The sequence below is a fragment of the Bacteroides difficilis genome, from assembly GCF_048319815.1.
In the GTDB taxonomy this organism is placed as follows: Bacteria; Bacteroidota; Bacteroidia; order Bacteroidales; family Bacteroidaceae; genus Bacteroides; species Bacteroides zhangwenhongii.
In genome coordinates this window covers 346030-576715 of sequence record NZ_CP182814.1, presented here as the reverse complement: position 1 = coordinate 576715, position 230686 = coordinate 346030, and the positions used below count along the sequence as shown (strand labels likewise).

The 230686-nt window shown below is 42.0% G+C and carries 152 protein-coding genes, 3 tRNA genes and 1 pseudogene (2 of these 156 running past the window's edge); 101 read left to right on the top strand and 55 right to left on the bottom strand.

Annotation, left to right across the window (positions count from 1 at the left end):
• The 3 genes in view from ACNOGP_RS02195 to ACNOGP_RS02185 are tightly spaced (at most 38 nt apart) and all read left to right on the top strand, a layout consistent with a single transcriptional unit that may run on beyond the window.
• Positions 1–619: the 3' portion of an amidohydrolase family protein gene (locus ACNOGP_RS02195; protein WP_418213974.1), read on the top strand. Its footprint begins 305 nt before the window's first position; the window shows 619 of its 924 coding nt (coding positions 306–924); its start codon lies off the left edge, out of view; it ends in the stop codon at positions 617–619.
• Positions 620–657: 38 nt separating this feature from the next.
• A complete protein-coding gene (gene fucP, locus ACNOGP_RS02190) occupies positions 658–1926 on the top strand; it encodes an L-fucose:H+ symporter permease (protein ID WP_186966452.1) in 1269 nt (422 codons plus the stop codon).
• 26 nt (positions 1927–1952) lie between these two features.
• Positions 1953–2969: a zinc-binding alcohol dehydrogenase family protein gene (locus ACNOGP_RS02185; RefSeq protein WP_148364039.1), complete on the top strand. Its 1017-nt coding sequence runs from the start codon at positions 1953–1955 to the stop codon at positions 2967–2969.
• 108 nt (positions 2970–3077) lie between these two features.
• Here the strand turns inward: ACNOGP_RS02185 and ACNOGP_RS02180 are convergent, their stop codons facing one another.
• From ACNOGP_RS02180 to ACNOGP_RS02170, 3 genes are all read right to left on the bottom strand, one after another.
• Positions 3078–4283, bottom strand: coding sequence for an ATP-binding protein (locus tag ACNOGP_RS02180; protein ID WP_272721393.1), 1206 nt, complete (start codon positions 4281–4283; stop codon positions 3078–3080).
• Positions 4284–4511: 228 nt separating this feature from the next.
• Positions 4512–6443, bottom strand: a complete 1932-nt coding sequence (locus tag ACNOGP_RS02175; RefSeq protein WP_418213973.1) for a sialate O-acetylesterase — start codon at positions 6441–6443, stop codon at positions 4512–4514.
• Positions 6444–6445: 2 nt separating this feature from the next.
• Positions 6446–6910 (bottom strand): family 49 glycosyl hydrolase, encoded by a 465-nt coding sequence (locus ACNOGP_RS02170; protein WP_186966455.1) that lies wholly within the window; start codon positions 6908–6910, stop codon positions 6446–6448.
• A gap of 268 nt (positions 6911–7178) precedes the next feature.
• On the opposite strand from ACNOGP_RS02170, the gene ACNOGP_RS02165 reads away from it, so the two are divergent.
• The 7 genes from ACNOGP_RS02165 to ACNOGP_RS02135 all read left to right on the top strand — a co-directional run bounded on the left by ACNOGP_RS02165 (position 7179) and on the right by ACNOGP_RS02135 (position 22102).
• Positions 7179–8873, top strand: coding sequence for a glycoside hydrolase family 43 protein (locus ACNOGP_RS02165; protein WP_418213972.1), 1695 nt, complete (start codon positions 7179–7181; stop codon positions 8871–8873).
• 86 nt (positions 8874–8959) lie between these two features.
• Positions 8960–12940: a two-component regulator propeller domain-containing protein gene (locus ACNOGP_RS02160; RefSeq protein WP_418213971.1), complete on the top strand. Its 3981-nt coding sequence runs from the start codon at positions 8960–8962 to the stop codon at positions 12938–12940.
• A 195-nt stretch (positions 12941–13135) separates the two neighbouring features.
• Positions 13136–16420, top strand: coding sequence for a SusC/RagA family TonB-linked outer membrane protein (locus ACNOGP_RS02155; protein ID WP_418213970.1), 3285 nt, complete (start codon positions 13136–13138; stop codon positions 16418–16420).
• Between the two features lie 13 nt (positions 16421–16433).
• Entirely contained in the window at positions 16434–18284 is a 1851-nt protein-coding gene (locus ACNOGP_RS02150; protein ID WP_186966459.1) for a RagB/SusD family nutrient uptake outer membrane protein, read from the top strand.
• 12 nt (positions 18285–18296) lie between these two features.
• Positions 18297–19658: a glycan-binding surface protein gene (locus ACNOGP_RS02145; protein WP_186966460.1), complete on the top strand. Its 1362-nt coding sequence runs from the start codon at positions 18297–18299 to the stop codon at positions 19656–19658.
• 25 nt (positions 19659–19683) lie between these two features.
• Positions 19684–21663, top strand: coding sequence for a glycan-binding surface protein (locus tag ACNOGP_RS02140; RefSeq protein ID WP_418213969.1), 1980 nt, complete (start codon positions 19684–19686; stop codon positions 21661–21663).
• 19 nt (positions 21664–21682) lie between these two features.
• Positions 21683–22102: a hypothetical protein gene (locus tag ACNOGP_RS02135; RefSeq protein ID WP_272721400.1), complete on the top strand. Its 420-nt coding sequence runs from the start codon at positions 21683–21685 to the stop codon at positions 22100–22102.
• 353 nt (positions 22103–22455) lie between these two features.
• On the opposite strand, the gene ACNOGP_RS02130 is transcribed toward ACNOGP_RS02135, so the two are convergent.
• Entirely contained in the window at positions 22456–24924 is a 2469-nt protein-coding gene (locus ACNOGP_RS02130; protein ID WP_186966463.1) for a glycosyl hydrolase 115 family protein, read from the bottom strand.
• A 296-nt stretch (positions 24925–25220) separates the two neighbouring features.
• Here ACNOGP_RS02130 and ACNOGP_RS02125 point away from each other — a divergent pair, with 296 nt between their 5' ends.
• Together ACNOGP_RS02125 and ACNOGP_RS02120 are read left to right on the top strand one after the other, a co-directional pair.
• Positions 25221–28022, top strand: coding sequence for a glycoside hydrolase family 98 domain-containing protein (locus ACNOGP_RS02125; RefSeq protein ID WP_418213968.1), 2802 nt, complete (start codon positions 25221–25223; stop codon positions 28020–28022).
• A 15-nt stretch (positions 28023–28037) separates the two neighbouring features.
• Positions 28038–31007: a glycosyl hydrolase 115 family protein gene (locus tag ACNOGP_RS02120; protein ID WP_418213967.1), complete on the top strand. Its 2970-nt coding sequence runs from the start codon at positions 28038–28040 to the stop codon at positions 31005–31007.
• A gap of 95 nt (positions 31008–31102) precedes the next feature.
• Here ACNOGP_RS02120 and ACNOGP_RS02115 read toward each other — a convergent pair whose 3' ends face one another.
• The 3 genes from ACNOGP_RS02115 to ACNOGP_RS02105 all read right to left on the bottom strand — a co-directional run bounded on the left by ACNOGP_RS02115 (position 31103) and on the right by ACNOGP_RS02105 (position 37204).
• Positions 31103–33469 (bottom strand): beta-L-arabinofuranosidase domain-containing protein, encoded by a 2367-nt coding sequence (locus tag ACNOGP_RS02115; RefSeq protein WP_418213966.1) that lies wholly within the window; start codon positions 33467–33469, stop codon positions 31103–31105.
• A gap of 63 nt (positions 33470–33532) precedes the next feature.
• Positions 33533–36112: a glycosyl hydrolase 115 family protein gene (locus ACNOGP_RS02110; protein WP_418213965.1), complete on the bottom strand. Its 2580-nt coding sequence runs from the start codon at positions 36110–36112 to the stop codon at positions 33533–33535.
• A gap of 198 nt (positions 36113–36310) precedes the next feature.
• Entirely contained in the window at positions 36311–37204 is an 894-nt protein-coding gene (locus ACNOGP_RS02105; RefSeq protein ID WP_418213964.1) for a hypothetical protein, read from the bottom strand.
• 232 nt (positions 37205–37436) lie between these two features.
• Between ACNOGP_RS02105 and ACNOGP_RS02100 the strand changes: the two genes are divergently transcribed.
• The 3 genes from ACNOGP_RS02100 to phnW are packed head-to-tail and all read left to right on the top strand — an operon-like array spanning position 37437 to position 40775.
• Complete coding sequence (locus ACNOGP_RS02100) at positions 37437–38804, top strand: DUF5690 family protein (protein WP_418213963.1); 1368 nt, start codon at positions 37437–37439, stop codon at positions 38802–38804.
• Positions 38805–38848: 44 nt separating this feature from the next.
• A complete protein-coding gene (gene phnX, locus ACNOGP_RS02095) occupies positions 38849–39640 on the top strand; it encodes a phosphonoacetaldehyde hydrolase (RefSeq protein WP_029425915.1) in 792 nt (263 codons plus the stop codon).
• A gap of 52 nt (positions 39641–39692) precedes the next feature.
• The gene (gene phnW / locus ACNOGP_RS02090; RefSeq protein WP_418213962.1) at positions 39693–40775 is read left to right on the top strand and encodes a 2-aminoethylphosphonate--pyruvate transaminase; all 1083 of its coding nucleotides are present in this window, start codon (positions 39693–39695) and stop codon (positions 40773–40775) included.
• A gap of 1 nt (position 40776) precedes the next feature.
• Here phnW and ACNOGP_RS02085 read toward each other — a convergent pair whose 3' ends face one another.
• The 6 genes from ACNOGP_RS02085 to ACNOGP_RS02060 all read right to left on the bottom strand — a co-directional run bounded on the left by ACNOGP_RS02085 (position 40777) and on the right by ACNOGP_RS02060 (position 49277).
• Entirely contained in the window at positions 40777–41628 is an 852-nt protein-coding gene (locus ACNOGP_RS02085) for an ATPase (RefSeq protein WP_418213961.1), read from the bottom strand.
• A 39-nt stretch (positions 41629–41667) separates the two neighbouring features.
• Positions 41668–42960, bottom strand: coding sequence for an MFS transporter (locus ACNOGP_RS02080; RefSeq protein ID WP_418213960.1), 1293 nt, complete (start codon positions 42958–42960; stop codon positions 41668–41670).
• 15 nt (positions 42961–42975) lie between these two features.
• Positions 42976–44307, bottom strand: coding sequence for a SpoIID/LytB domain-containing protein (locus ACNOGP_RS02075; RefSeq protein ID WP_418213959.1), 1332 nt, complete (start codon positions 44305–44307; stop codon positions 42976–42978).
• A gap of 15 nt (positions 44308–44322) precedes the next feature.
• Complete coding sequence (locus ACNOGP_RS02070; RefSeq protein ID WP_418213958.1) at positions 44323–46767, bottom strand: DUF4922 domain-containing protein; 2445 nt, start codon at positions 46765–46767, stop codon at positions 44323–44325.
• Positions 46768–46839: 72 nt separating this feature from the next.
• Positions 46840–48105 carry a lamin tail domain-containing protein gene (locus ACNOGP_RS02065; protein WP_418213957.1) on the bottom strand — a complete coding sequence of 422 codons (1266 nt, stop codon included), beginning with the start codon at positions 48103–48105 and terminating at the stop codon, positions 46840–46842.
• Between the two features lie 164 nt (positions 48106–48269).
• Positions 48270–49277 (bottom strand): aspartate-semialdehyde dehydrogenase, encoded by a 1008-nt coding sequence (locus ACNOGP_RS02060; RefSeq protein WP_186966476.1) that lies wholly within the window; start codon positions 49275–49277, stop codon positions 48270–48272.
• Positions 49278–49477: 200 nt separating this feature from the next.
• Between ACNOGP_RS02060 and ACNOGP_RS02055 the strand changes: the two genes are divergently transcribed.
• The 3 genes from ACNOGP_RS02055 to ACNOGP_RS02045 are packed head-to-tail and all read left to right on the top strand — an operon-like array spanning position 49478 to position 52994.
• Complete coding sequence (locus ACNOGP_RS02055; RefSeq protein ID WP_418213956.1) at positions 49478–51613, top strand: cation:proton antiporter; 2136 nt, start codon at positions 49478–49480, stop codon at positions 51611–51613.
• The gene (locus tag ACNOGP_RS02050) at positions 51595–52329 is read left to right on the top strand and encodes a tRNA threonylcarbamoyladenosine dehydratase (RefSeq protein ID WP_287668141.1); all 735 of its coding nucleotides are present in this window, start codon (positions 51595–51597) and stop codon (positions 52327–52329) included. The genes ACNOGP_RS02055 and ACNOGP_RS02050 overlap by 19 nt, the downstream gene beginning before the upstream one ends.
• An 8-nt stretch (positions 52330–52337) precedes the next feature.
• Positions 52338–52994 carry an ABC transporter ATP-binding protein gene (locus ACNOGP_RS02045; RefSeq protein WP_418213955.1) on the top strand — a complete coding sequence of 219 codons (657 nt, stop codon included), beginning with the start codon at positions 52338–52340 and terminating at the stop codon, positions 52992–52994.
• Positions 52995–53177: 183 nt separating this feature from the next.
• Here the strand turns inward: ACNOGP_RS02045 and ACNOGP_RS02040 are convergent, their stop codons facing one another.
• Entirely contained in the window at positions 53178–54092 is a 915-nt protein-coding gene (locus tag ACNOGP_RS02040; RefSeq protein ID WP_418213954.1) for a ComEA family DNA-binding protein, read from the bottom strand.
• Positions 54092–55462 (bottom strand): sodium-dependent transporter, encoded by a 1371-nt coding sequence (locus ACNOGP_RS02035; RefSeq protein WP_418213953.1) that lies wholly within the window; start codon positions 55460–55462, stop codon positions 54092–54094. The genes ACNOGP_RS02040 and ACNOGP_RS02035 overlap by 1 nt, the downstream gene beginning before the upstream one ends.
• A 103-nt stretch (positions 55463–55565) precedes the next feature.
• On the opposite strand from ACNOGP_RS02035, the gene ACNOGP_RS02030 reads away from it, so the two are divergent.
• Complete coding sequence (locus ACNOGP_RS02030) at positions 55566–55958, top strand: VanZ family protein (protein ID WP_195533444.1); 393 nt, start codon at positions 55566–55568, stop codon at positions 55956–55958.
• A gap of 6 nt (positions 55959–55964) precedes the next feature.
• On the opposite strand, the gene ACNOGP_RS02025 is transcribed toward ACNOGP_RS02030, so the two are convergent.
• Positions 55965–57263: a UDP-N-acetylmuramoyl-tripeptide--D-alanyl-D-alanine ligase gene (locus ACNOGP_RS02025; RefSeq protein ID WP_272721415.1), complete on the bottom strand. Its 1299-nt coding sequence runs from the start codon at positions 57261–57263 to the stop codon at positions 55965–55967.
• A gap of 92 nt (positions 57264–57355) precedes the next feature.
• Here ACNOGP_RS02025 and folP point away from each other — a divergent pair, with 92 nt between their 5' ends.
• The 11 genes from folP to ACNOGP_RS01970 all read left to right on the top strand — a co-directional run bounded on the left by folP (position 57356) and on the right by ACNOGP_RS01970 (position 73465).
• A complete protein-coding gene (gene folP / locus ACNOGP_RS02020) occupies positions 57356–58219 on the top strand; it encodes a dihydropteroate synthase (protein ID WP_143867487.1) in 864 nt (287 codons plus the stop codon).
• Positions 58209–58973 (top strand): diadenylate cyclase CdaA, encoded by a 765-nt coding sequence (gene cdaA, locus ACNOGP_RS02015; protein ID WP_007755507.1) that lies wholly within the window; start codon positions 58209–58211, stop codon positions 58971–58973. Before folP ends, cdaA begins: the two co-directional genes overlap by 11 nt.
• A 139-nt stretch (positions 58974–59112) precedes the next feature.
• On the top strand, positions 59113–60444 hold the full coding sequence (locus ACNOGP_RS02010) for an ATP-binding protein (RefSeq protein ID WP_418213952.1): 1332 nt from the start codon (positions 59113–59115) through the stop codon (positions 60442–60444).
• A 161-nt stretch (positions 60445–60605) separates the two neighbouring features.
• The gene (locus ACNOGP_RS02005) at positions 60606–62945 is read left to right on the top strand and encodes a beta-galactosidase (protein WP_418213951.1); all 2340 of its coding nucleotides are present in this window, start codon (positions 60606–60608) and stop codon (positions 62943–62945) included.
• Between the two features lie 10 nt (positions 62946–62955).
• Complete coding sequence (locus ACNOGP_RS02000; RefSeq protein ID WP_186966486.1) at positions 62956–63927, top strand: glycoside hydrolase family 43 protein; 972 nt, start codon at positions 62956–62958, stop codon at positions 63925–63927.
• 39 nt (positions 63928–63966) lie between these two features.
• Entirely contained in the window at positions 63967–66426 is a 2460-nt protein-coding gene (locus tag ACNOGP_RS01995) for an alpha-L-arabinofuranosidase C-terminal domain-containing protein (RefSeq protein ID WP_418213950.1), read from the top strand.
• Positions 66427–66468: 42 nt separating this feature from the next.
• The gene (locus ACNOGP_RS01990) at positions 66469–68415 is read left to right on the top strand and encodes a glycoside hydrolase family 97 protein (RefSeq protein ID WP_418213949.1); all 1947 of its coding nucleotides are present in this window, start codon (positions 66469–66471) and stop codon (positions 68413–68415) included.
• 296 nt (positions 68416–68711) lie between these two features.
• Positions 68712–69968, top strand: a complete 1257-nt coding sequence (locus ACNOGP_RS01985; RefSeq protein WP_418213948.1) for a DUF2264 domain-containing protein — start codon at positions 68712–68714, stop codon at positions 69966–69968.
• 28 nt (positions 69969–69996) lie between these two features.
• The gene (locus ACNOGP_RS01980; RefSeq protein ID WP_418213947.1) at positions 69997–71022 is read left to right on the top strand and encodes a glycoside hydrolase family 43 protein; all 1026 of its coding nucleotides are present in this window, start codon (positions 69997–69999) and stop codon (positions 71020–71022) included.
• A 9-nt stretch (positions 71023–71031) separates the two neighbouring features.
• A complete protein-coding gene (locus tag ACNOGP_RS01975) occupies positions 71032–72327 on the top strand; it encodes a BNR repeat-containing protein (protein WP_418213946.1) in 1296 nt (431 codons plus the stop codon).
• A 4-nt stretch (positions 72328–72331) separates the two neighbouring features.
• Entirely contained in the window at positions 72332–73465 is a 1134-nt protein-coding gene (locus ACNOGP_RS01970) for a glycoside hydrolase family 88 protein (protein ID WP_052587983.1), read from the top strand.
• Position 73466: 1 nt separating this feature from the next.
• Here ACNOGP_RS01970 and ACNOGP_RS01965 read toward each other — a convergent pair whose 3' ends face one another.
• From ACNOGP_RS01965 to ACNOGP_RS01950, 4 genes are read right to left on the bottom strand one after another with little or no spacing between them, the layout of a single operon-like run.
• A complete protein-coding gene (locus ACNOGP_RS01965; protein WP_418213945.1) occupies positions 73467–74489 on the bottom strand; it encodes a GNAT family N-acetyltransferase in 1023 nt (340 codons plus the stop codon).
• A 12-nt stretch (positions 74490–74501) separates the two neighbouring features.
• On the bottom strand, positions 74502–75419 hold the full coding sequence (locus ACNOGP_RS01960) for a DUF2156 domain-containing protein (RefSeq protein WP_143867514.1): 918 nt from the start codon (positions 75417–75419) through the stop codon (positions 74502–74504).
• 56 nt (positions 75420–75475) lie between these two features.
• Positions 75476–76171 (bottom strand): LrgB family protein, encoded by a 696-nt coding sequence (locus ACNOGP_RS01955; protein ID WP_007763832.1) that lies wholly within the window; start codon positions 76169–76171, stop codon positions 75476–75478.
• Positions 76168–76524 carry a CidA/LrgA family protein gene (locus ACNOGP_RS01950; protein WP_007763834.1) on the bottom strand — a complete coding sequence of 119 codons (357 nt, stop codon included), beginning with the start codon at positions 76522–76524 and terminating at the stop codon, positions 76168–76170. Before ACNOGP_RS01950 ends, ACNOGP_RS01955 begins: the two co-directional genes overlap by 4 nt.
• Before the next feature lie 197 nt (positions 76525–76721).
• Between ACNOGP_RS01950 and pta the strand changes: the two genes are divergently transcribed.
• The 3 genes from pta to ACNOGP_RS01935 all read left to right on the top strand — a co-directional run bounded on the left by pta (position 76722) and on the right by ACNOGP_RS01935 (position 80084).
• Positions 76722–77741 carry a phosphate acetyltransferase gene (gene pta, locus ACNOGP_RS01945; protein ID WP_007763837.1) on the top strand — a complete coding sequence of 340 codons (1020 nt, stop codon included), beginning with the start codon at positions 76722–76724 and terminating at the stop codon, positions 77739–77741.
• Positions 77742–77767: 26 nt separating this feature from the next.
• Positions 77768–78967: an acetate kinase gene (locus tag ACNOGP_RS01940; RefSeq protein WP_007755020.1), complete on the top strand. Its 1200-nt coding sequence runs from the start codon at positions 77768–77770 to the stop codon at positions 78965–78967.
• Positions 78968–79094: 127 nt separating this feature from the next.
• Positions 79095–80084: a glycosyltransferase gene (locus tag ACNOGP_RS01935; protein WP_418213944.1), complete on the top strand. Its 990-nt coding sequence runs from the start codon at positions 79095–79097 to the stop codon at positions 80082–80084.
• Positions 80085–80276: 192 nt separating this feature from the next.
• Here the strand turns inward: ACNOGP_RS01935 and ACNOGP_RS01930 are convergent, their stop codons facing one another.
• On the bottom strand, positions 80277–82292 hold the full coding sequence (locus tag ACNOGP_RS01930) for a family 20 glycosylhydrolase (protein WP_418213943.1): 2016 nt from the start codon (positions 82290–82292) through the stop codon (positions 80277–80279).
• Positions 82293–82433: 141 nt separating this feature from the next.
• Between ACNOGP_RS01930 and radC the strand changes: the two genes are divergently transcribed.
• Entirely contained in the window at positions 82434–83129 is a 696-nt protein-coding gene (gene radC, locus ACNOGP_RS01925) for a RadC family protein (RefSeq protein WP_195533211.1), read from the top strand.
• A gap of 30 nt (positions 83130–83159) precedes the next feature.
• On the opposite strand, the pseudogene ACNOGP_RS01920 reads toward radC, so the two are convergent.
• A pseudogene (locus ACNOGP_RS01920) lies at positions 83160–87086 on the bottom strand (ATP-binding protein).
• Positions 87087–87410: 324 nt separating this feature from the next.
• On the opposite strand from ACNOGP_RS01920, the gene ACNOGP_RS01915 reads away from it, so the two are divergent.
• The 8 genes from ACNOGP_RS01915 (at position 87411) to ACNOGP_RS01880 (ending at position 102708) form a co-directional block, all read left to right on the top strand.
• Positions 87411–90737 (top strand): SusC/RagA family TonB-linked outer membrane protein, encoded by a 3327-nt coding sequence (locus tag ACNOGP_RS01915; protein ID WP_418213942.1) that lies wholly within the window; start codon positions 87411–87413, stop codon positions 90735–90737.
• 13 nt (positions 90738–90750) lie between these two features.
• Complete coding sequence (locus ACNOGP_RS01910; RefSeq protein ID WP_418213941.1) at positions 90751–92547, top strand: RagB/SusD family nutrient uptake outer membrane protein; 1797 nt, start codon at positions 90751–90753, stop codon at positions 92545–92547.
• A 31-nt stretch (positions 92548–92578) separates the two neighbouring features.
• Complete coding sequence (locus ACNOGP_RS01905; RefSeq protein ID WP_418213940.1) at positions 92579–94528, top strand: DUF5006 domain-containing protein; 1950 nt, start codon at positions 92579–92581, stop codon at positions 94526–94528.
• Positions 94529–94574: 46 nt separating this feature from the next.
• Complete coding sequence (locus ACNOGP_RS01900) at positions 94575–96722, top strand: GLUG motif-containing protein (RefSeq protein ID WP_418213939.1); 2148 nt, start codon at positions 94575–94577, stop codon at positions 96720–96722.
• A gap of 21 nt (positions 96723–96743) precedes the next feature.
• The gene (locus ACNOGP_RS01895; RefSeq protein ID WP_418213938.1) at positions 96744–98810 is read left to right on the top strand and encodes a hypothetical protein; all 2067 of its coding nucleotides are present in this window, start codon (positions 96744–96746) and stop codon (positions 98808–98810) included.
• A gap of 81 nt (positions 98811–98891) precedes the next feature.
• Entirely contained in the window at positions 98892–101537 is a 2646-nt protein-coding gene (locus ACNOGP_RS01890; RefSeq protein WP_418213937.1) for a glycoside hydrolase family 2 TIM barrel-domain containing protein, read from the top strand.
• Positions 101538–101635: 98 nt separating this feature from the next.
• Entirely contained in the window at positions 101636–101947 is a 312-nt protein-coding gene (locus tag ACNOGP_RS01885; RefSeq protein ID WP_195533202.1) for a metal-sulfur cluster assembly factor, read from the top strand.
• Positions 101944–102708 (top strand): UDP-2,3-diacylglucosamine diphosphatase, encoded by a 765-nt coding sequence (locus ACNOGP_RS01880; RefSeq protein ID WP_029425914.1) that lies wholly within the window; start codon positions 101944–101946, stop codon positions 102706–102708. Before ACNOGP_RS01885 ends, ACNOGP_RS01880 begins: the two co-directional genes overlap by 4 nt.
• 135 nt (positions 102709–102843) lie before the next feature.
• Here ACNOGP_RS01880 and ACNOGP_RS01875 read toward each other — a convergent pair whose 3' ends face one another.
• From ACNOGP_RS01875 to ACNOGP_RS01855, 5 genes are all read right to left on the bottom strand, one after another.
• Complete coding sequence (locus tag ACNOGP_RS01875; RefSeq protein WP_418213936.1) at positions 102844–105273, bottom strand: alpha-amylase family glycosyl hydrolase; 2430 nt, start codon at positions 105271–105273, stop codon at positions 102844–102846.
• 26 nt (positions 105274–105299) lie between these two features.
• Positions 105300–107156: a SusE domain-containing protein gene (locus ACNOGP_RS01870; RefSeq protein ID WP_418213935.1), complete on the bottom strand. Its 1857-nt coding sequence runs from the start codon at positions 107154–107156 to the stop codon at positions 105300–105302.
• A 19-nt stretch (positions 107157–107175) separates the two neighbouring features.
• Entirely contained in the window at positions 107176–108819 is a 1644-nt protein-coding gene (locus ACNOGP_RS01865) for a RagB/SusD family nutrient uptake outer membrane protein (protein ID WP_055279545.1), read from the bottom strand.
• 12 nt (positions 108820–108831) lie between these two features.
• A complete protein-coding gene (locus ACNOGP_RS01860; protein ID WP_418213934.1) occupies positions 108832–111906 on the bottom strand; it encodes a SusC/RagA family TonB-linked outer membrane protein in 3075 nt (1024 codons plus the stop codon).
• 86 nt (positions 111907–111992) lie between these two features.
• The gene (locus ACNOGP_RS01855; protein ID WP_272721428.1) at positions 111993–114170 is read right to left on the bottom strand and encodes a glycoside hydrolase family 97 protein; all 2178 of its coding nucleotides are present in this window, start codon (positions 114168–114170) and stop codon (positions 111993–111995) included.
• 264 nt (positions 114171–114434) lie between these two features.
• Here ACNOGP_RS01855 and ACNOGP_RS01850 point away from each other — a divergent pair, with 264 nt between their 5' ends.
• Both ACNOGP_RS01850 and ACNOGP_RS01845 read left to right on the top strand, forming a co-directional pair.
• Positions 114435–116030: a DUF6377 domain-containing protein gene (locus ACNOGP_RS01850; protein ID WP_186966512.1), complete on the top strand. Its 1596-nt coding sequence runs from the start codon at positions 114435–114437 to the stop codon at positions 116028–116030.
• Between the two features lie 87 nt (positions 116031–116117).
• Positions 116118–117518, top strand: coding sequence for an alkaline phosphatase (locus tag ACNOGP_RS01845; RefSeq protein ID WP_143869003.1), 1401 nt, complete (start codon positions 116118–116120; stop codon positions 117516–117518).
• A gap of 84 nt (positions 117519–117602) precedes the next feature.
• Here the strand turns inward: ACNOGP_RS01845 and efp are convergent, their stop codons facing one another.
• Positions 117603–118169 (bottom strand): elongation factor P, encoded by a 567-nt coding sequence (gene efp, locus ACNOGP_RS01840; RefSeq protein ID WP_007763862.1) that lies wholly within the window; start codon positions 118167–118169, stop codon positions 117603–117605.
• Between the two features lie 191 nt (positions 118170–118360).
• On the opposite strand from efp, the gene rpmH reads away from it, so the two are divergent.
• From rpmH to ACNOGP_RS01805, 7 genes are all read left to right on the top strand, one after another.
• Positions 118361–118522 carry a 50S ribosomal protein L34 gene (rpmH, locus tag ACNOGP_RS01835; RefSeq protein WP_005678985.1) on the top strand — a complete coding sequence of 54 codons (162 nt, stop codon included), beginning with the start codon at positions 118361–118363 and terminating at the stop codon, positions 118520–118522.
• Positions 118523–118664: 142 nt separating this feature from the next.
• Positions 118665–119312 carry a PASTA domain-containing protein gene (locus tag ACNOGP_RS01830; RefSeq protein ID WP_186966514.1) on the top strand — a complete coding sequence of 216 codons (648 nt, stop codon included), beginning with the start codon at positions 118665–118667 and terminating at the stop codon, positions 119310–119312.
• Positions 119313–119337: 25 nt separating this feature from the next.
• On the top strand, positions 119338–120411 hold the full coding sequence (locus ACNOGP_RS01825) for an RluA family pseudouridine synthase (protein WP_007754990.1): 1074 nt from the start codon (positions 119338–119340) through the stop codon (positions 120409–120411).
• Positions 120408–121382 carry a D-alanine--D-alanine ligase gene (locus tag ACNOGP_RS01820; RefSeq protein WP_007763867.1) on the top strand — a complete coding sequence of 325 codons (975 nt, stop codon included), beginning with the start codon at positions 120408–120410 and terminating at the stop codon, positions 121380–121382. The genes ACNOGP_RS01825 and ACNOGP_RS01820 overlap by 4 nt, the downstream gene beginning before the upstream one ends.
• A gap of 7 nt (positions 121383–121389) precedes the next feature.
• Entirely contained in the window at positions 121390–122538 is a 1149-nt protein-coding gene (locus tag ACNOGP_RS01815) for an acyltransferase (protein WP_143868996.1), read from the top strand.
• Positions 122535–123218: a NigD-like protein gene (locus tag ACNOGP_RS01810; RefSeq protein ID WP_418213933.1), complete on the top strand. Its 684-nt coding sequence runs from the start codon at positions 122535–122537 to the stop codon at positions 123216–123218. Before ACNOGP_RS01815 ends, ACNOGP_RS01810 begins: the two co-directional genes overlap by 4 nt.
• 11 nt (positions 123219–123229) lie before the next feature.
• A complete protein-coding gene (locus tag ACNOGP_RS01805; protein WP_418213932.1) occupies positions 123230–123622 on the top strand; it encodes a rhodanese-like domain-containing protein in 393 nt (130 codons plus the stop codon).
• 185 nt (positions 123623–123807) lie between these two features.
• On the opposite strand, the gene ACNOGP_RS01800 is transcribed toward ACNOGP_RS01805, so the two are convergent.
• The 3 genes from ACNOGP_RS01800 to proB form a co-directional block, all read right to left on the bottom strand.
• Positions 123808–124764 (bottom strand): acetylornithine carbamoyltransferase, encoded by a 957-nt coding sequence (locus tag ACNOGP_RS01800; protein WP_195533190.1) that lies wholly within the window; start codon positions 124762–124764, stop codon positions 123808–123810.
• A 33-nt stretch (positions 124765–124797) separates the two neighbouring features.
• Entirely contained in the window at positions 124798–126054 is a 1257-nt protein-coding gene (locus ACNOGP_RS01795; protein WP_418213931.1) for a glutamate-5-semialdehyde dehydrogenase, read from the bottom strand.
• Positions 126055–126236: 182 nt separating this feature from the next.
• Positions 126237–127319 (bottom strand): glutamate 5-kinase, encoded by a 1083-nt coding sequence (gene proB / locus ACNOGP_RS01790; RefSeq protein WP_007763888.1) that lies wholly within the window; start codon positions 127317–127319, stop codon positions 126237–126239.
• A gap of 105 nt (positions 127320–127424) precedes the next feature.
• On the opposite strand from proB, the gene ACNOGP_RS01785 reads away from it, so the two are divergent.
• Positions 127425–128576, top strand: coding sequence for a pyridoxal phosphate-dependent aminotransferase (locus tag ACNOGP_RS01785; RefSeq protein WP_418213930.1), 1152 nt, complete (start codon positions 127425–127427; stop codon positions 128574–128576).
• On the opposite strand, the gene ACNOGP_RS01780 is transcribed toward ACNOGP_RS01785, so the two are convergent.
• From ACNOGP_RS01780 to ribD, 8 genes are all read right to left on the bottom strand, one after another.
• Positions 128545–128778 (bottom strand): DUF2007-related protein, encoded by a 234-nt coding sequence (locus ACNOGP_RS01780; protein WP_007754954.1) that lies wholly within the window; start codon positions 128776–128778, stop codon positions 128545–128547. The two genes, ACNOGP_RS01785 and ACNOGP_RS01780, sit on opposite strands and share 32 nt — an antisense overlap.
• A 75-nt stretch (positions 128779–128853) precedes the next feature.
• Entirely contained in the window at positions 128854–129696 is an 843-nt protein-coding gene (gene murI / locus ACNOGP_RS01775) for a glutamate racemase (protein ID WP_418213929.1), read from the bottom strand.
• Between the two features lie 110 nt (positions 129697–129806).
• Positions 129807–130322, bottom strand: coding sequence for an OmpH family outer membrane protein (locus ACNOGP_RS01770; protein WP_007754950.1), 516 nt, complete (start codon positions 130320–130322; stop codon positions 129807–129809).
• Positions 130323–130378: 56 nt separating this feature from the next.
• Positions 130379–130894, bottom strand: a complete 516-nt coding sequence (locus ACNOGP_RS01765) for an OmpH family outer membrane protein (protein ID WP_186966521.1) — start codon at positions 130892–130894, stop codon at positions 130379–130381.
• Between the two features lie 23 nt (positions 130895–130917).
• On the bottom strand, positions 130918–133572 hold the full coding sequence (locus ACNOGP_RS01760; RefSeq protein WP_186966522.1) for a BamA/OMP85 family outer membrane protein: 2655 nt from the start codon (positions 133570–133572) through the stop codon (positions 130918–130920).
• A gap of 30 nt (positions 133573–133602) precedes the next feature.
• Positions 133603–134337, bottom strand: a complete 735-nt coding sequence (locus ACNOGP_RS01755; protein WP_195477072.1) for an isoprenyl transferase — start codon at positions 134335–134337, stop codon at positions 133603–133605.
• 26 nt (positions 134338–134363) lie between these two features.
• Positions 134364–135845, bottom strand: a complete 1482-nt coding sequence (locus ACNOGP_RS01750; protein ID WP_418213928.1) for a DUF6242 domain-containing protein — start codon at positions 135843–135845, stop codon at positions 134364–134366.
• 142 nt (positions 135846–135987) lie between these two features.
• A complete protein-coding gene (gene ribD, locus ACNOGP_RS01745) occupies positions 135988–137025 on the bottom strand; it encodes a bifunctional diaminohydroxyphosphoribosylaminopyrimidine deaminase/5-amino-6-(5-phosphoribosylamino)uracil reductase RibD (RefSeq protein ID WP_418213927.1) in 1038 nt (345 codons plus the stop codon).
• Between the two features lie 54 nt (positions 137026–137079).
• Between ribD and prmC the strand changes: the two genes are divergently transcribed.
• From prmC to ACNOGP_RS01640, 21 genes are all read left to right on the top strand, one after another.
• Complete coding sequence (prmC, locus tag ACNOGP_RS01740; RefSeq protein ID WP_195477068.1) at positions 137080–137916, top strand: peptide chain release factor N(5)-glutamine methyltransferase; 837 nt, start codon at positions 137080–137082, stop codon at positions 137914–137916.
• Positions 137913–138395 (top strand): regulatory protein RecX, encoded by a 483-nt coding sequence (locus ACNOGP_RS01735; RefSeq protein WP_186966526.1) that lies wholly within the window; start codon positions 137913–137915, stop codon positions 138393–138395. Before prmC ends, ACNOGP_RS01735 begins: the two co-directional genes overlap by 4 nt.
• A gap of 78 nt (positions 138396–138473) precedes the next feature.
• On the top strand, positions 138474–139112 hold the full coding sequence (gene pyrE, locus ACNOGP_RS01730) for an orotate phosphoribosyltransferase (RefSeq protein WP_007754934.1): 639 nt from the start codon (positions 138474–138476) through the stop codon (positions 139110–139112).
• 93 nt (positions 139113–139205) lie between these two features.
• Positions 139206–139616 carry an SRPBCC family protein gene (locus ACNOGP_RS01725; protein ID WP_186925809.1) on the top strand — a complete coding sequence of 137 codons (411 nt, stop codon included), beginning with the start codon at positions 139206–139208 and terminating at the stop codon, positions 139614–139616.
• A 17-nt stretch (positions 139617–139633) separates the two neighbouring features.
• Positions 139634–140974 carry an argininosuccinate lyase gene (gene argH, locus ACNOGP_RS01720; protein WP_143868969.1) on the top strand — a complete coding sequence of 447 codons (1341 nt, stop codon included), beginning with the start codon at positions 139634–139636 and terminating at the stop codon, positions 140972–140974.
• Positions 140975–141068: 94 nt separating this feature from the next.
• Positions 141069–141141 (top strand) — tRNA-Gly (locus ACNOGP_RS01715).
• A 15-nt stretch (positions 141142–141156) separates the two neighbouring features.
• Positions 141157–141241 (top strand) — tRNA-Leu (locus ACNOGP_RS01710).
• A 121-nt stretch (positions 141242–141362) separates the two neighbouring features.
• Positions 141363–141917 carry an RNA polymerase sigma-70 factor gene (locus ACNOGP_RS01705; RefSeq protein WP_195533180.1) on the top strand — a complete coding sequence of 185 codons (555 nt, stop codon included), beginning with the start codon at positions 141363–141365 and terminating at the stop codon, positions 141915–141917.
• A gap of 56 nt (positions 141918–141973) precedes the next feature.
• Positions 141974–142960, top strand: coding sequence for a FecR family protein (locus ACNOGP_RS01700; RefSeq protein ID WP_195533179.1), 987 nt, complete (start codon positions 141974–141976; stop codon positions 142958–142960).
• A gap of 161 nt (positions 142961–143121) precedes the next feature.
• A complete protein-coding gene (locus ACNOGP_RS01695; RefSeq protein WP_418213926.1) occupies positions 143122–146445 on the top strand; it encodes a TonB-dependent receptor in 3324 nt (1107 codons plus the stop codon).
• 15 nt (positions 146446–146460) lie between these two features.
• Positions 146461–148101, top strand: a complete 1641-nt coding sequence (locus ACNOGP_RS01690) for a SusD/RagB family nutrient-binding outer membrane lipoprotein (protein ID WP_418213925.1) — start codon at positions 146461–146463, stop codon at positions 148099–148101.
• Between the two features lie 36 nt (positions 148102–148137).
• Complete coding sequence (locus ACNOGP_RS01685) at positions 148138–149271, top strand: glycoside hydrolase family 18 (protein WP_418213924.1); 1134 nt, start codon at positions 148138–148140, stop codon at positions 149269–149271.
• A gap of 29 nt (positions 149272–149300) precedes the next feature.
• Complete coding sequence (locus tag ACNOGP_RS01680) at positions 149301–150437, top strand: DUF1735 and LamG domain-containing protein (protein WP_418214723.1); 1137 nt, start codon at positions 149301–149303, stop codon at positions 150435–150437.
• A 259-nt stretch (positions 150438–150696) separates the two neighbouring features.
• Complete coding sequence (locus ACNOGP_RS01675) at positions 150697–151239, top strand: RNA polymerase sigma-70 factor (RefSeq protein ID WP_008997914.1); 543 nt, start codon at positions 150697–150699, stop codon at positions 151237–151239.
• A 149-nt stretch (positions 151240–151388) separates the two neighbouring features.
• On the top strand, positions 151389–152360 hold the full coding sequence (locus tag ACNOGP_RS01670) for a FecR family protein (protein WP_143868959.1): 972 nt from the start codon (positions 151389–151391) through the stop codon (positions 152358–152360).
• 184 nt (positions 152361–152544) lie between these two features.
• Positions 152545–155907: a SusC/RagA family TonB-linked outer membrane protein gene (locus ACNOGP_RS01665; protein ID WP_418213923.1), complete on the top strand. Its 3363-nt coding sequence runs from the start codon at positions 152545–152547 to the stop codon at positions 155905–155907.
• Between the two features lie 12 nt (positions 155908–155919).
• Positions 155920–157536, top strand: a complete 1617-nt coding sequence (locus ACNOGP_RS01660) for a SusD/RagB family nutrient-binding outer membrane lipoprotein (protein WP_418213922.1) — start codon at positions 155920–155922, stop codon at positions 157534–157536.
• A 33-nt stretch (positions 157537–157569) separates the two neighbouring features.
• Positions 157570–158586 carry a glycoside hydrolase family 18 gene (locus ACNOGP_RS01655; RefSeq protein ID WP_418213921.1) on the top strand — a complete coding sequence of 339 codons (1017 nt, stop codon included), beginning with the start codon at positions 157570–157572 and terminating at the stop codon, positions 158584–158586.
• A 26-nt stretch (positions 158587–158612) separates the two neighbouring features.
• Positions 158613–159590, top strand: coding sequence for a BT_3987 domain-containing protein (locus ACNOGP_RS01650; protein ID WP_418213920.1), 978 nt, complete (start codon positions 158613–158615; stop codon positions 159588–159590).
• Positions 159591–159603: 13 nt separating this feature from the next.
• Positions 159604–160812 (top strand): DUF1735 and LamG domain-containing protein, encoded by a 1209-nt coding sequence (locus ACNOGP_RS01645; protein ID WP_418213919.1) that lies wholly within the window; start codon positions 159604–159606, stop codon positions 160810–160812.
• 95 nt (positions 160813–160907) lie between these two features.
• On the top strand, positions 160908–163253 hold the full coding sequence (locus ACNOGP_RS01640; protein WP_418213918.1) for a glycoside hydrolase family 3 N-terminal domain-containing protein: 2346 nt from the start codon (positions 160908–160910) through the stop codon (positions 163251–163253).
• A 196-nt stretch (positions 163254–163449) separates the two neighbouring features.
• On the opposite strand, the gene ACNOGP_RS01635 is transcribed toward ACNOGP_RS01640, so the two are convergent.
• From ACNOGP_RS01635 to ACNOGP_RS01595, 9 genes are all read right to left on the bottom strand, one after another.
• Entirely contained in the window at positions 163450–165531 is a 2082-nt protein-coding gene (locus tag ACNOGP_RS01635; protein WP_418213917.1) for a BT4734/BF3469 family protein, read from the bottom strand.
• Positions 165532–166268: 737 nt separating this feature from the next.
• Positions 166269–167924: an AMP-binding protein gene (locus tag ACNOGP_RS01630; protein ID WP_007763940.1), complete on the bottom strand. Its 1656-nt coding sequence runs from the start codon at positions 167922–167924 to the stop codon at positions 166269–166271.
• Positions 167925–167931: 7 nt separating this feature from the next.
• The gene (locus tag ACNOGP_RS01625; RefSeq protein WP_007763942.1) at positions 167932–168486 is read right to left on the bottom strand and encodes a helix-turn-helix domain-containing protein; all 555 of its coding nucleotides are present in this window, start codon (positions 168484–168486) and stop codon (positions 167932–167934) included.
• Positions 168487–168533: 47 nt separating this feature from the next.
• Complete coding sequence (gene proC, locus ACNOGP_RS01620; protein ID WP_007754833.1) at positions 168534–169307, bottom strand: pyrroline-5-carboxylate reductase; 774 nt, start codon at positions 169305–169307, stop codon at positions 168534–168536.
• A 139-nt stretch (positions 169308–169446) separates the two neighbouring features.
• On the bottom strand, positions 169447–170568 hold the full coding sequence (locus ACNOGP_RS01615) for an aspartate aminotransferase family protein (RefSeq protein ID WP_186966541.1): 1122 nt from the start codon (positions 170566–170568) through the stop codon (positions 169447–169449).
• A gap of 13 nt (positions 170569–170581) precedes the next feature.
• Positions 170582–171550 carry an N-acetyl-gamma-glutamyl-phosphate reductase gene (argC, locus tag ACNOGP_RS01610; protein WP_143867659.1) on the bottom strand — a complete coding sequence of 323 codons (969 nt, stop codon included), beginning with the start codon at positions 171548–171550 and terminating at the stop codon, positions 170582–170584.
• Positions 171547–172755 carry an argininosuccinate synthase gene (locus ACNOGP_RS01605; RefSeq protein ID WP_007754828.1) on the bottom strand — a complete coding sequence of 403 codons (1209 nt, stop codon included), beginning with the start codon at positions 172753–172755 and terminating at the stop codon, positions 171547–171549. The genes argC and ACNOGP_RS01605 overlap by 4 nt, the downstream gene beginning before the upstream one ends.
• 12 nt (positions 172756–172767) lie before the next feature.
• Positions 172768–173346, bottom strand: coding sequence for a GNAT family N-acetyltransferase (locus ACNOGP_RS01600; protein ID WP_007754823.1), 579 nt, complete (start codon positions 173344–173346; stop codon positions 172768–172770).
• A gap of 26 nt (positions 173347–173372) precedes the next feature.
• The gene (locus ACNOGP_RS01595) at positions 173373–173846 is read right to left on the bottom strand and encodes an arginine repressor (protein WP_007763950.1); all 474 of its coding nucleotides are present in this window, start codon (positions 173844–173846) and stop codon (positions 173373–173375) included.
• Positions 173847–174082: 236 nt separating this feature from the next.
• Here ACNOGP_RS01595 and rhaB point away from each other — a divergent pair, with 236 nt between their 5' ends.
• From rhaB to ACNOGP_RS01505, 18 genes are all read left to right on the top strand, one after another.
• Entirely contained in the window at positions 174083–175540 is a 1458-nt protein-coding gene (gene rhaB / locus ACNOGP_RS01590) for a rhamnulokinase (RefSeq protein WP_418213916.1), read from the top strand.
• A gap of 45 nt (positions 175541–175585) precedes the next feature.
• Entirely contained in the window at positions 175586–176842 is a 1257-nt protein-coding gene (locus tag ACNOGP_RS01585; RefSeq protein ID WP_007754804.1) for an L-rhamnose isomerase, read from the top strand.
• A gap of 3 nt (positions 176843–176845) precedes the next feature.
• On the top strand, positions 176846–177865 hold the full coding sequence (rhaT, locus tag ACNOGP_RS01580) for an L-rhamnose/proton symporter RhaT (protein ID WP_007754791.1): 1020 nt from the start codon (positions 176846–176848) through the stop codon (positions 177863–177865).
• Between the two features lie 92 nt (positions 177866–177957).
• Positions 177958–178767: a rhamnulose-1-phosphate aldolase gene (rhaD, locus tag ACNOGP_RS01575; protein WP_007754775.1), complete on the top strand. Its 810-nt coding sequence runs from the start codon at positions 177958–177960 to the stop codon at positions 178765–178767.
• A 19-nt stretch (positions 178768–178786) separates the two neighbouring features.
• The gene (gene fucO, locus ACNOGP_RS01570) at positions 178787–179941 is read left to right on the top strand and encodes a lactaldehyde reductase (protein WP_007763959.1); all 1155 of its coding nucleotides are present in this window, start codon (positions 178787–178789) and stop codon (positions 179939–179941) included.
• A gap of 17 nt (positions 179942–179958) precedes the next feature.
• On the top strand, positions 179959–180273 hold the full coding sequence (gene rhaM, locus ACNOGP_RS01565; protein ID WP_007754771.1) for an L-rhamnose mutarotase: 315 nt from the start codon (positions 179959–179961) through the stop codon (positions 180271–180273).
• Positions 180274–180371: 98 nt separating this feature from the next.
• Complete coding sequence (locus ACNOGP_RS01560) at positions 180372–181271, top strand: AraC family transcriptional regulator (RefSeq protein ID WP_029425908.1); 900 nt, start codon at positions 180372–180374, stop codon at positions 181269–181271.
• 70 nt (positions 181272–181341) lie between these two features.
• On the top strand, positions 181342–185367 hold the full coding sequence (locus ACNOGP_RS01555; protein WP_418213915.1) for a hybrid sensor histidine kinase/response regulator transcription factor: 4026 nt from the start codon (positions 181342–181344) through the stop codon (positions 185365–185367).
• A 206-nt stretch (positions 185368–185573) separates the two neighbouring features.
• Positions 185574–188711, top strand: a complete 3138-nt coding sequence (locus ACNOGP_RS01550; RefSeq protein ID WP_195533167.1) for a SusC/RagA family TonB-linked outer membrane protein — start codon at positions 185574–185576, stop codon at positions 188709–188711.
• Between the two features lie 13 nt (positions 188712–188724).
• Positions 188725–190194: a RagB/SusD family nutrient uptake outer membrane protein gene (locus ACNOGP_RS01545; protein ID WP_143867629.1), complete on the top strand. Its 1470-nt coding sequence runs from the start codon at positions 188725–188727 to the stop codon at positions 190192–190194.
• 13 nt (positions 190195–190207) lie between these two features.
• Entirely contained in the window at positions 190208–190819 is a 612-nt protein-coding gene (locus ACNOGP_RS01540) for a fasciclin domain-containing protein (RefSeq protein WP_143867627.1), read from the top strand.
• 28 nt (positions 190820–190847) lie between these two features.
• Positions 190848–192386, top strand: a complete 1539-nt coding sequence (locus tag ACNOGP_RS01535; protein ID WP_418213914.1) for a hypothetical protein — start codon at positions 190848–190850, stop codon at positions 192384–192386.
• 302 nt (positions 192387–192688) lie between these two features.
• Positions 192689–194233, top strand: a complete 1545-nt coding sequence (locus tag ACNOGP_RS01530; protein ID WP_418213913.1) for a hypothetical protein — start codon at positions 192689–192691, stop codon at positions 194231–194233.
• A gap of 61 nt (positions 194234–194294) precedes the next feature.
• Positions 194295–195305, top strand: coding sequence for a DUF6528 family protein (locus tag ACNOGP_RS01525; protein ID WP_272720214.1), 1011 nt, complete (start codon positions 194295–194297; stop codon positions 195303–195305).
• 63 nt (positions 195306–195368) lie between these two features.
• On the top strand, positions 195369–197165 hold the full coding sequence (locus ACNOGP_RS01520; RefSeq protein WP_418213912.1) for a glycoside hydrolase family 71/99-like protein: 1797 nt from the start codon (positions 195369–195371) through the stop codon (positions 197163–197165).
• 8 nt (positions 197166–197173) lie between these two features.
• Complete coding sequence (locus tag ACNOGP_RS01515) at positions 197174–199531, top strand: TIM-barrel domain-containing protein (protein WP_418213911.1); 2358 nt, start codon at positions 197174–197176, stop codon at positions 199529–199531.
• 17 nt (positions 199532–199548) lie between these two features.
• Positions 199549–202224, top strand: a complete 2676-nt coding sequence (locus ACNOGP_RS01510) for a glycoside hydrolase family 2 TIM barrel-domain containing protein (RefSeq protein ID WP_418213910.1) — start codon at positions 199549–199551, stop codon at positions 202222–202224.
• Positions 202225–202241: 17 nt separating this feature from the next.
• On the top strand, positions 202242–203033 hold the full coding sequence (locus ACNOGP_RS01505) for a sialate O-acetylesterase (RefSeq protein WP_418213909.1): 792 nt from the start codon (positions 202242–202244) through the stop codon (positions 203031–203033).
• A gap of 289 nt (positions 203034–203322) precedes the next feature.
• Here ACNOGP_RS01505 and ACNOGP_RS01500 read toward each other — a convergent pair.
• Positions 203323–203395 (bottom strand) — tRNA-Met (locus tag ACNOGP_RS01500).
• Between the two features lie 236 nt (positions 203396–203631).
• Between ACNOGP_RS01500 and ACNOGP_RS01495 the strand changes: the two genes are divergently transcribed.
• From ACNOGP_RS01495 to ACNOGP_RS01480, 4 genes are all read left to right on the top strand, one after another.
• Entirely contained in the window at positions 203632–204222 is a 591-nt protein-coding gene (locus ACNOGP_RS01495; RefSeq protein ID WP_007763961.1) for a TetR/AcrR family transcriptional regulator, read from the top strand.
• Between the two features lie 17 nt (positions 204223–204239).
• Complete coding sequence (fabG, locus tag ACNOGP_RS01490) at positions 204240–204986, top strand: 3-oxoacyl-[acyl-carrier-protein] reductase (RefSeq protein ID WP_007763962.1); 747 nt, start codon at positions 204240–204242, stop codon at positions 204984–204986.
• 9 nt (positions 204987–204995) lie between these two features.
• Positions 204996–205667, top strand: coding sequence for an RluA family pseudouridine synthase (locus ACNOGP_RS01485; protein WP_270539419.1), 672 nt, complete (start codon positions 204996–204998; stop codon positions 205665–205667).
• Positions 205668–205819: 152 nt separating this feature from the next.
• Complete coding sequence (locus ACNOGP_RS01480) at positions 205820–208090, top strand: GH92 family glycosyl hydrolase (protein WP_418213908.1); 2271 nt, start codon at positions 205820–205822, stop codon at positions 208088–208090.
• Between the two features lie 178 nt (positions 208091–208268).
• On the opposite strand, the gene ACNOGP_RS01475 is transcribed toward ACNOGP_RS01480, so the two are convergent.
• From ACNOGP_RS01475 to ACNOGP_RS01450, 6 genes are all read right to left on the bottom strand, one after another.
• The gene (locus tag ACNOGP_RS01475) at positions 208269–209237 is read right to left on the bottom strand and encodes a hypothetical protein (protein ID WP_418213907.1); all 969 of its coding nucleotides are present in this window, start codon (positions 209235–209237) and stop codon (positions 208269–208271) included.
• A 299-nt stretch (positions 209238–209536) separates the two neighbouring features.
• Positions 209537–210688: a glycoside hydrolase family 130 protein gene (locus ACNOGP_RS01470; protein WP_418213906.1), complete on the bottom strand. Its 1152-nt coding sequence runs from the start codon at positions 210686–210688 to the stop codon at positions 209537–209539.
• Positions 210689–211151: 463 nt separating this feature from the next.
• Entirely contained in the window at positions 211152–212597 is a 1446-nt protein-coding gene (locus ACNOGP_RS01465) for a glycoside hydrolase family 125 protein (RefSeq protein ID WP_418213905.1), read from the bottom strand.
• Between the two features lie 43 nt (positions 212598–212640).
• Positions 212641–213801, bottom strand: coding sequence for a glycoside hydrolase family 76 protein (locus tag ACNOGP_RS01460; RefSeq protein WP_418213904.1), 1161 nt, complete (start codon positions 213799–213801; stop codon positions 212641–212643).
• Between the two features lie 50 nt (positions 213802–213851).
• Positions 213852–214802 carry an endonuclease/exonuclease/phosphatase family protein gene (locus ACNOGP_RS01455; protein ID WP_418213903.1) on the bottom strand — a complete coding sequence of 317 codons (951 nt, stop codon included), beginning with the start codon at positions 214800–214802 and terminating at the stop codon, positions 213852–213854.
• Between the two features lie 50 nt (positions 214803–214852).
• A complete protein-coding gene (locus ACNOGP_RS01450; protein WP_418213902.1) occupies positions 214853–217135 on the bottom strand; it encodes a GH92 family glycosyl hydrolase in 2283 nt (760 codons plus the stop codon).
• 210 nt (positions 217136–217345) lie between these two features.
• Between ACNOGP_RS01450 and ACNOGP_RS01445 the strand changes: the two genes are divergently transcribed.
• The 6 genes from ACNOGP_RS01445 to ACNOGP_RS01420 all read left to right on the top strand — a co-directional run.
• A complete protein-coding gene (locus ACNOGP_RS01445; RefSeq protein WP_418213901.1) occupies positions 217346–221383 on the top strand; it encodes a response regulator in 4038 nt (1345 codons plus the stop codon).
• Positions 221384–221543: 160 nt separating this feature from the next.
• The gene (locus ACNOGP_RS01440; RefSeq protein WP_418213900.1) at positions 221544–223466 is read left to right on the top strand and encodes a LamG-like jellyroll fold domain-containing protein; all 1923 of its coding nucleotides are present in this window, start codon (positions 221544–221546) and stop codon (positions 223464–223466) included.
• Positions 223467–223483: 17 nt separating this feature from the next.
• A complete protein-coding gene (locus ACNOGP_RS01435; protein ID WP_418213899.1) occupies positions 223484–224731 on the top strand; it encodes a SusE domain-containing protein in 1248 nt (415 codons plus the stop codon).
• Positions 224732–224745: 14 nt separating this feature from the next.
• Positions 224746–226134 carry a glycoside hydrolase family 76 protein gene (locus ACNOGP_RS01430; RefSeq protein ID WP_418213898.1) on the top strand — a complete coding sequence of 463 codons (1389 nt, stop codon included), beginning with the start codon at positions 224746–224748 and terminating at the stop codon, positions 226132–226134.
• Positions 226135–226170: 36 nt separating this feature from the next.
• Positions 226171–229416, top strand: coding sequence for a SusC/RagA family TonB-linked outer membrane protein (locus ACNOGP_RS01425; protein ID WP_143867582.1), 3246 nt, complete (start codon positions 226171–226173; stop codon positions 229414–229416).
• Between the two features lie 13 nt (positions 229417–229429).
• Positions 229430–230686, top strand: the 5' portion of a protein-coding gene (locus tag ACNOGP_RS01420) for a RagB/SusD family nutrient uptake outer membrane protein (protein WP_143867580.1). The gene runs 672 nt beyond the window's last position; 1257 of the gene's 1929 nt are visible here — the first part of the coding sequence; the start codon lies at positions 229430–229432; its stop codon lies off the right edge, out of view.

Here is a 230686-nt window from a genome sequence, read left to right as displayed (position 1 = left end):
ATTTCGTAAACCGGGATTTCTAGAACAGGCAAAAGAACTGATCGCAAAAGGTTTTAAAGCCATCAAGATTCCTGCCCATCGTCTTTTGCTGAAAGAAGGAAGGGTGATGCTGAACAGCGAAGAGATGATGGAAATGTTCCATTATATGGAAGATAAGGGCATTCTGCTTTCTATTGATCTAGCCGACGGAGCCACACAGGTTCCTGAAATGGAAGAGATTATTCAGGAATGTCCGGATTTGCGGATAGCTATCGGACACTTCGGAATGGTGACTCGCCCCGACTGGAAAGAGCAAATCCGTCTGGCACGTCATTCCAATGTGATGATTGAATCCGGTGGAATCACTTGGCTTTTCAATGACGAATTCTATCCTTTTAAAGGAGCGATAAAAGCCATCCGTGAAGCGGCAGATCTGGTGGGAATGGAAAAACTGATGTGGGGCTCGGATTATCCGCGTACCATCACAGCGATCACCTACAAAATGTCTTATGATTTTGTGGTGAAGTCTTCCGAATTAACGGAAGAGGATAAAAGACTCTTTTTGGGAGAGAATGCCCGGAATTTCTATGGATTTACAGATCTTCCCGTGCTTCCTTACATCAAGAACATGTCCGAATGATTGAGAAAACAACCTTATCGTAAAACTATATTCATGCCATGAAAAAGAATACATATACAATACCTTTAGCTTTGGTTTTCTGCCTTTTCTTCTTGTGGGCGATAAGCAGTAATCTGCTTCCTACAATGATCCGGCAATTGATGAAGACCTGCGAGCTGAACACCTTTGAGGCTTCTTTTACAGAGACAGCCTATTGGCTTGCCTACTTCATTTTCCCTATTCCGATAGCTATGTTCATGAAACGATACAGCTATAAAGCAGGAATTATATTCGGACTTATCCTGGCCGCTATCGGGGGGCTGCTCTTTTTCCCTGCTGCCATACTGAAAGAATATTGGGCTTACCTTTGCATCTTTTTTATCATTGCCACCGGAATGTGCTTTCTGGAGACGGCTGCCAATCCGTATGTAACAGTGCTGGGTGCCTCTGAAACGGCTCCCCGCCGATTAAATCTGGCGCAGTCCTTCAACGGGCTCGGAGCTTTTATTGCCGCCATGTTCCTAAGCAAACTCATCCTTAGTGGGAATCATTACACACGGGAAACACTTCCTGTAGATTATCCGGGTGGTTGGCAAGCCTATATCCAACTGGAAACGGATGCCATGAAACTTCCTTATCTGATATTGGCGTTACTGCTCATTGCCATAGCCGTTGTATTTGTCTTTTCAAAGTTGCCGAAGATTGGAGATGAAACAGCTTCTTCAGATGCAGTGACGGCTGATGGCAAGAAAGAAAAACTGATAGACTTCGGAGTATTAAAACACTCGCATCTTCGTTGGGGAGTGATTGCGCAATTCTTCTATAATGGAGGGCAGACAGCCATCAACAGCCTTTTCCTGGTCTATTGCTGTACCTATGCGGGATTGCCGGAAGATACGGCTACCACTTTCTTCGGACTCTATATGTTGGCTTTTCTTTTGGGACGTTGGATTGGTACGGGCTTGATGGTGAAATTCCGTCCTCAAGATATGTTGTTGCTATATGCCCTGATGAATATCCTCCTGTGTGGAGTGGTGATGATATGGGGAGGAATGATCGGATTATATGCGATGCTGGCTATCTCGTTCTTTATGTCCATCATGTATCCTACTCAATTCTCATTGGCTTTAAAAGGACTTGGAAATCAGACGAAGAGCGGCTCGGCCTTTCTTGTAATGGCGATCGTTGGTAATGCCTGTCTCCCGCAGTTGACGGCTTATTTCATGCATATTAACGAGAACATCTATTATATCGCGTATGGCGTGCCGATGATTTGTTTTGTATTCTGTGCCTATTACGGATGGAAAGGTTATAAAGTAATCGATTAATAAATTTATTATCAAATACATATCAAATGAAAGCAGTTCAAATTATCAATCCCTCCGAAATGAAGGTGGTTGAACTGGAAAAACCGACCGTTGGAGCCGGTGAAGTATTAGTAAGAATCAAGTATGTTGGTTTTTGTGGTTCCGACTTGAACACATTCCTGGGCAAAAATCCGATGGTGAAATTACCTGTGATACCGGGACACGAAGTAGGAGCAGTCATTGAGGAAATCGGCCCGGATGTTCCGGCAGGTTTTGAGAAAGGCATGAATGTGACCTTGAATCCATATACCAACTGTGGAAAATGTGCTTCTTGTCGCAATGGTCGTGTTAATGCCTGCGAACATAATGAAACATTAGGTGTGCAACGCAATGGAGTGATGTGCGAATATGCTGTATTGCCCTGGACAAAGATTATTCCGGCTGGCAATATTTCTTCTCGTGACTGTGCTTTGATTGAACCGATGAGTGTAGGCTTTCATGCCGTATCTCGTGCACAGGTGATCGACAACGAGTTTGTGATGGTGATTGGTTGCGGTATGATTGGCATCGGTGCCATTGTACGTGCCGCTTTGAGAGGTGCAACAGTAATCGCTGTCGACTTGGATGATGAAAAGCTGGAACTGGCGAAAAAGGTAGGCGCCTCTTATGTGATTAACTCCAAGACAGAAAATGTACACGAACGGATGCAGGAGATCACAGAAGGACTGGGCGCTGATGTCGTGATTGAAGCTGTTGGCAGTCCGGTGACTTATGTAATGGCGGTGGATGAAGTCGGTTTCACAGGACGGGTGGTTTGTATCGGCTACGCTAAAAGTGAGGTTGCTTTCCAAACGAAACTCTTTGTTCAGAAAGAACTGGATATTCGTGGTTCTAGGAATGCCTTGCCGGCAGACTTCCGTGCAGTCATCAATTATATGAAAGAAGGAAATTGTCCGGTAGAAGAGTTGATATCGAAAGTAGCCAAACCTGAAGGAGCTTTAGAAGCTATGCAGGAATGGGCGGCTAATCCGGGGAAGGTATTCCGTATTCTAGTTGAGTTTTAAGTAGCTGCTTAGTCGGCTTTTATGATCAGGGTTGCACGGAACAGAGATTTTTATTTGATCCGTGCAATCTACATCTAAGAAGATGATCGATTGAGTTATTGCTGCAAGCTACTCCATTAAGAACTGGCGTATTGAACAGTGGCGTATCCCTTCATAGCTATTCCCGTTGAAGTTATCCTCTGTTATTACCATTTTAGGATAATTATCTTGTATTTTTAGTAGATTCCCGAATTCTCTTTCAGCAGTTTTTTCACTGTCTATTTTTAAGGCAACTTGTATGTAGAGTTTTTCTCCGTTTTTTTCTCCGATGAAATCAATTTCCTTATCTCCATAATAACCAACCTTTACTTCATATCCTCTATATAGAAGATGATTATAAACCAGGTTCTCTAATATTTTGGCTTTGTCTGTAATGCGGTATCCAATAACAATATTGCGGATTCCCATATTTTCGAAATAGTATTTCTCTCCTATTTCAAAGACACGTTTACCTATTAAATCATATCTTTCTACCCGGTGAATAAGAAAAGCGTTGCTTAGGTATTCTGTATAATTTTGAATTTGATTTACAGAAACCGTCGCATGTTGTGATTTTAAATAATCACTGATATTTTTAGCCGAGAACAGATTTCCTATGTTTTCGGATAAGAACTGGATTAACTTCTCTAAAAATAATGTGTTTCGTAGTTTATACCGACTGACTACATCACGAAAAACAATCGTAGAGTATACACTTTTCAGATATTCATTTACTGTCTCGTCTTCGAGAGGAAGGTTCAACAAGTAAGGAAGCCCACCATAACGACTATATAGTTCATAGCTTTTTTCATTGTCAGTCAATCCATGAAATTCGAGGAATTCCAAATAAGAGAGACTGTATATTTTGAATTCAATATATCTGCCGCTTAAATAAGTTGCAAGTTCTCCTGAAAGCATATTGGCATTACTACCGGTAATGTATATATCGTTATCTTCATTGAGGAGGAGAGAACGAATCACTTTCTCAAATCCCGGAATGTCCTGTATTTCGTCGATAAATATATAGTTCTTGTCTTTCTTATGACTTTGAGAAATGATGTAGGAATGTAAATCTTGGGCTGTTTGTAATGAACTGAATTCAAAGTCTTCCAGATTGATGTAAATGATATTGGCATTTGGCTCTTCACCTAAAATTTCTTCAATAAGTTGATAAAGGAGAAAGCTTTTGCCTACACGTCTCTGACCTGTCAGTACCTTAGCTACAGATTTCCGCATGAAAGGTTTTATCCGTTCGATGTAGCCTTTTCTTTTTTTGAGAATTCTAGGAAAGTCCATCTTATTATAGATTTTATTTGTATTTAAAACTTTTGCTAAGATAAGGAAAAATTTTAAGTATACTTCAAACTTTTATTGGAAATCGGGCAAGTTTTAAGTCTATTTTAGTTCTGTTGAAATGTAATATCAGGAAATCTTGTGATTGTAGGTATATTGGTAGAGTTTATCCGGCAGGGTCCTATTTTTAAAACATTTTAAATAGGATTCCCTGTTGTTCTTGTATCAGTTTCAGTTCTTGCTAATAGGAATTTGAAAACTGGAGGCTGGAAGCCCGTCTGTATTATATATGGAAGATGGCGGATTGTTTTCCCAAGCATAGCGAATGCTTGTCGGTTCTTCCTGCCCGTTCCACTTGACAATAATCTGATTACCTTCTGTATATGCTTCTACGAATTTATATTTTCCATCTTTGCCGGAGACAGCAATACCTTCCAATGCTTTCGCTTGCTTCAGCGAGCCTGTTCCTTTCGTGAAAGAGATGATAATCTGCCCGTTTCCTTTTAGTTCGGCTTTCTCTACCATAGGTCCTTCTGCCACTTGATCTGTTTTGTTGAAAGCTAATCTGTTCATTTGGAGGACACAGCGGTGCGCCAAGTCTTTCTTGTTGAGCGGATGAATATCGTTACTTTCTCCCAGATCGATAGCAGTAGCCAACCCTGTGTTTTTTAAGCGAAGAGTAACTCTGCGTTGTGCTTCACGTACTTGGGCTACACCGCTTTCCATAGGTTTGTTGCTTCTTTGCTGATAATTGGCCAGTTGCACTATAACAAATGGCAGTTTCTTATTTGCCCACTGTGTACGCCAGTCATTGATAAGGTTGACTAACATACTCTCGTATTGTTTACTTCCGTCCGGGCCGGTATCAGATTCTCCTTGGTACCAGATAATTCCCCGAATGCTATAATTGCGTAATGGATGTATCATGCTGTTATATAGTCCTGCCGGTTCGTTTTGGAAACTTCTGCTTGAGGGTGCTGAAGGCAGGATACAGCCGATCTTGTGTTTCCACAGAGAAGAGAGTGGAAAAGTCTTTCCCTCGATTTCTAGTTGATAAGGCTTACCTTTCACAAAGAATGGACTTCCCTTGCTGCTAAGCAGCCGGATAACGATTTCATTCTCTCCGGCACGAAGTGTTCCGGTCGGGACCTGATAAATGCGTGGCGGATACTGATAACCAGTCCTTCCTACACAAACTCCGTTTATATAGGTGGCATCTGCATCTTTTAGTGTTCCCACACGTAAAGTCGCCTTTTTTCCCGCCAACTCTGACGGAATATTGATACGCTGACGGAAGTAATGTACTCCGTTGACGGGTTTATCCCAGCTTCCTCCCCAGTTGGAGTTGAACACCTCTGTTTGTTCCCAATCGGAATCTTCGAAGTTATCTTGTGTCCATTTCCCCTTATACCCAAGATCTTTCTCCAGTTGTTGCCGGTTCCATTGATCAGCCAGCATTTTATCCGCCCTCTTTACCGAGTCCGGATAGTCGGGATTACTGTATAATCCTGATGCGAGTTTGGCTTGGAAGTTCTTATGCTTTTCCAAAGAATGACGGGTAGACCATGCCGCGATAGGGGTTCCTCCCCAACTGCTATTGATAATTCCGACCGCAACTCCTTTTTCTGTCTGCATCTCTTTAGCGAAAAAATAGCATAAGGCCGCAAAGTCCAACACGTTTTCTTGAGTACATATCTTCCAGACATTCTCGCTATTATCTTGCGGCTCTATGAAATTATAAGCATATTTGGTCTTGGTGTAACGGATAAGATTGTTTTCATAGGATAGTATTTCGTCCTTATATTTGTCCATTACCCGTTTTACGGTAAGTTCCATATTCGACTGTCCGCTACATAGATATACATCACCGATGTATACATCTTGCATCACTAGCTGGTTGACTTTCAATTCGTATGGTCCTCCGGCTTTATATTTGGGTAGTTTGATGGACCATTCTCCCGTTTGGGACGCTTGAGTTCTGTATTGCTTGCCGTCAATGGTAACGGTGACTGTTTCTTTAGGCTCTGCCCACCCCCATATTGGAATAGGAACTTCCCGTTGCAAAACCATCCGGTCGGAAAATATGCCGGGAAGTTTTACCTCAGCCCGGCATATTATTGCACATAATAATAAACTCTCTAGTATGAAAAATACTTTCTTCATTATTATTTCTTAGCTACTAGAACGATATTATTTATATCTACCTTTTTGTTTTTCCCCATTCCGATAGAAACTTTTGTAATAGTACTGGGATCTATACTGATAACACCTTGTTTTTCATCTTTAAAAGATTTGAATTCAATCTTCTTTTTCCCGGTTCTATAAAATCCCATGGAGGTTTTTACAGTTTCACCGTTTTTGGTATATTCTATTTTTAATGAGCATACGGCACCTGTGGCTTTTTCGTCTAACTTCTCGAAGTTAGCTGCTTCAAAGTTTATTCCGGTGTAATTGCTGTAATCCATCTTTGGGAATACCAAGTGACCAAAACCGGTACAGATTAGCGTTGAACCTTCGACTGTTAGTTTGTTGGCTTCGCATTCAAAAACTTCGATTGTCTTATTCTCTTGTGCGGTGGCATTAAAAACTCCGAGTAATGCAACAAATGCTGCGACTAAGTACTTTTTCATGATGGTAAATTTAATTGGTTATACGATGTTTTTATTTGATATGGGCAAATGTAGGAATTTTGATAGAATCATTACTTATTTGGATGTATCTAAAACTTTTAAATATGTAAGACCGATTGCTTTTGTGCGGATGAAACGATTTTAAAATAAAATGTAACGTCGGTTTACGCACTAAAATATGTATGAAACACTTGGGCAAGTGATTGTCTGTATTGGCTTGTATCTTTGGAAAATCATTCAGAATATTAATCTTTAAAAATAAAATACCATGAAAGTCTTTCGAAAAGTGCTGTTTACATTAGCGTTGGCAGGCAATATAACAATACTATCATCACAGAATGTAGCTGTGTTCGATGAATTCCTGTATAAATCTGAGAGTCAGATGAAAGCTAGTGAAAATCAATATTTGAATCCTATCCTTCCCGGTTGTTACCCGGATCCTAGTATTTGCCGGGTGGGCAAAGATTATTATTTGGTTAATTCTAGTTTCAGTTATTATCCGGGAGTACCTATTTGGCATAGTACGGATCTGATTCACTGGACTCAATTAGGTCATGTGCTCAACAGACCTTCACAATTGTTGACAAAGAACAGTAAGATGTCTTGGGGAGTGTATGCTCCTGATATAAAGTATAATCCTCATAATAAGACATTTTATATGATAACTACGGGTACTGGGTATGGTAATACTACTTATGTAAAGACAGATGACCCGAAGAAATGTAATTGGAGTGATCCGATAGTACTTCCTTCTGTGAAAGGCATTGATCCGAGTTTTTTCTTTGATGAAGACGGGAAGGCATATATCTTAAACAATGAGCCTCCAGCGTATGAACCGCTGTATGATGGACATCGTGCAATATGGATCCGTGAGTTTGACTGGAAGAACGACCGGGTTGTCGGAGAACCGAAAGTTGTGATTGACGGTGGCTTGGATATCACAAAGAAACCTTCTTGGATTGAAGGTCCTCATTTGTATAAAATAAAAGGGAAATATTATCTGATGGCTGCGGAAGGAGGTACAGGTCCCAATCATCGGGAGGTCATTTTAACCTCTGATTCTCCGATGGGGCCTTTTATTCCTTGTGCTATTAACCCCATTTTGACTCAAATGGGGCTTCCGTCCGATAGAAAAGAACCGATTACTTGTGCGGGGCACGCTGATCTGGTTGAAACAGAAAATGGGGAATGGTTTGCTGTGTTTCTAGCAGTCCGTCCTTATCGTAACGGACATGAAAATACGGGGCGTGAAACATTCTTATTACCGGTAAAATGGAATGATGAGCAGCCGATAATTCTGGATAAAGGAAAGGTTGTACCCTATGTTGTGGATATGACTCCCGGAATGAAGAATCTGTCGGAGAATAATAAAATACAGGGGTATGATCCTTATGCACCTGCTCTACTATGGACCTCGAAAGGGCTCTCAAAAGAGGCTACTTTTATTCGAACGCCTAAAGAGGAATTCTTTCAAATAAGGAAAGATGGCAAATTAGCATTGAAGCCACGAGAAATACGTATTGAGCAATTTGGTAATCCTTCTTTTATTGGTCGTCGGGTGAATAGCAAGAGATTTAAGGCACAGACGGCTTTAACTTATATTCCTGAGGGAAAACTGGATTTTGCCGGAATAGTTTGTTTTCAAAATGACTATTGTTATGTGCAATTTGGGAAAACAGTTGATAAACAAGGAAAAGTTATTCTTTCCCTAAAATCGTATAGTAGCCGCAGCAAAAAAGAATTGAAAGATGAATATGAATACTTTTTATCAGATAAAGAGAAAAAACAAAAGGTCTATTTGAAGGTAGAGGCTTTGACACCGGAGGAATATACTTTCAGTTATGCATTCGGCAGGTCAAAATCTTGGACTGTGTTGGGAAAAGTAAAATCAAGTCTTTTAAGTACGGCAACTGCCGGAGGGTTTACCGGGACCACAATAGGGGTATATGCAACAGGAGAATAACTTTGGATAATCTTAAAATAGAATGAATATGCTCTAACTTGCAAAAAAAATAGTTTATTTGCAGAATTAATGAAAAACAGATTGCTATGAAAAGACTACTATCATTGATGCTTATTTGTTTGGCTGGCTTTGCCCGACTAACAGCAGAGAATATATTGTTCTATGATTCCAAGCAATTGACGTGTGACCTTGTTACGTCTATTTGTCAGGATAAAGATGGTTTTATATGGATTGGTACTGACTATGGCTTGAATAAATTTAATGGAATACAATTCACCCATTATTATAATAGTCAGAGAGATAGTACTTCCTTGTTAGATAATTCGGTTAAGACATTGATGCTTGATAAGGAGGGCACTTTATGGGTTGGTAGTGTCAGTGGACTGCAATATTATGTGCCGGAAGAAAACAACTTCCGGCATATTACCTTTGATGAGAATATTCCGTTACATGTGAAGAAGATAACACAACTACGTTCCGGTGATATTTGGGTAGCCTCTTCAGGAAGAGGACTTTTTTGTATTCCCAAAAATACAAAAGTAGCGGTACGGATTACGGATGTGCCTGAGACTGCAGACTACTCTCATTATGGAGCTATTTACGAAGATAAAGAAGGGAATGTTTGGATTGGAGTGGATAATGTCGGATTATTGTGTTATGATCCAGCTACTCACCAAAGTAAAATGTATAAGAATGATGCTCTTAAAGGAGGTTCTATTATTTCTTGTATCACAGAGGATACCGATGGTAACCTGTTGATTGCTACTGCTATTTCGGTTTATTCTTACGATAGAGAACATGATAAATTTATTGAGTTTAAACATAATGAGAATTGGTTGCCTGCCCGTTCTGTGCTAACTTGTAAGGATGGGACAAGTTATGTGGCAACTTATGGCAAAGGGTTGAAAACTATTTCATCGGACTTGGCTGAGTTGTATTCAGAGCCGTTTTCACTTCCGTTTTTTGATTTGAATTATGCCAAGATTTCAACTGTTTATGAAGACCGTGATATGAATCTATGGCTGGGATGTTATCATAAAGGAGTAGTTATGATATCAAAAGAGCCGACTCCTTTTCATTTTTGGAATGTTCCGGAACGCGAATATCCGTCTGCAAGTGTTGTTACTACCATTGCTAAAGACAGAGATGGTAACATACTCGGAGGAGTAGAAAATGCAGGGATTTTTCAGATTAATTCAAAAGGTAATATTGTCGGGCATTTATTTGAGAAACGAACTTTCTCTTCAATGTATAAGGATGATAATGATAATTTATGGTTTGGAGGACGGTTCTGTGGCATCTTTATGGAGGAACCTAATGGGAAAGTGATCTCTTTATTTCCGGAAATAAAAAACAAGGATATTAAAGATATAATAGGGGATGATAGAGAAAACCTGTATTTTTCAGTTTATGGTAGTGGTTTTATGCAATATCATCTGCCTACGCGGACTGTGACTAACTATACAAGTTCATTGACGGAATTGAAAAACAATTGGATTAATTCATTCATTTATAGTTCGGAGGAGCTTCTGTGGATAGGTCATTGTTATGGAATAGATTGTTTCGATCCACGGATTAAAGGGTTCAAACATTTATCCGCAGAGTTCTGTGGCTTTATTACTTATTCATTGTTGGAAGATGTAAAGGGTAACATATGGGCGGGTACTAACAAAGGTCTTCTTTGTTATAATCCATCCCGGAAGATACTGAAACATTATGATATGGAGGACGGCCTTTCCAATAACTTTGTATATGGGGTAGCGGAGGATGAACATGGTAATATCTGGTGTAGTACTTTGAAGGGAATCAATCTGGTAAATGTAGATGAAAATAGAATTGTCTCTTACTATTCGGAGCGTGGACTTGTTGATAACGAATATATGCCGGGAGCCAGTTTTCAGTCTATGGATGGAATGATTTATTTAGGGGGTATCAAGGGGATAACTTATTTTCATCCGGACAGTATCGTGCAACAGCAAAAGCAACTCGAAGTCGTTCTTTCTAATCTCTATCTTGGTGGAAAGGCTGTGACTGTGGGGCAAAAATCGGGAAGTCGGCCCATTATTGAAACGGTTGCAACGCAGGCAAATGATATCCGTTTGGCTTATGAGGACAATACGTTTATGCTTGAATTTTCTACGTTCGATTATAAGAATGTGGATAATATTTTTTATGAATACCGTATTAGGGAATATGGAAAAGAATGGACCGCCACCCAATTGGGGGTTAATCAGATTACATACAATCATCTAAGTTCAGGTAACTATACACTTGAGGTACGTGCTTGTGAAAACGGGCAATATAGTCCGGTGAAAGTGTTTTATATCTCTATCGCAGCACCCTGGTGGCGTTCTTTGCCTGCCTATATCTGCTATGTTCTGTTGGTAGTGACTGCGTTGGGACAAATCTATTTGATGCTTAGGCGTCGCCATCAGAAAAATCTGAATGAAGAGAAAATAAAGTTGTTTATTAATTTGTCGCATGAAATACGTTCACCGATGACTTTGATTATTAGTCCGTTGGAGAGTCTGTTGAAACGTGATTATGATCCGGATACAATGAAACTGTTGCGTTTGATGCAGAAAAATGCCAATCGGATTGTCAATCTGATGAATCAGTTATTGGATATGCGTAAAATTGAAAAAGGGCAATTGCATATACATTGCAGGGAAACCGATATGGTAGGCTTTATTGAGGAACTGATTTCCTTGTTTGATTATCAGGCACAGAAAAGGAATATCAGATTGCTTTTCGAGCATGACCGGGAAATAATGCAAGCTTGGGTGGACCGTAACAATTTTGATAAAGTGCTAGTGAATCTCTTGTCAAACGCTTTTAAATATACACCGGATGGCGGTGAGATTAAGATATGCCTGCATGAAAAGGTTAATGAATATGCGACAGATACTTTGCGTCATTATCTGGAGATTGAAGTAGCAGATACTGGAACGGGTATTGATGCAAGCAAACTGGAAAAGATATTTGAGCGTTTTTATCAGGCTCCCAATAATTCAAACGGAAGTTTGGGATTTGGCATAGGATTAAATTTGTGTCGTATGATTGTCAAACTTCATCATGGCATTATTTATGCTTCTAACCGTAAAGACGGACAGGGAAGTAGTTTTGTCATTCACTTGCCGTTTGGAAAGGATCATCTGAAGAAAAATGAATTGGAAAATGAAGAGACTGTGCCTTCACGAATAGTTACACCTGCATTTACATTGCCAGCAGTGGAAGAAGAGGAAGCCGTTAAAGTGAAATATCATAAGACGAATAATAAGATCATTATTGTAGATGATGATGACGAGATCCGTAATTTTCTGGAGGCAGAGTTAGGACAACAATATAAGGTATTCGTATGTCGCAATGGGAAGGAGGGAATTCAAGCCATATTGAAGTATCAGCCTGATCTTGTCATTTCTGATGTGATTATGCCCGAAATGGATGGTATCTCCATGTTGAAAGCTCTTCGTGGGAATCCGAATGTCAGCCATATACCGGTAATCTTATTGACATCGAAGGCGGATTATAAAGACCGTATACAAGGATTAAGCAAGGGAGCTGATGTTTATTTGGCTAAGCCGTTTAATATAGAGGAGTTAAGGATTCACATTAAAAACCTGATTGATACCCGGCTGTTATTGAGAGGGAAATATTCGGGTGCACAGGACCAGGAAGGTAAAATTGAATTTACTGAAAATAAATCCGGTGATGAACGTTTGATGGAGCGTGTAATGAGTGTTGTGAATAAATATATGGCTGACCCGGAGTTTAATGTAGAAATGATGGCTAGAGAGGTGGGGCTCAGTCGGGTTCAGCTTCATCGTAAGTTGAAGGACATAACCGGTGTTCCGGCTTCGACTTTTATTCGTAATTTGCGTATGAAGAAGGCGGCTGCCTTGTTGCGGGAGCGTAAATTGAATATTGCAGAAGTTGCTGATGCGGTGGGATTTGATAATCAGGCGAATTTTTCAACTGTCTTTAAAAAACAATATGGAGTAACTCCCACAGAGTATATTGAATCCGCCCAAGATACTTCGTCTTTTGAAGGAAAGGAAACGAAATAACCTGCGGGGAATCATTTTTAAAAAGGATTGAAACATTCTAAAAAAACTATAGTACAAATAAAAAATCTCTTGTAACATAGTACAGAGTGTAATAGGGTGTAAGTTCATAATTTTGTATCGGTTGAAACTGTATAAGAATCAACCAATACAAAATTTGTTGGCTTATAGTTTATTATCAGTTTAAATATAATATGTATGAAGAACAATTATTTATTTAGATGTACAATGCTCGCAGGATTGCTTTCGGCCGGTGTCGTTTATGCAGTCACTCCTGCGTCTATTGCAGTTGGAGCTTCGTCATTCCCTATTGCACAGTCTGTGTCGGAAGAGAAGATTACGATTACCGGTACAGTTACAGATGAGAATGGAGAACCTTTGATTGGAGTTAGTATTCAAGTCAAAGGAACGAGTAAAGGGACTATTACCGATGTAAATGGTAAGTATACATTGAGTTTGTCTCCGGGAGCTACCATCTCATTTTCGTATGTCGGGATGAAACCGATGCAACGTAAAGTGACCAAAGGTGGTCAGTTGAATGTGTCGATGCAGAATGATGCGAAAATGTTGGATGAAGTTGTTGCAATTGGGTATGGAACGATGAAACGCGGGGACCTGACAGGATCTGTTGTTTCAGTGAACGCCAAAGCTATTGAGGAATCAATGGCTTCTACTATCGACCAGGCCTTACAAGGACGTGCTGCCGGTTTGCAAATGACACAAAACTCAGGTGTTCCCGGTGGTGGTACATCCATTCAGATTCGTGGCGTGAATTCTTTGAATAGTACCAACGAACCTATTTATGTGGTTGACGGTGTAATTATCTCCGGTGAGACAGGATCGAATACAAGTAATGCGATTGCAGGTATCAACCCGGCCGATATTGAGAGTATCGAGATTCTGAAAGATGCTTCTGCCACGGCTATTTATGGGGCTCAAGCGGCTAATGGAGTGATACTTATATCGATGAAGGCGGGTGTTAGCGGAAAGCCTAGAGTTAATTTTCAAGCTTCTGCCGGTGTGCAGGAATTGCCTAATAAAATTGATATGATGGATTTGAGAGGATATGCCCGTCATTATAACGAGTTATATGCTCTTTTAGATGCAAGCAAGGTAAAGGATGCTTTCAGTCATCCTGAAACTTTGGGAAGTGGAACCGACTGGCAAGATGAAATATTCCGTAAAGCGTTGCTGCAAAATTATAATATCTCAGTTCGCGGAGGTACTAAGACGGTGACTTATAACATCTCAGGTGGATATACCGGACAAGATGGTATTTGTATTGGTTCGGATTTTGAACGTTATACATTCCGTACGGCTACCGAAATACAGGCTACGTCAAAGGTACGTTTTGGTGGTACGGTGAATGTTTCTTATACCAAGCAAAGTACGGGGATGGCCAGCTGGTCTATTATTCCGAATGCACTTTATCAGGCACCGGATGTTCCGGTACGTGATAATGGAGGAAATTTTACAGGGCCTTCGGATAATGATCAGGAATTTCTAAGTAGTTATAGTAATCCGGTAGCGTTAGCGTCACTGACTCAGCGTAATAATGAGAAAGGTGGAGTACGGGCCAATTTATTTATGAAGATCAATCCTGTAAAATGGCTGACATACCGGACAGACTTTACAGCTGACGGTAGTTTGGATAATTATCAATACTTTCTGCCTCAATATGAACTAGGATGGTCTAAGAACCCTTATTCGACCAATGAACATTCCAAAAACTATGGTCTCTATTGGGGATGGAAAAATGTGTTGACAATGGATAAGACTTTTGCCAGAAAGCATAAGGTAAGTTGGATGTTGGGACATGAGATGACTTCGCGGAAGTCTGACTATCTGCAAGGTAAACGTACTCATGGAGATGCAGTACTGACAGACCTGGATGCAGGTGATGCTGTTTATGCTACAAATAGTGGAAGAGGAAGTAAAACGACTTACCTGTCATTCTTTAGCCGTTTATTTTATAGCTATAACAACCGCTATCAAATGACTGCTACTATACGGCGCGATGGAACTTCTAATTTTGCCAAAGGCAATCAATGGGGAACTTTTCCTTCAGTAGCTTTGGCATGGCGTGTTTCTGAAGAACGTTTTTGGCGTCCGTTGAAAGATGTTATCAATAACCTTAAGTTCAGGGTTAGTTACGGGGAAGTTGGCAACTCGAATGTCAGTTCGTTTGCTTACCAACGGATGGGGAATTTCGTTCAGTCTATCTGGGGGAATAGTATACAAACGGCTAATATAGCTAATCCGGATTTGACATGGGAAAGCACACGCTCATGGAATGCGGGACTTGATCTGAATCTCTTCAACAATCGTGTGGAATTTATCTTTGATGCTTATATAAAGAAAACCAAAGATTTGTTATTACAACAAGATTTTCCCGGTTACGTTGGAACCACTGGTACTGGTGCTGCCACTGCACAATGGGCCAATATAGGTTCTATGCAAAATAAGGGATTTGAATTTACGTTGAACACAGTCAATATTTCTAACCGTGATTTTCAATGGCGTACGAATGTGACATTCAGTTTGAATCGTAACAAAGTAGTGGCTATGAATACGGAAAACGCTTTTATTGATAAGACTTATCAGCAAAGTGGGGAGACAAATGTGGTCACTCGTACAGCAATAGGACATCCGGTAAGCCAGTTTTACGGCTATAAAGTGATAGGACGGATAAATACGGCTTCTGATTATCTGATAGATAACGGAGACGGAACCAGTACTGTGAAAATAGCGACTCCTGTATTGAGAACAGGCGATTGCGTTGTGAATGCCGGTACGGATAAAGGTAGCTTGGTAAAGCAAGTATATATTGGAGACTATATTTTTGAGGACGTAAACAATGACGGTATCATTGATGAGAAGGACCAGACCTTCTTGGGAAGTCCGTTACCAAAGTTTACTTATGGTATTAATAATACATTTAAGTATAAGAATTTCGATCTTTCCATCTTCTTGTATGGCTCGCAAGGGAATAAGGCAATGAACTATTTGTCTCGTCGTTTGAAGAATCCGAATTCAAGTGGTAATGTACACCAGGAAGTTAATAATTATGCTCGCTTGGGATATATTGACGGCAATTCTGCTAACAATAACGTTTGGAATATTTGTATTTTGCCGGGGGCAAATCCGAGCCAACCCCGTATGTCTGTAAATGACGCAAATGATAATGACCGTATCAGCAACCGTATAGTTGAAGACGCTTCTTTCTTGCGTATACAGAATATTGTTTTCGGTTATACATTGCCTAAAAGTTGGTTGCGTAAATTGAAAATAGAGAATGCACGTGTCTATGCAAATATTAAGAATGTGTATACATTTACCGGCTATAGTGGTTATGATCCAGAAATAGGCTCTACCCAAGCACAATATTCCTATTCCGGTCAGAGTATGCTGATGTACGGTGTAGATACGGGACGTTGTCCTTCTCCGAGAATTTACACGTTTGGTATAGACTTAACTTTCTAAATAGAATATTTCCATGAAAAAATATATATTATCAATAGTGTTGGGACTGACAACAGCAATGTTTACATCTTGCGATGATTTTTTGCAAGTCGATGCTTCCAATCAAAAAGAAACAGCTAAAGCATTCACAACTTACGATGAACTGCGTCAGGCAACAGCTTATCTCTATATGAGACCATGGTTTGGTTTTCACAGTACTTATTTATTCAGTTTTGGCGATGCCCGTGGAAATAATATCTATGGGGACAACAACAATGAACGGGGATATGCTCCTTTCTGTCTTTTTACGGATAAGCCGAATACTCCGGGATTGAGTAATGCGTGGAATTCGCTTTACACAGTTATTACTCAGGCGGATTATATTATCAATGACTATGCTCCGCAAGGACGTCAGCACTTTGATGAATCGCAGGCGAATATTTGTGAAGGAGAAGCCCGTTTTATGCGTGCGGCTGCTTATTATTACTTGGCCTCCTATTGGCATGATGTTCCTTTAATAGAAGATCCGGTAGCATATACTCAAACAGTCAATGTAGCTCCCACTCGTTTTGAGGACGTGATTCGGTATGGTATACGTGATTTGGTTTATGCGACGGAGTATTTACCGGTTTCGGATGTGGACGGACGAGTGACCAAATATTCTGCTGAAGGCCTTTTGGCACGCTATTATGTGACATTAGCTGCTTATGCACGTGGCGGACATTGTTCACAAACAACGATGGATTATTATGAAGCGAGTGATAATCTTGATTTGGCGGAGAAGCTCTACGATCTGGCGAAAGAAGCTGCCGGTAATGTAATCACCGGACAAAGCCGTTACGGACTGATGGAGGATTATGAGCAGATTTTCCGTGTTCAGAACAATAATTGTAAGGAGGTACTGTTCGCATTACAACCCTTGAAAGGTGTAGATGTCTATGGTATGGGAAATAGCAACGGACAGGGGCTCTGTTCTTATTCGGATTTACTTAATGGGTTCAGTGCGTATAATGCATCTTACATTTCTTATGATTGCTTGCGTATGATGATAAACTCCGGAGGACTTTCACGTCTGCGTGCCAATGTGCTTTATCCGGGACAAACATATAGCTATATTGGTACTCATACTGCGGAAGGAGCCTGGAGTGCAGGCTATAAGAGTGGGCAGAAGTTGAAAGGAATAGAAACCGGCAAGAAAACAGCATTTAAAAAACAGATAGTTGGTAGTCCGGAGGATACAAACAATATCGCTATTAACGGCAACTCCGGATTCAGTACCCCAATGTTGCGTATGGCGGAGGTTTACCTGCTCTATGTAGAAGCATGTATGGGAGTAAACGATGAACTGACAGATGAAGAGGCATTGTCATATTATGACGATGTGAAGCGCCGGGCTTATCGGCTGGAAATGGAGAATGATCCGGAATTTAAGATTAAGACTTACTATCTTACTCGCAATGACTTGATGAGAGAATATAGAATGGAACTTTTTATGGAAGGACTTTGGTGGCCAATTCTGGTCAGACGTTCATTCTATGATATGAATTGGGTGACTCAATTTATAAATAATGAATTATTTTATACCGTAACAAATGATGAGGGAGAAGAGGTACGTGGAGACGAGTGGGATAGCAATCGCTGGTATGCTTACTACTATGCATTGAACAAAACCACCCTTATTCCTGAGTTCAGTTCTGATAGTCCCCGTCAGTCCGATGGTTCTAAACTGGCAATCCGGGCTACTCATACTCCATTGGCGGAAGGTGACTACGTTCATTCGGATAAGTCGGATGATAATGTGTGGGCCTTCCCTTATCCGGAAGCAGAGAGTACGCGCGATCCGTTACTGAAAGCGGCGCCTATCATTTATGACTTTAATAAATAATTGAATACTGTTATGAAAAAGACAAATAATATACTTTGGAATTTCTTGTTGACCGGTATGCTGTTGTTCCCATTATTGGGAGTGTACTCATGTTCGGATGATGATGACGATGTAAGGATATATAGTGTATGGAGTAATATGTTAGGTGAAGAGGCGAAACAAATTACTTCTGTATACACAGGCAATTGGATTCGTTTGGATGGTTGCGGTTTTAGTGGGTTACGTGCCATTTACTGCAATGGAATGCGGGTTACCGAATACAATGCTACTTATATGGATGATGCACATTTGACATTTCGTGTCCCAAGCGGTGTTCCGATAGCGAATGAAGTGGAAGATGAATCCTTACGGAATACAATTAAAGTAATAACTTCACATGGAGAGGGAATTTATCGGAACTTTATCTTTAAGGATATCAATAAAATGCCGGGTATCACAGATGTCTCTTTTACTTTGCCTGAATCCGGTGATTTTATTACTATTATCGGTAAATATCTGAATGGTGCCACAGCCGTTTATTTTCCCGGAAATGATGGAAATGAAGTAGCTGTTCCTTTTATTGAAGGCGGTGAAGATATGACTGTGACTGAAGATGGCACGCGGATTCGTGTAAAAGTTCCTCAGGGAGTGGGCGAACGTAGTGGCTCTATTCGCGTTGAATTGGCAGATATGGGTGAAAACTATTATACCCCTAATTATATGTTCTATGATAAAGCCATGTTTGTGCATGATTATGATGGTACGACTGCTTTGGATTATGGGCTAAATGAGAGCTTGAACAGTCCGAAGAACTGTAAATATTATCCTATATCTTCAATCACTATACCCTCCTTACCCGAAGGAGCCAGAGATTATATCTTCTGTATGCCGGAAACCCCTGCTACACTCCCGATAGCAACAGGGAATGACGACACGTTCGGTTTCTTCCGTTTCAGTACGGGCAAGCAATTAGCTTATTTAGTCGAACATAGCAATGGGGAATTTGCGAGAGAAACCGATGCGCGTAAAGTTGCTCTGCAGGCTGATATTTATATAAATCAGCCTTGGAGTACCGGAGTGGTAGCTTGGCGCATGGACAAGGGTGGAAGTAAGGGGAATGGTGCGAGTGCATGGAATGTTGCTGCGTGGGCAAACAATAAACCGTACGATTTTGCCGGAGGTTGGAAAACGGTGACTTTCCCTATACATACTAAATATTCAATATTGGGCGAAGCCATTGATGCTTGGTCAGGAAGCAAGGTACATTCATTGTTCGCTTTTTTGAACTATAACATACTGAATGATGCCAATCTCACTAATATTAAGCAGGTTGATAACTTTCAGCTGTTTGTCACTAATCTGCGTTTAGTGCCTTATGAAACACCGGGAGAGTAATGTATAACTATAAAAAATGAAGGGTATGAAATCTTTAAGATATATACAATCTGTGATGTGCATTTTTACTATGGCCATCATGTTGACGGGAGTATTCTCGTGTAGTGATGATGAAAAAAATGTGGAAGAGATTCTTCCTCCTACCATAACGAAAGTATGTGTATGGAATGAGGAAAGTCAGGAGTGGACAATTCCAGAAGCGGGTCAAATGGTACGTATTGGTTCTCCTTTGCGTATTGAGGGAACCAATATGGATAAAACAATTGCTGTTTATATCAATGGCGGGCAGGTTGCTGGTTTTCAGGCGGGAGTGGATGCGATTGAACTCGTGATCCCGGAAATCCCCGTGGATGAAGGAGAGGTAAAGGAGGTCAATCTTAATTTGGTCAGAGTTGTAAATAAGGCTGGGGCTGCAATATGTACGGCAGAGGATTTCCAGTTTTTCGGAAAGTTGATTTCCGTTAGCGGACTGTCGCTGACAGAGAATGGAGGTAGGACATGGACTATGGTGGAAGAAGCACTGATTGGCAGCCGGATTCGGATTGAAGGTGATGGACTGAAGACCATAAAAGAATTGCAGATGAATGGTATGTACATAGATTTGGCAAAGGCTACCATTAATGACGATGCTTTGATTGTAGATATTCCGGAAGATATGCCTTTTGGAAAAGCTGTGAGTGATCCTGCCAGTCTAAATAAGTTAGTAATAACAACTGCTTATGACGGTCCGAAGACTTTTGATTGTGTGGTAGCGGGTAGACAAGCTGAAATTACTGAAATAACAGATGCCAATGGCAATAAGATTGAAGAGGCAGGACGAGGGACTGTGGTTAAAATTGTAGGAAAGTACTTTGCGACATTTCAGAAAATGAGTTTTAATGGACAGCAAATAGATATAGAGCCCGCTTCTGTAGAAAGTTCTTGCATTACATTTACAGTGCCCACAGATACAGAAGAATTTCAAGTAGGTGAAGGAACTCTGAAGATAGTGAATGCTTATGATGAAACCGGAATTAGCAAAACTTTCAAGTTTCTGGGATTTGTACCTAGTGTGACTGCTGTCTCTTACACAATGCCTAAACCGGGTAATGTAATTCGTTTGACGGGTGTGAATCTGCTTCAAGACGCTGAAGTGTTCTTCCCCGCACCTGATGGAGAAAAGAAAGGTGATGTTCAAAAGGCTGCAGGCGATGGAACTTCAATTGATGTACTTGTTCCGGAAGGAGTTGGTGATAAGGCGGGTTATCTGCGTATAGTAAGTGAGGGGAATGAAACGACTGTAAAAGGTATCGTAATGTTTTATAAGCAAGGGGTATTTTTGCGTGAATTTACGGATGATGAATTAAAATTAGGATCGGTTTCGGGAACCATGGCTGAGAATAAATCAGCATTATACAGTCCGACGTCTCGTCCGGATAACGATACACAGCCTGTAAATCCTGATTATTTTATATGTTTCAAGAATGCTTCTATTCCTGTGGATCTTGGTAAACACGGTGCATACTTAAGATTCTCTACAAAGGCGCAGGTTGAAAAAGTGTTGAAAAATAACGAGGCTCATGAAATAACAGCAAATACTTTGGTGAAAGATGTAGTAATGCAGGTAGATGTCTATATGCCTAACCCTTGGAATAGTGGAGTGTTATCTTGGAGAGTTAATAAGGATAGAAGTGTTAATGGTCCTACTGTGTTGAATATGGCACCTTGGAAAAAGGAAAAAGAGTTTGCTTTTGGGAAGGAATGGCATACTTTTACTTATAAATTCACAGATTTTGTATTGCCAGAGAGTGAGAAAGAAACCTTAACATTAGGTGTGTGGCTAAGCAAGTATGCTGCGAATTCTAGTGGCACAGCTTATACTTCCCTTTTTACTTTTGTTAATGGCAATTTAATGTATAAAGATAAAGAAGAACCGGATCCTCAATGGGATTGTGTACCTATCACAAACTTTGAAATGAACCTTGCCAATATGCGTTTGGTGCCGCTTTCATTAAATAACGAATAAATAATTTTAATAGATAACGATGAGAAAGATATTATTAGTTTTATGTTTATTTGCAGCGATAGCTGTGAGTGCAAAGGAGGAGCCAATTCAACTGTTTCCACGTACTTTTGGTTATTTCTCCAAAGGAGATAAGGAGACACGGACAATTACTTATGACCATGGTTATGGACAATATGGTTGGAAGAACCGTAAAGGTGTAGAACTGTCTGATTATAATTATATCATATTGGAAATAGAACCGACCGATTCACGTGTAGAAGTTCATGTTCTTTATGATGGAGATGATAAAGGTACTTGTGTAGGAAAGATTGAAGGAGGGAAAACAAAGGCTGTCTGCGAATTTGACGGTATGCGTAAAGTTGCTGCTATTTATATGGTGAAGTCAAAGCCGGGACTTGCTAAGATCGTTAGGTTTGTATTGATAGATCAGGTGGATTAATCAAATCATTAGGTAGTTAGTTTAGTAGTTAGAGAAAAGAGCCGTCACGATGTAATGTTGTGACGGCTCTTTTGAGTTTCTTATCTTGGTATATTCTTCTACTATTTAAGGGGGGCCTACGGAGATTAAAGCTTTTGGGTGCACAAATTTAGCATGGTTTAGGCAGTTGGGTAGTTGTCACGTTATAAGGGGACAATGGGCACTTTATAAAGAGACAAATGTCACCTTATAAAGTGATAAATATCATCTTATAAGGTGACTGACTATCTTTACAAGTATAAACTCTCTAAAGATACAAAAATAATCAGTGAAAAGCAATAGCTGGATAGGAAATCTCGCTTTTACAGCTAATGTTATTTACAGGTTTCCGGTGCACCTAAATAACTGGTTTTCAATCCTCCGGCATGAATCATGATTTTCTCAATGACAATGCCCGGATTCAATGGGCGAATGCGTAAAGTGTGTTTGCCCTTCTTATCCAATTGATGGATAGAACGTGATTCGATAATCGGGTTAGCTTGCCATTTGCCTAAACCGCCTTTATAATGACCGTTAAAGTTGATAATCTGTTCTTTTTCCCCATCAAAGCTGATGGCATAACTTAACCCCTTATTGTCATTGAAATTAAGTGTGGGTGCAAGTAGAAGTTCTACTCTCACTTTACCCGTCTTTTTCATCTCGATATCATATTCTAGATACATCTTCTCAGGCGTTTTAGTGACGGGAATAGTGGTCACTCCCGACAATGTTTTTCCAAAGTCAGGGATAATACTCCAAGACGTTTCTCCTTCAGCTATGGCACGTGTGAAATGTTCGGCTTCCATCGCTACATACCCGTCAATTTCTTGGAACGTATATGTTTTTTCTTTTTCCGGCACACGTATTACTTTAGGCATAATCTGTTTTTGAGGGTTGTTCCATGAAGTATATCCGATATGAATCTGATCCATCATGTGATTCCACTTTCCATTGGATATAACTTTGTTATAATAATGACTCAATAGGGAGTCGCGTAGATAACAAGACTCTACCTTATCTGCCCATTGATTTGCTTCCGGGTCTAGTTTGGCAGCCAATGCGTGATTCTTGGCCTGTGCATAATACATATTGTAGAGGTTGGAACAAGCTTGTACAGGATATGATATGATTTGGTCGTATGTATCTCTATATGTTGCCGGTAATAGGAAGCCGAGATTATGGGCATCCAATGCTAGGGCGTTGTATTCGTCTACAACCCGTTCCCATTCTCCGTAGTTAAAACTGTAAGTTTTGGCATTCAACGTTTCAGGGGTGACACGACGATTATATTTGGCATAAAGAGAAAGGATGCGGGCTGCTTCTTTGGCATATTGGCTTCCGAACAGTTGTGCGCAGAAATCTTCTGTATGCTGTTGCAGATTCTGCGCATTGAATTTTTCCGGATTCCATGCCATATCCAGGAAAAAGGTGATAGGGTACTCCATCGGTTTTAAATCTCCTACGTTGACAATCCAAAGTTTGCGTACACCATATTCGTAGGTGAGGTTCATCTGTTCCCATATACGTGGTATCGGGTTGATATTGATCCATTTAGAGTTGCGTGGAGCGCCTACATAGTCAAAATGATAATACATTCCGTAACCACCGGAACGGGGCTTCTCGTTCAAATTGGGAAGTTTTCTCACATTTCCCCAATTATCATCGCATAATAATAAGGTAATATCATCGGGAACACGCATTCCTTTATCATAATATTCTTGCACCTCTTTGTATAGTGCCCATACCTGTGGGGTCTCTTTGGCTTTTTTGCCTGTTACTTTCTCTATGATTTTTCGTTGGTCTTTTACTATATTTTCCAATAAACTGATATTGGCTCCTTCACTCATGGGCTCGTCTCCATCACCCCGCATACCGACAGTAATGACTGATTCCCAATTTTTGGCGCGCTCTATTCCGTACGTCCAGAAATCCCGTAAATTTTGTGCGTTATGGTTGTAATCCCATTCGCCTTTTCCACGTCTTTTCCAGTCTTGTTGTGCCAGAGCCATCGGTTCGTGGTGGGAAGTCCCCATTACGATTCCCATTGTGTTAGCCAATTGTCCGTTTTGAGGATCGTCATCGTAAAATGCACTTCCCCACATGGCAGGCCATACAAAGTTACCCTTCAAACGTAATACCAACTCGAAGACATGTTTATATACTTTGCTGTTGATTCCTCCGAATTTAGCCTTAGCCCAATTTCCGAATGACGGCCATTCGTCATTGATGAAGATTCCCCGATACTCAACTTTCGGTTCTCCGTCTGTGTATATTCCCGGTTTGATATATACATTCTCCTGTTGGATAACAGGTACATCTGCCCACCAATACCAGGGAGAGACCCCCATTTGCTTGGAAAGCTCGTAGATACCATATATCGTGCCTCGTTTATCGCTTCCGGCAATGACTAGGGCTTCGTCAACTCCATCAGCCGGCTTGGCAATAACTTGCAAGAGGAACTTTTCGTTTTTATTGATTAATTGCTCCTTATCTATTTTACCGGCAGCGATTAACTTTTGAATGATAGCTGAATGATAGTTGCCTATAATAACGCAACGCTTTGCAGGAATATTATTCAAGAGGGCAGGTTGGTTATTGCATACTTGTCGGATATCCTGTTGCAGATTGCTGATGGCCATTTTGACTCCTTCATCTTCTGCTGTATCCATTACGATGGAACAAGGAGCTCCTTTCGTGATCAGTGGAAAGTGATGTGGCTCCGGTGTGAATACGACAAATGTATCCGCTGCGAAACAGGTCAAACTAATTATTGACAGATACAAAGTTAAGAATACTTTTCTCATGGTTTAAAAATTAAAGAATGATTGGTTATTGATATTTTAGTATGCTGCAAAGATAATCAGTATTGGCGTAGTGTCGGTTTTTGTGTGTTTCATTAGTATTTGTTATTGATACAAGTCTTACTTTCTGATGGAACAGGTATATGAGTTTGGAGGATTTTGAGAAGGAAATGCTTTTGGTTATGTTTCAAAATCTTTTATTCTTGTATGCCACTCTTGCTTGCTAAGTAGTTAAAACTTATGTTTGTAGGACTGATTTATTGTATAATACCATCTTTGAATGGCTAAATTATTAACCTATGAAGTTTCTATTTTTGAAAAACAGACAGTTCCGTTTATTTATTCTATTGGAAGTATTGGGGAGTATTGTTCTCTTGGCTAGTTGTAAAGATGACGAACTGCCGCCTACAGAGACGGATTTTCATTATACTGAACAAATGTTGGACGAAATCAATGCAAATGCGAAGTCGTTGAAATTGATTGTAAATGCTTTGAAGCAAGGAATCTGTGTTAAATCGTATACCGCTTTGACCGATGGCACAGGATATGGATTGGAGTTTGCAGATGGCTCAACTACTAATATCCGGACTACATTGACAGCTTTGAATACGGAAAGTGATGAAATCGGATATATACCCCAAATAGGTACTGATGAATATGGAGGTATTTATTATTGGACCTTGGATGGGAAATGGTTGTCAGTGGGAGCTACTGATAAAAAGATTCCCGTGATAGATGGAGTGGGACGAACGCCTGTAGTCGGCATTACAGAGGATGGCTATTGGAAAGTCACCAGTGGAGGACTTACCCGTATCTTGCCGGAAAAGGTACAAGTATCAAAAGGCGAAAGTAATTTTAAACGTGTAGATGTGTCCGATCCGAAGTATATTGTATTTATATTTGCGGATGGAACACCAGAGATTACATTACCTGTAAATGCGGACGGTGGGGATGGACCCTCTCCGGTTACGGGAAGTATACGGCGGGTGATTTCTCCGGAACAACCGGCATGGCTGATTCATATAGATACATGGCTTACCCCTGATCCACAGAAGATAATAGATATGGTCCCTAAAGATATTCTTCCTTATGTAATATTCAATATCTCACTATCTGTCAGCCGTGATGGACAAGGGGTGTGGAATCAGGTGCAATATGGTTACGAGACGGCAAAATCGTGGTTAAGGACGTGTGCCGAAAACCGGGTGTGGGCAATGGTGCAACCTGCCAGTGGAGCATATTGTCATCTGCCGGATTTGTCGGATGATTCGGAGATAGAAAATAGTCCTTATAATGAGTTCTTTCGGGACTATCCTAATTTTCTCGGCTTTAATTATTGCGAGCAGTTTTGGGGATTTGGAGGTGCTGCTACTGTCAGCTATCCTCAACGTTTGGTGCATTGGACACACTTGATGAAATTATGCCGGAAATATGGAGGTTATCTCATGGTCAGTTTTTGTAATGCTTATTGGGGAGCTGCTTTGAATCCTATTGCAATGATGAAACGGGATGCAAACTTTGCCAATGCTTGCGGACAGCACCCGGAGAATTTTATCTTATGTGAGAAATATACTTCTAAGAACGGCTTTTTTGATACGGAGAGTGCCTGCCTCGGTGCTTATTTATCGGGATTCTCTGGACAGTATGGTATCCGTTTTGACCAATGTGGATGGAAGGAGGGACTGAATGGTGACCAGAATTTTCCGGTACCTGCAGGGGCTATACCTATAGTGGAACATGTAATGTTGACGGGACAAACAGTCATTGATGGTCCGGAACTTATTACCAAGCAATGTTATCGTGAAGTCTCCGCTACGAAGGCAGACGATGGATATACGACTAGAAGGTGGGAGTTCTTTTCACAGTTTGATAATATCAGTGTAGATATTTTCCGTAAGATATTGGATGGAACAATCCGTATTATGAGTCGGAAAGAGGTGATTGACCGTAGCAAAGTGATAATTATCCATGATGTCAATTCAGGTAATGATATAGATAAATACTGTACTCCGGAAACTTTGTATGAAGGACTTTATCGGATGGATGATGATGGAAATATCCGCTATAATGAGAATTTCTTTAAGAAGACAGGACGTTATCCGACTATTCCGGTTGCTTATCAGTTGAATGATGCAGAGGCGAATTCGTTTGTTTATAAAGTAAATAAATCGGAGTATACGGGCAGATGGAGTAATACGCAAGCGAAGATCAGGGAGTTTAATTCTTGGTTCCCACAAGAGTATACCGGTGAGCTATATGCCGGACGGAGTGAAAACGGATGGGTAATTTATAATCCCGGACAAAGATCGGAAGCTTCTATTCCTTTTAAATATAATACGTGCGAACGAATGGAGCTTAGCTACTCTAAATATTCGTTGGGAGTGATTCGTGAATATGCCGACAGGTTGACTTTTTATTTGACGAATTATGATAATGTGGATACTTCATTGAAGAAAGACGTTGTCAAGATTTATGGTAGCTCTTCGAAACCGGGTTATTCGTATACTGACAGGGCGAAACATACTGCTAGTAAAGTGACGGAAGACTGGTCCAATGGAGTTTTTACACTGACTGTGACACACAACGGGCCATTGGATATTACCATCAATTGTTCTGGAAATGCTACGGGGAGGGAGACTGTTTATAGAGCTGCGACTATAACAGTTCCGGAGTCGCCACAAATATATGAGGGGGAACTTCAGTATGAAGCAGAGCATTTCGATTATAAGAATATTGCCGGGATACATAAAAACGCTGTTACTGCGTCAATCAATAATTATACTGCTTTGGGCTACCTCGAATTTGGTACCAACTCTTCTGCAGCAGTCAGAGATAGAGTTCGTGTTTTGAGTGGAGGAATGTATTCACTTCGGATAAAGTACAGATCACCTGTTGCGACAGTGAACTCTATTGATTTGTATGTAAATGGGAGTAAAGTTGGGACGCCGGAGTTCGTTCAAACGGAAAACAGTGACGGTGCATGGAGGACAATTACTCAATCGGTAAACTTACGTGCAGGAGACAATAGTATTGAACTTCGTGCGAATGCCGGTACTCCGGGAGACTTTTATTTGGATCATATCATTATAAAGAAAATGTAATAATAAAAATGCGTAATGAGAAATAAACAAAAGTTTTTCGTATGCTTGATGGTAGCACTGTCGAGTATGTCAATAAAAGCCAATTCTATTGTTGATGGATTGGGGTTCGGTATGCCTTCGTATATCCAGCAGACAAGATCGGAAGGTTCTTTTAGAATAGCAGGCAATGGCACTGCCGCTAAGATATGTGTCGATCCCTCTGATTGGAAAGGTGTGGTACGGGCTGCCAATGATCTTGGCGATGATGTATGCAAAGTATCGGGACTATCTGCCAAAGTTATTTCAACAACATCTATTCTGTCTTCCTCTGTGATAGTGGGTACTATCGGTAAAAGTAAATTGATAGACCGATTGGTTTCTGAAAAGAAGATAGACGTTTCGGAGATACAGGGTAAATGGGAGTCCTTCCTGATACAAACAGTGGATGGGAATCTGGTGATTGCAGGGAGTGATAAACGGGGCACCATTTATGGAATTTATGATGTCTCTGAGAAAATAGGAGTATCTCCTTGGTATTGGTGGGCGGATGTTCCGGTAAAGAAGAGTGAGGCTATTTATGTTAAGTCGGGAAGATATATTCAACCATCTCCAAAGGTAAAATATCGGGGTATTTTTATCAATGATGAAGAACCGTCGTTCGGACAGTGGACTCGTGCTAAGTTTGGAGGATTCAATTCCAAAATGTACAGTCATATGTTTGAATTGCTATTACGTTTGAAAGCCAATTATCTATGGCCTGCCATGTGGAGCAGTGCTTTTAATGAGGATGATCCGATGAATCCGGTTGTGGCTGATGAATACGGTATTGTGATGGGCACATCACATCATGAACCTATGATGAGAGCGCACAAAGAGTATACTAGGAGGAGAAAGGAAGTAGGTCCGTGGGATTACATAGTAAATAGGGAAGGAGTAGACCGTTTTTTCCAAGAAGGTCTTGAGCGTAATAAGGCTTATGATAATCTGATAACTATCGGTATGCGTGGCGATGGTGATGTAGCCATGGGCAAAGGAAGTGATGAAGAGAATATGGCTACGTTGGATTCTGTCATAAAAGGTCAGCGTGAACTGATACATAAGGTTTATGGTAAAGATCCTGCAGAGGTTCCACAGACATGGGCGATTTTTACAGAGGTACAACGCTATTATGATAAGGGATTTACGGTACCGGATGATGTGCTTTTGATGTTTTGTGATAATAATTGGGGATATATTCGCCGTATCGGTCCCGCAAAAGAAAAGGAAAGGAAAGGTGGAATGGGCTTGTACTATCATATTGATATGAATGGCGGACCGTGGAATGACCGTTGGATTAATACTACAACAATTCCGAAGCTAAGAGAACAGTTTAATTTGGCTTATCAGACCGGAATTGATGATCTTTGGATTGTAAATGTAGGAGATCTTAAACCAAAAGAACTTCCCATTGATTTTATTATGCGTTACGCATGGAATCCGGATGCTATTCCGGCAAATAAGGTATGGGATTATATGGTGAATTGGGCAGCAGGTATATTTGGTGAGAGATATGCGGAAGAGATAGCTGATATAGTTTCTAAATATAGTAAGTATAACCTTTGGAGGAAACCGGAGGTGCAGGCAACGACCGTTTTTAGTGTAGTGAATCATCTTGAGGCGGATCGTGTTATCAGTCTTTGGCGTGATGTTGCGACGAAGGCTGAGGCTTTGCGAGACAAAATAGCTCCGGAAGCACAGGATGCTTACTATCAACTGGTCCTTTATCCGGCAAAGGCTTCGGCCGGAGTTGCCGAGATTTATTTGGCGGCGGCTAAAAATAATCTTTATGCGGAGCAGGGGCGTGTGAGCGCGAATGATTATGCCGGACGGGTGCGGGAGCTTTTTGAAATAGATAAGCAGTTGGGGGAATATTATAATACTTCTATGGCGAATGGGAAATGGAAAAATATGATGAAAGATGTACATTTGGGGTACGTGAAATGGAGTATGCCTAAAAAAGACTCTTTGCCAAATCTGAAAGAGGTAGTTCCGGAGGAATTTCCGAAGATGGGAGTGGCTGTGGAAGGCTGTATAAAGTCATGGCCCGGTTCTGATAATAAGGCAATTTTGCCGACATTTGATTGGCTGAGTAATCAAAGTTACTACATAGATGTGTTTAATCGTGGTAACGGCTCTTTCCGGTTCAAGGCTAGGGCAAATAAATCTTGGGTAAAACTGAGTCAAACAAAAGGAACGGTAGAAAAGGATGCTCGGATTCAGGTAAGTATTGATTGGGGAAAATTACCATTCGGTGAATCGGAAGCTATGATTGAAATCGTACAGAAACAAGTGACTGTTCCTGTTTATGTTCATGTCGTCAAGACTGAGCTTCCCAAAACTCAGGAACCTTATTGGGGGAATCTTGCAAATGCAGAATTCTCCATACCGGCAAATCAATATAACGCAAATATAGCGGGAAAGAATGCACGATGGATTGTTCTACCTGATTTGGGTAGAGATGAAGCCTGTATGGGGATTCAGCCGGTTACAGCACCGAGTGCCGAACCGCGGAATGCACCATGTCTGGAGTATAAAGTCTTTTTACCTAAAGTAGGAAAGACTACTGTTTGTTTAGGAATATTGCCTACTCAGGATGTGTATCCTCAACGGGGACTGCGCATTGCAATGGGACTCGATAACAACGAACCGCAAATCATTGATGCCCGTAAAGGATTTGTGGATACATTTAGTGAGTATAACTCTAAAAACCTGGCAAAGTCGAAGGTGCTGAAACCATTACCTTCTAGGAATAGAAGCATTAAATTGATAGCTACCGGACAATCACGCCGGAATGAAGTATTCGATAATTTACGTTGGCTTGATGTGGAGGTTGAAGTGCTAGAACCGGGAATGCATACTTTGAAGATATTCATGATTGATCCGGAGATTGTACTTGAAAAAATTGTTGTTAACCCGGATAATAAATATCCTAGCTATTTTGGTGCTCCTTCGGTACGTCACAATTGAAGGGAGTATAAATAAAATATATAGAGCGAGACTACTTTTATAGGCAGTCTCGCTCTATTAATATGTTAAGGTTTTAATGGCTTATTTGTGGTAGTCTATTTGAGTAAGCGTACTGCGGCAACTTTACCGGCTGTATTATTATTTTTACTTTGAAAAGTAACGGTGATGTATTGTTTGTTTTTCAACATTTCAGTAGGAATCGGATATTCTACGTTAACAAATGCATTTTTGTTCCATTTCTTAGCGATATTTTCTGTTACCAGTTTCTTTCCATCAATTAAAATGTCAAATGTCCGGTTCCCGGTTTCTCTTCCCCAATAACGTACCATCAGTGATAGTGCTTCATTTCCTGCTGTATGAAGCTTGTATTGGAAAAATCCGTTTTTAGCTTCTCTCCAGGCTTCTTTTTCCAGGTTTCCTGTACGTGATTTCTCATTTTTCATGAGATGATCTGCTTCCGGTTGTTGTTCGCCGGCTATGACGAAATCTATTGTCCTACGGTCAATTTGCAGTTTTTGCATCTCTTCTTCTTTTTTACTTGCTTGGTAGTACTCAAATTCTTTTTGAGACATAGACTGCCAGTAAATAACATATCGACTATCATGTATCCGGAAGAAAGGCTCAAATATCAAATCCTTGTATTTCTCTTGTTGTACAAGACCGGGAATGGTATAGCTTAACGGTTTGCCGGCTATCGGTTGCATATTATTCAATTTGTCTTGTATCTCATCTCTGTTGCCAATGATAAAAGGAGCTTCAAATGAGGGGACTAATGGACCGTAGGCAACATGTCCCATACGGCTGTCGTTAGCAATAAATCTTTTCATATTTCCCTTTTCGGTCTTAGCTCCTAATAATATCGGACCACGTAAGATGGATATATAATTAGGTACATTAGGCATTTCTTCGATAGAGACCTTCATGGGAGTATTGATATTGACAACATCTCCATTTTTCCATATTTTGTCTATTTTTATATATGACGATGGAGACGAGCCTATGGCATAGTTCTTACCATTATGCGTTACTTTCATATCAGATGACGACACCCAGCGTGGATGGCGTATCAATAGAGTGAATCTTGTAGGCTTTTTTACATTGATTGTTATTTGACTGTTTTCTTCATCAGGGAAGAGAGTCTTTTGTGTGAGGGTAACCTTTTTATCTTTCCAGTTTAATTTAGAGGCTATGAACAGGTTAATAAATAGAGAATCTGTAGTATGGCTATAGATGAATTCACCATATTTGCCATGATTTTCCATTCCTGTTCCGACACAACACCACATTGCAGAATTCGGAGCTGAATATACCCGATAATGGCAAGGCCGGGCAGGGGTAAAATACACGTATCCACCATGTTCAGGATGTTGTGATGACAGTATATGATTAAATACTGCTCTTTCGTAAAAGTCAGAGTAACTGGCTGAAGGATGCATTCTGAACAATCCTTCTGTTAGCTTTAGCATATTATATGTATTACAGGTTTCCGGACCTTCCCGTTCTTCTGCATAACTGATACAGTCATCTTTTTCAGGAAAGTGTTCGCGACGACTGTTACCCCCTAGCGATAAAGAGCGGTGATTTACGACTCTATTCCAGAAAAAGGTAGCAGCGGTGGTATAGGTTGTATCGTTCGTTAGTTCCGCAATACGTTGGTAACCGACAGCTTTAGGAACTTGAGTATTGGCATGTTTGTTATCTAAATTGTCTTTTCCGGCAGCCATACTGTTAAGTAGCCATTTGTGTGAAAAGCATTTGGCTGCCTTTAGATATTGAGCATTCTTCGTTATTTGGTATGCATCTGCATAGACTTCGGCCATCCCTCCAAATTCATTAGAGAGCATTTCTTCCATTTGCTTTTCGTTCAAGGGAGAAATGATGTCTATTCCCCAATCACATAACTTTAAAAACATATCTTTGGCCTCTTGGCTATTTCCATATAACCATGCATCTCTGAGCCCGGCAAAGGTTTTGTGCAAATTATACCAGGGAACCCATGATTTCCATACAATTTTAATATTTCCTTTTTTAACTTCTTCCCAAAGATGTTTACTGTCGGGGACACCACCTATGTATCCGTTGCCATTTGCCTTCTGACAGCGTTTAAGTTCTGAAAGCATATATTCCATCCTTTTTTTACAATCAGGATTTCCGGTGGCGGCATAATGGATGGCTAATGCACTCAAATAGTGGCCTCCTACGTGTCCACTCAACCTTACCCAATTAGGAAAAACTTCTCCTTTAGGAGTTAATCCTGCCTCTTTAAGGAAGGGGGCAAGTAGTCGATCCGTATCATACTTTAAAAGATTCTGTACATTCAAATTACAAGCATACTTGAAAGGTCCGTCAAGTAGTTCTACATCTTTCAAAGAAAATGTATTGGGATACAGCTTATCTTGAGCAGTGATGCGGGATAATATTACTACTAATAAAATAAGACTTAAAGTGATTTGTTTTTTCATGATATATTGATTTTATCCATAAATGGCGAAAATGAAAATGACCGGACTTATAACTAGTCAATTTTATAAAGGCTGAGTCATTCTTTTATTTGGGGATTCGTCCATAAACAAGTAGGATTTTTTATATCCTCCATAATCTATCACTATTTTTTCGAGGACAATGCCCGGATCCAAAGGACGGAATATCAGCGTCTGTAATCCGTCTGATGTGCGTGGTAACTCCAACTTGACTTTTTTCTCTACTATACGTCTGGCTACTGTAGGATAGAATACGCTATAAACATTTTTAGGGTCCTCATTCAAATTATGGTTGAAATTGACGGTTTCCGTTTTTCCTCCTTCAAATCCAATGTTATACTTATGCCCTTTGGAATCATGGAACGCAAGGGTTGATTTTACTACAATGTGTACATTGACAGTCTTAGTCTCCTTTGGTAACTTCATCTTATAAGAGATGGAAGCTCCATCGGTAGGTTGTGTGTATGGCATTAAGGCCATTCCACTAAGGGTTCTTCCTATATGTGGTATGACTATCCAGTGTGCATCGGCTGCATTCTGAATGCTGAAATAATGTTCGGCTTCCATAGCCACATAGCCGTTTTCTCCTGTAAATATATAACCTCCTGTCGCCTTCTCCGGCTGCTGGATACGGAATACCTCCGGCAATTTATCTGCAGGGAAGTTATCATTCCATGAAGTATATCCGATATGTTTTTGGATCATCATATTTTTCCATTTACCGCCGGACATCACATTGTTATAATCATTGCTCAATGCTTTGTCGCGTGCAAATGCTTTTTCAACTTTGTCTGCCCATTCATTAGCTTGCGGATTGTTTTCTTTGTAGAGTTTGTGGTTCATGGCTTGTGCGTAGTACATCTCATACAAATTGGCCATTGCTTGTACCGGGAAAAGAATCAATTGCTTGTAGGCATCTTTGTACTCCGGTTTGAGTGTGGTATATTGCCTTAATGCTTCCGCTTCAAGTTTCACAAACTCGTCCGATACTTGTTTCCATTCTCCTGTTTTCAGGTTATAGGTTTTACAGTCGAGCATTTCGGGAGTGACACGTCCTGCATATTTGCTGTATAGGTTCAAGATGTGCATTACTTCATCTGCTTGTTCCTTACCGAACTGTTGTGCACAGAATTGGCGTGGATGTTCCTGCAAATTATCAGCTGTATACTGTTTGGGATTCCATGCCATATCCAGGAAAAGGGTGATAGGATATTCCATTGGTTTCAGGTCGCCCACATTCAAAATCCAAAGTTTATCGACTCCATAGTCGTATGTCAGTTGCAGTTGTTCCCACATATTTTGAATCGGGGTAACATTGAGCCATTTTGAATTACGGGGAGCACCTACATAATCAACATGATAATACATACCCCAACCTCCCGGATGTTTCCGCTCTTCAGCGTTAGGAAGGCGGGTTACATTTCCCCAGTTGTCGTCGGTCAGCAACATGATAACATCATCCGGTGCACGAAGTCCCATATCATAGTAGCGTTGCACTTCTTTGTAGATAGCCCAGACTTGCGGGCGTTTTTCCGGAGCTTCTCCCGTTACTTCCTTGATAATCCGACGTTGGTTCTTGAAGATTTTCTCCAGCAAACGTATGTTGTCCTTGTCACGTGCCGCATATTCATGGTCTTTTCCTTCTTTACCTCCCATTGGCGCATCACCGTCCCCACGCATACCAATGGTGATAAGGTCTTCCGTATCGGCAGCTCTTTCAATTCCCTCGCGGAAAAACTGATCTATGGTCTTTTGGTTGGATGTATAGTCCCATACGCCATATTCCTTGCGTTTTCTTGCCCATTCCTGATGGTTACGTGCCATAGGCTCGTGATGGGAGGTTCCCATAATAATCCCCATTTCATTGGCGGTTTTGCTGTTTTCCGGATCGTCTGCATAAAAGCTCCAACTCCACATAGCAGGCCACATAAAATTACCGCGCAGGCGAAGGATCAGTTCGAACACACGTGCATAAAAACGGTGATCACCGTATTTTGTACCATACGTATGTTTTACCCAACTAGTCAGGCAAGGAGCTTCATCATTAAGGAAGATTCCTCTATATCTGACAGCGGGTTCGCCATCTGTATATATTCCGGGTTTTATATAGACATTTTTTTGTTTGGCAACAGGAACGTCCGCCCACCAATACCAGGGAGATACACCCATTTGTCGGGAGAGTTCGTATATTCCGTAAATTGTTCCCCGTTTGTCGCTACCTGCAATCACCAAAGCCTCATCAACTCCTTCGCAGGGATTAGTTATGATTTGTAGGAGGAACTTTTCCGTTTTTTCGTTCAGTTCATTCTTATTCAGCTTTTTAGATTTTATCAGTTGCTGGATGATAGGACTTTGGTATGTTCCTATCAAGACGCATTGTTTGTTATTTCCTTCTGTTAGGATTTCCGGTTTTGTTCCACATACATTGAATATATCTTGTTGCAGATTATCAATGGCGATTTTGACCCCTTTATCAATATTCGAATCACATTTTATAATACAAGGTTGTCCGTTTACTATCAGCGGAAAGTAATCTGCTAGAGGTGTGAAAGAGATGAATTGTTCTGCAGAGAACATCGAAAGGCTGACTATTGAAAGCCATAAGAGTAATAATACTTTTTTCATGGTATGCATCATATAAAACAGTTAATAATACTTTTGTTCTTTGTGGAGCAAAGATAGCGTATCTTATACTGTCTGATTATAAGATTTGTTTCTGTTCTATATCTATGTGTAACCGTTGTTTTTTTAATCTGTTTCAAATATTATTCTAATTGTTACATCATTCGTGCCCTTTGTTCTTACAACTGCTGATTACCAATGTTATAGCTTACTCAGTTCCAATATTTTCTTTTCCAATGTCAGGTCGTCGGTAGTCATTTGGGGAGTGGGGATGTTACACATACGTATAACGTCTCCTTCACGACAGGTATAGCTGTAATAGAGACGCTCGATTTCACTCAGCTCGTCGTAGGATTTTAGGTTCCCTTTTTGTTGAAGAAACTTGGAACGTTCGGCTCTGTCGGTCTGTTTAACCAATAATATACGGCGGGCGATAGGGTTGTAATTATAATCAAAGCATTGGTAAATGCCGCGTAGGAAAGGCGGACGGTCGAACATCGGCAGTTTGAGGCAAATATTGAACATGGAAAGTTGCGGGGCATGACTCTCATTGAAAACAAGATAGAGATGACTCATGCCATTCATCAGTCCGAATCCCCAATGAGTGGTGCCATGAGCATTCGTGTGTCCCACTTCGATGTAGTTGCCATTCTCGGCCGGAGCGATGAAGTAAGGCTCGATTTTCAGGTCATTGGTGTTGGAGGAGAGACTGTAGCTGGTATATATGCCACTGAAATTTGTGATATGATTCACACTTTGCCTGGCGTTGTGTGCCAGTTCGGAAAGAAAAGGATTCATACTGTCCGGCTTTTCTTTTACTACCACCTCCATAGCGAAGAGTGCCTGTTTCATTTGCGGAAGTAGTCCGAAGAGTTTCTTTTTCGAAAGATTATTGACCCACATTAAAGCGTTGTCCAATGCTTCGTTGTCATCCATCCCTTTTTCCACATTTTTGAAGTATGCCGGGAATACTGTGGAATACATGGCGGACAATACGCTCGGGGTGAGTTGTGCTTGTTCGGCCATTTCTTTCATCTTGATACCCTTTCCACGTAGGAAAGTAATGCGGTCGTAGATTTCTTTCAGCTCATTCATATTTTTTATTGAGGAGTTCATTAGCTTGTTACAAAAATAGCTTTCTCTCTTGAATTCAACTCTCTATACGCTGACTTTTATTGCAAAAAGGTTGTTTTGTAGCCTCTTTCCGGTGTGTTACATTACAATTACATGAATATTTCTGAATTATTTCGTACTTATTATTCCTGTTTTATTCATTTTTTACCTCGTTGGGTGGTTCTACTTTTGCGATGTCAAAACGAAGAAGAATATGAATTTATCACTGAATAAACTGATAGGACAAAGACCGGACATACAATACGGTAAAACGGAAAGACATACTCCTGACTGGCTTTTCATTCTCTGGATGGGTGGTACGGCACTATTGTCTTACTCGTTGGTTTACGCTTTACGTAAGCCCTTTACTGCTGCTGAGTTTGAAGGGTTGACGGTGGCTGGTATGGATTATAAGATTGTGGTGAGCATTATCCAGCTCATCGGTTATGTATGCGCCAAGTTGTTTGGCATTAAATATATTTCCGAATTGCAGCCGCAGAATCGGTTGAAGTTCATTATCGGATCTGCTGCCTTGTCCGAAGCCTCTCTGTTGGCGTTCGGCCTGTTACCATTGCCCTATAATATAGTGGCACTTTTCTTTAACGGGCTTTCTTTGGGTTGCATGTGGGGAGTGATATTCAGCTTTCTCGAAGGTCGTCGTACTACCGATATTCTGGCAAGTATTATGGGAGTGAGTATGGCACTGAGTTCGGGAGTGGCAAAGAGTCTCGGACTTTATGCGTTGAATCAACTCTATGTCAGTGAGTTTTGGATGCCTGCACTCGTAGGGGGATTGGCCTTTCCGTTGCTTTGCTTTATGGGATGGATGATGACCAAGTTTCCTCGTCCTACGGCGGCGGATATTGCAGCCCGTTCCGTTCGTGTCACTCTCAACGGACAGCAACGTTGGGCGCTCTTCAAACAATATATGCCCTTACTGCTTTTGCTTTTTGTCGCCAATCTTTTGCTTACTGTACAACGTGATATTAAAGAGGATTTTATTGTCTGCATCATTGATGTGGATACAATTTCTTCCTGGCTGTTTGCCCAACTTGATACCATCGCTACATTGGTATTATTGTCCACGTTTGCCGTACTCGCTTTCTCCGGAAATCATTTGAAAGTACTTTATACATTGTTGGGACTTTCTACCGCAAGTATGGGGGTATTGGCTCTGCTAGGTAGCGGAGAGGTACAGTTGTCTACTACTTTGTGGCTCTTTTTGCAGACGCTCTGTATAGACATTGCTTACCTCAGTTTCCAAACCATTTTCTTTGAAAGGTTCATTGCTTGTTTCAAAGTGAAGGGGAACGTGGGATTCTTCATTATCACTATAGATTTTGTCGGTTATGTGGGTACGTTAGCATTACTGCTGTTTAAGGAGTTGAAAGCCTCGCATATAGACTGGACGGTGTTCTATAATGAGATGAGTGTCTTTGTAGGCATAACCTGTTGCATCGCTTTTGCCGCTGCAGCCGTCTATGTGATGAAGGCTAAGAAAATCCCTGATACGGGTAGCGTAAGAAAGGTAAATGACATGAATAGTTACAACGAATTATTAACTTCAAATCCAACGATATGATTGACATCAATTACACTAGAATGAGTAATATCAATAACTGCAATATGAAAAAAATAGAATGCGTGATTATGGATTGGGCGGGTACTTCCGTCGATTATGGATGTTTTGCACCGGTAGCGGCTTTCGTGGATAGTTTCAAGCAGATGGGACTGACTGTTACGGCTGCCGAGACACGTGCCCACATGGGGTTGACTAAGATTGAAGAGATACGTGCTTTGTTTTCCATTGAACGGGTAGGAAAGGACTTTCGTGAGAAGTACGGACGTGACTATACCGAAGAGGATGTGCAGGAATGCTATAAACGTTTCCAAAAGGTATTGTTCGATACTTTGGAAGATTATACGGAGCCTATTCCCGGTGTGGTGGAGGTGATTGCCAAACTACGCGCTCAGGGAATCAAAATCGGTTCTACTACCGGATATACTCAAAAGATGATGGATGTGGTGATTCCTGCCGCAGAAAAGAAAGGTTACAGGATTGATAATTGTGTCACTTCGGACAATCTGCCCGGTGGTCGTCCGAAGCCTTATATGATTTATCGCAATATGTGTGATCTGGACGTTGCCTCCCGTTTCTCTGTGCTGAAATATGGTGATACGATTGCAGACATACGTGAAGGTGTGAATGCCGGTGTGTGGAGTGTAGGTGTAATAATGGGAAGTAACGAATTGGGACTGACTGAAGAAGAAACCCGCACTCTTCCGATGGGGGAACTGAAATGCCGCATGGCTAAGGTGCGGGACCGTATGTATGCCGCTGGTGCTGATTATGTGGTGGACACGATTGCCGAACTGCCGATGTTGATAGAGGATATCAATGAACGTATGGCATTATAAAAGAAAGAATAATAAAAATAACAAACCGATAAATTAATAAATCTAAGATAATATGAGACCTTATTTACTTTTGACTCCCGGTCCTCTTACTACAACCGACACTGTGAAACAAGCGATGATGAGCGACTGGTGTACTTGGGATGAAGATTACAATCTTGGTATTGTAGAAGTTATCCGTAAAGAATTGGTGGAGATTGCTACTAGCGCTCCTGACGAGTATACGGCTGTGTTGATGCAAGGTAGCGGAAGTTTTTGTGTGGAAGCCACACTTGGCTCTGTAGTTCGTCCTGAGGATAAACTGTTAGTAGCAGCCAATGGTGCTTACGGTAAGCGTATGGGCATTATTTCCGAATATTACCATATTGATTGTCACGTGATGAGGTTTGAAGAAATAGAACCGGTGAATGCCAATAAGATAGATACTTATTTGAATGAACATCCGGAGGTGACGCATGTGTCTGTAGTACATTGTGAGACTACGACCGGTGTGCTCAATCCTTTGGAGGAGATTGCCGCCGTGGTGAAGCGCCACGGTAAGATATTGATTGTGGACGCTATGAGTAGCTTTGGAGGAGTACCCATCGATATGGCAAAGTTAGGTATCGATTTCTTGATCAGTAGTGCCAACAAGTGTATTCAAGGTGTACCGGGATTTGGCTTTATCATTGCCCGTCGTTCTTTGATGGAGAAATGTAAAGGGATTGCCCGTTCTCTTTCGCTCGATCTTTATGAGCAATGGGAAACAATGGAGAAAGGACATGGAAAATGGCGTTTCACCTCGCCTACTCACGTGGTGCGTGCCTTCATGCAGGCTTTGACTGAATTGAAAGCCGAAGGTGGTGTAGAAGCTCGCTATGTCCGCTACTGTGAGAACCATCGCGTATTGGTGGAAGGTATGCGCGCTTTAGGCTATAAGACTCTGCTGCCCGATGAACAGCAGTCGCCTGTTATCACCTCTTTCTATTATCCTTCGGCTGACTTTAACTTTAAAGATTTCTATCTGAAACTGAAAGCTAAAGGGTTTGTCATCTATCCGGGAAAGATATCACAGGCAGATACTTTCCGTATCGGCAACATCGGTGACGTTCATCCGACTGACTTTATGAAGCTGATAGAAACGATCAAGGAAAGCTAACTTACGGCTGATGTAACGGATCGGAATGATATTGGATGAGTCCTTCCATCGGGCTTTGCAAAATCTTTCCGATTCTAATACCTGTCTCTTGTGCTGCCTCTTGAAGTATCTCTTTGTAACAATGAGCTACTGATCCTATGAAATGTGCCGGATACTGCGTGTAATCATATTGCATTACATTTCTTCGGAGAAAAGCAATGAAGCTGTCTAGCACTAATTGTCGTATTCCAGGTTCTTCCAGATGTTGTGCTATAAAAGGTGACAGGCTTGCCAGAAAACGATTCGGGAAGGGCTGACGGTAAACCCGGTCAATGATTTCGGGAACTGTCAGGTCGAATTGTTTTAGAAATGCTTCTTTGATGGCGGGAGAGAGTTGATTCTTCAAGATGTCACCGACTAGTAACTTGCCTAGAACAGCTCCGCTTCCTTCGTCACCCAGGATAAAGCCTAAAGGAGAAATGTGGTTGACAATTTCTTTACCGTCATAGAAACAGGAGTTGGAACCTGTTCCCAGTATACAGGTAATGCCTGCTTCACGACCGCATAGTCCACGAGCGGCAGCCAGCATATCCGAGTAGGCTTTGATATTTCCGACAACAGGTAAACTGTCGGCTATTGCCCGCCGGAGGGTGGGAGCTTTCTCGGGTGTACAGCCTGCACCGTAAAAGTAGACAGAGTCGATTGTTCCTTCCGGCAATTGCGGCAGGAGGGAATGTGTCAGTTCTTGCTGAATTTCTTCTTCTGATTGGAAGAAGGGATTGAGTCCTTTCGTTCCAATCCTTTTGATAGGTGTATTATCGAGGATGACACACCAGTCGGTCTTGGTAGAACCGCTGTCTGCGATAAGCATCATAGTTTACTGTATATTTTCAGTTTAATATCTTAAATATAATCACGTGAATTTATTGCTTTTTCCGAAAGAATCATCCAATCGGTTGCGAATCATTAATGAAGCAATAATACCGGGTATCGTACAAATACAAACCCAGATAAAGAAATTGGTGTATCCGAGATGTTCTTGTATCCACCCTGCCGGCATACCGGGAAGCATCATTCCAAGCGCCATAAATCCGGTTCCGATAGCATAATGAGCTGTCTTGTGCTCGCCTTCGGCAATATAAATCAGATAAAGCATATAGGCTGTGAAACCGAAACCATAACCCAGTTGTTCGATAGCTACGCAGGTGGAAATCAATATCGGGTTGTTAGGAGTGGCTGTAGCCATCCATACATATAATATGTCGGGAAGGTTGATGGCTAATGCCATAGGTAGTATCCATTTCTTGAATCCGTCACGTGAAACGAGAAAGCCGCTGATAATTCCACCAAGTAACAAGGCTATGACACCAATAGTTCCGTATATCATTCCAACTGTTGCTGTGGATAGTTCCAATCCGCCTTTATCGGCATGGTCGAGTAGGAAGGGGGAAGCAATCTTGGCTAGCTGCGATTCTCCCAATCGGTAGGTGAGTAGGAAAAAGAACATGAGACCCAAGTGTTTCTTTTTGAAGAAAGTGACAAAAGTCAGAAGAAAGTCTTCTAATAGTTTACCTACTGTGAGTCTGGGACATTTGATATCGGAATCGGGGCGGGGAAGGATAAAGCGGTGATATAAAGTAAGAGTTAGGAACAATCCCGCTAAGAAATAAAAAGTAATACTCCATGCCAGAGGTATATTGCCTTGAGAAGTCTCTAGCCATCCTGCCAGCATGACGAGAATGCCTTGCCCGAAAATATTGGCAAGTCGGTAAAAGGTATTTCGGATGCCTACGAAGAAAGATTGTTCCTTGTTGTTGAGGCCGAGCATATAAAAACCGTCTGCTGCGATGTCATGCGTAGCCGAACTGAATGCCAATAACCAAAAGAAAGCAAGGGTGAATTGTACGTAATGTGCCGTTGGGATAAAAAAGGCGATGCCTGCAAATCCGGCGGCGATGAACCCTTGCATGGCGATAATCCAGGAACGTTTCGTTTTTACCAGATCGACGAATGGACTCCATAACGGTTTGATAGTCCAGGGAAGATAAAGCCAGGAAGTGTATAAGGCTATTTCGGTATTGGATAATCCCAGGCGTTTGTACATGATGACGGCAATAGTCATTACCGCTACATAAGGCAATCCTTCTGCAAAATAGAGGGTTGGAATCCAACTCCAGGGATTTCTCTTTATAGTGGGTGTTGTCATGGCATTTGTTCGATTTTATTTATATTGTTTTTCAAGTGTACTACCGGGGTAATAGTGAGATAGTATTTCTTCATACTTATAACCTTGTTCTCCCATCACGGCGGCACCGATTTGGCAAAGTCCCACTCCGTGTCCCCAACCGGCTCCGGTGAGGATAAATCGGGAAGGAAGTTCATCTCCGTACTCCTTGTCTACTACAAAAGCGGAACTGTAAAGATGGGAAGTCGATAGAGTACGGCGTATCTCCAACTCTTTTCCAATGATGAGTGTCCGTAAGGTTCCTACAATCTTTAGCCGGACAAGACGTCCGGATGTTCCCCGTTCTACAGGAATTAAATCTATGATTTGTCCGAAATCAATCCCTGAACGTTGATGAATCAGTTCTGAAAGCTCCTGTTGCGAATAACTGACTTTCCAACGATAGAAGTCTGCTGTTTCCTGATCGTAGTTGTTTAATACTTGGCTTAGGATTTTCTTGTCCTGTGTATTACAGAAAGCAACAGGTGAGGTACGTATCCATTTATCAGCTTCCGCCTCTATGGTCAAATCGGGGAGTTGTTTTTCAGTCTTGCTATCCCGTTGTCTGATTAGATAAGGATGCTTTACGTTTTCCCAACAATTTTGGAACTCTTCAAAAGCTCCGCCACAACATTTAGAGAAACGGGTATCACAAATCGCTCCTTTATACATCAGTACTTCCCCCCGCGTGGCGGAAACTGCTTCGATAGCTTGTGGTGTTGAGGCTCGTGTAATTCCTTGATAACGCTGGCAATGATCGTCGGCACATACGTCGAAATTCTTATGTGCTTCATGGTCATACCATTTTATAAGTTGAGAGTTGAGAATGGAGAGTTGAGAGTGGGCTGCGCTGTCCGGCTGCAGAGTAACTCTCAACTCTCCATTCTCAACTCTCAACTTATTAACTAGCCAGCTTCGGGAGATGACGGCATGAGCCTTTAGTAGTTCCAAAGAAGCTGTTGCGCTCATTTCTGATGAAATGACACTGATGAGGTATTCCTCAATGGAAATCACATTGATAGCGGTTAGTTGTTCTCCTTCGACGATGATCTTTAATTCCCCTTTGAATTTCTGGACTTCTTTGCGTTCCCAATGGAAGTTGATTCCGATGGTCACATCTTTCAGTTCAAAGAAAGCAGGTGCATTTTGTGGAGGAATGAAGGATAATTCGTCGTACTCTTTTTCTTGCCACTGGATCTTTCCATTCTGATAAATAGCTTTCTGTGTTCCGGAGATTTCCGTCCCGACAGAAGAACTAAATTTTATCGGGAAAGAGAATTCAATCTCTTTCCCGGAAAGAATGCCGACAGTTATTAGAGGGACTTGCATGCTACTTTATTATTTCTACTTGAATAATAGATCGCGTAGAGTATTTAACTGTTGGGGAGATAAACTAATCTCCTTGTAAATCTTTTTAAGTTGTTGGGCGTTTAATTTATCCATGTCTTCTTCTCTGACAATCGGGAATATACCACCCATTTCTGCAACAGCCGGACTTATTAATAGCCCTTTTTCATTTGGGGTATAATAGCAATCGGGGCGATGTTTTGAGCGTAGGAAAATGAGGCAATTCCATACTTCTATTTCGTCATTTTCGAAATAGCTTATGTTATTGAGACCATACCAGGCTATCATGTTGATTAAAGGTTCTTTATCCGAATAAATGGCGGAAAGATTTTTGTAGATCTTTTCGAATTGTTGCATTAAGTCAACTTTCAGGCTTGATGTCATACCTATGCAAGTTGTGAATACATTGTCTACATAAATTGTTACGCCGTCTTCATTTTTTAATATACTCTCCAAGAAATTCATCTCAAAAGGGTTAGCCAGTTCTTCTTCTTTTCCTACTGCCTGGAAATGCATATGGTCAGGGGCGGAGGCACCGCACTCCGGTCCGTTATAGAGTATATAGAACTCGTCCAGGTTTTCAGCTAAGTGAAGCATATCTTCAAAACGTCCTTTCATACTTTGTGGAGTATGTTCCTTGTCGATGATGGTCAAGTGACGCTGAAAAATGGGGTAAGGATTGAGGCATACCTCATAATGTCCGAATGGTAGATATGTTTGCTCTGCAGGACGGTTTTTCCCGCATAAGAAACAAGGTCTTTCTTGGATAGAATTACTATCTGTTTTTGCCGTGGTCGAGAGGATGCGTTGAGGATTCGGGAAAATTCTAACTTCCATTTCTCTATCTTCTTTCTTCAGCGTCAATACTTTTTTCTTTTCCAGATTTTCTTCCAACGCTTCATAGTTCCTTTTCGCAAGTTCCCAGTTTTCTTTTTGGTTTTCTATCATTTCTTCTACAAGTTCCTGAAACTCTTGATCGATAGTATGCATCTGGATTCTGCTCTTAATTTCCCATGTGCGGATTCGGTCTTTGTAGAAGTTGTTCCGATTGACTTCTTCTGTGCTTAATGAGGCGTCGGAGTTACCTTCCCAACGGCGACAGAGGTATATTACATCATAGATACGTCCGATCTTATATTCCCGTGAGATTCGTAATCCTATGGCATAATCTTCTCCATAGCTGGTATTCGGCATTTTGATATCACGAAGAATAGGAGTGTAGAAAGCTCGTGGAGCACCCAAACCATTGATACGTAGAGCGTTGTTCTTTCCATTTTCCGGTGTCCACTCTTTGTGGTCAATAATACCGGGGGCTATCTCGTTTAGCTGGAAGTCGGTCATTAGATAAGTGCCTATTACCATTGCACAGCTTTCCTTATAAAAAGTATCTACGACTTTCTGTAAAGTGGATTCGTCTTTATATAAATCGTCACTGTCTAACTGTATGGCGAACTTCCCGCATTTTTCGTGGTGTACACCTTTGTTCCAACAACCTCCTATGCCTAAATCATTCTCTTGGGGGATGATATGGATCAATCTTTTATCGGTACTTAGTTCCTGAAGTATTTCCGTCGTTCCATCGGTGGAATGATTGTCGATAACAATAATGTTAAAAGGAAAAGTGGTCCGCTGGCTTAAAGCCGAGTTGACAGCATCACGGATGGTATGAGCACGATTGCGCACAGGGATGATGACAGATGCCTCGAATTCAAAGTTTTCGCTGTGAAGATTTACAGGACGTGAAGAAGTAGGCATGAAATAAGCATCAATACATTTCAGGTATTCGGTGCAGGCAGTTTCCATTTCCATTTGCACTTCCCGATTTTTGGGGTTTACATAGTCGAATTGTTTCTCTCCGCTTTTCCTTGTATCTGTTTCAATTTCGGTATATAGATATTCATTGATGTGCACAATTGAATATTTGTAAGAGATGTATAGACGCATAGCATATAGTCCTGCGTATTTGTACTCTTCATGCAAAACATCTGCTATTTTAGTGAAGGCGGAAGAACTAAATAGGAGTATGGAACCGAAATCGAAATCATCCCGGACACTTCCTAATTGGTAGTCGATGACAGGTGCTTGTTTAAGTTCTCCGTTAATCAGCTGATAGCGGTCGGCATAAACTATTCCATTCTCTTTATCGTTCTCCATGATTTGTACCATGCGTTCCAAGGCATACACTCCCAGTTTTAATGGAGTCTGTTTCAAGTAGAACAGCGTATATTCCGAATTGGCATTGGCTGCAATTGTTTTCATTGTGTCTGTGGAATAGAACCCTTTAACAGAGAGATATTCACACCCCGGAAGAGCTTTCTTACCGGGTTCCGAACCTAATAAATAGATCTTATTTACTAGCTCTGACGCTTGTAGTTCTTTCACTGTCTGCATGGTATCTTCCGGAGTGCCGAAAGGTATGAAGCAATTAATTTTCTTCTTCATTTTGATAATTGATATTAAACAACTGTTTATTTAGTCTACAAATGTAGGGATTTATCATACATATACATACTCTTACGAGTTTTTTATTCCAGGAGTTCCTCCCGTCGTGTTTTTAGAAGACTGCCAATTCTTGTTGAGTGAAGGCAGTTCCGGGGATTTCTTTTCGAGTGAAATGCCGATAGTTTTGGATTTGTCGGTATCGTGCATTCCGTCCCAGAAACGACAAGTGTCAAATGTATGTCCTTTCCCAGTTTTGGGGGTGCTGGACAGTGCGAGATAGCCTCCTTCATTATCAAGTGCCGGGAATTTGGATATTTCTATTAGGTTCTCTCTATCGACATTGTGTTTTTGAATAATCTTGCCGGGATATTTAGAAAAGCAAAGATATCCTTTGGATGCAATGATCAGGGGTTGGGAGGAAGATTCATTTTGTAACGTAGTGGTACTGTACACTTTGCCGTCTTCATGCATCTTATATAGAAAAAGCTGTGGCAACACAATAGTTTGTTCAGTCGGATTATAGAGCTCTATGTATTCGGCGCCGTCTGTGGCATTATCATACATTATCTCATTAAAGAGGAGCATACCTCTGACATCTTCCGGTAGTTCGGTAATATCCGGCTCTTCGGAATCCGGTTCGTCGGGAGTATTGTCGGGGGCGGTCGTTGTCTCTACACCGTTGGATAATCGTACATGATGGAATGTGAAGGCTTTACAGCGGGTTTTGGTGTAGACACAATAAATTCCCGAACAAACGGAACTCTGTATGCCGGTATCTTTCACTTGCTTTTCCAATGTATATCCGTCTTCGGATTCCAATCGTGTCCAAAAAGTCCAATACCCATTGTTATCGCATTCTACTTTTATGTATAATTGGGGGGAGTTATTACCCTTCATCACTTCCCGACCCGAAGCCAGCAGCTTGGGCTGGTCTCCATTCTGACGATAAAGTGTCACATTGTCTTTTGCTCCTCCTATTTGTATAAAATACCCGTTTAGACTACCGGAGAGAGTGTTGGAAGAAGAGGTCAGATAAAAACGTGCATAGTTATTGGCGGATGGGTTGAATGTAAGGTGAACTCCAAACTCCCAGCGGGTATTCTTTACTGACGTGGACGGTATGGTGACATAGGCTGTTCCACTATCTTCTGCCGGATCATTCAGATGGACTCCTTCTTTAGAATTGATAGTGAATTTATCTGTTTCTCCTTCCCAAGAAAGTCCAGAAGTAGCCGTATCTTCTCCTTCTGAATCTTCTTCATCATCGGCAGGAAGTGAACAATTATAGAATATGGAAATGAACAGACCTAGAAGTGTAAACACTTTGTAAATTCTCATACGGTTTAATTCTTAGATGATAATTAATGCTTGAACCGTATTTGTTTGTGTATAACGCAGAGGCAATTGCGGCTTAAATTCTATTTTGTGAATGCAAAGGTATATAAAAAGTCCGGTTTCAAGGGCGAAACCGGACTTTTCTTTCTTAAATCACCTTTTATGATTTAGACATTCTTTACTTTAATCAGATATTCTGCGATCTGCACTGCGTTCAGTGCTGCACCTTTCTTGATTTGGTCACCTACAATCCAGAAAGTCAATCCGTTTTCATTCGTCAGGTCTTTGCGGATGCGTCCCACATAAACCGGATCTTTCCCAGCTAGGAATAACGGCATCGGGTACTCTTTTTCCGCAGGATTATCCTGAAGCACCAGTCCGTCTCCCTTAGCAAATGCTTCGCGGGCTTCTTCGATAGAAATAGGGCGTTCGGTTTCTACCCAAATACTTTCAGAGTGAGCACGTAGTGCAGGAACACGTACGCAAGTCGCGCTGACTTTAATATCTGAATGCATGATTTTACGTGTTTCGTTATACATCTTCATCTCTTCTTTCGTATAACCGTTTTCTGTGAATACGTCAATCTGCGGTATGAGGTTGAAAGCCAATTGGTATGCAAACTTTTCTACTGTAACAGGTTCATTTGCCAATACTTGGCGATATTGCTCGTACAATTCGTCCATAGCGGCAGCACCGGCACCGCTGGCTGCCTGATAGGTAGATACGTGCACGGTTTTTATATGAGAAAGCTGTTCGATGGCTTTCAGTGCGACAACCATTTGGATTGTTGTACAGTTGGGGTTGGCAATGACACCGCGTGGACGCTCCAATGCGTCTTCGGCATTAACCTCAGGCACTACCAAAGGTACATCCGTATCCATACGGAAAGCGCTGGAGTTGTCGATCATCACAGCACCGTATTTAGTGATGGTCTTTTCGAACTCTTTGGATGTTCCTGCACCGGCAGAAGTGAAAGCAATGTCTACCCCTTTAAAGTCATCGTTGTGTTGTAAGAGTTTCACCTCGATCTGTTTACCGCGGAAAGTATAAGTTGTTCCGGCACTACGTTTAGAACCGAACAAAACTAACTCGTCCAACGGGAAGTTTCTCTCATCGAGCACGCGCAGGAATTCCTGTCCCACGGCTCCGCTTACGCCAACAATAGCTACTTTCATCTTTTTCTTTTGTTAAATGTGAATACTGTAATTTCCTTTCTATACTGTCTAATAGGAAAGATTAGACTGCAAAATTATAACAATTTGCCATATAAACCGCATTTTTGCCGAAAAAATATTATTTGAATCTATCTACTTATGAATTGGAGGTATGCGAACTTTTTTGTTCCTTTGTAGTTGAATTCCTAAAACCACAGTCTATGAACCTGTTTGATCTCAATTTAACGTTGCCAATTTCTGATCCGACTTGGGTGTTTTTTTTGGTGCTGATTATTATTCTTTTTGCTCCGATGATTCTCGGACGGCTTCATATACCTCATATTATAGGCATGATTCTGGCGGGGGTACTGATTGGAGAGCATGGCTTTCATGTGCTCGACCGTGATAGCAGTTTCGAACTGTTCGGTAAAGTCGGGCTTTATTATATCATGTTTCTCGCCGGTCTTGAGATGGATATGGAGGATTTTAAGAAGAACCGGACGAAAAGCTTTGTGTTTGGCTGGCTCACCTTTCTGATTCCTATGGGGTTGGGTATATGGAGCAGTATGAGTCTGTTGGGCTATGGTTTTCTCACTGCCGTACTGTTGGCAAGTATGTACGCTTCCCATACGTTGATCGCTTATCCTATTATCAGTCGTTACGGATTGTCACGTCTGCGCAGTGTCAATATAACTATTGGCGGTACTGCTGTTACCGTTACCCTTGCTTTGATTATTCTAGCTGTTGTAGGCGGAATGTTTAAGGGAACTGTGGATGGTTGGTTTTGGGCGTTCCTAGTTGCTAAAGTCGCTTTTCTCGGATTTTTGATTGTTTTCTTCTTCCCCCGTATCGGCCGCTGGTTCTTCCGAAAGTACGACGATAGCGTGATGCAGTTTGTGTTTGTGTTGGCAATGGTCTTTCTGGGTGGTGGATTAATGGAATTTGTCGGAATGGAGGGTATCTTGGGAGCCTTTCTTGCCGGATTGGTCTTAAATCGGCTGATTCCTCACGTTTCTCCGTTGATGAACCGCTTGGAGTTTGTCGGAAATGCGTTGTTTATACCTTATTTCCTGATTGGTGTCGGAATGATTATTGATGTAAGAAGTCTGTTCACCGGTGGGGAAGCATTGAAGGTGGCAATTGTAATGACAGTGGTAGCTACTTTCAGTAAGTGGCTGGCAGCATGGGCTACGCAGAAGATTTATCGGATGCAGCCGAATGAACGGAGTATGATATTCGGTCTGAGCAATGCACAGGCAGCAGCCACATTGGCAGCAGTATTGATCGGACACGAAATTATTATGGAGAATGGAGAACGTTTGCTGAATGATGATGTGCTGAACGGTACCGTAGTGATGATTCTCTTTACTTGTGTCATCAGTTCTTTGGTGACGGAGCGTTCTGCCCGCCGTTTTGCTTTAGACGAAAATGTGCAGTCGGAAAAAGAAGGGGTGAAAAATAATAATGAACAGATATTGATTCCGGTTGCCAACCCGGATACGATTGAAGACCTCATCAATCTGGCATTGGTCATAAAGGATGCCAAACAGAAAAATGGGTTGATAGCATTGAATGTAGTCAATGATAATAATAGCTCGGAAAAGAAAGAATTACAGGGAAAACGTAATCTGGAAAAAGCTGCGATGATTGCTGCGGCTGCCGACGTTCCTGTCACTATGGTCAGTCGTTATGATCTGAATATTGCTTCGGGAATTATCCATACGATAAAAGAGTATGAGGCTACGGATGTGGTGATCGGTTTGCACCGGAAAGCTAATATCGTGGATTCTTTTTTCGGGCATTTGGCGGAAAGTCTGCTGAAAGGTACGCACCGTGAGGTGATGATCGCAAAATTCCTGATGCCGGTGAATACCTTACGCCGGATTAATATTGCCGTTCCTCCAAAGGCGGAATATGAGACCGGTTTTGCAAAGTGGGTGGAGCATTTCTGCCGTATGGGAAGCATTCTAGGATGTCGTGTACATTTCTTCTCGAATGAACGGACATTGATGAGGCTTCAGCAACTTGTGAAAAAGAAATATGTAGGTACTCCGACCGAGTTTTCTACATTAGATGAGTGGGATGATCTTTTGCTATTAACGGGACAGGTTAACTATGACCATCTGTTGGTTGTTATTTCCGCCCGTCGGGGATCTATCTCTTATGATCCTTCTTTTGATCGTTTGCCGTCACAGTTGGGCAAATATTTTGCAAATAATAGTTTGATTATTTTATATCCCGACCAATTCGGTGAACCGCAAGAGATCGTGTCTTTCTCCGATCCTCGCGGGCATAATGAGTCTCAGCATTATGAGAAGGTCGGTAAATGGTTCTATAAATGGTTCAAGAAAAGCTGATGGAAAGAGACGACTGGCAACAAAGAACGGAACTTCTTTTGGGAGAAGAGAAGATGAATCGTATCCGGAACTCTCACGTATTGGTCGTGGGGCTGGGTGGAGTGGGAGCTTATGCGGCAGAAATGATTTGTCGTGCAGGAGTCGGACGAATGACGATTGTAGATGCCGATACGGTGCAGCCGACTAACCTGAACCGTCAGTTACCTGCATTGCATTCCACTTTGGGGATGTCGAAGGCGGAAGTGCTGGCTACCCGGTATAAAGATATAAACCCCGATATCGCCCTGACCGTTTTACCTGTTTATCTGAAAGATGAAAATATACCGGAGCTATTGGATGCCGGCAAATATGATTTCATAGTGGACGCTATCGATACCATCAGTCCGAAGTGTTTTTTGATTTATGAAGCGATGAAACGGCGGATCAGGATTGTTTCCAGTATGGGAGCAGGGGCAAAAAGTGACATTACGCAGGTACGGTTTGCCGATCTTTGGGATACTTATCATTGCGGATTGAGCAAAGCGGTGCGGAAACGGTTACAGAAAATGGGGATGAAACGTACACTCCCGGTTGTGTTCAGTACCGAACAGGCTGATGCAAAGGCGGTGTTGCTCACAGATGACGAACAGAACAAGAAATCGACTTGCGGAACGGTCAGTTATATGCCTGCTGTGTTTGGATGTTATCTGGCGGAATATGTCATTAAAAGATTATAAAAGCTATTATGATAAAATTAGAAGGAATAACGAAGAGCTTCGGTTCATTACAAGTACTGAAAGGCATTGATCTTGAAATCAATAAGGGTGAGGTTGTCAGTATTGTAGGTCCTAGTGGAGCGGGTAAGACAACGCTGCTGCAAATTATGGGTACTTTGGATGAACCGGATACCGGTCTGGTACAAATCGACGGAACTGTGGTCAGCCGGATGAAGGAGAAAGAGTTGTCTGCATTCCGTAACAAGAATATTGGTTTTGTCTTCCAGTTCCACCAACTTCTTCCGGAGTTTACGGCATTAGAGAATGTGATGATTCCTGCATTCATTGCAGGGGTATCCTCAAAGGAGGCAAACGATCGTGCCATGAAGATTTTAGATTTTATGGGGCTGGCAGACCGTGCCTCCCATAAACCGAATGAATTGTCGGGAGGAGAGAAACAACGGGTGGCTGTGGCGAGAGCCTTAATCAACGATCCTGCTGTAATTCTGGCGGACGAGCCTTCCGGAAGTCTGGATACTCAAAATAAAGAAGATTTACACCGTCTGTTCTTTGATTTGCGAGATCGGCTGGGTCAGACTTTCGTGATTGTTACCCATGATGAGGGACTTGCTAAAATCACTGACCGAACGGTTCACATGGTAGATGGTATGATTAAAAAAGATTAATAAAGGAACCTAACTTCTAAAAATGTATACCAAAAAGGTGGAGCCTTGCAAGGATTCTATCTTTTAGTTATATATTTATAGTCGCTTCTCTACAGAAGTCTGTGAAGATGATAGTAGAGTGTTTGTTTTGTTTGTGTGTGATGCATTCTTGTCTGGTGTGATAGGAATGCATCTTTCTTTTAATTAATCATAACAGATATAGGGCTCTATCCGTTCAAAGTCGGCAGAAGTGAATTCTTCATAGAGTGATAATTGTTTCAAACTCTTTAATCTTCCTTTCTTTTTCCGGTACTCTACAATCACTCTTGCTTGATAATAATTGATATACGGATGATGTATCATTCGTTCCACGCTTGCTTTGTTCAAATTGATACGGCGTATCTCATCGGGGGCGATTGAAAACCATGGACGAAGCTTTTCTACCTTTAGATGAATCTCTTGCAATTGTTCTATTCTATAAAAAGCTCCCAGCTTCTTACGATAATTTACAATCATCCGGGCGATACTACTCCCGATTCCCGGAATCTTTTTAAGTTCGGTTGTGTCTGCTTGGTTGAGGCTGATAACAGTACCGGGCTGATACTTGAATACCGTGTCTTTTCGTACGTTTTGTATGGTGAGCAGTCGTACTGTATCTTTGGAGCGGATCTTTTCTGCAATCCGGATGTAGGGAAGAAGAGTCTGATATTGTTCTTCCTTCAGCCCATATATTTTCCGGAAATCCTCCGGATGTCGGAATATCCCTTGTCTTCTTCGATAGTTCAGAATATTCTTTGCCATCCATGCCGGTAGACCGAGAGAGAGGAAAGTCATGGAATCAGCAGTGTTCGGATCGAATGCGAAAGGAGTGATTTCTTTCCTTACGGATAGTCGGGAAGTCGGATTCTTCGACTTTTTGTGAGACTCCACTTCTTCGAGAGAAGCGATGAACTCATTATATTCTTTCTGAAATTTCTCTTGTTTCAAGGTGTCTACCTCTTTCGGACGATTGAAAAGAGGGAAGAGGTTGGGGAGTAAGAGTACCCCTAAAATAAGAACGACAAGGACGATAATGCCTTGTCGTTCAGTTTTAGTGAAATAAAAAAAGTCTTTCCACATTATAGTTTGATGAATCCTAGCTCATTGATGAATATTAATGTAATAGCGATTGGTGCGATATATTTTAATATAAAGACAATCAGCCGATATACGGGAATTCTAAGTGTGCCGTTGTTGGTAATTTCCGACCATACCACTTTCTTGTCGAGATACCATCCGGTAAAGAGAGAAATGCACAGTCCGCCGAGGGGAAGCATGAGTTTGGCTGTGACAAAGTCGAATAGGTCGAACATCCCCAAGCCAAAAACAATGAATTCTTTTGTTACTCCCAATGATAATGAACAGAATATTCCGAAGAATATGCATCCGCCGGTCACAAGTTTTGCCGCTTTCCCACGGGAGAATTTGAATTCTTCATGCAGATAGGCTGTCACCACTTCGTGTAGGGAAATAGTGGAAGTCAACGCTGCCATTGCTAGCAATGCGTAGAACATTACAGAGAATATATATGCCAATATAGGTACCCCGCTAAATGCTTGTTGGAATACGTTCGGTAGCGTAATGAAAATAAGACTGGGACCGGATCCCGGTTGGATTCCGACGGAAAAGGCGGCCGGGAAAATGATAAATCCGGCTAGTATTGCCACGAAGGTATCGATAATACCCACGCTGAAAGCCGTTTTAGTCAGGTTTGTCTCTTTACTGAAGTAGGAAGCGTATGTACAAAGGCAACCCATTCCCAGACTAAGGGAAAAGAAGGCTTGTCCCATAGCACTCAGAAATACATTGCCGTCCACTTTGCTGAAGTCCGGTTTCAAAAGAAACTCGATACCGGCACCGGCGCCCGGCAGTGAAACAGAGCAGCCTACCAATATAAGAATAATGATGAAAAGTGTGGGCATCATTATCTTGGAAGACTTTTCAATCCCTTTTTCCACCCCTTTTACAATGATGAAATGGGTAATTAGCAAGAAGGAAACCAGCCAGACCACCGGTCGCCAGGGATTGCTGGAAAACTGTTGGAAAGAAGTGATGAACTCTTCGGGAGTTTTCCCCGCAAAACCATTTGAAGCAGCTTCAAATATATATTCAAGTGTCCATCCGGCTACTACCGAATAATAACTGAGGATCAGAAAACCTGCCAATACACCCATACGTCCTACCCAACGCCAATGTGTGCCGGGTGCTAATTTCTGATAAGCTCCTGCTGTGTTGGCTCTTGAACGACGGCCTATCAGGAATTCGGCAATCATAATGGGAAGCCCCAAAAGCAAGACACAGCCTAAGTAGATTAATATAAAGGCGGCTCCCCCATGATTTCCTGTCTCGTAAGGGAATCTCCATATATTCCCCAGCCCTACTGCCGAGCCTGCGGAGGCAAGTATAACGCCTAATTTACTACCGAAGTTCGCTCTATCATTTTTTGTCATAAATCTTGTTTTATCTTACAAATCGTTATAAAATACACGTATTAAAGTGCAAATATAGAAAATGATACTTATATTTGTGCTGAAACTGTAATTTTATTTAGATATGCTATCTTATATTAAGAAATATCCTATCTCGCTTTTTATTATCCTGACAGTGATTTACCTGTCATTCTTTAAACCACCTAAGACGGATTTGAATGAAATACCTAACTTGGACAAATTAGTGCATATTTGTATGTATTTCGGTATGTCGGGGATGTTATGGCTGGAGTTCTTGCGTGCACATCGCAGAGATAATACTCCGATGTGGCACGCATGGTTAGGTGCATTTCTCTGTCCCATCCTCTTTAGTGGCGCGGTGGAGCTGATGCAAGAATACTGTACCACTTATCGTGGAGGAGACTGGCTGGACTTTGCAGCCAACAGTACAGGGGCTATTCTGGCCAGCCTGGTAGCCTATTATGGGGTAAGGCCGAGAATGAAAAATAGGAAATGAAGAATCTTACAAATGTTCTACCGTTGAACTAAGTTTGATTCCGTTGGAACCTTTGATGAGAATCGTATAGCCTTTGGGCTTTTGGGTTTCCAGTTCCTTGATAACTTCCTGTACGTTTGCATAGGTCTTGAAGTTATGCTGTGTTGCTGCAAACTGTTCTCCAACAAGCCATACTTGCTCGAAGTTACTATCTTTAATGTAATCCACAATTTTCTGGTGTTCGATGTTGCTTTCGGCACCTAGTTCGCGCATATCTCCCAGTAGCAGCATTTTGTGGGGAACTGCCATATTGCGGAAGTTCTGCAGGGCAGCCATCATGCTAGTCGGATTGGCATTGTATGCATCGATAATCAACGTATTGTCTGTTGTCTGTTTGAGCTGCGAACGATTGTTTTGTGGAGTATATCCGGCTAGGGCCTCATCGATCTTTTGCGCTTCTACTCCGAAAAAATGTCCGATGGTTATGGCGGCTAAAGCATTGGGGAAATTATATTCTCCGATTAGCTGTGTCTGTATCCGGTGGATTTCGTTCCCGTTTTCCGCTTTCCATTCAAAAGTCAGATAAGGTGAATTATCGGTGATACGTCCATTGATATACAGGCCATCTTGGGTTCCGTAATAAATCCGGTCTAGCTCTTCGGACATATTCATCAGATAGGGATTATCGTGGTGGATGAAGATGGTAGAATTTTCTTTCTTGCGAAGGAAATCGTATAGCTCTCCTTTGGTTTTGATGACTCCTTCAAACGAGCCGAAGCCTTCCAGATGGGCTTTGCCCACATTCGTTATGATGCCGTAATCAGGTTCTGCTATTTCGCAGAGAAACTTGATTTCTCCCGGATGATTGGCTCCCATCTCAATCACAGCGAGGTCGTGCTCCGGTTTTAGACGGAGCAGAGTAGTCGGCACGCCGATATGATTGTTCAGATTTCCTAGCGTATAGAGTACGTTATGTGCCTGGCTAAGTACGGTAGATATCAATTCCTTTGTAGTCGTTTTTCCGTTTGTTCCGGTGATACCGATTACTTTGGTTCCGAGTTGGCGACGATGGTAGTTGGCAAGTTGTTGCATTGTTTGCAGGCAATTGTCCACGAGTATATAGCGTTGGTCGCCTTCTACGGCATATTCGCCTTCATCAATAATTGCATACGCGCATCCGGAGTCCAATGCAAACTTGGCAAATGCATTACCGTTGAACGACTCACCTTTCAAGGCGATAAACAAAGAACCGTCCGGGCAGTTCCGGCTATCAGTAGTTACTGATTGGCATTCCAGGAAAATCTGGTAAAGAGCAGAAAGTTTCATAACCTGATCTTTTATTTAAAAACGCTGCAAAGATAGGTTATTCTTTCGGATTATTTCTCTACATTTGCAACAATCTAAAAGGAATACGATCAATGATAAAGCCAATGTCTCCTATTTATATAAATGTAAAAGGGCGGTTGCTTGACCTCGCTACTCCGCAAGTAATGGGGATTCTGAATGTAACTCCCGATTCTTTTTATTCCGGTAGCCGGATGCAGACTGAAGAAGAAATAGCCGCCCGTGCCCGGCAGATTCTGGATGAGGGTGCTTCTATTATTGATATAGGCGCTTATTCTTCGCGTCCGAATGCCGAACATATCTCTGCCGAAGAAGAGATGCGCCGACTTCGTACCGGGTTGGAAATTCTGAACCGGAATCATCCGGAGGCTATCATTTCCGTAGATACATTTCGGGCGGAGGTGGCAGAACGCTGTGTGAAGGAATACGGAGTTGCTATTATCAATGATATAGCAGCCGGTGAGATGGATGACAGGATGTTTGCAACAGTAGCCGAATTGGGAGTACCTTATATTATGATGCATATGCAGGGAACTCCGCAAAGTATGCAGAAAGAACCTCATTATGAGAATCTGATAAAGGAAGTTTTCTTGTATTTTGCTCGTAAAGTGCAGCAACTTCGTGATTTGGGAGTGAAGGATATCATCCTCGATCCGGGATTCGGGTTCGGTAAGACACTGGAGCATAATTATGAACTGATGGCACATCTGGAGGAGTTCCACATCTTTGAACTTCCGGTTCTAGTGGGGGTTTCCCGCAAATCTATGATTTATAAATTGTTGGGAGGCACTCCGCAAGACTCATTGAACGGGACAACCATATTGGATACTGTGGCGTTAATGAAAGGAGCGCATATTTTGCGTGTACATGATGTGCGTGAAGCTGTGGAAACAGTTCGGATTGTTGAAAAAATAAAGAAGGAGAGCCATGTTTTTTGATATTGGAATAAAAGATTTTATAGATGTCCTGCTGGTCGCATTTCTGTTGTATTACACGTACAAACTGATGAAAGCTTCCGGTTCCATTAAGGTTTTTACCGGTATTCTTGTTTTTATCTTGATTTGGCTGGTGGTGACCCAGGTGTTGGAGATGAAACTGCTTGGCTCTATCTTTGACACGTTGATGAGTGTCGGTGTGATAGCTTTGATTGTTCTTTTTCAGGATGAGATACGTCGTTTCTTGTTGACTTTAGGCTCTCATCGCCATGTCAGTGCATTGTCACGGTTGTTTAACGGTTCGAAGAAGGAATCGTTGAAGCATGATGATATTATGCCTGTTGTAATGGCTTGTCTGAGTATGGGCAAACAAAAAGTCGGCGCATTGATTGTGATTGAGCATAATACTCCTTTAGATGAGATAGTCCGTACAGGGGAGGTGATTGATGCGGCAATCAACCAACGGCTGATTGAAAATATCTTCTTCAAGAATAGTCCCTTGCATGACGGGGCGATGGTTATCAGTAAAAAGCGTATTGAAGCGGCGGGATGTATTCTTCCGGTTTCCCATGATTTGAATATTCCGAAAGAGCTTGGTTTGCGTCACCGTGCGGCTATGGGAATCTCCCAGCAATCGGATGCCCATGCTATCATTGTTTCCGAAGAGACCGGAGCTATCTCCGTGGCTTATCGCGGACAGTTCTATCTTCGCTTGAATGCGGAGGAACTGGAAAGTCTGTTGACGAAAGAAAATTAGGGCTACAGATCAGTATTCTTCCGTTATGTGTTTTTAGGTCGTTGATTTTTGCTTTTATCCGAAGATAATCTTATATTTGCATTAATACGTGCGGAAAATGTGAAAAACTCCACATTTTCCGCACATAAAATGTGAAAACATGAAGATTCGTAGAGACATTATCGACCGACTGAGGCAATGGAAGAATAGTGAGAACCGTAAACCTATTCTTTTGAAAGGAGCTCGGCAAACCGGAAAGACTTGGATTATGCAAGAGTTCGGGAAGGAATGTTTTGAGTATGTAGCTGAGTTCAATTTCGATAAAGTGGAAGAACTGGCTAGTGTATTTGAAAAGACAAAAGATGTCAGTAGAATATTAAAGGAACTCACACTGTATACCGAAGCGCCTATCGAACCGGGAAAAACCTTACTGATATTTGATGAGATCCAGATGTGCGAGGGTGCGCTTAATAGTCTTAAGTATTTCTGTGAGGATGCCCCTCAATATCATATAATAGCAGCTGGATCTTTATTGGGAGTTGCTATTCGGCAGAAGAAAATGGCTGTCCCAGTCGGCAAAGTACAAATTCTGAGAATGTTTCCTATTACCTTTAAGGAATTTTTAGGAGCTTCGGACGAACGTATGTGTCAGTATATTGACGGGTTGGACTCTTTAGAGGCTTTGCCTGAGATAATTCTTAGTAGGTTAGAACTGGAATATAAGCGATATCTAATTTGTGGAGGAATGCCGGAAGCTGTTACTGCATTATTATCTAATAAAGGAATGCAGGCGGTGGAAGATACCCTGCAGAATATTTTAGATTTATATACTCTTGATTTTTCTAAATATGCTTCCCCTATTGATATTCCTCGTATAAATAGCTTGTGGAGTTCTTTGCCATCTCAATTGGCTAAGGAAAACCGGAAATTTTTATATCGTATCGTTCGAACTGGAGCCCGTGCCCGTGAATATGAAGATGCTTTGTTATGGCTGGAGGAAGCAGGGCTTATTTATCGTGTGTTCAATGTAGCCAAACCTGGACTTCCTTTAAGTGCTTATCAAGAGTTGTCTGTTTTTAAAGCCTATGCCTGCGATTGTGGGTTATTAAGACGTTTGGCTAAGTTGTCTCCTGAGGTTATTCTTTCGGGTAATTCCGGCTATACAGAGTTTAAAGGTGCTCTGACAGAGAATGCTATCTTGCAATCTTTAGTACCTCAGAGTGATGTGATGCCTTATTATTGGAGTTCGGAAAATCGGGCAGAAGTAGACTTTATATTGCAGTTTCCTACTTATGTCGTTCCTGTAGAAGTTAAATCAGATACGCGGATAAGTGGTAAAAGCCTTTCTGTATATGCTAATAAATTTGCTCCTTCATGCAGAATCCGCTTTTCTATGAATAATCTGAAAGAGAATGACGGGCTGCTGAGTTGTCCTGTTCCATTAGCCGATTGGATATATAAAATCGTCGGGTTAATGAAATTGGGTAAGTGAATTTGGTCTTTATAATGCAAGGATGGAAACAGGGCAGGAAACATCTGTTTTATGTGTTTTGCTTTATTTCCACCCCTTTTTGAATGATAATTATGCTTTTTCTTTTAGGTGAATCGCCTACCTTTGCCGTATACTATTAAAATTCTATTTTTGAATAAACCATGAAAAACAGATTAATTGCTTTACTGGTACTTTTTACAGTTACTTTTTTCGTTAGTAGTGCACAGGCACAAACCACTGCCCGTAAGTTTGAGGCAGGCAAGAACACTTTTCTGCTGGACGGAAAACCATTCGTAGTGAAGGCTGCCGAATTGCATTATACGCGTATCCCGCAAGCTTATTGGGAACACCGCATAGAGATGTGCAAAGCGTTGGGAATGAATACGATTTGTATTTATATTTTCTGGAATATCCATGAACAGGAAGAAGGTAAATTCGACTTTACCGGACAGAATGACATTGCTGCTTTCTGTCGTGCGGCACAGAAACATGGTATGTATGTCATTGTCCGTCCCGGCCCGTATGTCTGTGCGGAATGGGAGATGGGAGGACTTCCCTGGTGGTTGCTGAAGAAGAAGGATATAGCTTTGCGTACACTCGATCCTTATTATATGGAACGGGTCGGTATCTTTATGAAAGAAGTGGGCAAGCAACTGGCTCCGTTGCAGGTAAATAAAGGTGGAAATATCATAATGGTTCAGGTAGAGAATGAATACGGTTCTTATGGAATCAACAAACCATACGTATCTGCCGTCCGTGATTTAGTGCGTGAGTCTGGCTTTACCGATGTGCCTTTGTTTCAATGTGACTGGAGCAGTAACTTCACAAATAATGCACTCGACGATTTGATCTGGACTGTGAATTTCGGTACGGGAGCCAATATCGACCAGCAATTTAAGAAATTGAAAGAGCTTCGCCCCGAAACTCCGTTGATGTGTAGTGAATTCTGGAGCGGATGGTTCGACCATTGGGGACGGAAACATGAGACACGTCCTGCGAAAGATATGGTGCAGGGCATTAAGGATATGCTCGACCGGAACATCTCTTTCAGTCTGTATATGACTCACGGAGGAACGACATTCGGACATTGGGGAGGTGCGAATAACCCGGCTTATTCCGCCATGTGCAGCTCATACGATTATGATGCTCCTATCAGTGAGGCGGGATGGACTACCGAGAAGTATTTCTTGCTTCGTGATTTGTTGAAGAACTATCTTCCTGCAGGTGCTGCATTGCCGGAAGTTCCTGCCGCTCTGCCCGTAATAGAGATTCCTGAGTTCCATTTTACGAAAGTGGCTCCGCTCTTCTCTAATTTGCCGGAAGCGAAACATTCAACGGATATCCAGCCGATGGAACAGTTTAATCAGGGGTGGGGAACGATTCTGTATCGTACGACCTTGCCGGAGGCTGTTGCTGCCGGTACGGTCCTCAAGATTACAGAGGTACATGATTGGGCGCAGGTATATGCCGATGGCAAGCTGTTGGCGCGTCTGGATCGTCGTAAGGGAGAGTTCACAACGACGCTGCCTGTATTAAAGAAAGGTACGCAACTGGATATTCTCATAGAAGCGATGGGACGTGTCAACTTTGACAAATCCATTCACGACCGTAAAGGAATCACAGAAAAGGTGGAACTTATTTCAGGAAATCAGACAACGGAATTGAAAAACTGGACAGTGTATAACTTCCCGGTAAATTATTCCTTTATTAAAGATAAGAAATATAATGAAACCAAACAGTTGCCGACTATGCCAGCCTATTATAAAGGTACTTTTAAACTGGACAAAGTAGGAGATACTTTCCTGGATATGAGTACATGGGGTAAAGGTATGGTTTGGGTGAACGGTCATGTGATGGGACGTTTTTGGGAAATCGGTCCGCAACAAACACTCTTTATGCCGGGTTGCTGGCTGAAAAAAGGAGAAAATGAGATTCTCGTTCTTGATTTGAAAGGGCCTGCCAAAGCTTCTATCAAGGGTTTGAAGAAGCCAATTCTCGATGTGCTTCGTGAAAAAGCACCCGAAACACACCGCAAGGATGGCGAGAAGCTAAAACTTACAGGTGAGAAAGCAGTATACGAAGGAGCTTTCACTCCTGGTAACGGCTGGCAGGAAGTACGATTTGATACTCCGGTGAAAGGACGCTATTTCTGTCTGGAAGCACTTTCTCCGCAAGCGAATGATAATATCGCAGCGGTGGCGGAGTTTGATGTATTGGGAGCCGACGGTAAACCTGTGTCCCGCGAGCACTGGAAGATCCGTTATGCCGACAGTGAGGAAACACGTAGCGGTAACCGTACGGCTGACAAGATATTCGACCTGCAGGAGTCGACTTTCTGGATGACAGTAGACAATGTTGCCTATCCTCACCATTTAGTGATCGACTTGAGTAAAGTGGAAACGGTAACCGGTTTCCGCTATCTGCCCCGTGCCGAAAAGAATTATCCGGGTATGATTCGTGAATATCGTATATATGTAAGACCTGTGGATTTCAACTATTAGAGAATATCAAATGAATATGAAGAAATATATCACCCTCTTGGCACTCCTTTTCATAGGAGTGCTGACCGGCTACTGCCAGCAATCCGCTTATCTGTTTGTTTATTTTACAGGCAATCGCATGAGTGAAGAAGCCGTCCGGATGGCTGTCAGCCTTGACGGATACAATTATAAAGCCTTGAACGGGAATCAACCGGTACTTGATTCCCGTACGATTAGTTCAACAGGTGGAGTACGTGATCCTCACATCCTCCGTTCTGAAGATGGAAAGACTTTCTATATGGTCGTTACCGATATGGTATGTGGAAACGGATGGGATTCTAACCGCGCCATGGTGTTGTTGAAATCGAAGGACTTGGTTCACTGGACTTCTAATGTTGTAAACATTCAAAAGAAGTATCCCAATCAAGAAAATCTGAAACGGGTATGGGCACCGCAGACGGTTTATGATAAAGAAGCCGGGAAATATATGATATATTGGTCAATGAAACATGGCAACGGTGCGGATATCATTTATTATGCGTATGCCAACAAGGATTTTACGGATATAGAAGGTGAACCGAAACCTCTGTTTCTACCGGCAAACGGAAAGTCATGTATCGACGGGGATATTATTTATAAAAACGGACTTTACCATCTGTTCTATAAAACGGAAGGCAATGGAAATGGAATCAAAAAGGCGACCACTCCTTCTTTGACCTCCGGACAGTGGAAGGAATCGGATGATTATAAGCAACAGACCAAAGAAGCCGTAGAAGGTTCGGGCATTTTCCCTTTGATAGGGACGGACAAATATATCCTTATGTACGATGTATATATGAAAGGTAAATACCAGTTTACGGAAAGTACCGACCTCGAAAACTTTAAAGTAATAGACCATGCTGTGAGTATGGACTTTCATCCGCGTCACGGTACTGTGATACCCATTACCGGAAAAGAACTGAAACGCTTGTTCAAAGCGTATGGTAAGCCGGAAGGTCTTTAAGCTTCGGTAGGTTGATAATCTTAATGAAATGTATATACCATGAGAAAATTATTCCTGTTTTTAGCTGTTCTGTTTGTGACGTTTCAGCAAGTCACTTTGGCTGCAATCAGAGAAGTGGCGAGTACCCCCGATTCTGTTTATTTCTTTTCCTTTGCCACTTCCGGTGATGACGGACGTAGCGGACTACGTTTTGCGTGGAGTATGGATCAAGAGAATTGGTTTGAGGTCGGTCGTAATTACGGCTATCTCCGTTGTGATTATAGCCGTTGGGGATCGCAGAAGAAAATGCTTGACCCTTGTTTGAAACAATCGTCCGAAGGCGAATGGATTTGTACATGGAAACTGAATGACCGTGACGGATATGGACAAGCTACCTCTAAAGACTTGATTTACTGGACCAGCCAGAAATATCCCCGTACCACTCCGGATTTTGAAGGAATGAGAGTAAAAGCGGTGGTTGCGGGAGAAGAGCAGAAAGGAAGTATCAACCGGGTAGCTTGGGAATTGGTAGATGGACTGAGCAAGCACTATGACTGGAATCAATATCGGAATTCATTATATGGAGAACGTCCGGTGCAGGATGGTGAACGTTTTGCCGGCTTGAAACCCGTGCAGGCAACGGTCACTGTGCAACCGGAACGTGCAAAAGAGATCAGTGAACTATTGTTGGGGGCTTTCTTTGAGGATATTAATTATTCGGCAGATGGCGGTCTTTATGCGGAACTGATTCAGAATCGTGATTTTGAATATGATCCTTCAGACAGGGAAGGAGATAAGAACTGGAACAGTACTCACTCGTGGGCGCTGAAAGGAGAAAAAGCGGGCTTTACTATTGATACAGCAGATCCTATCCATCCCAATAATCCGCATTATGCTGTGTTGAATGTGGAGCAACCGGGTGCGGCTTTAGTCAATGCCGGATTTGACGGTATTGCGTTGAATATTGGTGAAAAGTATGATTTTTCCATGTTCGCCCGTGTGCCGCAAGGTAAATCCAATAAATTGAAGATTCGTTTGGTAGATGGAGAAGGGAAGGTATGTGGAGAAACTTCTCTGTCTGTGTCTTCCCGCCAATGGAAGACATATAAAGCGGTGATTACTGCAAAAGTGACTGCGGATACGCACCTTGAGATTATCCCTCAATCGGCAGGAGAACTGAATCTGGATATGGTTTCCCTGTTTCCACAAAATACCTTCAAAGGACGTAAGAACGGTCTCCGCAAGGATTTGGCTCAGACGATAGCGGATATTCATCCCCGTTTCATCCGTTTCCCGGGTGGTTGTGTGGCTCATGGCGATGGTTTGAAAAATATTTATCAGTGGAAAAATACGGTAGGTCCGTTGGAAGCAAGAAAGGCGCAACGTAACCTTTGGGGATATCACCAGAGTATGGGATTGGGATACTTTGAGTATTTCCAGTTCTGCGAAGATATTGGTGCGGAACCGCTTCCGGTATTGGCTGCCGGTGTCCCTTGCCAGAATTCTGCTTGTCACGGCAACTTGGGAGGAGGGCAGCAAGGCGGCATTCCGATGAGCGAAATGGGAGCTTACATTCAGGATATTCTTGATCTGATAGAATGGGCAAACGGTGATGCGAAGAAGACAAAGTGGGGAAAGGTGCGCGCTGAAGCAGGCCATCCGAAACCTTTCAATCTGAAATATATCGGCATCGGCAACGAGGACCTTATCACCGATATCTTCAAAGAACGCTTCACGATGATATTCAATGCCATCAAAGAAAAATATCCGGAAATGATAGTTGTAGGTACGGTAGGACCGTTCAATGAGGGTACGGATTATGTGGAAGGATGGAAGCTGGCGGACAAACTAGGTGTTCCGATGGTGGACGAACATTATTATCAGTCTCCGGGATGGTTCCTGCATAATCAGGACTTCTACGACAAGTATGACCGTAGCAAGAAAACAAAAGTATATCTCGGAGAATATGCCACTCACATACCGGGACGGAAAGCAAATATTGAAACAGCTTTGACGGAAGCTCTTTATCTGGCGTCTTTGGAACGGAATGGGGATGTAGTACACATGACTTCCTATGCCCCTCTTCTTGCCAAAGAAAGACATACCCAATGGAATCCGGATTTGATTTACTTCAATAATCGGGAAGTGAAGCCTACTACCGGTTATTATGTTCAGAAGCTTTACGGGCAGAATGCCGGAAACGAATATTTGCCGTCCAAAATTGTTTTAGACAATAAAGACGATAAGGTGAGGAAGCGTTTTGCTTCTTCCATTGTTCGTGATTCGGCAAGCGGGGATGTGATTGTGAAACTGGTGAATCTGCTTCCGGTGGAGGTAAATACAAATGTGGATCTCTCCGGAATCGGTGCGGTACAACCTTCTGCGAAGAGAACCGTATTGACCGGTAAGCCGACGGATACTCCGTTACCTGTTGAAGACAGAATACAAATTGCAGAGAAGTTTGATTGCAACCTGCCCGCCTATTCTTTTACGGTGATCCGGATACAGAAGGTGAATTAATGGAAAGTAAACTGACATATCCCTAATACCATAGTAATGATTATGAAGAAACTGATAGGAACAGTATTGGCAAGTTTCTGCCTGACTTCTCTGATGGCGCAAGATATAGTGATGGACGGACCGGACGGGAAATTACAATTAGCGGTATTTGCTTCTTCGGAGGCGAAGCCTGTTTATTCTATTGTTTATAATGGAAAGACAATGCTGGAGAAATCTCCTCTGGGAATGGCCACCAATATTGGTGACTTTACAAAGGGGATGAAACTGACAGGACATTCCGTCACTCCGATTGATACCGTTTATGGTCAGAACCGTATCAAGACATCACAAATACACTATCGGGCGAACGAGCTGATTTGTAATTTTGAGAATCCCAAAGGGCAGAAAATGAATGTAACCTTCCGTATTGGCAACAATGACGTAGCGTTTCGATATAGTTTGCCTCGCCAGAATGGAAAAGGAAGTGTGATGGTGACTGCTGAAGAAACCGGTTTCCGTTTTCCACAGCAGACTACTACCTTCTTATGTCCGCAAAGTGATGCCATGATAGGTTGGAAACGAACAAAACCCAGTTACGAGGAAGAATATAAAGCGGATGCGCCTATGAGTGAGCGTTCGCAATACGGGCATGGCTACACATTCCCTTGCCTGTTCCGTATCGGAACTGATGGTTGGGCATTAATCAGTGAGACGGGGGTAGACAGCCGTTATTGCGGTTCACATTTGAGTGACGTGACTGAAGGTAATTTATATACAATCGCTTTTCCGATGGCGGAAGAAAATAACGGTAACGGAACTTCTGCTCCGGCGTTTGCCCTTCCCGGTGCCACTCCTTGGCGTACCATAACTGTTGGCGAGACCTTGAAACCGATTGTGGAAACGACTGTCACTTGGGATGTGGTACATCCTCTTTATGAAACGAAGCATGATTATCGTTTCGGACGCGGCACATGGAGTTGGATTCTCTGGCAGGATGACAGTATCAACTACAACGATCAGGTCCGCTATATAGATTTTGCTTCCGCAATGGGTTATGAATATGTATTGATTGACAATTGGTGGGATACAAGAATCGGTCGTGACTGCATGAAATCTCTAGTGGAATATGCACGGAGCAAGGGAGTGGAACTCTTCTTGTGGTATAGCTCTTCCGGCTATTGGAATGATATTGAGCAGGGACCGGTGAATCACATGGACAATGCCATTATCCGCAAACGTGAAATGAAATGGTTGCAGAGTCTTGGAGTGAAAGGAATCAAAGTAGATTTCTTTGGTGGTGACAAACAAGAGACGATGCGTCTGTATGAAGATATCTTGAGTGATGCTGACGATCACGGTCTGATGGTAATCTTCCACGGCTGTACCATCCCTCGCGGATGGGAACGTATGTACCCCAACTATGTAGGCAGCGAGGCTGTGCTCGCATCCGAGAATATGGTTTTCAACCAGCACTTTTGTGATGAGGAAGCTTTCAATACTTGCCTGCATCCGTTTATCCGCAATACGGTAGGTTGCATGGAATTCGGCGGTTGTTTTCTGAACAAACGGCTGAACCGCAACAATGACGGAGGAACTATCCGCCGTACTACTGATATCTTTCAATTAGCCACTACCGTATTATTCCAGAATCCGGTACAGAATTTTGCGCTTGCTCCCAACAACCTGAAAGATGTTTCCCCTGTTTGTATGGACTATATGAAAACGGTTCCTACCACGTGGGATGAAACACGTTTCATTGACGGATATCCGGGAAAATATGTAGTCTTGGCACGTCGCCACGGTGACACTTGGTATCTGGCGGCTGTGAATGCCGGGAAAGAAATCGTAAAGTTGAAATTGGATTTAGAAATGTTTGCCGGAAAAACCGTTTCTCTGTATAAGGATGATAAAAAAGGAGAACCTCAACTTGTGACGTTGAAAGTAAAAGAAAGCGGAAAAGTGCAACTGGAAATCCTTCCACAGGGAGGTGTTGTATTGGTGAACAACTAAATAATATGTGTTTAAAATGTCTTTCATCTCCCTTTCATCGTCTCTAATCTCCATGTTTTATCAATACCTATGTTTATGTATGCCGATGTCTGTGCGAGGAAATCGTTTATCTTTGCCTTTTGGCAAAGACCCTCGCAAATTCTATAAGATAGGTGTTGACTTCTTTTCCGAGACACGTGGTATTAAGGAGTGGAAAAGAATAATGGTCTTTTTGTATCCCTTTTTGACGTAAAATTGAACTCTATTTATCTAAGTATGGAGTACCTTTGTAGACGAAAAAAAACTAAAATAATATCATGAATTTGAATAGACATTACTTACTACTGTTGTTGATAGCAATGTTATTGATCCCTGCACAGGATCTGTCTGCGAAAAAGAAAAAACAAGTAAAAGAACCGATTGACCGTGAACTATGGACACGGGTATTGTATCGTATGGCTGCCCCTGTACTTAGTAATATGAGTGAGGGAAAGCTACAACAGAATATGCTGGTAGAGTTAAGTCCGACATGGGATGGACGGAATAAGAAAGTCACTTATATGGAGTGCTTCGGGCGTTTAATGGCAGGATTGGCACCTTGGATTTCATTACCGGATGATGATACAGTGGAGGGAGCTCAGCGTAAACAGTTACGTGAATGGGCTTTAAAGAGTTATGCGCAGGCTGTTGATCCGGAAAGTCCCGATTATCTGTTGTGGAGAAAAGAAGGACAGACGTTGGTGGATGCGGCTTACATCGCAGAAAGTTTCATAAGAGGATATGATGCCTTGTGGACCCCTTTGGACAGTATCACAAAACAGCGCTATATTACTGAATTTACACAGCTTCGCCGAGTAGATCCTCCTTATACTAATTGGTTGCTTTTTTCTGCTACGGTAGAATCTTTCTTGCGTAAGGCTGGTGCGGCTAGTGATACTTATCGCATTGCTTCGGCCCTGCGTAAAGTGGAGGAATGGTATGTCGGTGATGGCTGGTATTCGGATGGTAAGGATTTTGCTTTCGACTATTACAATAGTTTTGTGCTCCATCCTATGTATATAGAACCGTTGGAGATTATGACAAATGCCGGCAAGAATAAAGTGTGGAATATGCCGGACTGTGATTATAAACGTGCAGTCAAACGAATGCAGCGTTTCGGAATTATTCTGGAACGGTTTGTTTCTCCGGAAGGGACTCTCCCTGTATTCGGTCGTTCTATCACTTATCGTACGGGAACTTTGCAACCGCTGGCGTTGCTGGCATGGAGAGAGTGGCTTCCTGAAGAATTATCGAACGGACAAGTACGTGCGGCTATGACGGCGGTTATTAAACGGATGTTCGGAGATGACCGTAACTTTAATGAAAAAGGATTCCTTACTTTAGGATTCAATGGTAAACAGCCGAATATATCAGATTGGTATACTAATAATGGCAGCTTATATATGGCGTCACTCGCTTTTCTTCCGTTGGGGCTTCCCGCCAGTCACCCGTTTTGGACATCACCTACTGAGGATTGGACAAGTAAGAAAGCTTGGGAAGGAAAAGACTTTCCGAAAGATCATGCCGTTCATTAAAAGAAATTAACCGATAATTATTTTGTATATGATTAGATTATTATTACTGATTGTAGTTGGTATAGGAGCTTTCCTTCCAATATCAATACAAGCTCAAAAGAATACGAGTTTTATCCCCGGAGAAGTTTGGAAAGATACGGACGGGAATCCGATCAATGCCCATGGTGGTGGACTTCTATATCATAACGGCACTTACTATTGGTATGGTGAATACAAGAAAGGGAAAACCATCTTGCCTGACTGGGCTACGTGGGAGTGTTATCGTACGGATGTGGTCGGAGTAGGTTGTTACTCTTCTAAAGACTTGCTGAATTGGAAATTTGAGGGTATTGTACTTCCGGCAGTTAAAGACGATCCGAATCATGACCTGCATCCCTCCAAAGTATTGGAACGTCCGAAAGTGGTTTATAATAAGAATACGGGCAAATTTGTAATGTGGGCCCATGTGGAAAGTGCTGATTACAGTAAGGCTTGTGCCGGAGTGGCAGTTTCCGATTCTCCTGTCGGTCCGTTCGTTTATCAGGGAAGTTTTCGTCCGAACAATGCGATGAGCCGCGATCAGACTGTTTTTGTGGATGATGATGGACGTGCTTATCAGTTTTATTCTTCAGAAAATAATGAAACGATGTATATCAGCCTTCTGACTGATGATTATCTGAAACCGAGCGGACGTTTTACACGCAATTTCGTAAAAGAATCGAGAGAGGCTCCGGCAGTATTTAAATATAATGGTAAATATTATATGTTAAGTTCCGGTTGTACTGGCTGGGATCCTAATATAGCCGAGATCGCAGTAGCCGATTCTATTATGGGAACATGGAAGACAATCGGAAACCCTTGTACGGGACCGGATGCAGATAAAACGTTTTATGCCCAGAGTACTTATGTCCAGCCCGTTGTCGGAAAGAAGGATGCATATATTGCCATGTTCGACCGTTGGAAGAAGAAGGATTTGGAAGATTCCCGTTATGTATGGCTGCCTGTGTTGGTAAAAGATGGGAAAATAACTATCCCTTGGCATGAAAAATGGAACCTTTCTATCTTTGACAAATAAAAAATAAATATGAAACGGATACTGCTACTACTTTGCGGAATAATGCTCGTTCCCGTTATTGCCTGTTCCCAGCATCTGGTTGAAGTGGGAAAGGGGTATAGCTGTACTTCGGTCAATACGACGGTCTTTCGGAATAATTCGCTGGTTACACACGGTGATGAACAATATATCAGTTATTACGATAACGATGGTTATCTGGTACTTGGAAAGCGGAAACTGGATTCGGAACAATGGACATTACATCGCACCCAATATCAGGGAAATGTGAAGGATGCTCATAATATAATTAGTATGATGATAGATGGAGAAGGATATATACACGTATCTTTTGACCATCATGGACATCCATTGAATTACTGCCGGAGCATTGCTCCCGGTTCTCTGGAACTGGGGGATAAAATGCCCATGACCGGAGTTGACGAAGGAAATGTCACCTATCCGGAGTTCTATCCTTTATCCGGGGGAGATTTATTGTTTGTTTACCGCTCTGGTTCTTCGGGTCGTGGAAATCTAGTAATGAACCGTTATTCGCTGAAAGAACACAAATGGACTCGTGTGCAGGATATACTGATCGACGGGGAAAATAAACGGAATGCCTATTGGCAGTTATATGTTGATGAGAAAGGGACGATTCATCTTTCATGGGTATGGCGCGAGACCTGGCATGTGGAAACAAACCATGATATTTGTTATGCCCGTTCTTTTGATAATGGGGTAACTTGGTATAAGACGAGTGGAGAACGATATGAACTCCCAATCAAATTATCCAATGCGGAGTATGCCTGTCGTTTACCTCAAAACTGTGAGTTGATAAATCAGACGAGTATGAGTGCCGATACGGGAGGAAATCCGTATATAGCTACTTATTGGCGGGAATCCGATAGTGATGTTCCTCAATACCGCATCGTCTGGAATGACGGAAAGGTGTGGCATCAACGGCAGATAACCGATCGCCGGACACCTTTTACCTTGAAAGGTGGAGGTACGAAAATGATCCCTATTGCCCGTCCGCGTATTGTGGTAGAGGGTGGAGAAGTCTTTTATATTTTCCGTGACGAAGAACGGGGAAGCCGTGTGTCGATGGCACATGCGACTGATGTGGGTACGAGTAAGTGGACGATAACGGATCTGACGGATTTTTCGGTGGATGCCTGGGAACCCTCTCATGATACGGAACTTTGGAAAAAGCAGCGGAAACTGCATCTCTTTGTACAACACACCCGTCAGGGAGACGGTGAACGCACAGCGGAAATTGAGCCTCAAATGATATATGTATTGGAAACGAATATGGATACAAATAAATAAAGATATGAAGAAACTATATGCAACTCTTTTTTCTGCACTCTTTCTAGGCGGTGCAATCTGTGCAAGTTGTACGGATAAGAAGGATGCTTCTGCTGAAGAAGTGATAAACACCATTCATAAAGTGAATAATTATTGGCAGACGAATCATCCGGAACACGGACGTTCTTTTTGGGATAATGCCGCCTATCACACCGGAAATATGGAAGCTTATTTTTTGACTAAGCAGCCGGAGTATTTGGAATATTCGAAAGCCTGGGCGGAACATAATGAATGGAAAGGGGCAAAATCAGATCATAAGGAAAACTGGAAGTACAGTTACGGTGAAAGTGATGATTATGTGCTTTTCGGTGACTATCAGATTTGTTTCCAGACGTATGCCGATCTCTATAATCTGGAACCGGATACACAGAAAATAGCCCGTGCCCGCGAAGTGATGGAATATCAGATGAGTACCCCCAATCATGATTATTGGTGGTGGGCAGATGGCTTATATATGGTCATGCCGGTCATGACAAAGATGTATAACATTACTAAGAATCCGCTCTATTTGGAGAAACTGCATGAATACCTCGCCTATGCTGATAGTATTATGTATGATGAAGAGGCCGGACTTTATTACCGGGATGGAAAATACGTGTATCCTAAACACAAGAGTGTGAACGGCAAAAAGGATTTCTGGGCACGTGGAGACGGCTGGGTATTGGCCGGATTGGCAAAAGTCTTGAAAGAACTTCCTGAAACAGATAAGTATCGTCCGGAATATATAGATCGTTTCCGTACCCTGGCTAAGTCGGTTGCTGCTTGTCAACAGCCGGAAGGTTACTGGACACGCAGTATGCTCGATCCGCTGCATGCACCGGGACCGGAAACCAGTGGAACGGCTTTCTTTACCTATGGTTTACAATGGGGAATTAATAACGGTTTTCTGGATGCTGCAGAATATCAGCCGGTGGTTGAAAAAGCATGGAAATATCTCTCAACAGTTGCTTTGCAGCCTGATGGCAAGATTGGTTATGTGCAACCGATTGGTGAGAAAGCGATACCCGGTCAGGTGGTAGACGCAAACTCAACTTCGAATTTTGGAGTAGGTGCGTTTCTATTGGCAGCCTGCGAACGGGTTCGTTATTTGAATAAATAATTTAATTCAGCATTAAGCTCATATATGGCTTTAACGGCTGAAATATTCTATTGGTTAATTCACTAATATTCATTTGTATATGTGCACCGGGCAGTCGCTCGGTGCTATACATACACTTTCCTTTGCGTAAGTAATAATAACCGTTATTTACGGGTAATTGTTTGTCCGATAATTCCAGCTGCATTTCATCTTCAGGAAAAGCTGCGGCATAGATTTGCAGCACTTCTTTGGCATTGATGATACGTGCCATGCCTAGCGGATGTTGAGGCTGTTTATCTTCAGGAGGCAGTAGTTGAACCATACGCTTGCATTCTGTATGTTGCTTGATAGCGTGCAGTAGACTATACTCTACATCTTTGTTCTCAGCCAAAAGTTCATTAATAATGATACTCTCCTCTCTTCTATAGATAAAGGCTATCCCTCTTATTTCATATTCCTGTCTGGCTAGAAAGAGCATTCCGTTGCTGACGGAGAGGTCTTCCATGATAACTTGAAAGTCTTCCGAAGTGTGTTGGATGCAACAAGAGCGTTCGGACAACTTCTTGTTTAAATAGGAATATACCTCATCTTGATATTCCACGATGATTTCAATGTTGATATCTTTAGAAGGAAAAGGAATAACCTCAGGTAAGGCTATTGTTTTCGTAGAGTATTTGAATACTGAAGCATATCCCATGTGGGCATAATAGTCGAACAACCAAGGCTCTGCCGGTATCAATGTGCTAAAGTGTACCTCATTGCGTAACATTCGTGCAAAAGACTGGGATAAAAGCTCGCGCATGACCCCTTTGCTTCGGAAATCAGGATGAGTACAAGCACCTGAAATATAAGAAGTTTGTACGGTCTTTCCACAGAAAGTCATCGGATAAGGAAGCATCTGAAGTGCCGAAACTACCTTGTCGCCATTTTGGATAACAGCATTTACCTCGTTCTTATAGCGGAGTCTGAAATACAGATCAATAAATTCTTCACTATCTTGAAAGCAGATTCTCCATAAAGCTTTTACTTGTTCTTTAACTGTCATGTTCGCCGAATATTACCATTTAACCATATCCATCGGATGACTCTTAAGACAAGCCATATACTTCTCCAAGATGGTGACCGGCTGATAAGATAATTTGGCTTTTCGTAAGCCTTCGATACCTAAATCCTCTTCCCGGTTGATATAAATATACTGTTCGGGGATTCGATTGGCAAATTCATAATTGATCATGGCGTATGCGCCATCAATGGTAGTGTCTGCTTTTTCCACGTGCACTCCGAAGGTTTCATGATTGATAGGCATACCGAAAGTAAATGCCACGATCTTGCCGTTCACGCGCAGGATACCTCCTGTCAAACCGAGTGCTTCGAAGTTGTGAAGAGCGTAAACCAATGCGCGGCGTTCATTGCCTGTCCCTTCCTGCTGGTCACAATTATTCACTTTACACCACTCAGCCTCCAAGTCCAAGCATTCCCGGATGCGGTCCGGAGTGATCGGAGCATATTCATAATCCGGATACGTGTTACGAAACCGGTTGATATGATTTCTCTTTGCCTGAAATTTCTTGCCTTTTAATGTAGACAGGTCACTCCGCAGATAAATATAATCCGCATAATCACGGTCTTCCGTAAATGTGAATTGTTCCGGGAGGATAGTCTCAAGCTCTGCACGCATATTGGCGCATACTCCCAGCATACAGAAGGGCTGGTTCTCCTTACCTGCATCCTCGATCAATTCTTTTAGAGCTGCTTTCAGGTCTCCTGTTCCTACCGGCATCATATACGCCAATTGTTCTCCGGCCCAGAATTTGAAAACTAAAAAGTTGTCGACTACTGCGAATTGAGTATTATATAAGAATCTCCAACTGCAAAGATTAGAGAACGACAAGTCGCAGTTACGTCGATTACTTTTCATTGTGAATGAGGTAATCGTGTCTTTGTCTGCTAATGTGATATCTTGAAATGGAATCATAAAGTTGCATTTTGCGTTTAACTCTTTATATAACGGATAATCAGGATATTTTGTTTTTATAAAATACCTAATAATCGAAGGATGGTAGGTGTTAATAATGCTGTGAATATACCATTCAGCGTCAGTCCCAGGCTGGCGTATGCTCCATATTTGCTGCTGATATCCATTGCAGTGGAGGTTCCGACGGCATGGGCGGCTGTTCCCATGGAGAGACCTTGTGCAATAGGGCTGCCTACATGCATGATTTTCATGGTCTTAAAGCCACAGATAGCTCCCAAGAGACCTACTGCCACTACAACTGCCGCCGTTAGTGACGGAATACCGCCGATGGCTTTGGTTACTTCCATCGCAATCGGAGTAGTAACCGATTTCGGAGCCAGTGACAGGATTACCTCTTGTGAGGCTCCCATAAATTTCGCAATCAGTACAACTGAAATAACTCCGACGATGCAGCCTGCCAGTTGAGACAGTAGAATAGGCAACAACTGCTTTTTTATCATTTCCAGTTGGAGATATAAAGGTACGCCTAAAGCCACAACGGCCGGGCGTAGCCAGAATTCGATCAGATGTCCTCCTTTATTGTATGTCTCATAAGAGATATTGGTCATTTTAAGGAAGATGATTAATAGTGCGATGGTCAGCAATATAGGATTTAATAATACCAGTCCTGTTTTCTTCTGAAGCAGTTTGGCAAAGAAGAAAATCCCGAAGGTAATGGCCAGCAGGAAGAAATTATTTTCTAAGAAGCTCATTTGGTCTTATGTGTTAAGTTGATTTTACGGACGATCTGATGAACCCATCCCGTTACGACAAGTACAAGTGCGGTACTGACAATGGTAGCTATCACAATCGGCCAGAATTCAGCAGCGATTACATCGAAGTACAACATGAGCGCCACACCGGGCGGAACGAAAAAGAATCCTAAGTTAGCAACCAGAAAGTCGGACAATCCCTGTACCCAGTGCAGTTTAATCCAACCTAATTTCAAAAAGAGGGTGAGTAGCAGCATTCCGATAATGCTGGAAGGAAGTTTGATTCCTGTAAAGTAAACGATTAGTTCACCCAAAGCCAAACAGCCAAATAAGATGGCACACTGACGTATCATATACTAATAACCTATTGATTTTGTTTGAAAACGCTGCAAAGGTATGAAAAATAGGAGTACAGTGTTAAATATTATAATATTTTAGATGTGGGGGAGAAAAATGGACTAAATTGTAATGTGGATATTACAAAATTGACTACTTTTGCACCGCAAATAACAAATTGTAAGCAGGTTTTATAATAATATTCAATATATCTATGCTCAATTTAATCAACCAAATCGTTGCGCGTGCAAAAGCAGACCGCCAACGTATTGTTCTTCCTGAAGGAACTGAAGAACGCACATTGAAAGCTGCCAATCAGATTTTGACAGACGAAGTTGCTGACCTTATTTTGCTGGGTAAACCGGCTGAAATCAATGAGCTTGCTGCAAAATGGGGCTTGGGAAATATCAGCAAGGCTACTATCATCGATCCTGAAACTTCTCCGAAACATGAAGAGTATGCACAGTTGCTGTGTGAGTTGCGCAAGAAGAAAGGGATGACTATCGAAGAGGCTCGTAATTTGACAAACGATCCTTTGTTCTATGGTTGTTTAATGATTAAGAGCGGTGATGCTGACGGTCAGTTGGCAGGTGCCCGCAACACTACCGGTAATGTATTGCGTCCTGCTTTGCAGATTATCAAGACTGCTCCGGGAATCACTTGTGTATCAGGCGCAATGTTGTTGCTGACACATGCTCCGGAATGCGGAAAGAACGGTATTTTGGTAATGGGTGACGTAGCGGTAACTCCGGTTCCGGATGCTAACCAGTTGGCTCAGATTGCTGTTTGTACAGCACAGACTGCTAAGGCTGTTGCCGGTATCGAAACTCCGAAAGTTGCTATGTTGAGCTTCTCTACCAAAGGATCTGCTAAACATGAGGTGGTGGACAAAGTGGTAGAGGCTACAAAGATTGCCAAAGAAATGGCTCCGACTCTCGACTTGGACGGAGAAATGCAAGCTGATGCAGCTCTTGTTCCTGAAGTAGGTGCAAGCAAAGCTCCGGGTTCACAAGTTGCCGGACAAGCAAATGTATTGGTTGTGCCGAGTCTGGAAGTTGGTAATATCTCCTACAAATTAGTTCAACGTCTGGGACACGCTGATGCAATCGGCCCGATTCTTCAAGGTATCGCCCGTCCGGTGAATGACTTGTCTCGCGGTTGTTCTATCGAAGATGTATATCGTATGATTGCTATTACAGCTAATCAGGCTATCGCAGCAAAAGCTAACCATTAATCACTAACCCGTTAAACACTGAATACATGAAGATTCTGGTATTGAACTGCGGAAGTTCATCTATTAAATATAAATTGTTCGACATGACCACTAAAGAGGTGATTGCTCAAGGTGGTATCGAGAAAATCGGTCTGAAAGGATCATTCCTTAAACTGACTCTGCCGAATGGAGAAAAGAAAATCCTGGAAAAGGATATTCCGGAACATACAGTAGGAGTAGAGTTTATTTTGAATACATTGATTAATCCTGAATATGGGGCAATCAAGTCTTTGGAAGAAATCAATGCGGTAGGTCATCGTATGGTGCACGGAGGCGAACGTTTCAGTGAGTCTGTATTGCTGAACAAAGAAGTATTGGAAGCTTTTACGGCTTGCAATGACTTGGCTCCGCTTCACAATCCTGCCAACTTGAAAGGTGTGAATGCCGTGTCCGCTATTCTTCCTGACATTCCTCAGGTAGGTGTATTTGATACAGCGTTCCATCAGACTATGCCTGACTATGCATATATGTATGCTATTCCTTATGAATTGTATGAAAAGTATGCAGTACGCCGTTATGGTTTCCACGGAACTTCCCACCGTTATGTTTCAAAGCGTGTATGCGAGTACTTGGGCATAACTCCGGAAGGAAAGAAGATCATTACTTGTCATATTGGTAATGGTGGTTCTATCGCTGCTATCAAGGATGGCAAGTGTATGGATACTACGATGGGTTTAACCCCGTTGGAAGGCTTGATGATGGGTACTCGTAGCGGTGATATCGATGCCGGTGCAGTAACTTTTATCATGGAAAAAGAGGGCTTGAATACAACCGGTGTTTCCAATTTGCTGAACAAAAAGAGCGGTGTACTGGGAGTTTCAGGTGTATCAAGCGATATGCGTGAATTGGATGCGGCTTGTAAAGCCGGCAATCCGAAAGCAATTCTTGCTGAAAAAATGTATTACTATCGTATTAAGAAATACATCGGTGCTTACGCTGCTGCATTGGGTGGTGTGGATATTGTATTGTTTACAGGTGGTGTCGGTGAGAACCAGTCACTGTGTCGCGAGGAAGTATGCAAGGGATTGGAATTTATGGGTATCGAGATCGATAAGTCTGTCAATGATAAGATTCATGGTGACGAAGCTGTAATCTCAACTCCTGCTTCTAAAGTGAAAGTTGTAGTAATTCCGACAGATGAAGAGTTATTGATCGCTTCTGATACAATGGATATCCTGAAGAAATAAGTTCATAAACTCCGGATATAGAAAAGGCGGCTCGGTGACGAAGCTGCCTTTTTTATTAGCTATCTTTCATGGTTCTCGTTTTTTTTACCTTACTTTGTATCTTGAAATAGAGCCATAACCGATTGATATGCGTTACTCCGTTATAATTCCCGTTTATAATCGTCCCGACGAGGTGGACGAACTGTTGAAGAGTCTGACTACCCAGCATTTCACAGATTTTGAAGTGATTGTGGTAGAAGACGGTTCATCTGTTCCCTGTAAAGAAATAGTAGACCGATATACGGATAAGTTGGATATAAAATATTTCTTTAAATCTAACTCCGGACCGGGGCAGAGCCGTAATTACGGGGCAGAACGTAGCGAAGGAGAATACCTTATTATATTGGATTCTGATGTCATCCTTCCCGAAGGCTACTTCGATGCGGTAGAGAAGGAGCTTGCCGTTTCTCCTGCCGACGCTTTTGGCGGCCCCGACCGTGCACACGATTCTTTCACTGATATTCAGAAGGCAATCAACTATTCCATGACCTCTTTCTTCACGACCGGAGGCATTCGTGGCGGAAAAAAGAAGATGGACAAATTCTATCCCCGTAGTTTTAATATGGGAGTTCGCCGGGCAGTGTACGAGGCTTTGGGAGGTTTTTCAAAGATGCGTTTCGGTGAGGATATTGATTTCAGTATCCGTATATTCAAAGGTGGTTACATCTGCCGTCTTTTTCCTGATGCCTGGGTATATCATAAACGTCGGACTGACTTGAAGAAATTCTTCAAGCAGGTGCATAACTCCGGTATTGCCCGTATTAATCTTTATAAGAAATATCCGGATTCTCTGAAACTGGTACATTTGCTTCCGGCGGTATTCACATTGGGAGTAGCACTTCTATTATTAGGAACCCCCTTCTGCCTCTTCAGTTTCATGCCGATCATTCTCTATGCATTGCTCGTATGCGTTGATTCTACTATTCAGAATAAAAGTCTGTCTATTGGCGTTTATTCCATTGCCGCTGCATTTATACAGCTTATAGGCTATGGTACAGGCTTTTGGCGCGCATGGTGGCAACGTTGTATCAGAGGGAAGGATGAGTTTGAGGCTTTCCAAAAGAATTTTTATAAGTAGTCCATTTTTTATTTGCCTATTACTATTCCTGTTTTTGTTTAAAAGGAATGTTGTCTGACACCCGGGTCTCAATACATCTGACACCCGGGTGTCATGCTACCCAACACCCGGGTGTCAGGTATGCCGAGACCCGGGTGTCAGACAACTCATTCTTGCATGGAAAAAAAGTAATGGATGCAATCGAAGGAATTTTTATCGGCTATATCTTTTTTCATTTAGTGGAGTGCAAATCACATTTCTTATTCGTCCCTTAAATCCCAGCAATTTGTCGCCTATCTGTTTCAATGGAAAGATAAGTGTTTCCTGATACCAAATGCTGTCTTTACGCTGGCTTTTTTGATTGTAAACTACACCGATTCGTCCTTCCAAACGTTCTTGTAGCTCTCCGTTTATGTAAAGTGAGGTCCCTTTGGCATCTCCCTCTACACGAACCTTTGTCCATTTTTCCACAGGCAAACGATAGGAATGGAAGATGAATTCATAACCGTCGCGCGAGAATGAGAATTTACCCGTATTTTGCCAGTTCGCGGTGAAAACAGAATGGGGACCTTTGAATAAGACCGCATCGATGTTGGGCTTTGGATCTGCGTAGATCTCAAATTCCACACTATATGGATAACCGATTTCGGGTATAGAGGTAAGAACCGAGTCGTTACCTTGCAGGATAATTTCCTGGCCGGAAAGTGTTAGGTCTTTTCTGCCATCTATGCTGGCCTGTAGATTTACGCCCGGTGCTTCCGGTGTTGTTCTGCACCATGTTTCGAAGGTTTCAAACGGTATGTTTCTTGTGTTTTCTCCTTTCCAAAGTTTCTCGCTCATAACCTGCATGGCAGGAAAGGTGCGTATATGTACATCCTGTTGACTGATTCCATTTCCGACACGGTCGTTCCATACGGCAAACATGGCTCCTGATAAATTAGCTGACTGTTCTATCATTTTTCCTTTTTGCATCATTCGTGGTGACCAATTCTCATATATCCATTGATGGTCTAGGAAATCATGGTAATAGTTTACGGCTGGCACGATATATAGAAAAGCATCACAAGTATTAATCACTTTGGCTCCTTTCCGTAGTGCGGTTTCTAAGTCTAGCCAGTTATAATTCCATGCATTGACTGTTTTTTCTTTCAGATTTACGGGCGTTTTTCCTTTCATCTGTTTCAAGCTTCCCCATAGTCGCGGATTTTTCCCATATTGGGTGATGTATTTCAGATAGTATTCTGTAAAATAGCGGAATTGTTCCGCTTCTTTGAGGTTGTACTCATCAGTGCCGATATGTACGTCCGGTCCGACAAATACCGGGTGATCTCCCGAGAGGTATTCATTGAATAAAGTATCAAGGAAATCATATACCTCTTTTTTATAGAGGTCGAGATGATCCATACCATATTCTTTTTTGTCGGCTGCCAGTATCGGATTGTAATGAGTGAAAGCGAGTGAGTGTGCCGGAACATCAATTTCTGGGATGATATTGATTCCATATTGTGCGGCCATTTGCTGGAAGTTGCGGAATTCTTCTTTGGTGTAGGAACCATCTTTGGATGTGAGTCCCGGAAAACGGTCGCTTTCCAATCTGAAGGCGGCGTATGTTTTGTTCCAGTCATTATCGAAAAACTCAACGAAACCATTATCATTCAGATGTATTTGCAGTTCATTCATTTTATAGAACGAGAGAATTTTTACGTAATCCTGCAAATAGTCCATTGTGAAAAATTTCCTGGCTACGTCAATCATCAGTCCGCGGTGAGCATACTGCGGATAATCCAATGCTTTTCCTTTCATGAGTCCGAGAGGCTGGTTATGGATCATTTGCAACAGCGTGCGAGTTCCCCAGAATGCTCCTTTTACGGTGGAGGCTTCGATGGTTACATGGTTGCGTATATCCAGTTCATAGCTTTCTTTTCCCAATGATGAAGGGGATTTTTTCAGAGACAGATAGATAGAATGATTTTTCGGTTTTCCGGAGGTTACCTGATAATTCCAGCCGAACATATCTTTTAAGTCTTTTGCCATTATTTCCGCAGTTTCTTTCAACAGGTTTTCTGCTCCCGAAGCAATTATAATCTTTCCAGTTTCCGGTAGCATCAGTTTGCCTTTTACTGCATCCCAATGTTGTAAGGAGGGAATTACTTGTGGGATATCTGCTTGCGCATACACTACCATTCCTAATGCTAAGAAGATGGATAATATGTTTATTCTCTTTTTCATATTTATTAGATGTTTATTAAATCTTGATAATGCAAAACTACGGTATTTGAAAATAGGGGAATTCTAAAAATAGACTTATAGCTTCCAAAATTTATTTTTTCAGTTATATAGAACTATCTTTGTGACCTAATTTGATTAATAATGAAAAGTAAACACAAACTATCCATCAACCAGTGGGCATTGGAAGACCGCCCACGGGAAAAAATGATGGAGAAGGGAGCAGCCGCATTGAGTGATGCCGAACTACTCGCTATACTGATCGGTTCTGGAAATACGGAAGAAAGTGCTGTTGAATTAATGAGACGCTTGCTCCTGTCTTGTGACAACAATCTGAATTCTTTAGCTAAATGGGAGGTCTGTGACTATTCCAGTTTCAAAGGGATGGGGCCGGCGAAGAGTATTACGGTGATGGCGGCCTTGGAATTGGGCAAACGAAGAAAGTTACAAGAAATTAAAGAGAGACTTCGAATTACTTGTTCGAAAGATATTTATGATGTTTTCCAACCGATAATGTGTGACTTGGAACAAGAAGAATTTTGGGTCCTTCTATTGAATCAGGCTACAAAACTAATTGATAAGATACGTATAAGTACTGGCGGTATAGATGGGACTTATACCGATGTACGCACCATTCTTCGGGAAGCATTGCTGCAAAGAGCTACCCAAATAGCGGTGGTCCATAATCATCCTTCAGGGAATATTCATCCCAGCCAACCGGACAGGACTTTGACGGAGCATATTCGTAAAGCAGCGGAAATCATGAATATTCGTCTGATAGATCACGTCATCGTTTGTGAAGACGGATTTTTCAGTTTTGCAGATGAGGCCTTGCTTTAATAATGCTATCTTATTTAAAGTAAAAATATCTTATTTGTTCTCATTCCTGCATTTATTTTTATACTGTGTGGGTGTCAAGCCTGTGTACTGTTTGAATGCAGTGCTGAAATAACGTAAAGTGGTGAAACCTATCTGGTCTGATATTTCAGTAAATGTCAGGTCGGTGGTTTTTATCAGAGTAATAGCTTGTTCCAACTTGAATTTATTGATATAGTCATTTGCCCCCATATCTGTGATAGCTTTTAACTTGTTATAAAGGGATGTCTTACTCATCCCGATTTCTCTGCAGATAAAAGGAATATCTAAAGAGGGATTGCTGATATTTTCGGAAATGAGTTTGTTAAACTTTAACAGGAATTTTTCATCTGCCTGGCTGAAAGTACTTTCCAATGGCTGTGGAAAGTTACCTATATGTTGATAGTGTTCTTTCGTTTGTTCCCGGTTATATAGCCGGTTCTGTATAATCTTGACAAGAGTGTCTATCTCAAAGGGTTTTCCCAAATAAGCGTCTGCTCCGATTTTATATCCATACAGCTGACTCTGTTCGTCATTGCGTGCTGTGAGCAGAATCACAGGAATGTGGCTGATGCTGATATTTTCTTTTATCGCTTTGCACAACTCGTATCCATTCATAATCGGCATCATGACATCGCTCACAATGATATCCGGCACTTGTTTTTGAACTATTTCAAGAGCTTCCCGACCATCATGCGCCATATAAGTCGCTTTAAACAAGGGTTTCAATTCTTTGGATAGAAAATCTGTCAGGTTATGATTGTCGTCTACCAATAATATGCTATAATTCTGTGTTGAGAAATCGACTGTCTCAGGAGCGTCAATCTCATGAACTGCTAATTCATTGATGTAAGGTTTCGGTTGGCAGATGACTTCACCCGGCTCTAAGTCTAAAGGCAGGTCGAAGAAGAAAGTGGCTCCTCCCGCTTCGTTGTTCATAGCCCCGATTTTACCTTTATGTAATTCTACCAGCATTTTGGCGTACGAAAGTCCGACTCCACTGCCGCCAATTTCCTGCTTGCCTTGATAAAAACGGACGAAGATTTTCTTCATATCTTCCTTTTGCATACCTTCTCCCTGATCCGAAACGGAAACACGGACGTATGAATCATTTTTATTGGTACGGATGGTGATAGTCGTATTTTTAGGACTGTGTTTCAGTGCGTTCGTCAATAAGTTTGTGACTACGATTGTACATATATCCTTATCAAATGCCATCTCCTTTATGTTGTCATCGAGCTGATAATCAATTTGCACATCCTGTGCTGTTCCTTCGTCCGTAAAGTCGGCTCCAACTTCCTTTATCCATGAATTGAGTGGATAAGCTTGGAGTTTTAACTTGGTTTCTCCGACTTCCATCTTGCGTACATCCAGCACCATATTGATAAGGTCTTTCATCCGTTGGGCCTGTTTATGTATATTCTTCAATGAGGGATAAATGGCATCGCTAGAAGGAAGTGTCTTTAATATGCGGCTTAACGGGGCATATATGAGCGTGAGCGGTGTTCGCAGTTCATGGCTGATGTTAATCAGAAAACGGACTTTCTCTTCATACACATTCTGTTCATGTTCTTTCATCATCCATTTCATCTTGTTTTCTTTGCGTCGGAGCAGAATGAAAACAATTTGTATTACAATGCCTATGCAAAAAATGATGCAGAGGGAGATAAACCACCAACTTCTGTACCAAGGTGGCAGTACATTTAATGTAAAAAGAAGCTGAGGAGTTGTTTCGTTTCCTTCCTGCGTGTTGCAACTGACCATGATGGGATAACTTCCCGGTGCGAGAGATGGGATGATTAGTTCCGGATTGTAGCTGTCTGCATCAAACTCTCCCATTTGAAAATGATACACTTTAAGGCGGAGAATGTCTGCGCCGTATGTCATTACCCGAATCTTGATATTTTTACTATTCCAAGGGATAGATATGGCATTGTCTTTTAACTGGTACATCCTGTTCTCTCCGTTCACTGTCAGTTCGGCAAGAAGTATGTCTGGAGAGTCGGCACTCTTTTCTATTTTAGTGTTTGCGTTGATGCATAATAAACCTTTTACTCCTCCCATATAAATGTTTCCTTTGGGCGACATTAGGCGGGGCTTGGCTAAATATTCGTTAGGAGATATTCCGTCCGCTTCACCGAATAGTATAAAACGTTTGTCATTGGTAAGCCAGACAAATAATTTTTGTTCTGCGCCTATCCAGACTTTTCCCTTGTTATCACAGAGAACAGTATTGGCTTCATTGAAAAGAGACGTGGAGATGGCGTTGAATTTCTGTGTGTTGGGATCGTATGTGTAAAGACCGTGGGTGCTCGCAATCCAGAAAGTACCTTTGTTATCCCGAGAGACGGCATTTAGATAAGTGTTATCAGGAGCGCTTGTCAGTATTTCCAGTGTATTTGTTTTCCGGTCCAATTTGTAGATGTTGTAAGGATCATTCAGATAGGTAACGGCGGAGTCGTGCGCAATGGAGGTTAACATACCCTTTATGGCTATTTCTTTTCTACATGGAATAGGTGATAGGTCATGGGAGAGAATATTGTAACGGTAGGGAGGAGAACTCAATATTAGTATTGAGTTTGGAGCGTCTTGATATAGGTTAATAGGTTACCCGCTATATCGTATGTGATTTTCTAGCGAGGGAGAAGTAACGGTGAAAGGGCGTTTTTTGCCAGAACGCTTATCGAATATAAAAAGACCTTTGGAGAAAACGGATATTAACAGTTCATTGGGGGAGTAATTGGTGATAGAGACTATTTTATCTCCCCAAGTATCCGGATAATGCACGAATGTTTCAGTGGAAGGGATAAACTTGTTGATACCTCCACCATCTGTGGCTATCCATAACTCTTCCGATGCTGCCTCCTGATATAGTTGCAATACGGTGCTTTGGCTCAATCCTTTATTGTGCCCCAGTACGACATTTGCGTACGTTCTCATAGATACTTCCCGAATATTGATGACTCCTTCCCGTTTGCTTCCTGCCCATACATTGTTTGCTGCATCTCCGTGTAGGCATAGAATCGTGTTTATAGGTAGTGAATGTGGGTCTCCGGAAATATGTTCCAGGACAGTAATGTCTCCATTTTCTGGATTGAGAATGTTGATACCTCCTCCGTCAGTTCCCATCCATATCTTTCCACTCAGTTCGATCATGCACAATATGATGTCACTGCTGAGTTGTGAGTTTTTAGTATTATACTCAGCTACCAGTCTCCCCTGTTTGGAGAAACACTTGATACCACTGTTGTAGGTGGATAACCATATCCTTTGTTGGGAATCGATTGTGATTCCTACATTATTATTTTTCAGTTTGGAAGGGAAAGGGGTCATTTCATAATTGTTGAGATCCATTTGTAGTATTCCCTGTTGCCAACTTAGACAAAGCACTACGTTCGGTTTCCATACCTTGATAGATCTTATCATAAACGGTTGGTCGGTTTTAAATTCTTTAATAAGGGAAAGGCTGTTTGTGGTATAAGAATATTTGTATATCTTATTAATGGCTCCGAATAGAAGTCCGTCTTCAATCTTGCATACGGAGGTTGCGATGATTGGTTGATTGTTGAGTTTGGGAATGAAAAATCGGTCGTGGATAAGCGAATATAGTGCAATGCCTCTGGTTGTTAATATCCAAGTCATCTGCTGGTTGTCTTCAATAATATGTAAGATGCTATCACTGGGTAGGGAATTCTCATTATCGGGTTGGTGAGTGTACTTCTTGAGCTCTTCTCCATCAAATCTTATCAGTCCTGTAGGAGTACCGATCCAAATAAACCCTTTCCGTTCTGTATGGATGCAGCTAATGATAGAAGGCATACCGTTTTGGGAGCCAATTTGCTTGAAATCATAATGATTGTTTGTGCAGACTGCAGGAAATATACTGATTAGTAGAAAAACCATTAAGCAGAGTGTATATGCGATTTGTCTGTTTTTCTTCATCGATTAAGACTATTAAGAGGTTGTCATGGCAAAAGTATGATTAATTCCGGTAAAATGAAAGAAAAGGGTATAAAATATTAATTTGAATACTTAGTTCTGATGATAGGAAAAGGGGAGGGGATAATGAGTTTATGTTGCTTCTAAAATAGGTCTCTAAGTATGTCTAAAAGCGGAATATGGATGATATTGGAACTATTTCGGTGATTTTGTGAATAGGGTAATATTGGTAATAATCTATTTTTGCGCAGTAATTTCAGTTTGGGGACTGCATTTGCTGTCTGCGGATGAAATTCGAAATTTTAGTATTAACTTTAATATAATGTTATGAAGAAAATGCAGATCAGGACGCAATTCGTGTGTCTCTTTTCGATGCTTTTGCTGTTTTTTCCCTTGGGGGTATTGGCCCAACAGGGAACTATCACCGGACAGGTGGTAGACGAACACGGAGAGTCTGTTATTGGAGCAACTGTTATGGTGAAAGGTTCTACCGATGGTGCTATTACCGATTTGGATGGGAATTTTTCGATTAAGGGCAAAGTGGGCAGCACTCTTACAATCACTTATGTAGGTTATTCTCCTTTGGAGGTGAAAGTAGCTAAATTATCCGGTAATCGTTATGTGATGAAAGAGGATGCCAAGGCCTTGGACGAAGTCGTGGTGGTAGGTATGGGTACGCAGAAACGTAATACGATTACGGCCGCGGTAGCCACGGTCAATCAAGACGCTATCGCTACCCGTCCGGTAACTGATGTTACAAGTGCGTTGCAAGGTAATGTGGCAGGTCTGAACTTTGCTTCAGACGCTTCGGAGAGTGGTACCGGTGGTGAAGTGGGTGGTGAAATCAAGTTCAACATCCGTGGTATAGGTTCTATCAATGGCGGCGAACCGTATGTATTGGTCGATGGAGTGGAACAAAGTCTGCAAAATGTGAATCCCGCTGATATTGAAAGTATCAGTGTGTTGAAAGACGCTTCTGCCGCTGCCGTTTACGGAGCGCGTGCTGCTTATGGTGTGGTTCTAGTGACGACAAAGAGTGGAAAGAAAGATAAGGCAAGAGTGACTTATCGTGGCTCTGTCGGTGTCAGTGCACCTATCAATATGCCGGAGATGATGAATTCCTTGGAATTTGCTAATTATAAAAATGCGTATCGGTCGGCTATCGGTGAGTCTCCGTATTTCTCACAAGAGACGATTGGTTTGATGCAACAGTTTATGCAGAATCCTTACGGTGAAGGTCTGCCTGGTATAACAGCTAACCAGGAAAATACCGGTTGGCGTGGTGCTGAGTCGCAATATGCCAATACCGACTGGTACGATTATTTCTATAAGAACTGTTCTTTACGTCATTCTCATAATCTGAGTGTATCTGGAGGTTCTGATAAAGTGACTTACTATGTTGGCATGGGATATACTTATCAGGGTGGTTTGTTAGACCGTGTCGAAGATTCTTTGGATAAATATAATGTAAATACAAAGTTTCAGATCAAACCGAATGATTGGTTAAAGTTCAACTTCAATAATAATATCACATTGAATCTGATATCACGTCCGCTTCCTAATATGTCTATCCTGTATCATCAGATAGCCCGTTCTCAACCTAATGTGGTAACGGAGGTTCCAATCTCAGGGCCGTATAATTTGCCTTCATGGAACGAAGCGCTTTATCTGGACAATGTGAATTACTCTCAGAATCGCATATCGGACGCGATGACTTTCGCTGCTACGGTTACTCCGTTGCAAGGCTGGGATATTACAGGAGAGATGAAAATACGTTTTGATGTGCAGAATGATGAATTTTTGCAAAAACAACCTAGAACAACCCGTCCGGACGGAACCGTTGAGGATGTGACGGCCCCCCGGCAAGGCTATTCTTATCCGGGAATTCAATATTCAAATTCTTTATGGGGTTCAATGACACGTGGGAGTCAGTTCAATTATTATTTGTCTCCAAGTGTGTCATCGTCTTATACTAATCAGTGGGGAGATCACTTTTTTAAGGCAATGGTCGGCTACCAGATGGAAGTACAGCATAATTCGAGTTTATATGCGTATAAGGATGGTGTGATGAGTGATGATACTTTCTCTTTCGACAATGCTAACGGTAGCGCTTATAATAGCGAGGCACGTGAACATTGGGCTACCATGGGATTTTATACTCGTCTGAACTGGAACTATCAGAATATTTATTTTCTAGAGTTCAGCGGACGTTATGACGGCTCTTCACGTTTTGCTTCCGGTAATCGTTGGGGCTTTTTCCCCTCTTTTTCCGCCGGTTATGACATTGCGCGTACAGATTACTTCAAACAATTGGACTTACCTGTTTCACAGTTGAAAGTTCGTCTGTCTTATGGTCGTTTGGGTAATCAGAACGGTGCCGGGCTGTATGATTACTTGAATTTTATGACTTTGAAACCGGATTATGCAAACGCATGGTTGCTTTCCGGTATAACTTCGGCTGTTCCCGCGCGTGGGACTATCGCTTTGACTCCGTCTATGGTAAGCCCGTATATCACATGGGAAAAAGTGGATAATGCTAACTTAGGTTTCGATTTGAGCCTTTTTGATAATAGGCTGACTATCACTGCGGATATTTATCAGCGCATGACGAAAGATATGATTGGCCCGGCAGAGGCAATTCCGGATATTGGCGGTATTGCTATCGAGCAACGTGCAAAGGTCAATAATGCGACATTGCGTAATCGCGGATGGGAATTATCCATAAACTGGGCGGACCAGTTGAAGAATGGTTTTAGCTATGGTGTCGGATTCAATATATTCGATTATAAAGCTGTTGTGACTAAATATAATAATCCGGAAGGGTTGATTTACAACAATCATACAGGATTGGTCCGTAATAAAGGTTATTATGAAGGAATGGACTTGGGCGAAATCTGGGGATATGAGGCGAATGACTTGTTCCTTACCAATCAGGAAGTAGACGAATATCTGAGAAATGTGGATATGTCTTTCTTTAAGCCGAATAAAGACTGGCAACGCGGTGATTTGAAATATGTCGACTCGAATAGAGATGGCAAGATTGACCCGGGTTCAGGAACATTGAAGGACCACGGTGACTTGAAAGTGATTGGTAACACGACTCCCCGTTATTCGTTTGGTGTGAATTTGCATGCCGGATACAAAGGGTTGGAGGTTTCGGCTTTGTTCCAGGGAGTAATGAAACGTGATTATCCGATGTCTGCGAGTACTTATCTCTTCAGCGGTGACTCGAACTTCTTCAAAGAACATCTGGATTATTATAATGTGTATAATCCGGGAGCTTATTTGCCGCGTCTTACCAAACCGGACAGTCCGGAGTACAATGCGAATGTGGGTTATAATACAACACGTTATTTGCTGAATGCAGCTTATATGCGTATGAAGAACTTGATGGTCTCTTATACTTTCCAACCTAAACTAGTTAAGAAAATCGGTTTGGAGAATCTGAAAGTATATTTCACTTGTGATAACTTGTTCACTATTGACAACTTGCCGGATGTTTTCGACCCTGAAACATTGAATCAAGTAAATACATGGGCGGGTGGTAGTAATGAAACTGCCCCGGGATTGACATCTCCAATGAAGCAAAACGGTAACGGAAAAGTATATCCGTTGAATAAGAACTATGTATTTGGCGTTGAGTTCACTTTTTAAACAGTAGAAAAATATGAAAAAGATATATATAATGGCTCTGGTGGCCGTCTCAATATTGCCGTTTTCATCCTGTTCCGATTTTTTAGACAGAGAGCCGATTACTAAACCGGAAGCCGGTAACTTCTTGACCGGTGCCGTACAGGTTGAAAACTATATCAACGGACTTTATATGACTTTGCCGTCTTTTACCAAGTTTGGCTTGGGAGTCCGCAGTAAAGAAAAGAACAGCGATAATATCGTTGCTGAAAAATATGATCAACGTCTGCATGGTCAGAACAACCAATTTAGCGGGGCTTCTGAATGGCAGACAGGCTATCAGAATTTGCGTAAGGTAAACTACTTCTTCCATAATTACAGGGTATCTAAAGAATTGGAGACCGAAGATGTACTTTCCTTAAAAGGAGAAGCCTACTTCTTTCGTGCTTATTGGCATTTCGATTTGTTGAAAAAGTTTGGTGCTATTCCGGTGATGGATACATTTTGGGATGAGAATGCTACGATAGCCGGATTGCAGATTCCTGCAAAATCACGTAATGAAGTTGCTAAGTTTATTTTGAGTGATTTGGATGAAGCGAAACGTTTGTTGCATTCACGCAGCAAGTATTCGGGCATCCGTGTTAATAAAGAAGCTGCTATGGTGCTGGCTATGAATGTAGCTTTGTTCGAAGGCACTTGGGAAAAATATCATGCGAATGATGATTTTGCAGCTCCCACAAACGAATCTTCTTACTTTTTGGGGGAAGTTATCAAATGGGGCGACGAGTTGTTCGGGTGTGGTATTGATTTGTATAAAGTCGGACAGAATCCGGGGGATGCATTTGCCGCTTTATTCAACAGCAAAGACTTGTCGGGCATGGACGAAGTGTTGCTATGGAGAAAATATTCGAATGAACAAGGTGTTTTCCATGATGTAAACGGTAACTTGAAAGCTGGGATTGTCGATTCGGAAGGAGCTGCGGGAATTACTCAAAGTCTCGTGGACAATTATCTTTATAAGGATGGGACACCTATTAACCCGAATGATAGTAAATTTAAAAGTTTCAAGGAGACTTTTGAAAAACGGGATCCGCGACTACTCCAGACTGTAATGAATGATGGAGCTAAATTTGCTTCGTCTATTACTGCTACTCCCATGCATCTGGAAGAGTATAGCGAGGAGAAAAAGAATAAAATCAGTCCTCCCAAACTGGCCGGAGACGGTAATGCACGTTCTTTGACGGGCTATCATATTCGTTTGGGTATTGATACGACTTTTGTGAGTGGCAATGGTGAGACGGCTTTACCTGTCATTCGTTATGCAGAAGGTTTGTTGGCATACGCTGAAGCGGCTGAGGAGTTAGGACAGTGGAGCCCCGAGATAGCCGGCAAGACATTGAAAGCCCTCCGTGAACGGGTAGATGTGACATACGTAACTCCCGTAAAGGATAGCTATTTTACAGATTTTGGTTACGAATTGACTCCTGTTTTACAAGAAATACGCCGCGAGCGTCGTTCGGAACTTGCTTTACAAGGTTTCCGTTTGGATGACTTGCTACGTTGGAAAGCTGATAAACTTATCGTTGGAAAACGTGGAAAAGGAGCGTATATCTATAAAGGAGCGGAAGAATCATTATTGTTCAAGTCATTCAGCCCGGATAACCGGAAAAGAATAAAGGAAAGATTGTTGCTCGATGATAATGGGTGGGCAGACCCGATGGCGGGAACTTTGCCAAGTGGATATCAGTTCCATACTGACAGAGATTATCTGTTGCCGATTCCTCCTTCCGAGTTGGAATTGAACAAGACTTTGAAACAAAACCCTAAATGGTAATCATTAGTAATGATATAATAATACATAGATTATGAAGAAATATTTTTATAGAATATTACCCGTCTGCTTGTTTGTTCTGATAATGGCAGGCTGTGATGATACCGAAACGGTCATCTCTATCGGGGAGGCTCGTAATTTGGTAGCCGAAATCAGTACTCAGAGTGCTGCTATCGGTGATAATGTGACCTTTTCTGTCAAGGTGGACCAAGAGGGTAGTGCCTTGGCTTTGGAAGAAGATATAGATATTGTTTTGACTTTTTCGGGGAAGGATGTAGAAGGGAAAGAAGTATCGGCAACTGATGTTTTCGAGAACTTCAGTGGGCATCTTTATATGAAAAAAGGTGAGACACAGGGATTTACCGAATTCAGTGTAAAAAGAGATTTGGCTAAATATCCGGTCTCGGGAACTATCACCGCATACGTCAGAGGATATAAGATAAATGCCGCTGAACGTCCGATTGTCATTTCCGATAAGCATTATACTATTTTGTCTTTGAAGAATAACTCGGATAATATAGTGAAGGAATTTGGCTATTTTGTTCTTATGGCTACTGTGGGAGCACCGGTCAAAGAAGATGTGACGGTAACGATAGATGCTGGTGAAGATGCAGGCAAGTATGAAAACCTTCCAGACAAGCTGGTTGTGAAAGCTGGTTATAAGACAGCTGAATCCGGCTTCATTCGGATAAAAGGTGAGCAAGGGCCAAATACTTTTACGTCTGTTTCGATGTCTTTTTCTACTGATTCGGATATTCATCCTATTTATGGTGACAAGATAGAAATTAAAGTGAAAGATATTGACGCAGGTTTAACGCCGGGTACGGAACTTACGAATGAACAGTGGGTATATATTGATCCGGAACAGATATTTGTATCTGCGAAAAATGAAAAAGCTGTAAAAAAATGGGATGAGATAAAAGCGGTATCTGCATTGTCAATAAAAGAAGGTGATCCGCATCCTAATGAGATTCTGGCTGCTGACGGGTGGGTGTTTATGAACTCTTATGAGTTTCATCCGATTGACGCTTTGACACAATATGGAAAAGAGAATGAATACGGAAATCGCCCTCCACGTTATATGGCTGCACAGAATGTGGCAAACACACAGAAGGTTCAGGCGGTTGTGAACGAGAAATATGCGACAATGACACAGGACGGATACCTGAAAATGTGGTGTGCGTATGATCCGGGAATTGGTGCGACAGGTGGAATCTCCGGTACCAGGGATTATGGAGTTTCATCGCTTTATGCCAGCAAATTTGACGGTGTTCCTACGGGAGCAGATTCTTGGGAGGCCAATAATGTACGTATTTTGCCGGGTACTCGTGTAGAAGTTCGGATCCGGATACGGGGGAAGAAACACTCTTTCAACCCGGCTGTTTGGTTCCAGGGAAATATTAGAGGTGTGCAATGGGCTACTTATGGTGAGGTCGATCTTCTGGAAAATCCGGCAAATCATAGCAATCTGAATGGAGCCTGGCAGACTTTCCATTGGAATGATGTCTCTACTTCATCTGGTGAGAAGTATAAACCGTCATCCGGAGAGAAATCTATTGCTGATATGAACGAGTTTGACATTTATTGGATGGAATGGCGTAGCAATGATGAAATCGCTTTAGGCATCAATGGTCTGGAGACAGTATGCATCAAGCGTGATGGTAATTATACCGGAAGTGCGAACGGTACTGCAATATGGAATAGCTCTACACATTGGCCGTACACCGATGAGTATAATACTGAAGGGTTGCATCTGTTGCTGACATTTGCCGGTTGTAATGAATGGTCATTGGGTAAAGAGGCAGCGGAGGCGGCTGCGAAAGACGGCAGTTGGGCGAATGACTTTAAGCATATCTCTTATCAGGAGAGCAAAACCAGTGTTGATACTCCGCGTATGGAAATAGACTGGATACGCTTCTATAGAAAGTCGGGCTATAAATATAAAGGGCACGGATCTCCTACCCGTAATATCCAAATGTATTAATGGTAGCCAAATTAACGATGTTGAATTAAAAAACTTTTATATAGTTATGAAGAAAGCTTGTCACTTATTGGGCGTTGCGCTGTTGGGCGCAATAGCACTGGCCTCTTGTGAAGAGGATAAAATAGTGAATGAAAATACCGGTGGAGGAAGTGAAGCCGGGAGAGAACTGGCTGATTATACATTTACAGCTTCGATTAAACAACCGGAGGCTTTGGTGCGGGCTAATGTCCAACATGAGGGCTATGTCTGGAATAGTGGAGATGCGGTTACTGTGTGGAATCGTAATCTGGGTACAGGTTACGGGTTTACGATTGCTTCTGATTTTCAATCTGGCAAGGAGGCTGTTTTTACTGGAAAGGCGGCCATGACGAATGGACATAAATTGATTGCTGTCTTTCCTCGTATGGAAAAACAGGCATTCAGCGAATTGGCTACGGTTGAAATGCCTGATGTCTGTGAACAGTCTGCCGGAACAGCAGAACTGGGAACTACTACGTATATGATAGCTACGGGAAATGTGTCGGATAATAAGATTCCAGCGTTGACTTTCTCACCATTGACGGCTCTTCTCCAGTTTAATCTGAAGAATACGTCCGGTGGAGAGTTGAAAATGGGTGCTATTACCATAGAGAGTGATGACGAAATTTTTCCTCGTAAAGCGGCATTTGGTGATGATGGTGAAGTGACTGCACTTTTGAATACGAAAAGTAAAGTCACCTTGGATATGAAAGAACAGACGCTGGCAAATGGAATGGTATTGAATGGTTATCTGAATATATTGCCTACCACTTATGGAGATATCCGGTTGATGGGAGCAAACACACGGTTGACTATTACAATAAAGGTATGGTCGGAGAATGGCGAGCATGACATTGTACTTTTGAAAGAAGTAGCTGTGAAAGACTTGCAAGAAAAGTTAGGGCTGGATATGGAAATATCTGCCAATCAGTTTGCTGCCGGAAGAAAATATGTGATGGACTTTGATGTTGATTATCATTTCAAGATACCTGAGGAAGGATATTTGATTGATGATGACGGTAACATACATATTTATAATGCAAATGGCCTTGTGGCTTGGAGCCTGTTGGAACAGGAAAATGTAACTGTGACGTTGGAGAAGGATTATATCGAAAATCATGTTATTGACCTGGATGGCAAGGAGTGGACTCCAATATCGGCTTTCTATGGCCTGTTCGAAGGTAACGATGTGGTTATCAAGAATCTGAAACTCTCTCAAGGTGGCTTTATTGCAGCCAACAATGGTGGAACTATTCAAAACTTGACATTCAAGGATGTTTCATACTCTCAAGACATTACAAGTGATGCTGGAGGATTGGTTGTTAGTAATGCGGGTGGCAAGATTAAGAATTGTACCATTGACGGAATTACCCTTAAAGCTACGAAGGCGGCTAATGTCGGTGGATTAGTCGGTACAAACACTTATCCGGGAATCATAGAAAATTGTCGGGTACTGTCGGGAACATTTGACTTTAGCTTGTCAGGATCGGGTAACGGAAACTATGGAGGATTGGTCGGATATAACTATGGTGGTACAGCTATTATTCTCAACTCTTTTGTCGGAGCGATAAAAGTCAGTCATCCCACTAATTCTGCTGGAGCTTCTTATGTAGGAGGACTTTTGGGCTTTAACTCAGTAGGTAAAGTGATGGGCTGTTATTCTTTGGCGGAAATGACCATTAACTGCTCGGCTCACATTGGTGTTCTTATTGGGGCCGTTGGCAATGGAACGATTATGGCTTCCTATGCGTCGGGTTCAATATCCGGTAAATCTGCTAATAACACAGGTGGATTGATTGGCAATAATTTTGGAACGACAGGTGAAATTGTAGCTTGCTATTCAACTGGCGATTTCTCTCATGTCGAAGGGAATAAGATCGGAGCCTTTATAGGAAATAATCAGGGAATAGCCAAACAGTGTTACTGCGTCAATGAAACATTGGAGCCTGTAAAAGCGGGCTCTTCAACAGGTGTGTCTAAAGTGACGGTGGAACAGCTGCAAGGTAAGAAACGTCAGATGAATCTGGTGATAGAGGCACAAAAATTGGAGTTTGAGTTCAATTTCAAGGTGAATGAGGATCCAACAACGAAAGACAAGCAACCATTGGTGTTGCAGGATGCAGTGAAAGAACCGGACTTCGGAGGAGATGACTTTGAAGATGGCGGGGAGATTTAACAACTGAAAAATATTAAAATCATGAATAAGTTATATTCTTTATTAGGGATTGGGCTGCTGAGTGCAGCCACCCTAAACTCCTGTAAAGAAGATGCTTTCTTAGAAGGTGACAACAGGGAACAGCAAGGCGAGTTGCAAACCTATACGGCTGCCGCTTCTATCGAGGGATATAAAAGTACGGAAAAGGAGCCGTCTACACGCGCTAACGTGCAGGAAGACGGGAGCTCTTTTATGTGGAATAAAGATGATGAAGTGACTATTTGGAATGGAACGGCCGGTTATGACTTTATGGCAATCAACTATGATGAAAGTGAGCCGTCGGGACATGTGGAATTTACTGGTGAAGGCAGTCTGACGGATGGAACTACTGTTTGGGGAATCTATCCTAAAAAGGAATCTCCTGCTGCCGCGAATGTATTTTCGTTTGCTTTGTCGGATAAGGTAGTACAAAATGGAAAGCAGCCTGATTTGAAGAGTACAATGCATATGCTTGCCAAAGGTACGGTGAATGGAACGACGGTTACTAATATGAGTTTTGAGCATTTGACGGCGCTTTTCCAGTTTAAAATAACGAATAGAAGGCAGGAAGCTTATAAAATGACTAAAGTAACTGTTTCATCGGGCAATGAAGCTGTCTTCCCTAAGGTGTTGACGGTTTCCGAAGATGAAAAAACGTATGGTGAGATGGTTGGTGACCTGACTCTGGAACTTGCCGAAATGGAAGTTGCGAAGAATGAGGTTGCGTTTGGCTACATGAGTTTCTTTCCTACAACGGGGCTGACAGCGGATACGGAACTGACCTTTACAGCTACTTTAGAAAATGTGAATGAGCCGGGATCTACAGAAACCATAGTAAAGGCTGGGAAAATCAGTGAACTTTATAATGCAGAATCGGTAGTAGCGGAGGATGGATACAAATATGTCGCAGGCAAGAGATATAGTGTGTCGTTTACATTGATTGGAGATCCGGGATATGAAGAAACTGAACCGGGCAAGTATTTGGTGAAGAAAGAAGCGGGATTGATCAATTTGGCTGGGGATCCGTCTATCATGACCAAAACAGATGTAATAATAACATTGAATACTGATTTGGATTTTACCGGTAAACCTGCTTGGATTCCCGCAAAACTATTCAGTGGGACATTAGACGGGAATGGTAAGGTAATTAGTGGCTTGCAGTTGAATGTCGAGAATGCTACCATCGGCTTGTTTGAAACGAATGCAGGTACGATTAAAAATCTGAAGATAAAGGGCGCTTCTCTCACAGGAACAATCTCTGCCGGAAGTAATGTGCCTGTAGGAACGTTTGCCGGAAAAAATACCGGTACGATACAAGACTGTATCCTTGAAGGTGGTACTTTTAATGTTCCTGCTAATTGTTTGTACGGCGGCTTTGTCGGACAAAACGAGGGAAAAATAATAAATTGTAGTATTACAGATGTTTCTAATTTTACTTGTGATAATGCAAATACTAATGTGGGAGGTGTAGTCGGTAAGAATATGGGTATTCTTGAAGGTAGTTATGCAAATAATGTACAGATGTCATGTTCTAAAGGGACTATTGGTGGATTGGTCGGCTGGAACAACAGCGGCAATGCGAAGATTGTGGGATGCTACTCTTTGGTCAATATTACTTTGACAGGTTCGGTCAATTCCGGCTTGTTGGCTGGTGGATGTAATTGGACTCATGTAACTGCTTCATTTGCAGTAGGTAGTATCTCTGCTCCTGTCAATGCTAATGCATCCAGAGGCGGTTTGGTTAATCAAGGTGGTACCATAAATGGTTGTTATTCGATTCCTATACTTGATAATATTCAGGGAAATGTCAATACAGGAGGTATTTCCGGGAAGAGCGGTGGAGGTCAAAGTACGCTTAATTGTTTCTATATAAGTACTGATGAGGCCATTCATGCTGTGGCTAGTGGTGAACAGACTGGTGTGGAAAAATTGTCTGCAACCTCGGCTTTAGTAGAAAAACTGTCAGAATTGAATGCAAATACAGAAGTTGCCGCTTCTGGTTATGAATTTGTAATAAACGAAGGTAACAATAAGGACGTAGTTCCTTTGCTCGTTCAAAAGAAGAAGTAAATAACTGTAAATTTTCCCTTAGCCATCTTTATGTAAAATGAGGGTGGTTAGGGGATTTTTATTCCCAATAAATATCAATATATGAAACGAATCTTTGTTAGCCTGGTATATGTATGTTTGGTTCTTATGGCGTATGCATACGAACCGGAGTACTCAACTGCCGGTTTTTTCCGTCTGCCTGATACCGGGCGTGAAGTGTACTCTATGAATCCGGCCTGGCGTTTTTATAAAGGAAAGAGTGATGGTGCTCAAGCGAAAGAGTTTGATGATAAAAATTGGCTAGTCGTTTCTTTGCCTAATGGCATTGAATATCTTCCTACGGAAGCGAGCGGCTGTGTCAATTATCAAGGTGAAATCTGGTATCGTAAGCATTTTACTCCGTCGGTCGCACTGAAAGAAAAAAAACTGTTCCTGTATTTTGAAGCGATTATGGGTAAAAGCAGGATTTATGTAAACGGGAAATTGCTGGCGGAACATTTTGGGGGGTATCTTCCGGTTTCTGTTGACGTGACTGAGGCATTGAAATGGGGAGAAGACAATGTAATTGCTGTATGGGCTGATAATAGTGATGATCCTACCTATGCGCCAGGAAAGCCACAGGATGTCTTGGATTATTCTTATTTTGGAGGAATCTATCGTGACTGCTGGCTGGTGGCGCATAATCATGTGTTTGTCACTGATCCCAATTACGAGAATGAAACGGGCGGAGGAGGATTGTTTGTCTCTACTGACAACGTATCGGAACAATCGGCTGATGTGCTTCTGAAGGTTCATGTGCGTAATGATGGCAAACTAAATTTCTCTGGAAATATTCTTTACTCATTGGTAGACCGTGACGGGCAGGAAGTGGCAGCAACGAATGTATCGTTGAATGTACACAAAGGAATTGCTGTAAGCCGTAATGGAAAGATGAAAGTTAAGAAACCTCATTTGTGGACTCCTTCGTCACCTTATTTATACAATCTTTATATACGTATTTGTGATAAGAAGGGAAAGGTTATCGACGGTTATCGTCGTCGTGTGGGTATCCGTAGTATCGAATTTAAGGGAAGGGACGGCTTCTGGTTAAATGGAAAGCCGTATGATAAACCACTGATAGGCGCCAATCGTCATCAGGATTTTGCGGTTGTCGGTAATGCTGTGGCAAACAGTGTTCACTGGCGCGATGCGAAGAAATTGAAAGATTTGGGATTGGAAGTAATTCGTAATGCCCATTGTCCGCAGGATCCGGCTTTTATGGATGCTTGTGACGAACTTGGACTGTTTGTCATTGTCAATACTCCGGGATGGCAATTCTGGAATGATGATCCTATTTTTGCCCGGCGGGTTTATAGTGATATTCGTAATATGGTTCGTCGTGACCGCAATCACCCTTGTGTATGGCTATGGGAACCGATATTGAATGAGACATGGTATCCGGAAGATTTTGCCGGACGTGCGAAGGATGTTGTTGATGAGGAATATCCTTATCCCTCTTGCTATTCGGGATGTGATACGCAGGCAAAAGGGGCGCATTATTTTCAGGTTCAGTTTTGCCATCCGATGGTATTGTCGAAACGGAATCCGAAAGTGACCTATTTTACCCGTGAGTGGGGAGATAATGTAGATAATTGGAGTTCACACAATTCTCCGAGCCGTGCCGCCCGCAATTGGGGAGAACAACCAATGTTGGTGCAAGCTGCTCACTATGCCTCTCCTTATTATGATTATATTTGTTATGATGCTTTGTACAAAGAATCGTCTTGGCATTTGGGTGGGTGTTTGTGGCATTCGTTCGATCATCAGCGTGGCTATCACCCCGATCCGTTCTATGGCGGACTGATGGACGTGTTCAGGCAACCAAAGTATTCTTATTATATGTTTAAAGCACAACGTCCTGTTACTGTTTCCGATGGTCTTTCGGAAAGTGGTCCGATGGTATATATTGCTCACGAGATGACACCATTTTCAAGTAGAGATGTTACAGTATATTCTAATTGTGACGAAGTGCGTCTGACGGTTAATAAAGGTGGGAAAGTCTACACATATCGGAAAGATAAGATGCGGAAAGGAATGCCATCGCCGGTCATTACGTTTTCGGGGGTATTTGACTTTATGACTGATAAAAAACTCACCCGTGACAAACATGAGGAAGATGTCTTCATGTTTGCGGAAGGACTTGTGGATGGAAAAGTAGTAGCTACGCATAAGACGATGCCTGCCCGCCGTGCTGAGCAGCTTCGCCTGCGAGTGGATAATGAAGGCGTTAACCTGCGTGCCGATGGCTCCGATTTTGTGACCGTTGTGGCCGAAGTGACTGATAAGAACGGAAATGTGAAACGTTTGAATAATTATTATATCAAATTTTTCGTAGAAGGCGAAGGACGTATTTTGGGAGGTGCTGATGTTTTGGCAAATCCCGCTCCGGTGAAATGGGGGAGTGCTCCGGTACTGATTCAGTCTACTACAAAGCCAGGTAAGATCAAGGTAACGGCAAGCGTTTTGTTTGAAGGCTCTCAAATGCCTGTAAGCGGAGAGTTGGAGTTGAATTCTTTTGCTCCGACGGTTCCTTTGCTTTTTGATATGAAAGAAGAAAAGATGATTAAGCAGGCTGAATCATTTTCGATAGATGATAGAAAGAGCAGTACTGAATTGGAGGTCGAGCGTTTGCGTCGTGAACTCAATGAATTGAGATTGAAAGAGGTGGAACAGCAGCAGACCGATTTTGGGGAGAAACTTGATTTCTAATCAGACTTACAAACAATTATAGTTTTGTATGTATTCTGCATAGCATTGTTTCATTTTTATCTCTATATTTGCAAGGTATATAATAAATAAGGAACCTTATGGAAAAATTTGAGATAGAAGAGAAGATTGTAGCTATGCTAAAAACGGTGTATGATCCGGAAATTCCGGTGAACGTATATGATTTGGGATTGATTTATAAAATAGATGTCTCCGATAAAGGGGAAGTGGTACTTGATATGACATTGACAGCTCCTAACTGTCCGGCAGCTGATTTTATAATGGAAGATATCCGACAGAAAGTGGAATCGGTAGACGGAGTAACTTCGGCTATTATCAATCTGGTGTTTGAACCGGAATGGGATAAGGATATGATGAGCGAAGAGGCTAAACTAGAATTGGGCTTTCTATGAAAAATGTCTATTTCCTTTCCGATGCGCATCTTGGGTCTCGTGCCATAGAACATGGTCGCACACAAGAGAGACGCCTAGTGAACTTTCTCGACAGTATAAAACATAAGGCTTCTGCCGTTTATTTGCTGGGAGATATGTTCGATTTCTGGTATGAATTCCGTTTGGTAGTTCCTAAGGGATATACTCGTTTTCTAGGAAAGATCTCCGAACTTACGGACATGGGTGTGGAAATTCACTACTTTATAGGCAATCATGACATTTGGTGTGGAGATTATCTCACAAAAGAGTGTGGTGTCATTATGCACCGTGAACCGTTGACTACCGAAATCTATGGGAAAGAATTCTATCTGGCTCATGGTGACGGATTGGGTGATCCGGATAAGAAGTTCAAATTACTTCGCCGAATGTTTCATAGTACGACTTTGCAAAGAATGTTTTCTGCTATTCATCCTCGTTGGAGTGTGGATCTGGGTTTGACATGGGCCAAGCATAGCCGACTGAAACGGATTGACGGAAAGGAACCGGATTATATGGGGGAGAATCAGGAACATCTGGTTTTGTATACCAAAGAATATCTGAAGAGCCACCCGAATATCAACTTCTTTATATATGGGCATCGCCATATTGAACTGGATCTCATGTTGAGTGCAACTTCCCGTGTGCTGATTCTCGGGGATTGGATTAATTTCTTCTCGTATGCGGTATTCGATGGAGAGAATCTCTTTCTGGAGGAATACATCGAAGGAGAGACACAGGTGTAATTGATCTTGTTTTGTTTAGACGCAGATTAACGCAAATTATCGCAGATTATTAAGATTATTCCTTCGGGAAATTATTCTTATTTATCTGCGATAATTTGCGTTAATTCTATGTTTAATCTATTCTACTTAAGCTGTTTATTCAGGTCTGAAACTTGTTCCTAAGAAGAAATTGTGTGGTTCGACAGTTATATTACCTGATACTTCGTCACCGGTCATGTAATTGTACTTGATGTTAGAATCCAGAGAATAGTTGGTGGTATCATCTCCAAAATTTCCTACGACTACGAGTTCCTTATCATTGTATTTCAAACTGATGGTGCGGGGTGTGTTCCCTGTCCAATCAGCAGTTTCTACTTTCCACGAGAATGTTGCATTTTGCCCGAACAAATCTGCGTGCGTTTTGCGTAAATCTAGTAGTTTAGCATATACATCATACAAACTTTTGCGTGCAGGTTCATCATAATATTCCCAATGTAACGGCTTCTTTGCTGTTTTTTCATCTTCTTCACCAAGTGTTTCGTCATAACCTAATTCACCGAATTGCCAAATCATTTTAGGACCCGGAACTGTGAAACAGAAGGCTGCGTTGGCGGCAAGCTGGTTCATGCGGGTAGTAAGATCTGTTTTTATTTTCTCGTTTCCATACACTTGGGCTTTATAGGCTACACGTTCTTCATCATGACTTTCCATGAAACCTACCCATCCGCCAAAATGGATACTGTTTCCGCCACTTTGTATCAAATTGCTAAAGGAACTATTCTCTTTATATCCCATTCCCGATTGATAGTAGCCTTGGTCGTGTCCATTACTTCCTTTACGCCAGCACTGTATGCCTGCCAAAGCTAATACGTTTTCTTCTGCCCAATCAGCCCAGTGCTCGCAAATCATTACTGCATTCGGAGATATGGATTGGATAGTGTTATAATAATCACGTAGGATGCTGATACGTGATTCATCGTAACCTGAAGCATCATAACTGCCGCCTTCATTTTGAGTAAAACCTTTGGTCAGGTCGAAGCGGAATCCGTCGATGTGATATTCGTCAATTAGGTATTTCAAGTTGCGTTTCACAAAATTGCGTACTAACGGACTTTCGTGATTGAAATCGTGGAATACACTGTAATCGTGAGGAGCGTCAACATTGAACCATGGGTTATTCTCTGCAGTTTTATTATTTTTCGAATCCCAATACAGACGGGCAAAAGTGTTGCTACCTGTAGCATGGTTGTAAACAACATCAAAAAGTACTGCGATACCTCTTTTGTGGCATTCGTCAATAAATCTCTTGTACATCTCAGAAGTACCATAGGCTTTATCAAGTGCAAAATAGAAGGTTGGATTGTACCCCCAACTGTCATTACCTTCAAACTCCTGTACGGGCATTAGTTCGATGGCGGTAATACCTAACCTTTCCAAATAATCGAGTTTCTGCATCGCTCCCTGTAGATCTCCGGTTTCGGTGAAGTCACGCAAGAGTAACTCATAAATCATCAGATTGTTCTTATCTGCTATTTTGAAATTGTCGTGTGCCCATGAATAGGAATCTTTCTGTATCTTGAATGTTGAAACAACTCCGGCCCCTTTCGTTGGATAGATACGTTGGGACGAAGGATAAGTGGATTCCGGAATATAGGAATCGCTGCTTGCATCGAGAATCTTCTCCGTATATGGATCGGCTATACGTAGTTCTGTATCTTTTTCTCCTTCTACAGAACTCTTTTTTCCCAGATAATATTGGAATGCGTATTCTTTGGTTGGCTCAAGACCGCTTAAAGTAGTCCACCAACATCCCGCTGATTCGTCATAATACATTTGAGAGTTTTCATCATTGCTGCGTTTCCAATTATTGAAGTCTCCCATGACATAAGCATAATCGTAATAACGGTTGCCGTCTTTGTCTTTCTCGTACAGTACCAAAGTTACTGTATGATTGTCGATAATATTGATACCATGTTGCAGTCCGGAAGGCATTGACTCCAGTTTTATCTCACCCGGAGTAAAGCTGTTGTACTTATCATCCTCAATATCGACAAAGGTATCTTCTTCTATTCCTTTTTTGCCATCAGTAGTACGGATAATCAGTCCTAACTGTTCAATAGGAGTTGAACCGCTTCCGAACCAATCGCGTATAGTAGGTGAGAGGGTGATTTTCCATACATTCTCCTTTACACGAACCATTTTACATTTTTCGGTATCTTCTGTCCAAGCAGCCGGTACATACATCCAAGTACCTTCTGAATATACACCGGCATGGAGATAGCACGCTTCTTGATAACCCAATAACGGGCATTCTTTTTCTCCTTCTGCCAACTCTTTACCTTCTGCATAAAAATAGATATCCAAAGCTTCGTCCGCATTGGGTAACTCGTTTGTTTCAGCTTTGGGATTCAGGTTGAAACCGAATTTCAGCAGACTTATGTCAATGTCATCCTCTACAATAGGTTCTTCCTCTTCTGCTTTTGTCAGGAGACTCAGTTTGTCGGAGTCTGTCCATTCGTCACTGCATGAGCTTATATAGGGCGCAGTGAATAGCAGTAATAATATATATATCAAATATTTCTTCATAAAGCTTTTCTTTTTTGATGGATGGGTTATTCTTTAATGACTATTACGTAAGGAGTCGGTTCGTTGAAATACCAACGTATCTCGTAATTGCCGGTTTGGCTTACGGTAAATTGGCTTTCGTCGGTAACATCCGTTTCGAAATGTCCTTCGGTATTTTGTGGAGTCACTTCCATGTTCAACATCTGTGAACGTATTTGCCACGTATTTTCGGCTTGCATCTTTACTCCTTTCTTTTGTAAATACCACTTTTTATTACTTTCATCATAAACGATTTCCATTTTGGACTCATCACTGAAAGAATAATTGTTATGTTCACCTAATAACATCCATGACTTTTCTTCATTGCTCATGGTGAGACGACCGTTGTTTGGATTAAATTCTACGGTGTAGCTGGTATTGTTGTTACCGCCGTAAGAAGTGATATTTTTGCTGTCGTTACCTAGAGTCAAGATTCCATTATTGATTGGAGCTCCCCAATTTCTACCATTCCAATTAGGTTGGTCTGTGATTTTCCACCCTTCATAAAGATTTTTTGCAATAATGTGTCCTTTGTACGAACCACTTTCTGTTTTATATAGTTTTTGAGTTTGATCGTGTTCCCAAGCACAGTATTCTCCTACTAGATAGAATACTTCCGGTGTATTCTCGCTATTATCATAAGTCACCGCTACAGTTTTTGCTTCTGATAATACTCCAGTCTCAGTATTGCCGAAATAAGCTCTTACCCGAAACTCTATTTCCTGTTCTGCACTAAGGGTCACTGCATTATGTGCTATTTTCAGATATTTGATGGCCTTACTTAAGATTGCATTGTTTATATCTAGGTTTGTACTGGTCAAACCGCTTTCCAATATTGCTCTTTGTGAGAATTCTGCGTCTTTTATATCCATTTCCACTTGGTATTTAGCTCCTTCTACAGCTTCCCATGCTAGAGAATAAGAAGTGCCGGAAGTTAAATCCATATTTTCCGGAACAGTAGTGAATGTCGGAGTAGCTACATACGGAGTGATACTGATAGTCAGAGGTTCGGAAGCCAGCGCTTTGATATATCCGCTCTTAGTAGCTGAAACAGAGAGATTGATTTCTGTTTTTCCTACTTCCTTGTTATATTTTGCCAATAGACTGACAAGTGCATCATTCAGATCTTGGTGAGTCAGATTGTATGAGGTTTCTTGAGTAGTCTTGACAGTCACTTTCTTGCTCCAATTATATTCCGTGTTTGTTTTGGGCAGATTTATTTCTATTGCATAGCTGATACTTGCATTATCACCCAAATAAGCCTGTTGCCACGTTAAGGGTAATGCCGTTTCTTCTTTCTGACCGGCCGCTAAAACTAGTTCGCTAATGTCTGTTGATGTGATGACTGCTGCTTTGTAGCCTGTATTTTCATTGTCGTATGGAGTGACAGTGGAAGAAACGATATTTGAAACAAGAGGAGCTTTCGCCTCTGAAATGACAGAGGTTACACGAAATTCCAGATGAACGGTTTCTATGGTGTATATTCCTGCTTCATCAGCATAATTCTTGAATAGAGACAGTACATAGTCATTCAACTCTTTATTCGTAAATGAAACAGTCGAGTTATTCCCTACCAACGAAGATAAGATTACTTTTTTATCTCCGAAGTTGTTTTCGCCTTTTATATCCATCTCCAGATTGTTCGTGATCGATGCATTATATCCCATTTGGGGTGCACTCCACTTGAACGTCAGTGCAACTTCATTTTGTTGCAGCGGGTTGATGGTATACGTTTCCGGTAAAGCCTCCAATACAGCAGGCTGAGCCTGTCCGTCGCTATAATAGGCTTTGTCTAAGTTACTTTCACAAGCTTGTAATAAACAAGCTGCGATCAGTATACCTATATATCCGTATATTGTTTTCATGTACATTCTGATTTTTAGATTAATAACCTTCGTTTTGTTGTAAATTACCATTAACGCTGATATCGCTTACAGGTATGGGGAAAAGATTGTAGCGTTTGTTTACACCTACTCCGGTGATAACTCCTCCTTTTTCAGCCCACGTATAAGTATTCGAGGTAAACAGTCCGTAACGGATTAAATCGGTACGGCGGGTGGCTTCCCAATAAAGTTCACGACAACGTTCGTTTAAGATATTTCCAAAGTTTACGCTGGCAGTGCTTCCATTGATGGATGCGGAAGCCTTCAACCAAGCTGCATCCACTTGGCTATAACCGGTTTTGGCACGTTTGCGCAAGTCCTGTATGTATGTCACAGCTTGGGATTCGCTTCCCCCTTCTCCACCACGGGCTACGGATTCCGCATACATCAGATATACATCAGCCAGACGGAATAGTGGAAAGTCTGTGTCAGGGAATACGGAATTCTTTCCCGGAGTACCGTCACTGTTCAGGTTCGTGAATTTGAATACCGACCAACCTTCTGTGGTAAATGTACCGATAGATGAGGTTTTGATATCCAATGAACGTCCTGTGCTATAAAAGATGGCACGGTTGTCGTGTGAATTTAAATTGTCGGCGGTCCAGGCTGATTCTTCCGCTTCATATTCGAACGCACGTATCAGATTTCCTGTAGAGCGGAAGCCATCCCATCCACCGTTGCATCCGTAGTTGACAACAGTGCCTTCGCTACTTGAACGCGAGCCGACAATGATAGCTCCTATTCCATAGGACTGAGTAGTGTTGCCGTCAGCCAATACCGGGAAAATGATTTCTTTTCTGGCATTGGTATTTTCTCCGTTGTCTGCCATAAAAAGTTCGGCATAATTGTCTGCCAATGAATAGTCATTACTGCCCAGAATATATTTGCAATAAGTGATACAGTCAGTATAACGGGGTGTTCCTGTATAAACTTCGGCATTGAGATACATACGTGCCAATAGGAACTCAACGGTATGTTGATCTGCACGTCCGTATTCGTCTGTCTGTTCGGGAAGGAGACTACGAATAGCAGTAAGTTCCTTTTCTAGCCAGCTGAATAGGTCTTTGCGATTGATTTGCTCCGGTAGCGTTGAGGTTGTTTCTTCAGTGACAAAAGGTGGATTGGCAAAAGCATCCATCAGCACGTAGTAGGCTAAAGCACGGCAGAAACGTGCTTCGGCACGATAACGTTCCCGGTCTACTTCGTCGGGGGCATTGTTCAGTTGTTTCAGAAAATCATTTGCAATACTTACGATGTACATAGAACGGTGGTAAAGCCCTTCCATTGATTCCACCTTAGCTGTATTCCAGGATAATCCGTTAACTTGCGGTACCCAGCTATCCGACCAGGCGCATTTTACTTCGTCTGTAGTACTTTCTTGCAGTGTCCACCAACAACGCAGGAGTACTGTGTTACCGGCATTCAAATCACTCAAATCCGAAGAACCCGCATCTTTTTGTCCGGAGAGGGCCCATACCGAATAGATCTTTTTCAATCCCTGTGTGTAGCTTTCGGGAGTAGAATAGGCGTCTTCGGCCGTCATGACATTCGGATCGAGAGGCATCACGTCCAAATCACCTATACATCCGCCGAATAAAGTGAGGGCGGAAACCAATATGATCGATTTTATAGAATAGAATTTCATAATGCTGACAGATTAAAAGTTAAGATTGATTCCGAGAGAGAACGTGCGTGGACGCGGCCATAGACTTTGATCAATGGCGTTGCACTCTGGATCGAGTCCGGAATACTTGGTGATAGTAAACACATTCTGCACCGATGCGCTGATCCGACCGGATAACTTGCTGGTGAACAAATTCTTGAAGGTGTATCCCAAAGTAATGTTATCCATCTTCAGGAAAGAAGCATTTTCCAAAAAGAGATCGCTTGCTTTTTGCTCGGTAGAACTGGTGAGAGTGAATCCGGTGCTTTCTACTGCCGATTTATAATAATTGGTGATAAATCCTTGATTGGAGAAAGCATTCAGTGAACCGTTGTCCGCCGCACTGGCGTTGTAGACATAGTTTCCGATACTGGCACGGAGATTGAAGCCCAGATCCCAATTCTTATATGTAAACTGCGAACTCAGTCCCATGTATACGTCCGCCATCGGACTCTTTTTAGTCATATACCGGTCGTCATTCGTAATCTGCCCGTCGTTATTGCGGTCTACCACTGCGTTTTGTACCGGTTTTCCATTCTCGTCGTATACCTGTTGGAAGAGCCAGTAAGTGGAGGGGGCATAACCTACCTGGTGCTTTTGTAGTACTGTGCCACTACCGTATGAAGCAGAACCGGCATTGATGCCTTCATAATCCGGATTGTAGGTAGCGGTCAACTTAGTAATTTTGCTGGTGTTCCAAGTCACGTTATAGCCTAATTCCCAAGAGAAATCTTTAGTCTGTATGGCTACGGCATTGATATTGAATTCCAAACCCTCGTTTTTCATAGATCCCACGTTGGCTGTTATCATATTGGTAAAGTTGCTTCCTGCCGCTACGCTGACTGTGTTCAATAAATCTTTCGTACGCTTCTGATAATATTCGATACTACCGTTAATACGATTGTTCAGAAATCCGTAGTCGATACCGACATTGTATGTCGCAGTCTGTTCCCATTTCAAATCGGGGCTGTACCCATCCGGTTTCAGCAGGTATGAACCCATATATTGTGAAGTCGTATTGTTACCCAGCGAGTAGTTAGTGATATAGAGATAATCGGTAATCTCCTGCTGACCGGTGACACCATATCCTACACGCAGTTTCAAGTTGGACATAATATCGCGTGCCTTTTCCATAAACGGTTCGTTGATAATGCTCCATGCCAACGCTGCGGAGGGGAAGAGTCCCCAACGGTTGCTCTTGCTGAAACGTGAGGAACCGTCCTGACGTAACGTTGCAGTGAGCAAATAACGTTCTTTGAAGTTGTAATTCAGTCGTCCGAAGAAAGAAACCAGATAATTTTCCCAAGGTGAGGGAGTGTTATTGTTTTGTATGTAACGTCCTTCATCGTCGTTATAAGTCCATCCTTCTTTAGTTCCCAGGTTTTCGGTAACATTTGATTTGTAAATGCTCAAGTCTCTGTAATAGAAATGTTGCCAGGAATATCCGGCCATTACATTGATATTGCTTTGAATGGATTCTATGTTTTTGGCGTAGTTCAAATAAAAGTCCAGCAAATGGTTGCGGCGCAGATTGTTCCAGTCATTACCACGTCCGATATTCTTGAAATCACTGTCTTTGGCTGTTTGGAAAGAACCGGGAACGGTATAGTTTCCACCTGTGCTTTTTGCTACGTCATAACCTACGTTCAAGTTGGCATGCAAATCTTCTAATCCGTGTATTTTATAATCTAACTGGATATTGCCGAGACTTCGTTTAGTAGTTCCCGCATTGTCCACATCGTAGAGTAAAGATAACGGATTGGCGGAAGAAAGCGTGTTGGGAGTATTCTTGCCGGTACTCCAGTTCCAATAACCGTTATAGTTATATAAATTACTACCGTATGTGGGGTCTTCTGTGTCAATACCATAGATTGGTTTGGTAGGGTCAAAGAAAGCAGCTGCCCCTACTGCTCCCGAATCAGCAAAACGATTTTTGTTAATCGTTCCTTTTACATTGATATCCACACTTAAATGATCATCAAAGAACTTCGGACTTAGATTGACAGATGCGGTATATCTTTCATACTTGGATGTCTTGATTGTACCTCGTTCATTGTTGTAACCTAAAGACACGCGGAAAGGCATGAATCCTGCTTTTCCTGCTACGGATATATTTTGGTCAGTGCTCAAACCACTTTGATAGATAGCATCCTGCCAATCGGTAGACTGTGAGGGGTAGAGATTAATCAGATTGCGTGCTGCATCGCCTAAAGCGGTGCCTTCGGCATATTGGTTCGTCACTGCCTGGCGGAACTCGTCTGCATTCATCGTTTCAAAACGCTTATAAGGATCTTTGAAAGTATAACTGCTGTTATAAGTTACCTTGATTTTTCCTTGTGTCCCTTTCTTGGTAGTGATGATGATAACGCCGTTTGATGCACGTGAACCGTAGATGGCGGTTGCTGATGCGTCTTTTAATACGGTAAAAGTTTCTATATCATTCGGATTAATGGTCGATAAAGCATTCGGTGTACCCGGAGCTGAATTGTTGGCTACGGGGATTCCGTCTATGACGATTAGCGGGTCATTGCTGGCATTCAGAGAAGAACCGCTACGGATGCGTAGCGTAGAACCTGAGCCCGGACCACCGTCACCTTGAGCGACTGCCAATCCCGGAACTTTTCCCATGATCAGTTCTTCGGGTGAAGTGACTGCACCTTTGTTCATCTCTTCAGCTTTAATGGCAACGACTGATCCGCTCAAGTCTTCTTTCTTAACGGAGCCATATCCGATGACCACTACGTCGTCCAACTGTTTTGAATCATCTTTCAGGACAACTTTCATTTGTGCTGCGGCCGGTAATTCCTGTGTCTTATATCCGATGAAGGAAATGACAATAATGTCTCCTTGCTTGGCCTGTAATTTAAACTTCCCATCCAGATCGGTAATGCTGCCATTGGTAGTACCTTTAACTACTACATTTGCTCCGATAACTCCCTCTCCGGTGGTACCGTCCTGGACGAGTCCACTTACTGACAGGTTTTGTGCAACTGCCTGTACCGTAAACATAATGGCTACTAAAAATAGCAGCATTATTTTACCCGGTTCATTCATTTTTTTTGTTTTCATGTTATTAAATAAGTTCATCAAAAATAGTACTTCTATATGAATACCTATTGAAAACTATGGAATCTTAATTAAACTTGTTTAAGGTCTTATTTTATCTCTTTGACTGAGATGGCGTATCCTCCGCCTATTGCAGCTTTCAGTGTAAGTTTGCTTTTGTTGTTTATTTTCTTTTTTGTGATAACGTATGCTTGCGGATTTTTGTCCCAACTTGCATCTTTAGCGTCAGCATAAATGGTAGCTTCATATTTTTTCCCAGGTTCGAGGAAGTCAAAGCTTAATTTAGACTCATGTCCCTTTTCTCCGGCAGTGCAACCTATATACCAGTCATTCGTTCCTTTGGCACGACGGGCTATCGTGATATATTCTCCTGGCTCCGCTTCCAGATACTTACTTTCATCCCAATCAATAGCTACATCCTTGATAAATTGGAAAGCATCCATGAAACGCTCGTAATTTTCAGGAATGTCAGCGGCCATCTGCAATGGGCTGTACATAGTTACATACAATGCCAGTTGGCGGGCGATAGTAGAGCGAACCTGAGAATTATTAGCCGGATTCATTTTGTTGCAATGTGTTTCGAAGATTCCCGGAGTATAATCCATCGGTCCTCCAACCAGACGGGTGAATGGAAGGATTGTAGTATGGTATACTTTGTTGCCTCCGAATGACTCATATTCTGTTCCACGAGCGGATTCATTACCGATCAAGTTCGGATAAGTGCGGCAGATACCTGTCGGGCGTACTGCTTCGTGAGCATTCACCATAATCTTGTAGTCTGCTGCTTTCTTCACCGCATACAGATAATGATTATTCATCCATTGTCCGTAATGGTGCTCGCCACGGGGAATAATATTGCCGACATAACCGCTCTTTACAGAGTTATAGCCGTTATCCACCATAAATTGATAAGCTTTATCCATATGACGTTCGTAGTTACGGGCTGATGCGGAAGTTTCGTGGTGCATCATCATTTTGACACCTTTGCTTGCGGCATAACGATGAATCTCTTTTACGTCGAAATCGGGATACGGAGTGACGAAATCGAATACATAATCTTTGCTGTTACCGAACCAGTCTTCCCAACCTTCGTTCCATCCTTCTACCAGTACTGCATCAAAACCGTTGGCGGCAGCGAAATCGATATAACGTTTTACGTTAGCGGTGTTAGCGGAATGTTTGCCGTTAGGTTTGGTTTTTGAATAATCTGTTTCACCCAGTTTTACACTAGTCAGCTCATCGGTGTAGGCCCATGAGCCCTTTCCGGTTATCATATCCCACCACACGCCGATATATTTCACAGGTTTTACCCAAGAGGTTGCATCCGGTAACTTGCATGGTTCGTTCAGGTTGAGAGTAATACGGGATGCAAGGATGTTGCGTGCATCATCACTGACAATGACAGTACGCCATGGCGTATGGCAAGGTGTCTGCATATATCCTTTGTCCCCTTTTGCATCCGGAGTCAGCCAAGATTCGAATATCATGTTTTTATCGTCCAGGTTGAGGTGCATACAAGAATAATCGATGAGAGCTGCCTCGTGAAGGTTGATGTAAAGACCATCATCCGTTTTCATCATAAGAGCAGTCTGCACACCTGTCGGTGAGAAAGGAGTTTGAGACGAATTGGGAGTGATTGCCTGTTTCATCAACCCTCTGATTTCCGATAAGCGGGAGATAGTATAATCATATTCCTGCGTATCATAATCGCCCGGTATCCAAAAAGCGGTATGGTCGCCTGACATGGCAAACTGGGAATGTTCTTCTTTAATAACGAAATAACTCAATGATTTTTGTTGAGGGAACTCGTAACGGAATCCCAGACCGTCATTGAATAAGCGGAAACGGATCAGGATGGAGCGCTCATTCATCGGCTGGTATAGTGTCACTGCCAATTCATTATAATGATTACGGATTTCTTTTTCTTCTCCCCATACCGGTTGCCATGTTTCATCGAATGTATCGGTCTTTGCATCCTTTAGTTCAAAACCGTTATAAAGATTTGTTTTTGAGTCAAGTTTGGTGAGATCTCTACGGTCTACCCAGTCGAAGTCTGTCCGGGTATTGTCTTCTTTCTTTAATTCTAAACCTAAAGTACTGGGTTTGATAACCGTTTTTCCTTTATAAATCAAATCGTACGTTGGAGCACCTTCCTTGTTTACCTGAAAGGTCATTACCAGATTTCCATCCGGTGAAGTCAGTTTCTGCTGCGCATTCGTTATAAATGAAATACAGAGGAATGCAATGAGTAAAAGATTCTTTTTCATTTTATTTATTGGTATTAAATTGTAAGCTAACTAATGTTTCTACTCCTTTTCATTTCGGATGTTGCAAATGTAGCGACCTATTGAATCGGAAGAGGTGTCTAGAATAAAAATATAACCGCTTTGTAGTTTTATTTAATTGATTATCAATTGTATATTATTGTTTGGAATCGGCGAAAATATAAGTGGAAATTAAATAGTTTGGCTTATCTATTTCATTGTGATTACTATATTCATTATATTTGTGACATCTTTAAAAAGTAACCTATGAGAAATATAGCCTATTGTGTATTGTCTTTTCTTTTGGTTGGTTCTGTTTCAATGTTTGCAAAACAGACAGATAATGTGGCAGCTCTTAAAAAGCTGGACGACATCATAAATAAAAAGGAGACTTATCAGATTCAGAAAGAAAAGGAAATTGAAGGCTTGAAGTTGCAATTGGCTCATTCAAATGCCCCTGCCGACAAATATCGTCTATACGGTTCCTTATTTGATGCTTATCTTCATTATCAGGCTGATTCTGCCCTTCATTATATAAATAAGAAACAGCAGGTGCTTCCGCAACTGAATCGTCCTGAATTGGACAATAAGATTATTATTGATCGTGCAACGGTATTAGGGGTAATGGGAATGTATATTGAAGCTATTGAGGAATTGGAGAGGATGAATCCGACGAAGCTGGACAAAGAAACCTTGTTGGCTTATTATCAGACTTATCGTGCTTGTTATGGTTGGCTGGCTGATTACACCACTAATAAGGAAGCGAAAAAGAAATATCTCGAAAAAACAGATTTATACCGGGATTCTATTATTAGTGTAATGTCACCGGAAATCAACAGAACAATTGTTCTGGCCGAGAAATGTATCGTCAGTGGTAAGGCGGATACAGCTTTGGTGATACTTGATGAGGCTTTGAAAGAGGCGGTTGACGAACGGCAGAAAGTGTATATCTACTATACATTGTCTGAAGCGTACGGTATGAAGAAGGATTCTGAGAAAGAAGTTTATTATCTCATATTGACAGCTATTGCAGATTTGGAATCTTCGGTCAGGGAGTATGCCTCTTTGCAAAAGTTGGCACATCTGATGTATGAACTAGGGGATATTGACCGTGCTTATAAGTACTTGAGTTGTTCGATGGAAGATGCCGTAGCCTGCAATGCCCGTTTGAGGTTTATTGAAGTGACGGAGTTTTTCCCGATTATCGATAAGGCTTATAAGTTGAAAGAAGAGAAAGAACAAGCCGTTTCCAGAGCGATGCTTATTAGTGTCAGTATGTTGTCTTTATTTCTTTTGATAGCTATTTTCTTTTTGTATCGCTGGATGAAGAAACTGTCTGCTATGCGTCGTGATTTGAGTTTGGCTAACCGGCAGATGTTGGCTGTGAACAAAGAACTGGAGCAGACAGGCAAGATAAAAGAAGTATATATCGCCCGTTATTTGGACAGATGTGTGAACTATCTAGATAAGTTGGAGATGTATCGCCGCTCATTGGCTAAATTGGCTATGGCTTCCCGGATTGAGGATTTGTTTAAGGCTATAAAGTCCGAGCAGTTTATCAAAGATGAACGAAACGAGTTTTATAATGAGTTCGATAAGTCTTTCCTGAAACTTTTTCCGAATTTCATTTCCGCTTTCAATGATTTGTTGGTAGAGGAGGGACGGATATATCCGAAATCTGATGAACTGCTGACTACCGAACTTCGTATTTTTGCTCTTATCCGTTTGGGAGTGGTAGACAGTAATAAAATTGCTCATTTCTTGGGTTACTCATTGGCGACGATCTATAATTACCGTAGCCGGATGCGCAATAGGGCCGCTGGAGATAAGGAACGGTTTGAACAGGACGTGATGAATTTATAATATTATTTGTTTTGTAACATCAGAAATAGCCTTTTTTTATACCTTTGTAGGTGGTACTAACTAATCTAATAATAAATTTACTAAAGAATGAAAAAGTTAATCTACACATTGTTCTTTGTCCTTATTTCCGTTGTGGCCAACGGTCAGGCAAAGTATGTATTCTATTTCATTGGAGATGGGATGGGAGTCAACCAAGTGAATGGTACGGAGATGTATCAGGCGGAACTTCAGAACGGACGTATCGGCGTTGAGCCTTTGTTGTTTACTCAATTTCCGGTTGCCACGATGGCGACTACTTTCTCTGCAACTAATTCCGTGACCGATTCTGCCGCCGCAGGTACTGCGTTGGCTACAGGAAAGAAAACCTATAATCACGCTATTTCTGTGGGGGAAGATAAGAATGCGATTCAAACCGTAGCTGAAAAGGCGAAGAAAGCCGGTAAGAAAGTCGGTGTCACTACTTCTGTCAGTGTTGATCATGCTACCCCTGCCGCATTCTATGCGCACCAACCGGATCGTAATATGTATTATGAGATTGCTCTTGACTTGCCGAAAGCTAATTTTGACTTTTATGCAGGTGGCGGATTCCTGAAACCGACAACTTCTTTTGATAAGAAAGAGGCTCCAAGCATTTTCCCTATCTTTGAAGAAGCCGGATATACAGTGGCACGTGGTTACAATGACTATAAAGCAAAATCAGCTAAGGCTGAAAAGATGATTCTCATTCAGGAAAAGGGGGCTAATCCGTCATGTCTGCCTTATGCCATTGACCGCAAAGAGGATGATCTGACGCTGGCGCAAATTACGGAAAGCGCTATCGACTTTCTGACTAAAGGCAAGAATAAAGGCTTCTTCCTCATGGTGGAAGGCGGAAAGATTGACTGGGCTTGTCACGCGAATGATGCAGCTACCGTATTCAATGAAGTAAAAGATATGGATAACGCTATCAAAGTGGCTTATGAATTTTATAAGAAGCATCCGAAAGAAACACTGATAGTCGTTACTGCCGACCACGAAACTGGTGGTATCGTATTGGGAACCGGAAAATATGAACTGAACTTGAAAGCATTGCAATCTCAAAAACATTCGGCTGACGGACTTTCTCAACGTATCAGTGAACTGAGAAAAGCCAAAGGTAACAAAGTAACTTGGGAAGATATGAAAGAATTTCTTGGCAATGAAATGGGATTCTGGAAACAATTACCTATTTCTTGGCAACAAGAAAAGAAGTTGCACGACGAATTTGAAAAGTCATTCGTGAAGAATAAAGTGGTGTTTGCCGAGAGTATGTACTCGAAGAGCGAGCCTATGGCTGCTTGTGCCAAACAAGTTATGGATGAGATCGCGATGGTTGGCTGGGTGAGTGGCGGACATTCTGCCGGTTTTGTACCTGTATTCGCTATTGGAGCCGGTTCACATTTGTTCGGTGAGAAGATAGATAATACTGAAATACCGAAGAGAATAGCCAAAGCGGCGGGATATAAATAGAATGCCCGTGCAAAGCACAATAATAAAGAAAGCCGGAAGTTCAATTGAGCTTCCGGCTTTCTTTATTATTGTGTTCTATGTAACTTATGCTTTTACACGTCCTACGTATGAACCGTCGCGAGTATCGATTTCGATTGTTTCACCTTCGTTGATGAATAAAGGAACACGTACTGTTGCTCCTGATTCTACGGTAGCAGGTTTCAATGTATTGGTAGCAGTGTCACCTTTGACGCCCGGCTCTGTATAAGTAACCTTCATCTGTACCTTGATCGGCATATCCGCATACAATACGGTTTCGGTAGAAGCGTCGGAAACAACATCCAATACTGCACCTTCAAGCAGGAAGTCAACACCGTTAATCAAGTCGTGAGCGATAGGATGCTGGTCAAAAGTTTCCTGATTCATGAAGATATAATCTTCTCCTTCTTTATATAAGAACTGATAAGGACGACGTTCTACACGTACGTCTTCCAATTTTTCACCGATGTTGAAACGACGTTCGAGAACGTAGCCGCTAACTACATCTTTCAGTTTAGTACGCATGAAAGTGTTACCTTTACCAGGTTTTACATGCAGGAATTCTATACAGAAATAGAGCTTTCCGTCCATACGGATACAGGTTCCGTTTTTGATGTCTTGAGCATTAATCATACTGCTATTCTTCTTATTATATTATTGTTATTTAATTGTTTTCGTCGGAAATCGAGTGCAAAAGTAATCTAAATCAGTAAAAAACACAAAAACTTTTGAGCAAAAATGAGTTATCTCTTGGTTAATTTAAAAAAAGTGCCTATTTTTGCAGCCCGATTACGTAGAATAATAACATAAAACAAGATACAAAAATGAAAAGAACATTTCAACCCTCTAACAGAAAGAGAAAGAACAAACACGGTTTCCGTGAGAGAATGGCATCTGCTAATGGTCGTAGAGTATTGGCTGCTCGCCGTGCAAAAGGCAGAAAGAAACTGACCGTTTCTGATGAGTACAACGGACAGAAGTGGTAATCACTCTTATCTATCATCAGGGAAACAAAAAAGGCGGGGAATTTAATCTCTGCCTTTTTGTTTATAGCAAACTTTTCATCACCTCTTTTTTATAAATTCAACTATTTTGTCGTATCTTTGGCGCATATAAACAGCAATGCGTATGACTATTAGAGAATTCTTTTCTTTTAAAACAAATAAATTTTTCTGGTTGAATATTGCCGCTATGATTGTGATAGTGGCAGTCATGGTATTCGGCGTGCTGAAATGGATTGATGCGTACACACATCATGGTGAATCGGTACTTGTTCCCGATGTGAAGGGTATGAGTGTGGAGGAGGCGACAAAGATGTTCCGGAATCATGGATTGGTATGCTCGGTTTCTGATACGAGATACGTTAAGGATAAGGCTGCCGGTATCGTGCTTGAACTCAAGCCGGGAGCCGGTGAGAAAGTAAAAGAAGGCCGAACGGTCTATCTGACAGTGAACACGCTGGATGTTCCTTTGCGTATGATTCCTGATGTAGCGGACAATAGCTCTCTTCGTCAGGCGCAAGCCAAACTGTTAAGTGCCGGTTTCAAACTGAATCAGGTCCAGTTAGTGAACGGTGAAAAGGACTGGGTGTATGGCGTGAAGTATCAGGGAAGGCAACTGACCGCCGGAGAAAAGATTCCTATGGGAGCTTCTTTGACACTGATGGTCGGTGATGGGGCAGGGAGCATGGAGAAAGACTCCACCGATGTTGCTGTGGATACAGAAACTCCTGTGACATCAGAATCATCTTCCACACAAGAAGATAACTGGTTTTAATGGATAACTAACAGAACAGACTCACATGATAGAGGAAGAACTTCCGGATGAACTGGAGAACGATTTGGATGATATAGAACCGGTCGGTGACGAGTCCCAACTTTACGAACACTTCCGGGTGGTGGTAGATAAGGGGCAGGCGATGGTCAGAGTCGACAAATATCTGTTCGAACGTATTGTCAATGCTTCGCGCAACCGTATTCAGAAGGCTGCCGAAGGAGGATTCGTTATGGCCAACGGCAAGCCGGTGAAAAGTAGCTATAAAGTAAAGCCGCTGGATGTTATCACGGTGATGATGGACCGTCCGCGTTACGAAAATGAAATTATCCCGGAAGATATTCCCCTTACTATCGTTTATGAAGATCCCTATTTGATGGTGGTGAATAAGCCTGCCGGACTGGTAGTGCATCCGGGACATGGGAATTATCATGGCACTTTGGTCAATGCGCTTGCCTGGCATATGAAAGATAATCCCGATTATGATGCGAATGATCCGCACGTGGGACTTGTTCATCGGATCGACAAAGATACTTCGGGGTTGTTGGTGATTGCCAAGACACCGGACGCCAAAACAAATCTGGGAAACCAATTCTTTAATAAAACTACCAAACGTAAATATCGCGCCCTGGTATGGGGGATTGTGGAGCAGGATGAGGGAACAATCATCGGGAATATAGCCCGTAACCCGAAAGACCGAATGCAGATGGCAGTGATGTCCGACCCGACAGTTGGCAAACACGCTGTGACTCATTATCGTGTGTTGGAACGCTTGGGATACGTCACGCTTGTGGAATGTATCCTGGAGACGGGACGTACTCATCAGATCCGTGTCCACATGAAACATATCGGACATGTGCTGTTCAATGACGAACGCTATGGGGGGCACGAGATATTGAAAGGTACTCATTTTAGTAAATACAAACAATTTGTAAATAATTGCTTTGACACTTGTCCCCGACAGGCTTTGCATGCTATGACGTTGGGGTTTGTGCATCCCGTCACTGGTGAAGAGATGCATTTTACTTCCGAACTTCCGGATGACATGACCCGGCTTATCGAGAAGTGGAGAGGCTATATAAGTAATAGAGAATTAGAATGAAACGCAACATTGCTATCGTAGCAGGAGGTGATACCTCTGAAATCGTAGTTTCCCTGCGTAGCGCACAGGGTATTTATTCCTTTATAGATAAGGAGAAGTATAATTTGTACATTGTAGAGATGGAAGGTCGTCGCTGGGAAGTACAATTACCGGATGGTAACAAGGTTCCGGTGGACAGAAATGATTTTAGTTTTACGAACGGAACGGAAAAGGTAGTGTTCGATTTTGCTTATATTACGATTCATGGCACACCGGGTGAGGATGGTCGTCTGCAAGGATATTTTGATATGCTGCGCATTCCATATTCCTGTTGTGGAGTATTGGCGGCTGCTATTACATACGATAAATTTGCCTGCAATCAGTATTTGAAGGCTTTTGGCGTACGTATTGCCGAATCGTTGCTGTTACGTCAAGGACAGTCGGTTTCCGATGAAGATGTAATAGAGAAGATCGGTCTGCCTTGTTTTATCAAGCCCAGTCTGGGAGGTTCGAGCTTTGGCGTTACAAAAGTGAAGACAAAAGAACAAATCCAACCTGCCATTGTTAAAGCTTTCGGAGAAGCGGAAGAAGTGATTGTTGAGGCATTTATGGAAGGTACGGAGCTGACCTGCGGTTGCTACAAGACGAAGGAAAAGTCGGTCATCTTCCCACCTACGGAAGTCGTTACCCACAATGAATTTTTCGATTACGATGCCAAATATAACGGTCAGGTAGATGAAATCACTCCTGCGCGTATTTCCCCGGAACTGACCGGACGCGTGCAGAAACTGACTTCGGCTATCTATGATATATTGGGCTGTTCCGGTATTATCCGTGTGGATTATATTGTGACTGCCGGTGAGAAACTGAATCTTCTCGAAGTGAATACGACTCCGGGAATGACTGCTACAAGCTTTATTCCCCAGCAGGTGCGTGCAGCCGGGCTGGATATAAAGGATGTGATGACTGATATTATCGAAAATAAATTTTAATCACGTTATGGACCTGACAGAGTTTAATGAGATTCGTCCTTACAATGATGAGGAACTTCCTCAGATCTTTGAAGAATTGATTGCTGATCCGGCTTTTCAAAAGGCTGTTACCGGAGTTATACCTAACGTTCCATTCGAACTGCTGGCACAGAAGATGCGTGCTTGTAAGACAAAACGTGAATTTCAGGAAGCGTTCTGTTATGGCATTTTGTGGAAGATTGCGCAGGAACATACAGATTCTTTGACATTAGACCATTCGCGTATACCGGATCATAATATAGCCTATACTTATATGTCGAACCATAGGGATATTATCCTTGATTCGGGCTTCCTTTCCATCTTGCTGATTGATGAAGGGATGGATACCGTAGAAATTGCCATCGGTGATAATCTGCTGATTTACCCGTGGATTAAGAAATTGGTGCGTGTCAATAAATCATTTATCGTTCAGCGTGCACTGACTATGAGGCAGATGTTGGAATCGTCGGCGCGAATGTCGCGCTATATGCATCATACTATCTCGCAGAAGAAACAATCAATATGGATTGCCCAACGTGAAGGACGTGCAAAAGATTCCAATGACCGCACACAGGACAGCGTCTTGAAAATGCTGGCGATGGGTGGTGAAGGTGATGTGATAGACCGTCTGCTGGAAATGAATATTGCTCCCCTTGCTATATCTTACGAATATGATCCCTGTGATTTTCTGAAAGCGCAGGAATTCCAATTGAAGAGAGATGTGGAAGGGTATAAAAAAACAACGCAGGACGATTTAATCAATATGAAAACCGGTCTTTTCGGATACAAGGGAAGAGTGCATTTTCAAGTTGCTCCTTGTCTGAACGACGAGTTGTTGCGCATGGACCGTTCTTTGCCGAAACCGGAACTGTTTGCCCGTATTTCCGCTAGTATTGACCGGCGTATTCATAGTAACTATCGGATTTATTCCGGAAATTATGTCGCTTACGACTGGTTGAATGGTTCCACAACGTTTGCTGCCAACTATACGGAAGAGGAGAAGCTGCGGTTCACAAACTATATTGACCAACAACTGGCTAAGATAAACATTCCGAATAAGGATGAAGACTTCTTGCGTGAGAAGTTGTTGTTGATGTATTCCAATCCGTTAGTTAATTATTTAGCCGCCTGCCGATGAAAATAGGAAAGTTATATATGATCTGGTTGTGGGGATTACTCCTCCTGATGGTTGCCTGTGGTGATGATGACTATTATTATCCATCGGTAAAAATGGAATTTGTTACGATAGAAGCGGGTGATGATGGCAGGATACGGACACTTATTCCCGATAAGGGGGACATATTACCTGTTTCGCAAGATCTTACGGGGTCTACGATTTCTCCGAATACCTCCAGACGTGTAATGAGTAACTATGAAACGATGGAGGAAGGGGCTAAAATTTATTCTTTGCAGTCGCTCCTCACACCGACTCCTAAACCGAAGGACGATCCGGCCTTTAAGGATAAGGAAGGTAAAGATCCGGTAGAGGTTGTCAGTATTTGGCTTGGACGGGATTATTTGAATATGATTCTTAACTTGAAAGTCAGTACCGGGAAAGGACATACTTTTGGCATAATTGAGGATAAGTCAGAACTGGAAACAACAGGATCTGTGGATATGTTGTTATATCATGATGCGGATAGTGATGAAGAATACTATAACCGGCGTGCTTATATTTCTGTTCCTTTAAAGCAATATGCGGAATCGGAACATCCTGCCGATGGGATTAAGATTAAATTCAGGTATTATACATACGGCAAGGAGGCCGATGTGATAGAGGATTACGAATTTGAGTATACTCCGGGTAAGACTGAATAATATAGAATAATATGCTTAAAATGAATCAATTGGTCGTGGGAATGCTTTTATTTCTTTCTTCTCTTTTCTCTTGTCAGCAGAAAGGAGATTTTGAGTCAATGAATGTGGAAGATTTCGATACGCTCATTCAAGATGAGGGTATGCAACGTCTGGATGTCCGTACATTGGCCGAATACTCGGAAGGACATATCGCAAAAACGATTAATATTAATGTGATGGATGACTCCTTTTCTTCGATGGCTGATTCTTTGTTGCAGAAAGACAGACCGGTGGCTGTATACTGCCGTAATGGAAAGCGTAGTAAGAAGGCAGCGGCTATTTTGAGTAAGAAAGGATATAAAGTCTTTGAGCTTGATAAAGGATTTAACTCCTGGCAGGAAGCTGGTAAGGAAATAGAAAAGTGATGCAAGAAGAGAGTGTCATAATGAATGATAAAACGCAGATTAACGCAAATTATCGCAGAAAAATTTAATGAGTTGTTGATTAACCTATCAATATAATTGAAATAATCTGCGATAATTTGCGTTTTGATACTATCTTTTCTTGTCGAGGAGTATCCTCTTTAATAGCTGTATTGAAAGATTGCCTGTTATTTCAATCCTTCCAATAGCCTCTTCAGAACGACGGTTGCCGAGATTTCACGGTTGGCCGCTTCCGGAATGACAATTGATTGCGGACTTTCAATCACGTCGTCTGTCACAATCATATTTCTACGAACCGGCAGGCAATGCATGAAATAAGCATTGTTGGTCACCGCCATTTGACGGTCGCTAACTGTCCAGTCACGATCCTTGCTCAATATCTGTCCGTAGTTATCCCCTGTATAGGCTGCCCAGTTCTTTGCATATATGAAATCCGCTCCTTCGAACGCTTTCATCTGGTCGTACTCAATTTTGGCATTACCCACGAATTGGGGATCCAGCTCGTATCCTTCCGGATGAGTGATGACAAATTCGTAATCTGTGGCGTTCATCCATTCTGCAAACGAGTTAGGAACGGCTTGCGGTAATGGACGGGGATGCGGTGCCCAAGTCATAACTACTTTGGGACGTGCTGTTTTCTTGTATTCCTCGATAGTGATTAGGTCGGCGAAACTTTGTAGCGGATGGCGGGTTGCTGCCTCCATCGAGAAAACCGGACGGCCGGAATATTGAATAAATTGATTTAGGATTGTCTCTTGATAATCGAAATCACGGTCTTCGAAGCGTGCAAAAGAACGCACTCCGATCACATCGCAATAGCAGCCCATTACAGGGATCGCTTCCAGCAAATGTTCCGGTTTGTCTCCGTCCATAATTACACCACGTTCCGTTTCCAACTTCCAGGCACCTTGATTGATGTCAAGCACCATTACATTCATTCCCAGATTAAGCGCGGCTTTCTGTGTACTAAGGCGGGTGCGCAGACTGGAGTTGAAGAAGATCATCATCAATGTCTTATTCTTTCCAAGTTCTACATATTTGAAGCGGTCCTTCTTAATCTCAAATGCTTCTTCAATGGCCGATTTCAAGTTGCCAATGTCCTGTACACAAGTAAATTTCTTCATATCATTTAATTTTTAATTCTCAATTTTCAATTCTCAACTTCTTCTCGTTTGTCCGTCCCCTTCAATGACCCATTTGTAAGAAGTGATTTCTTCCAGTCCCATCGGACCGCGTGCGTGCAGCTTCTGCGTGCTGATACCTATTTCTGCTCCCAAACCGAATTGTGCGCCGTCAGTGAAGGCGGTAGATACATTGGTGTACACACAGGCTGCATCCACTATCTTGATAAACAAGGCTGCACGCTCCTTGTTCTCCGTAACGATGCATTCACTATGCTTGGAACTGTTTTCCTGGATGTGTCCCAGTGCGTCTTCAAAGCTTCTGACCGTTTTGACGGCCATTTTGTAATCAAGGAACTCTGTTCCGAAACTTTCATTTGTTGCAGATTGTAAGAGCTCTGCAGGGTAGTGGCCTTCCAATGCTTGGTAAGCTCGTGGGTCGGCATAGATAATTACGTGGCTGTCTTTCAGCTTCTCGCAGAGTTTGGGAAGGTCGACCAGTCTTTTCTCATGCACAATGACGCAATCCAATGCGTTGCATACGCTAACTCTGCGCGTCTTGGCATTGTGGATAATATCTGCTCCTTTCTTTACCTCTCCGAACTCGTCAAAGTAAGTGTGGCAAATGCCTGCTCCTGTCTCAATGACCGGGATTTTGGCATTATTGCGTACAAAATTAATCAAATTACTGCTACCTCTGGGAATAATCAGATCAACATAACCTACAGCATTTAGCAATGCGGCTGTTGCTTCCCTGTCGGCTGGCAACAGTTCTACGATATGCGGATTTATATTAAAACTTCTCAGTACTTCGTGAATCACGCTGATGATGGCACGATTGGAACAGTCGGCATCGCTTCCTCCTTTTAATATGCAAGCATTTCCACTTTTCAGACAAAGAGAGAATACATCAAAACTGACATTGGGACGTGCTTCATAGATTATTCCTATGACACCGAAAGGAACACTGATTTTTGTCAGCTTCATCCCGTTGGGGCGCACAGTATCTTTCAGTATTTTGCCTAGAGGAGAGGGGAGCGTAGCTACATTGCGTGTATCTGCTGCGATACCTTTCAAACGCTCTTCCGTCAATTTCAACCGGTCGTACTTCGGATCATTCTGGTCCATCCGTGCAAGATCCTTTTCATTCTCTGCAAGAATGAACGGTGCTTTTGCAATTGCCGCATCGGCCACTGCATTTAAAATCTGATTGATGGTGTCATCGTTCAGTAAAGCCAATTCTCGGCTTGCTGCCTGTACGGCAGCAAAGGTTTCGTTTAAATTTGTAGTCATTTGCTCCTTTTTTGCATTAAATAGAAAGATAAACAATGCAAATATAGTGAATGATGTGAATAAAACCTGTTGAAAACAGAAATAAATGTTGTGCCTAGGTTATAATTGTAATAGCCTTTGGAGTGTATATTTTTACTGTGATGAAAAAATATCTCATCATGTTGAGTATTTAAACGCGATTATTATTCAATATATAAATAATCATAGTGTACAACAGGCTTCTTTCCATGCTTTCCGATAACCTCTTTGGCTTGCTGGGAGTCACAGTTTGCTTTTCCTACACCCACTTGGTTTCCTTGAAAGTCTATGATACGGACGATATCGTCTTTTTCAAATTCCCCTTCGATATGAGTGATACCTATCGGGAGAATACTGACTGCTTTCTCCGAACTGAGTACTTCAGTGGCACATTCGTTGATGTGAATTTCTCCTTTGGCAAAGCCTTCACTATGCGCGATCCACTTCTTGACACTGGATACCGGTTCGCAAGAAGGAATGAAGCGGGTGCAAAGAGTGCTTTCGGGGTGTTCTAACAAATCTACCAAGATGTTGTCACGTTTACCATTGGCGATGATAACCGTAATTCCTTCATCGGCTACTTTGCGGGCGATATTTGTTTTCGTCAGCATACCTCCTCGTCCGAAACTGGACTTGCTTGCTTGAATATAGTTGGATAGATCTTTCCCATGACCGATTTCCCGGATAACGGAAGAATCGGGATCGGACGGAGAGCCGTTATAGATTCCGTCGATGTTGCTTAAGATGATAAGCGTCTGCGCATCCATCATAGAAGCTATGAGTCCGGACAATTCGTCGTTGTCCGTGAACATGAGTTCACTTACGGAGATAGTATCATTCTCGTTGACGATAGGAATCACATTGTTTTCAAGCATTACCGTCATACAGTTTTTCTGATTCAGGTAATGGCGGCGCGTACTGAAACTTTCTTTCGTAGTCAGCACTTGTCCGACGGTAATTCCGTGCTCACGAAAAAGTTCGTAATAACGGTTGATCAGTTTGGCTTGCCCTACGGCAGAGAATAATTGTCGCTGGTCTACACTATCGAGTTTCTTCTGCGGATGTACCTCGCTACGTCCGGATGCAACGGCTCCAGAAGAAATAAGGATGATTTCTACACCGGATTTATGTAGTTCCGCTATTTGGTCAACAAGTGCAGACATACGGGTTACGTCCAATGTTCCGTCTCGGCGTGCCAAAACATTACTACCCACTTTTACTGCGATTCGTGTAAATTCCTGTTTCATCTTTGCTAACGATTTGAAAGCACAAATATAGAGCTTTTTGTCGATATGTTACCAAAACAGCCTAAAAAGAATTATCTTTGCAGCCGGATAGAGAAAAGAAAAACAATGAAACATACAAATCCGCAAGTAGAACAGATGACCTCCTTCATCGTAATGGATGTGTTGGAACGGGCAAACGAGTTACAGAAACAAGGTATTGACATTATTCATTTAGAAGTAGGCGAGCCCGATTTTGATGTGCCGTCTTGTGTTGCAGAGGCTGCGAAAGCTGCTTACGATCGGCATTTGACTCATTACACCCATTCTTTGGGAGACCCTGAGTTACGTCGGGAAATTGCAGCTTTTTATCAGAGAGAATATGGAGTGGCGGTTGATCCGGACTGTATCATCGTGACTTCCGGCTCTTCTCCCTCTATTCTTCTTGCCTTGATGTTGCTTTGCAATCCGGAGAGTGAAGTGGTTCTTTCCAATCCGGGATATGCCTGCTATCGGAACTTTGTGCTGGCGGCTCAAGCCAAACCTGTTTTGGTGCCATTGTCCGAAGAGAAAGGATTGCAATATGATATAGAAGCTATCCGCAAATGTGTGAATCAGCATACTGCCGCTATTTTTATCAACTCACCTATGAACCCGACGGGGATGTTATTGGAAGAAAGTTTCTTGAAAGAAGTAGCAGCTTTGGGAGTTCCTGTCATTTCAGACGAGATTTATCATGGCCTGGTGTATGAAGGGCGTGCACATAGTATTCTCGAATACACGGATCAAGCATTTGTGCTGAATGGATTTTCCAAACGGTTTGCCATGACCGGACTGAGGTTGGGGTATCTCATCGCACCGAAATCTTATATGCGTTCATTGCAGAAGTTGCAACAGAATCTGTTTATCTGCGCATCCAGTGTTGCCCAGCAGGCGGGAATTGCTGCTTTACGGCAGGCGGATTCGGATGTGGAACGTATGAGGCAGGTCTATGATGAGCGTCGGAAATATATGATTGCCCGTCTTCGTGAGATCGGATTTGAGATTAAGGTGGAACCTCAAGGGGCATTTTATATTTTTGCCGATGCACGCAAATTTACTGCCGACTCTTATCGCTTTGCATTCGATGTACTCGAGCATGCGCATGTCGGTATTACTCCCGGAGTGGACTTTGGTACAGGAGGGGAAGGATACGTGCGTTTCTCCTATGCCAACTCGTTGGAGAATATCAAGGAAGGACTCGACCGTATCAGTCGCTATCTTTCTCGTCCCGAGCTCTGATAAGCTCTGTGGCGGCCTCATATTCCTCCTCTGTGACAAGGATAGAGACAGCAGGAGCGATATAGGGGGCCAGCGTTCCCATAATACCGTCTTTGACAACGCAACGAATGTCATTGCTTTCCAATAAACCCTTGATGATTTCAGCTTCCCACGGGGAGCCGGAGAACACCTCTATTGACTTGCTATAATCCTTTTCTTTCATGATCTTATGTATTAAGGGTTGCTATCTACAAATATAACAAAAAAGAAAGACAAATGGTTATCCTTCAATTAAAATTTATTCAAGCGTGATGTGTTTAACACGGATTTGCTGTTGGAGGAAGGTGGAAGCTGATTCAGTGAACTTCTCTTCCGCCTCTGTCGTGTAAAACGAGCAGTTCCCGTTTTTCGTACATTTCGCGTCCATTTCCGGATGTCTCCTCAAATAGTCTTTCAGACTTTGAGCTACATATTCGCCTTGCGAAATCACGCTGATATGTTCCGGAATGTATTGCCGGATTTTGGGTAGGAGTATGGGAAAGTGCGTGCATCCGAGAATCACGGTGTCTATTAGCGGGTCTTTTGTCAGTAGTTGGTCTATGTATTTACGGATAAAGTAATCGGCTCCTTCGTTTTGTGATTCATTGTTTTCCACCAACGATACCCACATCGGACACGCTACTCCGCTCACCCGGATATCCGGAAATAATTTATGTATCTCCAACGGATAAGATTCGGACTTTACAGTACCCGCTGTAGCTAATATGCCGATATGCTGGTTTTGGGTGATATTTCCGATACATTCCACTGTAGGACGGATTACTCCGAGTACACGGCGAGCCGGATCTATATTGGGAAGATCGTTCATTTGAATGCTACGCAAAGCTTTGGCTGACGCAGTGTTGCACGCTAATATGACCAGATGACACCCCATGTCGAATAGTTTGCTTACGGCTTGCCGGGTAAACTCGTATACGACCTCAAAAGACCGTGTCCCGTATGGAGCGCGGGCATTGTCTCCCAGATAAATGTAATCGTATTCCGGAAGTACCTCTCTTATTTTATCTAAGATGGTCAGCCCGCCATAGCCGGAGTCAAATACTCCGATAGGACCGGGAGCATGGGATAAATGTTGCTTCATGACATACAGAATTTATGTACGCAAATGTACACCAAAAAAAGGGAACGAGAAAGAAGATTAATCTTCTTTCTCGTTCCCTTTTTTATATTTTTGCTTCTTGGAACTCTCTTTTATTTGATTCCAAGATTTGCTTTCACCTTATTAGTCAGATTGATACTTTGCGCTTCGTTTACATAAGGTATTGAAGTTCTAGCAAGGTCGAAGATGTAGATAACACCTTCAGCAGCACCTACCGCTTTGATGGCATCATCCAGTTTCTTGTAGATAGGAGCCATTGCGTCAGTCTGAGCTTTCTGCATCTGCTGCTGAGCGTCTTGCTGGAATTGTTCCTGTCTCTGCATCATGTCCTGCAACTCTTTTTGTCTTCTTTCAGCGATGTTAGCCGGAAGAGAGTCTTTGGCCATAGCCTGTTGGAATTCCTGATATTTTTTGTTGAATTCTTCCTGAGTTCTTTGAAGTTCGGCAGTCAGTTGTTTTTCTAATGTCTGGATATCATTTTGTGCCTTCGTAAATTCCGGCATTACAGTGATAATCTCCTGCGCATTAATATGACCGAATTTCAGGTTCTGTGCAAATACACCCATTGGGAGTGCAAGCAACATTACAAGTGCAATTTTTTTAAGCATAGTTCTATAATTTATTTGAATGATTTTTAGTTATTTCCGGATGCAAATGTATGAAATTAATTTGAATATCCTAGTTTTCTTAGTATTTCATCGCTAATATCGATGCGCGGATTGGCAAAAATGATGCCTGCCGCAGAGGCCCTGTCGACTACCAGATCATATCCATATTGTTGTGAAATGGCTTTTACCGCTTCGTAAATATCATCCTGAATTGGAGTGATCAGCTTGTCTCTCATCTTGGCCAATTCACCTTCCGGACCGAAATAGTTGCGCTTCAACTCGGCAGCCGCTTTTTCTTTGGCTACGATTTCATCTTCTTTCTTTGTCTTTTGAGCGGCAGAGAGAGTGGAGGATTTCGCTTGATAATCCTGAAACATCTTCTGAGCTTCTTTTGCCAAAGCTTCTATTTCGCTCTGGTACTTTTTCGTAGCTTGTTGCATTTGCTCGTTAGCGCTTTGAGCAGCTGGAATATTTTTCATAATATATTCCGTATCGATCAGTGCGAATTTTTGTGCGTTGGCTGCCATACTGACGGCAACCAGCATCATGATTAATAGAACAGACTTTCTCATAACGTTTAGTTTTTGGTGATACATTAGAATTCTTGTCCTAAGATAAAGTGGAATTGGCTTCCTCCATATTGTTTAGAACCTAATACTTGGTCGAAACCGTAACCCCAGTCAATACCCATCATACCAATCATCGGCAGGAAGATACGAACGCCGACACCGGCGGAACGTTTCAAGTCGAACGGATTGAATTTCTTGATATCATGCCAAGCATTACCGGCTTCCAAGAAACCTAACACATAAATGTTAGTACTTGTTTCCAGCATGAGCGGATATCTTAATTCAATGCCGAGACGTGCATAAGCGTAACCTTCCGAACCGTATGGTGTCAATGAACTGTTTTCGTAACCACGTAAGGCAATACTTTCGGTTGCATAAGTTGAATAACCGGTCATACCGTCACCACCAACGTCGAATGTACCGAACGGTGACTTTTTGAACTCGTTGTAGTGTCCCAACAAACCGAATTCCGTACGGGTCATCAATACAAGACATTTCGGATGTGCAACCGGGTCCATCAACGGAGTATATGTTTTGCCTTTGAATTTCCATTTGTGGTATTCTACCCATTTATGAAGCTTGTTCATATTGTCTTGAGTAATGGTTCCGGTTTCAGGATTGCTGTAATATCCTTTGTAATCTTTGCCGTCCATTAATGAGTAAGGCGGTGTGAACTGTACTGACAATGAGAAATCCGAACCCGAACGCGGGAAGATTGGGTTGTCAATAGAGTTACGTGCCAAAGTCAATGAAAGGCTGAGGTCATTACATTTACCGTTTGTTACCGGGAAGTACTGCCAGTCTCTCAAGTTGTAACGTTGATAAGCCAACTCGGCAGAAAGGGTGAAATAATCATCCGGCCATTTCAGACGTTTACCCCAGCCAACGGAAAGTCCCCACATCTTGATCGACTTGTCGGGGTCATAATAGTTTTCGTAGTTGTTGTAATTACCATAGTTGTACATACCATAACCGCCATAACCGCTATACATACTGTTATAGTAGTTGTTAAAGTAGCTGGAGTTGTAGTAACGGCTACTGATATCTGTCTGTACGGAGAAGAACGCCGAAACAGAGAATGAGTTCGGACGTTTGCCGCCAAACCAAGGATCGAAGAATGAAATACTGTATGATTGGTAGTATTTGGCATTCGTCTGTCCGCTGATAGTCAGTGTCTGTCCGTCACCTTGCGGCAGGATACCGCGATAATTCTCACCCGGATGCAGCAAGTTGGCAACAGAGAAGTTGGTGAACTTCAGACTCAGTTTACCGATAATACCCGTTTGTCCCCAACCGGCAGAGAATTCCACCTGGTCATTAGCTTTGGAAGTCAACGGCAGGCCTATATCAACCGTTCCGTTCATCGGGTCCGGTTGAATATCCGGCTGAAGTTTTTCAGGGTCAAAGTGTCCCATCTGCTGGATTTCACGCAAAGAACGCATCAAGTCTTCTTTGCTGAACAACTGTCCCGGACGGATACGAAGTTCACGACGGACTACATTTTCATACAGACGGTCGTTACCACTGATGTTGATCTTATTGATAGTAGCCTGACGGCCTTCATAGATTCTCATTTCCAGGTCGATAGAGTCGCCTACAATGTTCACTTCTACCGGATCGAGGTTGTAGAACAGATAACCGTTGTTGTAGTATAAGTTACCGATAGCGTCATCATCTGTAGAGATACGTTCGTTCAGCAACTTTTGGTTGTACACATCTCCTTTTTTCATACGCAGAAGGAAGTCCAACTGTTCTGAAGGATACAGTGTATTACCCACCCAAGTCACGTTACGGAGATAGTATTTCTGACCTTCGTCGATATCGAGATAAACATTAACTGTTTTCTCGTCGTATTGTGAGATACTGTCTTTTCTGATAACTGCATCACGATAACCCAGCTCATTATATTTGTCAATGATGAGTTGCTTATCCGCTTCATAGTTTTCCGGAACGAATTTCTTCGTGCGGAACAAGTTGCGAAGTTTCCCTTTTTCATTGGTTTTCTTCATTACTCGTTTCAGCTTGGAAGCTTTGATTGCCGTATTTCCAACAATTTTGATTTCGTGAACTTTTACTTTCTCTTTCTTGTCAATGTCGATGTCCACAATTACTTGGTTCTCGCTGGAAGGATCATCTTTTTGTGCGATGATAACTTCTGCATTCTTAAAACCTTTATCGTCAAAATAGCGCTTAATCAATGTCTTGGCCCGGTCTACGGTATTCGGTGTAATCTGCATACCCTTCACCATTCCCAACTTACCTTCCAAATCGGTACGCTCTGACTTCTTAACGCCATGATAGCGTACCTCAGAGATTCGGGGACGCTGTGTCAGACTGATTTTCAACCAGATTTTGTTGCCTTCTATCTTTTCGGCTGTGATTTGTACGTTTGAGAACAAGCCATGACGCCAATAACGCTTGATTGCTCCGGTGATTTCGTCACCCGGCACAGTAATTGTTTGTCCTACCGACAGTCCGGATAGTCCAATCAATACATAGTCTTCATAATTCTTCACGCCTTCGACCTTGATATCCGCTATCTCATACTTTTTGGGTGTTCCAGAGTATAAGATGACAGGTTTCGAGTCTTCATCAGTGTTGGCATTTTGCGCAATACCTGTTGTTGCAAAACTGAACAGGCAGATAAACGTTATGAATATAAAGGAAATACGATAATGCATTTATGTTATAATTTGATGTTTCGAGTTATATTAGCTGATTTGTTCACTGGTTTTACCGAATCGTCGTTCCCGCTGTTGATATTCGCAAACGGCTTTATAGAGTTCTTCTTTGTCGAAATCCGGCCAAAAGATGTCACAAAAATAAAGTTCCGAATAAGCACATTGCCATAACAGGTAATTGCTTAGTCGGATTTCGCCTCCCGTGCGGATTAATAAATCCGGATCGGGCATAAAATTAGTATTCAGATGTGATGCGATGCATTCGTCTGTTATCTGTTCAGGAGATAAATCTCCTTCTTTAATCTTCGTAGCTATTTGTCGGACTGCTTCGGTTATTTCCCAGCGTGAAGAGTAGCTAAGCGCCAACACTAGACACATTCCCGTGTTTCTTGCGGAATGTTCTATGCATGATGTTAAACTATCCTGGACTTCAACCGGCAATTTTTTTAAGTCGCCGATTACATTGAAGCGGAGATTGTTTTTCATCAATGTCTCTTCCTTAATAGAATCCAGCAATAGATTCATCAGTGCCGTAACTTCCTCTTGCGGACGATTCCAGTTCTCGGTGGAGAAAGTATACAAAGTGAGGTACTTGATTCCCAGACGGGCTGCATCTTCGGTAATTCTCTGTACCGTTTCTGCGCCTGCGTGGTGACCGTAAGTACGTTCTTTTCCCCGTTGCTTTGCCCATCTTCCATTGCCATCCATGATGATGGCTACGTGTTGGGGTATCCGAGTTTTGTCTATTTGCTCTATATAGGACATTTTTCTATTTTAAACGTATGCGTTTATTATTGACCTGCATCTTTTGCCTTATCAAACCATAATTGGTTTAAGCGTGCACGCCAGATTTCTGAATCATGACTATAAGGATGTGTATTATCACCTTCTCCGAATGTAACATCTCCCTTACTGAATAAGAAGTAAATATAGTCATTCTCTGTGTCTTGTACTACGGAGTAATTAGTTCTTCCCATGAATTCCGGTTTTTCTATTGTTGGTTCGAATCCGGATTCACTCCAATCCTGATAAGGGAATGAGAACTTTTTGTCCGCTTTTTGCCAAGCAATTCCTTCATTCTTTGAAACATAGATGGACTCAAACTTGTCACCAAAAGTATAAAGAAGGTTATTGTAATAAATAATAGTCGGATTCTTGAACTCCGGACAATAAGCAACCGTTGAAGTAGTTCCCAACTCAGCCCATGTCGTTCCATTGTATCCCCATGCTATGCTAACTGGAATTTCTTTATCACCAACCGTTATTTTGATAGATTCATCATGTTCACCTATTATAACATTCTGATATTGTCCTCCTTTTTTAAAAGTTGTATGTGAAATGTTCTTTGTTGGGAAATTTTCACCGGCTGCTTGTATTTTAGTTTCAGCATTTTCTGTCCCTAGTTCCGATTCTAAAATGGAATACAAATAACGTACGTTATCTTCTGTCTTGAGATAAGTGGCTTGTTGAATATATTCCCCTTCTTCGGTTTGGCTATTGTCATTCTTAATGGGTATTGCTGAAATAAATGTATTTACTCCACCTGAGAATTTATCTGATTCTGTCCATGCTATACCGTCGGTAGATTCATATACCTTATTATTCGCGGTAGCTAATATGATATTCTTTAAAGGCAATATGGAATTAGGAAGAATTGTTAAATCTCCCGTTGTATTTTGCGAACTCCAATTAGATAAGTCACTACTGCTATGTACTTTTACACTTGGCCCATCCATAGAATAGGTGAAATATTCATCTTTAAATTTAATGGTTTTCTGTGCTCCTTTAATCTCATCATCTATTTTCCCGACATATCCCCAACTCAAAGAATCCGGATCATGCTTGTGCACTCTGACATCAATAGTATATGCCTTTACTTTGTCGGGTGCTATTCCCGCCAATGCCTCAGTAGACCATACCTTAATTTCTAATTTTTCGCGGAGGTCTAGTGAGTCGCTGATATTGATAATGGAGTCTCTTCCTTCTTTGTCTTTCATAGTGACAACACCGGAAGCAGTCGTCAAAGTCTTAATCAATATTCTATCGATAATCGTATCTGCATGAACAGGAAGTGAATCTTGATTATAGATTTCACCTTTTTGTTGGTCAATAGTGAACTTGTAGGATATTCCATAGCCTATTGTATCAAGTTCAAATGCATGTATAGTTGCATCCGGGCTATATTCTATGTCATTATCGTCATCAAGGCATGACGTTATAACGAATGACACCATGAAAAAACTCGCAATGAATGATAAAAACTTTATTCTCATTTGAAAGATTGTGTTTATTTACAAGTTGCAAAAATAGAAACATTTTTCCCGATAATGAACATTACAGGTAAGTTTTATATAAAATTATAGATAATAACACTGTTTTTATCGACGTAAAACTCCCTGAATAGGACTATTTTAGCTAAATCCGATGAACATAATACCAAATTTGTCTTCCGAAGTGTTCTTCGGTCGAGTAACTAAAATTATTGCTTATTTCAGGTGCTTTAACACCGGAATATAACCGCTTGGGGCACTTCTCTATATAAGCTTCATCCCATAATTCATTGTCAATGAATGATTGCAGCAGTTGGCTTCCGCCTTCTACCAACAATGATTGTATATTTCGTTGATATAACTCTTCCATAATCTGGTTCAGAGGGTTATGAGCAAAATCAATAGTTATATAGCTGACACTCTTTTCTTCCGGATGTTCTTTCTCTGTGAAAACTAATGTCGGGACCTCTCCGTTGAATATTTGCAGATCATTCGGAAGAGAAAGGTTGCGGTCTAAAACAATACGTATAGGGTTACGTCCATACCAGTTGCGTATCGTCAGAGAGGGATTATCCAGCAAGGCTGTCCGTCTTCCTACCATAATAGCTGTATTCTCCGCTCTTTTTTTATGTACCAACATTGACGTAAGAGGGGAGGAGAGAAGGACAGGATTCCCATCAATTCGCTCTATGTCAATGAATCGGTCGGCCGATTCAGCCCACTTAAGAGTAATAAAAGGTCGGCGGAGCGTGTTGAAAGTGATAAAACGGCGGATCAGATGCAGGCATTCTTCTTCCAGCACACCGACTATAACTTCCCGCCCGGCATTCTGTAGTTTCTGAATCCCTCGTCCGGCTACTTTGGAAAAGGGATCCCGGCAACCAATGACGATACGCGGAATTTGCTTTTCGATAATCAAGTCTGCACAGGGAGGTGTTTTACCATAGTGGGAACAAGGCTCCAGACTGACATAGATTGTCGAACGTTTCAATAAAGACTCATCCTTGACGGAGCGGATTGCATTGACTTCGGCATGCGCTTCTCCGCAACGGACATGATAACCTTCACCGATAATGCGCCCGTCGCATACGATAACAGCCCCTACCGTCGGATTGGGTGCTACGTTGCATAACCCGTTCTTTGCGAGCTCAATACAACGTCTCATGTATTTTTCTTCTTCCATTTTGGTACTCTTCGCTATATTATTCTTACTTTTGCACTCCGAAACTGTAAATGTATGAATCGTATCTCCACCCGCATTCGCCAATCTCTGCGCGATATCTATCCGCCGGAAGAGCTTAAAGCCCTTACGATGATGATTTGTTGCGATATGCTCGGGTTCGATCCGCTCGATATTTACTTGGGCAAAGATATGATTTTATCCGAATGCAAAGAGCGTGAATTAGAAAACATTATATTCCGTTTACAGAAAAATGAGCCGATACAGTACATTCGCGGCTTTGCGGAATTTGGTGGGAGGAAGTTCAAGGTGGCTCCGGGAGTGCTGATTCCCCGTCCGGAAACTGCGGAGTTGGTAGATTGGGTCGTCAATGAAAATCCGGGGGCACATCACCTATTAGATATAGGTACGGGAAGCGGATGCATTGCAATTTCTCTGGATAAGAGACTTCCGGATGCCGACGTGGAAGCTTGGGATATCTCGGAAGAGGCATTAGCGATAGCCCGGACAAACAACGAAGAACTGGAATCCCGAGTGCTGTTTCGGCAAAGGGATGTTTTATCTGACGATTGGGAAAAGATACCGTCGTTTGATGTCATTGTAAGCAACCCTCCTTATGTCACTGAGGCGGAGAAAGATGAAATGGAAGCTAATGTGCTCGATTGGGAACCGGCACTGGCTTTGTTTGTTCCCGATGACGACCCGTTGCGGTTTTATCGCAGGATTGCCGCTCTGGGGCGTGAGTTGCTTCTGCCGGAAGGAAAACTTTATTTTGAAATCAACCGGGCGTTTGGCCGGGAAATAGCATATATGCTTGAAATGAACCAATATCGTGGTGTTCGTGTTATAAAAGACATATTTGGAAAAGATAGAATAGTTACAGCTAACCGATGAGTGCACAATTAACAGACGAAGAGGCTTTAAGTCGTGTAGCCTCCTATTGCTCTACTGCCGAGCATTGCCGGGCAGAAATAAATGAGAAGTTACAACGTTGGGGGATAGCCTATGACACTATAGCGCGTATTCTTGACCGGCTGGAATCGGAAAAGTTCATTGATGACGAACGTTTCTGCAGGGCTTTTGTGAATGATAAATTCCGTTTCGCCAAGTGGGGGAAGATGAAAATAGCGCAAGGACTTTATATGAAGAAGATTCCATCCGACGTAGTGTGGCGTTATCTGAATGAGATTGATGAGGAGGAATATCTTGCTGTCCTTCGTGGTCTGCTGGCCTCCAAGAAAAAAAGTGTCCATGCGCAGGATGAATATGAACTGAATGGAAAGCTGATGCGGTTCGCTATGAGTCGTGGGTTTGAACTGAAAGATATCAGGCGTTGTATCGATGTTCCCGATGAAGAGGAGCAGGTGGAGTAAAAAAATAAACGGATTCTTCTTTTTATTCTCGTTCTATTTCTGTACTTTTGCGGCAAATAATTAATAGTTAGTTTAGTTATGAAAAACTTAGAGAGACTATTTGCGGAGAAACTGTTGAAGATTAAGGCTATTAAACTTCAACCTGCTAACCCTTTCACTTGGGCTTCTGGATGGAAATCCCCCTTTTACTGTGACAACCGTAAAACTCTGTCCTATCCTTCTCTTCGTAATTTTGTGAAGATTGAAATTACACGTCTGATATTGGAACGATTCGGACAGGTGGATGCGATTGCAGGTGTGGCGACTGGTGCTATTCCTCAAGGAGCTTTGGTTGCTGATGCATTGAATTTACCGTTCGTATATGTTCGTTCTACCCCGAAAGACCATGGATTGGAGAACCTGATCGAAGGTGAACTTCGTCCGGGTATGAAAGTAGTAGTAATAGAAGATTTGATATCTACCGGCGGCAGTAGTTTGAAGGCTGTAGAGGCGATTCGTCGCGATGGCTGTGAAGTAATTGGTATGGTTGCGGCTTATACGTATGGCTTCCCGGTTGCTGAAGAAGCATTTAAGAACGCTAAAGTGACCTTGGTGACATTGACCAATTATGAGGCTGTGCTTGATGTTGCTCTTCGTACAGGTTACATTGAAAAAGAAGATATCCAGACACTGAACGAATGGCGTAAAGACCCTGCTCATTGGGATGCTGGTAAATAAGACTTTTTGGGTTAAATATATGTCAGTAAAAGAACTCTTCGGACAATATTTGCCCGGATAGTTCTTTTTTTGTTTTTATACAAATAGAATATTATGACTAAATTTGAGAGTAGTGTCAAGGTGATACCTTACAGTCAGGAACGGGTGTATAACAAGCTTTCGGATTTGAGTAATCTGGAAGCCATTAAAGACCGTTTGCCACAAGATAAGGTGCAGGATTTGAGTTTTGATTCGGATACATTGAGTTTTAGTGTTTCTCCTGTTGGAAAGCTGACACTGCAAATCGTTGAACGTGAACCTTCTAAATGTGTGAAGTTGGAGACAACCAATTCACCGCTTCCTTTTAATATGTGGATTCAATTAGTGGCGACCGGTGAGGAAGAATGCAAAATAAAGGTTACTATCGGGATGGATATCAATCCGTTTATGAAAGCGATGGTGCAGAAACCCCTCCAGGAAGGTTTGGAGAAGATGGTTGAAATGCTGTCGATTATAAATTATTAATTCAAGTATTAATTGGTATGGCACAGAAACTTTGGGAGAAATCCGTGCAGGTAAATAAGGATATTGAACGCTTTACGGTGGGACGCGATCGTGAAATGGATCTTTATCTGGCCAAGCATGATGTGCTCGGCTCTATGGCGCACATCACAATGCTCGAAAGTATCGGTTTGCTGACGAAAGAAGAACTGGAGCAGTTGCTGGCTGAACTGAAAAATATTTATGCTTCAGCGGAGAAAGGTGAATTCGTGATAGAAGACGGTGTGGAAGACGTACATTCGCAGGTGGAGTTGATGCTGACTCGTCGTCTGGGAGATATAGGAAAGAAAATTCATAGCGGCCGTTCGCGTAACGACCAGGTGCTGTTGGATCTTAAGCTCTTTACCCGCACGCAAATCAGAGAAATAGCCGAAGCGGTAGAACAACTTTTCCATGTATTGATTCGCCAGAGCGAACGTTATAAAAATGTTTTAATGCCGGGATATACACATCTGCAGATTGCCATGCCCTCTTCTTTCGGACTATGGTTCGGTGCTTACGCCGAAAGCCTGGTGGATGATATGCTGTTTCTGCAGGCTGCATTTAAGATGTGCAACCGTAATCCGTTAGGTTCTGCTGCCGGATATGGTTCTTCGTTTCCGTTGAACCGGACGATGACAACTGAGTTGCTCGGTTTTGACTCTATGAATTATAATGTGGTATATGCCCAGATGGGACGTGGCAAGATGGAACGTAATGTTGCGTTTGCGTTGGCCACGATTGCCGGAACAATCTCCAAATTAGCTTTTGACGCTTGTATGTTCAACAGCCAGAACTTCGGATTTGTGAAGTTGCCCGATGATTGTACTACGGGTTCCAGTATTATGCCTCATAAGAAGAATCCGGACGTGTTTGAATTGACACGTGCCAAATGTAATAAGTTGCAATCGCTTCCCCAACAAATCATGATGATTGCCAACAATCTGCCTTCCGGTTATTTCCGTGACTTGCAGATTATAAAAGAGGTCTTTCTTCCGGCTTTCCAGGAATTGAAAGACTGTTTGCAGATGACAACTTACATCATGAACGAGATTAAGGTAAATGAACATATCTTGGATGATGACAAATATCTGCTCATTTTCAGTGTGGAAGAAGTGAACCGTTTGGCACGCGAAGGTATGCCTTTCCGCGATGCATACAAAAAGGTCGGTCTGGATATTGAAGCAGGTAAATTCTCGCATAGTAAGGAAGTACATCATACACATGAAGGAAGTATAGGCAATTTGTGCAATACAGAGATCTCTGCATTGATGCAGCAAGTGGTCGATGGATTCAACTTTTGCGGGATGGATAGAGCAGAGAAAGCGCTGCTTGGAAGATAAAATGAACTTTCGGAGGATAGTTTTTTTAAACTTTCCTCCGAAAAGATTTGGCAGAAACAAGTAAACTACTTATCTTTGCACCCGTTGAAAAAATGCGGAAATAGCTCAGTTGGTAGAGCATAACCTTGCCAAGGTTAGGGTCGCGAGTTCGAGTCTCGTTTTCCGCTCTTCTTTGAAAGGATGCTCGAATGGTGGAATCGGTAGACACGAGGGACTTAAAATCCCTTGGCCATTGCGGCTGTGCGGGTTCAAGTCCCGCTTCGAGTACGAGTATTCTTTTTTTGAAAGGCTTTATGAATATAGATTCATGAAGCCTTTTTTGTTTTTATGGGTGTACTATGTACGGCTAATTTGACTTTACCGTTAACGCTGAAAAAATACTAGAGATATGGAAAATAACGATAAGCAGATTGAATTAAAGTTTCAGAGGTTCTTTATTGCTAACTTCCCTAAAGTAAAGAACTTTGCCCAAATGCTGCTTAAGTCGGAAACTGAAGCAGAGGATGTGGCACAAGATGTTTTCTGTAAACTCTGGTTACAGCCGGAATTGTGGTTGGACAATGACAAGGAGCTGGATAACTATATCTTCATAATGACTAGGAATATTGTTCTGAATATCTTTAAGCATCAGCAGGTAGAGCAGGATTATCAAGAGGAAATTATGGAAAAGACTCTTCTCTATGAGTTGACGGAGAAAGAGGAAGTCTTGAATAATGTCTATTATAAAGAGATGCTTATGATTGTTCAGCTCACTTTAGAGAAGATGCCGAAGCGTCGGAGGATGATATTTGAACTTAGTCGTTTTAGAGGGTTGAGCCATAAAGAAATAGCCGACAAATTGGAAGTTTCCATTCGTACAATAGAACATCAAGTATATTTAGCTTTAATAGATTTGAAGAAAATTCTGCTCTTATTTATCTTTTTCTCAAATATTTTTAAGTAGTATTTGCGAGGCGGTTGTATTTAGTGTATAAAGCCAAAAAAGAAAGAAGAAGATTCATGAAAAATTATGTTCAACAACTTGTAGAACTATTCGGGCATAACGATTATTCAGCCGTTACACGAAAGAAAGTGCAACAATGGCTGGCCGACGAAGAGCATGCTGCCGAAAAGCGAGAAGCGCTTCGTGTGCTTTGGGAACAAGTTGGTGAGAAGGAAATGCCGGACGGAATGCAACAGTCAATCCGGCGGATACAGCAGAGTGTAGGAATTCAGCCTGCTAAATCAACTGGTAATTATCAGTTGATTATATGGAGAGTTGCTGCTATTCTTTTATTTGCTATTTCATCTGTATCGGTCTATTTGATGTTAGGGAGAGAGCATTTGGAAAAAGACCTGGTAGAATGTTATATACCGACAGCGGAGATTCATGAACTCACTTTGCCGGACGGTACCCGCGTTATGCTGAATTCCAAAAGCACGCTGTTATATCCGGAGCGGTTTGATGGAAAGACGCGAAGCGTGTATTTGATTGGAGAAGCTAATTTTAAAGTACATCCGGATAAGAAACATCCTTTTGTTGTCAAAGCCAATGATTATCAAGTTACTGCTTTAGGTACTGAATTTAATGTAAATGCTTATCCGGAAAACAGCGAACTGATTGCTACCTTGCTGGAAGGTAGTGTGAAAGTTGAATTCAATAACTTGCTGTCCAATATTATTTTAAAGCCTAATGAACAGTTGGTATATGACAAACATACGAAAGCTCACAATCTGCGGATGCCTGAGATAGATGATGTGACGGCATGGCAACGTGGGGAACTGGTTTTTAGTAATATGCATCTGGAGGATATTTTTACAAGTCTTGAGCGCAAATTTCCTTATGCCTTTGTATATAGCCTTCATAGTCTGAAAAAAAATACATATAGTTTCCGCTTCCCCAAGCAGGCGAATCTGGAGGAAGTTATGAGGATTATATCGCAAGTTGTAGGAAATGTAAACTATGTTATCAAGGGAAATAAGTGCTATGTAACTAGTAAAGAATAAATATATTGTAGAACCTTTTAAATTTAATACGTAATGCAAAAAAATACCCGGAAGGAATGGCCGTTCCTCCCGGATATGAAATCAATCTCTTTTAATATTAGCGTAATATTGACGCTATTCTGAATGATCCTAGAATAATAACCAATTAACTAATACTAAAGATGCTACAAATCTACGAAAAAATAGCAGAAAAAATAGCTCATAAGCGGGTCTTTCTCACTTTTTTAAGTCTTATTCTTATACAGACTTTCGCTTTAGCTCAAAATGATAGTAAAATAACTATCCAGCAAAAGAACATCACTGTCATTGATGCCTTAAAGACTGTGGAAAAACAGTCCAAAAAGTCTATAAATTATAGTGATTCCGAATTAAAAGGAAAAGTAATAGCCCAGTTAAACTTGCAGAATGCATCCCTCGAAACCGCACTCGATACCATCTTAAAAGGGACAGGCTTTTCATTCCAGATTCAAGGTAACTACATCATAATAACTGAAAAGAAGCCTGTAGTTACGCAAACCCTTAAAAATATCACAGGAAAGGTTACCGATGAAAGCGGTGAACCGTTGATTGGAGTAAATATATCTGTGGATGGTAGTTCAACAGGTACGATTACCGATTTCGATGGTAACTTTACGATCAAAGCGGCAGAAAAATCGAATCTCAAAGTATCTTATATCGGATATGCTACACAGACAATTCCTGTCTCCAAGAAAGATTTTTATCCGGTTGTAATGAAGCAGGATACCGAAGTGCTCGATGAAGTTGTTGTGACGGCATTAGGTATCAAACGCGCAGAAAAGGCGTTGTCTTACAATGTACAACAAGTCAAGGGAGATGCTTTGACTACGGTAAAAGATGCTAACTTCGTAAACTCGCTGAACGGTAAGATAGCCGGAGTGAGTATTAACAAAAGCGCTAGTGGAGTCGGTGGTGCTACTCGCGTAGTGATGCGTGGTGCAAAATCTATCGAAGGTGATAACAATGCTTTGTATGTGGTGGATGGTATTCCTTTGTTCAATACCAATATGGGCAATACCGACAGTGGCATTATGGGTGAAGGTAAGGCCGGAACGGAAGGAATTGCCGACTTCAATCCCGAAGATATTGAAAGTCTGTCTGTTTTGAGCGGACCTTCGGCTGCTGCGCTGTATGGTAGTAGTGCCGCCAACGGTGTAATTTTGATTACCACTAAAAAAGGAAAAGAAGGAAAACTTTCAGTGCAGTTCTCCTCTTCTTCAGAATTCAGCAAAGCTTATATGACTCCTGAGTTTCAAAATACGTATGGTAACAAAAAAGATATGTATGAAAGCTGGGGTGAAAAACTGCTGACTCCTACAAGTTATGATCCTAAGAAGGATTTCTTTAATACCGGAACAAACTTTATTAATTCGGTTACGTTGACCACAGGTACGAAATCGAATCAGACTTTTGCTTCTGTTTCTTCTACCAATTCCAAAGGTATTGTGCCTAATAATGAATATGAACGTTTGAATTTCACAATCCGTAATACGGCAACTTTCCTTAATGATAAATTACAACTCGACTTAGGTGCGTCGTATGTGAAACAGAAAGACAAGAATATGGTATCGCAAGGACAATATTGGAATCCGGTGATGGCCGCCTATTTGTTCCCTCGTGGTGAAAACTTTGAGGAAATAAAAACATTTGAACGTTTCGATGAGAGCCGTCAGCTTCCGGTTCAATATTGGCCGATATCCGATGCGGTATATGCTTCACAGAATCCTTATTGGACTGCTTATCGTAATGTAGCTACTAATGAAAAGAGCCGTTATATGTTCAACGTAGGGTTGACTTATAATATTACCGATTGGTTGAATGCGGCAGCTCGTTTCAGAATGGATGACACGCATGTATTGTTTGAACGTAAGATCTACGCTTCATCCGATCAGAAATTTGCAGAAGGAACAAAAGGACTGTATGGATACAATAACTATGAAGACCGTCAGGAATATGCCGACTTTATGTTGAACGTCAATAAGCATATAGCTGATTTCAGTATTGCTGCCAATGCGGGTTGGAACTATTCTAACTATTGGGCATTGGATAGAGGATACAAAGGCACATTATTAGGGGTTCCCAATAAATTTGCGGCTTCCAATATCGATCCGGCTAATGGTCGTATCTCAGAAAAGGGCGGTGATAGTCGTGTACGTAATCATGCTGTTTTTGCCAATTTGGAACTCGGTTGGAAAAGCATGCTTTATTTGACACTGACCGGACGTAATGACTGGAATTCACGTTTGGTGAATACCGATGAAGAATCTTTCTTCTATCCCTCTATCGGTTTGTCCGGAATTATCTCTGAGATGGTCAAATTGCCCGAATTTATCTCTTACCTGAAAGTTCGCGGTTCATATACGGAAGTCGGTGCGCCTGTATCCCGTTCGGGACTGACTCCGGGTACGGTGACTACCCCTATTGTGGGTGGTGCATTGGATCCTACCGGTATCTATCCGTTTACTGATTTTAAGGCGGAGCGTACAAAGTCATACGAATTTGGATTAAGTCTGAAATTGTGGAATAAATTAAGTGCGGAGGTAACTTACTATCATTCTAATACATACAATCAGACCTTCTTGGGTGATCTTCCCGAATTTACCGGATACAAGCAGATCTATTTGCAGGCTGGTAATGTGGAAAATCGTGGTTGGGAGGCTTCATTAAGCTATTCCGATCAGTTTAAATGTGGACTTGGAATTTCTTCAACATTGACATTCTCACGTAATATTAACGAAATCAAGGAGATGGTCGAGAACTATCATACGGATTTGATGGAAACTCCGATTAATATTCCGGAAGTATTGAAAGACGGTGGTCGTGTCATCTTGAAAGAAGGTGGAAGTATCCATGATATTTATGCCAATACATTCTTTAAAAAAGACTATCTTGGATATGTAGAAGTGGGTAGTGACGGCACATTTGGAATGGAGAGAGGTGACCCTGTTTTCTTAGGAAAAACTTCTCCGGATTTCAATATGGGATGGAATAATATGTTGACCTACAAAGGTTTTGGACTCGGATTCCAAATCAACGGACGTTTTGGTGGCGTTGTAACTTCTTCTACGGAAGCTTTACTCGATCGTTTCGGTGTATCTAAACGTTCAGCTGAAGCTCGTGAAGCAGGAGGTGCCTTATTGAAAGGACAAGGTTTGGTAGATGCAAAGACTTATTATCAGATGATAGGTACGGGTAATTATGAAACTTCCGGTTATTATGTATATAGTGCCACTAATATCCGTTTACAAGAACTCACTTTAAGTTACACTATGCCTAATAAGTGGTTTGGCAATGTGCTGAAAGATGTAACAGTATCATTTATTGCCAACAATCCTTGGATGTTGTATTGTGAGGCTCCGTTCGATCCCGAACTGACTCCATCTACTAGCACTTACGGACAGGGTAATGACTATTTTATGCAACCAAGCGTTCGTAGCTTTGGTTTTGGTATCAAATTTAAATTATAACAGACCATCTTTATTATGAAAAAGATAAATCAATTTAAACTTTTAGCTGGAATATGTGTCATGTCGCTGTTTGCCTCATGCAATTTTGAGGAGATCAATACCAATCAGTTTGAAATGGCAGAGGGAGAAGGCGCAATGGACGGTTTTGAAGTGGGCGGCTTGATTACAGCTATGCAACGAACGGTGATTCCTGTGGGTACACAGGCTGATGATACAGACGTTATTAATGAATATCAGATTGCTTATCATTTGTCTGGAGATAATTGGAGCGGATTCTTCGGTGAGAACAATAGTAGTGGGTGGAACTCAGGTAGTAATAATACTACTTATTACTTGCTTGATAGCTGGGTAAATGCCACTTATACACATTCTTATACTAATGCACTCGATCCTTGGAAAAGGTTGAAGATGGCTGCCGAGAAAAATGATACACCCGAAGTTTTCGCTTTAGCTCAGATTTTGAAAATTTCCGCTTGGCACAAGACCCTTGAAAGTTTCGGACCGATGCCTTATTCGCATGCAGCTGATGCTACTATGAATATCCCGTTTGATTCGGAGAAAGATGTCTATGAAGCAATGTTTCAGGATTTGACTGCCGCCATTGCCGTATTGACAGAAAAAGCTGAAAATGGGGTGAATGTGATGGGAGCCTATGATGCGGTATACGCTGGAGATGCTACTAAATGGGTGAAGTATGCCAATTCGTTAATGCTTCGTTTGGCTATGCGTATCCGTTTTGCCAATGAGGAATCTGCGAAAAAGTATGCTTCTCAGGCATTGCAGCACCCTATTGGTGTAATGACAGCTAAAGATGATGCAGCTCAGATGAGCCAAGGGGCAGGCATGACTTTCCGCAATAACATTGAATGGTTGGCTGGAAATTACAAAGAAGCACGTATGGGCTCTTCTATGTTCTCTTATTTAATGGGATATGAGGACCCACGCTTAAGTGCCTATTTCTTGCCGGTGAGTGATGACTGTGATTATGGTGTTGAAGCTTTTGACGGAAATGAATATCAGGCTGTGCCGGCTGGACATACTTTTGGAATGAATTCAGTTTATGAATCGTGTTCAAAACCCAATATTCAAAGTGGGACTCCTACATATTGGTTACGTGCGTCGGAAGTCTATTTTTTACGTGCAGAAGCAGCTTTAGTTTGGGGAGGTGAATTTGGAAGTAATCCTGATGTATTGTATAAGCAGGGGATTGATATGTCTTTTCAAGAGAATGGGGTGACTACTTCTGTAGATGCTTATATGAATTCAGGCTTGTCTCCGAAGAATTATAACCTTGGCGGTATATATGGATATTCTGTTGCTGCTCCGTGTTCGACTACTGTTAAGTTTGAAGGGACATCGGAGGATAAGTTGGAAAAGATTATGATTCAGAAATGGATTGCTTTGTTCCCTAACGGACAGGAAGCTTGGACAGAATGGAGAAGAACCGGATATCCGAAATTGAATCCTATTAAAGATTTGCGCGGAACGTCGCAAGGTGCAACTATTGCAAGCGGTATTCGTCGTATGATTTATCCTACTAGTTTCTATCAGACCACTGAAGGAAAGGGGATTTATGAAGCAGCCTTGAAGTTGTTCAATAACGGTGCAGGCGGTGAAGATATGTCTTCTACTCGTTTGTGGTGGGATTGTAAGTGATAACCTATATTTATTATTTTAATACAAATGAAGAATATGAAATCATTAATAAAGTTGTTATATATAGTTCCACTGATGGGCATGATGATTACTTCTTGCACAGATGTGGAAAATATAGAAATAGAGCATATCGGAGGATATGCTACTATGAATAATGCAGAGAGTGAGGAATATTATGCCAATCTGCGTGCCTATAAAGCGACTGCTTGGAATTACAATCGTCCTGTAGCTTTCGGATGGTACTCCAATTGGTCTCCTGCCGGAGCTTATCGAAGAGGATATCTTTCTGCTATGCCCGATAGCATGGACTTTGTATCCATGTGGAGTGGTGCTCCAGGACGCTATGAGATCACACCTGAACAAAAGGCTGATAAAGAGTTTGTGCAAAAGGTAAAAGGTACAAAGTTGTTGCAAGTGAGCCTACTGTCATATATAGGAAAAGGAGCAACTCCGGGATGGGTATATACTGAGGTGGAAAAGCAGGGAGAGGATGAAGGCTGGTCGGAGGATAAAATAGAGGCTGCAAAAGTAAAAGCTCGCTGGGATTTTTGGGGATTTGAGGGAGATTTCGATAGTGAAAATCATTATGAATGTTTGGCTAAGTTTGCCAAAGCCCTTTGTGATTCTTTAGACGCAAACGAATGGGATGGTTATGATATTGACTGGGAAATTGGTTCTGGTGTATTTGATATGGATGGGACATTGAGTGATAATCAACATTTGATTCATTTGGTTAAGGAGATGAATAACTATATTGGACCAAAGAGTGATCCAGAAGGTAAAGGACATAAAATGATCTGTATTGATGGAGAAATTTCCGGTCTTACTCGTGCATTGGATGAGTATGTCGACTATTGGATTATACAGAGTTATAATTCTTCTCGTCCTAATTTGGAAGGCTATGGTGTTGACCCCAAAAAAATTATTTGTACAGCGGACTTTGAATTGTATGCTGCAGATGGGGGGCGACCTGGAGGAAAACTGATAGAGCAAGCAGCTCATATGCCGTCAAAAGGCTATAAAGGTGGAATAGGAGCTTACCGTTTGGATAATGACTATGACAATAGACCAAATTATAAATGGATGCGTCAGGCCATTCAAATCAATCAGAGGGTTTTCAATGAATGGAAAGCTCAGCAAAGCGGAGAAGATAATAAGCCGCAAGAGTAGGTAATTTTGTAAATTAGTAAAACTGAAGAATTATGAATAAACATATATTCAATTATTTGATACTAGGCGGTATGGCATTGCTGATGGGGGCTTGTAACGATAGTGAGAGTGATTTGTTGGAGCCTAAAGTTTACTTCGAAAGCAAGGAGTATAATCTTCCGATGGAAGATGTAAATGATATGTTGACTTTTAGTTTGACTTCAAGACTTTCTACAAAGACTTCATCGGAAGTAGACGTATCGTATGCCATAGCTGATCCAAGCGTAGTGGAAGAATATAATGCGAAGTATGGAACTGCTTATGAAATGTTCGATGTGTCGCATGTAAAATTAAGTAGTACAACATCTTCCATTCCAAGTGGAGAGTTGTATGCGGATGATGTTGCAATGGAACTTTCTGGATTAGAGACACTGAAAGAGGGAAAGTCGTATGTTGTACCTGTGCAAGTGCAGTCGACTTCTGTACCAGCTCTTCCTGGAACGGATATTGCATTTTTTCTTCTCTCTAAACCGATAAAGATTACTAAAGTCGGTGCATTTAATTATGATTGGATTTCAATAAAATTCCCAGTTGGAACTTTCTTCTCATCATTTACTTACGAAGCATTGATTTATGTTACCTCTTTTGGAAACAACAATACAATTATGGGAACTGAAGGTATAATGATATTCCGTATTGGTGATGCACCAGGGGTTAATAAGAATTATTTGGAGGCTGCAGGAACTCAGAAATATAATGTAACGAAACCTCTACAAACAAATCGCTGGTATCATGTAGCGCTGACTTATGATCAACCGACAGGAAAAACAGGCATTTATGTAAATGGTGAGAAATGGGCTGGTTCAGATTGGGGTATTGACGGTTTTGATCCGAATGCAGATGTTGGTTTCAATATCGGTATGCTTCCTGGTTTCCAATGGGGAACTCGTCCGTTATCAGGTAAAATGAGTGAAATTCGTGTTTGGAGTGTGGCTCGTACGGAAAACCAACTTAAGCAGAATATGTTGGGTGTTGATCCAGAATCAGAAGGACTGTCACTCTATTATAAATTGGATGGTTCGGAAACGCAAGAAAGTGGAGTTATAAAAGATGCTACGGGACGTATAAACGGTACTACTAGTGGAATTAGTATTGAAACGCTGGATGCTCCGATAGCTATCAATTGATGAACACACAAATTTGTGAGAGTTTTTGCTCTTTGCATTTTTGAATATGAGTGAAAGCCTGCTTACTGAAAAGATAATATTCTTTTGGTAAGCAGGTTTCTTTTATTGATGTTGGCGTGCATATTATATCAGGGCATTTCTTTTTCTTCTTTACAAGAAAAGGTATTTTAGCCAAATTTAAATTTTTCCTAAAAAGTTTTCTTGTTATAAGTAAAATATATTTCTTTGCAGCATTTAATACTCATGGATATACTGGCGAATGGCTCAAATCAACTTCAACTCGATATATACTGCTTATTATAGGAAAGCCTTCCTATTTACCTTGTCCTATGTCCATAATGACTTAGTAGCAGAAGATATTGTTTCGGAAGCCATTATCCATTTATGGGAACTAAGTAAAGAACGGGAAATCCCAAGTGTTGAAGCGATCTTAATTACTTATATTCGCAGCAAATCACTCAATTACCTGAAACATATACAAGCACAGGAGAATGTTTTTCAAACTTTGCTTGATAAGGGACAGCGTGAATTGGAGATTCGTATATCAACATTGGAAGCCTGTGACCCGAAGGAAATATTATCAGAAGAATTACGGGCAAAAGTGCACGCATTACTGGAGAGTATGCCGGAAAAAACTCGTACTGCTTTCATCCGCGATCGCCTGGATGGAAAATCCCATAAAGAAATAGCCGAAGAACTGGGCATTAGTGTAAAAGGAGTAGAATATCATATCAGCAGAGCAGTTAAAATACTGCGTGATAATCTAAAAGATTATGCTCCATTCCTTTTCTTTTTCATCTGAAAGGAAGGAAAAGACCTCCTTATTTGCTGTTTTTTTAAGCAATAACAAAAAAAATCACATTTCTTACTAGGGAATCTCTTTAGTGAGTGGTATTCTTAATGAAAGGGGAATAATACCCCTATTCTCATTACTCATAAATTATTTATTGTATGGATCAGGAATTACTATTAAAATATATTGCAGGCAAGGCATCCCAAAAGGAAAAGGAAGACGTTGCTGCATGGATTGATGCAGATGCAGCCAATCTTAAAGAATTCATTTCTCTTCGTAAGAGTTATGATGCATTCATCTGGCAAGATACAGGCGCATTCTCAAAGAAGACAAAAAAAACAATTTCATTGCATCCTGTTACACAACGAATCTTGCGGATTGCGGCAGTGTTTGTCGTAGCTTTCGGATTAAGTTATGCAATGATACAGATTCTCCAAAAAGAGGATATAGAAATGCAGACAGTTTACGTGCCAGCCGGACAACGTACATTGGTGACACTTGCTGACGGAACTACAGTATGGGTAAATGGAAAAAGTACATTGACTTTCCCGAGCCATTTTTCTTCCCGTACACGTACTGTGGAACTTGATGGAGAAGCCTATTTTGATGTCCGGAAAAATCCGGAAAAACAGTTTATAGTTTCTACCGCTCACCAGTCTGCCATAAAAGTTTTGGGTACAAAATTCAATGTAAAGGCATACAAAGAAGCAGATGAGGTAGTTACTACTTTAGTTGAAGGGAAAGTTAATTTCGAATTCAACAACGCCAGTCAACAACCTCAGTATATTGTGATGGCTCCGGGACAGAAGCTGGTCTATTATTCTCATAATGGAAAGACGGAGCTCTATACGACTTCCGGCGAGAGAGAACTTTCATGGAAAGATGGTAAAATCATTTTCCATCAAACGTCATTACGGGATGCACTGGATATCTTGGCAGATAGATACAATGCCGAATTTGTCATACAGGAGAATGTACCTCGTGACGACTCATTCTCCGGAACATTTACCAACCGGAATCTGGAACAGGTACTTAACTTTATCAGTGCCTCCTCGAAAGTTCGTTGGCGTTATCTGAATAATAACGCAGATGCCGGTAAAGAGAAAATAAAGATAGAGATATTTATTTAGTACTAAAAGATAAAAACCTTAATTCCCAAAAACTTATTGCCATGAAAAACAAAGATCCCTAGCAACCAAAAAAATACGGGATGATATTGGCCGTATCCTCCCGTATGAGCTTCAGTAATTGTGAACCTACTTGTTTCCCGACAAGTATAACTACCAATTTTCTAATTAAACTCGTTACAAATTTATGCAAAATTATTGTATCGTCCAATTTCTTGGAGGATTAAAGTCTATTAGACGGACCTTAAAGGAAATATCATTGGCTATGAAATTACTATTTATACTCCTTATTTGTTCAGCCGGACTAGCGTATGCATCAGATGGATATGCGCAAAAAACTTCTATCACTTTACGGGTTAACGATTGTACTATAGAAGAAGTGCTGCACAAGATTGAACGTGAATCTGGATTCAGCTTTTTTATAAATAGCAAGAATCTTAACCTTAATCGCCGGGTATCGGTTTCAGCTTCCGAAAAGAATATTTTTCAGGTGTTGGAACAGGTCTTTGCAGGTACAAATGTCGAATATAAAATATTGGATAATAAGATTGTACTGACGGCTAAAGAAACGAAAGTAACTCAACAAAAAACAAAACCCGTTGCAGGTACGGTAAAAGACAAGAATGGCGAACCGCTGATTGGGGTCTCTATTATGGAGAAAGGAACCACTAACGGAACCATTACCGATATCGACGGAAATTATAAACTTACTACACAGACTACGTCTCCTGTACTTGTGTTTTCTTATGTAGGTTATCAATCTAAAGATGTGCCTGTGACTGGGAATATCGTGAACGTAACCTTGGATGATGCGACTCAAGAATTGAATGAGGTTGTTGTTACAGCTCTCGGTATCCGTAAAGAGGCGAAAGCACTTTCTTATAATGTGCAGGAAGTATCTTCTGATGAAATAGTAGGAGTGAAGGATGCTAACTTTGTAAACAGCTTGTCCGGTAAGATAGCAGGTGTTGTTATCAATTCCAGCTCATCCGGTATTGGCGGTGGAGCTAAAGTTGTGATGCGTGGAGCGAAATCTCTTTCTGGAAATAACAATGCCCTATACGTGATTGATGGTATTCCGATGCCTTCATTGGATACGACACAACCCAAGGATCATTTTACTGGTATGGGGCAGTCGGGTGATGGTGCCTCTATGATTAATCCCGAGGACATTGAAAGTATGTCGGTACTCAGTGGTGCCGCTGCATCTGCTCTTTATGGAAGTGAGGCTGCAAATGGTGTCATTATGATTACCACGAAGAAAGGTACGAAAGATAAATTACGTGTAAGCTACGCCAATAACACTTCATTCTACAATCCGTTTGTAACTCCAGAGTTTCAGAATACGTATGGAGCCACTAGTGGTTCACTTCAAAGCTGGGGGCAGAAACTAGCTCAACCCAGTACCTACGATCCATTAGACTTCTATCAAACCGGTTGGAATGAAACAAATTCATTGACCATTAGCAATGGTAATGAGAAGAATCAGACCTTCCTTTCTATGGCTGCCACTAATGCGGAGGGAATCGTACAGAACAACACACTCGACCGTTACAATTTCACAATTCGTAATACGACTAGTATGCTGGATGATAAATTGCGTCTTGACCTTAGTGCTGCTTATATGAATGTTCGTGAACAGAACATGGTTTCTCAAGGTCAATACTTCAATCCGATTGTTGCTACTTATCTGATGTCACCGAGCTATAGTCTTGAAACCTATCAGTTGTTTGAAATGTATGATGAAAGTCGTGGCTTCAAGACACAATACTGGCCTTGGGGTAATATGGGACTTGGTATGCAGAATCCATACTGGATTACTAACCGTGATAATTTTATCAATCATAAAAATCGTTTCCTTGTTAGTGGTGGCCTGAGCTATGATATTGCCAAAGGAATCACTCTCGGTGCGCGTGCCAAGATGGACTATACTTCTGCGATCTATGAGAAGAAATATTCGGCTTCTACCGATGCTATTTTTGCACAAAAGTATGGTGCCTATTATAAGGCAGATGCTTCAACTCGCCAGCTTTATGGTGATGTGATGTTGAATATTGATAAATACTTTGGAGATTTTTCTTTGACAGGTACAGTCGGTGTAAGTATTCAGGATCTTGACTACCAGTATTATAGCGTAGGTGGTGATCTTAACTCTGTAGCAAATAGCTTTACACTCAAGAATCTTAATCAGTCGAATGCGGAATTCGATCAGGATGGTTATCACGATCAGACGCAATCTATTTTTGCTACTGCTCAACTTGGTTGGCAGAGTAAACTTTATCTTGATGTGACAGGTCGTATCGACTGGTCATCAGCTTTAGCTTGGACTGAAACAAAGTCGGTGGCATATCCTTCTGTAGGTTTGTCTGCTATTCTTACAGACCTGCTTCCTATTAGGAGTGATGTATTGACATTTTTGAAATTACGAGGTTCTTACAGTGAAGTAGGTAATGCTCCTACACGTTACATTGCATACCAAACCCATCCGTATCAGTCGGGGACTCCTAGTACAACTTCTACTTATCCGAATTCGGACATCAAACCCGAGCGTACCAAAGCGTGGGAAGTTGGTTTACAGTCACGTTTTTGGGGGGATAAGCTGGCACTGAATGTATCTCTTTATAAAACATCAACTTTCAATCAGCTGTTTAATCCTTCATTACCTTCTTCTTCGGGATATTCTTCTATTTACATTAATGGTGGTCAGGTAGATAACAAAGGTATTGAAGCAAGTCTATCTCTTAACCAGGCACTAGGTCCCGTGGAATGGAATTCAACTCTTACTTATACAATCAATCGCAACAAGATTAAGAAGCTCTTGAAACCGACTACATTAAAAGATGGTTTGTTGGTAGAACAAGATATGTTAGATTTGGACGGAGTGGGTAATGTAAAAACTCGTCTTTTTGAGGGTGGATCTGTCGGTGACCTTTATGTGACTGCATTGCGTACTGATGAACATGGATATATTGATGTTGATTATGTGAATAATACGGTATCTGTTGACGGAAATGCCGGTGAAAGAGGAGATGGTTGGATATATGCCGGAAATTCACAAGCCAAATATACAATGGGATGGCGTAACTCTTTCAGTTGGAAAGGATTGACACTTGGCTTCTTGATTAATGCCCGTGTAGGCGGGGTATGTGTATCTATGACACAAGCTTTGATGGACTCTTATGGAACATCGAAAGCTACTGCTGATGCTCGTGATGCCGGTGGTGTGATGATTAACGGTTATTTGGTTCCTGCTGCTCAAAAATATTACCAGACAGTAGGTACAGGTGCCGGTTCTATGTATGTGTATAGTGCTACTAACATTCGTCTCGCGGAACTTTCTTTGGGATATGATGTTCCTGTCACAAAACTTGTACCTTGGATCAAAGGCATGCATGTAGCATTTACCGGACGTAATCTTTTTATGTTCTATTGTAAGGCTCCTTATGATCCGGAGTTGACTGCGAGTACCGGAACTCATTTCAGCGGTATGGATTATTTCATGTTGCCGAGTTTGCGTAACCTTGGTTTCTCTGTTAAACTTAACTTCTAAAGAACTTTGAAGATGAAACAGATTTTGAAATATACAAAATTTATTAGCGGTGCATTCCTTACAGGAAGTTTACTTTTCACTTCTTGCACCGATCAGTTTGAAAAGTGGAATATCAATCCTAATGAAGTGACACCAGAGCAGATGACGTATGACAACCTGAATACTGGTGCATACTTTACTCAAATGGTAAAAGGGGTATTTATCGTAGGTAAAAGTGCGGATGGTGTAGGTTTGGGCGGAAGATACCAGATCACGGAGATGCTAACCGGTGATATCTTTGCCAGCTATATCGCCAATATAAACACATATAGCTACACCACTTATCATAATGACCACTATGCTCTCTATCGTGATTGGTATAATGCTCCTTTCAATGATGCATATACTAATGTCATGCAGCCGTGGAAGTCTATTGTCGAAAAGACGGACGAATCATCTCCGGCAAGAGCGATGGCTACTATTGTAAAGGTTTTAGGAATGAGTCGTATTACTGATATGTACGGCCCTATACCTTATAGTAAGTTCGGTACTTCTATTCAGGTGCCTTATGATAGCCAAAAGGATGTATACTATCAGTTTTTTGATGAATTGGAAGATGCTATTAAAGTGTTGACAGAATATAGTAATGCCAACTCTGCTAACTATATGGAACAGTATGACTATATCTATAGTGGTAACGTAGCCAAATGGATTAAGTTTGCCAACACGCTTCGCCTTCGTTTGGCTATGCGTATTTCTTTTGTGGATAAGACAAAAGCTACAGAAGAAGCTACTGCTGCCATTGGGCATAGCTATGGTTTGATGACTTCTACAAGTGATTCAGCCATTCTTCACCAAATGACTTCTTTCACCTTTACTAATCCATTGTGGGAAGTGAGTGAGAGTTTTCATGATATGCGTATGGGAGCCACGATGGATTGTTATTTGAATGGTTATAATGATCCGCGTCTTTCCAGATATTTCCGGCCGACAGTAGAGGATGGCGGTTATCATGGTGTAAGAAATGGTTTGACCGGAATATCAAAAGATGCTTATAAGGAGGCGGCATCAGGGCTTAATTTTGATGAAAATAGCAATATGCAATGGATGGATGCGGCAGAAGCTTATTTTTTGCTCGCAGAAGCGAAACTAAGACTTGGTCTTGGTTCGGAAACAGTACAAACATATTATGAAGAAGGTATTCGTACTTCATTTTCCTCGAAAGGTGCCACTGGGGCAGATGCTTATATTGCTGATAAAGATAGTCGTCCATTAGAGACATATACCGATCCAACAACCAATCGTGGAACATCAGTGAGCAGCTCTCTTTCTCAAAGAGGCATTGCCTGGGAAGAAGACGTGAGTGAGGAAATCAAATTGGAACGTATTATGATTCAGAAATGGCTCGCTCTTTATCCAGACGGACAAGAGGCATGGAGTGAAATGCGTCGTACCGGCTATCCTGGTTTTGTAAGAATTAGTTCTTACAATTATACGAATGAAGTCAAGAGCAATGAACTTATCAGTCGCTTGAAGTTCCCAACAACAGAATATTCCGATAACAGCCAAAATACGCAAGCAGCCGTATCATTGTTAGGTGGTGGCGGTGACATTGCTGGAACAAGACTTTGGTGGGATGTGAGGAGATAACAACAAGTCTAATAATAAACAATTAATCTGAATATGAGAACAATCAACTATTTATTGACTCTTATAGTAGGGATGGGGGGACTGATGGTCTCGTGTGATACGGATATCGAGTCAGAATCAATTCAGCACCCTTATACTTACAGTGACTTATATTATCAGAATTTGCGTGACTTTAAAGCGAGTGACCATGAAATATCGTTTGGATGGTTTGCGCAATATGGAGCACAGAACTCAATGGGAGTACGTTTTATGGGACTGCCGGACAGCCTTGATATTTGTTCAATGTGGGGAGGTATTCCGGCAAAGGAAAACACTGATATTTGGGAAGAGATACGTTTTGTACAAAAAGTGAAAGGAACCAAAATGCTTGCGGTAGCCATTACACGTATTGATGCAGAAACGGACGATCATGATTTTAAGAAAGCATATAATGAGGCGAAAGCAATGCCGGATGGTGAAGAACGGACAGCAGCACTCAATCGTTCTTTTGAGATGTATGCCGAGTACTTTCTCGATCAAGTTTTTTTGAATGATCTTGATGGATTTGATGCCGACTATGAACCTGAGGGGGACTTTTTGAGCGGTACTAACTTTGAATATTTTTATAAGCATATGGCAAAGTATATGGGACCGAATCCTGACATAACTAAAGAAGAACGTTTGAAGCTTATTGAAGAACGCTACGGTAAGGAAATTGCTTCGCAGGAAGGTATCTGTGACAAAATGCTCAATATCGACCAAACCAGTGCTGAACAAATGGCCAGCCTTGTTCCGTATAGCAATTATTGTTTCTTGCAGGCCTATGACGGTGGAACTGGAGCCGGTTCGTGGCCGGACGAGAAAGTTGTCTATTGCTGTAATATGGGTGACAATTGGCAAGGTACGATGGAGTCAATGTATAATCAGGCTCGTTATAAACCGGCATCGGGTAGAAAAGGTGGTTTTGGGGCATTCTTTATTCATCGTGATTACAATGTACACGAAAATAATCCGTACCCGTATAAACGTTTTCGTGAATGCATTCAGATTCAAAACCCTGCAATTCATTAATTAATCATTTTAATTAAAGAATAGAAATGAAGAATATAAAAAACATATTTTATGTAGGTATGCTGGCTCTTTGTACCATGAACTTTACTGCATGCGGTGACGAAGAGACCTACGACTTTCCAGGAGATCCATATAATCATGTGTATCTTCAAGATAAAAGTGGTACTTTTACATTTGTCCATACTCCGATATCAAGTATTAGTACTTTAGACCTTACGTTACCTTTGTATTGTAACCATAGAGTGACATCTAATTTTATAGCTAAGGTTGAGGTAGATAATTCATTGGTAGCAGCCTACAATGAAGAAAATAATACAGAGTATGCAGAAATTCCTGTATCCTCATTGGTGATGGAAAATACAGAGATCAGATTCGAACAAGGCGGATTGATGTCAGTTAACGAATTACATATTACAACAAATGAAGCTATCAATGAATTACGTGACGTAAATGGATATTTAATTCCTATTAGGATTACGGCTGTAGAAGGAGAAAATTGTAAAATAGTTGATAAGATGTCTACGACTTACGTAATTGTAAATGTAGAGGAAGATACTGATAATATTTATGATGATGCAGCTGACGAACTGGTGACAGGTACATTGGTAAGTGATCGTAGTGGATGGACGGCGATTGTTCCTGACGGTGCTGATGCTCAAGCTATGTTCACTGAAAGTGATGATTATTGGAGTGGCCGTGCCAGTGCTGCTGGAGAAGAACTTCCTGTTATTATAAACTTTGGAAAGTCATACACTTTTGATGGAATAAGTGCTTCATATTCGTATTATGGTTATTATACGTATGCAAGTTGGACAAAGAGTAGTAAAATTGAGATTAGCGGTGACGGAACAACTTGGGAGGAGGTAGGGATACTTTCTAATACGAATATCATTCAAGTGTTCTATGCTCCTGTTACGGCACAATATCTTAGGATTACAGTGCCTTCAAGTTCTTGGTCGCGTGCGAGCTTTAGCTGTGGTAACTTCAATATTTATGCAAAATAATCTATAGAACGTTATGAAGAAATATACATTATTATCTCTATTTGCTTTGCTGCTCTGTATGACAGGCTGCAAAGAAGGACCGGATTTTGGTGATGCACTTTATGTGACGGGAACATTAACATCATCTAATGTTCGTTTTTTGGTGGATGGTGAGTCGAGTATAGGCCTCACGGTGACATCAACGACTAAAACTGATACGGATGTTAAGATTGTCTTACAGCCTAATCCCGGGCTAATTGATGAATTCAATGCGTCTACAGGTCGTAATTGTCAACTACCGCCCGAAGGAAGCTATACAGTAGAAGGTACGGAAGTTATTATTGATGCAGGTAAATCGCAATCTTCACAGATTAAGGTGAGTGCAAATTCTGATAAATTGCAGGAAGGAGTTTCTTATTGTTTGCCAGTATCCATTACTTCTGTAGAAGGAGGTGATTTAAAGGTACTGGAAAGTTCGCGTACTGCTTATGTGATGCTTACTAAAGTGATTACCATCAAGGCTGCTTATCTGGCTCGAAAAGGTTGTTTCGACATACCTTCATTTGGTGGGGAAGATAGTCCGGTAAAAGCACTTGGTCAAATGACGTTGGAGATGAAAGTGCTCCCTGTTTCCTTCCCGACTTCTGCTAGTAGTGCAAATGGTATTAGCTCCTTGTGTGGCTGTGAAGAGAATTTCCTTTTCCGTTTTGGCGACGGTGCGGGTAATCCTACTAACAAATTACAATTTGTGAAAGGCTCTATTGGTGCCGCTTCTCATCCGGACAAGAAAGATCATTACGAGTCTTGGGTGGAAAAAGAGTTTGAAACTGGGCACTGGTTGCACTTTGCTGCAGTTTATGACGGTCAATATCTGCGGCTTTACTTGGATGGCGAACAGATTCACTTTGTAGAAACCAGAAATGGTGGTACTATTAACTTGAGTATGGCTTATGATGGACATACATGGGAAGATACATTTGCTATCGGTCGTTCTGCGGGTTATGCACGCTTTTTTGACGGTTATATCAGTGAATGTCGTGTATGGAATGTGGCTCGTACTACAGCCGAACTTGAAGATGGTATTTGTTATGTCGATCCGACAAGTGAAGGCTTAATCTCTTACTGGCGTTTCGACGGTGAAACACAGGAAGACGGTACTGTGCTCGATATGACAGGCCATGGACACAATGCCAAACCGTACGGTGATATCACTTATGTAGACAATCAAAAATGCCCGTTCTAAAATAAGGGATAATTAGATTTGAATATTTACTGAAAGAGGCATCCTGTTTTGCGTAGTGGAATAGGGATGCCTCTTTTTCTAAAAACATACTCACTATGATAAAAACATATTTGTCTTTTCTTGTGGTAGTACTAAACACATTTATAGTGTTATTTGCTCAACAATCACGCGGTTTTCCCTATAAAAATCCGACTTTACCCGTAGAAACAAGAGTTGCGGATTTACTATCCCGTATGACATTAGAAGAGAAAGTCGGCCAACTCCTTTGTCCTTTGGGGTGGGAGATGTATAAAATCAAAGGTAACGATGTACTCCCTTCTGATAAATTCAAGCAACTTATAAAAGACAGAAATGCCGGAATGCTATGGGCAACCTATCGTGCCGATCCGTGGACAAAGAAAACATTAGCAACTGGGCTGAATCCCGCATTGGCTGCAAAGGCAGGAAATGCCTTGCAAAAGTATGTGATGGAGAATACCCGTTTGGGGATCCCCTTATTTCTGGCAGAAGAAGCGCCGCACGGCCACATGGCGATTGGTACAACCGTTTTTCCTACCGGAATCGGGATGGCTGCAACTTGGTCACCCCAACTGATAAATGAGGTAGGCAAAGCAATCGGCAAAGAGATACGTCTTCAAGGTGGACATATCAGCTATGGACCTGTGCTCGATTTGGCCCGTGATCCCCGTTGGTCTCGCGTGGAAGAAACTTTTGGTGAAGACCCTGTATTGACGGGTGAAATAGGAAAAGCGATGGTGGAAGGATTAGGTGGTGGAGATTTGTCACGTCCATACAGCACGTTGGCTACCCTCAAACACTTCCTCGCTTATGGTATCTCGGAAAGCGGACAGAACGGGAATCCCTCTTTTGCAGGTATGCGTGAACTGCATGAAAACTTTCTGCCACCATTTAGACAAGCTATCAATGCCGGAGCATTATCCGTAATGACTTCGTATAATTCGATGGACGGTATTCCTTGTACAGCCAATCATTATCTCCTGACCGAACTTCTACGGGATGAATGGAAGTTTAAAGGGTTTGTCGTTTCCGATCTATACAGCATCGAAGGCATTCATCAAAACCATTTTGTTGCTTCTACAATGAAAGAGGCGGCTGTAATGGCTTTATCTGCCGGAGTCGATATTGATCTCGGAGGCGATGCCTATATGAATCTTATGGATGCGGTGAACCGGAAGGAAATAAGTAAAGAAATCCTTGATGCAGCCGTGAGTCGTGTACTTCGATTAAAATTCGAAATGGGATTGTTTGAAAATCCTTATGTGGATCCCGGAAAAGCGAAGAAAGAAGTTCGTAGCAAAGAATACGTTACTCTGGCACGCCAAGTGGCACAAGCCTCGATCACCTTATTGAAAAATGAACACTCGCTGCTTCCATTAGACAGGAGTATGAAAGTTGCACTGATCGGACCTAATGCCGATAACCGCTATAATATGTTAGGAGATTACACCGCTCCGCAGGAAGAAGAAAATGTAAAGACCATATTGGATGGAATCAGAGCAAAACTTTCTTCCTCACAGGTGGAATATGTGAAAGGCTGTTCCATTCGTGATACCGTGACGCCTGATATTGAACAAGCCGTTGCAGCCGCCCAACGTTCCGAAGTCGTTATTGCTGTGGTAGGAGGCTCTAGTGCCCGTGATTTCAAAACCAGTTATAAAGAAACAGGTGCGGCTATTGCTGATGAAAAGACAATCAGCGATATGGAATGTGGTGAAGGCTTCGACCGTGCAACGCTTTCTTTATTAGGAAAACAACAGGAATTACTCAGAGCCTTGAAAGCTACCGGAAAACCATTAATAGTAGTTTACATTGAAGGGCGTCCTTTGGATAAAAACTGGGCATCAGAAAATACAGATGCACTGCTGACGGCTTATTACCCGGGACAAGAAGGGGGGAACGCCATTGCTGATGTTTTATTCGGTGAATTTAATCCGGCAGGACGATTACCATTCTCTGTGCCCCGTTCCGTCGGACAGGTTCCGGTATACTATAATAAGAAGGCTCCCCAAAGCCATGACTATGTAGAAATGTCTGCTTCTCCGCTTTATTCTTTCGGATATGGCTTGAGCTATACCACATTTGAATATTCAGATTTACATCTGTCAGCTCTGACACCACATTCTTTCGAAGTTTCATGCAAAATCCGGAACACCGGAAAGTACGATGGTGAAGAAGTTGTTCAACTTTATTTGAGAGATGAATATGCTTCAGTAGTACAACCGTTGAAGCAATTGAAACATTTTGCACGCCTCTTTTTGAAGTGTGGAGAAGAACAGGAAGTGAAGTTTATTTTGTCCGAAGAGGATTTTGCACTTGTCGATCGGAATTTGAAAAGGGTGGTAGAACCGGGAACTTTCCAAGTAATGATCGGTGCTGCTTCTGATGACATCAGATTACAGACGAAAGTGGAGATAAAATAGGAGATACTCTCTATTCATCTATGAAACAAAAATATCAAATTTAGATCTCACAGTGATTTGCACCTGTTTTATTGTCAAATTGTCAATATAATATCTAAACGAATGAATATCAGGTAGCTACTGTCTGACAATAGCCACTGAAAACAGGCTGACAATAAAAGATATCAACTTCTATTGTCAGCCTTGTTTTTGTATCTTATAATATCTTTACTACCTGATAGACAGTACCTTTATAAGTATGTTTCGAGGAAATTCCGCACTTTTGAAGCATTCTCCCGAAATGATATACTTTGTTGTCGGACAATGAAATGCCGCTTTTCTTCTTCAAGTAATTCAGTATTTCTACCGGAGTAAAGAATTCTCCTTCCTCTCCCTCTTGTGGAGCTCTAAAGTATTGATAAAACAGTTGGATCATAGCCGGTGTTTGTTCAAACTCACGGTTGTTCTCGGTCATAATCTGCTCGTCTTCACTGTTAAACCAATAACGCTCACCATGAGAAATTTCGTGCATGGCTTGCGCGTAAAGCTGTTCATAATCTATCGGCTGTGTAGTGTCGATGTTTCCCGTCACTTCAATACAGATGAAGCGACGGCTCCCCGAAGGGTCGGTCAGCAAATCCTTCTGATTGCTTGTACCGATAAATGAAGCATACCGTTGTAATTCAAGCACCGAGCGGCCATGTGGTTTTCGAAGGTTGACCACCGGTTTTTGGAGAATATGTTTCAGAAACCCCTGTTGGGTCAGCGTAATCTGATCGAACTCATCAATGTTGATAAGCGCAAAACGATTCAGATACAGTTCCGCATCCCGTTTCTGGCTGAAATCAATACTGTCCGTATAGTAAGCCCGGAGTGCAGGAGGAATCATTTCACGGCAAAAAGTAGATTTATGAGTTCCTTGTGCTCCCACTAATATAGGCGATGTACTATTGGCATACATTTTATTTACTCCCCTCCAATGCGAAACCATATTCAGGAACCAACGATGAAAAAGTAATTCCCAATGCGGATTATTGCAGGGAACCCTGTTGGCTAACGCATGGATACGGTCTTTTCCATCCCAATGTGGCAGGTGAAACAGAAACTCCTCCAGCGGATTATAGATAGGCACACGGTTGGAGTGCAAGTAACGGTCTATGTCCCTGTCCCATACACCGATTCCTTCGGACTGCGCATCCAGCATAATGCTGTTTTGTGCCCGTTTGTCGATGGGATGGAAATAGAACCGGAACGAGAAACGCTCCCGGTATTCCACCTCCCCGATTTGCGTATTGTAACGGAACTCATAACGACGGTTCATAAATTCATCCATTTGCAGGCTAAGGCGTTGCTCTTTGGTCAGACAGTTGCTTTTCGGCACTCCCTTACATTCCTTATATACGTTTCTTATCATTTCACGTACCAGCATTGGATTCTTTCTTTTGTTATAACGGATGATGGTGCGTCTGGTTGCCTCCTCTTCCGGAATGCCTGAGTAGTAGCAGTTCTCGGCAAGCGGGACTATTAATATTTGCAAATCATCATCCCGATGCCAGGCTTGGTCCATTTCTTCAAAGGTCTTTCGCAATGCCGCTTCATAAAGCAGTGCCACTGTATCCTCCGTGTCATATCCCGGCAGGGCACGATTCAATGGCGATGCTTCTGTGCTCGATTTCTCATGATAAGTCATCTCGCCGGGCATACTGATAGGTTGCGAAAGATAGAAAGGAACAGGGGTGGGACGATAAATCAACTCCGGATCATAGCTAAGACGTGAGAACTGTTCCAGTTTCGGCTCTTTTAGCAGGATATTGAAAGGAAGTTGAGGCTGATAACATTTGATGGCTAGGCGATAGGCATGTGCCTGAAACACTTCGGCCTCTTCCGCTGTTTGCGGCAAAGTGCCGTCCGGTCGGGTGAAGCAAGTCCATATCTTGACACTTTTGCCGCTTGCTCCCATGAAAGCCAGCATTGTCTGAGGAAGTTCGGCAGCCTTTTGCTTCACAATCTCCACTTCTGTTTTTCCGGCTAACGGACCGACGGTCAGTTCTACAATCCCATTGTAGGTTTTCATTTGTCTCACTCCGTTCACTCGTCCGAAAGCTGCGGCAGGAATCACTCGCGGCAATTTGCCAGTGAGTGAACAAGGTTCGTCGGGTAGAACAAAATGCAGGGCTTGGCGTAGTTCGGATACCGGGCGGAGCTTGGTCTCTCTTTTCATTTTCTCTATCAACAGGTCGATGTTTACCACACTTAATGCTTCCGTATCTCCATTTTCCCTGATTTGTGTAATTTTCATTTCTATTTATCTTAAATTTTATAGAGTTGTAAGTGTTTGTTTATAGGTTTCAAAGGTACGGATAAGGTACTTGTAAAACAAGCTATTTGGCTTTTATCATGATAAAGAATAAGCTTTTGGAGGATAAGAAGCGGATATACTTCCACTATCACACGGATGTATTTCCATTTGTGTGCCGATATAGTTTCGCTAAGGTATCGGTGTCTTTAGTTTGTCACGGCCGTGGTGAGATCTCTCCACGTCTGTGATGAGTTCCTACCACGGCTGTGGGAAGATCTCACCACGGCCGTGACAAGTTGGCAATGTCGGTGCATTAGTATAAATGAATAGGCTGACAATAGAAGTTCTAGCTTCTTATTGTCAGCCTATTGTCAGGGCTTATTGTCAGCAGGTAAGCGGTTGATAATCATTGCGCTATTCAAGAAAAAACGTCAGCTGACAATAAAAACCTTCAAATTAATATGTAAACCTAAAACCTAATGAAACCTTTCTACTTGTAATTATAATCAAAATCTTTAATAATATAATAGTGTGTGCTTGATTTTACTGCGGCAAAGATAAGTCAGAAAAATAAAATAGAAATGTAATTTTGTTTCATATATGGTATACAAATGATTCATTGAATCAGAATTTATATAAATTGGTCAGTTTGTATCATTGTTCACAAAAGAAATCCTCCTTCACTTGCCTAAAGACAGTTGAAGGAGGATTTTATCGATGAATAGGGCTCTTTTTACCTATTTCTCATCATTCTTGCGAATTTCTACGCGACGAATCTTACCGCTGATTGTCTTCGGAAGTTCATCGACAAATTCAATCACACGCGGATACTTATAAGGAGCGGTCACTTTTTTTACATGATTCTGCAATTCCTTAATCAGTTCTTCACCTGCACGGGCTTTGTAGTCTTTCGAAAGAACAATCGTAGCTTTTACTACCTGTCCGCGAATCTCGTCCGGTACACCGGTGATAGCACATTCAATGACTGCCGGATGCGTCATCAAAGCGCTTTCTACTTCGAACGGGCCGATACGATAACCGGAACTTTTGATAACATCGTCCGCACGGCCTACAAACCAGAGATAACCGTCTTCATCTTTCCAGGCAACGTCACCGGTGTAGTAAATACCGTCATGCCAAGCTTCGCGAGTACGTTCCGCATCACGATAGTACTCTTTGAAGAGACCGATGGGTTTACCTTTGCTGGTGCGGATTACGATTTGCCCTTGTTCTCCGGCTTCAACGGAACGACCTTCGTGGTCTATCAGGTCAACGTCATATTGAGGATTCGGCAGTCCCATGCTTCCCGGTTTCGGTTCCATCCATGGCATCGTGGCGACGGTCAGTGTTGTTTCAGTCTGCCCGAAACCTTCCATTAGTTTGATACCAGTCAATTTTTTGAAGGTATCGAATACGGCCGGATTCAATGCTTCGCCTGCAATGGTGCAATATTTGAGTGAGGACAAGTCGTATTTCGTCAGGTCTTCATGAATCAGGAAGCGGAAAATGGTGGGAGGTGCGCAAAGTGAAGTGACATGATAGTCGTGTATCTTTTGCAGGATATCTCCGGGAGTAAATTTCTCGTGGTCATAAACGAAGATATTCGCTCCGGCAATCCATTGTCCGTAGAGCTTTCCCCAAACAGCTTTTCCCCAACCGGTATCGGCGATGGTAAGATGGAGGCTTTCCTCATTCAGATTGTGCCAGAAACTACCGGTTACGATATGTCCCAACGGATAGGTAAAGTCATGTGCTACCATTTTGGGCTCGCCGGTCGTGCCGGAAGTAAAATACATCAGTGAGATGTCATCATTGGTATTGGCATGGCGGGGACGTACGAACGGAGCGGCATTCTCAATTCCCTGATGGAAATCCTCGAAACCTTCGGGAATCTCAGGACCGACGCTGACCAGCTTCTCCACAGTGGGACAGTCGGGCATAGCCTCCTTGATATGTTGGAGAATCACTCCTTCGCCGGCAGCCACAATCATTTTGATATCGGCGGCGTTACAACGGTAGACTATATCTTTCTTTGTCAGCAGGTGAGTGGCGGGAATGACGGTCGCTCCCAGTTTATGAAGTGCGATAATGCTATACCAGAACTCATAGCGACGTTTTAAAATCAGCATTACCATATCTCCGCGTCCGATACCCAGACTTTGGAAATAAGAAGCCGTCATATCCGTATAACGTTTCATGTCGGCAAATGAGAACTGTCGGCTTTCGCCTTTGTCGTTTGTCCAAAGCAGGGCTTTCTTGTCGGGTTGCTCGGCAGCCCAAGCATCCACTACGTCATAACCGAAGTTGAAATTCTCCGGGACGTTTATTTTTAAGTTCTTGATGAAATCCTCTTGTGAGGCAAAGTTAGTCTTTGCTAAAAATCTTTCTACCATGATATTGTTACATAATTACAGCCAGAAAACGTACCGTTTTGCCGTCGAGCGCTTTCATGCCATGTGGAAGTTTGGAGTTAAAATAAATGCTGTCTCCTTGATTAAGGATAATTTCTTTCCCTTCGATGTTGATAAGCATACGGCCTTCGATCACAAGGTTGAATTCTTGTCCGTTGTGCTTGTTGTAATGAATCGGCTCGTCATCACCTTTCGGCTCAACGGTCACGATGAAGGGATCGGCGGTGCGGTTCATGAATCCGGAAGCCAATGACTGGTATTTGTAGGCTTTCGTACGTTCTATACTGACACCTTTGCCTGCACGGGTTACGAAATAACTGCTCATCTTGGGTTCCTCACCGAACATCAGCGCATCAAGGGCTATGTTATAAGTGCGGGCTATCTTTTGCAGCATACTGACGGAGATGTCGTAGTCGCCTGTTTCTGCGAGCCGGTATTCTTCGGCGGATATGTCACTGTCGCGGGCGATGTCCTCAGCGGTCAATTCCAACACATCCCGCAATCCACGGAGACGTTCTGCTATTTGTTTGATCTGGTCATTCATGTTATTTAGTGATTAGTTTGTTAGTGATTAATGATTTGCAGCAGCCATTATTTGCTGGCCTTCATGGCTTTAATGATAGCGGAGGTGAAACCGTTATGTTCCAGCTCGTTGATTCCTTTGATGGTGATTCCTCCCGGAGTAGTCACTTTGTCGATTTCCACGCTGGGATGAGTGTCATTATTCAGAATCAATGAGGCGGCTCCTTTCAGAGATTGTGCCACCATAGTCATGGCGTCTTTCGGACGGATACCCATTTCGATACCCGCTTGCATGGCTGCCTGAACGTATTTCAGAACGTATGCGATACCGCAGGAAGCCAGCGCTGTAGCGGCTGTTATTTTGTCTTCGGGGATAAGCATGACTGTGCCCATCTCGCTGAATAGCCGGAGGATGAACTTGTCTTGTTCGTCATTTGTATTGCGGGCGGCAACGAGTGTCATACTTTCCAGTTCGCTGATGGCGGTGTTAGGGATGAGGCGGAACATCGGCATTTCCGGTACTACCACATAATGTGCCAGCTCTTCAAAACTGATTCCTGCAGCTACGGATATAAGTATCTGCTTGCCCTTCAGCTTCAACTCGCGCATTACCGGCTGCATAAACCAAGGCTTTACGGCGAGGATAACGATGTCCGCTCCCGTTGCCGCTTCCGCGTTATTGTGAGTTGTAGAGATGTTCGGAAATTCTTTCTTCAACTGTTCCAGCTTGCCGGCGCTGGGGTTGGATACGATAATGTCCGAATCTTCTATCAGACTTCCTTTTGCCAGACCACGGGCGATAGAGCCACCCATGTTGCCTGCACCGATAATAGCTATTTTCATACGACGCTTGTTTTTAATGAATTGTTACAGACAAAGGTAACGGTTAATTGCGAAAAAACAAAAAGCAGCCCGGATAAGAAATAAAATTCTGAGGTAGGCTGCTTTTTATCGTTGGCTGTTTATTAATCAATATGAACGGTTAGAGTACTTTTTTGAACCGGGCGAGGAATTCGTCGGCCTCCTCCATACTGAGACAGAGAGGGGGAAGCAAGCGAAGTACATTCGTGCCGCTTGCGCCGGTAAATACATGTTCGTCATAAATGAGACGGCTACGCAGCTCTTTGATCGGTTCTTCAAATTCGAGTCCGATCATGAGTCCGCATCCGCGCACTTCTTTGATTTGCGGGAATTTCTTAAGTTCTTGCAGCAGGTAGTTACCAACCTTACCCGCATTCTCTACGAGATTCTCCTGTTCGATGACGTCCATTACGGCAAGAGCCGCAGAACAAGCGAGGTGGTTTCCGCCAAAAGTCGTTCCCAGTTGTCCGTATACAGGTTTGAACATCGGGCTGATTAAGACGCCTGCCATCGGGAAACCATTTCCGATTCCTTTGGCTACAGTGATGATATCCGGCTTGATGTCACAATATTGATGGGCGAAAAATTTACCGCTACGTCCGTATCCGCTCTGAATCTCGTCGAGAATCAGTATCGTTCCAGTTTCGCTGCAGGCTTTGCGGAGTTCCTGCATAAATTCAGTGGTCGGTATCTTGATACCGCCTACCCCCTGAATTCCTTCAATGATAACAGCACAGGTATCTCCTTTTGACAATTCTTGCTTCATCGCGTCGATGTCGTTCAGAGGGAGATAGGTCACGTGACCGTTATTGTTGATAGGTGCGATAATCGACGGATTGTTGGTAGCTTCTACCGCCAGAGACGTACGGCCGTGAAACGCCTTGTTGAAGGATACGATTTTGGTACGTCCGTTATGGAACGAAGCCAATTTCAGAGCGTTCTCATTGGCTTCCGCGCCACTGTTGATAAGAAACAGGCTGTAGTCCTCGTAGCCGGAGATTTTTCCCAATCGTTCGGCTACCTGTTGTTGCAGCTTGTTGATGACGGAGTTTGAATAGAAACCCAAGTTTGCTACTTGGTTACTGACCATTTCTACATAGTGCGGATGTGCGTGTCCGATGGAGATAACGGCATGACCTCCATAAAGGTCCAGATATTCCGTGCCGTTTTCATCCCAAACGTGACAACCCTTCCCTTTGACTATGTTGATATTATATAAAGGATATACGTCGAATAATTTCATAATTCTGTTATTTTTAAAAAGCACTCGGCTTCAAACGTAGGCCTACGGTTTCTTCCAGATTGAACATCAGGTTCATGTTATGAACAGCTTGTCCGCTGGCGCCTTTCAGCAAGTTGTCAATACAAGAGATAATCAATAGCTTGTCGCCATGCTTTTCCAGATGTATCAGACATTTATTAGTATTGACGACTTGTTTCAAGTCAATATTCTTGTCTACGATGTGTACAAAGGAGTCTTTGGCATAATATTCTTCATACATACGGACAATCTCTTCCTGTGATACTTTGGTCTTTACTACCAGAGTGGCAAAGATACCGCGTGGAAAGTCGCCCCGGTACGGGATGAAATCAATCTCTGCATCGAAACTGTTCTGCAATTGCTTGAGTGACTGCTTGATTTCCGGTACGTGCTGGTGTTCGAATGCTTTGTACACACTCATATTATTGTTTCTCCAGCTGAAATGACTGGTAGCTCCCGGTTTTACGCCGGCTCCGGTACTTCCTGTAATGGCATTTACCATCACGTCGTCTGTCAACATCAGATTCTTGGCAAGCGGAAGCAAGCCAAGCTGGATACAGGTTGCAAAACAACCGGGATTGGCTACGTGCTTCGCCGTACAGGTGGCGCGGCGGTTCAGTTCCGGCAGTCCGTAGATGAAGTCATGATCGTCACTTTTGATGCGGTAATCCATGGAAAGGTCGATAATCTTCAAGTCTTCCGGTATATTATGGCTTTCCATGAATTTCTTTGTGTCACCGTGGGCAGTACAGAAGAAGAGAACATCGATTTCGTCCAAAGGCAATTGATCGGTGAATCTCAGATCTGTCTCACCGTACAATCCTTCATGTACGTCGGTAATTTTGTTTCCGGCATTACTGCTGCTGTTGATAAATACGATTTCGGTTTCCGGATGGTTGAGTAGCAGACGGATTAATTCGCCTGCTGTATATCCTGCGCCACCAATGATTCCTGCTTTAATCATATCTCTTCGTCTTTATGGTTATTATAGTAAACACGCAACGGAGTAGAAGTCACTTTGATAAAGCCTTTGGCGTCTTCAGCCGTCCAGCCTTTCTGCATCTCACCGTATTCTCCGAATTTAGTCTTAACAAGGTCATCTTCGGATTCTACGCCTACGGTAGAGAAAGAAAGCGGACGAAGTTCGAGGATAGCCGTACCGTTTACGTTGCGTTGGCTTTCCTGCAACATCGCTTCGATATCACGCATGACAGGTTCCAAATACTGGCTTTCGTGCAGGAACATACCATACCAGTTGGCTACCTGATCTTTCCAATATTGTTGCCATTTGCTCAATGTATATTTTTCGAGGAAACGGTGAGCGCCGATAATCAACATCGGAGCGGCAGCTTCGAATCCTACGCGGCCTTTGATACCGATAATCGTGTCACCTACGTGCATATCACGGCCGATACCGTAAGCTGCGCCAATCTCTTCCACTTTCTGGATAGCTTTGATCGGGTCGTCAAACTTCTCGTCGTTGACAGCCTTCAGTTCGCCTTTCTCGAAAGTCAGACGGAGCTGTTCGCTTCCTTCTTTCTGAACGTGTTTCAAGTAAGCCGATTCCGGCAGTCCTTGTGCGGAATCAAGAATCTCGCCGCCACAAATGGAAGTACCCCAAAGACCTACGTTGTAAGAGTATTTCAGTTTGGTGAAGTCTGCGCTGAAACCATGCTTGTTCAGATAGTCTATTTCCTCCTGGCGGCTCAATGCCATATCACGGGTTAATGTGATAATCTCCACGTTCGGTGCCAGCACTAAGAAAGTCATGTCGAAACGGATCTGGTCGTTACCTGCTCCGGTAGAACCGTGAGCGATGGCGTCCGCACCGATTTCATTGGCATAGCGTGCAATTGCCAATGCCTGGAAGATACGTTCGGAACTTACTGAGATAGGGTAAGTGCCGTTGCGCAGTACATTACCGAAAACCATGTATTTCAGACTCTTCTCGTAGTATTCCTGAGTGACGTCCAACGTTACATATTTCACAGCTCCCAGTTTGTAGGCGTTCTCTTCGTTCGTCTTTAGTTGTTCTGCGCTGAAACCGCCTGTATTGGCACAAGCTGCATATACTTCGTAACCTTTTTCTTTGGCGAGGTACATGACGGTGAACGATGTGTCCAGTCCGCCGCTGAATGCCACCACTACTTTTTTCTTCTTTTCTTCCATAGTGTGTATATTTTAAATGTTATTTCTTTCTTGTTCTTTTTTTATGTTCCGTGGGTCTGTCGGATCATACAGCATGGCTGTGCAGATACAGAACTTACGGTTCTTGGCAACCAATATGTCGTGGTTGATACATCCTTCACATCCTTTCCAGAAAGCTTCGTCGTCTGTCAGCTCGTTGAAAGTGACAGGAACGTAGCCCAGTTCCGTATTCATCTTCATTACGGCCGCACCGGAAGTCAGACTGAATATTTTCGCTTTCGGCCATCGGAGGCGTGCCAGTTGGAAAGAAGCCTGTTTGATACGTTTTGCCAGTCCCAAACCACGGAAATCCGGATGAACGATCAGACCGGAAGTTGCTACATATTGCTTGTTCCCCCATGATTCGATGTAGGTAAATCCGGCAAATGTCTCTCCACAAAGTGCGATAATCGCTTTTCCTTCTTTCATTTTTGTCGCTACGTATTCGTGGGTACGTTCTGCGATTCCTGTTCCGCGTACTGCGGCAGCCTTTCTGATAGTGTCCAAAATAGTGTCAACGTAAACCTCGTGTGAGGCGTCGGCTACCATAACATCTATTTGCTGAGTGTCCATTTCTTTATTATATAATATAGGTATAATTATTCGATATTCGGGATGACGACTGCCAAAAGCTGGCGTATCTTGCTTGGGGCAACTCCTTCACGCAAAACTAACATGATTGTGTCGTCACCGGCAATGGTTCCCAGAATGTCACTGAACTCATTGTTGTCAATGTCGTATGCCATGCTGCTTGCATAGCCGGGACGGGTACGGATGACGGCAATGTTGCCGGAGAAATGTAAAGAGATAAATCCGTTGCTGCGCAACATTTCACCGGCGCTTTGGTCGGTGGAACGTTTATACATGATGTTGTTGGGCAATACATATACATACTTTCCGTTCATACTGGCAGCCTTGGCTACTTTCAGTTGTTTCAAGTCGCGGGAGAGGGTGGCCTGTGTCAGTTCGTAGCCTTCGCGGTTCAACTCTTGCAGCAGTTCTTCCTGCGAACCGAGCTCCTTGCTTGAGATAATCATTTTGATGGCATCTAACCGATTTGCTTTCTTCTTCATTGTATATTTATTCTAAGAATGGTGCAAAAGTATGCAATATTTCGGAGAAAAGATGCATAAAACCAAAGTTTTTTTGCATAAAAGTGAAAAAAGTGCTAAACGGAAGGAAACGGGGATGTTGTTTTGTGTCAAAATGTATATCCTTTCAATCAAAATGCGTAAGGGACAGGAGGAAGGAATCGTCTATCTTTGCCATGTAGGTAAATGGATACCTTAAATATATAGTACAGAATACCATGAAACAGAACTTTTTTGCAGTCGACCTGGGCGCAACGAGCGGCCGTACAATCTTAGGAACTTTCATTGAAGGCGGATTGAATCTGGAAGAGATTAATCGTTTTCCTAACCATCTGATTGAGGTGGGTGGACATTTCTATTGGGATATTTATGCATTATATCGCCATATTATTGACGGACTGAAGTTAGTTGCCCGCCGCGGTGAATCTATAGCCTCTATCGGCATTGATACTTGGGGGGTGGATTTTGTGTGTGTCGGAAAAGACGGAAACCTGCTCCGTCAGCCATACGCGTATCGCGATCCGCACACGGTGGGAGCACCGGAAGCCCTTTTTTCACGTATATCCCGTAGTGACGTTTACAGTAAAACGGGAATTCAGATAATGAATTTTAATTCACTTTTTCAGTTGGATACTTTACGCCGTAACCATGACAGTGCATTGGAGGCGGCAGATAAGATTCTGTTTATGCCGGATGCGTTGAGTTATATGCTTACCGGAGAAATGGTGACGGAATATACGATTGCTTCGACAGCACAGCTGGTGAATGCGCAGACACGGCGTCTGGAACCGGAGTTGCTGAAAGCGGTTGGATTGAGTGAGAAGAATTTCGGTCGTTTTGTATTCCCGGGCGAGAAAGTCGGGGTATTGACGGAAGAAGTACAAAAAATAACAGGACTGGGGGCAATCCCTGTCATTGCAGTAGCCGGTCACGATACGGGTTCTGCGGTTGCTGCCGTTCCGGCATTGGACCGTGACTTTGCATATTTGAGTAGCGGAACTTGGTCACTGATGGGAGTTGAGACAGATAGTCCGGTGATTAATGCTGAAACGGAGGCGTTGAACTTTACCAATGAAGGCGGTGTGGAAGGCACTATCCGTCTGTTGAAGAATATTTGTGGAATGTGGTTGTTGGAGCGTTGCCGTCTGAATTGGGGAGATACAAGTTATCCTGAATTGATCGGTGAGGCGGATGCGTGTGAACCGTTCCGTAGTTTGATTAATCCGGATGATGATTGCTTTGCAAATCCTGCTGATATGGAAAAAGCCATTATTGAATATTGCCGGGCTACCGGACAACCGGTTCCGGAGAAACGCGGACAAGTGGTGCGTTGTATCTTTGAAAGTCTGGCTTTGCGTTATCGTCAGGTTTTGGAAAATCTGCGTTCACTCTCTCCACGACCTATAGAAACATTGCACGTGATTGGCGGAGGTAGTCGGAATGACTTGCTGAACCAGTTTACGGCCAATGCTATCGGAATTCCTGTGGTGGCAGGACCGTCTGAGGCGACAGCCATCGGTAACGTGATGATTCAGGCTATGGCTGCAGGTGAAGCAACGGATGTTGCCGGTATGCGCCGGTTGATCCATAGCTCTATTCCGTTGAAAACTTATCAGCCGCAGGATATGGAAGCATGGGATGCGGCTTATATCCACTTTAAAAATTGTGTTCGATAATTAATTAGATAACCGACAGAATAATCATTTTAATAAAAGAATATCATGAAAAAAGAAGAACTGATTCAGAAAGCGTATGAAATTGCTGCGGAACGTTATGCGGCAGTAGGTGTAGACACCGAGAAAGTATTGGAAACTATGCAGGATTTTCACCTGTCACTCCATTGTTGGCAGGCTGATGATGTGACCGGATTTGAAGTGCAGGCAGGTTCATTGACCGGAGGTATCCAGGCAACCGGTAATTATCCGGGCAAAGCTCGTAACATTGATGAGTTGCGTGCCGACATCTTGAAAGCCGCTTCTTATATTCCGGGCACTCACCGCTTGAACTTGCATGAGATTTACGGAGATTTCCAAGGCAAGGTGGTTGACCGCGATCAGGTAGAACCGGAACACTTCAAGAGTTGGATTGAATGGGGTAAGGAACACAACATGAAGCTTGACTTCAACTCTACTTCTTTCTCTCATCCGAAATCGGGCGATTTGTCACTCTCCAACCCTGATGAAGGGATCCGCCAGTTCTGGATTGAACATACCAAACGCTGTCGTGCTGTTGCGGAGGAAATGGGTAAGGCACAGGGTGATCCGTGTATTATGAACCTTTGGGTACATGACGGAAGCAAGGATATCACTGTAAACCGTATGAAGTATCGTGCGTTGCTGAAAGATTCTTTGGATCAGATCTTCGCTACAGAATATAAGAATATGAAGGATTGCATCGAATCTAAGGTGTTCGGTATCGGTCTGGAAAGCTATACGGTAGGTTCCAACGATTTCTATATCGGTTACGGTGCTTCTCGCAATAAGATGATCACTTTGGATACCGGTCACTTCCACCCGACAGAAAGCGTAGCTGATAAAGTATCTTCATTGTTGCTTTATGTTCCTGAATTGATGTTGCACGTAAGCCGTCCGGTTCGTTGGGATTCAGACCACGTTACTATCATGGATGATCCGACTATGGAACTGTTCAGCGAAATCGTTCGTTGTGGTGCTTTGGATCGTGTACATTATGGTCTTGACTATTTCGACGCTTCCATCAACCGTATCGGTGCATACGTGATCGGCAGCCGTGCCGCACAGAAATGTATGACCCGCGCTTTGCTCGAACCGATTGCGAAATTGCGTGAATACGAAGCAAACGGACAGGGATTCCAGCGTCTGGCTTTGCTTGAAGAAGAAAAAGCGTTGCCTTGGAATGCTGTTTGGGATATGTTCTGTTTGAAGAACAATGTTCCTGTAGGTGAAGATTTCATCGCAGAAATCGAAAAGTACGAAGCCGAAGTAACTTCTAAACGATAAGTTATGGATATTTTAATCGGCTTGTTGATTATAGCCATCGGTAGCTTTTGCCAGTCCAGTTCATATGTACCTATTAAAAAGGTAAAGGAGTGGAGCTGGGAAAGCTTCTGGTTGATACAAGGTGTATTTGCCTGGTTGGTGTTCCCATTCTTGGGCTCACTGCTGGGCGTACCGCAAGGAGGCAGTCTGCTCGACTTGTGGGGAGCGGGAGGTGCCGGTATGAGCATCTTTTATGGTATATTGTGGGGAGTAGGAGGATTGACTTTCGGACTTTCCATGCGTTATCTGGGGGTTGCGCTAGGGCAGAGTATCTCGTTGGGTACTTGTGCCGGTTTCGGAACTCTTCTTCCGGCTCTTTTTGCAGGCACAAATTTGTTTGAAGGTAACGGGTTGATTCTGTTGTTGGGTGTTTGCATCACATTGGCGGGTATCGCTATTATCGGCTATGCCGGTAGCTTGCGTGCACAAAACATGAGTGAAGAAGAAAAACGTGCTGCCGTAAAAGACTTTGCGCTGACAAAAGGGTTGTTGGTTGCCCTTCTTGCCGGTGTCATGAGCGCTTGCTTTGCCTTGGGGTTGGATGCGGGAACTCCTATCAAGAATGCGGCTCTAGCCGGTGGAGTGGAAGGGCTTTATGCCGGTCTTCCGGTAATCTTCCTGGTTACTCTTGGCGGATTTCTGACGAATGCCGCTTATTGTCTGCAACAGAATGTGGCTAATAAGTCAATGGGTGACTATGCCAAAGGAAAAGTGTGGGGCAATAATCTGGTGTTCTGCGCCTTGGCAGGTGTGTTGTGGTATATGCAATTCTTCGGATTGGAAATGGGTAAAAGTTTCTTGACAGAAAGTCCTGTATTGTTGGCTTTTTCCTGGTGTATACTGATGGCATTGAATGTAACTTTCAGTAATGTTTGGGGAATCATTTTGAAGGAATGGAAAGGAGTATCAAATAAGACTATAACTGTGCTGATAGCTGGTCTGATCGTACTTATCTTCTCATTAGTGTTCCCAAATTTGTTTTAAAATTTATAGGTACGGATTACAGAGATTACGCAGTTTTTTTATAACTTGCGGCGAAATCTATGTAATCCGTATACAATTAAAAAATATATATAATGAAATCAATTTTAGAGAATCGTCCGGCACTTGCCAAAGAGGTAAATAAGGTGGCTGAAGTTGCCGGCTACTTGTGGCAGAAAGGATGGGCTGAACGTAATGGTGGTAATATCACTATTAATATCACAGAGTTTGTAGACGATGAAATCCGTCAGATGAAACCGATCAGCGAAGTAAAATCTATCGGTGTGACTCTTCCTTATCTGAAAGGATGTTATTTCTACTGCAAGGGAACTAATAAGCGTATGCGTGATTTAGCTCGCTGGCCGATGGAGAATGGTTCGGTTATCCGTATTCTGGATGACTGTGCCAGCTATGTGATTATCGCTGATGAGGCGGTGGCTCCGACATCGGAATTGCCTTCTCACCTGAGTGTGCACAATGACCTGTTGAGCAAAAACTCTCCTTATAAAGCATCTGTGCATACGCACCCGATTGAGCTGATTGCCCTGACACACTGTAAGAAGTTCCTGGAAAAAGATGTGGCTACCAATATGTTGTGGAGCATGATTCCCGAAACAAAGGCATTCTGCCCGCGTGGCTTGGGTATCATTCCTTATAAATTGCCTAGTTCTGTAGAACTGGCGGAAGCTACCATTAAGGAGTTGCAGGATTACGACGTTGTGATGTGGGAAAAACATGGCGTATTTGCAGTAGATTGCGATGCGATGCAGGCATTCGACCAGATTGATGTGTTGAATAAATCTGCTTTGATCTATATTGCAGCCAAGAACATGGGCTTCGAACCGGATGGTATGAGTCAGGAACAGATGAAGGAAATGACTGTTGCTTTCAATCTTCCTAAATAAAATAAACCAATAAACAACCATGAATCGCATTATTTTAAATGAAACTTCTTACTTCGGTGCAGGCTGCCGGAGTGTAATTGCTGTAGAAGCAGCCAGACGTGGCTTTAAGAAAGCTTTTTTTGTAACGGATAAGGATCTGATCAAGTTTGGTGTGGCTGCCGAAATCATTAAAGTGTTTGACGACAATCAGATACCTTACGAACTTTATAGTGATGTAAAAGCCAATCCTACTATTGCTAATGTACAGAACGGAGTGGCTGCTTACAAAGCTTCCGGTGCAGACTTTATCGTTGCTTTGGGCGGCGGATCTTCTATTGACACTGCTAAGGGAATCGGTATCGTTGTGAATAACCCGGATTTTGCCGATGTGAAGTCTTTGGAGGGTGTGGCTGATACCAAGCATAAAGCGGTACCTACTTTCGCACTGCCTACTACTGCCGGAACGGCTGCCGAAGTTACTATCAATTATGTGATTATCGATGAAGATGCACGTAAGAAGATGGTGTGTGTAGACCCGAACGATATTCCTGCTGTGGCTATCGTAGATCCTGAGTTGATGTACTCCATGCCGAAGGGGCTGACTGCAGCGACGGGAATGGATGCCTTGACTCATGCCATCGAAAGTTATATTACTCCGGGTGCTTGGGCTATGAGTGATATGTTTGAATTGAAGGCGATTGAAATGATTGCACAGAATTTGAAGGCGGCTGTGGATAACGGTAAGGATGTGGCGGCCCGCGAAGCAATGTCGCAGGCGCAATATATCGCCGGTATGGGATTCTCGAATGTCGGTCTGGGAATTGTTCACTCGATGGCTCACCCGTTGGGAGCTTTCTATGATACGCCTCACGGAGTGGCAAATGCTTTGCTGTTACCCTACGTGATGGAATACAATGCTGAATCTCCGGCGGCTCCGAAATATATTCATATTGCGAAAGCAATGGGGGTAGATACTACCGGAATGAGTGAGGCAGAGGGAGTGAAAGCGGCAATAGAAGCAGTGAAGGCGCTTTCGTTGAGTATCGGTATCCCGCAGAAGTTGCATGAAATTAATGTGAAGGAAGAAGATATTCCTGCTTTGGCGGTAGCGGCTTTCAATGATGTCTGTACGGGTGGTAATCCTCGTCCGACTTCAGTAGCGGATATTGAGGCTCTGTATCACAAAGCATTTTGATTGATAGGAAAAAGCGTATGAAACGGGAAGCTTTTAAGATGTTCTTGAAACCCGGGTTCGAGAAAGAATATGAGAAAAGGCACGCAGCCATTTGGCCGGAGCTGAAAAAAATGTTGTCCGATGGTGGAGTATATGATTATTCTATCTATTGGGATAAAGATACAAATATTCTTTTCGCCTGTCAGAAAACAAGAGGAGAAGAGTCCTCGCAAGATATGGGAGCCAATCCGATCGTGCAGAAATGGTGGGATTATATGGCGGATATCATGGAGGTAAATGAGGATAATTCGCCGGTTACGATTCCTTTGCCGGAGGTCTTCCACATGGATTGATTAAAAAAAGAGTGCGTCGGTTGTATACGATGCACTCTTTTTTTGTACATTTGTCTGCTGTGGAAAACATTAAAGAAATCGTATGTAAGGATATGGGCATGACCGATGATACAAGTTTAGGGCTTGAATTCAAGTATTTAATAGTAAATGACATGGACCGTAAGTTCGGTTTATGGGTGAATACAGTCGGCTATCAGTCTATCCCACCCGATTCTCCTTACCCGTTGAAAGAGCATCCTTCCGGCTATTTTTTTAATGCGGAAAAAGGCAGGGTGCTTCGTGAATACCAGCTAGTTTATATTACTAAAGGACGCGGCCTGTTCTCATCCGATTCTACTCCGGAAAAGCAGGTTTGTAAAGGAAGGTTGATGGTGTTGTTTCCCGGACAGTGGCATACGTATCGCCCGTTGCGGCAGACCGGTTGGACGGAATACTATATCGGATTTGAAGGTCCGGCAATAGATGCGATTGTGGCTAATTCTTTTTTATCCCAAGAACAGCAAATATTGGAGGTGGGAATCAATGAGGAATTGGTATCTTTGTTCTCCCGTGCTCTTGCGGTGGCCGAAGCAGACAAGATTTCCGCACAACAGTATCTTTCCGGCATTGTGTTGCATATAATCGGGATGATTCTTTCTATCTCTAAAAACAAGGTCTTTGAGATGAGCGATGTTGACCAGAAGATAGAGCAGGCAAAGATTATAATGAACGAGAATGTTTCGGGCAATGTTGATCCGGAAGAACTGGCGATGCGGCTGAATATCAGTTATTCATGGTTCCGCAGGGTATTTAAGGAATATACCGGTTATGCACCGGCCAAATATTTTCAAGAGTTGAAACTCCGTAAGGCAAAGCAATTGTTGGTAGGTACTTCTCAGTCAGTAAAAGAGATTTCTTTCTTCTTAGGTTTCCAATCTACTGAGTACTTCTTTTCATTCTTCAAAAAACGGACGGGGCTTACTCCATTGGAATACCGTTCATTCGGGAGGGAAGAATAGAACTATTTCATAAAAAAAGGCTATTTTTGCGGTTGGGTAAATATTCATTATATAATATATGTTTTAGTATATGAACAAACAAGGGCAATATATATACTGTTTTTTTGTTCTGATATTTCTGTTTTGTTTTTTATTTCCTCTAAAGTCTCAGGAGTATAAGTTCAAGACATTGGGAGTAGAAAACGGATTATCACAAATAACCGTCAGTGATATTTGTCAGGACGAGAAGTCACGTATATGGATTGCTACTTTGGATGGTCTGAATTGTTATGATGGTAATCATATCAAGGTTTTCAACCATTTCCATAACGACTCTATCAGTTACGGTAACTTATATGTTACTCAAATGATAGAGGATGGTCAAGGAAGCCTTTTCCTGTTGACTTCTACCGGACTTTTTCAATTTGATCTTGAAACGGAAAAGTATTATTTGCTTCCGGTTTCCTCACCTTCTATTATAGCTAAAGGAAAACGCGGAGTGTGGATTGTAGAAAAAGGAAAGCTACTCTTGTATGATAAAGTTTCTCATTGTCTGATACAAATGTATAAAGATTTAGAACTGCCGGATACAGGAACAACTATGGTAGAGGGGGTAGAAGGGACTTTGTGGATTGCATTGAAAGACGGTGGGGTAATATGTGTGGATATTTATGGCGGAGCATCTTTGCATTTACCTAAGATAAAAGTGATGAAACTGATTAGGGGGAATGATCGGAATATTTGGGTTGGTTCTCAAGAGCATGGAGTTTTCTGCTTTTCTCCGGAAGGTAACATGATACACCGATACGAATATGACAATAAGAGCATTTACAAAGTCCGGAATGACATGGCAAGAGCTCTGTGCCAGGATTTGGAAGGAAATATATGGATAGGATATAGAAGTGGTCTCAGTAAGATAGAAGTGGCTTCCGGTAAGATATTCCATTATCAGGCAGATCCGAATCGGGTAGGTGCTATGTCCAACCGTTCCGTAACTTCTCTTTATACGGATAAGCAGGGAACTGTTTGGGTAGGTACTTATTGGGGCGGAGTGAATTTCTTCTCTCCGGAATATCAGCATTTTACCCATTTCCATGCTTCAGATACCGGATTGTCCTTTCCGGTTGTGGGCGCTATGGCAGAAGATAAAGCCGGAAATATATGGATTTGTACGGAGGGTGGTGGATTGAACTTATATCAACCGGAACAAGAAAGATTCAAGCATTTTAATTTACGTACAGGTTATCATTTCAGTACCGATTATTTGAAAGATATTGTTTTCGATGAGGCTAATAATTGTTTGTGGATTGCTGCCGATTTTACTAATAAGATAAATTGTTTTCATCTTGACAACTATCGAAATGATATATATAATCTTGAGTCATCCGAAGAAGGCAAGATAGGAGAAGCTCTTTTTGCATTGGCCGATACACCTCGGAGATTATATATTGGTACTACGTTGGCAGTGGTCAGTTTGGACAAACAAACGTTGAAATCTGAGATTTTGTTTCATGAGAAGGAACTGTTCACACATAATTATAATACCTTGTTGCTTGATTCAAAAAATAGACTATGGTTTGCCTCCGATGAGGGTTGTATTGCCTATATACTTGATGAACATCGGTTTGAAACTTATAAAATAAACTTGAGAAAGAAAGTCAGATCCCAAAAAGAACTTGTCAATGTGATTTATGAAGATAGGTCCGGAGATATTTGGGTAGGAACGCATGGTAACGGACTTTTCTTGTTGGATAAGTCGGATGGCTTGTTTCATTTGCATACACCGGAGAATGTGTTGTCCGGAGAAAATATAAGAGTGTTAGGTGAAACACCTTCAGGTAATTTGCTGATTGGTACCGGTCATGGATTGTCAATGCTGGACAAGAAAAACGGGAAGATTATAAACTTTAATTCTAATACAGGGTTTCCACTGACTCTTGTGAATCGAAAATCCCTTCACGTATCCTGTAATCATAATATTTATATGGGAGGAACTACCGGAATGATTGCAATTCGTGAAAGCAGCTTGCATTATCCTCCGAAAATATACGATTTGGAATTGGCTCATCTTTATGTGAACAACAGACAGATAACAACCGGCGATCCAACCGGTATCTTGAATAAATCTTTTGCCTATACTGACCGGATCAATTTGAATTATTCACAGAATGTCTTTTCTATTGGTTTTTCCACAGATAACTTTCTGCATACCGGTGGGGGCGAAGTGGAATATCGGTTGATTGGTTATAATGATGAGTGGAGCGAAAACCGTTCGGGTAACGATATTACTTATACAAATATCTCTCCCGATAATTATATTTTCGAGATTAGGTTGAAGAACTTTCCCGAAGTTATCAGGTCGCTGAGGATAACAATTACACCGCCTTTCTATGCAACTTGGTGGGCATATACCATTTATGTATGTGTGATTATGGCTATTCTTTTCTTTGTTATAAGAGAATACAGGATACGTCTGTTTCTGAAAACTTCACTTGATTTCGAACTTCGTGAGAAGCAGTATATTGAAGAAATGAATCAGTCCAAGTTGCGCTTCTTTACTAATATTTCACATGAAATCAGAACTCCTATCACACTTATTTTAGGACAAGTCGATTTGTTGCTAAATTCGGGGAGGTTGTCTACTTATGCTTATTCGAAGTTGTTGAATATACATAAGAATGCCGGTAATCTGAAAAATCTGATTACAGAATTGCTTGATTTCAGGAAACAGGAACAGGGACTTTTGAAACTGAAAATCTCACAGTTTGATTTGTATTCTCTGCTCAAGGAACATTATGTGTTGTTTAAGGAGTTGGCGGCTAACAGGAATATTTCATTTACCTTACGTGCAGATTGTGAGCAATGTATGATATGGGGGGACCGTCTGCAATTACAGAAAGTTGTCAATAATCTGTTGTCGAATGCCTTTAAATATACTTCTGACGGTGGAAATATTACGCTTGAGCTGACTGAGGGAACGGATGAATGTATGTTCTCTGTTTCTGATAATGGTGCCGGTATATCTGAAGAAGACTATGTGAAGATATTCGAGCGGTTCTATCAGGTTGAGAATATCGGACAGTACGGTGGGACAGGTATCGGCCTTGCTCTTAGTCAGGGTATCGTCAAAGCCCATCAAGGAGATATTACAGTCGAAAGCCAGCTAGGAAAAGGTTCTTGTTTTAAAGTTACTTTAAAGAAAGGGGATACTCATTTTGATTCTTCGGTTATTCGAATTGAACAGGAACAGGATAAAGAATACATTTATTATTCGGAAGATAAAGAAGCGTTGATTAAAGAAGTGCAGTCGGCAAAGAATGAAAATGGGACTACAGACTGCAAACTGTTAGTCATTGATGATAATGAGGAAATCAGAAATATTCTAGTCGATATATTCTCTCCGTTATATACGGTTGAAACGGCAAATGACGGAGAAGAAGGGTATGAGAAGGTGAAAGCGATGCAACCTGATTTGGTGATTTCAGATATAATGATGCCTGGAATGCCCGGAACGGAATTGTGTGCTAAAATTAAGAATAATATAGAAACCTGTCATATTCCGGTAGTGCTGTTGACTGCTCTTAGTGCTCCGGAACGTGAACTTGAAGGGTTACGAATCGGAGCTGATATTTATGTGGTAAAGCCATTCAATATGCGAAGATTGGTTATGCAATGCAATAACCTGATTAATACCCGCAGAATTTTGCAGAACAAATACGCCCGTCAATTGGATGTCAAAGCAGAGAAGATTGCAACGAACGAACTTGACCAGAAGTTTATTGAACAGGCTACTCGGGTAGTGGAAGAGAATATGGAGAATCCCGAATTCTGTGTAGAGACCTTTTCACGGGAAATGGGAGTGGGACGTACCGTTCTATTTCAAAAGATAAAAGGTATCACAGGAAGTACGCCAAATAATTTTATCATGAATCTGCGTCTGAAGAAAGCTGCATATTTTCTGCTGAATGCTCCGGAGATGAATATTTCGGATATTGCTTACCGGTTGGGATTTGGAAATCCTCAATACTTCAACAAATGTTTTAAAGAACTTTTCAGTATTGCTCCTACACAGTATAGAAAATCACAAAATCCCCCTTCACAGGACTCTGAAACGTGAATGAAAATAGTTATCTGAATTTTTAGACCTAATAAAACGAACAATTCGATAGGGTGGCTCATGGTCGAATCCGGTACTTTTGCGGTGTTGGATCGTACCAACTTGTACTTGTGTTTATTGTGATCTGGTGTGTACGCACACACCTGCTGATTAATAAAATAGTGAGTCAAACCTTAATAATTAACCAATTTAATTTTATTCTAGTTATGAAAAATGTACAGAATAGGACAAAAGCACGGTGGCTTCAGTCGCTTCTTTTGATTTCCTTGAGTCTCTTTTCCTTTGTCAGTCCGACTTATGCTCAAGGCGGATTTACGGTGAAAGGAGTGGTGGTGGATAAAACCGGATTTCCTTTACCTGGTGCCAATGTGATGGAAAAAGGCACGTCTAATGGAGCTATTACAGATCTGGATGGAAATTTCTCATTGACAGTTTCTAAGAAAGGGGTTACTTTAACCGTATCGTTTATGGGATACACTGCTAAAGATGTAGTGGTGAAAGATAAAACGATGAATATAACACTTGAAGAAAATTCCAAATTATTGGATGAGGTAGTTGTAGTAGGTTACGGTACGATGAAGAAGCGTGATGTGACGGGAGCTATTACTTCTATTTCAAGTGAGGCCATCGAACAGAAAATGGCGACTAATGTATTTGAGGCATTGCAGGGGACCACTGCCGGTGTGCAGGTTGTATCCGGTTCAGGGCAGCCCGGTGAATCTTCATCCATTAAGATTCGTGGTACATCTACTTTCTCTGCCGAAGGAGTCACTCCTCTTTATATTGTAGACGGTGTGCCTTTGGAGAGTATCGATGGTATCAATACCAATGATATTACTTCTATGGAAATATTGAAGGATGCCGCTTCCGCAGCTATTTACGGTTCCCGTTCAGCAAACGGTGTGATCATTATCACGACTAAAAGCGGTCAGGAAGGTAAAGCACGTATTGATATAAAGTATAATCACTCATGGGGCACATTGTCTCATAAAGTGCCGCAGGCTAATCGTGCGGAACGTTTACTGTACGACCAGTACCGTAAAGAGTATTTTGAAACGTATGGTGGAGGTAATGCGAATGAAAGTATAGATATTCTTGATGATCCTTTGAACTCATTCTTCAATGTAGATAATGATTATCTGGACATGATCACGACTACTGCCCAAAAGGACCAAGTAGATATCAGTGTAGGTGGCGGTACAAAGAAATTGAAATATTTCATCAATACCGGTTACTATAATGAGAAAGGTATTATTTCGAATACCGGCTTCCAAAGACTGAACACCCGTATCAACTCAGATTATTCACCGACAGACTGGATGAATATGGGTAGCCGTATTTCTTTGACTTATTCTAAAAAGAAAGGTCTGAATGAAGGTACTTTATTGAGTGCAGTATTGACTCGTCGTCCTTATTTCAATACTTATTATCCGGATGGTTCTTTGGTCGGGGTATTTAATGGTCAGAAGAACCCCATCGCACAAATTAATTATACTACTGACTTTACTGATTCTTATAAGGCTAACTTCTTCCAGTTCTTTGAAATCAAATTCAACAAATATCTGAAGTTCAGAGCTAATATTAATGCTAACTTCTATTTGGACAAACGAAAAAAACTGGAACCGAGTCTTATTACTGATGAATGGCAGAAACAGAATAAAGGTTATTCTTATAATTACCTGAACTGGAACTGGATGAATGAAGACATCCTTACTTATGCACGCAAAATAAAAGATCATAATTTTACGGCTATGGTAGGTGTCAGTGCTCAGCAATGGCGTTATGAAAACGAGACATTTGTGGGGATAAACTCGTCTACAGATTTTATCTATACAATGAATGCTTTTGCCGCAAACCTGGATTTGTCATCTACAGGTTCAACATTAAGTAATCACTCTATGGCTTCCGTTTTTGCTCGCGTGACTTATGATTATAAAGGAAGATACCTGCTCAATGCCATTATGCGGCGTGATGGTTCTTCTCGTTTTGCCAAAGAAAACAAATGGGGTAATTTCCCTTCCGTATCCGTGGGATGGCGTTTCTCGGACGAGAAGTTTATGAAATTCTCGAAGAAGTTTCTCGAAGATGGCAAGATCCGAGCAAGTTTCGGTATTACAGGTAACGAAGCGATTGGAAACTATGACTATATCTACTCTTATTCTCCAAATTCTATCTACGATGGAGTGGGAGGAGTTATTCCTACCCGCATCGGCAAGGACAATCTGAAATGGGAGGAAACTAAACAGTTCAACCTTGGTTTGGACTTGAATTTCTGGAATAGCCGTTTGACAATCACTGCCGATTACTATGATAAATATACAGATGGTTTGCTGGCAAACTACCAATTGCCTAAAGAGTCCGGTTTTGCATATATGAAGACCAATGTCGGTGAAATGAGTAACCGCGGTTTTGAAATAGCCGTTACCGGTGATATTATTCGTACGAAAGATTGGAAGTGGAATGCTTCTTTCAATATCTCCAGAAACATCAACCGTATTGAAAAATTGTCTGAAGGTAAAGCGTATATGGAAGGTGATATCTGGTGGATGCAGGAAGGCGGTCGTGTGGGTGACTTCTATGGATTCAAAAGTGCAGGTATCTTTGCATATGATGAATCGAATGCTTTCACTGATAAATGGGAACAACTGACTCCGGTATTTGAAAATGGCGTATTCCAATATAAATATTTGTTGAATGGAAAGGAATATACAGGTGATATTCGCCAGAAAACGTTACCGAATGGCAAACCGTTCCGTGGAGGAGATTACAACTGGGAGGAACCGGAAGGAACCCGTGACGGTGTGATTGATGATAATGACCGTATGGTGATTGGTAATGCCATGCCTGATGTAACGGGTGGTTTGAATACAACCGTGACTTGGAAAAACTTAAGCCTGTATCTGGGATTCTATTATTCATTGGGAGGACAGATTTATAATGCGGCCGAACATAATCGTAATATGTTCAAATACACCGGAACCACTCCTTCGCCGGAAGTCATCCATAATATGTGGTTACATCCGGGTGATCAGGCTATCTACCCGCGTCCATATAATGATGATTATAACAATGCACGTATGGGTAATTCGTTCTACTTGGAAGACGCTTCATTTATTCGTTTACAGAACATACGTGTGGCCTACGATCTTCCTGAAAATTGGATAAAGAAGCTGATGCTGAAGAATATAAATATCTACGCTTTTGTAAACAATGCGTTGACATGGACCAACTATTCGGGATTCGATCCTGAATTCTCTACCAACAATCCTCTGCAAGTCGGTAAAGACTCTTACCGCTATCCGAGAAAGAGGGAATATGGTATTGGCTTTTCTGCAAACTTTTAATTGAAGATATCGTATGAAGAATATAAAATATTTTGTTGGAGCTGTATGTCTGGCTCTATCATTGAATAGCTGTTCTGATTTTCTGAATGAGGAACCGGTAAGTGAAATCCCGGCAGGTGATATGTGGCAGACTGCCCGTGACGCTAAGGCTGGTATAAATGAAATTTATGGACTGTTGCGTTCCACTTTACGCGAGAATTATTTCTATTGGGGGGAGTTCCGTTCGGATAATGTAGCTCCCGGAGCACCGGTAATGGCCGATCAGGCACGTGTGATTAATAACCTGATGTCTACAGATGAGAAATGCGGGAAGTGGACTACTTTGTATCAAATGATTAACCAGGCAAATCTGGCTATTAAGTATATTCCCAATATCAGTATGCCTGATGTGGCAGACCGGAATGATTATCTTGGACAAGCTTATGCATTGCGTGCTTTAGCTTACTTTTATGCTATTCGTGTTTGGGGGGATGTACCTTTGTTTACAGAACCTACAGAGAAGTATTCGGAAGCGATCTACAAGGAGCGTACGGATAAAAACTACATTTTGGAACATGTTATTCTTCCGGACCTGAAGAAAGCGGAAGGACTGATAAACCGTAACAAGAATTACGAACGTAAACGTATCTCTATCTGTGGCGTATGGGCCATCATGGCGGATGCTTATATGTGGACAGGAGAATATAATCTGGCCGATCAAACGATTGACAAGATGGCGACTATTGCTTCCAAAAAGGGTGGTCGTTTTGTAGATTTCGAGCCTAATATTGCTACTTGGCATACCATGTTTACGGAAGAACTGACTAATAAACCTTCTGATGATACACCGGAAAATGATGAATATAATTCCAGAGAGTTTATTTTCCTTGTTCATTTCAACATGGATGAAGTCGGCACGAATGGCTACAGTTATATGTATCAATGGTTTTCCGGCTCAGGAAATCGTGCGGCAGTCATGTCCGATAAGTTTATGAGTATCTTTGATGAGAAGGATATGCAAGGTGACCAGCGTAAAGACTTTACGGTGAAAAACTATCAGAACGGGAACGAACTGCGTAAATATATGGCGGGTGATATAAGTAATTCTCTGAACAAAACCTGTGAAGTGGCTTATCCGATCTATCGTTATACAGACATGATGTTGCTCCAAGCGGAGGCTCGTGCTCGTCAGGGGAAATGGGGCGAAGCTTTGGAACTGGTGAAATCTGTACGCGACCGTGCCGGTCTGAATACACTGACAGAGAATGATTTTGCTTCTGAAGACGAAGTCGTCAATTATATATTACGTGAACGCCAGGTGGAATTAGCCGGAGAAGGACGTCGGTGGTTTGACTTGCTGCGTACCGGAAAGTGGAAAGAAGTGATGAAACCTATCAACGGTATGGAGCAGGATGGAAATGAACTTTTCCCGATTCACTATTCACATATCTTGGAGAACCCGAAGATTGTACAGAATACGTATTATGGTAATACTAACAACTAAAATGGTAGAAACAATGAAAAAGACAATATTATATAAGACTCTTTTCTTTTGTTGGGCAATATTGGCATTGACCGGCTGCGACCTGGACTTACAAAAGAATTATGATTATGAGCCTTCGGTAGATGACCCGTATGTAAAAGTGACAGCGTGGGAGTATTTTCAAGATCACAAAGATATGTTCTCGGAAATGATAGCTGCAATCGAATATACAGGTTTGAAGGATTATTATACGCAGACAGATAATAAATATACATTTCTAGCTTTGAATAATACGGCTATGCAGACATATCTCCTTGATAAATTTCCGGGTGAAACGTCTATTACTGATTGTGATAAAGAAACTGTAAAAGATATGCTTTTATATCATATAGTAGATGGTGAATACAGTTCTTATGGACAGTTGCAGGTAGAGCCAATGTTCGTGTTGACTATGTTGAAAGGAGAGAATGGACTGATGACAATGTCTGTTTGGAAGAATCCATGGCAGGCTGCAGTTGGTAAGATTCTTGTGAACCAGACCGGAAGTAATGGAAAATCACCACAACGGCAGGCTAAGACTAGTAATATTCTGCCGACAAATGGTGTGATTCATATATTTGAGAACTATTGTAAATATTCCAAATAACCACAGTTAATTAAAAAGAGAACTAATTATGATTCGTAAAATATATACCTTATTAATACTAGGACTTTGCTTGGGCTTTGCTGCCTGTGGCGACGATAATGATGGTCTGGATCCTAATGCGGCTGCCCCAGTGATCAATTTTCCTATGGAACAACTGGACGTTGACTTGAATAAAGTAGACAATCTGCCGGTAGTGGCCGTTATTAAATCACAGGCAGGACTTCAGAGTGTGACAATGAAATTGCAGACAGTAGAGGGAGTGACAGAATATAAAACTGTAACCGACTTTTTCAATCCCAATTCTTATAGTCTCTCTGAAAACTTGGAATATAATGCTAACTACGAGGCTTTTATAATTGAGGCTACGGACAAACTGAATCATGTAACGAGCGGAACTTTGCCGATTGCTGTTACTGATGTAATGGCACGTCCTGTCATAACATTCGATCCCGAAGAGATTGTATATGATGAGATGGATGAAAATCCTGTAATGCCACAGACTACTTTCAAGGTTGTTTCGGAAGCTGGTCTAAAGAAAGTGGAGAGATTCTTGGTTTCTGCAGATGGTCAAACATCAAAAGGGGGTGATGTTTTGAATGGTGATAAAGAATATAAATATGAAGGAGATATCGCCTATAAGGAAGGAGATAAAGGTTTTAAAGTGAAAGCGGAAGATGTATATGGTAATGTCACGATTTCAACTTTACCGGTAATATATAAGACTGTTCCGGCTCCTGTGCTTACACTAGGTAAAGAGTTGATTTCTACTGATGAAGGAGTAGATACGGAAGTACCGATGCATATAGAGTCTGTTCGTGGTGTGAAATATGTTGCGATTTCACGAGTGGAAAATGGAGTAAGTACGGAGATATTTCGTGAGGAAATAGTAGGTGAGAATAAGAATTTTGATTATAAGCCTACAGTACAGCTGACAGAAGAAACATCTCAACTTAAAGTGATTGTTTCTGATGGTCGAGAGGGGAAGGAAGTCATTGGAACCGTGAAGACGTATGTGAATATGGAAGTAGTCCAACTTAAGGTTGGTAGTCACATATTGGCGAATGCAGAACCGTTTGCTGTGATTTCGTTGAATGATATGAAAACTTATTCGGTGGATGAAGCTATTGCTAGTGAGGAAAGCGCTAAGAATGTCGATATAAAATTCTTTATAAATTCTAATAATAGCGTTCTTTCGTTCCGCTTTTATTCTATGGAAAATGTGGATCAGAAAAATAGTTTATACAAAGGATCAGGAGGGAAAACATTAAGTAATTTGCCGATAAAGAATATGACTAAGTACGTTTTATTTCCTGCAAGTTTTGATTATGATACAGCTTCCCGTTCCTCTATTGAGAATGAATATTTGACAGGAAATGCAGATCAGAAAGTGTATATGACAATAGAGAACTTTGTCGGTAGTGTAATAGGATTTAAGACGGGTGGCTCTTCAAGTGCCGGTGGAGAAAGATATGGAGTTATGAAAGTCCTTGATGTCTCTGGTAAGATGGATAATAATACGACGAAGCAGATTGCAACTGTCGAAATTAAATTCCCCAAGAAGAAGTAATACAGGGCAGTATTACCACTTACTATTTAAGGAATAGAAAACTTCGTCTTGATTAAGACAAAATTTTCATCTCATTAGAAGTAAAGTTGCTGTCGATTGGATGTAAACTATAAACGGAGCTTTCGTTTTTATAAATGAAGCTTTTAATTATAAGAACAAAGCTTTTAATTATAAGAACAAAGCTTGCGTTTATAGTTTGTAACTAAGGCAAGTGAAGTTTGCAGTAAAAGGGAAGAAAGTTCTCCGTTAGTAGAGAAGAACTTCTTTATTGATAGATAATGTGGAAGCTAATAGGAACTCTTATGAGAAAGCATATATATAGACATTTCCTCTTTTTGTCTTTGTTGGGACTGATGCAGTTTGTTGTTGCCGGTTGTTCTTCCTCAGACGAAAAAGAACCTTTGAAACCGGAAGGGGGAGACACCCCTTCGGACAAAGAAGAATATACTTTTCTGAATGTAGAATATCGGAAATGGCAGAATGGAACCTTTCAGGCGTGGACAACGGCTGATTCACAGGAAACCCGTACTATCGACAATATGAATTGGTATACTCCGTCTTCTGATTATACTCGGACGGCATGGGGAGGGCGAATTGGTTTGCAGCCATCTTCCGTGGTTGGAAAGGAGGGATTCTTTCGTGTGGCTAGTTGTGGAGGACGTTCTTATTTGCTTGATCCGGATAATGGAGCGGTTATAATTCATGGAATTCAGCACGTCCGTCCGGGAGAATCATCCGCTCATAAGGAGACCTTCAATACTCGGTTCGGTAGCGAAACCCGATGGAGTGAAGAGACTGGTAAATTGATAGCGGACAATCATATAAACTACATATCGTATGGCTCTAGCCGTATAGAAGCATTTCCGGCAGCAGTTCGCGCTAATTTGCTTACACCAAAGACACAAAAGATAGCGTATGCGGAAAATCTGTATTTGCTTCGCACTTTTATGTGGGATATGAGTAAAAATTTAGGCTATGCGTTTGATGATGATAAATATAATCGCCTGGTGCTTCTTTTCGAGCCGACATTTGCATCGTACATAGATAATTTGGTATGTGAAAAGTCTGCCTTATTCGCAGGTGATAAGCATTTTATCGGTTTCTATCTCGACAATGAATTACCATTTGCCAGTTATCAGAATGCTGACCCTTTGCGGGGAATTGATTTAAAGCATTTCCTAGCTTTGCCCGAACGCTATAAAGCGGCACGGGAGTATGCTGAAAAGTTTATGCAGGATAGAGGGATCGTTTCAGTTGCTAATATCACGAAAGAAAATCAAGAGGAGTTTCGGGGAATGGTTGCTGATTATTATTATCGGCTGACTACTGAAACCGTGAAGCGACATGATACGGAACACCTGATATTGGGAACACGGTTACACGATTGGAGTAAATATAACCGGAGGGTAGTGGAAGCTTGTGCTCGCTATTGTGATTTAGTCTCTATCAACTACTATGCCCGTTGGCAGCCGGAAACCGATTTCCTGGCAAACTTGAAAGCATGGTGTGGAACGAAACCTTTTTTAGTTTCCGAATTTTATACGAAAGCGGAGGATGCAACTTACAAAGGTATCAAATATGCTAATGTTGAAGGCGGCGGTTGGCTGGTGCGTACCCAAAAGAACAGAGGAGAATTTTATCAGAATTTCTGTCTCCGCTTACTTGAAGCCCGAAATTGTGTTGGCTGGGTACACTTTGAATACAATGATGGCTACGATTCGGATGGAAAAGCGTCCAATAAAGGAATTGTCTCTATCGAATATGAACCTTATAAATCATTCCTGTTGCCGATGCGACAGTTGAATCTCGCTGTTTATTCATTGATAGACTACTATGATAAAGAGTAGATTCGATACGGAAAAACGAAAAACTTTAAGAAACGAATAGATAATTAAAATAAAGAGAACCATGAAAAAACTTAGTTTATTAGCAGTCCTTTTAGGATTTAATATAGCTTTGGGAGCTTGCTCCGATGATGAGACTCCTGATGTGAAAAATGAATTGTTCCAGCTTCCTGAAAAAGCTTACGTTTTGGCGGAACAGTCCAGACGTGCTATCGTAATCAGGGATGCGGTGACACAACATAATATTTGGAGTTGGGACCCTTATACGGCTTGTGTCCCTGCTGCACAGCAGAGTTGGTTTGTTAATCCGAGTGAAGTAAAACCGGTTTTTAATAGACGCTATATTTTGATGACTGCTTCCGGTGGGGCGGTGGCATTAATTCGTATATCAGACCATAAACTGATGTTCTACGCAAATTGCGGACAGAACCCTCACTCTGCAGAGATATTGCCGGATGGAAATATTGTGACAGCAGAGTCAAAATCAGGTGAAATCAATACCTTTGTAGTGGATACAGTTAAAGTATTGGGAGCAAAGGCTAATACGGTGAAGCTGGGTAATGCTCATAATGTAGTTTGGGATAAGAAAAGGTCATATCTTTATGCTACAGCTACCAAAAAAGAGGGAGTTACTGCATTATTCCGTTTTAAGTATGATGGCAACCGTAGCAATCCTAAGTTAATAAATCAGACTATCCTTTATACATTTAGCAATGAATCGGGCGGACATGATTTGTTTCCGGTATATGGTGAAGAAGATAAATTATGGCTTACAGCTGCTTCGGCTGTCTATAAGTTTGATTTGACTGGAGTTACCGACGCTACGACTAATGACTCTGCCGAACCGACTTGTGAAAAAGTCTACAATATCGCTGATATAAAAAGCATCTGTAACGGACCTGACGGAATCTTGATGCTGAAACCGACTGAAGAGTGGTGGGCTGAAGGACTTGTAAATGAGAAGGGAGAAGAACTCTTCAAGATGGACGGAGCGAAGCTTTATAAAGGACGTTGGATGATAGACAATACTTTCAGTTATCCGGAAAAGCATGATTTGGTGCTGGGTGAGGACTGATAAAGCATTGTATTTGTAGAAGATTGATAAAGTACATAAGTTGAATAATTAAGTTATAGAATAATGAGGAAACCTCTTCTTCTTTTATTATTGGTATCGGTCGTATTATCGGGCTTGGCGCAGAATGGAAAGAAAGTGTATGCCGATTTTCATGGCGTGCGCTATACTCGTCAGCATGATGGAAAGCTGGGGCGTTGGGAGATGTATGCCAATACGGAAAAATCAACAACCGGAAGAAAGTCGCTGTGTTATAACGCTGATCTGATAGACAGTGAAGGACGGCATGAGATTGCGGCAGTCGCTTATCCGCAAGTCGGGATGCAATCGAATCTGGATCCCGATTATATCGAATATCAGATACTGTCGGCTAAGGTAGCCAAGATAGACGGCTTCTTTATCGAATGGGGATTCAAGCCTCATGAAAATGACATCCTGTTGCGTGAAATGCAGAAGGTGGCAGCGAAGTATAATTTCGAGATAGGTGTAAACTGGTGCGACGGTTGGCTGTATTATGATTGGATCACTAAAATCTATCCACAAATAAACACTCGTGAAGCGAAGACAGGATATATGGCAAAGTGTTATCAATATCTTGTCGACAGTGTCTTTACCGGTCCTACTGCACCTATTGTAAAAGGAATGCCCGTTTTCTATCACTTCGGTCCGGGAGCGAAAGTTGACGAATACCGGAAAGTTCTGTCAGAAGTAAAGCTTCCTCAGGGAATGAAACAACCTGTTGCCTTACGTCGGTGGGCTGATTGGGGAAAACTGGAGAATGATAAATATGTTCCCGTCACTCGTAGTGATGAAATGGATGCATGGAAACAAGTCGGGGAAATTCCAACCGCATGGCTTCCTGCACGTGTCCGGACAAGAGATCAGGAACACGCCGAATGGGATAATTATGCCACTCAGGATGATGTCATCGAATTTATGAAACCTTTCCGTGACTCGATCTGGCACAGTAATAATCCTGCCTATACAATTAAATCCGGATTTGCAATGCCGGGTATGGATAATCGGGGATGTGCAGGTTGGGGGCGCGGACATTTCTTCTATATACCTCGCAATAACGGAGAAACATATAGTAGTATGTGGAAATTTTGCATGGCGGAGAAAGACAGTCTGGATATGATGTTCATCGCTTCCTGGAGTGACTACACCGAAGGACACGAGATCGAACCGACCATCGAGAATGGGGATCGTGAACTGCGTACCACTTTGAAATATGCTGCGGAGTTCAAAGGTGAACAGGCGGACGAGCGTGGTTTGACCTTGCCGTTAATGCTCTTCCACTTGCGGAAAGAAACCCGTTTCTTGGAAAAGTCGAAGATGGATGTGTCTGCTTGTTATCGTTCGCTTGATAAAGCGGCATTGCTGATTAGTCAGGGGCGCTACCCGGTAGCGATAGGACTATTATCTCAAATAGAGAACGATATAAAGACAGCTAAGTCAGCCTTGAGTGTTGAGATGAAACGTTTGCGTGAGTCGGATATGAAGATTCAGGGAAAACGTAAATCCGGAGGATATACTGCTGAAGAAACACTTTCCATATCCTTGCCCAAAGAATTGGTTTCCAAATTACAGATGAATAACTATGTGGGATACTTATATTTTGAATATCTGGATAAAGGGAATGAAGCTCTCTTTATACGGTCGTCCACATTGCGTGAGCCGAAAGAACCGTTTAAAATCGTATCCCGGATACGTACTGACAATACGGGAGAATGGAAGAGAGCGAAAGTGGAATTGTATAAGGACAACATCGTCAACGGATTTAATATGCCTACCTTCTATTTGAAAGGAAACGTTGTAATCCGCAATTTGTCATTAGGTTATAATATCTACACAGTCAAATAAATCTATTGATGAAGAGTTTGAAATATTGGTTATTAGTTTTAGGGATACTTTCGTGTTTCGGATGTTCCTCTTCAATACATGAAGATAACAGAGGTTGTTCATTTATCTGTGACAGTATTCAATATAGAATTGAGTTTATGTCGGCGGGATGTGTACGGATTCTGTCATACCCCGAGGGTGATACTTTGGTCACAAAAAGACTGGTTGTCGATGTGGAGAAACCGACGTTTACCGATTATAAATGGGAGGAAACCGAACAAGCATTCGTCTTTTGTACTCATGAACTTCTTGTGAGTTTCGACAAGTCGGATGAGGCTTTTACTTTCCGTGAGGCATCGACCGGAAAATTACTGTTAAAAGAGAAAGACCGTAGAAAGGCACGAAACTTCAAACGTTCGGAAGTAGGCGGAGAACAATGTCTCGAAGTTACTCAGCGATTTATACCTACTGATGAGGAGGCTATTTACGGACTGGGGCAGTATCAGAACGGTATCATGAACTATCGTGGAAAATCCGTACTTCTCTTACAGGCAAATATGGACATTGTCAATCCGTTCCTTATATCGACGAATGGATATGGTATTTTATGGGATAATTACTCTTCAACTAAGTTTGAAGATACAAGCGAAGGTTATTCTTTCATTTCCGAAGTGGGCGACGCTTCCGACTATTATTTCGTATATGGTAAAAATATGGATGAAGTTGTTGCCGGTTATCGTGAATTGACGGGAGATGTGCCGATGTTTGGGAAATGGGTGTATGGTTTTTGGCAGTCGAAGGAACGCTATAAATCGTTTGATGAGTTGAAAGCGGTCGTGAAGGAATATCGTAGACGAGGAATTCCGTTGGATAATATTGTACAAGACTGGGAATATTGGGGAGACAAGCCTCATTGGAACAGTCTTACTTTCAATCCGGTTCATTTTGATAATCCCCGACAGGTCATTGACGAATTACATCAACAGGATAATGTCCATTTCATGCTCTCTGTATGGCCTGGTTTTGGACCGGAAACCTCAGTTTACCACTCGTTAGATTCCATCGGAGCTTTGTTTGATGAACCTACATGGGCGGGTTATAAAGTTTTTGACGCTTATAATCCTGCCGCACGGACCATTTTCTGGCAATACCTGAAGAAAGGGCTCTATGATATGGGAGTGGATGCTTGGTGGATGGATGCGACAGAACCGTCTTTCCGGGATGGGTTCACCCAACTGAAGCAAGAAGAGCGGACTAAATCGGCTGGGAAAACTTATTTAGGCAGTTTCCATCGTTATCTGAATACTTATTCTTTAGAAATGCTGAAAGATTTCTACCAACGTCTGCGGGCGGAAAGTAAACAGAAACGTGTATTCATTCTTACCCGTTCCGCTTTTGCTTCGCAACAGCATTATGGAACAGCTGTATGGTCAGGCGATGTCTCGGCGTCTTGGGAGAATATGCACAAACAACTGATTGCCGGACTCAACTTATCCATGTCCGGCATTCCGTATTGGACGTCTGATACCGGTGGATTCTTCGTTACCGAACGTGATGCGCAATATCCCGACGGGCTGAAAAGCAATGATTATAAGGAACTGTATTCACGTTGGTTTCAGTTTAGTGCATTCACTCCGATTTTCCGTGCTCACGGTACAAATGTGCCACGTGAGGTATGGCAGTTTGGTGAGAAGGGAACCTCCTTCTATGATAATCAGGTAAAATATATAAATCTGCGTTATCGTCTGTTACCTTATATTTACTCAATGTCTCATCAAGTGACGGCTGATCATTATACCCTGTTGAGAGGATTGGCAATGGACTTTACGGCAGATACCCGGACTTTTGATGTCGATAATGCCTATATGTTCGGTACATCTTTCTTGGTACGTCCGGTATTTCATTCGCAATCGGAAGAAAAGAATGTTACTGTCTATCTGCCGGAACATGAAGGCAGGTATTGGTATGACTTTTGGACAGGAGAGGCGTTTAACGGTGGAAAAGAATATGTACAGGCAAATATTCCGGATGTACTTCCTTTGTATATAAAGGCCGGTTCTATTCTTCCTTTGGCTGAAGCGAAACAATATGCAATGGAGTATCCGGACCGTGAATTGGAACTTCGTATTTATGGTGGAGCGGACGCTTCGTTTTTATGGTATGAGGATGAAGGAGACTCCTACCGTTACGAAGAGGGAGTCTGCTCGCAAGTTCCGATTGAGTGGAAGGAGGAAGAGCGGACATTGATTATCGGGATGCGTGATGGTAGCTATCCCAGTATGCCGGAACGGGTGAAAATGTATGTGAGATTGTATCTGCCTGATGGGACTGTTCTTGAAAATAAGGAGTCTGTCTATACAGGTGAAGAGATGAAAATAAAATTTTAACTATAAATGTTTAGATTATGAAGAAGTTTCTCTATATCTTTATTATGTTGTTTGTTGTTGGATGGGCACAAGCTCAACAGCGTGTGGTGTATACCATAAACGACGGATGGAAGTTTACCAAAGGCTCTCCGTTTGAGGCGCAGTTAAATAATTGCGATGATTCTTCATGGGAGACAGTCAATATTCCTCACACCTGGAATGATAAGGATGCGGATGATGAAACTCCGGGATTTTATCGGGGACCGGCTTGGTATCGGAGACAGTTGTTTGTAGACAAAAGTCAGGAAGGGCGTCAGGCTGTTATTTACTTTGAAGGCGCTAATCAGGAAGTACAACTCTATCTGAACGGACAATTCGTTGGGGAGCACAAAGGCGGATATACCCGTTTCTGCTTTGACATAACTTCCAAACTACGTTATGGGCAGGAGAATCTGTTTGCCATTTGTGTAAATAATACCTATAATCCTAATATTCCACCCTTGTCCGCAGATTTCACTTTCTTTGGTGGTATCTATCGTGATGTCTATCTGCAATTTATGAATCCGGTACACATTGCGACGAATGATTATGCTTCGTCAGGAGTTTATATCCGTACCCCCGAAGTGAATAGCTCCTCAGCCTCTGTGGAAATAACTACGCTATTGACGAATAATACACTCCGGTCTGCAGAAGTCATTGTGGAAAGTCTGATTTGCGATGCAGATGGTAAAGAAGTGAAAAGGACTCAGGCGGATATAAAATTGGTATCCGGTGAAACAAAGGCGGATATCTCTAAAAAGATAAAAATAGATTCTCCTCGTTTGTGGGATATAGACGATCCTTATCGGTATATGGTATATACGCGTATTTTTGATAAGAAAAAAGGTGCGTTGCTGGATGAGGTCGTGAGTCCGTTAGGTTTGCGCTGGTTTGAGTTTGATTCGGAGAAAGGCTTTTTCTTGAATGGAAAATGGCGTAAACTGATCGGTACTGCCCGTCATCAGGATTACTTCCAGAAAGGGAATGCGTTACGGGATGAACTGCATGTGCAGGATGTGCTCATGTTGAAAGAAATGGGAGGCAATTTCCTACGTGTTTCGCATTACCCGCAAGATCCTGTCATTATGGAGATGTGTGATAAACTGGGTATTGTGACTTCGGTTGAGATTCCCGTCGTTAATGCCGTTACAGAAACGGAAGAGTTTTTGACTAACAGCGTTGAAATGGCAAAAGAAATGGTACGTCAGGACTTCAATCGTCCGTCTGTCATGATTTGGGGATATATGAATGAGATTTTCTTGCGTCGTCCCTACACGGAAGGTAAGCAACTCGAAGATTATTATCATTTTACTGAAAAGGTAGCCCGGACTTTGGAAGCGACAATACGTAAGGAAGATCCTTCAAGATATACTATGATGGCCTATCATAATGCACCTCGATTTTACGAAGCTGCTCATCTGACGGAGATACCGATGATTCAAGGATGGAATCTCTATCAAGGTTGGTATGAACCGGATATTAATGAGTTCCAACGTCTGCTTGACCGTGCTCATAAGATGTATAAGGGCAAAGTGCTGATAGTGACGGAATATGGTCCGGGTGTAGATCCCCGTGTTCATTCTTATCAACCGGAACGTTTCGACTTCTCGCAGGAATACGGCTTGATTTATCATAAACATTATCTTGACGAAATGATGAAACGTCCTTTTGTTGCAGGTTCCAGCTTGTGGAATTTGAATGATTTTTATTCGGAATCCCGTGTTGACGCGGTTCCTCATGTCAATAATAAAGGCATTCTCGGATTGGATCGGGAAGTGAAAGATACTTACTTGTTCTATAAGACAGCCTTGATTCGCCGCCCGATACTTGCTATCGGTAATAGAGAATGGAAAGCCCGCGGTGGCGTTGTGAATACGGAACAGAATGAGTGTGTCCAATCTGTTCCTGTCTTTTCTAATGCAGAAGAAGTCGAACTGTTTGTCAATGACAAAAGTCTGGGAAAGAAAAAAACGGAAAGCGGTTATGCCTTGTTTGATGTGCCGTTTGTTAATGGGGAAAATCAATTGGAAGCCCTTGCGGTAGCAGGTGATACCCAATTGCATGATATGCTTAGAATCCACTTTCAGTTGGTCTCTTCTCAGTTGAAAGACAAAACTCTACCATTTACGGAAATAAATGTAATGCTGGGTTCTCCGAGATATTTTGAAGACCGTGTCGCCAATGTCGCATGGATTCCCGAACAGGAATATAAGCCGGGAAGCTGGGGCTTTGTCGGTGGAACCCCTTATCGTCGTAAAACAGGTTTCGGTACTATGCTGGGCTCGGATATTGACATTTGCGGTACAGATATGAATCCGGTTTTTCAGACCCAGCGTGTGGGTATAGAGTCTTTTAAGGCCGATGTGCCGGATGGGGAATATTCTGTATCTTTGTATTGGGCGGAATTGGATTCGGACAAAAAGAAAGAGGCTTTGATTTATAATTTGGGGGCAGACTCGGAACAGACGCTTGTTGGAAACCGTAGTTTCGGAATCTCAATCAACGGAATAACCGTTGTAGATGATTTCAATGTTGCCCGTGATTATGGATATGCTCGTGCTGCAATCAAGAAATTTGTAGTAACGGTGAAAGATGGGAAAGGATTAAGTATCGATTTCCATAAGAAAGAAGGAGAGACTATACTGAACGCTATCCGTATTTATCGAAATTATTAATAACAAATACAGTATAAATGAGGCAAACTTTTTATTTATTGTCTTTGCTACTTTTGCAGTCCCTGTTTGTGTGGGCAGAGAATGGCAAGGATATTCCATCTTCATTGGATTTGTATGTATGTATCGGACAGTCCAATATGGCAGGTCGTGCAACATTGACACCGGAAGTCATGGATACTTTGCAAAATGTGTATCTGTTGAATGATAAAGGACGTTTTGAACCGGCAGTAAATCCTTTAAACCGTTATTCTACCATTCGGAAAGAGATGTCAATGCAGCGTTTGGGGCCGGCCTATAGTTTTGCAAAAGAGATCTTTCTGCAAACGAAACGTCCTGTCGGACTGGTAGTAAATGCCCGTGGAGGTTCGTCCATCAACTCCTGGCTAAAAGGGAGTAAAGACGGATATTATGAAGAAGCTCTTTCCCGGATTCGGACTGCGATGAAACAGGGAGGTATTTTGAAAGCAATCATTTGGCATCAGGGAGAAGCCGATTGTTCGAATCCGGAAGCATATAAGCAGAAACTGATTTCTTTAGTGAAAGATCTGCGTACCGATTTGGAACTGCCGGATCTGCCGGTTGTTGTAGGACAGATTTCTCAATGGAACTGGACGAAAAGAGAAGCTGGTACAATTCCCTTTAATCAGATGATTAAGAAGGTTTCTTCATTTATTCCCAATTCCGATTGGGTATCGTCAAAAGGATTGGGATGGTACAAGGACAAGACGGATCCTCATTTTAATACGGAAGCGCAATTGTTATTAGGAAAACGGTATGCAAAAAAAGTATTGAAGTTCTACAAACATTAATAGCCATATCCCTTTTCGGAAGAATATGAAAGTCGATTGATTCATTGGGAGTCAGTCGACTTTTTATGTTGTAAATAAGCTCCTAAACTGAGTAGTGAATAACTAAATATTACCTTGTTGATATAAAATGGCTCTATCGGGTTAACTGTTTTATTATAAATGAATTAACCTGTTGATAACTTTGTTGATATCCTTGTTGATAACGAAGATGGGGTTGTGAATAGAATCATTACAGGAGAGTCGTCATAAAAAAGAAGAACCGCATTTTTGCGATTCTTCTTTTCCTTAGTTGCGGAGATCCGACTCGAACGAATGACCTTTGGGTTATGAGCCCAACGAGCTACCAACTGCTCCACTCCGCGATGTTTAACGGGTGCAAAGGTACGGCTTTTTTTGAAACAAACAAATAATTTACTGAATATTTTTCGAATAAATCATCGGTTTTTTCTTATTTGGTTGAGAATGAGTAGAATAATGATGAAACTTTTTCTTAGCACCTATTAATATACAAATGTTAATATTCTCTCCTTTTTCTTGTACGGTCTAAAGAAAAGAGTTACTTTTGCTCAAAATATTCAGCAATGTGCAATTATAATCTATGACCGTATCCAAGACAAAAGCCAAATTAGTAGATGTAGCCCGTCAGCTTTTTGCAAAGATGGGGGTAGAGAACACAACTATGAATGATATCGCTCTTGCTTCTAAAAAAGGTAGAAGAACCTTGTATACCTATTTTAAAAGTAAGGATGAGATCTACCTGGCTGTTGTGGAATCGGAATTGGATATTTTGTCGGATATGATGAAGCGGGTAGCCGAGAAGAATATCTCACCGGACGAGAAGTTGCTGGAGATGATATATACCCGGTTGGATGCGGTAAAAGAGGTAGTCTATCGAAACGGAACCTTGCGTGCTTACTTCTTCCGTGATATATGGAGGGTGGAGAAAGTTCGCAAGAAGTTTGACGCGAAGGAAGTGCAGCTCTTTAAAGCCGTTCTTTTGGAAGGGCAGGCAAAAGGCGTTTTCCATATTGATGACGTGGAGATGACAGCCGATCTGATACATTATTGTGTGAAAGGGATCGAAGTTCCATATATTCGTGGACATATAGGCGCACATTTGGATGAAGATACAAGAAATAAATATGTGTCCAACATTGTGTTTGGCGCACTGCATAGAACAGAAATTTAATTAAATAACTTTTTAGTATGGGATTATTAGACGGAAAAACAGCCATTGTAACCGGTGCTGCTCGCGGTATTGGTAAGGCTATCGCTTTGAAGTTTGCTGCCGAAGGCGCAAACATCGCATTTACTGACCTTGTCATTGACGAAAATGCAGAAAATACAGCAAAGGAACTTGAAGCAATGGGCGTGAAAGCCAAAGGTTATGCTTCTAATGCAGCTAACTTCGAAGATACTGCAAAGGTTGTAGAAGAAATACACAAAGACTTCGGACGTATTGATATTTTGGTAAACAATGCCGGTATTACGCGTGACGGTTTGATGATGCGTATGAGTGAACAGCAATGGGACATGGTTATCAATGTGAACTTGAAGTCGGCATTTAATTTTATCCACGCTTGTACGCCGGTTATGATGCGTCAGAAAGCTGGTAGCATTATTAATATGGCATCTGTAGTAGGTGTTCACGGTAATGCAGGGCAGGCTAACTATGCTGCTTCTAAAGCCGGTATGATCGCATTGGCTAAATCTATCGCACAAGAACTCGGTTCTCGTGGTATCCGTGCCAACGCCATTGCTCCGGGCTTCATTCTGACAGACATGACAGCTGCCCTCTCTGAAGAAGTAAGAGCTGAATGGGCAAAGAAGATACCTTTGCGTCGTGGTGGAACTCCTGAAGATGTGGCAAACATCGCTACCTTCCTTGCTTCTGATATGTCATCATACGTATCAGGTCAGGTGATTCAGGTAGATGGTGGTATGAATATGTAATCGAACAGAATGACTGTTGTATACGAAGACAACCATATCATTGTAGTCAATAAGACCGCTTCCGAGATTGTCCAGGCAGACAAGACGGGGGATATGCCGCTTTCGGAGACTGTGAAACAGTACTTGAAGGAGAAGTATCAGAAACCCGGAAATGTTTTCCTCGGTGTGACACACCGGCTGGACCGCCCCGTAAGCGGTCTTGTTGTTTTTGCAAAAACGAGTAAGGCACTCACCCGGCTCAATGAAATGTTTCGTACGAGCGAGGTGAAAAAGACTTATTGGGCAGTGGTGAAGAATGCTCCGAAAGAGCCGGAAGGTGAACTGGTGCATTTCCTTGTACGCAATGAAAAGCAAAATAAGAGTTATGCGTATGATAAAGAAGTGCCGAAAAGCAAGAAAGCGATTTTAGATTACCGTTTAATCGGTCGGTCGGAGAACTACTATTTGCTTGAGGTCGATTTGAAAACCGGACGTCATCATCAGATCCGTTGTCAGTTGGCAAAGATGGGATGTCCTATCAAAGGCGATTTGAAATATGGCTCTCCACGTTCCAATCCCGATGGAAGCATTTGCTTGCATGCCCGAAGGATACGGTTTGTCCATCCGGTATCCAAAGAGTTGATAGAGCTTGAAGCTCCTCTTCCCGAAGGTAATTTATGGAAAGGATTTGAACTGTTTTAATCAGTACAAATCCTTTACCTTTTTGCCAAAAGAGTAAGTTTGTCTGCCATTTCTATAGTTAATTCCGGTGACAACCGGTAAATTCCCCAATACCTGTTATATTTGCATCATTCGCTAATTACCATATTCAGTTTATACTAAAGAAAATACGAATGAAGGCATTAAAACTACTTGCACTTACTTCCTGCTTTCTGTTCTCTGCAGGAAATGTAGCGGCACAACAGGATTATTCAAAGAGTGAAGGATTATTACAGTATGTTGATCCGTATATCGGGTCGGGTTATCATGGACACGTCTTTGTGGGCACAAGCGTTCCGTATGGAATGGTGCAACTGGGACCTAGCAATATCCATAAAGGATGGGACTGGTGTTCGGGTTATCATTATTCCGACAGTATCCTGATCGGTTTTTCTCATACCCATCTGAGTGGTACGGGCTGTACCGACTTGGGTGATATCCTCATTATGCCGTTGAATGAAATCCGTACTCCAAGAGGAAATCAGGATGATATACATGACGGTTATGCTTCCCGCTACTCACACGACAACGAGATAGCCCGTCCCGAATATTATTCACTGCTTCTCGACCGCTATCAGATAAAGGCGGAATTGACAGCGACAGACCGTGTCGGATTCCACCGCTATACATATCCCGAAGGCAAACCAGCTTCTATATTGATAGATTTGCGCGAAGGAAACGGGTCGAACGCCTATGACAGCTATATCCGTAAAATAGATGATTATACAGTAGAAGGCTACCGTTATGTAAGAGGTTGGAGCCCTTCCCGTAAAGTCTATTTCGTATTGAAAAGTGATAAGAAGATAGAACAGTTTACGGCTTATGATGATAATACTCCTAAGTCTTGGAATCAGTTGAAAGTAGCATCAGTAAAGAGCGTCCTTACTTTCGGTGATGTGAAAGAGGTAAAGATTAAAGTTTCTATTTCTTCTGTGAGTTGTGCCAATGCCGCAATGAATCTGCAAACGGAACTATCACACTGGGACTTTGACGAAATAGTAAAGATGAGTGCCGACCGATGGAACCGGGAGCTTGCGAGAATGAGTGTTGAAACAGACGATGAACCGGCCAAACGTATCTTTTATACAGCGCATTATCACACTATGATTGCACCCACATTGTTCTGTGATGTAAACGGAGAATATAGAGGTATGAATGATATGATTTATACCGATCCGAAAAAGGCCAATTATACCACTCTTTCTTTATGGGACACCTATCGTGCCCTACATCCTTTAATGACAATCATTCAGCCTGAAATGGTAGATGATGTGATCAATTCCATGCTTTCCATCTACCGTCAGCAGGATAAACTTCCTATTTGGCCTTTGATGAGTGGAGAAACCAATCAGATGCCGGGTTATAGTTCCGTTCCGGTGATTGCCGATGCTTATCTGAAAGGGTTTACCGGATTTGATGCGGAAGAAGCATTGCAGGCAATGAAGGCCACTGCCACTTACGAGAAACAGAAGGGCGTTCCTTATGTGTTGGAGAAAGGATATATCCCTGCTGATAAAGTTCATGAAGCCACTTCAATAGCGATGGAGTATGCAGTAGATGATTGGGGAATTGCTGCTATGGCACATAAAATGGGAAAAGTCGAAGATGCGGTAACTTATGCCAAGCGTGCACATTACTATAAGAACTATTTCGATTCTTCGATTCACTTCATTCGTCCGAAGTTGGAAGACGGTTCTTGGCGCACTCCCTATGATCCGGCAAGGTCTATCCACACTGTTGGAGATTTCTGTGAGGGTAATGGTTGGCAATATACGTTCTTCGCTCCGCAAGATCCTTACGGATTGATAGAATTGTTTGGCGGTGATAAACCGTTTACTGCCAAACTCGATGATTTCTTCACTAATACCGATAGTATGGGTGAGGGCGCATCCAGTGATATTACCGGACTTATCGGTCAATACGCACATGGAAATGAACCTAGCCATCATGTTGCTTACTTGTATGCATATGCCGGTGAACAATGGAAAACTGCAGAGAAGGTTCGTTTCATTATGGATGAATTTTATACGGACCGACCGGATGGAATCATCGGCAATGAAGACTGTGGTCAGATGTCTGCTTGGTATCTTCTTTCATCTATGGGACTTTACCAAGTGAATCCGTCAGACGGTATATTTGTTTTCGGTAGCCCATGTTTCAAAAAAGTTGAAATGAAAGTACGTGGCGGTAATACATTTACGGTGGAAGCACCTAACAATAGTAAGGAGAATATTTATATTCAGAAAGTGTATTTAAATGGCAAGCCATATAATAAGAGTTATATCACTTATGATGATATTATTAATGGTAGTACTCTGAAATTTGTAATGGGTAAAAAGCCTAATAAGAATTTTGGTAAGGCTCCGGCAAACAGGTCGATTGTTTTGAACGAAATAAATGAATAAGAAGACAATTCTCAATAGGTAATAAGATTCAGATAATTGTCAGGTTACAATTTGAGGGTGTGTCGAAACTCTCATAAACTAAAAATCACCCTCGCCACAGAAAGTTGTAACGAGGGTGATTTCGATAAAAGGGAAGTTTTGATACATCCCCATTTATTCTCTTTATTTTCTTCTTTTATTAATTTGCTGGTATTATATCATTATCATAATAATACTTTGCAGTTGCTATTTGATATTTATGTAAGGGAGTAAGGTCAAATTTAATAAAATTACTCTTACCGCAAATTTTTACTTTAACCGTTTTTGCATTTAATATCTTATCTATAAATTCTGAGGATACTGCGTTGATGGAATTCTCGGTACATGATACTGTGAAAAGTTTATTAACTTTGCGATTAGGCTCTACATTAAATGTAATAACCTCATCATCATCAATTAAAAAATCAATTTTGTCAATGAATAACCAATCACTTCCAACAAATTCATTTTTTATAGCGTAACCTTTATAATTTTCTTTTTTGTTAAATGTATAAATGAAGTATAGACTGTTATATGTGGCATCATTTACTCTTTTTATAGGAGTGAAATTATAATATACCATTCCAACTTTTGAGAATTCATCATATTTTGTATAGTTTTCCATAAAATCCAGAGAGTAAATCGTTAAAAAACTATTAGCTGATGAATTATAATTGTCGTGGGTTTTGAATCTCATATAGTATTTATTAGGGACGAAAAAAATGGATTGTCCTAAATGCCCATATGATATCTGATCAGCTGTTCCGTATAAAGAAGTTAATAATTCATTGACATACTCAACTTTTTGGGGATTTATATTCAGAGTAATAGACCCTACTATGCCATTTGATACATTATAACGGAAACTTGAAAAATATGGATGTTTTTTTAATATAATATTCCCATGTTTATCTAGTTTCTTTGTTTCTTTATAAGCTATATAATTAACTGCTGGTTCTCCAATTCCTATCTCTTGACCAAAGTCTAATTTGTTGAGGAAATCAACATAAACATGATTTTCTTTTTCTTTGGATAATGCAGTTAAGTGATCTTTCTCTTTGTTGAAATTTTGTGCAAACAGGTTGCTTCCTAAAGTTGTAGCTAAAATGATTAGTAAAAGTTTCTTCATGATGAATTTATTTTGTTTCCTGCAAATATAATCTTTATTAATTGAATCTACTTCTGTTTTATAGAATAACTCATAGTATCTGCTGAATTTGAATGAAGAAAATGTCTACAATGCATTTCTATATAGTTCCATAAGAGGCTGACTAAGAAGATCGAAAAGTTGATTTTATCCCTTCTACAGATACTTGCGGGGAGATGATCAATAGTTCTTTCTTTTTTAGTCAGCCCCAATATTTGTTATATTCTGTGATTTGAGGTAAGATATTCTTTTTTATAAATAACCATTTGCTATTTCATCGCTTATGGCAGTGGATCAGCCTTTGCCGGTCGTTTCGGGTCATAAACAGCTACTCCCACTTTTGAGTCAGCACAGCCGTAATACAGATACCATTTGTTTTTGAAGTAAACCATTCCTTCAATAAAGACAGTGCCGTCCACATATTGACCACTCTTCTCAAAACTGTCCATCGGACGGAAGAACGGTTCATCGAGACGGGTGATAAAGCGAGTTGGGTCGTTGGCGTCGAAGAGTGCTTGTCCGGCAGCATAGACATTGGCGGTATAGCGTTTGTCGCCTCTTCCAGAATGGTTCTTACCATTATAAAGGAGGACAATACCTTTCGGGGTGTAGATAGCAGGAGGTCCACATTCGGTGAGGTGACTGTCGAAATAGCCGTCGCGGGGGGAGAATAATTTCTTCAGAGAACCGTCAATGTTTACAATCGGTGTCCAATTGATCAAATCATCGGAAGTAGCTGCAAAGACATGCTCTTCTCCCCAGTACATGAAGTATTTCCCGTTGATTTTCTTGATGAGCTGTTTCCCTTTAACAACTTCGGTCAAGATAGAGCCGGACTTACAACCCAAGTTGAAGAACTTTCCATCATATGCTTTGGCAAAAGCGGGACCATGTTTCGTCCATTCTTTCAGGTTACGGGAGGTTGCTACGGCCAGGCGGGGAATGTGGCGGTTCCATTGTGTATACATCATCACATATAATCCGTCTTCTGTGACTGCTACTCGAGGATCTTCGCAGCCACCCGGCCATTCCAGTTCTTTCTGCGAATCAGTGTCGGGATAGAATACAGGTGCTTTTTCTCGTTTAAAATGGGTGCCGTCGGTGGAAGTGGCATAGCCGAGACGGGAAGTACGGTGGCCGATACCAATTCCGGATTTGTCTTCTGCACGGTATAACACAACAATCTCTCCGTTGTAGAGTGTGGCTGCCGGATTGAACGTATCGTTTGATTCCCAAGCGATGGAATCTTTGGTTAACGGACAATAAAACTTAGTATTTGCAATAGGGGAGATTACCGGATTCACATTCTTTGGGCGTTCAAAACCTCCGAAAGCCCAGTCAGGTAACTGATTCTCTTTATGTTGGGAGGACTGTCCGTGAATGGTACAGGTCATCATAGTCGTAACAAATAGGAATAAAAAAATTGGTTTCATATTGCTTATTGTATATTATTTAATCGTTGTTCATATTATATAGGTTATTCCTTTTTTAGAGGACAGATATTCTCTACATACAAGTTAGAAAATAAATAAATGCTGTCATCTGTCACATGATCGGGTGCAAATGATTGATCCTAAATATATTATTATGTGACAGCATGGTGTGATAGCAATGTGACGATTATGTTGCTGTCACTTTGTTCGAGATTGGGATTCTATTACTTTTCTGCAATGAAGATACTTGTTCCCGAAAAGTTCTCAGTGCATGAAACAAAAGTTATCTCGGTTGAAACTTTTGTTTCATCGGTAAGAAACTTTAGTTTCCTCACCGGGAAACTCTAGTTTCGTTCGCTTGAAACTGTAGTTTCAATGCCTTGAAACCATTCAGGAACTGTGGGGATTCGACATTAGAGACGGTTACTTCATAAGCAGAATCCGATAAGAAAGTAGCAGGAGCCTACCGGATACTATTCAGTAACTCGACCTTTCCTTCATTGACAAGCTTTAGAATCAGTTCTCCAAACAATGTATTTTGCCATGCAAACCATGCTCGGGTGAAGTTTCTGGGATCATTTTTATGGAAAGATTCGTGCATGAAACCTGTTCCGGCATCCGTATCCATCAGCATTTTGATACAAGTCTTGATTTCCGCATCGTTCTGGCTGGTAAATGCTTTCATCATGATACTCATAGGCCAGATCATGTCATATCCGATATGTGGACCACCGATACCTTCACCGGCCGTACCTTTGAAGAAATAAGGATTGTCTTCACTCCAAACAAATTTGCGGGTATTCTGGTAAATCGGATCACTCACTTTGACATCCCCCAGATAAGGCAGGGCGATAAGGCTCGGCACATTGGCGTCATCCATTAACAGCTGATTGCCGAAGCCATCCACCTCAAAAGCATAGATCTTACCATATTTCGGATGATTGTAGACAGCGTACTTTTTCAAGGCTTTCTCTACTTCGTCTGCCAGTGTGGTGCATTCTTTGGCTAAAGCCGGCTTTTTATTAACGGTATTCAGAATTTCGGCAGCTTTGCGCAGGGAAGTAACGGCAAAGAAGTTAGACGGAACGAGGAATTGGAAAGTCGTGGCGTCATCAGAGGGACGGAAAGCGGAAGCTATCAGCCCGATCGGTTTCACCGGGTTACCCCAACCGTCGTTTGTCATTGTGTCAAGTGCGCGTTCTGTTTTGCGTTGGAAGCGATAAGGACCTTTCGGTTCTTCTTTTCGTTGCTGTTCCTTAAACGTTTTCAGAACCTTGGCGATGGCTGTAAGCCATTCGTCGGAGAATATACTGGCGTCTCCCGTTGTCTTCCAGTAATGATAAGCGAGCCGGATAGGATAACAAAGTGAGTCGATTTCCCATTTACGTTCATGCAGTTCGGGCTTCATGTCAGTAAGGTCGCTCATCCATTCGCCCCCTTCGGCATTCATATTGAAAGCATTGGCATACGGATCGATGTTAATGCATTTGAACTGGCGGTTGATAACGCCTGCCAACATCTTTTTCAGTTCCGTGTCTTTGTTGGCGAGTTGCACGTAAGGCCATACTTGTGCTCCGGAGTCACGCAACCACATGGCATGGATGTCACCTGTATACACAAATGTGTCGTCTTTCCCGTCAAAATGGACAGTGGTATCCAATGTGTTTGGAAAACAGTTCTCAAACATCCATGCCAGTTTGGCGTTAGTCAGCAATTGCTTGATATGCGCAATCTGTTCTTCTACGGCTTGTGAGACAAACAGACGTTTGGTAGCTTCCGGACGATTACTCCGGTAATTATTGATTTTCGTATTGTCTTGTTGGATGACTATTTCACTGTTTGCCATCGCTTGTGCGCTGGTTGCGCCAAACAGTACTATAGATAAACCTATGGCTTTTGTTATATTCATGGTAATTGTTTTAAAATAAATGATGAATGAGTAATGAATAAGGTTAATTTATTTCGGCAAAAAACTCAATGAGGCAGGCATTGTCTAGCAACCATTTATACGGTTCTTCTTTGTGCCCCGACCAATCTCTTCCTAATAGTCCGTTTTCATCCCGATAGTTTTCCCAAGCATGAAGTACATTTTCCACCATCGCATTGACATAGGCGGGATTCTTGTCAATCTTATATAGAGCTTTCAACCCTCTGAATAAGATAACGTTAAACCAGGCCATGTCTTTGTGTACCTTGAATATCGGATCTTTCTTATCAGCTTTTGTACGGAAAAATGTGTCCGTTCCTGCAGCCGTTTGCTGAGCGTCACGCAAGTACTGCTCGTCTCCTGTTTCCTCATAAAGTAGTACGCCTGCCTGAATCATTTGCCCGCTGTTGTACGCATATTTTTCTTTGGCGATATTTCCTTTCAGGTTGATATTGTCCCAATAGAGATGATCGTTGGGATCGCAGAGATTTTTCTTTGTCCAAGCATAAGTCTCTTTGGCTTTTTCCAGATACTTGCTGTCTTTGGTCAACCGGTACAACTTGACACCCAGCACCGCAGACGGTGCATTGGAACAAGTGTGCTTTCCCTCTTTCTGCTGTTCACACCAGAAGATTCCACCACCCAGTTCGTCGCTCCATCCGCTGTAGATGTATTGATACAAGGCAACAGCCTTCTCCAGATAAGCCGGATGATGAGTGAGACCGTAATAGTCGCAATAATCCAAAGCAATCCAGATGTTATCATCATAGTAGCGTCCGTGCTGTCCGTACTTGGTAGGATATGACTGATAACAAGCCGGTTGGCGGCTGTCGTCCCAATACTGGTTCATTCCTGCGAGAATTCTGTTTTCTAATGTTTTCTTGTACTTTTTGTTTCCGGTGGCCTTGTACAGCGCCACACAACCCGACATCATTCCTGAGTAAGGCCACAAGAAAGAAGCTTTTAGCATTCCGTTTTGTTGTATACCTCCCGCCAGGTAAGTGATTTTCTGGTTGGGGTTGACGGGATAGGTCTCTGTGAGCAGCCCGTCTGCGGTATGGTATAAATTCAAGACATTGTTTAACACCGAGTCGGCAATGGAAAGATAGCGATTATTCTTCGGTGTCTTTCCAGTTGCGGAAGCAAGGCTGAACAACATACATACGAGGATACATATATTTTTCATGCGAATATCAGGTTGTGTGGTGAAACTTTCCGGTTTGTTTGCTGAAAGGATTATTTCTGCCGATGTTGGTCAAACTCCAGTTCTACCTTTACAGGGAAATGGTCAGAGGGAGTGCGAGCTTGATAAACTTTGATGTCGATTTCTTCCGGGCAGTCATTGGCGTTCTTTTTTTCACCATTGCCTACGATACTCCGGTAAGTATCCGTCAGTACACCATATCTTTTCACATGGAAAGAAGGAGAAACGAATACATGGTCGATACGGCTTTCTGTAAAGCTGTTCGGATCGAAATCATTGAATGTTCCGTTGGTCGCATAATGGAAATCGCACTTCTCGTATGAGTCGCACAATACACCTTTGCTTACGAAAGCGTCGTATGACTGATGAGTTTGGTCGACATTGAAATCACCGGTCAGGATTGCCGGAAGATTTTTACCTTTGCCGAGTTCTTTCATCTTGTCTTGTACAAGAAATGCACTTTCTACACGGGCTTTCTTACCGATGTGGTCCATATGCAGGTTGAAGAACAGGAATTCAAAACCGGTATCCTTACATTTGAAGTGTCCCCAACTGCAAATACGCGGCAATACGGCATCCCAACCTTTACTCGGTACGTCGGGAGTCTCCGAAAGCCAGAAGTCCCCCTTTTCTATAATATCGAATTTGTCGGTACGATAGAAAATAGCGGAATGCTCTCCTTTCTCTTTACCGTCATCACGCCCTACGCCGATGTAATCATATCCGGGTAATGCTTTTTTCATATCTTTCAATTGATGGAGAAAGCATTCCTGCGTCCCGAAAATATCGAAATCGTGGTATTGTACTATTTGGGCGATGACCGGATAACGTTGCCCCCAACCGTTTCCACGGGCTGAATCGCTACCGTTGGCATTTCTCAGATTATAGGAAGCAACAGTAAGCGTAGTGGGCTGGTAGTTGCTGTGGCAAGCACAAAGGGTTGCCGAAACAAGGACAATTAGTAAAAGGTTTTTAAGTTTCATGTTTTTATGGTTTGTATAATAGATTTCTTGACCCTCAAAAATACGATATTTTATTCAAATGAAAGAGAATAAGGCACGTCTTTTTCTGTAATTCCCCGTTGTTTGTTGGGCTTAGGGCTCATTTGGAATTGAATATTGGCACCTTTCATCAGTTGGTCATGTGTAAGATAATTGCGGGAGTATGATTTTCCGTTTATTTTCATATCCTTGATGTAGCAATTGTCGGCTTGATTGTTTTCCGCCTTGATGGTTATTGTCTTCCCGTTTTCCAGATGCAGCTTTGCTGATTTGAACAAAGGAGTCCCCAAGATATATTCATCCGTTCCCGGGCAAACAGGGTAGAAACCTAGTGCGGAGAATACGTACCAAGCGGAAGTCTGTCCGTTATCTTCGTCGCCACAATATCCGTCGGGGGTAGCAGTGTAGAGTTTGTTCATAATTTCGCGTACCCGGTATTGAGTTTTCCAAGGCTCACCGGAATAATTGTAGAGATACACCATGTGTTGAATCGGTTGGTTACCGTGTGCATATTGTCCCATGTTCATTACTTGCATTTCACGCATTTCGTGAATCATGCCGCGACTCTCCATGCCTAGTTTGCCCGGAATCACAAAGACGGAATCCATCATAGTATTAAATTCTTTCTTGCCGCCCATCAAGTTAATAAGTCCTTGTGGGTCATGGAATACACAGAAACTCCAATGCCAGCTGTTCCCCTCGCAGAATTCACCACTCCAGTCTACCGCATCGAAATTACGGTTGAATACTCCTTTGTCATCCTTGCCGACCATCAGTTTGCGTTCCGGATGGTAAACATTCTTATAGTTCAAGGCGCGTTTCTTGTAAATGTCGATTTCGCCGGCCGGTTTCCCCAGCTTTTTACCTAATGTGTAGATCGCCCAGTCGTTATAAGCATACTCTAGTGTGCGGGCTACGTTTTGTCCGATTCCTATGTTATTGGCTACATATCCTAGCTTGTTGTAAGATTCGTAACCGAGACGACCGGAAGCAGTACCTTGAAGATGGGCATTCGTGCCATGTTTCAGCGCCTCCCAAAGCACCTCAATATCATATCCCCGTAAACCTTTGATGTAAGCATCGGTTACTACAGAAGCCGAGTTGTTGCCTACCATACAATCCCGATGACCGGGACTGGCCCATTCCGGCAGGAAGCCGCTTTCTTTGTAAGCATTCACCAATCCCTCCTGCATTTTCAGGTTCATCGACGGATACATTAGATTGAGAAAAGGAAACAAGCAACGGAATGTGTCCCAAAATCCGGTGTCGGTGAACATATAACCGGGAAGCACTTTGCCATTGTAGGGACTGTAATGCATCACTTGCCCTTTTGCATCTATCTCGTAAAAACTGCGTGGGAAAAGCATGGAACGGTATAGGCAAGAATAGAAGGTACGTAGATTGTCAATGTTGTCGTCCTCAATCTCTATTTTACTCATCTCACGATTCCAGACGGCTTTTCCATTGCTTACTAGTTGGTCGAAGGTATGATTGCCGAGTTCCTTGAGATTGAGTTCCGCCTGTTCCGGACTGATAAAAGAAGAGGCAACACGGGCATGAACTATTTCACCTTTTTTTGTGGCAAATCCGATGATAGCGCCAGTGTGGTTTCCTTTTACTTCCGTTTCATTCGGAAGAATATTATTTTCGGAAACTGCGGAAACAAATGTGAACGGTTTGTCGAAGTAAATGACAAAGTAGTTCTTGAAGTTTTCCGGTACACCGCCACTGTTTTTTGTCGAATAACCGATAATTTTGTTTTCTTCCGGAATTACTTTTACATAAGAACCCTTATCAAATGCGTCTACGATAACATAGGAATTCTTGGTCTCCGGATATGTGAAACGGAACATCACGGCACGTTCGGTAGGGGCGAGTTCGGTGGTCACATCATGATCGGCCAAATACACCTTATAATAATAAGGTTTGCTCACTTCCGCTTTGTGGGAGAACCAACTGGCACGTCGGTCTTGGTCGAATACCAGTCCGCCTGTGATAGGCATGATGGCAAACTGACCGTAGTCATTCATCCAGGGACTGGGTTGGTGGGTTTGCTTGAATCCCCGAATTTTGTCGGCATTATATGTGTATGCCCAGCCATTACCCATCTCACCGGTCTGCGGTGTCCAGAAGTTCATCCCCCACGGCAATGCTGTGGCGGGATATGTATTCCCGGTAGACAATTCAAACTTGGATTGAGTACCTACCAGAGTACTGACATAATCTACCGGGTTCTTTACGGCAGAAGATTGCAGGCTGTATAGTACGGCACTTCCAAGAAATAACAAGTGTTTAAATGAAAAATGTGTTTTCATGAACAAATGAATTTATAGATTTGAAAATAATTTCTACGACGAAAATAGGGAGAAAAGAGATGTGCTTTTAGGAATAGTAGAGCTAAATCGTCTCTTGTCGCTAGAATGAACTACTCTGGCGCGGAACTTTACTTATATTCTCGCCAAAAAAGAACCGGAAATATTTTTTTGTTTACCTTTGTCATATAGCAAACCCAAGAAAAATGCACTATGAGAAGACCATTCGTTTTTATCTGTTTATGTATCCTTAATTTGTTGATATATAATGCATCTGCATATAACCTAAAGCAGATTGCTGATAAGGAATATATGTCTAACAGTTCTATTACATCTCTTTGCCAGGATGAGCGCGGACTGATGTGGATCGGTACTTGCGACGGACTGAACATTTATGATGGACAGGAGATTGAGGAATTTAAAATCCGTGACAAGGAGGATTACTTGTCCGGTAATTTGATTGACAATATAGTATATACAGGTGAAGATATTTACTGGATTCAAACCTACTATGGTTTGAACCGTTTGGATCGGAGAACGAATGCTATTACGCACTATAATGAGTTTCAGAAACTTTTTTTTATGAATAAGGATAATAACGGTAACCTGTTCATTATTCAGGATAGCAACTGCATCTATTACTATCACAAAAAGGAGGGCGTTTTTAGAAAAATCAATATTACGGGAATCCCTATTTCCGACATTGTGGACTTCTTTATTGACGCCACTAATCGGATGTGGGTAGTTATGAAAGGATACAATCGCTGTTATGACATACAGCAGGAGCCTACTTCGGGGGATATCACCCTATTGCCTCAGAAGACCGGATTGATTTATCGCACTTCGTTGATTTATTGTTTTAATGATGCGGAATCTCTTTATTATATTGATAAGGATTATAACTTTTATGCTTTCCATATTCCGACACAGAAAAATGAGTTTATAGCTAATCTTGAGAAGGAGATACAGACGCGAGGAAAGGTTTCTTCTATCGTTCATTATCATGATAGTTTCTTTGTAGGGTTCTTGATGGATGGCATTCTATTGTTGGAAAAGCAAAAAAATACGAGTCATTACCGGATTCAACCGCTGCCGGTCAATAGTGGTGTGTTCTGTCTCAAGAAAGACCGTTTTCAGGATATTGTCTGGATCGGTACGGACGGGCAAGGTGTATATCTTTATTCCAATCCCCTCTATTCCATTAAATCGGTAGTACTTGGTAATTATACTGAAAAAATAGAACGCCCTGTACGTGCTTTGTTACAAGATGATGAACGTACGTTCTGGGTCGGGACAAAAGGCAATGGTATCCTTAAAATCTATGATTATGAGGTTGATAAGAATTTATCCGATTGCCGGGCGGAGGTTTTGACTACCTCCAATAGTGCTTTGGGTAGCAATGCTGTTTATTGTTTTGCCCGAAGCCATCGTAATTTGTTGTGGATAGGAGAAGAAGAAGGGTTGACCTATTACTCGTATCGGGAAAAACGTATTAAGCGTCTGCCGGTGCGGATAGGGAATGAAGAGTTCAAGTACATACATGATATTTACGAAACGGCAGACTCCGAACTCTGGCTGGCAAGTGTCGGGATGGGAGTTGTGAGAGCTCGTATTGCCGGGACGCCGGATAATCCGCTCATTGTAGATGCCCAACGTTACATTATTAATGATGGTGAACTGGGATCGAATTATTTCTTCACTATTTATGCGGAGAATGAAGCTAATTTATTATTTGGTAATAAGGGATATGGAGTTTTCCGTTTTAATAAAACAACTAATGGGTTGGAGCCTGTATCTACTCATAAGTATGAAAACATGACTTTGAACAATATACTTGCCATCAGTAAGGACAGTAGTAATAATTATCTGTTTGGAACAAGTTACGGGCTGATAAAATATACTTCGGAAACTTCTTATCAGCTTTTTAATGCAAAGAACGGCTTCTTGAATAATACGATTCATGCTATTCTCAAAAATTCTCCTGATAACTTCTGGTTAAGCACTAACCTGGGATTAATTAACTTTGATACAAAGCGGAATGTGTTTCGTTCGTATGGCTTCAGCGATGGTTTGAAGGTTGTGGAGTTCAGTGATGGCGCTGCTTTTCGTGACCCCGACACCGGCACACTATTCTTTGGAGGAATCAACGGTTTTGTTGCAATCCGGGCAGACGGTCGTCCCGAACAGCTTTATATGCCTCCGGTTTATTTCGATAAGTTGTCAATCTTTGGTAAACAATACAATCTGGGAGAGTTCCTTACTCGGAAAGAAGATACTGAAGTATTGAATTTGCAGTATGATCAGAATTTCTTCTCTGTTTCGTTCGCTTCTGTGGATTATCTGAATGGTAATAACTGCACCTATTTTTATAAATTGAAAGGGTTGAGCGACCAATGGGTGAATAATGGTTCGGAAAGCGCTGTATCCTTTACCAATATGGCTCCCGGCGAATATACGCTGTTAGTGAAATATTATAATAGCGTTTTTGATAAGGAAAGCGATGTTTACTCTTTGGTTATCCGCATAGGTGATCCCTGGTATGCTTCCTGGTGGGCTTACTTAATTTATGCTTTATGCTTGCTTTTGCTGGCGGGCTTGTTGATTCGTTCATTTATATTGCGTTCGAAGCGTAAAAAACAGGAATTGCTGAATGAAATAGAGAAACGCCATCAGAAGAATGTATTTGAATCCAAGCTCCGTTTCTTTACTAATATAGCGCATGAGTTCTGTACACCATTGACTTTGATTTATGGTCCTTGTGGACGAATTCTTTCATCAAAAGGACTTAGTAAATTTGTGGCTGATTACGTACAGATGATTCAGACGAATGCCGAACGTCTCAATAATCTGATTCACGAACTGATTGAATTCCGTCGTATTGAAACTGGTAACAGGGAAGTGCGTGTGGAGTCGCTGAATGTATCCTCTATTATGAAAGGAATAGCCAAAACTTTTGTGGAGATGGCTAAATCCAGAAATATTACTTTCTTGAGCAAGATACCCGAACAAGTGATGTGGAACTCTGATAAAGGCTTCCTGAATACTATTATCATAAATCTGATTTCGAATGCGTTTAAATATACTCCTGAGGGGCAAGGCATTAAGATAGAACTTGATACGACCGAAGAAAATGTGCTGATTCTTCGTGTGGCAAATGAGGGGAGTAGCATTAAGGAGAAGGACTTCCAGTATATCTTCAACCGGTATGCTATTTTAGATAATTTCGAAAATCAGGATGAAAGGAATTTTTCGCGCAACGGATTGGGGCTGGCCATCTCTTATAATATGGCAAAACTGCTGAATGGTACTTTAAAGGTGGAAAATACGTCTGACGGATGGGTGATGTTTACATTGACTTTGCCGATGATGGAGTTGACTACCGGAATGCAGGAGATAAAACAAGCTACGGCGGAATATATTCCTAAAATCGATACCCAGCCAATCTTGAAACTTCCTCAATATGAATTTGACAAAATGCGTCCGACGCTTCTTGTAGTCGACGATGAAATAGAAATGTTATGGTTTATAGGAGAAATCTTTTCCGGAGATTTCAATGTGGTTACTTTGCAGGATCCTGAACGGCTCGATCAGGTAATGAATGAGGTTTATCCGAATGTGATCATTTGTGATGTCATGATGCCTGGAGTCGGTGGCATTGAATTGACACAACGGATAAAGTCTGTGAAAGAAACGGCACATATTCCTATTATTATCGTATCCGGACGGCACGAAATGGAACAGCAAATGGCAGCTCTTTCTGCCGGTGCGGAGATGTATATAACCAAACCGTTTAGTGCGGAATATCTTCGTATTTCAGTGTGTCAGGTGATGGAACGAAAAGAGATCCTGAAGAATTATTTCAGTTCACCGATCAGCTCTTTTGAGAAGTCGGATGGAAAGTTGACACATAAAGAGTCGAAGAAGTTTCTTCAGTCTGTTCTGAAGATTATTAATGATAATATAACAAACAAGGAATTAACGCCACGTTACATCGCCGATCGGTTGGCTATCAGCCCACGAAGTCTGTATCGGAAGATGGAAGAGATAGGGGAGGACAGTCCGACTGATTTGATAAAAGAGTGCCGTTTGCACATAGCGAAAGATCTGTTGCTGACCACAAAAAAGACAATTGATGAAATTGTGTTCGACTCGGGCTTCTCTAATAAAGTTACTTTCTTCAAGGCGTTTCGTGAGAAGTATGATTGTACGCCAAAAGAGTTTAGGATGAAGCAGTTGGAGGAGGTAAAATAGGAAGTAAATATCCGTGTTAATGTAGTAAATATCCGTGCCAAAAGGTAAAAAAGGAGGTTTAATCTTCTTTTGATAGAGTTTAGGGATTTTATCTTTGCTCCATCGAAGTTTTTAAGTAGATAAACTCGATAAGGTATTAATTTATTTAATCTTTAATCTAATGAAAAGGAAACTTAGTTTTTTATTTCTCTCAGCATTAACCATTCCATTTTTGATGGTTTCTTGTAGTGATGATAAAGAAGAACAGGAAGTGAAACCGGCAGCCGATTTAGTGGTTGATAATAGCTCGGTAACATTGCTGCAAGGAGACGAAATTACGGTGGGTATCACCTCCGGTAATGGCGATTATTATGTGAAACCGTTCGATGAAAGTGTGGCTACGGCTACTGTGAATGGCAATAGGGTAACCATTAAAGCTACGGAAAATAGTGAGCTTGAAGAAAATAACCGTACAGAAACCACCGTATTGGTGATAGACGGGCGTAAGAAAGTTGCTAGAATTCAGGTGCAGGTTGCCAAGCTTTGGAATTTGACTGTCGATACGCCGGAAGAGGGCTTCGATTTGTTTATCGGTGAAAAACGTTTGATTAAGATTCTGACTGGTAATGGCGATTATCAGATATCTGTGCCGGAAGGTGCCGATAAGTATCTGGAAGTGGGTGAGCTTTCCGGACAGACGTTCCCGGTGACAGCCAAGTTTGAGACGGAGACAGATCATCCGATTGAAATAACGATCACAGATAAGAAAGATAAAACAGTTGTTATTCCTATTGTGGTGAATATTGTTGATTTAACATTGAAAAGTAATGAAGCTATTTTTGCTGAACCGGATGCCGAGTCGCAATATATCGCTATTGAAAAAGGTAATGGCGGATATACTTTTACTTATCAGGTGGAAGGTGGGGAACCGACTGCGGATGCGACCATTGTTGAGGCTTCGGAAGATGAAAATTTGATTACACTAAAGCCTAAAGCCAAAGGTGATGTAAAGGTGATAGTGACAGATCAGAAAGGATCAGAAGAAGTGATTGCGGTGAAAGTGAACCCGTATAAGCTCAAAGCAAGTGTGGAGACTGTATCAATTGGAGGCTTTAAAGCTTCAACGGAATTTTCGATTGTGAAAGGTAATGGTGAATATGTCTTACAGGCGTTGTCGGAAGCAGATCAAGAATTGATGGATGTAATAGTTTTAGATGAAGGAACTTATAAGGTGACAGCAAAAAAACTAGGGGCTACAAATCTTGTTATTACAGACCAAGCCGGTGAAAAATTGACGTTACCGGTGAGCGTAAATCCGGTGGCTGCCGATATCGGAGGCGATCGTTATTTTTATATGGATGTAAAGAACCTGAACCACAGAATTCCGGAACTAGGTTTGCAGCATTTAAGTCAGGTGACTTATGAAATAATTTTTTATCCTAATGATACACGTGGCTTACAAACTTTTATGGGATTGGAAGGTAACTTATTGTTACGCTCGGAGGAAGGACGTGATACTAATCCGCATTTCCAAATAGCCTTTAAAGCTAATGGTCTTAGTAATCCATATTTGTTGAGTGAGCAGGTTGTCTATTCAGACCGTAAAGATGCTAATGCTAAAAAACCGGGTAAATGGTATCATGTCGCGTTGGTCTATGATGGAACACAACCGAATATCATGGAGGCATATAAGCTCTATATAAATGGAGTACCGGAGAAACTAACTGGGAAAGAGGACTATAGTAATAAGGCTCCCAATAGTTCAATGGACTTAACGATTATGAATGCTGATAATTATTTCATGATAGGACGTGCAAATAATAATGATTATCGTAATGGGTTGATACGTGTTTATCAGGCCCGTATCTGGAAAACAGCTCGAACGGAGCAGGAAATAAAGGAAAATTTATGTGAATTGAAATCCGGATACAATACGGATGATTTGGTAGGATATTGGATATTCTCCGATGGTATTGAAAAGTCTGAATATGAGGACTTATCAGGACATGAGATGAATGCAAAAGTTGGTGATCATAATGGCGCAAAACCTTCTACTATCGCAGCAGATCGCTATAAACCGGTAGAATGTCCCCATTCATACTAAACAAGAAATGTAATAACATGAGAAACAATATGATAACAAAGAATTTAATCAAATTTGCCTTGCTGTTTTGTCTTATCGGTCTGACGGCTTGTGACAATAAGTTGAATCCTGGATTTGATCCGGATGATTATGAACCGATTGTTCCGCCTGAACCGGTCCGGACGATGGATGCAATGGCTAGTGGTGAGCGAGTTGTGCTTTCGGGTGCATCACTCACGGATATCACACTGAAGTGGACTCCTACCGAAGTACACGGTAACACTGTATATCGTTATGAAGTATTGATTGACACCATCGGAGGTGACTTTACAAAACCTGTAGAGACGGTCTTTTCTGATAATAACGGTTTGGAACCTCAACTGACTTTGACACATTATCAAGCAAATACGATTGGTAAATTGGCTAAGTTCCGTTGTAATACTAATGGTACTTTGCGTTGGAAAGTCCGTGCATATTGCGGATTAGATCAAGCACTAAGCAGTCTGGAGGGGTATTTCGTTATTTTTATGATGGATGGCATTGATGATCTACCAACGGAAACTGAGCCTGTTTACATTACCGGTGTAGGAACGGAAGATAACGGAGATGAGGCGGAAGCGCAACAGATGCTTCGTCAGAATGATGGAATTTATCAGACTTTCACCCAACTGAAAGCTGAACAGCCCTTTGTATTTATGTCTACAGTCGGGGGACGCAAATGCTATTATTATGTAGATGATAATGGTGTATTGCGTGAGCGTAACAACGATGAGGATTACACCATTACTGTGCCTAAATCAGGCATCTACCGTATCACTATCAATATGGGTGAACAGACTATCAGTTATGATGAAATAGGGGAGGTTTATCTCTATAACCACTCTGGAGGATATAAAAAGACTTTTGACTATTTAGGACAAGGTAAATGGGGAGTGAAGAATTATACCGCACAGAAAAAGAAAGAAGATTGGGCGGGAAGTGGTGAAACTCGTCATAGCTTTAAAATGGAGATAAACGGAACAACCTATCGCTGGGGACATAAAGATAGAGATAAGGGACAACCGAACTTGTCGACAGATAAGAGCTATTATAATCTGTACCAGCTTGCGTTGGGTACAGACCCATGGGACTACAGTTTCCGTTTCTGTGATGAATTGCTCCAATGGGGTGAAATACAGGGAAATATCTTTTATGCTACAGTGAAGACAGATGTTACTCTTTATTTCAATGCAGAATTTGGAACTTATACCCATCGTTGGGTAGCTTCGGAAACGAATAAAGATTAAAACTGAATAATAATATGAAGAACTATATATCATTATCAAAAAAAGCATTACTGCTTGGTGGTGCGTTTGTAATGTTCACTTCTTGTGATGACGGAGATCTGGCGGATATCTACAAAGGGAGCTCCTCCGGTGAATATGTGTCGGATGTTAATTGGACAGAGGCCGCCAATAAGAGTACGGAAACTTATATCAAGTATTTCTTTGAGAATGCCGGTGGGCGGAATACTTTTGCGGGAGAGATCTATTGGGAGAAACCGAATACACCGGAAACCGGAGAGCCGGTGAGTACGGGCGGTAGTGGCGGATGGTCGCAGGGACACGCATTGGATATAGTGACAGACGCTTATGTGCGCCATGCGGATAATCCCGAGTATCAGACTTATCTGTATGAAAATATCATGAAACCTTTCTTGCCGGCTTTCGATGAATGGAACAGGACTTGCGGTTATGGAGGTAATGATTTCTGGAATAACTTTTATGATGATATGGAGTGGATGGCATTGGCTTGTCTGCGCGTATACGAGTTGACAGGAGATCAAGATTATTACAGTGCTTTGATGAAGATGTGGGATCATATCAAAGGAGCAAAGAATGATTATAAAGGTGTAGGAGGAATGGCATGGAAAACAGATTTGCCGGCCTCGCGTATGTCCTGTTCAAATGGTCCCGGATGTCTTCTGGCTATGAAGTTGTATCAACTGACTGTGACGGAAGCCAAAGACGGATGGGAGGATAAAGCCGCTTATTATTTGAATTTTGCTAAAGAAGTATACAATTGGATGACTGCTTATTTGTGTGATACTTCTACCGGTCAGGTATATGATAATCTGGGCATTAGAGATGATGGTACTCCGGGCGATCCGGATAAGGTGGCTCTGTCTTATAATCAGGGTACGTTTATGGCTTCTGCTTTGGCTTTGTATAATGCTACCGGTGAAGAAGAGTATCTTCGTAATGCTGTTGCTTTCGGTTCTTATCAGGTAAATAAGAAGATGGATTCCAATTATCCGGTTTTCAGTGGAGAAGGAAATTCGGGGGATAATCTTTTGTTTCGTGGCATATTTGTCCGTTACTTCCTGGATATGGTGAAACAGCCTGTCAACAGCCTTTATCCGGAAAAGACAAAGACTAAATTTATCGCAGCATTGCGTAGTTGTTCCGATGTACTTTGGACATTGGCTCACCCTGAAGGTTATTATGTATGGGAATATGATTGGGCAAAGGCACCTACCTTTGGTAATCGTAACAATAGGGAAGACCGTCTGACAATCTCTCTGAATGCGGAAGTGCCCGGAGCGACACTGATTGAGATTCGTGCCCGATATGAAGATTGGGTACAAGGTAAAACTACCGAGAAAGCCAATTGGATTGGACCGGAGTTCGGAAAGAAAGCAGAGGAATAAGATTGATTCATTATACATAGAAAATCGAAAAGAAAGATGAAACATATAAGAAGAAATATTTGTCTGATGGCTGTTTCTTGCGTTCTGCTGGCAAGTGCCCCTACGCAAAGTATGGCGCAAACAGGCAGAACGGCAAGGACACAAGCTTCTCAAAATCAAAAGATAATGGTGTCCGGTACAGTATTGGATAAGACGACAAATGAGCCTTTGATTGGTGTATCTGTTGTAGTGAAAGGAGTGGCTAATGCTGGTACGATTACCGATATGGACGGTAAGTTTACGTTGAAGTTGCCATACGCGGAAGCTCCGTTGGTTTTTTCCTATCTGGGATACCAACCGCAGGAAATTATCCCCGGTGCTAAAAAAGAGCTGACTGTCTTGTTGCAGGAAGATACAAAAGCCTTGCAGGAAGTGGTGGTAGTAGGTTATACTAAGCAGCGTAAGGAGACGATGGTCGGTTCGGTAGCTACGATTACCACAAAAGACTTGACACAGAGTCCTACAGCTAATATTAACAATGCACTTGCCGGACGTTTGCCGGGTTTGGTCGTCAATCAATATGCCGGTGGTGAACCGGGAGTTGACCAAAGTGAATTGTTTATTCGTGGTAAGGCGACTTACGGTAACCAAAGTGCTATTGTCATTGTCGACGGAATCGAACGTGACATGAGTTATCTTGCACCGGATGAAATAGAAACGTTTACTATTTTGAAAGATGCTTCCGCAACGGCTGCTTACGGTATTCGTGGTGCGAACGGTGTGATAGTCATTACAACTAAACGTGGTAAAGCTGCCGAGAAAGCAACCGTAAACCTGAAAGCTTCTATCGGTATCAATCAGCCTATTGGATTTCCTGAGTATTTAGGTTCTGCCGATTATGCGACTTTGTATAATGAAGCGCGGTTGAATGATGCGAAGATGACAGGAGCTGATGTAAGCAGTTTGAATCTTTTTTCACAACAGGCTATTGATAACTTCCGCCGTGCCAAAGGAGATAATTCCGATGGATTGGGATATGATTGGGATTATTACGATTTTGCTTTTAAACCTGGTATGCAGGAAGATGTCAGCCTCTCTATACGTGGTGGTACGGACAAAGTACGCTATTATGTGCTAGCTAATTATTTCTCACAAGGAGGCAACTATAAGTATTCGGATGCCGGTGAATATGATTCACAGACCAGATTCACACGTTACAACTTTCGTTCGAATATTGATATTAACATTAATCGTTATTTGAGTACTCGTCTGGATTTAGGTGCCCGTATTACCGACCGTAACGCACCGGGTACGACTGCCGGTCGTTTGATGACAATTTGTGCGACACAGCCTCCTTATCTGCCTATTTTGGTAGAGGAAAACTCCCATCCGCAGAATGAAGAATACATACAGCAGAATTCCCGTGGTATGCTTTATGGCGATAACATTTATCGCTACAATATTCTGGGAGAATTGAGCCGCACCGGTTATCTGAATGAAAAGAATACTTATCTGAACGGTAGTTTTGCCATGAATCTGGATATGGGATTTCTGACGAAAGGGTTAAAAGCAGAGATAATGTTTTCTTATGACGCTTCCGAAGGACGTTGGATTAACCGTAAGTTGGATACTTATAAAGACGGTTACCGTGAATATCCGAAATATGCTACGTTTATGCCGATTGAAGGTTCTGACGCTTATATGGAAGGAGGACACTATACCGGTGCTTACAAGACCGGCAATAAGTATGACATAGACCAGACCATCGGTAACGGGTTCAGCCACAATGCTTCTGACGGGCGGACGTATATACAGGCACGTGTGGACTACAATAGAGTATTTAAGGATCGTCATGAAGTGACGGCCATGTTACTGGCCAATCGCGGTAACCGTACAGTCAATAATGAGTTAGCTTATCATAGCCAGGGTATTACCGGGCGTTTTGCCTACTATTACAACCAGAAATATCTGATGGAGTTCAATTGCGGTTATAATGGTTCCGAGAATTTCGCTCCGGGTAAACGCTATGGATTCTTTCCTGCCGGTTCTATCGGTTGGGTTATTTCGGAGGAGCCTTTTATGAAAAAAGCCTCTTGGATTGACTTCTTGAAAGTAAGGGCTTCTTATGGATTGGTAGGTAGCGATAATGTAAGCAGCCGTTTTCCTTATTTGGCTTTCTACGGCGGAGGTAGCGGCTATCACTTCGGAAATAATTTCGGTACTGAGGTCGGCGGCACTTCTGAAGGAAATTTGGCGAATGAGAATCTGACATGGGAGAAGGCCCGTAAATTGAATGTCGGTATTGACTTTACTACGTTGAATCAACGCTTGGCTTTGACTGTTGATGCCTTCTATGAATATCGCTTCGATATTATTACGGATATGAACGGTGACGGTATCATGGGGTATCCGGATATCGTAGGTAAAGATGCGGCTTTACAGAATCTGGGTGAAGTCAGTAACCGAGGTGTGGATGTAGAGTTGAGCTGGAACGATAAGATTGGAAAAGATTTTCGTTATTATATCCGTCCGAATCTTACTTTTTCCCGTAACCGTCTGGAGTATAAAGCGGAAGTTGCCCGTAAGAACTCCTGGCGTAAGGAGACAGGCAAACGTCTGTATGAGAACTTTGTTTATGTGTTCGACCATTTCGTAGCCAATCAGGATGAAGCCGACCGTCTGAATAAGATTGGGTATCAACCGTGGGGACAATTGATTCCGGGAGATGTGGTATATAAAGATTTAGACCGCAATGGGGTGATTGACGATGAAGACCGTACGGCAATGGGAAATCCTCGTAGCCCGGAGTTGATGTTCGGTATTCCTTTCGGTTTCCAATATAAGAATTTTGACTTTAGCGTATTGTTGCAGGGAGCAACTAATACTTCTATCTTGCTGAATGGGGCTGCCGTATTTGACTTCCCGCAGTTTGAACAGGATAAGATCGGCCGTGTGAAGAAGATGCACTTGGACCGGTGGACACCGGAGACTGCTGCTACTGCCAAATATCCGGCGCTGCACTATGGAACGCATGATAATAATAAGAACGGGAACAGCAGTTTATTCTTGTATGATGCTTCCTATCTTCGTCTGAAAAATGTGGAAATAGGTTATAATGTATCTCCTAATTGGTTGCGTAAGTTCCACGTACAACAGGCTCGTATCTACGTGCAAGGTTTGAATCTGCTGACTTTCGATAAATTGGGGGATGTGGATATAGACCCGGAAACGAAATCCGGTGATGGAGCTTCTTGGTATCCGATTCAAAAGGTATTCAATTTCGGTATTGATATTACATTCTAAATAAGATAGAAATATGAAAAAGTTATATAGATATTCAACAATCGTGTTCTCAGTCCTGTCATTGTCTCTCACTTCGTGCAGTGACTACCTGGACCGTGACGACGATGATAACATAACAGAAGCGGACGTATTTGCCCGTTACGAAAAAGTGAACGGACTAGTTTCCGATGTATATGCGGCTGCAAAGAAAGCAGACCGTCCGCTGGTATTCTTCGAACACTTCAGCAACAGTGCCATTACGGACGAATGTGAAGGAACCAATGTAGAAGGAAACATTACGAATAACTTCAATAACGGTGCCTGGAATCCGAATTCTTTACCCGGTAGCGTAGGGCAATATTGGGAGGCTCTTTATGAAGGCATCCGTAAGGCGAACCTGATTATAGAAAATGTGGAGAAATACAATACTCCCGACAATCCTCAGCAAGATGGTGACTTGCGCAACCGCATCGGAGAGATGTATTTTATGCGTGGCTATTTTCACATGTTGTTGATGCGTATGTATGGAGAAGCTCCTTATATTGATTATGTGGTTCATGCGGGAGATAATATGGACTTTAAGAAAGAATCGGTTCATGCGATGGTAGAAAAGATTGTGGCGGATGCACAGACTGCTTATAGCATGGTGCCTAATAAATATGTGAAAACTTCCGAGAACTTTGGTCGTGTAGATAAAGGTGCTTGTCTGGGGTTGATTGCTTTTGTCCGGTGGGTTGCCGCTACTCCATTGTGGAACGGTGCTTCTCAGTATGGATATAATCTGCGCCGTGTATTTGAGAATGAATATGCGTATGATATCAATCGTTGGAGAAGGGCGAAAGAAGCCGCTAAGGCTGTTATGGATTTTGAGGTTGGTGGAACAAAGCGTTATTCTCTCTATACCAAACATGATGCGAATGATTTTAAAGACCCTGCTGACGGTAATCTGAATGATAGCCGTGTATATGCCCGTTTGTGGGATATGTTCTATGATATGGACGCGTTTGCTAATGAGTATGTATTCTTTATGACGAAAAGTAAGGATCAAGCTTGGCAGGGCGATATCTATCCACCTAGCCGTGAAGGTAGCTCACGTCAGCAGCCCGTGCAGGAACAAGTGGACGAATATGAATATATTGTAGGTGATTATGGTTATCCGGTCTATTCAGCGGAAGCCCGCAAGGGTGGCTATGATGATGCGAACCCATATGTGAAAGGAACTCGTGACCCGCGTTTCTACCGTGATATTATTTATCACGGTGCTCCTTACCGTAATAACAATAATGAGTCG

What these genes read in the sequence shown, in the direction of transcription:
- fucP (WP_186966452.1), top strand. Translation starts at nt 658, where the DNA reads ATGAAAAAGAATACATATACAATACCTTTAGCTTTGGTTTTCTGCCTT.
- ACNOGP_RS02185 (WP_148364039.1), top strand. Translation starts at nt 1,953, where the DNA reads ATGAAAGCAGTTCAAATTATCAATCCCTCCGAAATGAAGGTGGTTGAA.
- ACNOGP_RS02180 (WP_272721393.1), bottom strand. Translation starts at nt 4,283, where the DNA reads ATGGACTTTCCTAGAATTCTCAAAAAAAGAAAAGGCTACATCGAACGG.
- ACNOGP_RS02175 (WP_418213973.1), bottom strand. Translation starts at nt 6,443, where the DNA reads ATGAAGAAAGTATTTTTCATACTAGAGAGTTTATTATTATGTGCAATA.
- ACNOGP_RS02170 (WP_186966455.1), bottom strand. Translation starts at nt 6,910, where the DNA reads ATGAAAAAGTACTTAGTCGCAGCATTTGTTGCATTACTCGGAGTTTTT.
- ACNOGP_RS02165 (WP_418213972.1), top strand. Translation starts at nt 7,179, where the DNA reads ATGAAAGTCTTTCGAAAAGTGCTGTTTACATTAGCGTTGGCAGGCAAT.
- ACNOGP_RS02160 (WP_418213971.1), top strand. Translation starts at nt 8,960, where the DNA reads ATGAAAAGACTACTATCATTGATGCTTATTTGTTTGGCTGGCTTTGCC.
- ACNOGP_RS02155 (WP_418213970.1), top strand. Translation starts at nt 13,136, where the DNA reads ATGAAGAACAATTATTTATTTAGATGTACAATGCTCGCAGGATTGCTT.
- ACNOGP_RS02150 (WP_186966459.1), top strand. Translation starts at nt 16,434, where the DNA reads ATGAAAAAATATATATTATCAATAGTGTTGGGACTGACAACAGCAATG.
- ACNOGP_RS02145 (WP_186966460.1), top strand. Translation starts at nt 18,297, where the DNA reads ATGAAAAAGACAAATAATATACTTTGGAATTTCTTGTTGACCGGTATG.
- ACNOGP_RS02140 (WP_418213969.1), top strand. Translation starts at nt 19,684, where the DNA reads ATGAAATCTTTAAGATATATACAATCTGTGATGTGCATTTTTACTATG.
- ACNOGP_RS02135 (WP_272721400.1), top strand. Translation starts at nt 21,683, where the DNA reads ATGAGAAAGATATTATTAGTTTTATGTTTATTTGCAGCGATAGCTGTG.
- ACNOGP_RS02130 (WP_186966463.1), bottom strand. Translation starts at nt 24,924, where the DNA reads ATGAGAAAAGTATTCTTAACTTTGTATCTGTCAATAATTAGTTTGACC.
- ACNOGP_RS02125 (WP_418213968.1), top strand. Translation starts at nt 25,221, where the DNA reads ATGAAGTTTCTATTTTTGAAAAACAGACAGTTCCGTTTATTTATTCTA.
- ACNOGP_RS02120 (WP_418213967.1), top strand. Translation starts at nt 28,038, where the DNA reads ATGAGAAATAAACAAAAGTTTTTCGTATGCTTGATGGTAGCACTGTCG.
- ACNOGP_RS02115 (WP_418213966.1), bottom strand. Translation starts at nt 33,469, where the DNA reads ATGAAAAAACAAATCACTTTAAGTCTTATTTTATTAGTAGTAATATTA.
- ACNOGP_RS02110 (WP_418213965.1), bottom strand. Translation starts at nt 36,112, where the DNA reads ATGAAAAAAGTATTATTACTCTTATGGCTTTCAATAGTCAGCCTTTCG.
- ACNOGP_RS02105 (WP_418213964.1), bottom strand. Translation starts at nt 37,204, where the DNA reads ATGAATGAGCTGAAAGAAATCTACGACCGCATTACTTTCCTACGTGGA.
- ACNOGP_RS02100 (WP_418213963.1), top strand. Translation starts at nt 37,437, where the DNA reads ATGAATTTATCACTGAATAAACTGATAGGACAAAGACCGGACATACAA.
- phnX (WP_029425915.1), top strand. Translation starts at nt 38,849, where the DNA reads ATGAAAAAAATAGAATGCGTGATTATGGATTGGGCGGGTACTTCCGTC.
- phnW (WP_418213962.1), top strand. Translation starts at nt 39,693, where the DNA reads ATGAGACCTTATTTACTTTTGACTCCCGGTCCTCTTACTACAACCGAC.
- ACNOGP_RS02085 (WP_418213961.1), bottom strand. Translation starts at nt 41,628, where the DNA reads ATGATGCTTATCGCAGACAGCGGTTCTACCAAGACCGACTGGTGTGTC.
- ACNOGP_RS02080 (WP_418213960.1), bottom strand. Translation starts at nt 42,960, where the DNA reads ATGACAACACCCACTATAAAGAGAAATCCCTGGAGTTGGATTCCAACC.
- ACNOGP_RS02075 (WP_418213959.1), bottom strand. Translation starts at nt 44,307, where the DNA reads ATGCAAGTCCCTCTAATAACTGTCGGCATTCTTTCCGGGAAAGAGATT.
- ACNOGP_RS02070 (WP_418213958.1), bottom strand. Translation starts at nt 46,767, where the DNA reads ATGAAGAAGAAAATTAATTGCTTCATACCTTTCGGCACTCCGGAAGAT.
- ACNOGP_RS02065 (WP_418213957.1), bottom strand. Translation starts at nt 48,105, where the DNA reads ATGAGAATTTACAAAGTGTTTACACTTCTAGGTCTGTTCATTTCCATA.
- ACNOGP_RS02060 (WP_186966476.1), bottom strand. Translation starts at nt 49,277, where the DNA reads ATGAAAGTAGCTATTGTTGGCGTAAGCGGAGCCGTGGGACAGGAATTC.
- ACNOGP_RS02055 (WP_418213956.1), top strand. Translation starts at nt 49,478, where the DNA reads ATGAACCTGTTTGATCTCAATTTAACGTTGCCAATTTCTGATCCGACT.
- ACNOGP_RS02050 (WP_287668141.1), top strand. Translation starts at nt 51,595, where the DNA reads ATGGTTCAAGAAAAGCTGATGGAAAGAGACGACTGGCAACAAAGAACG.
- ACNOGP_RS02045 (WP_418213955.1), top strand. Translation starts at nt 52,338, where the DNA reads ATGATAAAATTAGAAGGAATAACGAAGAGCTTCGGTTCATTACAAGTA.
- ACNOGP_RS02040 (WP_418213954.1), bottom strand. Translation starts at nt 54,092, where the DNA reads ATGTGGAAAGACTTTTTTTATTTCACTAAAACTGAACGACAAGGCATT.
- ACNOGP_RS02035 (WP_418213953.1), bottom strand. Translation starts at nt 55,462, where the DNA reads ATGACAAAAAATGATAGAGCGAACTTCGGTAGTAAATTAGGCGTTATA.
- ACNOGP_RS02030 (WP_195533444.1), top strand. Translation starts at nt 55,566, where the DNA reads ATGCTATCTTATATTAAGAAATATCCTATCTCGCTTTTTATTATCCTG.
- ACNOGP_RS02025 (WP_272721415.1), bottom strand. Translation starts at nt 57,263, where the DNA reads ATGAAACTTTCTGCTCTTTACCAGATTTTCCTGGAATGCCAATCAGTA.
- folP (WP_143867487.1), top strand. Translation starts at nt 57,356, where the DNA reads ATGATAAAGCCAATGTCTCCTATTTATATAAATGTAAAAGGGCGGTTG.
- cdaA (WP_007755507.1), top strand. Translation starts at nt 58,209, where the DNA reads ATGTTTTTTGATATTGGAATAAAAGATTTTATAGATGTCCTGCTGGTC.
- ACNOGP_RS02010 (WP_418213952.1), top strand. Translation starts at nt 59,113, where the DNA reads ATGAAGATTCGTAGAGACATTATCGACCGACTGAGGCAATGGAAGAAT.
- ACNOGP_RS02005 (WP_418213951.1), top strand. Translation starts at nt 60,606, where the DNA reads ATGAAAAACAGATTAATTGCTTTACTGGTACTTTTTACAGTTACTTTT.
- ACNOGP_RS02000 (WP_186966486.1), top strand. Translation starts at nt 62,956, where the DNA reads ATGAATATGAAGAAATATATCACCCTCTTGGCACTCCTTTTCATAGGA.
- ACNOGP_RS01995 (WP_418213950.1), top strand. Translation starts at nt 63,967, where the DNA reads ATGAGAAAATTATTCCTGTTTTTAGCTGTTCTGTTTGTGACGTTTCAG.
- ACNOGP_RS01990 (WP_418213949.1), top strand. Translation starts at nt 66,469, where the DNA reads ATGAAGAAACTGATAGGAACAGTATTGGCAAGTTTCTGCCTGACTTCT.
- ACNOGP_RS01985 (WP_418213948.1), top strand. Translation starts at nt 68,712, where the DNA reads ATGAATTTGAATAGACATTACTTACTACTGTTGTTGATAGCAATGTTA.
- ACNOGP_RS01980 (WP_418213947.1), top strand. Translation starts at nt 69,997, where the DNA reads ATGATTAGATTATTATTACTGATTGTAGTTGGTATAGGAGCTTTCCTT.
- ACNOGP_RS01975 (WP_418213946.1), top strand. Translation starts at nt 71,032, where the DNA reads ATGAAACGGATACTGCTACTACTTTGCGGAATAATGCTCGTTCCCGTT.
- ACNOGP_RS01970 (WP_052587983.1), top strand. Translation starts at nt 72,332, where the DNA reads ATGAAGAAACTATATGCAACTCTTTTTTCTGCACTCTTTCTAGGCGGT.
- ACNOGP_RS01965 (WP_418213945.1), bottom strand. Translation starts at nt 74,489, where the DNA reads ATGACAGTTAAAGAACAAGTAAAAGCTTTATGGAGAATCTGCTTTCAA.
- ACNOGP_RS01960 (WP_143867514.1), bottom strand. Translation starts at nt 75,419, where the DNA reads ATGATTCCATTTCAAGATATCACATTAGCAGACAAAGACACGATTACC.
- ACNOGP_RS01955 (WP_007763832.1), bottom strand. Translation starts at nt 76,171, where the DNA reads ATGAGCTTCTTAGAAAATAATTTCTTCCTGCTGGCCATTACCTTCGGG.
- ACNOGP_RS01950 (WP_007763834.1), bottom strand. Translation starts at nt 76,524, where the DNA reads ATGATACGTCAGTGTGCCATCTTATTTGGCTGTTTGGCTTTGGGTGAA.
- pta (WP_007763837.1), top strand. Translation starts at nt 76,722, where the DNA reads ATGCTCAATTTAATCAACCAAATCGTTGCGCGTGCAAAAGCAGACCGC.
- ACNOGP_RS01940 (WP_007755020.1), top strand. Translation starts at nt 77,768, where the DNA reads ATGAAGATTCTGGTATTGAACTGCGGAAGTTCATCTATTAAATATAAA.
- ACNOGP_RS01935 (WP_418213944.1), top strand. Translation starts at nt 79,095, where the DNA reads ATGCGTTACTCCGTTATAATTCCCGTTTATAATCGTCCCGACGAGGTG.
- ACNOGP_RS01930 (WP_418213943.1), bottom strand. Translation starts at nt 82,292, where the DNA reads ATGAAAAAGAGAATAAACATATTATCCATCTTCTTAGCATTAGGAATG.
- radC (WP_195533211.1), top strand. Translation starts at nt 82,434, where the DNA reads ATGAAAAGTAAACACAAACTATCCATCAACCAGTGGGCATTGGAAGAC.
- ACNOGP_RS01915 (WP_418213942.1), top strand. Translation starts at nt 87,411, where the DNA reads ATGAAGAAAATGCAGATCAGGACGCAATTCGTGTGTCTCTTTTCGATG.
- ACNOGP_RS01910 (WP_418213941.1), top strand. Translation starts at nt 90,751, where the DNA reads ATGAAAAAGATATATATAATGGCTCTGGTGGCCGTCTCAATATTGCCG.
- ACNOGP_RS01905 (WP_418213940.1), top strand. Translation starts at nt 92,579, where the DNA reads ATGAAGAAATATTTTTATAGAATATTACCCGTCTGCTTGTTTGTTCTG.
- ACNOGP_RS01900 (WP_418213939.1), top strand. Translation starts at nt 94,575, where the DNA reads ATGAAGAAAGCTTGTCACTTATTGGGCGTTGCGCTGTTGGGCGCAATA.
- ACNOGP_RS01895 (WP_418213938.1), top strand. Translation starts at nt 96,744, where the DNA reads ATGAATAAGTTATATTCTTTATTAGGGATTGGGCTGCTGAGTGCAGCC.
- ACNOGP_RS01890 (WP_418213937.1), top strand. Translation starts at nt 98,892, where the DNA reads ATGAAACGAATCTTTGTTAGCCTGGTATATGTATGTTTGGTTCTTATG.
- ACNOGP_RS01885 (WP_195533202.1), top strand. Translation starts at nt 101,636, where the DNA reads ATGGAAAAATTTGAGATAGAAGAGAAGATTGTAGCTATGCTAAAAACG.
- ACNOGP_RS01880 (WP_029425914.1), top strand. Translation starts at nt 101,944, where the DNA reads ATGAAAAATGTCTATTTCCTTTCCGATGCGCATCTTGGGTCTCGTGCC.
- ACNOGP_RS01875 (WP_418213936.1), bottom strand. Translation starts at nt 105,273, where the DNA reads ATGAAGAAATATTTGATATATATATTATTACTGCTATTCACTGCGCCC.
- ACNOGP_RS01870 (WP_418213935.1), bottom strand. Translation starts at nt 107,156, where the DNA reads ATGAAAACAATATACGGATATATAGGTATACTGATCGCAGCTTGTTTA.
- ACNOGP_RS01865 (WP_055279545.1), bottom strand. Translation starts at nt 108,819, where the DNA reads ATGAAATTCTATTCTATAAAATCGATCATATTGGTTTCCGCCCTCACT.
- ACNOGP_RS01860 (WP_418213934.1), bottom strand. Translation starts at nt 111,906, where the DNA reads ATGAAAACAAAAAAAATGAATGAACCGGGTAAAATAATGCTGCTATTT.
- ACNOGP_RS01855 (WP_272721428.1), bottom strand. Translation starts at nt 114,170, where the DNA reads ATGAAAAAGAATCTTTTACTCATTGCATTCCTCTGTATTTCATTTATA.
- ACNOGP_RS01850 (WP_186966512.1), top strand. Translation starts at nt 114,435, where the DNA reads ATGAGAAATATAGCCTATTGTGTATTGTCTTTTCTTTTGGTTGGTTCT.
- ACNOGP_RS01845 (WP_143869003.1), top strand. Translation starts at nt 116,118, where the DNA reads ATGAAAAAGTTAATCTACACATTGTTCTTTGTCCTTATTTCCGTTGTG.
- efp (WP_007763862.1), bottom strand. Translation starts at nt 118,169, where the DNA reads ATGATTAATGCTCAAGACATCAAAAACGGAACCTGTATCCGTATGGAC.
- rpmH (WP_005678985.1), top strand. Translation starts at nt 118,361, where the DNA reads ATGAAAAGAACATTTCAACCCTCTAACAGAAAGAGAAAGAACAAACAC.
- ACNOGP_RS01830 (WP_186966514.1), top strand. Translation starts at nt 118,665, where the DNA reads ATGACTATTAGAGAATTCTTTTCTTTTAAAACAAATAAATTTTTCTGG.
- ACNOGP_RS01825 (WP_007754990.1), top strand. Translation starts at nt 119,338, where the DNA reads ATGATAGAGGAAGAACTTCCGGATGAACTGGAGAACGATTTGGATGAT.
- ACNOGP_RS01820 (WP_007763867.1), top strand. Translation starts at nt 120,408, where the DNA reads ATGAAACGCAACATTGCTATCGTAGCAGGAGGTGATACCTCTGAAATC.
- ACNOGP_RS01815 (WP_143868996.1), top strand. Translation starts at nt 121,390, where the DNA reads ATGGACCTGACAGAGTTTAATGAGATTCGTCCTTACAATGATGAGGAA.
- ACNOGP_RS01810 (WP_418213933.1), top strand. Translation starts at nt 122,535, where the DNA reads ATGAAAATAGGAAAGTTATATATGATCTGGTTGTGGGGATTACTCCTC.
- ACNOGP_RS01805 (WP_418213932.1), top strand. Translation starts at nt 123,230, where the DNA reads ATGCTTAAAATGAATCAATTGGTCGTGGGAATGCTTTTATTTCTTTCT.
- ACNOGP_RS01800 (WP_195533190.1), bottom strand. Translation starts at nt 124,764, where the DNA reads ATGAAGAAATTTACTTGTGTACAGGACATTGGCAACTTGAAATCGGCC.
- ACNOGP_RS01795 (WP_418213931.1), bottom strand. Translation starts at nt 126,054, where the DNA reads ATGACTACAAATTTAAACGAAACCTTTGCTGCCGTACAGGCAGCAAGC.
- proB (WP_007763888.1), bottom strand. Translation starts at nt 127,319, where the DNA reads ATGAAACAGGAATTTACACGAATCGCAGTAAAAGTGGGTAGTAATGTT.
- ACNOGP_RS01785 (WP_418213930.1), top strand. Translation starts at nt 127,425, where the DNA reads ATGAAACATACAAATCCGCAAGTAGAACAGATGACCTCCTTCATCGTA.
- ACNOGP_RS01780 (WP_007754954.1), bottom strand. Translation starts at nt 128,778, where the DNA reads ATGAAAGAAAAGGATTATAGCAAGTCAATAGAGGTGTTCTCCGGCTCC.
- murI (WP_418213929.1), bottom strand. Translation starts at nt 129,696, where the DNA reads ATGAAGCAACATTTATCCCATGCTCCCGGTCCTATCGGAGTATTTGAC.
- ACNOGP_RS01770 (WP_007754950.1), bottom strand. Translation starts at nt 130,322, where the DNA reads ATGCTTAAAAAAATTGCACTTGTAATGTTGCTTGCACTCCCAATGGGT.
- ACNOGP_RS01765 (WP_186966521.1), bottom strand. Translation starts at nt 130,894, where the DNA reads ATGAGAAAGTCTGTTCTATTAATCATGATGCTGGTTGCCGTCAGTATG.
- ACNOGP_RS01760 (WP_186966522.1), bottom strand. Translation starts at nt 133,572, where the DNA reads ATGCATTATCGTATTTCCTTTATATTCATAACGTTTATCTGCCTGTTC.
- ACNOGP_RS01755 (WP_195477072.1), bottom strand. Translation starts at nt 134,337, where the DNA reads ATGTCCTATATAGAGCAAATAGACAAAACTCGGATACCCCAACACGTA.
- ACNOGP_RS01750 (WP_418213928.1), bottom strand. Translation starts at nt 135,845, where the DNA reads ATGAGAATAAAGTTTTTATCATTCATTGCGAGTTTTTTCATGGTGTCA.
- ribD (WP_418213927.1), bottom strand. Translation starts at nt 137,025, where the DNA reads ATGGAAGAAGAAAAATACATGAGACGTTGTATTGAGCTCGCAAAGAAC.
- prmC (WP_195477068.1), top strand. Translation starts at nt 137,080, where the DNA reads ATGAATCGTATCTCCACCCGCATTCGCCAATCTCTGCGCGATATCTAT.
- ACNOGP_RS01735 (WP_186966526.1), top strand. Translation starts at nt 137,913, where the DNA reads ATGAGTGCACAATTAACAGACGAAGAGGCTTTAAGTCGTGTAGCCTCC.
- pyrE (WP_007754934.1), top strand. Translation starts at nt 138,474, where the DNA reads ATGAAAAACTTAGAGAGACTATTTGCGGAGAAACTGTTGAAGATTAAG.
- ACNOGP_RS01725 (WP_186925809.1), top strand. Translation starts at nt 139,206, where the DNA reads ATGACTAAATTTGAGAGTAGTGTCAAGGTGATACCTTACAGTCAGGAA.
- argH (WP_143868969.1), top strand. Translation starts at nt 139,634, where the DNA reads ATGGCACAGAAACTTTGGGAGAAATCCGTGCAGGTAAATAAGGATATT.
- ACNOGP_RS01705 (WP_195533180.1), top strand. Translation starts at nt 141,363, where the DNA reads ATGGAAAATAACGATAAGCAGATTGAATTAAAGTTTCAGAGGTTCTTT.
- ACNOGP_RS01700 (WP_195533179.1), top strand. Translation starts at nt 141,974, where the DNA reads ATGAAAAATTATGTTCAACAACTTGTAGAACTATTCGGGCATAACGAT.
- ACNOGP_RS01695 (WP_418213926.1), top strand. Translation starts at nt 143,122, where the DNA reads ATGCTACAAATCTACGAAAAAATAGCAGAAAAAATAGCTCATAAGCGG.
- ACNOGP_RS01690 (WP_418213925.1), top strand. Translation starts at nt 146,461, where the DNA reads ATGAAAAAGATAAATCAATTTAAACTTTTAGCTGGAATATGTGTCATG.
- ACNOGP_RS01685 (WP_418213924.1), top strand. Translation starts at nt 148,138, where the DNA reads ATGAAATCATTAATAAAGTTGTTATATATAGTTCCACTGATGGGCATG.
- ACNOGP_RS01675 (WP_008997914.1), top strand. Translation starts at nt 150,697, where the DNA reads ATGGCTCAAATCAACTTCAACTCGATATATACTGCTTATTATAGGAAA.
- ACNOGP_RS01670 (WP_143868959.1), top strand. Translation starts at nt 151,389, where the DNA reads ATGGATCAGGAATTACTATTAAAATATATTGCAGGCAAGGCATCCCAA.
- ACNOGP_RS01665 (WP_418213923.1), top strand. Translation starts at nt 152,545, where the DNA reads ATGCAAAATTATTGTATCGTCCAATTTCTTGGAGGATTAAAGTCTATT.
- ACNOGP_RS01660 (WP_418213922.1), top strand. Translation starts at nt 155,920, where the DNA reads ATGAAACAGATTTTGAAATATACAAAATTTATTAGCGGTGCATTCCTT.
- ACNOGP_RS01655 (WP_418213921.1), top strand. Translation starts at nt 157,570, where the DNA reads ATGAGAACAATCAACTATTTATTGACTCTTATAGTAGGGATGGGGGGA.
- ACNOGP_RS01650 (WP_418213920.1), top strand. Translation starts at nt 158,613, where the DNA reads ATGAAGAATATAAAAAACATATTTTATGTAGGTATGCTGGCTCTTTGT.
- ACNOGP_RS01645 (WP_418213919.1), top strand. Translation starts at nt 159,604, where the DNA reads ATGAAGAAATATACATTATTATCTCTATTTGCTTTGCTGCTCTGTATG.
- ACNOGP_RS01640 (WP_418213918.1), top strand. Translation starts at nt 160,908, where the DNA reads ATGATAAAAACATATTTGTCTTTTCTTGTGGTAGTACTAAACACATTT.
- ACNOGP_RS01635 (WP_418213917.1), bottom strand. Translation starts at nt 165,531, where the DNA reads ATGAAAATTACACAAATCAGGGAAAATGGAGATACGGAAGCATTAAGT.
- ACNOGP_RS01630 (WP_007763940.1), bottom strand. Translation starts at nt 167,924, where the DNA reads ATGGTAGAAAGATTTTTAGCAAAGACTAACTTTGCCTCACAAGAGGAT.
- ACNOGP_RS01625 (WP_007763942.1), bottom strand. Translation starts at nt 168,486, where the DNA reads ATGAATGACCAGATCAAACAAATAGCAGAACGTCTCCGTGGATTGCGG.
- proC (WP_007754833.1), bottom strand. Translation starts at nt 169,307, where the DNA reads ATGAAAATAGCTATTATCGGTGCAGGCAACATGGGTGGCTCTATCGCC.
- ACNOGP_RS01615 (WP_186966541.1), bottom strand. Translation starts at nt 170,568, where the DNA reads ATGAAATTATTCGACGTATATCCTTTATATAATATCAACATAGTCAAA.
- argC (WP_143867659.1), bottom strand. Translation starts at nt 171,550, where the DNA reads ATGATTAAAGCAGGAATCATTGGTGGCGCAGGATATACAGCAGGCGAA.
- ACNOGP_RS01605 (WP_007754828.1), bottom strand. Translation starts at nt 172,755, where the DNA reads ATGGAAGAAAAGAAGAAAAAAGTAGTGGTGGCATTCAGCGGCGGACTG.
- ACNOGP_RS01600 (WP_007754823.1), bottom strand. Translation starts at nt 173,346, where the DNA reads ATGGACACTCAGCAAATAGATGTTATGGTAGCCGACGCCTCACACGAG.
- ACNOGP_RS01595 (WP_007763950.1), bottom strand. Translation starts at nt 173,846, where the DNA reads ATGAAGAAGAAAGCAAATCGGTTAGATGCCATCAAAATGATTATCTCA.
- rhaB (WP_418213916.1), top strand. Translation starts at nt 174,083, where the DNA reads ATGAAACAGAACTTTTTTGCAGTCGACCTGGGCGCAACGAGCGGCCGT.
- ACNOGP_RS01585 (WP_007754804.1), top strand. Translation starts at nt 175,586, where the DNA reads ATGAAAAAAGAAGAACTGATTCAGAAAGCGTATGAAATTGCTGCGGAA.
- rhaT (WP_007754791.1), top strand. Translation starts at nt 176,846, where the DNA reads ATGGATATTTTAATCGGCTTGTTGATTATAGCCATCGGTAGCTTTTGC.
- rhaD (WP_007754775.1), top strand. Translation starts at nt 177,958, where the DNA reads ATGAAATCAATTTTAGAGAATCGTCCGGCACTTGCCAAAGAGGTAAAT.
- fucO (WP_007763959.1), top strand. Translation starts at nt 178,787, where the DNA reads ATGAATCGCATTATTTTAAATGAAACTTCTTACTTCGGTGCAGGCTGC.
- rhaM (WP_007754771.1), top strand. Translation starts at nt 179,959, where the DNA reads ATGAAACGGGAAGCTTTTAAGATGTTCTTGAAACCCGGGTTCGAGAAA.
- ACNOGP_RS01560 (WP_029425908.1), top strand. Translation starts at nt 180,372, where the DNA reads ATGACCGATGATACAAGTTTAGGGCTTGAATTCAAGTATTTAATAGTA.
- ACNOGP_RS01555 (WP_418213915.1), top strand. Translation starts at nt 181,342, where the DNA reads ATGAACAAACAAGGGCAATATATATACTGTTTTTTTGTTCTGATATTT.
- ACNOGP_RS01550 (WP_195533167.1), top strand. Translation starts at nt 185,574, where the DNA reads ATGAAAAATGTACAGAATAGGACAAAAGCACGGTGGCTTCAGTCGCTT.
- ACNOGP_RS01545 (WP_143867629.1), top strand. Translation starts at nt 188,725, where the DNA reads ATGAAGAATATAAAATATTTTGTTGGAGCTGTATGTCTGGCTCTATCA.
- ACNOGP_RS01540 (WP_143867627.1), top strand. Translation starts at nt 190,208, where the DNA reads ATGAAAAAGACAATATTATATAAGACTCTTTTCTTTTGTTGGGCAATA.
- ACNOGP_RS01535 (WP_418213914.1), top strand. Translation starts at nt 190,848, where the DNA reads ATGATTCGTAAAATATATACCTTATTAATACTAGGACTTTGCTTGGGC.
- ACNOGP_RS01530 (WP_418213913.1), top strand. Translation starts at nt 192,689, where the DNA reads ATGAGAAAGCATATATATAGACATTTCCTCTTTTTGTCTTTGTTGGGA.
- ACNOGP_RS01525 (WP_272720214.1), top strand. Translation starts at nt 194,295, where the DNA reads ATGAAAAAACTTAGTTTATTAGCAGTCCTTTTAGGATTTAATATAGCT.
- ACNOGP_RS01520 (WP_418213912.1), top strand. Translation starts at nt 195,369, where the DNA reads ATGAGGAAACCTCTTCTTCTTTTATTATTGGTATCGGTCGTATTATCG.
- ACNOGP_RS01515 (WP_418213911.1), top strand. Translation starts at nt 197,174, where the DNA reads ATGAAGAGTTTGAAATATTGGTTATTAGTTTTAGGGATACTTTCGTGT.
- ACNOGP_RS01510 (WP_418213910.1), top strand. Translation starts at nt 199,549, where the DNA reads ATGAAGAAGTTTCTCTATATCTTTATTATGTTGTTTGTTGTTGGATGG.
- ACNOGP_RS01505 (WP_418213909.1), top strand. Translation starts at nt 202,242, where the DNA reads ATGAGGCAAACTTTTTATTTATTGTCTTTGCTACTTTTGCAGTCCCTG.
- ACNOGP_RS01495 (WP_007763961.1), top strand. Translation starts at nt 203,632, where the DNA reads ATGACCGTATCCAAGACAAAAGCCAAATTAGTAGATGTAGCCCGTCAG.
- fabG (WP_007763962.1), top strand. Translation starts at nt 204,240, where the DNA reads ATGGGATTATTAGACGGAAAAACAGCCATTGTAACCGGTGCTGCTCGC.
- ACNOGP_RS01485 (WP_270539419.1), top strand. Translation starts at nt 204,996, where the DNA reads ATGACTGTTGTATACGAAGACAACCATATCATTGTAGTCAATAAGACC.
- ACNOGP_RS01480 (WP_418213908.1), top strand. Translation starts at nt 205,820, where the DNA reads ATGAAGGCATTAAAACTACTTGCACTTACTTCCTGCTTTCTGTTCTCT.
- ACNOGP_RS01475 (WP_418213907.1), bottom strand. Translation starts at nt 209,237, where the DNA reads ATGAAGAAACTTTTACTAATCATTTTAGCTACAACTTTAGGAAGCAAC.
- ACNOGP_RS01470 (WP_418213906.1), bottom strand. Translation starts at nt 210,688, where the DNA reads ATGAAACCAATTTTTTTATTCCTATTTGTTACGACTATGATGACCTGT.
- ACNOGP_RS01465 (WP_418213905.1), bottom strand. Translation starts at nt 212,597, where the DNA reads ATGAATATAACAAAAGCCATAGGTTTATCTATAGTACTGTTTGGCGCA.
- ACNOGP_RS01460 (WP_418213904.1), bottom strand. Translation starts at nt 213,801, where the DNA reads ATGAAAAATATATGTATCCTCGTATGTATGTTGTTCAGCCTTGCTTCC.
- ACNOGP_RS01455 (WP_418213903.1), bottom strand. Translation starts at nt 214,802, where the DNA reads ATGAAACTTAAAAACCTTTTACTAATTGTCCTTGTTTCGGCAACCCTT.
- ACNOGP_RS01450 (WP_418213902.1), bottom strand. Translation starts at nt 217,135, where the DNA reads ATGAAAACACATTTTTCATTTAAACACTTGTTATTTCTTGGAAGTGCC.
- ACNOGP_RS01445 (WP_418213901.1), top strand. Translation starts at nt 217,346, where the DNA reads ATGAGAAGACCATTCGTTTTTATCTGTTTATGTATCCTTAATTTGTTG.
- ACNOGP_RS01440 (WP_418213900.1), top strand. Translation starts at nt 221,544, where the DNA reads ATGAAAAGGAAACTTAGTTTTTTATTTCTCTCAGCATTAACCATTCCA.
- ACNOGP_RS01435 (WP_418213899.1), top strand. Translation starts at nt 223,484, where the DNA reads ATGAGAAACAATATGATAACAAAGAATTTAATCAAATTTGCCTTGCTG.
- ACNOGP_RS01430 (WP_418213898.1), top strand. Translation starts at nt 224,746, where the DNA reads ATGAAGAACTATATATCATTATCAAAAAAAGCATTACTGCTTGGTGGT.
- ACNOGP_RS01425 (WP_143867582.1), top strand. Translation starts at nt 226,171, where the DNA reads ATGAAACATATAAGAAGAAATATTTGTCTGATGGCTGTTTCTTGCGTT.